Raw genomic sequence first — 163,917 nt, 5'->3', positions numbered from 1 at the left:
TACAAGGTTAGCTGCATCTATTTTAAATTCTGTTGAATAAGTTGGTTGAGTCTTCATTACGTTTACACCGTTCTATATTAAGGGCAGTTTACCTCATATCGGTGTACAAGTTTATTAAGCCACAATACTTACGGGAAAGCTCGGAAAAGCAGGGAGCAGAGAAGTGGGCATTAGGATGCTTTGCTTTTTCTAGGGCCTAGAACCTAGAATGCTGCGCGGCTAGAGCGAACTTGGTCCTGCTATAAGATCAAAAGAGGGCATTGATTTAGGCTTTTGCTTTTCCTGCTTTTTCGTTTTTGCCCTTTCGGCTTTATCCGTCTCTGCTTGTACCGTCTTAGCATTTCCCTAGAACCTTCTCTTTTTTCCTCGAAACTTCTTTTCGCCTTAAGGCTTCATCTTTGATTTGATTAATAAGCACATTTGCTCGTGTTGCACGGCCTCTTTTAGGGCGCGCAGGCTGGAAGCTGGCAAGGTGTTTTCAGCTAATGTCGTTAATGTGGCACTAGGTTCAGTGGCGTTGTTTGAATCAATAAGGCGTTGTAATCGAACGGCATTAGCATAGCTGCACTCTGTTGGGATCAGTGTCTTGTTATAGGTGCGCATAAACACGGGATCATGTGTATTACTTATCTGTTGCAGTGTTACGAGTCGTTGCTCGGCTGTTACGGCGCTCAGCAGTTTCTGCTCGCTTGGATAAAGGTTTTCCATCACAGTGCGAACTTTAGCAAAAGGCAGGTTTGTGGGTTGCTGAATTCGATTTAACCACTGGCTTTTTTTCAAAGCTTCGGGCCGAACTATCTGGGCGGCTAATGCCGATTTTTGTCCGCTATCAGAGTTATCCGCCGCCTGTTCTTTACTGAGCCAATAGTGAGCATTACGGTGATCAAAGCGGTTGAGGTGAACGACCATCTTCCAGCGTAGATCTTGGTCTATCTCAATTCCTTTAATATTGGCCGTTTTTTTGAGTAGAGCATCCATATGATCTAATGCATCGCTGCTGCGGCCAAACTCAATATAAATTGCAAACCAGCGCCTCTGAATATCACGGTTACCTTTATTGACCATCACCTTTCTAAGGCTCATTTGTTCAATGGCTCTTATCGCTTGTTTGGCGTAGCGTTGATTGATTGGTGCCATTTTGTCTAAGTAGCCCCGTGCGCTTGATAGACTGGATAGCACTTGATCTAAGATGGTGAGATCGCGCTCGCCCGGTAAGTTGATAAGCACGGTACCTATGTAATCATTTAACGATAAATTGCCACTTTGAACGCTGTCCCACAGGCTTTGCCACAACATGGAACGAAGTAGCGGATCTTTGACCGATGATAAATTAGCTTGTGCCGTTTTAAATGATGTCGAGTCTAGGCTTACTTTTACAAAGCCCCAATCTTGATAATTAGGGTAGACCAGAGCTGGACAGTGTAGGCCGATAACTTGCTTAACTTCTGTGTTCTCACCACTATAGGTAACGGGGATGCTAATGTTGTGGTGTAAACGGTCTCGGCCTTGAGTAAATAAGCCTAATAGTACTTTTTGTTCCCTAAGAGTAGGTAAGGCACTACTTGCAGCAGTTTGCTTGAGGTTAAAGCTGCTGATCCGGCCATTGCTGCAGCTAAATTCGGCTTGCAGAATGTTGACTCCTGCATGGTAAAGCCAGTCTTGGCTCCATTGACCTAAGTCCCGTTTTGCTGCCTGCTCTAAGCTGGTGATAAAGTCCTTTAACTCGGCGTTTTGATAACTGTATTGAGTCAGGTAGTTCTGCACCCCTTTTTGAAATGTTTTCTCGCCAATAAGGTAGCTCAGTTGCTTCAGTGTCGATGCCCCCTTGGAATAGGTGATGGCGTCGATATTGTCGAAAGCGTTTTGGCTGCTGGCGACAGGCACCTCAATTGGGTGAGTACTGGCTAAACTATCTTGCTGGTAAGCCGTTTGCTTATTCTTGGCGTAAAAACTGCGCCAAGCATGGCTAAACTCTGCTATTTGGCTGGTGGCCATTGTTCCCATAAACGAAGCGAAGCTCTCGTTTAACCATAAGCCGTTCCACCACTTCATGGTGACTAGGTTGCCAAACCATTGGGGCGCCATCTCATGCATGATGACGCTGGCTAGGCGTTGTTTCTCGGTGCTCGTCATCTCGCTATTTGATAAGAAACGACTTTCACTGAATGTAACTGCTGCTGCGTTCTCCATAGCGCCATAGAGAAAATCTGGTACTAAGACCTGATCGTACTTGCTAAATGGATAGGGGATCCCAAAGTAACTGTCGAAGAAAGTTAACCCCCGCTGGGTGTAGTTAAACCAGTCTTGTTCATCGACCTGCTTAGCAACCGACTGCCTCGCAAATAAACGTAATGGATACTTACCTGAGTTATCTTGCCACTCATAATAAGGGCCTGCGTGCATAGAGAAGTTATAGGGGCTGAGCTTAGGTGACTGAGGAAATACCCAACGACGCTGCTCACCTTGAGCGCTCACAGAGGTCTCTCTCATGGCACTGATCACTGTCCACTCCTCAGGTGCAGTAACAGATAATGTGAAGCTTGCCTTAAGGTCGGGCTGATCGAATACGGCAAACATCTGCTGCGCAGCTGCGGGCTCAAAGTGAGAGTAGAGGTAGATCTTGTTATCAACCGGGTCGATGAAGCGATGCAGGCCTTCACCATTGCTGCTGTAATCGCGAGTGAACGCCACCTCTATGGTGTTGCTACCATTATTTAATAAACGGGGATTGAGCTGGATATAGCTATTGTTGTAGTTGGGATAGACCTTTTTTCCATTGAGGCTAAAGCTGTTAATTCGGGCTTGATTGAGGTCTAAACTCAGGGGCTGAGTGGTGTCGCTTAGCTCAAAGCTGACTTTGCTAACGGCGCTAAAGTCCTGCTCGGTTAAGGTAAAGTCGAGGTCATAGTGTAGCTTTGAAATTCGCTCAGAACGATCCGCAGCAACTTGCTGGCTAATGTAGGGAGTAGCATCACGCTCTATACTCATTTGGCTACCGCTAGCATTTGAGGCAATCAAAGAGCAAAACATAGCGGCGGTAAAGCCTATAAACGGCAACTTCAAAACAGCATCCTTAATATTAAATCTAATGGACTTTAGCCCTTATTATTTTCGACATTGTTGTCTGCTTTTTAAATAGCTATGGCTCGCGAGCAGAAAGGCCATAAGTTACCTTATTTCTAGTTACTGAAGAAGCATTAAAGTCGTCAATTTTAGCCAATAAAAAAGCCAGCATCTAGCTGGCTTTTTCATTGTAGGGGAATTCCGTTACAGAATTATAGGCCTAAGAAAGACTTAGACTTAACCTTACGGATCTCTTTCTCGTCAGACCATTCGATTAGACCTGTTTCAAGATCCATTAAACGCATGGTCATCTTGTAGTAAACGTCTTTAGTGCTGCCATCTTGCTTTACGATGCTCGACAGGTTGCCGTATAGCATGAACTGGGCACCAATTTGACGACCGAAGTTAATCGCAGTCGATGGGTCAACCATACCTGAGTTGTTCTGGTAGTCTAACTGCTTACGAACTGAATCGACTTTGGTCATATCGATAAAGCGGAATTTACCTGAGCGTAGTAGCTTATTGCTGATAGAATCGGTAACAGATTCAGTATCGATATGCTCTGAGGTCTTGTTCTTGATCTTATCGACAAAAATAATTGGACGGTCATTGGCTGTCATTGCCACAACAGGTGGGAAGGTCAGCATGCTGTCGACCATTTTAGCGGCAATAGCCTGAAGATCGCTTGAGCCGAAGTTCTCGTTAACGGTTTCCACTTCTGTGGCATCACCGTATTCAACTTTTGATTGGCAGGCAGATAAACCGATAACTGCTGCAAGAATAAAAATGACTTTAAATTGTTTCATAGTAAGTTCCATACAAGTGATTGCTAAATGATTATTGAATAAAAACGGGTGTAATTACCAGTGTCAATTACCCAGACTAAGGTTGTACGTCCACTCTTAACTTCAATGGGGTCGGCTGGGTTGTTGTCTAGCATAAGCGAATAACGACCAGGTTTTACATATGCACGGGCGAGCTGTGCCTGTTCCGGTAAGGTTAACCAGCTACGTCTATCGGCTTGTTCGCTGACGACGTTAAAAATCTGCATGGCGATAGAGGCATAGTCGATGTCATTGTTACGCCTCTTAGTGTCACTCTCAACGCTTCGTGCCATCTCAGATTTGGCATAGATCCGTGCGGCTTGTCTTACTAGTGCCGCAGGAAGCTCTTCTTTGAGAGCGGTAATGGCTAAGGCATCGATATTGGCTAGGGGGGCGGTTTTAAGCACAGTACCTAAACCTTGAATTTGCCCCTGCCTGACGGGTTGTTTGTTAGGGTAATAAGTGGCTAGAGATGCAGTCTGCCAATTACCGTGAATGGTAAAAGGCACGGTGAAGCTCTGTTTCTCAGGTACAAAGCCACGTTCAAGCATAACGATGACTTGGCCATCGCCTTTGTTAGGCAGTACCGCTTCACCCCAGCGCCGTTTAAATTCATCGTACTGAGGCATAGAGAGTTGCTTGGCGAGCCTGACTAAATCTTGCTGGAGATAGGGGTTGTTTGGGGTGATCTGCGCAGCTTTACGATAATCGATAAAGGCATCGTTCGGTTCACCTAAAATCTCATGCAGCATACCTGTGGTGTAATAGCTATAAGCGTTCAAAAAAGAGCTGGTGGTAGTGCCTGCAGCTTTGCCTAGTTTATTCATCTCTGCGTCTATGGTGCCATTAGCCATAGCTTGCACTGATTTATTCGATTTTTGGTAGCGAGCCTGCTCTTGGCTTTGTAACTCATTACTGCGACGGACTTCGACCAATGCCCCTTGGGGATCGCCATCGAATAGGTAGTTTAGTGCCTGATACTGATGCAGCATGATGCGCTCATAACCTGGGCCGCGATAAGGAATAACATTGTCGTTGACGAACAGACTGCTGGCAGTGGCTCCTGCGTCGCTTAGGCTAAGTTTGGCCTTATCATCGAAAGCGAGGTAAGCAGATACGGCTTGCTGGTAGTATTGTTTACTGGCATCGAAGTTACCGGCAATCTGTGCGCTTCTACCGGCCTCTTGGGCATAGAGCAAGCCATCGGCGCCATCGATTTTTGACTCGACAATCTTTGCCGCATTTTGTGGGGTAGGTGAATTTAGCTGAGCCTTAACGGGGGCAATTTGAGAAGGGTAATTAATAAAAATGCTGTTAAACGCGCAGCCACTAAGGCTTAGCATTATAGTTGCTAGCAGTAGTAAGCTTCTCATTTGCGGATCTCATTGATTTGCATTAGTAGCATTGCCTTCCTTAAAACTGACTTTGTCTGGCTAATGAACTCTGAACAACATTGCAGCTGTTAGTCGATTTTATTCAATTATAAATGATTAAAGTGCAGACCTTAGATTAATAATAAAAACATACAATATTTCAGTACGATATCAAGGGTTTTATAACGAATTTAAGCTGAACATAAGATGAATATTGTAATCGGATGCTTAAAAGTACAGGCTATGTTGTACTCTTTTTACTCGATTAAATCTACTCATCTTAAGTGGCTTGAACCCTTAATAGTGGGGAGGAGGTGTTTCTTCTGACTGGCTTGCCATATTGCTTGGTTCAACAGCTTGTAACTTACTAAGAAGGATCCGTAGTTGATCTTGCTGTGATGAAAGCAGGTTATTGAGTTTAATGACCTGGGTGTTGAGCTCTTCAATAGTGCCATCTTGAAAGGCAATCTTCATTTCTAGCTCTTCGACACGATTTTCTAAATTATCCAAATTAACCTCGATGGATAGGGGACGTCACTTACTCTGCGACTCATTGAGAAGGCGCAAGAGATGTTATGGTTACGCTGAGTATACAACGCCTAGCTACCTATATGGAAACTTGGTTTATAAACTATGGTGGCAAAAATTTAAGCTGAAACCTGAATGAAGGCTGACAATTGTGTTAACTGAATGATGTTGTGAATGAACTCGCTCTAAATTCTGTTGTCTTTAAGATGACGATTAAGGTAATCATTGCTAAGTTATCGGCTAGAAACCGCTATATTTTGTCGAGACAGGTGTAGAGAATAGATTCATATCCATTTGAACAAGATTGGTTATTACTAGACGGATCGCTTTTAATCAATCGGATTGGAATAACCAATTTAACTAGTATAAAGTGGTTCGCCTAAATAAAAATAAAGGTTAGTTTAACCACGTGTAAATGCTGAGGAAGCTTTAATGAAATCGATTTATAAATATTCACTAGTGGCTTTGGCCGTAGTCGGTCTAACGGCATGTAACCAAGAGCAAGCGGTTGCAGTCGATGCCCCTGTAGAATTAAAAACTGAAGCGCAAAAAGAAGCTTACAGCGTGGGTGCATCTATCGGTACTTATATGGCTGGCCATATTAAAGAGCAAGAAGAGCTTGGTCTAAACGTAGATAGAAAGCTAATCGTTACTGGTTTCAGCGAAGGCCTAAACAGCGAGCTAAAACTGACTCAAGAAGAGATGCAAACGATTTTGCAAACGCTTGATGAGAAGCTAAACGAGAAGCGTCAAGCACAGGCAACAGCTTTAGCAGAAAAGAGCCTAGCCGAAAGCAAAGCTTTCCTAGATACGAACAAGGCTAAAGAAGGCGTTGTGACGACTGATTCTGGTCTACAGTATGAAATCATTACCGAAGGTACTGGTGACAAGCCTGTAGCTGAAGACACTGTTAAAGTGCATTACGTAGGTACATTAACTGACGGCACTGAGTTTGATAGCTCTGTTGCACGTGGTGAGCCAGCGACTTTCCCACTAAATCGTGTTATTCCAGGTTGGACTGAAGGTGTTCAGTTGATGTCTGTTGGCTCTAAGTACAAGTTTGTTATCCCTGCAGATCTTGCTTATGGCGACCGTGACACAGGTACTATCCCTGCAAACTCTACGCTAGTATTTGAAGTTGAACTACTTGATATCGAAAAAGCTGCAGCACCAACTGCTGATGCAGCGCACGCACACTAATCGATGAACATGCTCAATCATTCGCTTGAGTGATGGAAGCTGCGAGAGTTTGGTAGTATTAAAAAGGACGCTTATAGCGTCCTTTTTTGTTGGCTTTGACCCATCCTAAATGTCTTCTAACTGATAATTGTTGTCGGTGATATTTTTACGGTTTTTAGCTGCTAATTATACAAATGCTTTGTTGTATTTTTAGTCTTAGCGGCTATTTGTATGAGTTTATCTTGTGGGAATCGGCGCAAGCATAGAGTTATTGGGTTAAAATGATTTTTAGAAGAGATATTTAATTTTTGAGTCCAATTATGGAATACGATTTTTTACGTAACACGATTACCGATACTGTGTTTGCTCGCTTTAGTATGGATCATGAGGCATTAGGTTTTTGGTTGTCAGAAGAGCTTGCCGATAATAGCGAACTTTATGTTGAGATCTGTCAGCACATCGAGCGATTACAAAATGGCCAAGGTAATGAGTGGCGTTTGGTGGGCAAAGCGTTATCGCTTGAATTGGATACTGAGCAAGCGAGGATTTTTGCCAATGACATCGAAGATAACGATGATCAAGAATTGGATGAGTCTATGTCATTTTATGATGGCGAGTCGGAAGCCTTTTGTGGATTAGAAGACTTTTACGAGGTGATTGTGAATTGGCGCCGTTTCTTAGACGAAAATTGATTGCCGGTCTTCAGATTTATTCATCATCAACTTGGCGTTTATACCAACAAAAAAGGCAGCTTATCGCTGCCTTTTTATGCTTTTGCTGTAAATTACTGGTTTAAGTAACGAACAGCCATTTCAGTGCGTGACTTTGCATTCGCTTTGCGCAGTAAGTTTTTTACATGCACTTTTACTGTGCCTTCACTAATGTGCAGTTGCTCAGCAACGATACGATTACTCTGACCTTCGGCAAGATGCTGCAGAATTTCGAGCTCTCTAGGGGTAAGGTTTTCGAGCCACTCTTGCTCGTTAACCGAGCTATTAAGCTCTGACAAATAGTCTTGAACGTTATCGCTGATCACTCTGTGGCCTAACATGGCATTTTTGAGCATTTCAAGCAGCAGATCAGGCTCAGTATCTTTAAGTAGATAGCCATCGGCACCAGCTCGAACTAAGCGGATCACGTCTTGCTTAGCATCTGATACCGTTAAAATCACGATACGAGAAGTAACACCTTCCTGCCTGAGGGCATTAAGGGTGTCTAGACCCGTCATTCCCTTCATGTTGAGATCGAGCAATATGATATCAGGTTCATTATCGCTAACTGCTGACAGCGCATCTAAACCACTGCCAGCTTCGCCAAATAAGGTGAAATCAGAGTCAGAGGTAACAAGCTGACAGATCCCACGGCGTAGCAGTGGGTGATCGTCAATAACTAGAACTGAATAGGGCTTTCCCATTTTAAGGCCTCCTGCTGAGGTATATTCGTCAAAGTAATAACGCAAAAATCTATTAATCGCTCAAAAATCAGCAGCATAGAAATCAAATTCTATTCGCTTGGCTCCTGTTGAGGCGGGAAGGTAAGGGTCACTGTGGCCCCTCCTTTTTTATTCTGGCTAAATTCTACCACACCCGAGAGGCGGCTGGCGCGTTCATGCATAATTCCTAGACCAAAATGTTGGTCACGCTCCTTTAACTCCTCGATGCCAACGCCGTCATCACTGATACTGAACACGACTTTTTCCTTAGAAACTTTCTGGCAGCTAATATGGATATGTTTAGCATTAGCATGTTTTATGGCGTTTAAGGTCGCCTCACGAGTGAGCTGTAAAATATGAATATGTTGATGCGGCCCCAATAGCTGGGCGGGTAATTTGTAGTCCAAGCTGATAACGGCATCAGATTGACTGCGTAGCTGCTCTATCATGGCCTCTATCGCATGGCCTAGATTTGGATCTTTGATGGTGAGTCTGAAAGTGGATAATAGCTCTCTAAGCTGAACATAGGCGGTATTTACGCCCTCATTAATCTCTTGTAACTGCTGTGCAGCCGTTTCACTCTTAGACGTTTTATCTAGTTCTTTTGAGAGTAGGTTGACTTGGATCTTAAGGAAAGATAATAGCTGTCCAAGGGAGTCGTGTAGTTCTCTAGCAATCACGCCGCGCTCATCCATAAGAGCCAGTTGCTGACGCTGTTCACCTGCATTGTAGATCACCATAGAGCGGGCGAGCATAATGGCAAAATTATTAAACAGCGGGAAAGAGAAGGGCTTAGATGAGAGCACTTCTAAATAACCTAGGTTATTGTCTTCAAATTGTAATGGGAACTGTTGCGTGTTTTCGCTATTGTGCGGCCAATCTGCATCGTTATCTGTGGCGATGATGTCGACGACCTCACCATCTTGAACCATGACTAGGCGTAAGCGAGCCTCGCTTTCGTGGGTCTGAAGTTGATTGAGTGCTAGGGTTAAACTATTAGAGTCAAGTTTGCTGGAATGCAGCATCACTAGGCTATCGTACAGCAAGGTCAACTCGTTGTTAGCGCGGGTTAAGGCGATGGTTTTCTCTTGTACTTGCTCCTCAAGCCCTTGGTAAACCCCCGCCAGCTTTTTCACTGTAGAATCTAATGCACTGCTTAATGCACTTAATTCTAGGTACTCTGTTTTAGGCATCTCTACATTAAAATTACCTTGTGAAATTGTATCAGCAGCCTGCATCAATTGTTGCAGTGGTTTAACAACCTTGCGTTTTGCGAGTCTTACAGTAAAAAAAGCGATTAACAGCATTAATGCTAATCCTGTTATTTGACTTACGGCTAAAAACCTCAACTTTAGGGCGGCGTATTGTTCGGTTTCGAGCACGAAAAGATCGATTGTATCGACAAAATCTTTTAGCGCGGCGGCATATAATCGAGAGTTTTCAGACTCTATGTAATAGCGCATCACCTGCCATTTATCGATAACGTTTAAATATTTCTCTTTTAAATCCAGCGGAGTATACCAACCCATAGATTGCTTAAGCGCTTGAGAATGTAAGGTATTTTCGAACTCCTTGATTTTATCACTAGCGGCATCACTGCCAGAGTTAGCATAAAACATGAGTCGGTAACTTTGCATACGCAGTGACCCCGAGGCGTTAATGGCTCTGGCATCCCCTAGGCTGTATGACAAATTGATGATAGCGAAAATAGCTAGGGCACTCGACAAGAGAATGAGTGTGAGCATGAAGCCCCATATTGCCGAAGTGAGTCTGCCTTTTTTCATTAGAAATCTCTTTATTGGAGTTTATAAGCTGATAATTTATCGCCGTTTAACATTAGTGGATACTTGATTACATTAACAAATACGCAAAAGTGTGAGCAACAACACGTTCACAAGTTGATCTATCGCAAGGTTTACCCCGGATACCTCATAGGGGGTATGTCTTTGTCAAACGTAAGTGATTAGATTCAATATCGTAATAGGTGGGACTATACAAAAGAATACAAAAGAATATAAAAAGTAACATGGAGATGAGATGGTGAAAACATTAACTAAAAAGTCTTTTGCACTCAGTGCAATCGTAGCTGCAAGTTTAATGGCTGGTAGCGCAATCGCAAGTGATAAAACAGAGCCTCGTAACGAAGTTTATAAGGATAAGTTTTCTAAGCAATATAACAGCTGGCATGAAACATCTGAAAGTGTAGAGATCATTGATGCGCTAGAGCAAGATCCAAATCTAGTTATTCTTTGGGCGGGTTATGGCTTCGCTAAAGACTATAACAAGGCTCGTGGCCATGTTTATGCGGTAACTGATTTACGTAACACACTACGTACTGGCGCGCCTAAAACAGATACAGACGGTCCAATGCCAATGGCATGTTGGTCTTGTAAGAGCCCAGATGTACCTCGCATGATCGAAGAGCAAGGTGAAGACGGTTACTTCACTGGTAAGTGGTCTAAAGGCGGTCCAGAAATCGTTAACTCTATCGGTTGTTCTGATTGTCACGAAAAAGGTAAGTCTAAGCTACGTATCTCTCGTCCATACGCTGAGCGCGCAATGGAAGCTATTGGCACACCATTCGACGACGCTTCTCGTAAAGATAAGCAATCTATGGTTTGTGGCCAGTGTCACGTAGAGTACTACTTCGAAAAGACTGCTGATAAGAAAGGTTTTGTTAAGTTCCCATGGGACAAGGGCACAACTGTTGAAGATATGGAAGCATACTATGATGCTATCGACTTCGCAGATTGGACTCATGCAATCTCTAAAACTCCTATGCTAAAAGCACAGCACCCAGGCTATGAAACTTGGCAGCTAGGTATGCACGGTAAGAACAACGTAAGCTGTACTGATTGTCACATGCCTAAAGTTAAGAATGCTGAAGGCCGTAAGTTTACCGATCACAAAGTGGGTAACCCATTCGATCGTTTCGAAGAAACTTGTGGTACTTGTCATGACCAAAGCAAAGAGTTCATGGTTAACCTAGATAACGAGCGTAAAGCTAAGGTTAAGCAGATCCAACTACAAGCTGAAGAGCAGTTAGTTAGAGCTCACTTCGAAGCTGGTGCTGCTTGGAAAGCTGGCGCAACTGAAGCTGAAATGGCTCCAATCTTATTGGATATCCGTCACGGTCAATGGCGTTGGGATTATGCAATCGCTTCTCACGGTGTTGCATCTCACGCTCCAGATGAAGCGTTACGTGTACTAGGTACTGCACTAAACAAGGCTGCTGATGCTCGCGTTAAGCTAGCTCAACTACTTGCTAAGAAAGGTGTACCACAGCCAGTAGCTCTTCCAGATATCTCTACTAAAGCTAAAGCACAAGCGGCGCTTGGTATGGACATGAAGAAGATGAACGCTGATAAGGCTGAATTCAAGAAGACTGTTCTACCTAAGTGGGATGCTGAAGCTGAAAAGCGTGAAGCGACTTATAAGTAAGTCTTACACTGAATAGCGCTTAAATATTAAAAGCCCTCATCGGAGGGCTTTTTTATTATGGGCTACAACCTAGCCAAAATAAGCCGATACTCGGGTTTATACTTTTTCAGGTTTGTCTGATTATTTGATTAGCTTTAGCAGGCTCTTAAACCGCTCGCCCTTCGCTTGATGCTGTAGCTCAAACAGCAGTGACTCCACATTGGTCTGCACTGCGCCATATGCCAGCATCATTTCAATACCACTGGTTTTATTGATCGCTTGCCTCGATGAGACGGCATCTATCACAAGGTGAACCTGATAGCCGTTATCTAATAGATCTCTACAGGTCTGGTAGACGCAGATATGGGTTTCAATCCCGGCGAGGATAATATGTTTCTGAGTAAGGCCTGTGAGCCTTGTCCTAAATTCATTAGCCTGCCAACCACTGAAGTGTTCCTTGGTGATGGGCGTGGTGGTCTTTTTCAGTTCTAGGGCTAACTCTTTACTCGTTGCACCAAGTTTATCTGGGATCTGTTCCAGCCAAAGAATAGGCAGCTCAAATAATTGCGCCCCCTTAATCAGCTGCGCTAGCTTTTGATGCAATTGTTCACTTTGCTGGACGATGCTGGCTAGCTGCCCCTGCACATCAACCACAACCAATACACACTCATCTGCTTTTAGCATCTTTGCCTTCTTTAAATTGATAAGAGGAGAGAGCGAGTCAGTAAAGCGGATCTCGCTGAGTACGCCAATTAGAAATAGGTCTAAGTTGGTATTTGTTACGCTTTATCTTTGTGCAGACATTGAATAATTGCACTCATCTGGTGCATTTTTATGCGCCACCTGCCCTTTGTTTTTATCTATCTGTATGAATTTATTCGATTAGTTATTGTGGCCTGATGCTTGAATTATATTTCGTTAATCGAAAAAGGAATTGGAGTGAGTCATGAAATTGGTTAGTGCGATCATTAAGCCATTTAAATTAGACGATGTACGAGAGGCGGTGGCGGGTGTCGGTATTGAAGGCATGACAGTTACTGAGGTGAAGGGTTTTGGACGTCAAAAGGGTCACACCGAACTGTATCGAGGCGCCGAGTATCAAGTGGATTTTTTACCTAAGGTAAAGCTTGAAATTGCGATTAAGGCAGACAGGCTAGAGATGTTACTTGAAGCGATAACAGGGGCGGCTCGAACTGGAAAAATAGGTGACGGTAAGATTTTTGTGACAGATCTTGAGCAAGCTATTCGGATCAGAACTGGCGAACATGATAACGATGCACTTTAAGGGGATAAGCGAATGGATGATTTAACCAAACTGGGATTGACGGTAACCGAGTTACGCTTTGCCCTAGATACCTTCTACTTTTTGATTTCAGGTGCACTAGTAATGTGGATGGCGGCGGGTTTTGCCATGCTTGAGGCAGGCTTAGTACGCTCGAAGAATACGACTGAGATCTTAACTAAAAATGTCTGCTTGTATTCGATTGCTTGTGTTATGTACCTGATTGTTGGTTATAACATCATGTATGTTAATAATGGCGAGGGGGGTTGGTTACCCTCATTTGGTTCCTTGATTGGCACTCAGGCGGAAGGTGCAGACCATGCACTAGAATCTGATTTCTTCTTTCAGGTGGTATTTGTTGCTACAGCTATGTCTATCGTATCGGGTGCCGTGGCTGAGCGTATGAAGCTGTGGGCTTTCTTAATTTTTTCAGTCTTTATGACGGCGGTGATCTATCCGGTTGAAGGCTACTGGACTTGGGGGGGTGGATTTTTAGCAGAAGCCGGTTTTGTCGACTTCGCAGGCAGTGGTATCGTGCATATGGCTGGCGCAGCCGCTGCTATTTCAGGGGTGTTACTACTAGGTGCACGTAAAGGTAAATACGGTGCTAACGGCCAAATCAACCCTATTCCTGGCTCTAATTTGCCTATGGCAACCTTAGGTATGTTTATTTTATGGATGGGCTGGTTTGGTTTTAACGGCGGCTCACAACTACTGCTATCTGACGCAGAAAATGCCAGTGCGGTGGCTAAGATTTTTGTTAATACCAATTCGGCTGCGGCTTTTGGTGCTATTTCAGCATTAATTGTATGTCGACTCATTTGGGGCAAGGCTGATTTGACCATGATTTTAAATGGTGCATTGGCAGGCTTAGTGGCAATTACCGCCGATCCTTTGTCTCCGTCACTGGCTATGGCGGGTGTCATTGGTATTGCTGCTGGTGGTTTAGTGGTGTTCTCGATTGTGGCCTTCGATAGAATTAAGATAGATGATCCTGTTGGAGCTATCTCAGTTCATGGTGTTGCGGGATTATTAGGCTTAATTTTAGTGCCTGTATCGAATAGCGAGGCTTCGTTTTTAACTCAGTTATATGGCGCAGCTGTGATTTTCGCTTGGGTGTTCTTTGCTTCTGGAGCTGTATGGATGGCACTTAAGCTGACCATGGGGATCCGTGTTACCGAGGAAGAAGAGTATAACGGTATGGATGCATCCGATTGCGGTATCGACGCATATCCTGAGTTTGTCTCGGTTAAGAGTGGCAGCTAGTCAGTCAGCTTTAAAAGATATCCACCACGAAGCGCTCACTTAGTTTTTACGACAATGTAGTGATCAACTAAATTTGGACACGAAGAAAAGAAAAACTCGATATTGCTTTTCTTCGTGTTCATAGTGTCCTTTGTGGCTCATTGTTATATTTCGAAGCTATTGCATGTTTATCGGAAATTTTGACTCTGGCTTTTCGTATTTAATACACAAGAGATTTAAGCTAAAGTAGATGCAATATTGCTCATTAATGGCTCATTTATGAAAGCGTTTAATTTTCTGAGTTGTCTACTGCTCACGGGGCTCATAACACTTGCAACGCTAACAGCAAGTGTCAGTGCTGGGCAGGTCGTAGTGCGTAAGTCTAGTGAACCTTTCGATGCCTTTGCGGTGCGAGATGAGGTGCAAAGGCAACATGCATGGCGTGAGGCGTTACGTTTTCAGCAGCAACTTCAAATCTTACAGGCTTTACCTTTAGGTTGTGTACCCGTTGCTATGCCTTATCGTTACTTCTCTTGCCAAGGTCTATATTACCGCCCTTATCCCTACCAGAATAAAGAGCTATTCATCCAAATCGATCCCCCTAATGTCGATACTCCAGCGGTGAAGGTCGATTAGGCTCAACGGGGAAATCTTTAGAAGATTTACGTTTTGTAACGCATTTACACCCTAGGAATATTTTCATGACATATGCTTAATGCAGAGAATCTTTGCGTAGTGAGTGTGATGAAACAGTCTATTCTGCTACTAATTCTGCAATTAACCCTGCCACTCCCCCTGTGCCTGCTGCTAGTCAGTGGTTGTGCAACTCAGAGTCTGCAAACCTCCGATGACTTGACGGTTTATTTTCATGATGAGTTTTTTAGCCCTACTCAAGAGCTACCTGATGCCGATACGCTATTTGAACTACCAGAAGACGCGCTGAGCTCGCTTCGAAGAGAGGTCACTCGTTCAAAGGGCTACCAACATCAATCTAAGGTTATGTTGCATGAGTGGTTAGCTAATTACATCAATGCTGCAGATGGTGGTTTTCGTTATGCCGATAACGTCACAAGAAGCGCGGCGGAGACCTTCAATGATAGAGAGGGTAATTGTTTGTCATTAGTGGTATTAACCGCTGCTCTGGCAAAGGAATTAGATGTTAAGGTGGAGTTTCAAGAGATTGATATTCCACCTGTATGGGATAGGCAAGGGGGATTCTATCTAGTTAATGGCCATATTAACCTTAAGCTTGTGGCTCAAGAAAAAGGTCATACCTTCAATTTCTCCACCCAAGCTATTCAAATTGATTTCTTACCAGAACGAGCCATGCAGGGGTATCAAAAGCGTCGTGTAAGCATGTCGACCGTCGTCTCTATGTTCTATAACAATATCGCGGCTGAGGCACTGGTAGCCGGGGACTATGATCGCGCCTACGGCTTGTTAAAACTTGCTCTAATGCAAGAGGAATTGTTTTTACCTGCGCTAAATACCTTAGCCGTTCTCTATCGCTATAAAGGGTTAGATCAGCAAGCAGAGGCTCTGTATAAATATGTATTGAGTGTTGATCCTGAAGATATGAATGCGCTCAATAATTACGCCATCATGCTATCGGCGCAAGAGAGGTTAGATGAATGGAGCAATGTGCATAAGGTGATGGAGCTTGCACGGATCCGTAACCCTTATTACTACTACGGTATGGCGCAGCAGGCTTATTTCGACAAACAGTATCAGGATGCACTTCTCTGGTATAAAAGAGCGATAGCTAAAGCCGACTATCGACACGAATTCTATTTTGGCCTTTCTCGAACTTACTGGGTTACCGGGGATGAAAGACGCGCTGAGCAGAGTTTAAAGAAAGCACTTAAGCTAACGACCGATGAGCATAATAAACGCCGCTATCAGACTAAACTACATGCGATGAGAAGCCATTAGCATATTTTGCGATATTAGCTTTATGCTCAATAAAGGCCTTTAGCTTGATTAATGCGCTTTGCTAATAAAAACCTAAAGCTTCACTTGGCTATCACGCTACTTTTTTGAATCTAACCGTAATATTCCCAAGAGACTAATCTCTTTTTAAACAATAAATTAAAAATAATCATATGAAATAATAATAACTTGATTGCAATCTGGCTTTTTACTGGATAAATTGAATGCAGTATCGCAATTGAGAGATCTGTATTCATAGGCTAGACGGAGCTAAGTATTACCATGTATTACCAAAATGATGATGTTCGAATTAACAAGATTAAAGAGTTGTTACCTCCAATTGCTATCTTGGAGCGATTTCCTGCAACAGAGAACGCATCGGCTACCGTATTTAATGCCCGTGAAAATATCCATAACATTTTAGCCAAGAAAGATGACAGGCTATTAGTAGTGATTGGCCCATGTTCTATCCATGATCCTGTGGCGGCGCTCGAGTATGGTAAGCGTTTAGTTGAGTTGCGTGAGCGTTATAAAGATCAGCTCGAAATTGTTATGCGAGTCTATTTTGAGAAACCTCGTACAACTGTGGGTTGGAAAGGCTTGATTAACGACCCTGATATGGATAATAGCTTCAAGCTAAATGATGGTTTGCGTACCGCAAGAAAGTTGCTGTTAGATCTAAACAATATGGGCTTGCCAACAGCTGGGGAGTTCTTAGATATGATCACGCCTCAGTACGTGGCAGATCTTATGTGTTGGGGAGCCATTGGTGCACGCACCACTGAGTCTCAAGTGCATCGCGAGCTAGCTTCGGGTCTTTCTAGCCCCGTGGGCTTTAAGAACGGCACCGATGGTACTATTAAGGTGGCAATCGATGCGATTGGCGCCGCAAGCGCACCACATCATTTCCTATCTGTGACCAAGTTTGGCCATTCGGCGATTGTCGAGACCAAAGGAAACCCTGATTGCCATATCATTTTGCGTGGCGGTAAAGAGCCAAATTACAGCGCGGAGCATGTCGCCGATATCAATCAGCAACTAGAGAAAGCCGGTTTAGCAAAAAATATCATGATTGATTTTAGTCATGCCAATAGCAGCAAGCAATTTGAACGTCAGATGCTGGTCGCTGAAGACGTGGGAGCTCAGATGGCAAACGGCGATGAATCTATCTTTGGCGTAATGGTTGAAAGTAATTTGATAGAAGGTCGTCAGGACCATATTGAAGGTCAATCACTTTGCTACGGTCAAAGTGTGACTGACGCTTGTATTGGTTGGCAAGATTCTGAAAAGCTATTAGAGATCCTTAACAGCAGTATTGTTAAGCGCAGAAATCGATAATGAGTAAATAGAAAAGGAGGCAATAGCCTCCTTTTTTGATCAAATTAATTGGCTAAGGTTATTTCTTCTCTTGCTCAATTAAGTATTCGTTGGCTTTCGCTAAGCTGCCAAAAGAAGCAATTAGATTACTCTGTCCCTTTTCTTGGATCTCAGGGTTTCCTGATTGAGTCATCATCCATATCCATGTTTGGATGAGTGGTAACGGGGGATATTCTGGCTTGGATGAGTCCAGCATGTTTGCATCCTTTTGTCGTTAACGTTAGAAAGAGCATATTCCAGCCCTTCTTGTCTGTTTACTTTTAATATTTTGCCGAAGAGTATCAAATTCTTTTCTTTGAGTTAACAGAATTTGCGCTACTTAACACAAAATTGCCGAGAAAGGTGCAAACTACTCCTAATGGAGAGTCTAAAGTGCACTCTATCGAACTAAAGTTGTACGATACCACAGCTCATCGCTAGCGGTCGTTAACTTTTTATAAACATATCTCTGGTGCGATAGGTGTAAAATAAAGCTAACTTACTATTATTTAATCAAAAATAATCTCAGTTTGAGTTTTAAAAAAAATTGGAACTTTAAATGCGCCCCTCTTTATATTTCGATGGCCCTGTTGGTAAATTAAATTGGCATGTGCTTCGCATGCTATGGCCTTACCTTATTGAGTTTAAACAAAGAGTTGGCTGGGCCTTGCTATGTCTGGTTATTGCAAAAGTTGCCAGCGTAGGCCTACCGTTTATTCTTAAAGCCTTGGTTGATGGGCTGTCCAACACTTCTGCCGAGAAACTGATCTCGGTTCCTATCTCTTTAGTCGTTGCCTATGGCTGTATTCGCTTACTCAACACCATTATTTCAGAGGTGAGAGACACGCTTTTTGGGCGAGTGACAGAGCGTGCGATCCGTCGTCTAGGCATGGCGGTGTTTGAACACCTGCATCGTTTAGATATGTCGTTTCATTTAGAGCGCAGGACGGGCGGGCTATCGCGAGATATCGAGCGTGGCACCAGTGGTATGAGCTTCTTGATGCGCTTTATGGTGTTTAACATAGTGCCGACAATTCTTGAAATCATCCTGGTTGTGGGGATCTTATTTTATAACTACGGCTATGCCTTTGCCGGCGTAACCCTGCTATCTGTGGTTGCCTACGGGGCTTATTCAGTAGTAGCTACCGAGTGGCGTACTGGCTATGTACGTGATGCAGCTAAAGCCGATTCAATCTCCAGTACCCGAGCGATCGACAGTCTGCTTAACTATGAAACGGTTAAGTATTTTAATAATGAGCAGTATGAAGCTCAGCAGTATGATGTGGCATTGGCGCAGTGGGAGGAAGCTAAGCGAAAGAATCGACTCTCCTTGTTTGCATTAAATGCGGGGCAGGCTTGTATCATCTCGGTAGCGATGACACTGATGTTAGCTATGGCAGCGTCGGATGTGGTGCAAGGCGAGATGACGATAGGTGATTTTGTATTGATTAACGCCTTTATGATGCAGTTATTTATTCCGCTTAATTTTTTAGGTTTTGTTTATCGAGAGATCCGTGGCGCCTTTGCCAATATTGAGCGGATGTTTGATCTATTGGATAAAGTGCCTTCAATCCAAGACTCGGCTAACGCTAGCAGCCCTGAGTTGAGTAAAGGTAGGGTGTCATTTGAGCATGTTGGCTTCAGTTATGACTCTAGAAAGATTTTAGATGACGTCAGTTTTACCATAGAAGCGGGCCAAAAAGTGGCTATTGTTGGCGATAGTGGCGCAGGGAAGTCGACACTAGTTAAGTTGCTATTTCGCTTTTATGATGTCGCCGATGGACAGATTTGTATCGATGGACACGATCTGCGTTCCTTGACGCAGAGCTGTTTGCGCAAGGCCATAGCGATAGTACCTCAAGATACAGTGTTGTTTAATGATACCTTGGTTGAGAATATCCGCTATGGTCGACCTGATGCTACTCGAGAAGAGATAGATACAGCGATTAAGATGGCGCATCTTAGCCAATTTATTGAGAGTCTTCCTGAAGGCGGAGAAACTAAAGTTGGAGAGCGAGGGCTTAAGTTATCTGGTGGGGAAAAACAGCGAGTTGCAATTGCAAGAGCGATTCTAAAGAAATCACCTATTTTAGTCTTTGATGAGGCGACTTCATCTTTAGATAGTCATTCCGAACAGGCTATTTTAACCGCCTTAAAGGAGGTTGCGAAAGGCCATACTAGTTTAGTGATTGCTCATCGACTCTCCACCGTTGTCGATGCTGATCGCATCATAGTCCTGAGTAAGGGCAGAGTGGTAGAAACAGGTAACCATAATGAGTTACTCGCTGCTAAAGGCTTTTATGCCAACCTTTGGCGGGTCCAACAGGAGTAATGAACTAAAAAAACAGCTTATTATTAAAGTATTATTAAGAAAAGCCTGTTTAGGGTTCAGCATAGGTTCAGTTTCATGTGTCTATAATCAATCACAACTTAACGGGACGCTAATGCAGAGAAGGTCACAATGAAAAATATACCTATACTCGTACACATTGAAGGGCAGGACAGCAAAGTTAATACCGATTGGCTTGCGATTATGGCGACACTAAAAAAACGTGGGCTAGAAAATGATGAACTTGAAGTGGTGTATTTTGAATTATGTGCCGGTATGCGAGTGACGACCCGAGGATTAGGCTTAGCGAAAGCCAGCCCTATTGATCCATTACAAGGGCTATTACATGAGCCGAAGTTTTCGGCTAGAGATTATGCTGGCATGCTAAGCGCCTAATTAATAGAGTTTCTTATCGCTCAAGGCTATGCCGATTAAGCTTTAGCTGCTTGGGCTTTTAATCATTCAAGTAATAGGCTTACCCATTTTCCAGCCATCGCAGATCAGTTTAGGTTGAAGAGAAGGTTCTTTTGTTGGTTTCAATCCGATAATTTTACCTTCTCTAAAGCAGATAAACTCACCTTCAATGTTGGTCATTCGCTGACAAGTGCTACAGCTCGCCGATAGCGGCTTATTGTTTGAAGAGGTATTTGATTTACTCACCGTATATTCCTCACTGCTACTTATTGCATCTAATTGATTTTGTGTAGAAGTTCGGTAATCCCCTTTCCCGAAGCCCGTATTTAAGCATTTAAAGAGCAATATACCAAGCTTTATACCTCATCCTGCTAAATAGTTTTTCGTTTTATTCGCATTTTAATTCAGATTTAATTAAGACTTATATATGTTTACTTGCCAAAGTGGCTTTGGCTCAGGCTTACGTCCCCTAATTCAGTAATAGAGAGTTGATATAGAGTCCCATATTGAGCCTCATCAATTGTTGGCAGACTTGGCCCTCCTAGCGCCTTAATGATAAGCGGGACAGTGTTAGAGTGTCCGGCAATCAGGCTGTTCCCCGAAGTTTGCTTGACTAAAGTGACCACTGAGGCTACATGCGCCGCTACTCCAAACTGAGTGTCGGCAATGATCACCGGAAGCGATCTTTGGCTAGCAATGGGATCTAAAGTCATTTGAGTTCTTTGATAGTTAGACGCAATAAGTTGAGATAATTCTAGAGGCTGCAGCGCTTCCTTCAAGGCTAGTGCTCTTTGGTGTCCCGCTTGAGTCAACATTGGGTTACGACTGCCATCAGCAATTTTTTCAGCATGACGAACTAATACTACAGTCTTGGCTTGTGAGGCGCTCTTAGGCTCACTGAGGGAGGAGTCAGTTGACTGAGCTACACTGGCCAGACTGATAGAAAATAATAGCAGCCCAAGCATTGAGGTTGTGATTGATTTTAGCTGTAATCTCATCTGCACACTCCGTTAACGATAGCTTGTCTATTGGCTAGACTATTCTTTCTGAATATGAAATAAAAGCTAATGCAGGTTTAATTATTCTGGTTCGGTCAGCTGTTTTAGGAGGTGCTATGTGGATTGAAGGTCGGGTCATAGAGAAGCGTGACTGGAACGAGAAGTTATTCTCGCTAAAGATTAAGGTCGATATTGGAGACTTTACTGCTGGGCAGTTTATTAAACTCAGCCAGGTTGTGGATGATAAACGGGTTGGCCGGGCTTACTCTTTAGTTAACCCACCGGGAAGTGACTATATCGAGGTGTTAGCTGTAGCGGTCGAAGAGGGGCTGTTATCGCCAAACCTACAAGAGCTCAGTGTTGGTGACGTTATTGATGTTGCTACTAAAGCGTCAGGCTTTATGACCTTAGATGAATTACCTAAAGAACAACATAAAGGTAAACACCTATGGTTTTTAGCCACTGGCACGGCAGTTGGTCCCTTCATCTCTATGATGGATACCAGTGAGCCTTGGTTGAGCTATGAAAAAGTGGTCTTGGTGTATGGCGTACGTAAAGTTGCAGACTTAGCTTATCTCGAGCAGCTTAAACAGTATGAAAAAAGCTACCCGCTGCAGTTTACACTGGTGCTATCGGTGACGCGTGAAGAGCATATTGGCGCACTATCTAGTCGCATCCCCGATGCCATTATCTCTGGGGAACTGGAAGCTAAAGTCGGCTTAACGCTTAGTCCTGAAATCTCACAAGTCATGATTTGTGGTAATCCTGAGATGATTACGCAGTCACAGCAGGTATTACAAGATAGGGGATTGATGAAAAATCTTCGCCGTGCTCCAGGGCAGATTACCGTTGAGCGTTATTGGTAAACGGTATCGATAAACTGTATCTATAAACGGTATTGGAAAAATGATATAGCTGCTAGTTTTCCATTATTGTAAATGCTGGGTAGTCGCTCTATCTTGTCCGGATTTACTCGGTTTTAAGTAGATTAATGATTGATAAGCTTAGACTTAGATTTTTCCACTGTGGGCGGAACAAGCAAATATTCGCTAACTCCATGTAAGTTAAGCGTTTGCTTATGTTTGCTGGCTTGTCTATTTTGGGTTAAATCTGTGACAAATGCTTGCTGTTTATGTGAGTTTTTATTACTCTTGCTGCAATTGAGAATTATTATCAGTTACATCGAGTGATTCGGACACTTGTTTAAGGGAGAAGAGTAATGAAAATGGTAAAGAGTCTAGCAGTGATAGGACTGACTTGTTTTGCATCTATAGCCAATGCTGCTGATAGACTAACGGTTTATTCCTACCGACAAGCCTTTTTGATCGATCCTATCTTAGAGAACTTTACTAAAGAGACGGGTGTGAAAGTTGATGTCGTTTTCTCTAAGAAGGGGATTGCCGAGCGTATGGTGCGTGAGGGGCGATTGTCTAAAGCCGATATCGTATTAACGTCTGACTTTTATCGTTTGATGGAGTTAGTTGAAAAAGATTTAGTCGTTCCCGCTAGTAGTGACATTCTCAAACAAAATATCCCTGCAAAATATCGCTCACCAGATGATGAGTGGTATGCGCTAACGATGCGAGTTCGCAATATTTATTCTTCTAAAGATCGTCTTGGGAAACTTGATATCAACTACGAAGATTTAGCTGACCCTAAATACAAGGGCAAGATCTGCACTCGTAGCGGTAAACATCCATACAACGTTTCTCTAGTGGCTTCTATGATTGCCCACCATGGCGAGCAAGATACTAAAACATGGCTTGAAGGTTGGAAGGCAAACTTAGCCAGAAAACCACAGGGCAATGATAGAGCACAGGTGAAAGCGGTAAGCGAAGGCTTATGTGATTTAGCAATCGGTAACAGCTATTACTTAGGTAAGATGTTACAAAACCCAGATCAGAAGCAGTGGGCGGACGCGATAGAGATTAACTTCCCTAACCAAGATAATCGTGGCTCGCATATCAACGTATCGGGTATGGCTCTGGCAAAACACTCTAAAAATCAAGCGGTAGCTCTGCAGTTAATGGAGTATTTATCTGGTAATCAAGCGCAGCAAGCATATGCTGAGGTGAATTTTGAATACCCAGTTAAAGCTGATGTGCAGCCTTCTGAGTTAGTCGCTTCTTGGGGAACGTTTAAAGCGGATGACTTACCTATCTATAAGTTAGCTGAATACCATGGCGCAGCAATTAAGTTACTTGATGAAGTGAAGTTTGACCTTTAGTTAAAGGCTGGTCACGACTTAAGGTTGAGCTAACCTATTCAAGCTAGACTAGAAGGAGCGGTTTGAAGTTAATGGTTTAGCTCAGCCTGGCAATATTTCAGTTAACCTATCGTTTAGATAGGTTTTCTTGTTTTTATCCAAGTACACGGATGTTTTATTTTTAGGTAGTTAACATTATGGTTTTAGGCTTAGCCAAGGGCTGGTCTGTCGCTGGTTATACTCTAGCATTACTGGTTATCATGCCACTTATTGCGTTAATAGCTCAGTCGTTGTTGCCCGATGAAGCAGTATTTGGCCATCTATTTAACACGGTTTTACCCACCTATATCAGTAACAGTCTATGGTTGATGCTTTGGGTTGTCGTTGGCTCACTATTCATTGCTATTCCTGCTGCATGGTTGGTGGCTAAGTGCCAGTTTCCAGGACGTCAAATCTTTCAGTGGGCACTGTTATTACCATTAGCTATGCCGGCATACGTGGTTGCATATGTTTATACGGATCTGTTTGATTATGCAGGTCCTATACAGGGAGCACTACGCACTTTTTTTGGTTGGCAGACTCCTCAAGATTATTTCTTCCCAGAGGTGCGCTCATTAGGCGGTGCGTCAATCATGTTAGCGCTGGTGCTGTTCCCTTATATCTATCTGTTAGCCCGTACCGCTTTTATGGAGCAATCGGCGAGTCTGAGCCAGGCTACGCGCGTGATGGGCTGTGGCCCATGGAAAAGTTTTTGGCGCTTGAGCCTGCCTATGGCGAGGCCGGCATTAGCTGTAGGCGCAGCCTTGGTGGCAATGGAAACAGCAGCGGATTTTGCGACAGTCAGTTACTTTGCTGTGCCAACATTGACCACGGCGGTTTACGATACTTGGTTTGAATACGGCAGCTTAACGGCAGCGGCAAAGCTTTCTACCATTATGCTATTGGTCATTTTTGCCATGGTGGGGTTTGAGCGATTCGCAAGGCGCAAGCAAAAATTATTTCAAAAGCAGTCGACAACTGGCGAGCTAGATATTTATCCGCTGTCTGGTTTGAAGGCTTTTGCGGCAACTAGCTACTGTGGTGCTCTTTTGACTCTGGCATTCTTGCTGCCTTTTATTATCTTGCTGCAATACGCCTATGGTTATTTTGCCGAGAGTTGGAATGAAGAGTTTTTTGAATACAGTTTTAATAGCTTATGGATCTCGATGCTAGTCAGTGTCATCTGTGTAGCTATTGGTATTGTGCTGATGTTTATTCGCCGCATTAGCCCAAGGCGCGCAGATATACTTCCTTCGAGATTGGCCTCAACAGGTTATGCATTACCCGGCACAGTTTTAGCCATCGGTATCTTAGTGCCTTTTACTCAGCTCGATTTTGCTATTAACGATCTGGTTGAATACTTTGGTTTTCAGGGCCCTGGACTGATCTTAACCGGCAGTAGCTTTATTATTGTTTGTGCTTTTACGATACGCTTTGCAGCCATTGCGATAGGCAGTATTGAGAACAGTTATAAACGTATTTCACCATCGCTGGATATGGCGGGGATCACCATGGGGCTTAAACCATTGGGCCTATTAAAGTCTGTACATATACCTCTTCTCAGAAAAGGTATCTTTGCCGGACTATTGCTGGTGTTTATTGAGTGTATGAAGGAGCTGCCTGCAGCGCTGCTCTTAAGGCCTATAGGCTTTGAGAACCTGGCGACTTATGTATTTCAATTTGTGTCGGATGAACAGCTCGAACACGGTGCGTTAGCCGCCATCGTAATTGTACTCGTAGGCTTAGTTCCACTCATCTACCTTAACCGTTCCTTGGAGCAAGATAACTAATATGGCGACGTTACAAGTTAAGCAAGTGTTTAGTGATTATCAAGGACAAGAGGTGCTCAAGGGGCTAGATCTCACTGTTGAAAAGGGGGAGATAGTCGCCCTTTTAGGCCCTAGCGGTTGCGGCAAAACCACTTTACTAAGAGCGATAGCAGGTTTGCAGGCAATTAGTCATGGCTGTATCACCATAAACGATAGAGTCGTGGCGGATGATGGCTGTTTTGTTGCCAGTGAGCAGCGCGGTGTGGGGATGATTTTTCAAGATTATGCACTGTTCCCTCATTTAACCGTTGCTGACAATATTCTTTTTGGCGTGGTAACCCGCGATAAAGCGCAGAGGAAAGCGCGTTTAGAAGAGATGCTCTCGTTAGTAAAACTTGAAGGTTTAGCTAAGCGTTATCCTCATGAGCTTTCTGGTGGACAGCAGCAGAGAGTCTCTATTGCTAGGGCGCTAGCCTATGAGCCTGAAGTGCTGTTATTAGATGAGCCTTTCTCTAATATCGATGCCAAGGTTCGCCGAGAGATGATGCTAGAGATCAGAGATATTTTGAAGCAGCATAATGTCAGCGCTGTATTTGTTACCCACAGTAAAGATGAAGCCTTTGTTTTTGCAGATAAGTTAGCATTATTCAATGAAGGACGAATAGTGCAATTTGGAGAGGCTGAAAAGCTATATTCACAGCCATCAGATAAATATGTGGCAGACTTTCTGGGTATGGCGAATTACCTGAAAGCAAAGGTAGTTGATACTCACGAGGTTGAGACTTCGATTGGTCCTATAGTCAGTAATAATAAGTTAAACTTAAGTGTTGGTGCGGAGGTGGAGCTTTTGTTACGGCCGCAAGATTTACATTTGACCTGCGCAACTGATGGCGCGGGAGAGGTTTTTGGGCGCCGCTTTTTAGGTAATATCTGCCAATATCAAGTCAAAGTCGCACAAAGCTTGCTAGAGGTTCATAGCACTAATCTGGATCTTGTAGCGGGTCAGCGGGTCGATATCGTCTACCAAAATCACAATTTAGTACTGTTTTGAACCACATCTGCAAATAACAGTTTCGCTTAAGTTTAGTTTTAGCTAAGCAGTATAAGCTAAGACTTAACGACAGGTGAAAGGGGGAGCGTCTGGGCTAGGAAGACGTCAATATTGGTAGCTATTAAGTGATGCTAGGCAGGGAATACCAATAGGCTTAATTAAGGATTAACTATTGAGACCTCGATCCCGTTAGCTTTAGGCTAAACCTGCGTGACAACCAACATTTTTGTTTTAATTCTAGTTATTGTGCATCAGTTAATGATATTAATAACTAAAGTTGTACATAATGTTGCCGAAATTAAATTCAGCAAAAGGGTTACTTATAATAATGGATAGTCAGGTTATGCCTCGTGAACAGCTTGGAGTGTGTGCAGAAGGAAATTTGCACAGTGTCTATTTAATGTTTAATGCTAATGAGAGTGTCGAGTCTGACATGCGTCCTTGTGTGGCTAATGTTGCTCAATACATCTATGAGCTTGCGGATCAATATTCTGATAGCGCATTTAACGGTTTTGTAGCAGTTGGTGCGAACTACTGGGACACCTTATACTCAAGCGCTAGACCGGAGCAGTTAAAACCTTTCCCTGCAATGAACAAAGGTACTCGTGATGCACCAGCTATCGAATATGATTTGTTTGTTCAACTCCGCTGTGATCGTTTTGATATTTTGCATTTAGTGGCTAATGAAGTTTGCCAAATGTTCGAAGACTTAGTTGAATTGGTCGATGAGGAGCGTGGCTTTAGGTTCCTAGATTCTCGTGATTTAACGGGCTTTGTCGATGGTACCGAAAACCCTAAGGGCCGCAGTAGACAAGAAGTAGCGTTAGTTGGAGAAGAAGACGGAAGATTTAAAGCTGGTAGTTATATCCATGTACAAAAATTTGCTCACAACTTGAGCAAGTGGAATCGACTTCCTGTCAAGAAGCAAGAAGATATAGTGGGCCGTACTAAGGCTGATAATATTGAGTATGCCTCAGCAGATAAGCCATTAACCAGCCACATTAAGCGTGTAAACCTTAAAGATAGCGAAGGTAAGTCGATGGAGATCTTAAGGCAGAGCATGCCTTATGGCTCAGTAAAAGAGCAAGGTTTGATGTTTATCTCAACTTGTCGTAACTCAGTGCATTTCGAGAAAATGTTACAGAGCATGGTACACGGTGACAATGAGGGGAATCACGATCATTTACTGCATTTCACTCAAGCGCTAACTGGCTCTTCATTCTTTGCACCTTCTCTAGATTTTATGATTTCTGTTAACGAATAATAGCTTCATTAATTTGAACAATAAAAAAACGCACATTAAGGTGCGTTTTTTATTGGGAGTGATAGATAAGTTTACTCGCTATCAGCTTCGTCTTTGTCCCAATAGTTAGTCGTACGTCGAGCGTAAACTTCGTTAACAGACTTTACCAGTACCTTATTGGTCTCTGGGTACACCACCACATCGTGAATGTCTCGGTTTCCGACGACAAGAAACACAAAGTCTTGCTCGCTATTATTGACGAGTTTGTGAGATATGCCTGTATCGGCGTTGAAGCAGACGTACTCTCCTTGGCTAAAGGTGTGAGGCACATCGTCGATATAGAGTGTTGCTTCTCCATGCATTGCATAGATGTGCTCTTCTTCTTTAGTGTGGTAATGCGATACTGCAGAAGACTTACCTGGCGCTAAGCGTTCCATGGTCACACCGATTTTTTCGCCGCCTGCCGCGTCACCTAAGTGTTTTTGCTCGCTGGCATACTTATCTTCATGCTGCCAAGGTTCCCAGCATAGATCATTGATATTTATTATATTACTCATATTTATTATCCCCTCGACTAACAGTACTGTCGTTTAGGATTATAACGATTATTGTCGAAGAGAGAAGATGTCATTCAATATATCGTATAAAACATACTGTTTCATACAGGAAGCGTTAAGCAGAGTGATAGCTTGGGAGAGCACATGATAAAGGGGAGTCGTATATCTAGGCGGAGAAAAAAGACAAAAAATGCCGTAGCCTTAGAGGTACAGCATTTTAACTGCAGAGAGTTCGTCGTTTAAGACAATGTTTAAAGCTCGAGTTTAGTCAGCGTAATTAAATAATGACTTAACCGTTTCGAGCGTATCTTCAATACTATGAATGCTCGATGGGCAGATGAAAATCGTATCATCACCAGCAATGGTACCTAAAATACCTTCAGGCTTACCTATTGAATCAAGTAGGCGAGCGATTAACTGCGCAGCACCAGGACTCGTTCTGACGACAATCATAGACTGGTTATGGTCAACATCCAGTACAAGATTTTTCAGTGGGCTACCCGCTGTAGGCACGCCAAGTTCAGCTGGAAGGCAGTAAACCATCTCTTGCTTAGCATTACGGGTTCTAACCGCGCCGAATTTGCTTAGCATGCGTGAGACTTTAGATTGGTTGATATTGCTAAAGCCCTCAGCTTGTAGGGCGTTAACTATTTCACTTTGTGAACCAAATCGTTCCTCTTTTAAAATAGATTTGAAAGTCTTAACTAAATCATCTGAGCTTCTACTAGCTTGCATATATTATTATTCTTTATTCAAAAAAATCTGCTCCATGATGATTATTTTCGCGATTTTTGTCAATTAGTATTCGTTTTGTTGAATAAAAATTCATTAATAAATCCACTTAGGCTTAAGAAGTAACTTAAGTTAGAATGATTATTCTAATTTCTCATTTGCTGATTTACATCACCAAATGCTCTGTAAGCATGATGTTCACTCACTTTAGTCGCTTTTAATTTTACATTAGCGTTCTAGATTATATGGAACACGACTAAGGGATAATTGAATTCTTTATGTGAATCCAGTACTGTTGCGGCATTGGGAAGATGGATCTAAATCACAAAATCCGAGAATTAACGGAGATAATTATGAAAGTTGCTGTACTTGGTGCTGCTGGTGGTATTGGCCAGGCGCTTGCCCTATTGTTAAAAACTCAATTACCTGCGGGTTCGAAATTGTCGCTTTATGATATCGCTCCAGTAACACCTGGTGTAGCGGTTGACCTAAGCCACATCCCGACAGCGGTTGAAGTTAAAGGTTTCGCAGGTGAAGATCCTACTGCTGCACTTGAAGGTGCTGATGTGGTTCTTATCTCTGCGGGTGTAGCTCGTAAACCGGGTATGGATCGTTCAGATCTATTTAACATCAACGCAGGTATCGTGCGTAACCTAGTTGAAAAGTGCGCCGCGACTTGCCCTAAAGCATTAATCGGTATTATCACTAACCCAGTAAATACGACGGTGGCGATTGCAGCTGAAGTATTGAAAAATGCTGGTGTTTACGACAAGAACCGTTTATTCGGTGTGACGACTCTGGATGTTATCCGCTCTGAAACCTTTGTTGCTGAAGCAAAAGGTTTGAATGTTGCTGATGTTAAGGTGCCTGTTATTGGCGGCCATAGCGGTGTGACTATTCTACCTCTGCTTTCACAAGTTGAAGGCGTAAGCTTTACAGATGAAGAAGTTGCTGCATTGACTACCCGTATCCAAAACGCAGGTACTGAGGTTGTTGAAGCTAAAGCCGGTGGCGGCAGTGCGACACTTTCTATGGGGCAAGCGGCATGCCGTTTCGGTCTATCATTAGTTCGTGGCCTTCAAGGTGAAGCAAATGTTGTTGAGTGTGCTTATGTCGATGGTGGCAGTGAGCATGCAGAATTCTTCGCTCAACCTGTTGTACTAGGTAAAAACGGCGTCGAAGAAGTGCTCGCTTATGGTGAAGTCAGTGCGTTTGAAGCTAATGCACGTGATGCGATGCTAGATACACTTCAGGCTGATATTCAGCTAGGTATTGATTTCGTTAAGTAATCAAGTTTAATTGTGGCTAATTTAATTAGTCACAATTAAAAAGGGAGCCACTAGGCTCCCTTTTTTGTTTTCGCGATGTAGACTTATCGATTAATTGCTTCGCTGAGTCGCAATTTTAGCTAGAGAGATCAGCGCAGTCTTATAATCAGAATCAGGAATAATAGATAAGGCTGCAATGGCCTTTTCTGACTCTTCAATTGCACGCTGCTCTGTGTACTCTAACGCGCCACAGTTTTTAAGTGCGGCAAGGATGACGTCGATATGTTCTGTACCGTCACCTTTCTCGATAGCCTCACGGATAAGTGCTTTCTCAGTGTCGTTGCCGTTCGCCATGGCAAATATAAGCGGCAGCGTTGGCTTACCTTCGGCTAAGTCGTCACCAATATTCTTACCTAACTCTTCAGTTTCAGCAGTGTAATCAAGCAGGTCATCGGTTAGCTGGAACGCGGTACCTAAAAACTTACCGTAGTCAGCCAATGCCGTTTGCACTTCAATAGGGCTGTCTGCAAGTAGGCCTGCAAGGCGTGTCGCGGCTTCAAATAGCTTGGCAGTCTTACAATAGATAACACGCATATAGCTGTCTTCTGTGGTGTCAGGGTCGTTACAATTCATTAATTGTAGGACTTCACCTTCTGCAAGCACGTTGGTCGCATCAGCAAGGATTTCTAATACATCTAGACACTTCAGTTCGGTCATCATTTGGAATGAACGTGTATAAAGGAAGTCACCCACTAATACACTGGCACTATTTCCGAAAAGTGCATTAGCAGTTTTTCTTCCACGACGTAATGTCGATTCATCAACGACATCATCGTGTAAAAGTGATGCTGTATGAATGAATTCAATAATGGCGGCCAATTTAAGGTGAGAATCACCTTTATAGTCTATGGCGCGAGCTGCTAGAATAGATAGCAGAGGTCGCAAGCGTTTACCGCCACCGTTAATAATGTAGAACCCAAGTTGATTAATTAGGGCAACATCTGACTCTAGTTGTTTATAGATCAGTTGATTGACAGCTTGCATATCGCTATCAGTCAATTGACGAATGGCGTTTAAATCCATAAGTAGGCTCTAGTTCTTGTTGGCTGCGGAGTAACATAGCAGCTCAATTAAGGCTTAATGTTATAATAATTGGATTCTACCTAAATTTACGGTACAAGACAGTAGTTGTAGATGATTGTGAGAGTTATTTGGGTCTTTTTTTATTCTAAGTTAATTAAGGCTTGTCAGCAGCCTGTTCTTAGCGTAAACTCCGCGACCATTGTCATTAAAGCTTTTATAGCACCCCTGCATCAAACATATATGTTTTGAGCGGCGTGTTAGAATATCGGAGTAAAATAGCTATGTACGCTGTTTTTCAAAGTGGCGGCAAGCAACATCGCGTTGAAGCCGGCCATACAGTTCGTTTAGAGAAATTAGAAGTCGCTACAGGCGAAACTATCGAGTTTGACCAAGTTCTATTGGTTGCTGATGGTGAAACTGTACACGTAGGTGCACCTTTAGTTGAAGGTGGCAAGGTTGTTGCTGAAGTTATCAGCCACGGCCGTGCAGACAAGGTAACTATTGTTAAGTTCCGTCGTCGTAAGCACCACGATAAGAAAATGGGCCACCGTCAGTGGTTCACCGAAGTTAAAATTACAGCTATCAACGCTTAATTAGGAGAATAACTCATGGCACATAAAAAAGCTGGCGGTTCTACTCGTAACGGCCGCGATTCAGAAAGTAAACGTCTTGGTGTAAAGCGCTTCGGCGGTGAATCAGTTCTAGCTGGTAACATCATCGTTCGTCAACGTGGTACTAAGTTCCACGCTGGTGTTAATGTTGGTATCGGTCGTGACCACACTTTATTCGCACTTACCGATGGTAAAGTGAAGTTTGAAGTTAAAGGTCCTCAGAACCGTAAGTTCATCAGCATCGAAGATTAATTTTTAGCTTAAGCTAATAATTAATATAAGCCCCGCCATTGGTGGGGCTTTGTTTTTTCAAAATTAAGTAAATTGTGTTTTGGCGACTAGAATCGTTAAGAGTATAATTCTTTCATTCTGTGGTGCCAGGAGTTGGTATGAAGTTTGTCGATGAAGCTATTATCCGTGTAGAAGCCGGAAATGGTGGCAGTGGTTGCGTTAGCTTTAGACGCGAAAAATATGTTCCGGATGGTGGTCCTGACGGTGGTGATGGTGGCGACGGTGGTAGTGTTTATCTACAAGCCGATGAAAACCTTAATACCCTGATCACTTACCAGTTTGAACGCTTCCATATTGCCGAGCGTGGTAAAAATGGTCGTGGACGTGACTGTACAGGTCACGGCGGTGAAGACTTGATCCTTAAAGTGCCAGTTGGTACTCGCGCTATCGACAACGATACCGAAGAAGCTCTAGGTGATTTAACCACACATGGTCAAAAGCTACTTGTAGCTAAAGGTGGTTTTCACGGTTTAGGTAATACTCGTTTCAAGAGTAGTACTAACCGTGCGCCAAGACAGAAAACCTTAGGTACTGACGGTGAAGTGCGTAGCTTGAAGTTAGAGTTGCTACTGTTAGCCGATGTGGGTCTACTTGGTATGCCGAATGCGGGTAAATCAACCTTCATTCGCTCTGTATCGAAGGCTAAGCCAAAGGTTGCAGATTATCCATTTACGACTTTAGTTCCTAACCTAGGTGTGGTTAACCCTCGCCCTGGCCAGAGCTTTGTAATTGCGGATATTCCAGGACTTATCGAAGGCGCTGCTGATGGTGCAGGTCTGGGTGTACAGTTCCTAAAGCATTTAGAACGTTGCCGTGTGTTGTTACACATCTTAGACGTTGAGCCTATTGATGGTAGCGATCCGGTAGAGTCTGCTCGTGCTATCGTTGGTGAGCTTGAGAAACACTCTCCAAAGCTTGCTGGTAAGCCACGTTGGTTAGTAATCAATAAAGCTGATTTGATGCTGGAAGAAGAGCTGCAAGAGCGAATCGACCATATCGTTAAAGAGCTTGAGTGGGATGGTGACGTTTACACTATTTCAGCTTATAACCGCGAAGGTACAGCTGAGTTAGCACTTAAATTATTAGACTTTATCGATTCACTTCCTCCTGAAGAAGAAGTTGATGCTGATGCTGAAGTTGAGTTTAAGTGGGACAACTATCATCAGAATGCAAATGATTCAATTAATGAAGATTTTGACGACGATTTCGATGACGACTTCGACGAAGATGATTACGATGTAGAAATTATCTACCAAAGATAATTATTTGCACAAAAGGAAGTTGAGTAAAGGTGTACGCTACAACGCAAAATGACATTACTCGTCAAGTCGTTAGGGTTGCTCAACTTCTTTTAGCCTATGGCGCTGAATCTGATCTCGTAGAAGAGATCACTCAGCGCTTAGGCCACGCCTTAGGTTTAGAAAGTGTTGAGATATCCATCTCATCCAACTCCCTAGTTTTAACCAGTCTTTCTGTCGGTCGCTGCATTACAACGACACGACGTATTCGCGAACACGGTATCAATATGGCCGTGATCTGTGAATTACAACGCATCTGCTTACTGACCGAAAAAGGTATCTATGGCCTATCGGAAGTACGCAAGCGTGTTGGCCGCATTCAACCCAAAACTTACCCTGCTAAATTTGTTGTGCCCATGATAGGCCTGTCTTGTGCAAGCTTTTGCCATCTGTTTGGTGGTGACTTAGTCGCTTGTTTGATTACCTTTTTAGCTTCTGCAGTTGGTATGTTTGTGCGCTTATCTATCGCTAAACGCCATTTTAATTTATTGCTTAATTTTAGCATCACCGCCTTTGTGACTACCCTAATCGCACAAACCGGTTATCAGTTTGAGTTAACTGAAACGCCTAAACTGCCAATGGCGGCTAGTGTATTGATGCTAGTTCCTGGTTTCCCGATGATTAATGCCATCTCAGATATGGTAAAAGGTCATCTAAACGTGGGGATCTCTCGCTGGGGACATGCCACTTTGTTAACGGTAGCTTCAGTGATAGGCATAACTATAGCGATGCAGATAGGTGGTCTATTCTAATGTTGACGCTTATCTTAACCATGCTCAATGATGCCATTTTTTCAGCTATTCCAGCCATTGGTTTTGCTATGGTGTTTAATGTTCCGCGCCGGTTCTTGCCTTATTGTGCTCTGGCTGCAGCGATGGGGCATGGTAGCCGCACCATGTGGCTTAGCTTTGGTTTGCCAATTGAATGGGCGACTTTCTTAGCGGCGGCGTTAGTGGGTATCGTCACTATAGCCTTTGCAAAAAAACACCTAGCCCCGCCTTTGATGTATGCCGTTGCGGCAATCATTCCTATGATCCCAGGCACTTACGCCTTTAATACTGTTATTGGTTTAGTGCAATTGACCGCCCAGCCAGATATGAGTCCTGAACTGATTTATCAGGTGGTTAGCAATGGTCTTAAAACCGTATTTATTCTTGGTGCGCTTTCGGTGGGGTTAGCCATGCCGAGTCTGCTCTATTTCCGCTCTCGTCCTGTCATTAAATAATTTAAGTTTATTAAGCCTAGGGGACACTTGTGTCATATTAGGCTGCACATTAGACCTATAAAAAGGGAAGTATCATGAAAATAGCTATGATTGCCGCGATGGCAAATAACCGCGTTATTGGTAAAGATAATCAAATGCCATGGCACCTCCCTGAAGATTTACGACACTTCAAAGCTATGACCTTAGGTAAGCCTGTAGTTATGGGCAGAAAGACCTATGAGTCAATTGGTCGCCCTTTGCCAGGTCGTCATAATATCGTGATCAGTCGTCAACAAGATTTGGTTATTGATGGCGTAACAAGGGTTAGCAGCTTCGAGGAAGCTAAGGTAGCAGCTGGCGATTGTGATGAGTTGGTTGTGATGGGCGGTGGTCAGTTGTATGAGATGTTACTTTCTCAGGCTGATATTCTTTATCTTACTGAAATCAATCTAACTGTCGAGGGTGACACCTATTTCCCTGATTGGGATGATGGTAGTTGGCAAGAAGTTTCTCGAGATGTTGCGAAAAATGATAAAGATCTTGAATACAGCTTTATCAACTTGGTGAAAAAATGTTAAATTCAAGGGGTTTGTTTAGTATCCCCTAAAACGATAAGCAGGCTACTCGATAGCGCTACTTTTCTATAAATAAAAACTAAAAATAAGGAGTGACCGATGCGCTTATTGCCTTTGAGCATCGCTACACTAATCGTGGCATCTTCAATTTCTGTTTCATCTACTGCGTTAGCTAATCAAGATCAATTGGCTGCAAACATCTGTAACTATGTGCAGACCGATGATAAAAATCGCTTGCGTAAAAAGCTCAAAGAGAGCCGTGTCAAGCTGCGCAATATCTACAAAGGTGTTTCTTGTAGTGGTGATAGCCTATTAAGAACGGCTTTAAAAAGTGGTTCAAGCAAGGTAGGTACATTCGTGGCTAAGCGACTTCCAGCGTCGGAGCTCGGTAATGCAGAAGCTGATGGGCAAACTATTGTTGCATGGGCTGAGAGTAATGGTCATGGTGGCAGTGATATTACCGCTGCAATTAAAGAGCGTATTGCTGGCGGTTAAGCTAATATCGATGAAGTTATGCTAGAAATACTGGGCTTGTCCCAGTATTTTTTTGTCTATGATTTGTAAAGATACAAAAATGGCACTATCTCTAGTGCCATTTTTAATTTTTTTACCTGCTAATAAACTAGTTAGCTGCTAGTGAGTCAACTTTAAACCTTAAACTCTTTAACCGAGGCTTGTAGCTCTTCGGCTAGTTGGGCGACCTGATGGCTAGATTGAGCCGTTTGGTCTGCGCCTGTAGAGGTTTCTTCAGAAATTGCTGCTATATGCTCAAGTTTTTCGGATACCTGCTGACTCACTAGATTCTGCTCTTGAGCGGCATGAGCAATATGGGTTCCAGAGTCATGAGCGCGATGTACAGCATCGCTAATACTCTCTAGCGCATTACTTGCCTGTTCAGTTTTCTCAACACAAGAGCTAGCCTGAGTACGTCCTAGGTCCATTACTGATACAGCTTCTTGGGTTCCTTGCTGCAAGACTTCGATCATCTGCTGGATCTCTTGGGTAGAATCTTGAGTTCTTGAGGCAAGGCTACGAACTTCATCGGCAACAACTGCAAAGCCTCGGCCTTGCTCTCCTGCTCGTGCAGCTTCGATAGCGGCATTAAGAGCAAGTAGATTAGTCTGTTCTGCAATACCTCGAATGACATCGAGAATAGAGCCGATAGAGGCGCTATCAGCGTGTACTTTGTTAATGACGACGCTGGCCTTAGCGACTTCATCGGCTAGGGCAAGAATCGTGCGCTTATTTTCGTTAGCAATAAGGCGCATATGTTGGCTTTCATCATCGGCAGCCTTAATCTGGCTTAGAGCTTCATCGGCGCTAGCATTGACCTGCTGTGCGCTAGAGCTCAGCTCTGTCGTAGCGGTAGCAACTTGATCGACTTGGTTCTTTTGCTCCTGAATACTCACAGTGGTCTGGGCTGTAATTGCTGAAGTCTCTTCAGCTGCAGCGGCGAGTTGATCTGAGCGATCTAAAATCCCTTGAATTAGGCTACGTAAACTATCGACCAGTTTATTACAGTTCGCCGATAACTTGGCAAACTCATCATGGCCGGAGTCATCTAACTTATGGGTTAAATCACCCGATGCCAGCACATTTAAGGCATGGTTAACTTTATCGAGCGAGCGAGTGAGTGGGCGTACTACCGCGATACTGACAACGATAGCAACTAGAATGGCCAGTAACATCAGCACGATTGTACGCATACTCGCGCTATCTATGTTGTCAATGGCGTCGCTGCTGATCTCGCGAGAGATAGTTTCTATTTTAGTCGTCAACACCTTCATCTGTTCATTGACGCTACCTGCAGTTTGCTCAACGTTTGTAAGTAAAACCGCTGCGCGACTTTGGAGTTCAATCTCTTGTCGTTTTAATGCAATTAATGAATTTTTGCTTTGAACCATACTAAAGACTTTTGCTGCTTCGGTATTAATCTCTTCAATGAGTTTCGCATCCACTACGCCATCCCAGTGGTTGCTGACGTAATCGAGCTTACTCTTTGTGTCACTAACGATATAGTCGAGTTCTTTTGATATGGTGCTGAATTTAGCAATATCTGTGCTGCCGATAAGGTCAAAACTGGTACTCGCTATACTACTAAAGCTGAGCTCTAGGTTGCTTGCGTTGGCAGCGACCTCTTGGTCGACCACATCTTCGCTCATCTCCAGATCGATCAAATCAAGCAAAAGTGAGGCGCTATCATCGACCGCTATTTCGATATCCTCATATTGACTGGCAATCTTCTTAGTTGTCACGAGTTCGGTTTCGCGACTGGCAATCATCTCATTGCTGATTTTATTAAACTGTGTGTAATGCGATTTGAGAGTTTGAATAACATTATTAAGTTCAGTGTTGTTACTCACCAATGCGCTTAGTTTGGTCAGTTCTCTATTAAATGTCTGATTAGTGGTTGAATATTGAGAGTCAATTTCAGCAAGTTCACTGTTATCTTGGCTGTGATAGGCCACTAAAATCAGCTTTTCCTGCTCGGAAAGTGTCTGTGAAAGTATTCCACTTGATTCTAGCGCGGGTAGGCTTAGGTCTTGCAGAACTTGAGTACTGCTCTTGAGTTGGTTATTGGTTAACCAAGAAGCAGCTCCTAGAACGAGCAGTAGTATGGTGACGACCGTAAATCCAGCTATTACCCTGGTGGCTACATTTAACTTCATAGGAGCTCCATTTTATTATTATTTTTTCCAAATCTCAGGGCCGAACAGACAAGCGCCTTAAGTAGTCTATCGGCCAAATGTTGCAATAGTTTAACTCTTTTTTAACTTCTTTTAACGTCTTTTATTTCTCTTGAGTGATTTTCTGCTTCGACTCTAAGTGCCATAGGGTCATATGTTCGCCCCAACAGCAGCCCGTATCTAAGGCTAAGCGGTTAGGGTGATTCGTTTGTCCCATAATGGCGGCCCAATGACCAAATATTAGAGTGTAATCAGCCGGTAGTTTGGACTCTAGCTCAAACCAGGGGGTGAGCTCTGTATGGTTACAGTTTTGAATAGGAGACTTGCAGTCGAAATCTAAGCGGCCATCTTGTTTTAGATAACGCATGCGCGTTAAGGCGTTGATACAATAGATCTGCTTTTTAAGTGGTGACAGAGACGAGTGGTATTCATCGACTGAATTAGTGTACATTTCGCTGACTAAGTCCTGCAGGTACCTCTCTGATTTAAGGATCTCGCTGACGCGATCAGCTTCGGTACGTAGAGTGGCAAGATCCCAATTTGGTGGTACGCCTGCATGGGTCATAATGAGTTGATGTTCTGGGCATTCTTGATAAAGAGGCTGCAGCCTTAGCCAGTCGATAATATTGTTTATATCTTCTGCTGCTAGCAAAGCGGCTAAATGATCTTTTGGATTAGCGCGCTTTAACTTGCCATGAATGGCGAGTAAGTGAAGATCATGATTGCCTAAAACGACTCGTGCTGAGTTAGCTAGCGACTTAAAGAAACGCAGTGTTTCCAGAGAGCCTGGCCCCCTGGCAACGAGATCTCCTACTGCCCATAAGCAGTCAGTGGATGGATTAAAGTCGACCTTATCGAGAAGTAGCATTAACTCATCGAAACAGCCTTGTATATCGCCTACAAAATAATTTGCCATTTTTACCTAGATGTATTTTAGTGAAGCAAGCCCGGAATTGATAAACGAAAGGCGGAGATAGGTGCTTCAAATTCATTGCCGTCGCTATCGACCATAGTGTAACTGCCTTCCATCACACCAAGTGGTGTTTCAAGCACTGTACCACTGGTATATTCGTAACTGCCATTAGGTTTAATTGTTGGTGTTTCACCCACCACACCAGCGCCATGCACTTCGCTTTTTCGGCCATCTGCGTCAGTGATACACCAATAACGCCTTTTTAGGGTGACATCTTCATTGCTAAGGTTGTAGATAGTAATGGTATAACTAAACAGATACTTATCTTCGTCTGGCGAGGATTGGATTTCAATATAGGCTGTTTGTACATCGACACTGACAGACGCTGCTAATTGACTCATAGAACCCCCTAATAGGTGAAGTTGATTTACTTACGACTAGCTTATACCAATCAGTATAAGAAGTTGATCTACTCAGAGCGTTTTTGGCAAACTAATTCAAGACGAATAACTGAAAGAATGGTTGCTCCCTTGTAAAGTTATTCAACGCAGAAGTAGGCAGCCAAAAACGCTCCAGAATGGCGAGTTTTAGTGGCTCTGATACTACGTTAACAAGCTTAAACGTAGAATAACTATGCTCTGCACTCGTTGCCTTGTCTCAGAGCCGCTAAACTCTCGCTGAGCGACCAAATCTTTATACTAATTGGTATTAAATGGAGAGTATCTGAATTAATAGGCAATTATCTATAAAAAAGGTATAAAAAAAGGGCAGTTAATGCCCTTTATTTGTCAGTATCTTATTTGGTTAATAAGATTACTTCTTGTCAAATACGTGGTTAGCCATCGCCACATACTGCTCAACACGGATCTGCTCTGGTCTCAATGTCGCGTCGATACCCAACTCAGCAAAGTCTTCATCAGACAATAGTTGTTTAAGGTTATTTCTCAGCGTTTTACGGCGCATGTTGAATGCCGTAGTGGTCAAGTTTCTTAATAAGTCTACATCTTTACATGGCCATGGCTTAACTTTGTACGGCACTAGGCGTACAACCGCTGAGTCCACTTTTGGTGGCGGAGTAAAGCATCCAGGTGGAACTTCTAGTACTGGCATAACTTGGCAATGGTACTGAGCCATAACCGTTAGACGACCATAAGCTTTAGTACCTGGAGAAGCCGAAAGACGTAAAACGACCTCTTTTTGCAGCATAAAGTGCATGTTTTCAATATGCTGAGCAAACTCAAATAGGTGGAACATTAGCGGTGTAGAGATGTTGTATGGCAGGTTACCAAACACCTTCATCTGCTTGTCTTCACGCACTAATTGATTGAAGTCAAATTTAAGCGCGTCACCTTGATGGATCTCAAGTTTGTCTTTAAGCACTGGATGCTCTTTTAGACGCTCAACCAGATCTTTATCGAGTTCGACAACGATTAGCTTGTCGATCCCGCTTGCTACTGGCTCTGTTAGCGCGGCTAGACCCGGACCAATTTCGACCATGACATGATCGTTATCCGGTGAAATAGCACCAACAATGCGATTAATCACATTCTCGTCGGTTAAGAAGTTTTGTCCAAAACGTTTTCTGGCCGTGTGGCCTAAATGTACTTTATTGCTCATGAGGTAACTTTTATCACTAATTCTTTGCAGCCAAATCAATGGCTTTATTTAATGCGCAGACAAAACTGCCGATATCTGCAGTGCCAGTGCCTGCAAGCTCTAAGGCCGTACCATGGTCGACCGAGGTTCTTATATAGGGTAATCCTAGAGTGATATTGACTGAACTGCCAAATCCTCTAGATTTTAGTACTGGAAGCCCCTGGTCGTGGTACATAGCAAGTACGACGTCAGCATCTTCTAAGTATTTAGGTTGGAACAAGGTATCGGCTGGCAGTGGGCCAACAATATCCATGTTGAGTTCTCTAAGCTCATTCAGTGCAGGGATGATGACATCTATCTCTTCTCTGCCTAAATGACCGTCCTCGCCAGCATGAGGGTTTAAGCCACATACATAGATACGAGGTGACTCAATCGCGAATTTCTCGACTAAGTCTTTATGTAAAATCTTGACGATTTGATGCAAACGATCGCGGGTAATGGCTTTTGCAACGTATGCCAATGGGATGTGGGTTGTGACTAGCGCAACCTGCAAACCAGGAGCTGCCAGCATCATTACTACATCTTGGCAGTTTGCTTGATTGGCAAAATACTCGGTGTGACCGCTAAACGGAATACCTGCTTGGTTAATAATCCCTTTATGAACAGGACCAGTAACTACTGCATCGAATTCGCCAATCATGTTTTTTTCGCCGGCGAATCTTAATGTATCGACAACATAGGCGCTATTAATTTCATTTAACTGACCGCATACCGAATCAGTCTCTAGGGCAAAAGGTACGATTGTTAGCGTACCAGCCTCTTGCGCCTTAGGTGGCTGATTTGGTTGATACGGACGCAACTGAATAGACAGGCCCAGCTTCTTGGCACGAGACTGTAATAATTCTGGATCAGCACAAACGACTAGCTCAGCAGGCCAAGCCTGCTGAGCTAGTTGTATCACTAAATCTGGGCCAACACCCGCCGGTTCGCCCGGCGTGATGGCTATACGTTTAGTCGACAATAGTATTAACCTCGGTTCGTTTCTGGCTCGAAAATATCGATAAATGCTTCAGCGCGCATTTCATCTAGCCAGTTTTGTAACTCTTCATTAAATTTACGACGATAGATCAGCTGATGTGCTCGATTCGTATTAAATTTATCGGTCGCGTCGGTTGTACGTTTTTCTTCTAACTGAACAATATGCCAACCATGAGTCGAACGGAATGGCTCACTGTACTCGCCAATTGCTAGGCTATTTAGCTCTTGCGCAAATGCTGGTACATAGATATTCGGGTCAGCCCAGCCTAATTCTCCGCCTTTAGCCGCAGAACCAGGATCTTCAGAATATTGGCGGGCTAAATCTTCAAACTTGGCTTCGCCAGATTTAACTTGAGCGAGGAATCTATCCATCATGCTCTTAGCACGTTCTTCTGAAAGAATAGGTGACGGCTTAAGTAGAATATGGCGAGATTTGACCTCTTGCACTTCTTTAGTCTGTAGGCCGCGAGCGTCCATAATTTTAATGATATGGAAGCCTGATGCACTCTTAATTGGGCCTATGATATCACCGGTTTTCGCATCTCCAACCACTTCAGCGAATAAAGTTGGCATTTCATTGATGTTCATATAGTCCCAGATCCCGCCCTCAAGCGCCTTAGGACCTGAAGATGCAGCAATCGCGATGCTTCTAAAATCATCGCCATCTTTAAGACGTTTCATCACGGTCGCGGATCTTTTGCTCGCCGCATCAAGTTGTTGGCTGTTAGCGTCGCTTGGTACGTCAATCAGGATATGACCAATTTGGAACTCAACTTCCTTCAGTCCTTGCTCGTTGATGAGCTTAACAAGGTTATTAATTTCTTGTGGCGATACTTGAATACGACGTTGAACCTGGATGCGTTGGATTTCACCTAGGGTGATCTCTTCGCGTAGTTGTTCACGGTATTGAGCGAATGTTGTACCTTCACTCTCAATTTGCGCTTTCATTTGCGCAACGCTAATTTTTTGCTCTTTAGCAATATTTTCGATTGTTTGATCTAACTGTAAGTCACCGATGTGCAGACCAATTCTATCTGCCATCTGTAGCTGCAGACGGGTTAAAATAAGACGCTCAATAACCTGAGTGCGCAGTGCGGTATCTGATGGCAATTTCTGACCGGCATTGGCAGCATTCGCCTTGATGGTCTTAACCATGCCCGCGACTTCACTCTCTAGAATGATCCCTTCATTTATTTGCACAGTGACACGATCTAGTGGCTCTGGCGCAGCTTGAATCGTTTGGCTCATCGCCAATGTTAACAGTGCAAAAATCAATTTGTTACAGCGTTTCATCCACTAAAATCCTTGGCATTTATTGAGTGTCATTCACGGTATTTACATACCCGGTTAATGATTCTTTAGTCCTGCTTTGACTGCATGTCGTCAGCTAGGTTCAGCATTTTTATAAGTTATTTATTTGCTAATTCTTCAAATAAAGTGGTTTACGGTAATTAAATAGACCATCATCCAACATATCTGACACACCTAATGGGCCTGATCCGCCGAGTCCTTTTAGAACAAAGTTTAGGTAGATCCCGCTCTCAAATAGCTCACGAGTATCCTGTACCGGGTTATCTTCGTCAATATAATTGGTCTTAATGCGGTAATGATAACTCAAACGTACAGCCCAGCAACATGATTCATATTGAAAACCTGTATAGGTTTCTACCGCGCGGCTTTCATTCAAATCGTAATACCAGTTACCCACTAAATATAAACTGTCATTAATCGGCCAAGCTCCACGGAAGCCTACTTGCTTAATATCTACCGATTCGTTGGTGTTGGTATTTAGCAGATCCGGCACGTAACGGTAGCTAGCTTGCAAAAGTTTATTGGTGCCAGGGCGATAGTCAACAGTCACTTCACTCTTCTTGTTTTCGCTCTCTTTAGCATCATATTGAATCGAGCCACTTAAGAACCAATCAGAATAGAGTTGGGTTGTTAATTCTGCTGCAATCGCAGAATTAGAAGTGTTTTCCTGTACAAATGTATCGTTACTGCCATTGATATCATTAATACCAACGCGACTGTCTTGCAAATAGATAATCTGGCCTAAGCTGAACTTAAACACTTCTTGGTTTTGTTCGTTAAATAGCTTAGTCGTTAAACCTAAAGTGAACTGATTGGCATCGGCTATGCGGTCAAGGCCCGAGAAACGACGGTCTCTAAATAGACCGTTGTAGTCTTCTTGCAACAGGGCTGTATCGTAAATACCTATGTCAGATTGGTCCTCATAGCCCACATACAGATATTGAAACTGTGGTTCAAGAGTTTGACGATAGTTGACGTCAAAATAATCGGTAAAGCGTTCAAAATTGACCTGACCATGAATACGCACCTGTGGCAGAGTACGGTTTACATGTTCAGCAAGTTCAGAATCAGATAGGTTCGATTCATCATCTTGCCAATAGTTGGTCTGCAGTAGTTTTACTTCACTGGTCAATGAGCCTGCTGGTCCGTGGATCGGATAAGAAATGCTTGGCTCTAAATGAACGCGAGTCGCTGTCGAGTATTCGCTGTCTTGATGCTCGAAGTTTGTTGCTTCACTGTAAAGGTTAAAGTCTAGACCGTGCCAGTAACTAGGGGCGCGATAGTTAAACGTAAACTGCGGCATCACTTGGTAGGGCTTTTCTTCCTCGCCAAGCACTTTAATATCTTGTACACGGGCGCTGAAATCCCAGTTTTGTTCAAAATAACTGATTTCACCAACGCGGGTAAGTTGGTTATCGGTCGCGCGCTGAACGTCAGAGCTTAAGTCATTAAAGTAGTTGTTATCCGAGACATCGGTATAGTTAGCTAACACGCGCCAGTTTTTATTGATCGCGCCGCTATGTTCCCAGTGATAAAGATATCTATCTGGGCTATTAACTAGTTTGTCGTCATCGGCAAGGTATTCAAGGTTTAATTGACCCTGCTGTTTTTCACCAGCTAAATATCTAAACTCGGTCTTAGTGAATAAGCCTCGTGCCGACATATAGTTAGGGGTGAAGGTTAAATCATATTCAGGAGAAATATTCCAATAATAAGGTGTTGCAACCTCTACACCATTGGTGGTGCTGGTGCTAAATGATGGAAATAAGAAGCCTGATTTTCGCTTGTCAGATACCGGAATCGTCATGTAAGGAACATACATAACGGGTACTCCACCAATCTTAATCTTGGCGTCCCAAATCTCACCCCACTCCTCGGTACTATCGATCTTGATACGATCGGCTTCAAGCAGCCAGTCAGGATCTTCACCTGGGCAGGTTGTGAAATTAGTGCCTGATAGCAGCAGGTTATTTTCTTTAGTGATCTCTAGCCTTTCTGCATCACCGTGGATTTGTTGTCCATGCAGCCAGTATTGCGCCCCGTTTAGGGTTGCGCTATTACTACGCATTTTAGCGACGAGAGAGTCGGCTGTTACGGTAAACATCTCGTCTTGAAAGACTAAGTTACCATTGGCATGCAGCTCTTCAGACTTTTGATCTAGAATCGCTTCATCGGCGGCAATATTACGCCCACCTTGACTGAAGTTTACATCGCCATTAAAAGTTGCTTGTTTGCCCATCTGCGCCGCAGTTCGGTCGGAGCTGATATAGATCCGCTGTAGATCAGCAGGAGTATTCATCTCGTAGAGTGGAACGTATGGCTTCACTGGTGGTACAACGACACACTGTGAGCTCGATGCGGCTACAGTTTCGGTTTCGTCTGCTAAGACTAATTGGGGAAGCAGGCTCAAGGCCAGAAAATAACGGATCTGCATCTTAGGTCAATTAATTATGATTTCTTAGTCGGACGGTGAAGAGGAGTAAGTTGCCGATAAGCGGCAACACAGCCAAATAAATTTTTTCAATTGCTTAGCTGTTTCCATTTTGTCGTTATAATAAAGCAATTTCTTCTTAAGAGCCATGAGGTGCCCTTGTCAGATCTTAGATTTCTTCAGTTAAATGCATGGCTAAACCAGTATTTTAATGTAAATGTATCACCAGAATTAATATCTGGCGACGCAAGTTTCAGACGCTACTTTAGGGTTGTTGTGAATAATCTGTCTTATATTGTAGTCGATTCACCACCTAATCTAATCGACATTAGCCCTTTTATTCAATTAGCAGACAGTTATTCAAAGCAGGGAATAGCCGTGCCGGAAGTGATTGCTAGCGATAAAGCTCAAGGCTTGATGCTACTGAGTGACCTTGGGGATGTGCAGCTGTTGTCAGTGCTGAACAAAGACACCTTGCAGGGCTATTACTCTCAGGCCTTGGTACTACTCAAAGATATTGCTAAAGTCACCCACACCCAAGCGGGCACTTTAGCAGAATATGATGCCGAGTTTGTGATACGTGAATTAACCATTTTCACAGAATGGCTAGCGCTACATCATTTGGGCTTAGAACCACAGCAAGTAAAAATTCATACCGAGGCTGCATTTAAGCTATTAGTCGATAACGCTTTAGAGCAACCTCAAGTAGGCATGCATCGTGACTATCACAGCCGTAATATCATGCTGCAAAATGAGCAACTTAAAGTTATCGATTTTCAAGATGCGGTTATTGGGCCTGTGACCTATGATGCGGTTTCTCTATTGAGGGACTGCTACATTCGCTGGCCAGATAGCGATGTCGACGCTTTAATGCAGCAACATTATGAGCAATGTCTTGCATCAAATCAGATCGATTCAGAGGTGAGCTTTGCCCTGTATCGACGCTGGTTTGATTTAATGGGAATACAGAGACATATTAAGGCAGCGGGTATTTTTGCAAGGCTAAATTATCGTGATAATAAACCCGCTTATATGGCTGATATTCCACTTACGCTCGAGTATATCCGCGATATAGCAGGGCGTTATACCGAACTGCAAGTATTGAGCAACTGGATAGCTGAGGTGATTATTCCTGCGGTAAATGCTAGTGCAGAGAAGGGTACGCTAAAGAGTGAAGGGTTATAGATGAAAGCGATGATTCTAGCTGCGGGGCGAGGCGAACGTCTACGGCCATTAACAGACTCTCTGCCTAAGCCTTTGGTTGAGGTGGCCGGAAAACCTTTGATTGTTTATCACATCGAAAAGCTAGCGGCTGCTGGATTTACTGAGATAGTGATTAATCATGCTTGGCTCGGCCACAAGCTGGTCGAGGCATTAGGTGACGGGCGTAAATGGCAAGTTAACATTCAATATAGTGAAGAAACATCGGCGCTAGAAACGGGTGGCGGCATTAAGCAAGCACTAACGCTATTGGGAGATGAAGCATTTCTGGCCATTAACGGAGATATCTTCCTCGATGAACTCCCGCAGATAAAACCGCTCAAGGAGGGGGCTCTTGCACATCTATGGCTTGTCGATAATCCAGTGCAGCATCCCCAAGGTGACTTTGTTTTGCAAGAGGGAAAAGTAAGTGCGCAAGGGCATGATAAGCTCACATTTTCAGGTGTTGGGGTGTATCACCCACATTTATTTAAAGATACGCCTGACGGGGCTTTTGCGTTAGCCCCTTTGTTACGCCAAGCCATGGCAAAGGGTCTGGTTGGCGGAGCTCATTTTAAACAGTATTGGTGCGATGTGGGAACAATGGAACGACTCGCGCAAATACAAGATCGTGAAACAAGTAAGGTTAGATAATGCGTATTTGGGGTAAGGTTTTCGGTTTTATCATTGGATTTATGTTTGGCCGTATTGGCGGCGCTATTTTTGGTCTTTGGCTTGGGCATATGTATGATCGCAGCCAAAGTAAAAAAGCGGGCCTTGGGGGCGGTGGTAAGCGCCAGGCGCTTTTTTTTAATACCACCTTTTCGGTTATGGGCCATGTTGCCAAGGCATCAGGGCAAGTGACGCAAAATGATATCCGTATGGCGACTTCGCTGATGGACCAGCTTAATTTAAGCGGTCAAGCAAGAGCCGATGCTCAGGCTGCTTTTCGCGAGGGTAAAGAGGCCGACTTTGATATCTACGCTTGCCTAAAAACTTTCAGGTTGATTTCTATGGGCCGCAAAGAGCTGTTGCAGATGTTTTTGGAGATCCAAATTCAGACTGCGCTTGTTGATGCCCAGTTGGACCCTAAAGAGCTATCAATACTGTCTATCATTGCTAAGGAGTTGGGTTTTAGTCAGCAGCAACTTGATGACTTACTTGCACGTTGGCAGGCTGAATTTAACTTCCACCGAAGTGGCGGCGCGGGCAATCAAACCTCGATTAAAGATGCTTACAAGCTACTGGGCGTTTCTGAGTCGATGTCAGATCAAGATATAAAGCGTGCATACAGAAAGTTAATGAATGAGCATCATCCGGATAAATTGGTTGCCAAGGGGTTGCCCGCTGAGATGATGGAAATCGCCAAATCAAAAGCGCAAGATATTCAAGCTGCTTATGATAGAGTTAAGGGTGATAGAGGCATGCGTTAGAGAGTAATAACTAGGTCTAAATAATAACAATATAGGGACATATTATGAAAACCAGCTTAGCAATTTTATTAGGTTCATTTTGCGCATTACCGGCTATGGCGGAAGTGTATGTCGCGCCGTTTGGGGGCTATAGCTTCGGTGCTAGCGAGTTCGATATTTCGAGTACCGACTCGGAAGATAAAGGTAAGGTTAAGGTCGCTGAATCACAAAACTATGGCGTAATGCTAGGTTTTACCACAAAGGATCCGGGCAATGTTTACCTGCTCTATAGCCACCAATCGACGGACTTAAAAACCGGCGACAACTTTAGTCCGAGCGTTATCACCTCGATGGATGTGGATTATTTTCATGTGGGTGGCAGCCTCTACTTTCCTATGCAGAGTGTAAAGCCTTATGTTACTACCAGCTTAGGCTTAACCAATATGCGACCGGGTGGAGCTTACTCTAATGAGACTCGTTTCTCTGTGGCGATAGGTGGCGGCGTTGAATATCAAGCAACAGAATCATTCTCACTATTTGCCGAGGTTAAAGGTTACGCGACCTTTATCAATGCCGATAATGCCCTATTTTGTGGAAATGACGGTTGTCTGTGGAATATTCAATCGGACATCATGTGGCAAGGACAGGCTAATGTGGGTGCTAGCTTTAAGTTCTAGATTTAAGTGATTTTTAAGCAAGGGCTATTTTGATGAAACTTGTTGTACTCGACGGATATACGCTAAATCCAGGCGATCTTGATTGGCAAGCATTAGCAACGTTTGGCGAGTTAAGTGTCTTTGACCGTAGTGCCCCTGAAGAGGTACTCATTCGTAGTCAAGATGCTGAGATTATCTTTACCAATAAGACAGTGCTAGACGCTGCAGTATTAAGCCAGCTGCCTAAGCTTAAGTATATCGGTATTCTTGCAACTGGCACTAATGTAGTGGATCTTGAGGCTGCCAAAGCGCTAGGTATAGTCGTTACCAATGTACCAGGTTACGGCCCTGATGCGGTTGCACAGATGGTGTTTGCTCATATTCTCCATGCCACACAACAGGTTGCGGTGCACTCCGATGCCGTAAAGCAAGGTGCTTGGTGTGAGTCGAAAGATTTTTGTTTTACGCTGACGCCGTTGCAATCATTGAAGGGCAAACGCCTAGGGCTAATTGGTTTTGGTGATATTGGTAAAGCCGTTGCGCAAATTGGCCAGGCCTTTGGGATGAATATACTGGTCAATACCCGCAACCCTCAAATTAAATTGCCAGATGGTTGTAGATGGGTCGAGCAAGAACTGCTATTTAGTCAGTCAGATATTATTTCGCTGCATTGCCCGCTCAGTCCTGACACCGATAAACTGATCGATGCGGCAGTGCTTGAGAAGATGAAGTCTTCAGCCATTTTGATTAACACCGCACGCGGAGGCCTTATCGATGAAGCAGCATTATCGGTGGCCTTGGAGAAGGGGGCGATAGCTTTTGCTGGAGTTGATGTATTGTCGACAGAGCCGCCATTGCTAGATAACCCATTACTGAGCGCTAAGAATATCAGTATTTCGCCCCATAACGCTTGGGCGACTATCGAAGCTAGGCAGAACTTGCTCAATATAGCCGTCGATAACCTGTCGAGCTTTACCCAAGGCCAAGTGAGCCATCGGGTTAATTGAGGCTGCTCGATGCCTGTTCGAGAGTATTAGAGTTTTTAGATAACATAAACCAATAAGCCTCATACTTAACGCTAAATTTGTTTAGCAAAAGTGTGAGGCTTTTTATTGGCAAGTTTATTTATAAAACGACATTAATCTTGCTGGCAGCGTTCAAGGCTTTCTCGACGGCCTTATCGATATCAGTATCTCTAGCTAGCGCCACACCTAAGCGTCTTTTGCCATCAATCTCAGGCTTAGCAAATAAACGCACTTGAGTATTTGGCTCGACTAATGCCTCGGCCACACCTGAAAACTGAATGTCACTTGATGTACCTTCGCTCAAAATCACCGCCGATGCACTCGGACCATGCTGAGCAATGTTGCTAATTGGTAGTCCTAAGATTGCACGAACATGCAGAGCAAATTCAGAAAGGTCTTGGCTGATAAGGGTTACCATACCGGTATCATGTGGACGAGGAGAGACTTCAGAGAAATAGACTTCATCGCCTTTGATAAACAGCTCAACACCGAACAAGCCATAACCGCCAAGTGCCTCAACGACTTTTTTACCGATAGCTTGAGACTTTGCCAGTACAAGATCTGACATAGCCTGTGGCTGCCAAGATTCACGGTAATCTCCATCTTCCTGGCGATGACCAATCGCGTCGCAGAAGTGAATGCCATTTACCGCACTAATTGTGAGTAGAGTGATCTCGTAATCAAATGGGATAAAGCCTTCGACAATCACTCGTCCTTTACCTGCGCGGCCACCTTCTTGTGCATATTGCCAAGCTGATTGAATTTGCTCTGGGGTGCGAATAACGCTCTGGCCTTTACCCGATGAGCTCATTACAGGTTTCACCACACAAGGTAAACCGATAGTTGCCACAGCATGGTTAAACTCAGCTTCAGTATCACAGAAAAAGTATGGCGAGGTCGGAATGTCTAAGATCTCAGCGGCAAGGCGGCGTATACCCTCTCTGTCCATGGTGAGGAGTGTCGCTTTGGCTGTCGGCACGATATTGACGCCTTTAGCTTCCATTTCAACCAGAGTTTGTGTCGCAATGGCTTCAAGCTCTGGGATAACTAAGTCAGGCTTTTCGAGCTCAATGACCGCTTTTAATGCTTGAGCATCGAGCATATTGATCACATGTGAGCGGTGAGCGATTTGCATTGCGGGCGCATTGGGATAACGGTCTACACCAATGACTTCTATACCGTAGCGTTGAAGTTCGATCGCAACTTCTTTACCCAGTTCTCCGCAGCCAAGCAACATGGCGCGCTTAGCATTTGCAGATAAAGCTGTACCTATCATTTTGATTACCTTTTTAGATTGTAGGGGTTGTTATCGGTTGCTAAACCGATAAGGCGGTCAAGTTCGCAACACTGCGAGGGGCACTTTTGTACCCTCATTTTTATTTTCTTTAGTGTAACGTGCAGCTTATTTATCAAGGTCAGTTTTAGCGTCAAGTGTGGGGGAGATCACTTTTGTAGCCTAGATAGGCTGCTCCTAATATACGGTTTTAAGAGAAAAAAAGTAGAATTGTGCACTCAATATTGCCAAGATGTTGTTAGAATGTGTTCAGGCTCGATCGCCGTAAATGACGGTTTAAAAAGGAGTGCACCGTGTTTTTAGATTACTTTGCGTTAGGAATTATATTTTTCGTTGCGATTTTCCTCTTCTATGGGGTCATAGCAATCCATGATATCCCATATGAAATCGCTAAAAAGCGTAACCACCCACAGCAAGATGCCTTGCATATTGCAGGCTGGGTGAGCTTATTTACCTTGCACGCGATTTGGCCATTTTTATGGATTTGGGCAACCCTTTATCGCGAGGATCGCGGCTGGGGATTTCAAGAGGTGGTCGAAAAAGAGCAGCTACTTGAAAGTGAGGTGAAAGGCTTGACTGAAACCGTAAGAAAACTAGAACAAAGACTGGCAGAGGTTGAAACATCGCGCCATGGTTCTAAAGCAGTGAATACGGCTGACAATACTCAGGCAGACAGTTCTTCAGCAGACGGCGAGGTGGTGTAACATGGATTTACTACTCGTATTGACCTATACCGCTATCTGCATAGCGATTTTTAAGATTTTTAAGATCCCGTTGACTAAGTGGACCGTACCAACTGCCATTCTCGGCGGTATCTTTATCGTCGGCGCCTTGATCTTATTGATGAATTATAACCATCCTTATACGCCATTTGCGAAAGAGTATTTTGTCACTACCCCAATTAACCCTGCAGTTAGAGGCGTAGTTATATCGGTAGAGGTTGAACCAAATACCCCAATTAAGAAGGGAGACGTGTTATTTAGGATTGACCCGACTCCTTTCCAAGCGATTGTGAAGCAAAAGCGAGCGGCTTTGGTTGCGGCAGAGCTTGAGGTGCCGCAATTAGAGGCTGCATGGGAAACGGCAAAAGCTGCTGTCACACGAGCAACAGCTGATAGAGATAGAACTAAATCAGCATTTGCTCGTTATGAAAAAGGCCGTAAGCGTGGTGGTGCTAATTCACCTTTCACTGAGCTTGAACTCGATAATAAACGCCAGCTCTATTTTGCATCTGAGGCGCAGCTTACTGCTGCAAATGCCGAAGAGTTAAGAGTGCGTTTAGCCTATGAGTCAAATGTCGATGGAGTAAATACCAAGGTTGCAGGTATTCAAGGTGAGCTTGAAAAGGCGCTGTTTGAACTGGAGCAAACCGTAGTCAAGGCTCCAGCCGATGGTATGGTGACCCAGATGGCGCTTCGCCCTGGTATTGTTGCTGTTCCTATGCCGTTAAGGCCCTTATTGAGCTTTATTCCCGACGAAGAGCGTGCTTTTGTTGGCGCATTTTGGCAAAACTCTCTGTTAAGGCTGAAAGAGGGTGACGAAGCCGAGGTGATTTTAGATGCTGCGCCGGGTCAGGTATTTAAAGGCAAGGTTGCTAAGGTGTTACCTGCGATGGCTGAGGGAGAGATCCAATCATCAGGTGCCTTGGTCTCCTCTAGCCGGTTATTGGTAAGAGGCAGAGTGTTAGTATTAATTAAGCTCGAAGATGATGAGGTGAGAACTCGTTTCCCTGCCGGTGTTTCGGGTCATGCTGCTATCTATACTGAGCACTTTGCTCATGTATCAGTGATGCGAAGAGTATTATTGAGAATGCAGGGTTGGCTAAACTACCTGTTCCACTAACCGGTTCAGCAAAACTGTGGTTTATACTGCTATAAAGTCGAATCGAACTTGATATAAAGGGACCTTAGTGTCCCTTTTCTTTTGGGCAGTATGGCATTTTTCTTTGTTCAAGGATTAACATGCAAGATATTCAAGATCTTAGCGCGGTGCTGCGCTCTAACACGCCAATTGTTGTTATAGAGACCTATGAAGAGTATCGGGTAATAGAATTACTCAGAAAAGTCTCAAATATCCTATATCAACCTTTGTTCAGTTGGAGCGTGACTCAGGGGCTAATGCGAGTCGATAGTGGCATGGGGCGGCAGAAGTTTAATTGTGAACCTTGCGATATTCTTGGGCAGATCAAATCGACCAAAGAAAAAGGCATATATGTTTTATGCGACTTCCACCCATTTGTTGAGGACGCACCTAAAAATGTACGCTTACTGAAAGAGATCGCTCTTGAGTATGAAGCATTAAAACATACCATAGTGCTAGTGAGTCATGAGTTTACTATCCCGCCTGAAATCAAACATTATTGTGCACACTTTAGACTGTCACTCCCCAATACCGCTCAGCTATTGAATCTTATCTACGAGCAAATCGATAAAGTACGCAGCGAGGGCGTGATGCTGGATGTCGATGATGAGGCTGTGGCAAAACTTGCTGAAAACTTAAGGGGCGTGACTTTTGACGATGCGAGACGCTTAGCCCACAAGGCGATAGTCGATGATGGCGCGATTACTCATTCAGATATTGATAGCATTAACCGTGGTAAGTTTGAGCTACTTGATATGCAAGGAGTATTGCAGTTTGAGTACGATACCAGTGATTTTTCTCAGGTGGCGGGTTTACATAATCTCAAACAATGGTTGAGCCATAGAACACCAACTGCTCATACGCAGATACTCGAGGATAAGCCTAAAGGCATTTTATTACTTGGGGTGCAGGGTAGCGGCAAGAGTCTTGCCGCAAAAGCGGTTGCGGGCATGTGGCAAAGACCGCTACTAAAGATGGATATGTCTGCGCTTTATAATAAATACATAGGTGAAACCGAAAAGAATCTGCGTAAGGCACTGGAACTTGCTGATTTGATGGCGCCATGCGTACTGTGGATAGATGAAATTGAAAAAGGCCTGAGCAGTGGCTGCGGTGACGATGGCACCTCTCAGCGAATTTTGGGAACCATTTTAACTTGGATGTCAGAGCGTAAATCGGATGTATTTCTGGTCGCCACAGCCAATGACATCAGTGCACTTCCTCCTGAATTAATGCGTAAGGGACGCATGGATGAAATCTTCTTTGTAGATTTGCCCGATGCCAATATCCGCCAAGCTATCTTCCTTATCCATATTAGGCGACGTCAACTTGAACCAACACAGTTTGATTTGGCCCAGCTCGCTAAGCTGAGTCAGGGCTTCTCTGGTGCAGAAATAGAGCAGGCGGTGATCTCCGCCATATATACGGCTAAGGCTTCTGAACGAGAGGTGGAGCAGAGAGCACTGCTTGAGGAGTTGATGAAGACCAGACCATTGTCGGTGGTTATGCGTGAGAAGTTGCAAGCATTAAGGCAATGGGCAGAGGGGCGTACGGTTAATGCCCATCAATGACGTTGCGCCTGTAAGAGGGCTGTGACGCTGAGTTTTCTATAGGGGATTAAGCGATGAACCGAACGAGAGCTGTTCGGTTCATTCAGAGGTTACTTTTCTTGTTTAGGTGGGAATTGTGCGAGGATCTTTGCGACTGTCGCCTTGGTTTCTTCAGCCTTAGCTTCACCGCCATCATCGAAGTTGAATTTATCTGTTCCGCGCCAAATCAGCTGATTAGTTTTCGGATCGATAATATCTATCTGTATGGTCTGTATTTTTGCGGTATCACTACCAACAGGTACATCTACACTAGTGCCAATACTTGCTCCGCCCGAGCTGCCCCAAGAGCCGGTTCCTAATCCAATAGAAAATCCTGAATCTTTTGGTTTATCTTCAACCTTAAAGCCATAGGTGACATTGAAATCGCCATTCTCAGCTTGCGCAACAAAGCCTTGATTACCGAGTGAGTTAGCAATCGCCTGCTGAATTCGACTGGCGCTCAATGGATCGCTGTTGTGGCTCGGTTCGAGCTGCGAAAAACTCTTTAAGCTGGAAAAGTCATAATTAAGGTCGTAATCATTTTTAGGAGTAGAGCTGCAAGCGACAAGTAATACTAGCGGCAGCAAAACTAGGCTGAATAAAAGGCCTCTTGGCTGTATCTTCATATTGTTGTTATCTCTATGTCTGAAGTGCGATGAAAAGGCTGTGTTTCGATGCACTTAGTGAATATCAATTCTGATACCAATCAGTATAAACATTTAGTCACTCAGCGAGAGTTTAGCGGTTCTGAGGCAAGGTCATTAAGTGCTCCTGCTTTAATGACATTCATTGCATCCATGCAGCTCGCAACGAGTGAAGAGCATAGTTGAACTAGGGTTAAGCTCCCTCTTGAACCTTAGGAGTCACAGCATCAGAACCGCTAAGACTCGCCATTCTGGAGAGTTTTTGGCTGCCTACTTCTGCGTTGAATAGCTTTATAAGGGAATAACCATTATTGCAGCTATTCATCTTGAATTAGTTTGCCAAAAATCGCTCTGAGTAGATCCAATTATTATACTGATTGGTATTGCCACTGTATTTATTTTAGCCTTTCATTGTCAAGATAGTATATGTTTAAGGTATGGAGCAGTTAGAGTTTTTTGAAATCCCTAGCCCTTGTATCGGCGTTTGCCAGAGTGATGCAAGAGGCTACTGTAAAGGGTGTTTACGTAATCGAAACGAGCGCTTTAATTGGCTCGAGTTTTCCGATGCGCAAAAATACGATGTAATCCGTTTATGTAAGCAGCGTAAGCGGAGGCGTCAGCTTGCGCTATTAAAAGCTAAAAAGGCTCAGGTCTTAGATGAAAGGGCGAAGGCGAATACTCGCCTCGATTTTGGCAATGAGTTAACGGCAGAAACAAAAGACAATCTTGGCGAGTTTAAGCTAGATTAATCTTGCTTTGTCTTAGGCCAGAATAAGGTAAATTGAGTAAAACCGGGGTGGCTCTGTAAACTGACTTCAGCATGATGCCTTTCCATAATTCTTTTGATTATGGCTAAGCCCAACCCGTGACCTTTATTGCCATTTTTACTGCTGCTACTTCGATAAAATGGCTCAAATATCTTGCTCTGATCTTCTTCTAAAATGCCTTCACCATGATCGGTAACCGACAGTTTTATCCCGTCAGTGTCTTGAGATATTTTGACTTTTATATCGTCAGTTGAAAACCTTTGAGCATTGGTAATGAGATTCTGAAGCGCACGTTCGACTAGCGAAGGCTCTGCGATTAAGTAGACGGTTTCTTCCGGCTTTTCGAGCACAATAGGAGTTGGATTGTGGCTTTGGAGTCGTCTTATTGTTTGTGCAACTAAACTGTTTAAATCACAACGCTCAAAGTTGAGTGACTCTCTTTGTGTTTCAAGACTGGCGTAAGTAAGTAACTCTTGCAGTAAGTTTTCCATCTCTTTGATATCGAGCTGCATTTCATCTAAAAAGCGCTGACGATTAGCCTCATCCGAATCTGGCTTACAGTATTGAGGCAGTAAGGCTAGAGCGAATTTAAGCCGCGCTAATGGCGTGCGGATCTCATGAGAGACGGCATTAGAAAGGTGTTTCTGATTTTCGATAAGTGCGCTGATATGTGCGGCCATATCGTTAAAGGTATTTGCTAAGGGCAGTACCTGCGAGCGTTTGGTTAGCTTTATTCGGGTGTTCCAGTTGGCTTGGCCAAACTCTTTGGTTGCCTTACGTAATATTTTTAGATCTTTAGATAATGGCCACACCCAAATGAGTGCAATAAACGCCAGTAATAGATAGAAAAAAGTATTGTAGATATTTCTTAAACTGGCAGCAGGGTCAATTGCTATAGGGCCTGCCATTAAAACTTGCTCACCCACAGCCACAAACTGTAGCTCGTGGTTGATATCATAGGGAGTGGCAATGACTTTATTGGCTTGAACGAGTTGTTCGCTTGAAAATGCGACTTGATCAGCATCAAGCAGGGTGAGAGCAAAGTCAGGGTCGGCTTCGATGGAATCTAGCATAGCTTGACGCTCGGTTACCGGGAGCGCCGCTAATACTTGTGCTAAAGCGACCAAAGGCGCATCGAGTGCACCTTTGTCGTCAACATTGTTTTGCCACAAATTATCTAAGGTCCAGCCTATGCCTAAAAAGCCAAGGCTGAGCAGAAGATAGAGGCTAATAAAAAGACGTTTCATCTTTATAAATGCGCTGGCTTAGTTATTCCACGCTTCAGGTGCGAATAGGTAACCTTGACCCCAAACCGTCTTGATCCTAAATGGCGTTTCAATATTATCACCCAGTTTTTTTCTTAGGCGAGAGATACGCACATCAATCTTTCTATCTTTACCGTCAAAATCGATATTGAGCAGGTATTGATAGATATACTGGCGACTCATTACTTGTCCTGCTTGCGATGCAAGCAGCCATAGTAGTTCAAATTCGTGGCTAGTTAGATCGACTTCAGTTTCGCCTAAGCGAATGGCCTGAGTGTGCGGATCTATACTCAACTTACCAAAGCTAAGACAGTGGGATTCTACTTGTGCAGGCTTTGCTTGTCGGCGTAATAAATTATTGATGCGCGCAACTAATAGAGCGGGATCGACAGGTTTAACGACATAATCATCGGCACCTAACTCTAAGCCCTTAATCTGATCTTCATTTGAACCTAAGGCGCTCATTAACAGGATCGGGCCGGCAAAGTAGTCTGGTAGCTTTTCACATAGGGTTAACCCGTCCATGCCAGGCAACATAATATCAAGTAAAATAATGTCAGGTTTGTAGTTTATTAGGCGGGTTAAAACTGTATCGCCTCTACGCTCTACTTCGACGTGCATGCCATGTGATTTTAAGAAATCGACAATCAAATTGGCCAAACGAATATCATCTTCAACTAACAAAACTCTATGTGTAGATTGAGAGTTGGTCATTAGAATAAGCTCCATGGGTTGCGATATCGTCGCCTTACTTGAGGCGAAGAAGCGGGTGTGACTTTTAATTTTACACCTGCAAGTGTCTTGTGGGTATCTTTGTCTATCATCACAAACTGAATATCACGATCTGCTTTGATATTGACGGTTAAAGAGTGAATATCTGGTGAGGATGTACACCATTTTTTTAAATCTTTGTAATCGGAAATGATGCAAACTGTTCTGTTTAATAACAACTGCCATTCTAAGGTGACTTCAATATCACAGGTCTGCTCATCCTCGGATGTGATGCAGATCTCAGGTGAAAGACTGAGGGTCGGCGCTTGCTCGTCTGTGTTATCTGTTGCGGCCGCATGCATGCTCATAAGCGAGCCTAGTAGCATCCAAAACAGTATTATTTTTAATTTTGAAAACACTCGCTTAGAACCTATACGCTGCGCCAACAAAATAGGTTGTTGTGTAATCTTTGTCTACGAGTGGGCTATCGACGATTGTGTCGGCGATATCTGTGTAACGCGCAACTAAGAGCAAATTCCAGTTTTGAGTTAATACATACTGGCCGGTAAATTCGATGCTCTTATTCAATGCAGACTCCGCTTGATATGCTTGGTTCCAGTAGAGGCTCTCACTTGCTCTTACGCCGTAGTAATAATCGACAACCTCATCACTTTTCCAGTCTAACACTGCTGCAAATTCGAAATTCCATTTATCTAAAGGAATGTTGTAGAACCACCTCAATTTAGACTCTAGGCCACCATGAACATCTAAAATGTCATGAGCGACACTGGCTTGTACTATACCAAATCGGGTGTAAATAAAAGCCTCGGCTCCGCCAAGATATGTAAAGTTTCGGTTTTCCAGTTCGCCGATAACAGGTTCTTTGCTCCTGCTTGAAAAGGTGGAGCTAACAGTGGATATAGCCTGTTGGTTACCGCCATTGCTTAGTAGAAAAATATTCGAAGGGTCCCAACGATGGAAGAAGGCACTGTCATGGCTGAAAGTTGTCACTAGGTTGACGGTATAGTTTTCACCTTCGGCCAAGGTGTAACCGATATTACCATTATCGAAAAACCAGCTATCACCATAATAGGCAAGGGTTGGCACGATATAAATAGGGATATCTTTATAATCTTTAAGTGGGTTAGATTTATTACCATAGCCTAAGCTAAAGCCGAGATCCCAGCGTCCGACTTCGATGCAGTCTGTATTGTTATCACAGCTTGTTGGAGCATTTGCAAACGCGGCTCCGGAATATAAGCTGACAGTAAGCAGAAGTACTAAAAAGTATGGCATCTAAAACATTGACTCTTGATTACAAAATTAACAAATGAAGCTATAGAGTATCATCTATTCCAATATGCAGCATGTTTGATAGGAAAGTTGTTGCAAACTGATACAGTTCGAAAAAGCATCGTTTTTAGAAGTTTGTTGATCAGACTCTGGAAGTATAATTAATTGCTAAATATAGCTTATCTATTGACATATAAGCTATTTTGTCGAAAGTTAACATATTACTAACGCCATGATGTTAAAGGAGAGTGTTGTGACAGGAGAGCGGATCCCTCTAGAGGTGGGGAAAACAATTTTGGTAGATATAGATATTCGTCACAGCTTAGATGCCGATATTGATGGTATTTGCCAACTTTATAGTCAGCCAAGTTGCTATAGCGCAACCTTGCAGCACCCTTTTCCCTCTATGCAGCTTTGGCAAAAACGTTTGATGAACCTGCCTGATAATTTCTATAGCTTAGTTGCCGTTAGAGAAGGCGAGGTTGTAGGTCAAATTGGAATGGAAGTGTTTAGTAACCCAAGGCGTAAGCATGTTGCAAATATCGGTATGGCCGTGCATGAGTCATACCGAGGCATTGGTATCGCCTCAGCTTTGCTTGAAGCCATGGTGTCATTGGCTCAAAATTGGCTTGCTGTGCGGCGGATAGAACTCGAAGTCTATACCGATAATCATTTGGCGGTTAGCTTGTATAAAAAGCACGGCTTTGTGATAGAGGGAGAAATGCGTGAATATGCTTTTCGAGACGGCGAATATATCGACGCATTTCTAATGGCAAATGTTAGGGATTAGGCATTCTTCTCAGCCATTTTCTCTATAACAAACTCAGTGGCTTGCTTATCTAGACTGCGCTTAGATAGATAACTGGTTCCCTTGGCGTGCTTGATTAAAAAGCCCTGTTCTGTTGAGATGATACTGTTGATGTCCTGCCACAATATAGTACCTTGAACATAGAATGAGTCATTAGTTATTCCCGACTCATCTATGGTTAAAGTCACTTCATTATTTGCGGCTTTACTCATCATCTGACGCATCAGCCACCAAGGTTTTCTAAAGTAGACACTCACGGCTTCGAGCGCTCCTAGACCGATAATAAACCATGAGGCGTAGCCATTAATATTGGTTAGCATTAATGCCGTGCCGACTACAATAAAGATAATAGCCTTGCGGTAAGCACGTATCGATGTGTCGACCACAACAGACTCATCGTAGCACTCGCTAAAATGGCTTTTGTCTAAGGTGTATTGTGTGGTGTAGCTATATTGTTCGTTCATTGGTTCTCGTTATTACAGCAAGGGCTAGTGAGCTAATATTGCGGCTGATTATAGTGCCTAGTTTGCTGATAGTCGCTTAACTTGAACTTAAATCGGATTAATTACATTTTATAAACGAGTATGAATATGGCAACGATCCCTACCGATTACATTAATTATAAATCCACTCCTGTATATGAAAAGCACACAGTACCAAAGATGTTTCTTCATCTGCATAACACTAAAGCAGGTGTATATGGCCAAATTCATGTTTTAAATGGTGAGCTGAAGTTTTATGGATTTAAAGATAGGCGTGGCGATGTGGAGCAAGAGCTGGTTATTAAAGCCGGTGAAACAGGGATTTCACCGCCTCAGTACTGGCATAAAGTAGAATTTCTTACCAATGACACTCAATTTAGGGTCGACTTTTGGGCACAAAAGGACTCTGAAATAGTGGCTAAAACCCTGTCAGAACGTGATTAGGCTCTTTTCTAATTGCATTTTTCAGCGAAATTAGTGTATCTGGGGCTTGATCGCCAAGATATCACATTTGATTTCATCGGTTATGGCTGAAGAAGTGTGACCCTTTAAGTCGCTAATTAATCCGTGATGCTCTCCGGCTCCAATAACGAGCAAGTTAGCGTCACATTGATTTGCAACAGAAGGAATGACATGATCTGGTAGCCCTTGCTCAAGGTGCAGATGGTCATCAGTCAGGTGATAGTCTTTTGCACTACTGAGTAAACGACTCCAGTGCTGCATTTTTTGTTCTTCATCAGTAATTAAATTCTTTTTTCTTTCTACTGACATACTCCAGTTTTCGGCTTGATAACAGTTAACCAAGTGAATATCGTTATCCAATAATGTGGCCAGTTGTTGGCTGTCATCGAGTAGGCACTGGTTTAATTTACTGTGTTCAAGATCGGAGTCGGAGGTTTCTAGCGCGGTTAGAATATGACCTTTTTTTTGCCAACTTTTATTACCGACTATCATGATTGGAAGCTCACAATCTCTAAGCAAATGGGCCTCACAACTTTGAATAAACTCATTCAATATCGCATTGCGGTGCCGGTTGTTTATCACTATTAAATCGTAATCAGCAGCTTTAGCCTCCTTGATAAGTGCAATATGATCTTTGGTTTTCTCTATATTTTTGATCTCAATCTCTACGCCTTGACGTTGGTATTTTGCTAAAAGCTTTTTGACAAAAAGCATAGGGTCAAGGGCGTTATTGGGGATCAGTCCAAGCCTAGCTAATAGGTTTTCGTAGGGATGTTCAATTTTCAATGCTGTGACTTTAGATTTGGTTTTTTTAGCAAGTTGTAATGCCTTTTGCAGTGCAAACTGTGCGGGTGAATCGTTATCTATCACTGTCAATGTATGGTGGTACGCAATCATGGGGAAGTACTCCGTTTGCCTTGCCCTCCCTTGCTATTAAGGCTTGTCCATAATTCTGTAAACTTAGTCTATAACCCAGTAAACACACGGCTTTGCTAATACTAAATCACGCTTAAAGTCGTGTTTGTAATTGCATTCAGGTCTACAGAAGTTTAAGCCATTGATTTCTCTATTTTCATGGCTGAATGATTTCTACTGCTTTATTGCAAAGTTAGTAAAAAGAAAATCCATATGATTGTTATTAACAATTATTAACCTGACATTAACCTGGTTGGTTAGTAGGGTTTTACGTTATGGATAACGGGTGATACACAAAGGTGTAAGATGCAATTAAGTAAGCATAAGTCACAAGATCGTGTTGTGAGCGCAAGCTGTGCGCATAACCGACAAGGGCTTAAGCAAAGCCCGAAGCAAGAAGCTAAGCAAGAGCCTAACGAAAGCGGGATAAGCACTCATAAAGAGGCGATCGTTGAAGAGCCAAAAGAGTCAGACAAAGCCACGAGTACAGGTTGGGGGCTTTACGATATCCTCGAGATGCAAACCGAATTTGCTTTATGTCAGTCGATGGCGCGTTCGAAGACATTGACCGTGATGGTTTGTCTCGGTGCATTAGCCTATGGTGGATTTATTTTATTTTTACTGAAGATGGCAGCGTAATAGTTTTAAGGGGTAATAGTTTTAACAGATAATCGCTAAGGAGAGCGTAATGTTTGCATTGGCCGCTGAATTATTGTTTTGGGTTGTTTGGGACTTTGTCCTGTCTTTTGTATTTTATTTTACCGGAGCGCTATTGCTGTATTGTTTTAGCCTTGGAAAAATCAATTATTCTCTCTCTCCAGCAAGGTTCCTATCAAGGGCAAGAGTGCGAGACCGCTCTGAAACCGACAAGCCTTTTCTCCTTGGTTTTGTTTTCTATATCAGTTTATTTGTACTCGCTATCTGGATGTACTGACTTTTACTCTGGAATGATGCTTTACAAGTTACAGTCAACATTGATAGCCCAAAGTCATATTCAAAAGCCATATTGAAAGTTCATATTGAAAGTTCATATTGAAAGTTCATATTGAAAGTCAGCAGAGTAATGACGATACCAGCTAGGTTTACATTTTCATCTCTCAGCAGTAGCTTAAGTTAGCGATTGGCTTAAGATGGAATAGCGTTTAAGGAGGAGAGGATGGCAAACCGTCAAAGGATATTAATCACTGGCGCGAGTTCAGGTTTAGGGAAAGGCATGGCCATCGAGTTTGCAAAGATGGGGCGAGACCTAGCTCTGTGTGCAAGGCGAGTCGAGCGTTTAGAGGCCCTTAAGCATGAACTGCTGCAAATAAATCCTAATATTAAGGTCTCGGTCAAAGCGCTCGACGTGAATCAGCATCAAACCGTCTTTACGGTATTTAATGAGTTTAAGTCTGAACTTGGTCAGCTAGATAGAATTATTCTCAATGCGGGGATGGGAAAGGGCGCATCTATAGGCACCGGACACTTTGAGGCTAACAAGCAAACCGCTGAAACCAATTTTGTCGCTCTACTGGCACAAGCTGAAGCGGCTATGACGATTTTTAGGCAGCAAAATGCCGGACATTTGGTGACTATTTCTTCAGTGAGTGCGGTTCGGGGCTTTAGAAGAGCGATGACGGTTTATGCAGCCACTAAGGCCGCGGTCACTTCGTTAACGGAAGGGATCCGTATCGATGTAATGCATACGCCGATTAAAGTTAGTTGTATTCATCCAGGCTTTATCCGTAGTGAAATTAATGAGCATGTAGCAAAGGTTCCTTTTATCGTAGATACTCAAACGGGCTGTAGAGCCATGGTTGCAGCCATTGAAGCTGAAAGGGCAAGCTGTTACGTACCAGGTTGGCCCTGGTCGATATTACACAGATTGCTGCGCCTTGCTCCTGATGGTTGGATAAGACGAATGAGTTGATCAGGCTCATTTTTAGCGATATCGTTTTACTTCTAAACCAAGCTTCACACTTCTAATCGTAGCGATTACGCAGTGTTGGGATATCAGTCAAGTACTCGACAAACTCGACCTCATAGCCATCGGGGTCAATAAAGTACGCGTTGCGTCTAAAAGGATCTTCGGCGCCGGGTTTATCTATGTCTCGGCCGACTTGCGCCAAACGAGCGATGACACCATCTAGGTCATCGGTGACAAAAGCAAAATGCGCCATGCCTACTTGATGGCCAGTTAAGTCGCGATTGTCAGCATCGCCATCATCATTAAATGTTAGGTACTGGTAGTCATCACCAAAGTGTACCCAATTACGCTCCACTCCGTGCCAAGTCGATTTACCGCCGCCTCTAACTTGCCAGTGGGGAAAAATAGCTCGATAAAACTCGAGTGCCTTTGGGATATCTCTGACAACTAGATTTAAGTGTTCTAAACGCATCATGACAAACTCCTTGTAATTGAAATAACGATTGGATTGATTTGTAGGCATTACATGCCGTAGCTATATTCTTGCTGTTTTGGAAAAGGTTGGTTTTGGTGCTGAAAACGGATCGATTTTAAGGCCTCACTGTATTGCTCTAGCATATGCAAACTGTAGTCTATACGCTGGCGTAAATGTAACTCTCGCTCATCATGGGGCTCGTTATGGTTAAGCACCTGCTCGACGTTTCTAATGATTAAGTGATCGGGTGTCGCCACAAGCTTATTATTCTTCAAGGCATTCATTCTCAATTCGGCTATGGGGTAGGCGCCGCTGATCCCACTGACTACCGCCACCAGAAGTGCTGGCTTATGGGCGGTATCTTGGTTGTCACACATCAATAAAAAGTTCTTCATTAATGGCGAAGCCATGCCCCCCCATTCTGGGGTAATTAACACTAGTGCGTCGGCGTTCCTTAGCTGCTGAGCAATCAAGGGCCAGCGACTATTATCGGCTGACTTAGAATCTGCTTCACCATCCCAAAAAGGCAAGTTGTACTGGCAAAGCTCAATGTGATTGACCTTGCTAAAGCCTTCAACTCGTTCATTAAGATAACGTGCAACTTTGGCACTTTGTGACGGGCTTCTCTGGCTGGCACTTACTATGACTAATTCCATTTTAGTAAACCTTTTTGTTTATTTAAACTTTAAGTAAAGTAATCTCTTTACTAAACAAAGTAAAGATAAAGTAAATAAAAAAGTTTACTTAATTGTTGATTTAGCAATAATGGTTACTAAGGCGTTTTCGGTTCAGTATTAAAAGCGGCATAGCCAAAAGAGATAACAATGAAGACCAGCGATAAGATTTTGCAGATGTTAAAAACTCAAGGGCAGTTGACCGCTAAGTCGATTGCCACAGAGCTTGGGCTCACCACAATGGGGGTGCGCCAGCATTTACAAAGCCTAGAAGAGAATCGAGATGTTATTTTTGAAGACAGAAAAGCGACTCGTGGTCGACCGACTCGCTATTGGGCGCTGACTCCACAAAGTAACAGTCACTTTTCCGATCGCCATGAAGAGCTAACAGTGCAGTTAATCGACTCGGTAAAGACAGTATTTGGTGATCGTGGGTTAGAGCAGCTTATCGCTCACCGTGAACAGGCATCTTTAGCCCTTTATCGTGATGCGTTAATGGGGGCTGATACCTTAGTGGCTAAATTACACAGCTTGGCTCAGTTACGTACTGACGAAGGTTATATGGCTAGCGTTGAGCAAGTCGATGGGTGTTATTGGTTACTTGAGAACCACTGCCCTATCTGCGCGGCGGCATCGGCATGCCTTAACTTTTGCCGATCTGAATTACAGCTGTTTCAAACCTTGCTCGAAGAGGACGCTATAGTCAGTCGTGAAGAGCATATCATCGAAGGTGCACGGCGTTGTGCTTATAAAGTGATGCCTCACAATAAAGACAATGGTCAATAAGTCATGGAATCAAAGCGTGCGCGTTTAGATAGGTTTATCAGTGCAAAAACCGGCATCAATAAAAAACACGTGAGATTGTTACTCGCTAAAGGTCAAGTGCTGGTGGACGGTGAAGTGGCAAGAAATATCGACCAGATCATCGATGAGTTCTCCCATGTTTGTCTCGACGGGAAAGTTTTACAAGCGAATGCGCCTAGTTACGTGATGCTCTATAAACCCGTTGGTGTTGTCAGCGCCACAGTGGATGACAAACATAAGACGGTTATCGATCTACTTGAACGGGCTGATAAACAGAGTTTGCATATCGTCGGGCGACTGGACTTAAATACTTCTGGGTTACTGTTACTTACCAATGATGGTCGCTGGTCGAAGAAACTAATGTCGCCGGATCATAAGGTAGGTAAGGTATATAGGGTGACGTTGAAAAACCCTATCGACGAATCCTATATTGCGGCATTTGCAAATGGTATGTACTTTGAATTCGAAGACATTACCACGCTTCCTGCAACACTCGAAATAGTCGATGACTACACCGCTTTGGTGACATTAGTCGAAGGTCGCTATCATCAAATAAAGCGTATGTTCGGACGATTTCAAAATCCGGTCGTGGGCTTACATCGTTTATCCGTGGGCGACATTGAGCTTGATCCTGAATTAGCTGTTGGTGCTAGTCGCGACCTATCTTGCGGTGAAATAGCTATCGCCTAAAATAATTGGCTTGATACTTTAATACGCCTTTCAGCCTCAATCTTAGCTTTTAATCTTAGCCATTAATTTCGGTAAACTTTCAGTTTTTATGCCTAAAAACTGAAAGTTTTACTTCAATTAAGTTTTAATTGATAAATAAAGAATCATTTTGTTGGTTTGTGATCTGGTGCAATTTTTCGTCAGTTAAGCCCAATGAATTTCATCAATTACTAATGTGCTCGTTAAGGTTATATGTGATCTGTGCGCGATTATTGCGAGTTAGGTGATGGTGGTCACGCTGCTGGTGGTGGCGAACTATATCAATTGCTTTTTCATTGTAAGTATTTGAATATTATTGAATAACTTATTCTCTCTGTTATTGGTTCTCCCTTCATTTCGGTTAAGTAAAGATTTGCCCGCAGTTATAGCTTCAACTAGAATGCGCGCGCTCAAATTAACTTAATTTAATAATGCGCCTTTTAGTACAAGGTGTATTTGTTAGTGAATACTTCCTGTAGGGGAACTCAATGTCTACACAACTAGCTAATCCTGCTCCGCTTGGTCTAATGGGCTTCGGTATGACTACCGTGCTATTAAACATCCATAACGCAGGCTTTTTCCCAATCGATTCAATGATTTTAGCGATGGGTATTTTCTACGGCGGTATCGCTCAGGTTATCGTAGGTATTATGTGCTTTAAGCGCGGCGATACTTTCGGTACAACGGCATTCACATCTTACGGTCTATTTTGGTTAACACTAGTTGGTTTACTAGTAATGCCAAAGATGGGCTTAGCGGCTAGTCCTGCGGCATTCATGGGTTGGTACTTACTATTATGGGGCATTTTCACAGCTGCGCTATTTGTAGGTTCGCTGCGTTACCCACGTGCTAAGCAAGTTGTATTTGCTTCATTAACGATTCTATTCTTCCTACTGGCTGCACGTGATTTCACTGGTAGCGAGTTAATCGGCACTATCGCTGGCTACGAAGGTATCTTCTGTGGTTTAAGTGCGATTTACTTTGCTATGGCTCAAGTACTAAATGCTGAGTTTGGCCGTGTAATTTTACCAGTTGGTCCAGTAGCCGTTGCTGCTTATGAGCCTGCTGCAGAAAAACAAGCCGCATAAATTACCCACCAATTATCACAATTTATCTCCGATAATGTGTAATTAAAGCGATAAAAAAAAGCTGACCTAGGTCAGCTTTTTTTGTATCTGCACATAAGCAAATTAGTTTTGCTGCTGTAACTTGAACAACCATTTACCGTAAAGATAAATACCTACGGCTGATATGGTGCCAATTGCTGCGATGATATACCAAGCCATACCTATGTCATGGGTATTGTAGAGTAAGGTCGTTAGCTCTTGAGCTGGCTCACCGGTATAGGCGACTAAGGTGGTAAAGGCTTCACCTTGTGGGATGGCGCTAATTTCGCTTGCGCTCATGCCACGCTGGGCAAGTAGCTCTAATGAAAAGATCTCTTTAGAGGCATACATCTCATACAGTTTAGGGCCAAAATAACCTTCGAGCGTCCAGCCTATGCCCTGTGGCAGCATCACGAAGCCCAAGTACATAGCCTTCTTACCTTCAGGTGCAATGTTACCCATAAACTCGTTTTTCTTTGGGCTGATCATCATTTCGCCGAAAGAGAACATAGCAATAGCCAATACCATCATCCATGCAGTATTCGTTGCGCCAATCAACACGAAAGCGAAAATACTAAGCAGACAACCACCTAGCATGGCCGTGGTAATACGGTATTTTGCGGTTAATGCGGCCACCAAGAAGCAGCTGGTCATGATCATACCCGCGTTAAGGTTAAGCATGCCTTCAGGCATGACCTTAGTTCCGGTATTATCAAGACCTAGCCAGAACTGGAACATACCATTCGAGGTCCCTTCAGGACCAAATAGTGAAGTAACAATTACGCTGGTATCGACCCACTCGGCAATGTGGATCGGTAATACGTCAAATAACGAGTTAAATAGGAACCAGAATCCAGCGAATACCAGCATGTAGTAGATAACAACCGGCTTTTTCAGCTCGTTCAAAGCATCACGCCATAAAGCTTCCTGGTGGATCTCACCGGCTTTAATCTTACGGTTACGCTCCATGCGTTCTTCTTTACCAGGCTCTTTATAGGCAAGCAAGAAGAGGAAGTTAAGCGAAATAATCGCGGCACAAGCATAAAAGACGTTATCCCAAGACAGTTGGCGCATATGTACGGCAACAAGCGGTCCTAGGAAACCACCAATATTGACCACTTGGTAGAATATACCCCAAGCCATCGAGGTGTTTTGTCTAGCTGTAGATAGGACTAAGGTGCCCTGGATCCCCGGCTTAAATACTCCGGTACCACCGGCAAGTAGTATGGCGCCGAACAGGAAACCGTAAAAGCTTGGGAAGAAAGCCATCACCAGATAACCAGCAATCTTGATAATGGTCGAGACGAAGATAGTTTCTTTATAACCTACACGGTCTGAGATCCCGCCTGTAAAGACAGGAATAAAGGTCTGCATAAACGCCCAAAGAGCGATGATGATACCGTAATCGCTAAGGCTAATGCCTAAACCACCTTCAGATGTTGGGGCTTTAGCATAGAGGCCGGCACTGGCCTTTACACCGTAGTAGGCAATTCGCTCAACCAGCTCCATGCCACCGACAATCCAGAATATATAACTCAAGCTGGCGATAGAGGCCCACATCCCCAGCTGTTTAACTTCCCTTAGGTCGTTATCTGCGTAAGCATCGTTCGAATCGCTCATAACTTTCCTTCAAATGTTCTAATTATTTATATTTGTTTTGTATGTTTTTATTTTGTGTTGGTTTTAGGTTTGTTGACAGTGTCATTCTTTACTAAAACGCTGCAAGCTTGTGATTGCAGCAGACACTTTACCTAATTTGACTGTAAACGCCAAAGCGTAAATTTAATCTATGTGTTAAAGCCTGTTTTAAACAACAGCTCAAATGACTGAGGTTGAACAGCTTCTATGACTAACAGTTTTCTAGAAAGGCGGAGGGGATAACCCATTGTTACGATTTGGCGGGCTTAGTCTATATTCGTTTGCTGATGTTCTTAAGATCCTGCAGCCCAATAACAAGGTTGATATTAGCGTAAGCGCTGAACTTGAAAATTTCTTATGTTGAGGTAAATCGACATATTTTGTGTGGCGGCCTTAGATGTAAAGCATTTTAGGCCGCCTTTAAGGTTTTAATTTGCAATATGGGTAGGCTAGTTTAGTAGGGCGGCAAATATAGGCGCTGTTAGCACCATTGCGATACCAGTAAATATCATGGTCAAACTGGCAATAACTCCCTCTTGTCTGCCTATTTCACTGGCTTTAGCTGCACCCGCGCCATGAGCCGATGCCCCTAATGCTACCCCTTTGGCCACAGAGCTGCGAATATTAGCCAGTTTAAATAGTGGCTCACAAATTAACATGCCCATGACTCCAGTAAGCAGCACTAACATAGCGGTAAGCTCAGGGACACCACCAAAGGCCGTCGTTGCCTCGATAGCAAAGGGGGTCGAGACTGAGCGCACCATTAAGCTGTGGGAGATCTGAGACGGCATATTAGTACACAAAGTTAATAACCAAGATGAGCCAACACCTAATAATAACCCGGTAAGAACTCCCAAGCTTAGTGTGATTGGATACTGCTTTATCAACTGCCTTTCACGATATATTGGCACGGCAAAGGCAATAGTTGCTGGGGCTAGCATGGCGGCTAACCAATGGGTATAGCTGAAGTAATCACTTACCGCAATATTAAGGCTAACGACCACAGTGAGTATAATCACTGGCGCAATAATAATGGGTGCAAACCACACTCTGCGCTGGTGGCGATAGAGTGTTTTGCTGGCATAGTAACCAACAAGGGTGAGGGCTAAGCAGAAGAGCCCGACTGCCGAGTGGCTCATTGATGGCTACTCAGTTCAATATTATTTTGTTGCCTAGCTAACTGTCTTTTTAAGTTTTGTTTATGCTCAAACTTAAACAACCTATCGACGGTGAAGGCGGTGCCGACAAGTACACCGCTGCTGGCGGCCAACATTGAGCCAATAAGCACGGCGCCATAGTGTTCAAGTAAGTCTTGGTATTTGATTACGGCAACAACTGGTGGGATAAAGAACAGTAATAGATCGCCAATCAGCCAAGTTGAACCTAAGTTAACGCTGGTCTCGGGGATTAATTTGCAGGCTAATAATAGCAGTAGCACACCAAGACCGATGACGCTGCCGGGAATGGGAGAGTGGATCTGCTTGGCTAAAGTCTGGCAGCCCCAAGCAAATAGACATAGCAGGGCTATCTGTCCGGCAGTAATCGTTGTTTGCTTAAGGTTAATTCTAGATGGGCTGGCAAGGCTTGCCATGATGAGCTCCAATTGAGCACAGTTGATGAATGACAGTCAGTTTACGCTTGCCTAATAGATAAAAAAAATGAATATTAAGAATGGAATCTATAAGTAATGGTTATCTAAATGGATCTGAAAACGCTGCACTATTTTACTCAAGTGGTCGACGCTGGTGGCTTTGCTAAGGCCAGTCGTAATGTATTTTTAACGCAACCAGCACTTTCAAAGGCAATTAAAGCTTTAGAGGAAGAGCTAGGAATGGTGCTGCTTGAGCGAGGCAAACGTGGTACTCAGATAAAGCTTACCGCAGCGGGAGAGCTGGTGTATCGCCATGCCCAGCTCTTGATGGCCCAGCGACAATCCATGCTATCCGAGCTGGAAGCACTACGAAACCTTACCGGAGGCACATTAAAGCTAGGGTTGGCGCCATTAGGTAGCGCCGAGTTATTTGCCCCGGTTATCGCCAAGTTTAGGCAGCAATACCCTAAAGTCGATATGCAGTTATTGGTGCGCGGCGGGGTTGAGCAGACTCTAGCCCTGCAGAAGAATGAGATTGAATTAGCGACCGGGATCATTGCATTTGACGGTGAGTTTGACGGGCTTAGGATCCGTAATGATCCTATGGTTGTCGTTGTGCCTAAAACCCATCGACTCGCAGAGCATAAGGAGCTGCAGCTCAAAGATCTGCAATCTTTGGCACAGGTAATGTTCGAGCCTGAATATGCCCTTTATGAGCTGATTTTAAATGCTTGTGATAAAGCGGGATTTATTCCTGCGGAAATAACGCGAGTAAGCCATGCTGACTTTGGTATTGCACTGGTTGCTGCTGGCACGGGTATCATGGTGTTACCACAGATTATTGCCGAGCGTTACCGCGTCGATGCAGTTGTGAACGTACCCCTTGCGGTGAGTGATTTAAGATGGGAGTTGTCACTGTTTTGGCGTAAACAGCAAAGCCTCTCTTTTGCGGCGAAGGCGATGATAGAGTTGGTTAAACAGCAACTAGAACAGACGTCTTCTGATGCAGAGCCTTAATTAACATAGAGACAAAAAAGCCTAACGACTAGTTAGGCTTAGTATATGAGCTCATTACTGCATGGCTATTTGGTCACAACCCACAACGCATGCAGTAGGCCTGGAATAAAGAATAACAGACATAAAATGATATTGATCAGTAAGTCCTTACCTACACCGCTTTTAAGAAAAACTGCCACTGGCGGTAATAAAATTGCGATGATGATGAGTAACAGCTTGTTGGTATCCATAAATTGATGTCCTTTTAGTCTTCATTACAAATCTTGGCCTTTAAATCATCAAGTTCTTTGCAAAAACTCTTACTATTTCAAGACTCAAGTTAAAACGTCACTGTTTGAAACTTAATCTATATTGTTGGTGTTGTAAACGTAGTATTCAAGCGAATAAAAAGCCATCTAGAAACCAGATGGCTTTTACAAGGTGTAATTAGATCTTAGGCGCTTATAGCGGCCATGGCGAAACTCCGTCAACAGCAACGCCTTGTAGATCTAAGCCTAAACAGTAGTCCCCCGGATTGTAGACGTATACTTTCCTGTCGATAACCGTAAAGTTAAAACCTGCAACCTGCTCTTTTGCAAGTGGTGTGGTTGCTAAGCCCCACATTTGATAAAACTCGCGGTAATCGAGCTTAGTGGAGAAGCTCATCGCCACCATTAAGAAATCATTATTAGAAATATTCTTGGCGCTATCGAGGCTAAACAGACTGAAACCTAGCTGAGCTCGCTGCTGCAGCCAGAGCTCTTCTGAGCCCTTAGCACGCTCAAACTCACGCAACAAAATGTGTAATCTAGCGAGAAGATGCCAGCCGTTTTCAAGCGCGCCATGTTTCTGCGCTGCTACCATCATCTGTAGCATGGTTGCCATGCCGTTTGACCAGCTGGTTAGCTTAGCCGCTTGCATATAAGCAAATGGGTCTGCTTGTTTCATACTAGCCTGCAGAACTTCAAATTCATCATTGATATCTAAGCCTTGGCAGGAGGGGAGCTTACCAAGCTCTGTGTATGCGCGAGACTTAGTGTAATAAGAATATGGGTTAGTCGATGAGTGCCCGTCATGGCCATCGAAACGTAAACGCCCTTTTTCGAGTCCGTGGCCAAGTTCGTGAATATCGCCATGACCCGTTGGGCTAAATGACCAGCTAGCATCATAAGGGTTACCCGAGCAACCCGCGCCGCAAGTCGCTTGGTCGGCATTCATATGTTTTACGGTATCTATGCTATCGACTTGCCAGTTTTGGCTGGCAGCAAACTCGGTTATCTCTGCAATTTCATCAATAAATGGTCCTTTGAAGCCTGCAAGGATATGTGGGTAGTTATGTACCTGGGTCATAATAGCATTGGCCATTTTTTCTGGTGTATTCCAGAGTGGCTCGTGCTCCATGGTTTTTTGCATTTTATCGAGCTTGGAATGTACCTCGAAATGCTCTGTTGCCAGTTCACTCCAGTCGTATTGGTTAGCTGCTAATTCTTGCATGAATTTATTACCGTCTAAGCCTTTGCGCCAATACGGATGCAGCCCTATCTGCTTAAAGCTAAATTGTGTAGCAAGATCTGTTTGGTCAAAGCGGATCTGCATCGGACCACCATAAGGGCTAGTAAACTTAATGGTTTCACCGGCTTTAACTTCGATATGGGTCGATTGCAGCAACTTAGGGCGGCTATAGCCGTTGGTTGCAAACTCATGAGTCGAACCTGAGCGCAGTGTATTGATAAACACCCAGCTACGAACATCGCTGTTATCCTTTCTCGTCACACTAACGGTCTGGCCTGGCAACGCGTATACGCCTGCCGAGCGGAAGCCTTTCTTACTTTCTAGGTTCACAGTTTTGTCTGTCGGGCTAATATGACTAAAGTCGCTGCGGCTAAAGGTTCCGAGATCTTGTTGGACGGCATTAATATTACGATAGTTATAAACGCTATGGTCGGCGAAATAGGCTTTGAGATAGTTGAGGCTATCTGTTGCTATAACATCCATAGGATATTGGATAGCTTGGCGATAGTTGTCACCCAATAAAGTGAGATACTTGTACAGGTCGTAGTTGGGCTCGGCAAAGATATCGACCTTATTGGTCTCTAGAGCTTGGATTTTTGTGCGAATAGTTGCAAGAGCTGGACGATAATCGTCATTAAATCTGCTATCACAGGAGTCGGCACAATTGGCGAGATTGAAGTCAACTTGCTCATTGTTAAATAAGCTTAGCCATAACTCTTCCTTATCGAGCGCATTGTAGCTGTTAAGCATGGCCGTTGCCGTTAACCAGTCAGCTTTATCTTGTGAGAAATAATTACCTGGGCCGCCAGGGCCCTGCATACCAAAACCCATTGGATTGAGTACCGTTTGTGTCAAAGGTACGCTATTCCAGCTGTGTAAATGTATATAGAGTAGGGGTTGTTTCTGACTCTGTATTTGGGCTATCAGTGGCTCAACTGTCTCGATTGAAAATATCTCTGAAGAGCCAGTGATCACCAGTGTCGCTTCGCCTAGGCACGATGACAGCGTCGCTTCATCGCTGCAGGTTTCAACTTGCCAATTAGGGAAATGTTCGCTAACCCAGCTGTTGATGCGATTAACTGTGCTACCACCCATCAAGAATAGTCTTATCTGCTGAGCTTCAGACAGGCTAGCTTCATCTTGAACCATCATCCAAGCCAATAATCGCTTAAAACTAGCTTCAAAGTTGGTGTTATGCCCCTGCTGCATGCTGGAAATAATGTCGGTGCCAAAGGCGGCGTTACGTTGACCCGAAATGTCGTTAGTCGCCGCAAAAGTCAGGCCTTTATTACCCGTGACTATGGCGTAAGCCTTACTTTGCGGGTAAGCGTGTTCGGCGCCGGCAAGTTGGATCATCTGTGAATGACGCCCTTGATCATATTCAAGGGTATCGTTTTTGTAGATGCTATCTAGCAGTGTCTTGCCATCTAGGCGGTATTGCTGGATATGTTGTAGTGCTCGATTGACCATTTGCGGCGCTAGGCCTTCAGCCATACTGGCATCGCCAGTTTTCATTGCTGCGCTAATTCTATCATTGAGCTGCAAAGTGATCTGATCTGTGGTTGCTTGGTTACCACTGTCGGTAACCGTTAGGCTGAGTGTGACATTGGCGTCTTGCTCAAGTGTGCTGGCATCTATGGTTACCCCTTCTAGGCTGGCGTTTAATAGCGATACTTGTGGGCCGGAGACTTGCTGCCAATTAAAAGTTGAGCTACCAGAAGCATAGATAGTTACAACCGCAGATAATGAAATAAGTTTGTCATTCCAATCGGTTACCGTTTCGCCTAAGTCTACACTTGGTGCTTGTACTGCGGGTGGCAAGGTGCCGCCATTGTCGTCAGCTGAATTGGAATCGTCTGAGCCACCGCAAGCTGATAAGCCAAGTAATATACAACTCGATAAAAGCCAATGTTTCATTGTTGTAACACTCCTTTGCAATTTGCTCACATCTTGAGTTTTTTTCATGGTTAAATCAATCGAATTGTTGAAATAACAATAAAAAACAATAACTAAGCCAGAATGTTGACGTTGTCACCAATTTGACAGTTATGCAGGTAACTTTAGTTTTTAATGCTGACAGAAAAAGACGTAGGCTTGTTAAAGGGGGAATGTTTAGTTGATGTAGACAGGTGAAGTGAGCGAATTAATCTTACTCTTGTGATTAATATCAATAATTTAAATACAGGTTCTATATTTGTGTATCAAAATAAGCCTATTTCACTATGCTGCTCCAGCAGTATTTTGTCCATGGTTGGGCAACTGCATAAGATCTCTTTTGTTTTCATGATTCCATTAATACTCGTGGAGAACAGGAATTAGTATGTCTGTATCAATAGATCAATTAGGCCATGACGAGATCCGCCATTCCAATTTGGCGCAGTCGAGCTTTACTTCAGCTTTTAAATCGGTTCGGTTTCAACTTAAATTTATCGTGTTTCTAACCGTAATATCATTTTTATTTTTGGGCTACAAAGGCATAACCGGTATGCAAGATGCCGGAGACTCGATAGGAGAGCTGCATGCCCAGGGCATGCAGCATAGCATTCGCGCAGGTAAGGTACTTAATGAGTTAGCTACGGCTCGTAGTGAGCTGCTATTGGCATTTCAGCATGATCCAAGTAGTCAGTTTTCTGAAATGCATAACCATCCTCTCACGCAGCATATTAGCCAAGCACAAATGGCTATCACAATGCTGCATGACATCATCAATAATGAGATTTTAGGCGCAAGACTAGATAATGCTGAGCGTCAGCAAGTAAACCAATTAAAGAGCCAGCTCGATAGTGTGGTCGTGCAGGGGTTTAATCCAACTATAGATGCGCTCAAACGAGGAGAGTATGAAGCGGCAAACCGAGTTTTGCTGACAAAAATCAACCCAATGTTTAAGAGTATTACCGCTGAGGCGCAATCATTCTTAGATCTACAAGTCGTTGGAGGCGAAGAGAGCTTCAAGCGCTTTAATCAAGATATGCAGGTCTACATAGTGCTAGTGGCGATATTTTCTATCGTCAGTATGTTGGTTATTTCGATTAGCTCGACCTTGATCGTTCGCCGTATGGGGAAGGCAATGACAGAGCTCGAAACCACAGCCGTCGATATTGCCAATGGCGATTTGACGAAGCGAATCGAGATCGGTGGTGATGACGAATTCTCGCATATTGCTAACTATGTTAACCAAATTGCTGCGAGGTTCCAGCATGCGGTGCAAAATACTCACGAGTCAACTGCGCGTCTAGCCAGTGCTGCAGAAGAGAACTCGGTAGTCGCGACTCAAGCTGTGCATAATGTCATTGAGCAGCAACAACAAACTCAGCAAATAGCAGCTGCTATTCAACAGTTTACGCTAGCAGTCCGAGAGGTGGCACAGAGCGCGGAGTCTGCAGCGAGTACATCTGAAGACGCAAATAATGCGGCACATCAGGGCCAAGTCGTGGTTGGTGAGAGCATTGAGGTGATCGAGACCTTATCTACCGAGATGGATGGCGCGACAGAAGCGATGCAAGTGTTGTCTAAGTCGTCTGATGATATTGGCAGTGTTGTTGATGTTATTCAGGGGATCTCAGAGCAGACTAACTTGCTTGCGCTTAACGCTGCAATCGAAGCGGCGCGTGCGGGCGAGCAGGGCCGTGGTTTTGCGGTTGTAGCCGACGAAGTGCGAGGACTCGCTAAGCGAACTCAAGACTCGACTGAAGAGATCCAGAAGATGATCCAACGTCTGCAGCAAGGAGCGCGTGACGCTATGTTGATGATGCAACGCGGCACTGAGCAGGCGAAATTGAGCGTGGATAAGTCACAGCAAGCCGGTGCAGCCTTAGTGCAGATCATGGCGAGTATCGAGCAGATTAATCAGTTAAATATTCAGATAGCGACAGCGTCTGAAGAGCAGAGCTTAGTCACTGAGGAGATCAATCGCAATATCATCAATATCAGTGATATTTCAGATCAGACAGCTGCAGGAGCTGAGCAAGCTCAAGCGGCGACACTCGAGCTGGCTAGCCTTGCTGAAAACATGCAGCAAGAGATCTCTTATTATCGAGTCTAATACGATTTAATTATTAAATTTGAGATAACAAAAAGGGCTGTCGATGACAGCCCTTTTTTATGCTTTATCGGTGTGGTCCTGGGGTTTACAACTATGTCTCTGGATTAGGATTATTAGTATTCATGTTCTTGGCGAAAACAGACTTTTAGGTATCACTTTTGTTGTGTTTTCATCTGTATTTTTGTTTGGTTAGTTGAATATCGATTTATATCGATATAGTTTTCATCTCCACTATTTTATATTGGATGTTTTTATTTTGAGAATGTTACTCCTGATTATTTTTATACTTTTTTTAATACCGAAACAGGCATTTGCTATTGCTAATAATTACGGGGCTCTGATTTCTTCAGAGATGAACCCAGATACTAATATTTATATTTCAAATAGCTACGTTAGTAAAATGACAATTAGAGTCGTTGGGAGTGAAATATATTTCTCATTTTCGGATGGAAACTATAGAAGGATTAGCTTAGAAACGAGTAATGTAAAAGATGTGAGTCGATTGCTGCGTAGCGATGGGTATTTAGAAGACGGTCAGCTTGATCGAGGATGACGAATAACAAATTATTATAAATTAACAGACGTAAACAAACCCATTTGGCATTTACTTTCAGAAAACAAAGCCGTATATGATGATTATTTATTGTTTGCTGAGTCAATTAAGTTTGAAGATGCTGAAACGGGTTTAGTAAAGCCAAAAGATATAAATCGTTCATTATTACAAAGTAAAATTGACGGATACTCTGGAAGTTCGGCTGAACTAGCTAGTTGTACGCTTGAAAAATCGTTATTAGATTATGGTTATGATGGGCATGCAACGTGGGATGATTGCTCCGGCTTATCTCGAGTTGGATTTATAGGGGCTACCGTTGTGGTTTTACAGTGCTTTATACCAGTTTGGAATGTATTGACTTGTGCTCCATCTGCTCTTGGTTTGGTGCTTGCTACAGCTAATATGTTTAGTACCGGTGACCATTGTAGTGCTACTTACGAAAGAGCCCAAATTAATTACAATGTGTGTATGCAAAATAGTGAGCCCAAAAGTGATCCAAATAAAGATGAAGGGCGGGATGATCCTAAAGCTGACGGCACTTTTGAGGGGGGAGGTGTGAGATGTGGACGGTGGCAGCGGGTTCAAAAACATTGGGGAGGGCTATATGGCTCTGATGCAGGAGGTAGTTGGGACAGTTATGAGATCTGTGTTGAGTGGATTAGATATTAACCGTAACGAAGGGATGAAAATGAAAAATATACCAAAATGGTTATTAATATTTACACTGCCAGGCACATTGTTTATGGTTTTATTAACTAAACCTGATTCGGATAATCCATTTACCTATTCGCAATTGAGTTTGACCTTTTTAGCACTCATATTTATTTTAGGGTTAATCGTCACTGTTGTTATTGATGTGTATACTAGGTTGTCTAAATTAGAAAAAACACTCGCTAAATATGAAGAACATAAATAAGTGCGTAGTGTTTAATTGAATGCATTACTATTCTACTTCGTCTAGGTAACAAAAAGGGCTGTCGATGACAGCCCTTTTTTTATGGGGGTAAATTCGAGGCTACCAGCCTTTCAGCTTAGCCTTCTAACTTAACAAGCTCAGCTTTCTGCTCAGTTAGCTTATCCATATCACGCTGGTATTCAGCTTGCTTAGCACGTTCTTTTTCAATCACGGCAGCAGGTGCTTTAGCCACAAAACCTTGGTTAGATAGCTTACCTTCAATGCGCGCAAATTCAGCTGCCGCTTTCTCAAGTAACTTGTCGATACGCGCGACTTCTTTAGCCACATCGATTAGACCCGCCATTGGGATCAATAGCTCCATGTTACCCACTAACTGTGTAGTCGACATCGGCGCTGTTTCACCGTCAGCTAGAATCGTCATAGACTCAAGCTTAGCGAGTGTCTTGAAGAAGGTTTGGTTCGCTTCAAGGCGTGCCTTATCTTGCTCGCTCACACCACGTAGTAGTGCGTTTAGCGGCTTAGATGGGGCAATGTTTAGCTCGGCGCGGATGTTACGTACAGCAACAATCACTTGCTTAACCCACTCAAGATCTTCCATCGCTGCAGCGTCAACTTTGTCAGCTTGATACTCAGGGAACTGAGCTAGCATTAGGCTATCGCCTTCAACACCTGCAAGCGGCTTAACGCGCTGCCAGATAGTCTCAGTTAGGTATGGCATGATTGGGTGCATTAGACGCTGCATCTGCTCAAGCACGTTAACCAAAGTATGGCGAGTACCACGAAGCTGCGCTTCAGTGCCACTTTGCATTACTGGCTTAGTTAGCTCTAAGTACCAGTCACAGAACTGATTCCAAGTGAACTCGTAAATCGTGTTAGCAGCTAGGTCGAAACGGTAGTTTGCCATGTGCTCGTCAAAAGATTTAACGGTTTCATTGAATAGACCAATGATCCAGCGATCTGCAAGAGATAGTTCCATTTCACCCGGCTTGCCATCAACAAGAAGCTGACCGCAATCTAATGCTTCACCAATTGCGTCTTCTGCTGAATCATCCGCTTGTACTTCAGTGTTCATCAACACGTAACGTGATGCGTTCCAGATCTTGTTACAGAAGCTGCGGTAACCGTCTAGGCGCTTCATGTCCCAGTTGATGTCACGGCCAGTTGATGCCATAGATGCTAGGGTAAAGCGCAGTGCGTCAGTGCCGTGTGGCTCAATGCCGTCGGCAAACTCTTTACGGGTGCTCTTCTCAATCTTAGCCGCAAGCTGTGGCTGCATCATGTTGCCAGTACGCTTTTCAACTAAAGACTCAAGATCGATACCGTCAATCATGTCTAGTGGGTCAAGTACGTTACCCTTAGACTTAGACATCTTGTTACCGGCTTCATCACGGATAAGGCCAGTTACATAAACAGTCTTAAATGGAACTTGTGGCTTGCCGTTTTCATCTTTGATGAAGTGCATGGTCATCATGATCATACGGGCAACCCAGAAGAAGATGATGTCAAAGCCAGTTACCAACACATCTGTTGGGTGGAAGGCTTTAAGCTCAGCTGTATCTTCTGGCCAGCCTAGCGTAGAGAATGTCCACAATGCAGAACTGAACCAAGTATCTAGTACGTCGGCGTCTTGGCGAAGAACTACTGAATCGTCAAGCTTGTGCTTAGCGCGTACTTCCGCTTCATCGCGGCCAACATATACTTTACCGGCTTCGTCGTACCAAGCTGGGATACGGTGACCCCACCAAAGCTGACGTGAAATACACCAGTCTTGAATATCGCGCATCCAAGAGTTGTACATGTTCTCGTACTGCTGTGGTACAAACTTAATGTCACCGTTTTCAACGGCTTCCATTGCAGTCTTAGCCATAGGCGCAACAGCAACATACCACTGGTCTGTTAGTAATGGCTCGATAACAACGCCAGAGCGGTCACCGTAAGGTACCTTCAATGCGTGTGGAGCGATTTTGCCAAGTAGGCCAAGTGTTTCAAATTCTTCAACGATAGCAGTACGTGCTTTGAAGCGGTCAAGACCTGCATAACGCTCTGGTAGGCTGTTATCTAAATCCTTGTTTGCGCTACCGTCTGTATTTACAACTTCAGCGCTTGCACGGATAGCAGCATCGATAGTTAAGATGTTGTACATAGGTAGTTCGTGACGCTTACCGACTTCATAGTCGTTAAAGTCGTGAGCAGGAGTGATTTTCACACAACCTGTACCGAACTCCATATCCACGTAATCGTCAGCAACGATTGGGATAAGACGGTTGACGATTGGCAGTAGAATGAATTTGCCAATTAGTGATTGGTAACGCTCATCTTCTGGGTGAACCGCAACAGCGCTGTCACCAAGCATGGTTTCTGGACGAGTCGTTGCGACTTCTAGGTAGTCTTTACCGTCGCTAGTCAAAGCGCCATCAGCTAGCGGGTAGCGGAAATGCCACATGCTGCCTTGCTTTTCTTTGTTCTCAACTTCTAAGTCAGAGATAGCCGTGTGCAGGGTTGGGTCCCAGTTCACAAGGCGCTTACCACGGTAGATTAGGTCATCTTCATATAGGCGTACAAACACTTCTTGTACGGCGTCAGACATGCCTTCGTCCATAGTGAAACGTTCACGATCCCAATCCACAGATGCGCCAAGACGACGAAGCTGTTTGGTGATAGTGCCACCAGATTGCTCTTTCCAGTCCCAGATGCGGTCGATAAAGTTTTCACGGCCAAGATCGTGGCGGCTTAAACCTTCTTCAGCAGCAACTTTACGCTCAACCAGCATTTGCGTTGCAATACCAGCGTGGTCAGTACCGACCTGCCAAAGGGTGTTTTTGCCCTTCATACGTTGGTAGCGAGTCAAGGTATCCATAATGGTATCTTGGAAGGCGTGGCCCATGTGCAAGCTACCCGTCACGTTTGGTGGCGGGATCATGATGCAATAGTTGCCTTGAGACTCATCGCCGTGTGGCTTGAAGTAACCTTTCTCTTCCCAGTTTTGGTAGAGAGACTGTTCGATAGACTGCGGGTTATATGTTTTTTCCATGGGGCGTGTTTATCTCAAACTAAAAATTAATAGGTTGTGTTGCTATATCTTGGGTGCTTAACGCAATTCCAAGTGCGCGATACTGCCGATAGCGATCACGAGCAATCGCTTTATGGCTATCGTCGTTGGCAACGAAATCGATAATCTGTCCAAAGTTTACCGCAAATTGCGGCACTTGGTCTGCAAGATTAATCAGAAGATGACGTTTTTTGTTGGCGCCAAGTCTATCAAAGCCAATTTCTACAGGTGCACCGCCTAATGGGCCTTCACCTTTAAGGTTATGAGGCACAAAAGATTGTGGTTCAAATTGCCATAGTAATTCATCGATAGCGTAAGCCTGCTGTTGATCTTGACAATGAATGTAGACCAACTCTTGCTGAGTAAAGGCTCGCTGCGCGAGTTGGCAGGCAATAAAATACACTTGCTCAAGCGCCGATTTGGGCGCGTTAGATGCTTGCTGTGCACCCTTTGGCATCAGATAAAACTGGGCCTGAGATTGGCTTGGCGACATGCTTAAAAACCTGCTTGAAGACCCGCTCGAAGAGGTAGCTTGCTACTGCTTCGGCTTTTGGCTGACGAAAGAGGGGATTTTACACTAAAAGTCGCTCAGAGATCAGCCTCTAATCGAACAATTGACATCAATTGCAGTATTTATACTAGTGCCTTTTGTTAGTGGTTTATTTTTAGTTTGAGGAAGAATACAAAACATACCCGATCCACATTGCTGTTAAACGATGAGAATCGAGCACGTTTTATGTGCCGTCAGTACAGCCTTTAGTTTGCAATTTTATTTATAATTAATTGATAAGGCTGCACCAGCAAACTCAGGGTTAGCTCTGATATGGATGTAGTGCCAGCCCTTTGATGCCGAAGGAATAATAATACGCTCTAGGTTTGTTTCACCGATAGAGTTGTTATCCCAGCTTTGAGCATTGGGCCTATCATCAAAGCGATGCAACATATCCGCATTACCACTACCATGCTCGACTCTTATCTCAAGTGTTTTTCCTGCGTTATCACTTCGTACTAAGTGTGCTAACTGGATCTGTTTGCCATCGCGTGTTGTCGCTAAACAGTACGTTTGGTTTGCTTCTAATCTGCCTCCAGAAATAGGAGAAGCGCCGTTGGCACAAATATCCTCAACACTCGATATTGTCACTTTTGCAGTGTCTTGGTTAGATTTACCTTGTGCATCAGTGATTGTGAGTACTGCGTTGTAATCTCCTACGCTGGCGTATTGATGAATAGGGTTGGCATCTTGACTCTGTTCCCCGTCACCAAAATCCCATGAGTAAGTCGCAATACTGCCATCAGGATCAAAGGAGCCATTACTGTTAAGCTGAATAGCTTCGTTAACCGCAGCAGCGTAAGGGCCATTAGCATCAGCCTGTGGTGGCGTGTTGCCATCTGACTGATAATCAGCGAGCAATTGAACGTTATCAAAGTCGTTATAGCCTCTTAGCATGACATGGTAAGTACCCGCTCTGGCTTCTTCAAAAATACAGCTCTCTTTGTTACCGGCTTTATAAGGGCGGCAATCAAAATCAGATAGGTTTGGCTCTTGCTCGATTCGAACATAGAGATCGGCATCTCCACTGCCACCTGAGGTATTGATATTGACTGAACTTGCTTCAGTTGGCACCTCAAAGGTAAAGAAAGTTTCCTCTCTTTGCTTACCTGAAACACTTTTTGCGACATTTTTTTCAAGTACGGCCTCTGAACCACTAGTTATCTCGACTAAAACATCGGCTTGAGTTGTAGCGCCAGTATTATCAGATATAGTTAGCGTGGCAGTGTATTGGCCTGCTGCCGCATAAGAATATTTAGGGTTAGCTAAACTGCTAGTATTACCATCACCAAAATACCAAGAGTAACTGGTAATTTGGCCATCAGGGTCCGTCGAACCATCACTACTGAAGCTAATTTCATCATCTGTTGTGCCTGAATACGGGCCATTTACTACTGCGATAGGTAATTCGTTAGGTAGGTTATTGTCACCTGCGTGACTAATAGTAAAGTAATCAACCAAATTACCTTGAGGACCAATGACGTTCATGGTTAATACTTTGTCATTGATGTCTAAGACCATAGAGCCGCGCCCACCATAAATGTAGTCAGTTGGGTGACGCTTGCCTGATGCGATATCTTCAGGGGTGACTACTCTGGTATAGCCACTTCCGCCACCCGAGCCTGAACCATGGGTAATATAGACGGTACCAGAGTTAGCTGCTCCAGCTTCTTTTATGTAAGCTCCATCTCCATCAACTCGGCCATCACCCGTATTAATTTGATGTTCGCTTGAGCGGAAGCTATCTGATTTACCATAATGGCCATTGATTAAGGTAGATCGAGTGTAAAAGTGATTGTGTCCAGACATCACCAGATCAACACCATGCTCTTCTAAGATAGGACTGAAGTTTTCTCGCATTTTGATCATATTATATTCAGTATCGGAGTCATGGCCGCTCTTTCCGTATACTGGGTGGTGAAAGACTGCGATAACCCATTCAGCATCAGTGCTTGCTAAGTCTTCTTTAAGCCATTCATCCATTGAGCCAGCTAATTCATAATGCTCTCTATCACTCGAGTTAAGCACGACGATGTGGATATTACCGTAATCAAATGAGAAGTAAGCTTCCTGCCCAGAGGCGACACCGCCAGCCTCGGCATTTTTGGGCATACTAAACAGGTCATAATAACCCCCTTCTCCAGTTTCAACTTTTGCAGTCCGATTATCATGGTTACCCATAATTGGCCATAGTGGAGATTGCTTTAGCATCTTAGGGTACTGATTGAAAACGGCATTTTGATATTCTTGAATCGTCCCATCATTGTAGGCGTTATCACCTAACATCATCCAAAAATCAGTATAAGCGCCTTTGCTAAATTGGTAGTAGCCGTCACGAACAATTCTTTGTCCGTCGGTGGTCGGGTCGGTTCCTGCTCGTCCAGGATCGCCCAGAATCCAGATTCGGGTGGGGGTTGCAGTTCCTTGCGTGGGCGAGGTTTCAAAAAAGGTCTCTGAATCATCGCCTGATAATATTGCTTCCTGATCGCCTACCGCATAGTAGTAACGCGTTAGGGGGGAGAGATTATCAAGTTGGACGATATGGGATGTGGTTAACTCAGTACTGGTGATGGTTTGATTAAGCGCATTTAATTGAGTGCCAAAGTGAACCTGACTCGTTGATGGCTCATCGGTATCCCATCGAATGATCATGCTAGAGTCTGTGCCGAGTTGAATATAGGGCCCTCGAGTAATTTCAGTTGCCAACACGGGGAGTGTACTTAAGCTAAGTGTTAGTAAGGTGGTTATTTTTAGTTTTCGATGAAGATTATGTCTCACAGCTTCCTCCTAATTGAATCGGGCATGGTTTATTATTTTTCTTATCCTTTAACGCTGGATAGAATGATTAATTCTTGCTAGTTAAATTCATGCCCTTTAATCGCTAGTTTGCCCTAGCGTATTCACTTGTTCATAAGTGAATGCTCGAACAACTATTAACCACTTTTCATTTTTAAAATGGTAGACGTTCAAGCTGATATAACCTGATGAAGGCTGATTTTTGCTGATGAATTAAGTGTTTGCTCTCATTTTTGCTAATAGTGGATTGCATCTAGATGCATTTATTGCGGGGAGACATTTGAAAGAGTCATGGGGGGCTGATACCTTGAGTGAACAATAATAACATGTACTAAGTAGGTATCTATGGCGGGAAGTATGGTGAGGGGATTACTTTTTATAATGCTCTATATTGCTTTCGGGCAATACAGTATTGCGTCGGAAATCATTTCACCAGGCAGTGAGTGGCGTTATTTTGATGCTGCGGATGTATCAAGTAATTGGTACCAAGTGAACTTTGACGATAACCATTGGCCAATTGGGCGAGCACAGTTGGGTTATGGTGAGGGGGATGAGGTGACAATCACCAAGTTTGGTCCTAATCAGGCTGATAAATATCCTGTTCAATACTTTCGAATTAACTTTCTCCATATCGAAGCTACAACAGATAAAGTTGTACTCAGAATGCTAGTCGATGATGGTGCCAGAGTGTATTTAAATGGGGAGGTGATCTTTGAGGTAAACCTAAGCCCTAACAATAAAGCGCAAATGTTAGCGGTAAACTCATTAATTGAGCATGTGTGGATTGAGGTTCCTCTAAATGATATTAAGCTGAATCAAGGAGAAAATACCTTGGCTGTTTCAGTGCATCAACTGAGTCACAAAAGTTCGGATTTAAGTTTTGATCTCGCGTTGATTAGTGGCAGTAACATAAGCCAAGTGCCACTTAATTCAAGAGCCAACTAATTAAGGATTATTGGTTAAGTCGATGGACCAGAGATCACTATCTGTTAGCGTCTTTTTCGTGGCAGATAATCCATATAGGCGCTTAGTGGGGCGGAATTTGTCATCAAAATTTGCCTCAAACTGTGTCACCTCTATTTCGCCGGTCTCAGTATTTAAGCTAAAAATGCTGCCATGGCTATCGATCCCCCAAATGGCCTGAGCTGATATATCCCAGTTTCTATCGATCAATAATGTATCGCTATGGGGGATTTTTTCAGGGAGCCCTTGCCAGTCCCAGCGCCATAACCCCTTTCGAGTCGAGTCTGTAAAAACGATAGCGTCAGCATTTTCTATTAATCGGGCCTGATACATATCGAAGTTAGATAGGTTATTGCTTTGCTTATTTGCGAGCTGATACCGCTTAAGTTGCCAGTTCCTTTTATTCGCTTGCTGTTCTAGCTCACTAAATAGCAGGCTGTCGTTGCTATCCCAACCAATAAGGTGAAGAGGTTGCTTGAGTTGCCAAGCGATAGACACTTTTTCGGACGTTAAGTTGAATACCAGCAAGCCATAATGGTTATCTTCTTTGACGATAGTCGCGAGCTGGGTGCTATCTGGAGACCAATTGATATCATAAATCTCATCAAACTCTGTACCAGAAATGGGATTGATTTCATTCCCCTGTCTATGCCACAAGCTTTTCATATTGGTTCTATTTGATACAAACACAAAATTTGCCGCATCGGGGCTAATCGTCAGTTCTGTATCCGATGACTGGGATTCGGTTAACGGGTAGCTGCTATTGAATGTTTTTAAATCAATAAAGTGGCCTTCGTGTTGAACTTGTTGATGGCTAAAAATGAGCTTCCCCGTTTTGGCAGAATAGCTTAAATCATGATAAGCGGGGAAAGCCTCTGTCGTTTTGATTAAATACTGATGGCCTTGTTTATCAAACGTTGTGATGCCATTTTTTGTCGAAACGAGTAGCTGCTGCGTATCAAACCAATCAAAACCATATATTTCACTTTCAAATGCTGAGATCTGGGTTGTATTGCCATTTAGGTCGGTAATAAAGACGGCACTTTCAGTTGGCGCGAACCGTCGTAAGAATGCGATGTATTGGCCGTCTGGTGAAAACTTGGGGAATTTATCTTCAACGCCGATGACTGATGCCGTGATAAGTGTTTGCTTATTACTTTGAGGCTGCCAAGTATAGATCCCATGATTATGTTGATCGATATGACTTTGGGTGTAAGCGATTAAATCTGTTGAAGGGTGCCAGTCTAACCCGAAACTAACTGACTCAAGTGTTAACTCTTGTTCCACGTTGCCATCAGTCAGGTTAATGACGTTGATATGAGAAGATTTGCTGTTACCAGTAGGATTCGCAATAACGGCTATTTGGCTATCCTCCCCCGAAAATACTGGGGAAGAATAGCTCGTGCCTTTTTCACCGATATTCACGGCGTATGTTTTTTCCAGAGAGCGCAACATTAAGGTGTTTTGAGCGTGTTGTGACCCGCCGATAAACACAAGACTTGAGCCATCATTTGAGATCTCAGGCATTAAGTTAGCAGACTTATCGTAGGTAATACGCTTAAAAGTGAAGTCTTGCGGTGGTTCTTGTGAGTCATCGGCTTGGTCAAACATTATTATGAAAAACAATAAGGAAATAGCGATTACAGCCAATATAACCTTATCGTTACGATTAAGAGCTTCGCGCGTTTTAGCCTGCTTTTTTGTGTTTTCTGCTTTAGTTTCTGTTGCAGTAAAAGTGAGCTCTTGCGTGGGTAAAATAGTTATCGGCGCGACAAGCTTATAGCCAACTTTTCTTATGGTAAGTATGTATCGAGGTTGATGCGCATCTTCATTGAAAAGGCGCCTTAGGTTTGACATGACACGGTTTAGCGCATCTTCAGTGACGACTTGGTTGGGCCAGAAAAGCTCAAACAGTTCTGCTCGGGTGACAACTTCTCCCGCTCTGCTAGCAAGATATTGCAATATCATCATAGTCTTGGGCTCTAAACGAACCTCTTTCTCGCCATTAAAAGCTAAGCTTTTATTGCAATCAATTTTCCATTCATGAATTAGAAACTGTTGAGCTAGTTGATATTGAGTCATTATTGGTTTTTAGCACCATTTTTTATTATGACTTCATTAAATCACTAGTTCTTAAAGCAGGGCAATAACTATTTGTTTACAACTCCTTGTCTAAATCGAGTCTGAAGGCGATATAGGGGCGTCGGGTTTTAAGCTCTGTCATTTTCAGTCTGGCACAATGGACAAAGAGATGACGAATAGCCGATTTATTTGTGAATAATACTTCAACGATCTTATAGCTGTTTACGTAGACCATTTTACTAATAGTGCCGCTATCGCTACACTCCACTCAATTGCCGTTATTAGTCCATATTATGAAATTCTCCGAGCTAAATCTTTGCACCGAAATCTTATCTAACTTACCCAATAATCTGGTTGATGCCACTGAGATTCAAAAGCTGGCAATCCCTGAAATACTCGCGGGTAAAGACGTTTTAGCGCTTGCGCAAACTGGCAGTGGTAAAACTTATGCTTTTGCTTTGCCACTGGTGCAAAGCATCATTAAAGATAGTGCTACTAACTGCGCGATTAAGGCGTTGGTGATCGTGCCGACTCGGGAGTTGGCACTGCAGGTCGGTGAGGCGATCCAGTCTGTGTCAGCCAGTATTGAGGTGGTCGTTTTATGTGGCGGTATCGATAAATCTGAGCAGATTAAATCGCTGCAACAAACTCAATCAAACAAACACCCACAACTGGTGGTGGCAACACCTGGCAGGCTATTAGATCTATTACGTGAACAGCAGCTGTCACTTGAGTCGCTGAAGCAGTTGGTGCTCGATGAGGCAGACAGGCTAATGGAAATGGGCTTTTGGCCAGATCTAGAGTCTATTCTTGAGTTTATGCCTACTAAGCGGCAAACCTTGTTATTTTCGGCGACGCTCGCGCCAGAGCTTAATGAAAAAGCGTTCGGCTTGTTACGTGCACCTATTAGGGTCGAGGCGCACGCGACTAATAGTGTGGTGACTGATATTAGCGAATCGCTTTATCTAGTCAATAAAGGCGATAAAGCCCGGGCGTTAATCGCGCTTATTCAAAAGAATCAATGGTCGCAGGTACTGGTGTTTATCAATGCAAAAGATGATGCGGATAAACTTGCTAAGCGGTTAGTAAAGGCGGGCATCAATGCGAGCGCTTTACACGGCGATAAAGAGCAGCTCGATAGGCAGCAAATATTAGCCGGTTTTAAGGCGCTTAAGTTGCCGGTGTTGGTCACGACAGACTTGTTGTCTCGTGGTATTCATATTGATGCCTTACCAGTTGTTATTAATCTGGATTTACCGACTAGCGCACCTGTCTATGTTCATCGTGTTGGCCGTACCGCTAGAGCTGGTGACAATGGCGTGGCTATCTCGTTAGTGTGTCATGGTGAAGCCGATAACCTAAAAGCGATTCAGCTGTTAACGCATCGAGAGCTTAAGCTTGAGGCGCTTGAAGGGTTTGTGGTGACCGACAAACCGTCAACAGGAGAGAGTAAACGAGCACCGCGTGATAAGAAAGCCAATCGCCGTAGCCAAAATAAACGCAGCGCCAAAGATTTTGTTTCTAAAAAACCTGCAGCGCAAAAACCAAGAACAACGAACAAGTCGTGAGCGATTAGAATGGCGATTTGTCCAATCAGATTGGGAGTTTAGATGGATCAGTTAAGTGCAATGAAAGCCTTTGTTCGAGTGGTGCAAACGGGAAGTTTCTCTGCCGCGGCCAGAGAGCAACATAGCACACAAGCGACAATGAGTAAGAAGGTTGCTGCACTGGAGAGTTTATTAGGCGCTAAGTTACTGACCCGTAGTAGTCGTGAGCTGTCGATGACCGAAGTTGGGGCGGTTTACTATGAAAACTGCGTGGCAATTATTGCAGAGCTTGACGAGGCTGAGTCGCAGGTTCGATCCCAGCAAAGCTCTCCCAAAGGTATTTTACGGGTTGCGGCGCCAGTGGTGTTTGGCTGTCGGTTTATTGCGCCGATCCTAGGCGACTTTCTTAAGCGCTATCCCGAAATCAAGGTGGATTTGATGCTCAGCGATAAGCATGTGGATCTGGTCGCCGACGGGGTAGATGTTGCTATTCGTGCTAAGCAACTTGAAGACTCCTCCTTGGTGGCAAGGCATCTATTCGATAACCCTTTGGTTACGGTTGCATCGCCCCAATACTTAAATCGTTTTGGCGAACCTAAAGTCCCTCTGGAACTGAAAGCCCATAACTGTATCGTCTATTCGATGTTGAAGTCAGTCAATATCTGGCACTTTGAACAAGCAGGGGCAAGTGGTGACGATATTGCGGTGCCTGTGAGTGGTAATTGTCGCTGCGATAATGGCGAGGCAATATTAAAGCTTGCTCTTGATGGTTTAGGTATTGCGCAGTTACCGAGCTGGATGGTTGATGAATATATTGAGCAAGGTAAGCTTAAAATCATTATGTCGAATTACCTTTCTAGCCCCTTGCCCTTTAATGCTATCTACCCTCAAAGCCGTTACGTGCCGCTAAAAGTGCGTTGCTTTATTGATTACCTAAAGCAGTGCTTAGCTGAAGACGTAAGCTATCATTAAGCACTACATTAAGCTCAAAGGCTAACTATAGGTACCACGGATTGGGTAATTATTTTCAGGATCACGGATAAAGGCTAGACCAGACAGTAGTGTAGCTAGGTCTGGGCGTGCAAACGGGCCATTGGAAATATCCAGTACCTGAACCTGTCCTTTATCATTGATGACAAATAGCCCAGGTTCTGCAAACGGATGGTCAGTTTCTTTTTCTGAACGTGGAGCTGAGATATAGAGCCCAAGCTGATGCATATTCTCAATAGTGAGGTTGTAAGCAATTGGGAAGCTGACCGTTAATTGACTCTTATGAAACTGCGCTTGCTCAAGAGAGTCGGCAGAGGCGGCAACGATGTCTATACCTAACTTCATAAAGTCGGCCGCTAACTTCTCTAGTTCGTTGAGGTAACGCGTGCAAAGTGGGCAGTGTTTACCACGGTAAATAATCACTAAGCGCCAGTCATAACCTGAAGCGGGCATGCTAAGTGAGATAGGCTCACCCGTTAAGCTGGGCAGTTTAATATCTGGAAATGGCGCTCCTGCAGTAAACTTTATTGATGACATATTATAATCCTTATTTAGTGGATGGCTGCTAACGCGAAGTCTCTTTCAATGAAGGCCGATGATGACCTTCATTTGTCGTTTTAGTCGATACGATTTAGATAGAGAGGTAATTGTAGCTGTCATCTTGACGATTGCGTTTACCACGGTATTTATCACTGAAATTATCGGCCCAAATCGCGCTGGCATTTTGGTTTTGGTTCCAGTCAAATACGGTAGAACGGTGTTTAATTTTCCATATTCCATCTCGACGCTCAAAACGGAAATGATGTCTCCCACCTAAGATGCCTTCTTTATCGACACCGCCCTCCTCATGTACATGGTAGGCCCAAACGTAAGCCTCAGCGGTAGCGCTATCACCGTCAATTTCTATTAGCGGATTACTAATTCTGTGCTGAGTGGTTTTTAAGGCTCTAAAGCCCTCCATCGCGGGTTCAACAAATTGGTGTGCATTGTCATTGTAAAAGAATAGCTCAGGGAAAATAGGGTCTTGATGTTCCTCAATTGCATCTTCCCAGTAGGTTGACTTCATTAAGCCGCCATCGACTCTATCCAGCGCACGAGCGAACTTGTACATAAGTTCAGTCATCTCTTGCTTGTCTAATAACTGCTGCAGTTTTTGTTGCATATCCATAGTATTAACCCTCATGTGTCTTTGGTTTTAATCAATTAAGCTAGTTAAAGGTTGCCGTGTTATCGGTTAACGCTTTAAGCGAGCCCTTAAAGCGATGAGAAGATATTAACTATTCGCTTTGCATTTGATAACTAGGCTTGAAGTGATACCACTTATTCCGTTATGGAATAGTCTGGGGCAGAAAGGCGGCAACTAAACTTGGTTACTCGGCCACTAAAGAATAGGGGCTAGTAACCTCTTTGGGTTATTTGTTTTTTGGAAGGTCTCTCGCGCCAACAAGCCGGCCGAAAAAAGATGAAAGGCCGACAGTTTTGCGAACATGTTCGGCCCAAAATGCGCCAACAATAAAGCCGATAACAGTCCACAATGGTACAAGGTTTGAGTAAAGTTGGTCGGACTGCAGGCTCATCATTACGCCGATAAAAGCGCCCAATAAGCTGGGTGACGCGGCAACTGCCAACCATTGTAAAGCGTGTACAAATCCTGCAATAAACTTCATTGATTATCCTTAATCTCTTTTTTATCGTGACTATACATTATCACGGTTGGATATGGGGTGCTGGTGGATTTGTGCACAATCAATAGGTTGCTTTCATCAAATAGCTTAAGTTTAACTGATAAAAAATTAATCGCTCACATTGGTCAATTTATTAGCTGGTGAGATCTAAATATTGCGGATATACTCCGCGATCGCGCCAATAGAGGTTGGTCATTATACTTAGTTCAGCTTGAGAACGAATCCGTCTCTGCAAGATGAAATAATGATATGCAGTAAAGGGATAGGTGTGTTTTTAGTTTTTAAGCAAGGTGCTAAATGAGCTTCTTTGATAATGCTGTGATTATATTGCTCCTGATTGGAGTCAGTTGTTTTTTTTCTATGTCGGAAATTGCCCTCGCGGCAGGGCGTAAAATTCGCCTGCGCCAGCTTGCGTCTGAGGGGGATGCTCGAGCAGACAAGGTGCTGTTACTGCAATCTCAGCCTGGTAACTTTTTTACTGTGGTACAGATTGGTTTAAATGCTGTGGCCATTATGGGTGGTATCGTGGGTGAGTCAGCCTTTACCCCTTATTTTCACTCGTTCCTATCAAGTTGGTTGAGTGGACCTTGGCTAGATAAGATGAGCTTCTTGCTCTCTTTCGTCTTCGTAACGAGCTTGTTTATCTTGATTGCGGATCTGATACCTAAGCGTTTAGCGATGGCATTTCCTGAAAAGGTCGCTATGACCTTTGTTGGCCCTATGATGGTCTGCATCGTGGTGCTAAAACCTCTGGTATGGTTTTTTAACGGTTCTGCGAATCTTGTGTTTCGTGTGTTTCAAGTTCAGACCGCGCGTAACGATGCCGTGACCTCAGATGATATCTACGCTGTGATGGATGCGGGCGCAGAAGCGGGCGTGCTTGATAAAGGCGATCAGCTGATGATGGAAAAAGTGTTTGAGATGCAAACCATTCCAGTCACCGCGGCGATGACGGCTCGTGAAAGCTTAGCTTTTTTCTTGCTGCAGGATAGTGAAGAAGAAATTAGAACCAAAATTGCAGAGCAGCCCCACTCAAACTTCTTAGTTTGTGATGAGCAGTTAGACACCGTTGTGGGTATTGTTAATGCCAAAAAATTACTGATTTGTCTCATTAACGGTGAAAGTATAAGCCTTACAGATAAAAATCTGGTGACCAACTGCTTTATCATTCCTGACACATTAAGCCTGTCAGAATCGATGGATTACTTTAAGAACAGTCGCGCTGATTTCGCGATAGTGATGAATGAATACTCTTTGGTTGTGGGCGTAGTGACGGCAAAAGATCTGCAAGACGCGGTGATGGGAGCTTGGTCTTTGCCTGAGAGTGAAGAGCAGATTATCGCTCGCGATGAGCGCTCTTGGTTGATGGATGGCGTAACACCTATCACCGATGTGATGCGTGCGCTTGATATTGAAGAGTTTCCGCAAAACCATAACTATGAAACCATTGCAGGTTTTATGATGTTTATGTTGCGTAAGATCCCGAAGTGCACCGATTCAGTCAATCATGCCGGCTTTAAGTTTGAAGTGGTTGATGTGGATAGTTACAAGGTCGATCAGCTTTTAGTTACGCGCATCGATGAGTCGATTAAGGCAGAGGAGCCAGAGGTTAAGGCTTAGCTTTATTCCTACTTTTAAAGCAAGCTGCTGTAATGCTTGCATCTAGTCTCATGTGGAGATGAGTCAACTCAGGCTCATCTCCATGTCTTTATTCGTTAACCATCAGTCACAAATCTCTAGGTTTTAGTGAGCCCTATTTTACGACTCTTAGCTCTCTAGCAGTATTCCATCTACCATCAACACAGGGGTTACCTGTGCAGCGGAGCCTTGCCTGCTAGTACACTCTCAATTTTAGGGTGGGGCTTAGACGTTAAAACTAGATGTTAAAACTAGGCGTGAAAACTCGAGCCCCTTTGCTGTAACCGCTGTTTATCAACTTTGACCAGCCAGCTTTGGTGCCAATCGCTTAAGCGTTCAACAGGCATTGGCGCGGCAATGTAATAGCCTTGTGCTAAGGTGCAGCCTAATGACTGTAATCGTTGCCATAGTCCCAGAGTTTCGACACCTTCGGCTACTGATTTTAGCTCGAGTCGCCTGCTCAACAATAAGCAAGCTTCTACAATCGCCGCAGCCGTTTTGCTATTTTCCATGGCTTTAATAAAACTTATGTCTAGCTTTAGTGAATCGAAAGGTAAGGTATCTAATAGGGTAAGGGATGAATATCCAGTACCAAAATCATCGATAGATAGGTTAAAGCCATGCATCGCTAGGCGTGAAGCCGACTCTAGCGCTCTGCCTGTATTTTCTAAAGCATCTGACTCGGTGATTTCGAAATAAACTTGTTTACTGAGCTTCGGGTGCTGCTTGGCAATATCGAGTAGTCGGTCGACGAAGTGGCTATGCATTAAGGTTGTAGGAGTTATGTTGATTGCCACCGAGCGACCAGAAAATTCTGCTTGGTGTAGCAGAATATAGTTAACACTCAAGAGTGCTAATTCAGCATCTTTATGCATCTTGCTCAATTGAGGCAGAAAACTGGTCGGAGGCAATACCCCTAAGACAGGATGGACAAAGCGAATCAGCGCTTCACAGGATTGCCACTCGGCGCTATCGAAGGTGACCAAAGGTTGGAAATAGGGCTTTATCCAGCCTTGTTCAAGGGCGTGTTCCAGCTCTTTTTCGGTGAAGCTTGTGCTCTTGATGGAGCTAGGGTTGACGAATGTTGAATTCATCAGACTCTCGACATAGGCCAAGTGCAAGAGTTCTTTTAGGATATTGATCTTTACTGGTTTAGTAATCGCACCGATCACTTTTAAATGATAACTCATACACATTTTCTGTACGGTATCGAGTACGATTTGATTGCTGGCACTGGTGATAATAATAGAGCCGGTAAACATTAGTTCACTGATATGACTTAAGAAGGTGATTCCATCCATCTCTGGCATTTTCAGATCGCACAGCAATATGTCAGGTTTGAAGTCTGCCATTATCTGTAGTGCCTCTACACCTGAAGCTGCAGTCTTGATCTGCGAAATCTTAGTTGTAGTGATCAGCTCTAACTGCATTTGCATTGCTTCGCGCTGAAATTGATGATCTTCAATCAGTAAGATTTTCATTTTAACTGGTTTACCTGGTTAGCAATCTGCTCGATTAACTTTACGAGCTGTAGAAGGTATTTTTCAATTTCTTCAATATTTTGCGCCGCAGCTGCAGTTTCTATGTCGGCGCAAGTGATAGCAAGTTGCTCACACTCAATCACACCTGCTGCGCCCTTGAGTTTATGAGCACTATGAGAGATGGCTTCAAAGTCGTGTTCTGCAGCGGCTTGATGGAATAATTGCATGTCACTCTCACAAGTGCAGATGAACTTACAGAGTAATGTTATACAAAGCTGTAAATCTCCAAAGTTGGCCTCAAGTGCCTCGATATTAATAATGGCGAGGTCAGTCGGGATACACTTGCTCGTTTCGCTTAAGCTGGTTGCTATCAAATCGTTTTCCTGTGTCGATACTGCTTGAGCATGGTCTTCCGCCTCACTTAGGTAGCGATTAAGTACGCTCTGCAGTTGCTCTAATGACACGGGTTTTATTAAATAGTCATCGAAACCATATTGATGACAACGGTTTTTTTCACTCGACATGGCATTAGCCGTGAGGGCGATAACGCCGAGACGATTCAGCTCTGCTTGTTGTTCATACTCTCTTATGGCGCTAACTAGACCGTAGCCATCGAGTTCAGGCATGTGGCAATCGGTCAAAACTAGATTGTATTTATTCTGTTTATAGGCCGTTAGCGCCAGCTGACCATTGTCAAAAATATCACCAAAGTAGCCTAATTTGCCCAGCTGCATACGGATCACATCCTGATTTATTGGGTGATCTTCAGCGACGAGAATCAGTTTGTTTTGTGCAATGGCTTGCTCGCGAGTGAGTCGCAGATCGATTTTTGGCTCTGTTGTCACATGTCTAGTCTTAAACTGCTCAGGTGCAGTGATCAGATGCAGTAAGTGTTCAGGAATAAGAGGGGTGACCGAGAATACCCAGCCAAGTTCAGTTGGCGTCGGTGATCGCAGACTTTGGCTTCGAAGTAGAATAATCTGTACGTTAGCTAAATTACGCTTAGCCCAACTCGGTGTTATCGCTTGCTGCTCACACCAGGTTTCAGGCAGCAGTATGACCTGCACTTGCGACTTAGCAACGTATGCTGCGAGTGCGGCTTTATTGTCTAAGCAGCGTAAGCTATAAGGGGGAGATTGCCAGGCTCTAAGGTACTCACAAACCACATCATAGTCGCTTTCATCAAAAATCATTACGCCGCAGCGCTTATTGACAATAACGGGCACTTCAACAGCAGCAATAGGAAAACTCAGGCTAAAGCGGAATGTGCTGCCTTGTCCTTGTGTGCTGCTGACGGTGATCTCGCCGCCCATCAGTTTGACTAACTGTTCACAAATAGACAGGCCTAGACCTGTTCCACTGAAGCGACGCTCACTGCTTAGATCGACTTGCTCAAAAGGGATAAATAACTTGGCAATATCTTGGTCACTAATGCCTATGCCAGAATCGGTAACTGAAAAGCCAATTGTTTGCTCATGGCTAGTCGAAGATAAAAGATCAACTGATAACCAGATCTCTCCTTCAGTTGTAAACTTAGAGGCGTTATTGAGTAGATTATTGAGCACCTGTTTGAGGCGCAAATCATCGAGAGTTAATGAGTGCGCAAGTTTAGGATCTAGCCACAGCTTAAACTTAATGCCTTTGCGCTCGACATGGGCGATATGGGGCTGAGCTAACTCATAAACAAAGCTGCTGAGCTGACATACCGCGGGGCTTAACCCTAGTTTACCCGCTTCAACTTTTGAAAAATCGAGCACATCATTCACAATATTGAGTAAGTTATTGCCTGAATGCGTTAGGTTTTTATGGATCCCATGAAGTTCATTACTATTTAGGTGCGGGGTCATTAATTCTAACAAGCTCAAAATACCGCTAATTGGCGTGCGGATTTCATGACTCATCATGGCAAGAAAGCGAGATTTAGCTTCGGTTGCCGACTCTGCGATTAATCTTGCTTCATCGAGTTCTGCTTGCTTTTCTTTCAGTAAAGAGATGTCTACAAGGGTGTAAGTCCAATGTTTATTCTTATCAACTTTAGTGCAGACTCCTGTGAGCTGGAACCAGCATATCTTGCCATCAATATTAAGCTTTATTGTTGTATATAGTGAGTCACTAAAGCGGGACTTTTTGATATCTTGCAAGAAGTCATGCTCATCTGCGTGTTGTACTAAAAACTCCATCATTAGGTGAGGGGATTGATAGAGTTGCTGGGGCGTTAAACCTAGATATTTTTCGATATTACCACTGATATAGCTCCAAGAAATATCATCGATATCATCACCGTAGCGTATTAACTGTGCAACGATACCACCAAAGTTATTGTTAACTAGGCGCAGCTCTTTCTCGATGCTATGACGCTGTGCGATCTCATTTTTTAGTTTTCTGTTGGAATAAACTATTACAAGGAAAGTCGTGAACACTCCCGCTAGCACTATCAGCACCCAGTTGGGCACTTTGGCAAAGGTAAAGTCACTGTTAATGTTGATGTCATTCCATTTATTGGAAATTGCACGTAACTCATCCTCCTGAATTGAGCTCTTAGCCTTATTTAAGATAGACAGCAGAATTGGGTTGCTTCTATTTACGCCAAAACTAATAGAATGATTTTGGGGACCCAAAGGGTTTGGAATAATTTTAAGCTGTCCTAAATAATGGGAATTTACTAATGAGTAAGCTTTTGATAAAGGCATAATACCGACTTCTATTTTTCCTTGAATGACGGCATTGAGTAGATGTTTATTAGAGTTAAATACGGTGATATTAGCATTCGGAAATTCAACATCTGTATTGATATGCTGCTTATGGTTGTATAGTAAGCCTAATGTTTTCACACCAGTAAGTTGTTCGACTGCTACCTTGGCATCTGCCCTAGTGATGGCAATCCACTTGTCTTGCATATAGGGGGAGGTGCATTGGATGAATCGCATAATATCGTGATCGCAAGTAAATGCTGGCAGCATTTCATAACTGTTATCGACCAAATGTTTCTCTATATTTTGGCCTTTATAGGGAGTAGCCTGAATCGTTAAATTTAGCTTTTTTGCTGCTAATCTTAAAATTTCTGCGCTCATACCATCCATTTCACCTTTTGCATTGGTAAACACATAGGGATAATTATTGGCAGAGTAGAGTACTTTGATGACTTTTCTCTGGTTGATCGCTGTGATTTCCTCTTCGGTTAAGTTGAGGCTATGCTGTTGATACACATGTTTAATTTGAGAGTTTGTGAGCCAGGCATTGTAAAGCTTATCAAAAGTCTCACTTGGGATTACCTTTAAGCCATCATTGAGATGTTGGATAAGCTCGATATCCTTAAGTTGGGTTGCAATGTGCAGGCTTTCAAAAGGCATATCATTGAGTAGGCGAATATTTAGCTGGTTAGACTTCTCTTGGTGGGTATGCAAGTAATCAAGAGTGATCGCATTGCCAATGTAGGCTTGAGCATCACCTTTTAAAACAGCCTTATAAGCCTCTTTACTATCAGAGTAGTTGGTTAAGTCAATTTGGCTGGAAAAATTCGATATGAGCTCATTGATCGCAAAGCCTTTTTCTGCTGCGATAAGTTGGCCTTCTAACTCTAATAGGTTGTTGATATTTTTTTGATAAGTGACTCCGGCAATCGGAACTTGCATTATTGGTGCACTAAAACCTAGCCAAGTTAGACGATTGGGAGTTTTTGATACACCCATTATTATGTCTATTTCACCTCTACGTAGAGCTTTAGTGACCTCTTCATAATTTGGGTAGATTACGTTCTCTGTAAGGTGGCCTGTTTGCTTGGTGATCTCTTGCAAAATAGATGGCAGCAGGCCAATGACCTTGCCATTTTTACTGACATAAGTGAAAGGCTGCCAATCGGATGCGGGATAGCCGACCTTAATCACTTGGCTCTGACTGGCTTTCGATGCGCCATTTTCTCCTTGTTCTGCTATCGCAGTAAGAGGTAGAAAAAATAGAATAAATACGAGTATTGCTTGACGCATATTGCGGCCTATATCGAGTTAAAACAGTAATTAATTAGCGTGAAATTCTTTTATGCACAGGGTCGCGGACACTCGCGCTGAAGACTCGCAGTGGAATCGATAAAATCTTATGATTCGAGTGTGGCTGGTGTCAGTGTTTTGCTCTAGGAGGGGCTTAAAACTGAAGCTGTGAAATTTGCGCGTATTGTAAACATTTATTAATTTCTGTCGATATTTTTGCCATCGATATAATGTCTGTTAGATCTCACTTTTGAAGTTAAAATATGCAGGCACACTAAATAGAAGGGATGGGGTTTTGTTAAGGTGTTGAGCAATTTTGAATCACTAGATATAAAAAAGGCTAAACAACTTAATATTACCAGTCGTTTAGCCTTCAATTGCTATTTTATTAGCATGAGCTTTCTAGGATTTGAATAGGGATTACTCGCCCTGCTCAATGCCCGCTTTGTTAATCAAGAACTGAGTTAACAATGGTACAGGGCGACCCGTTGAGCCTTTATTCGCGCCGCTATTCCAAGCCGTACCCGCCACATCAAGATGCGCCCAGTTATACTTCTTAGTAAAGCGTGATAGGAAACAAGCTGCGGTAATCGAACCTGCCGCGCGGCCTCCTAGGTTGGTCATATCGGCAAATGGGCTTTCCAAGTGCTCTTGATACTCATCCCATAGTGGCATGCGCCATGCGCGGTCACCACTTTGCTCACCCGCATTTAATAGCTCGTGTGCTAGTGGATTATGGCCTGAGAATAAGCCTGATGCATGTTTACCTAATGCGATAACACAAGCGCCAGTCAGTGTTGCTGTGTCGACAACCAATTCTGGGTCAAAGCGCTCAACGTAGGTCAGTACGTCACACAATACCAAACGACCTTCAGCATCTGTGTTTAACACTTCTACTGTTTGGCCAGACATGGTGGTTAAAATGTCACCCGGACGATATGCATTGCTTGAAGGCATGTTTTCACAGCCAGCCAAGATACCGATAACGTTGATTGGCAACTGCATCTGACATAAGGCTTTCATGGTGCCGATAACACCAGCAGCGCCGCCCATGTCGTACTTCATCTCATCCATGGCTTCGCCAGGCTTAAGTGAAATACCACCCGAGTCGAATGTTAGACCTTTACCCACAAGCACAATTGGCTTTTCAGTATTATCGACAGCGCCCTTGTACTCCATGATGGTCATGATTGACTCATTATGGCTACCACGGCCTACAGCTAGGTATGAATTCATGCCTAGTGCTTCCATCTGTTCTTCACCGAGAGTCGTTACCGTTAGATTTTCGGTATTTTCGGCGATTTGACGGGCTTGTGACGCTAGGTAAGCTGGGTTACAGATGTTTGGTGGCATGTTTGCCACGTCACGGCAAAGGTGCATACCGGCAGAAACAGCCATTCCGTGCTCGATAGCGCGCTCGCCAACGGTCAATTCACGGCGAGTCGGTACATTAAATACTAGCTTACGCAGTGGGCGACGAGTCTCGCCTTTACGTGTTTTTAGTGCGTCGAAGCTATAAAGGCTATTTTGAGTCGTTTCAACGGCTTCACGTACTTTCCAGTAGGTGTCACGTCCTTTGACATGTAACTCGGTAAGGAAACAAACCGCTTCCATTGAACCCGTTTCATTCAAGGTGTTGATGGTTTTAGTGATGATTTGCTTATATTGACGTTCATCAAGCTCGCGCTCTTTACCACAGCCAACCAGTAAAACTCGCTCGCTAAGTACGTTCGGCACATGATGCAGCAACAACATTTGTCCCGGCTTACCTTCCAAGTCGCCACGACGTAGTAAGTTACTGATATAACCTTCACTGATTTTATCTAATTGTTCGGCGATACCCGACAAGCGTCTTGGTTCGTATACACCTACGACGATACAAGCTGAGCGTTGTTTTTCTGGACTACCGCTCTTTACGCTAAACTCCATGAGCTCTCCTAGATTCTTAAAGACAAATTTTATTATTTATTAGATAATGTCTGCTTGTGCCCAAAAAGGGCAAAAATATGGCTCACTCAAGAACTTTCTTTTCGAGTGTTTTCCCTGGCCATGTTATGTAATTGTTGGTTACAAAACTACTAAAAGTAGACAGTCTACATGAAAGTTGTATTGATACCAGCATAAATGAGACTTTGGAGACCGGATCCTCACTGTGATTGTATTTAGATACCTGATTCGAGAAGTTTTAAAAGCACAAATAGCGGTACTTTTAGTACTGTTAGCTATTTTTATTAGCCAACATTTTGTGCGTGTGCTCGCTGATGCCTCCGATGGCGAGTTTCCTGCATCTCTTGTTATGACCTTACTCGGTCTTAACATGCCATTTCTCACCGTTTTAGTTTTACCGCTGAGTCTATTTTTGGGCATTTTATTAGCCCATGGGCGAATGTACGCCGAAAATGAGATGGTAATTTTTCATGGCGTTGGCATCAGTGAGTGGTATATCACGCGAGTCACTCTGTTGCTTGCCGTAATTAATATGGTGTTTACCGCGTTCTTGTCTATTTATGTCGCTCCTTGGGCAGAAGAGCAGCAGAACCAGGTACTAGAGCATGCGCAGTCTGAAGCGGGGCTCGCAGCCTTAACTCAAGGGCGTTTCCAAACCAGCCCCAATGGCCGCGCCGTGTTGTTTGTAGAGCGTATTGGCCGAGACAATAAATTAGATAAGGTGTTTGTTGCCCAGTTACCAGATCCCGATGATGAAACCGGTGTGGCAAATGTGGTGGTGGCGCGCACTGGTAAGGTGGTCGAAGATGAAATTGGCGGCCAGCGTTTACAGTTAGAAGACGGGGTGCAGTATCAAGGCAACCCTAAGCGTGTTGACTATCAAGTTGTCGAGTTTGGTGGTTATCAGATGCAGATCAAGGAGCAGGAGATTGATGAGCGTCGTCGTAAGTTATCTGCCATGCCTATTGGTCAACTAATGGATATTGATAGTCCAGAAGCTACTGCTGAATTCCACTGGCGATTGGCTATCCCGTTAGCTATTCCGTTGATGACGTTAATCGCAGTGCCTATGGCACGAGTAAATAACCGTCAAGGTAAGTTTGCTAAGATGTTCCCGGCTATTTTGCTGTATTTAGGCTATTTTGGTTTGATGGTCGCCGGTCGTAAATCATTAGAAGATGGGGTGATCCCTCAGTACTTGGGTATGTGGTGGATCCATGCTTCCGCACTTGCCATAGGTATATTGCTCTTAGGTAAAGAGCGCCCAACAGGGGCGAGACTAACGGGTTTACTTAAGCGTAAAAAGGCGAGCAAAGCATGAAAATATTAGATCTATATATCGCCAGAGTATTGATTAGTACTTCATCTTTGGCCTTGTTAGTCCTTACAGGGCTATCAGGCATTATTAAGTGGGTCGACCAATTACGCGTGGTTGGACGCGGCAGTTACACCATGATGGATGCGGGTGTATATGTATTGTTTTTGATACCACGAGATATTGAGCTATTTTTCCCGATGGCAGTCTTGCTAGGTGCCTTAATCGGTATGGGAATGCTGGCGTCCAACTCTGAGTTGGTAGTGATGCAATCAGCGGGACTTTCTCGTTTGCAGATCACCATGTCGGCGATGAAAACGGCCATTCCGTTGATGATTATCGTGATGATGCTCACCGAGTGGGTTGCACCGGTTGCTGAACTGCGCGCAAAAGAGATTAAGCGAACCAAAGTGTCTGGTGGCAGCTTAATTGAGTCTAATCGTGGGATCTGGGCAAAAGACGGCCCGCTATTTGTCAGTATTGGAGGTGTCGTAGATAGTAATCATCTGCGGGATATTACCCTATATGAGTTTAGCGATACTACGGACTTAACCAGTACGGTTCATGCTGATTCTGCGGAATATAGAGATAAGTATTGGCAGCTATTTGATGTGCGAAGAACCACACTTAAAGATGAGCAAGTGGTGTTAGTCAATCTTGAAGAGGATAAGTGGATCTCCTCATTGACCCCAGAGAAACTGAGTGTGGTATCGGTTAAACCTGAGGCGTTATCGATAGAAGGACTGCTCGATTACCTCGACTATTTAGAGAGTAATAATCAGGCATCGGAGCGATACGAATTAGCACTGTGGCGCAAATTAATGCAGCCCGTTACCGTTGCGGTGATGATGCTAGTGGCGCTTTCTTTCGTGTTTGGACCGCTCAGAACCGTGACTATGGGAGCGCGAGTGTTACTAGGGGTAGTTGCAGGATTTAGCTTCTATATCTGTAGTGAGATTTTCGGGCCGTTAAGTATCGTGTATGGCTTACCTGCGTTTATTAGTGCTGGTATGCCTGCCTTGCTGTTTGCTATTGGAGCGCTGTACTTTATTAGGAAGTAATCCTTATACTGACAGGTATTAAGCGCGATGCCGCAGCCATAAAAAAGCCAATCAAGATAAATCTTTGATTGGCTTTTTTGTTACGCTTAGTAAATCGCTTAGCGATTAAACACCGTGCCAGTTACGCATCTGGTTGGCCTCTTTAGAGAGCACAACGACTTCTGAGCGAGTCATCATATCTTGCAATGCCAGTTTATCGCGGTTTATCAAGATCCATAAGTTACCGATACCGAGCAGTGACCATACAAGTCTTGCTGCAGCGGTAATCATACTCAGGTTTTGCCCATTTGGATGTTGGATCTTAAGGCGCCAAGCACGCATACCTAATGTTTGACCACCTCTGCTCCAAAAGCTGATATAAAACAGGCCTACGCAGGCCAAAATCCAGAACTGGTAGATCCCTTTATACAGTGGTGTGCCATTGAGCAAGTCTGACACATGCTCAAACCCAGCCATATCGATTAATCCACTGCTGGTAAAACCGATAAAAATACCAAACCCTATAGCACCGGCCACCATATAAACGGCTACGGCGAGCATTAAGTCATAAACGATAGCGCCACAGCGCTTCAAAAAGCCAGCACGTGGAAAATTAGCGTGTTCGTTATTAGGCATGTAAGTAGTCGTCATTGATATCACTTTTTATTAGGTTTATTGGATGCTGATGGCGATTTTAGGCTCAAATATTATGACTTTTTCGGTTCATCTTTATGGTAATAAATGTCGCTAAAGCCAAATCGAGCAAACTCTTTAGCACGAAAATCCCTTACCGCAGATGAACCCTTTGAGGTCATGGCGACCTGCTGTTCCATCATCAGATATTGGGTCAAGTCTATGCCTTCTGCTGCGGCAACGGCCTCATACATGTCATGAAACTTGTCGTAAGCAAAGTTAATCTCTTTCGCTTGGTTCTTAAACTTATAGGTAATTCTGGTTGCCATGGTTAGCTTCTCTAATGAAATTGCCCCTATGATAGCAAATCTCGGCTATAAGGTATAAACCATATAGCAGGCATCATCGGTATAGCCGCTGAGGTCTTTGTCAATCTTTTGTATTTCAAAGCCTTGCTTAGCCCAGTAATGATTCGCACCTTGTACGGCGACTAACGAGATAGTTGGGTAACCCTTTGAATGAGCAAGTTCCATCAGTGTGGATAATACTTGGCGGCCAGCTCCTTTACCCTGAGATAAAGAGGATAGGGCGATATCGTGCAGATAAAGCGTGTTAGCCGTATCGGTTTTAGCTAATACCTGCTCAAGTGATGGCGGGCTATCTTTGATCCAAGGGTGAGCGAGACAATAACCAATCACCCGAGTTTGTGATTCAATCACAAAGCAAGTATCGGGCGAGACTTGCCACTTACTCTGTAGCACACTGAGTGATTCAGGCTCTATTTGTGGATAGCACTCAAGTTGGATCTCGAGTATATGGGGCCAGTCTGACGCTTGAATAGGGCGGATCTTCATATTGTGTCCTATTTAGGAAATGGTTTTTGCCTGAATCACTCTCGTTGAAATTAGGCAAAACATTGCTTGTTGATTGTCTCGTATTTAATGGCCGTGCTTATCTTATAGATAGCGCCCAATAAGATGCTTCCTAAAGTGTTCGGGGTTGAGCGTCTCACCTGTAGATTGTCGCATCAAGGCATCGATACTCAATAGGCTACCTTGAGACCAAACATTATCGTTTAACCACCCCATGACACTGGAAAGCTTACCTGAGGCTATGAGGTTTTCTACGCAGCCGATTTCTTTTTCCATCGCACTTTTAAATTGCGCTGCATACATGGCGCCTAGAGTATAACTTGGGAAGTAACCCAGCTCACCGACCGCCCAGTGTATATCCTGCATACAGCCATTCTTATAGTCGCCATCAGTGTTAATGCCTAAAAGTGACTGCATCTGCGATGACCAGAACTCGGGGAGATCGGCTACGGCAAGCTCACTGCTCACTAAGGCTTTCTCTGCCTCGAAGCGCAGTAGAATATGGCAAGGGTAGGTGACTTCATCGGCATCAACGCGGATCAAACCAGGAGTGACTCTGGTGTAGATATTAGTTAATTGCTCGTGAGTTAACTGGCTGCCCAATATTGAGCTGAGGTGGGGCTTTATAAGATTAAGAAACGCAGAACCTCGGCCGACTTGCATCTCACAGAACAGGCTTTGACTCTCGTGTAGAGCCATCGAGCGAGCAAGGCCTGCTGGTTGTCCGCGCCAAGCAAGCGGCAAACCTTGTTCATATTTTGCGTGACCCGTTTCATGGACTATCCCCATCAAGCCACTAGTAAAGTCGGCTTCATCGTAACGGCTGGTTAAACGCACGTCACTGGCGACTCCACCACAGAAAGGATGGCTACTGATATCGAGTCGGCCATGGTTAAAATCAAAACCTAAGATATTCATTATCTCACGACCCAACTTGGCCTGGCTTTCAGCGCTGGCTGTTGCAATGGTGAAACGGGCTTCTGACTTTTGTTTATCTTGTACTTGCTGGATTAGCTGCGGCAACCAACTTTTTAAGTTACCAAAAATCTGCTCAAGACTGGCTGTTGTCATACCCGGCTCGAACTTATCTAACAGGGCATCATAAGGGCTAATATTTTGCGCCTCGGCGCGAATATTAGCTTCCTCTTTGACTAGGCTCATCAGGTTTTCAAGGTTGGGCTTAAAGCCTTGCCAGTCATTATTCTTACGCTGCTGTCGCCAGGCTTGCTCACAGTGATAGGCGGCTTTGGTCTTAGCTTCTACTAATGAGCCAGGCACAATATTCGCCTGTTGGTACTGGTAACCCATCTCTGCAAGATTGGCCTTCTGCTGCTCAGTTAGCGGTAACTCACCAGCCTCGCTAATTGTCTGCGCCAGCATAGGGGCAGTTTTTAGAGAATGAATATGTTTTGCGAGTTCGGCCATTGCCGCGCCGCGTGCTTCACCGCCCCCCATTGGCATCATGGTTGCTTGATCCCAATCACCGAGGGCACTGAGGTGCTCGAAGTGGCTAATACTTTGAAAATGATTAACTAAAGTTTGATAGTGCGGGTTGCTATTCGCGCTCATAGTGTTTGATTTCGCTCCGATGATTTGTCGATATGCTAGCACATAAATCGGCATTCAAATGCCTATTTGCCCTAGATGACAAGGCTGCGCCTCACTACAAGTAAATTTCTGTAGTACATCGCTGGCGGCTATCAAGTCGATGCAGTTAAATGCGAACAGGATAAAATATTTTTCAGTATTTTAATTCATATTTGACGAATTTAAATTCACACAATTTAAGCGATTTTTACTTTCATTGCCGTAGCTAAATAGATGAATTTATTTTGTCTTACCTCATTGAGCTTGCAACTAATACTTTTGAACTAATATTCAGCTATAAATATCATTACATATATTTACGTTTGTTAATAATTTGTTATCGGCAATGGCCTGTGCTAATTTGATTTTGTGTTACGGATTTTTTAACCAATAAACCGCCAATAAAAAGTTTAAAAAACCAATAATAAGCAGGGCTTGGGTTTACGGCCTTATATAATGATTTTGGAGCGAATAAATATGAGATTAACAAAAGTAGCTGCGGCCTTAGTCGCCTTGTCTGTTGGTGTTTCTGCAAGTGCCATGGCCAGTGAAAGATATGTTATTCAGGTCGATAATGAAAAAAAAGGGCTTATCAAGGCCCTCGCTAAGAAAGTGGGTGGAGAGCTAAATTTAGATGGTAATGGATTTATCGCGGCGACCTTCTCAGGCAAAGATCTATCTCAAGTAAAAGGTCTACTTAATAACCCACATGTTAAGTTAGTCGAAGTGGATCAGCCTCGTTTTCTTATGTCATATAGCGATGACACTGGAAACCCAATGACTCAGCAAATTACGCCTTATGCTGTTAAGCAGTCGAATGTGGCTGATATTGCTTTCAATGCAAACGCCGGTATGAAGGTTTGCGTTATCGATTCAGGATTAGATAGAAGCAATCAAGATTTTGATTGGAACACTATTAGTGGTGATAACGATAGTGGCACAGGTAATTGGGACGAAAATGGTGGTCCACACGGTACACACGTAGCGGGTACTGTTGGTGCAGCAGATAATAATGTCGGTGTCGTGGGGATGGCACCTGGGGTCGATATGCATATTATCAAAGTATTCAATGCTGATGGCTGGGGTTACTCATCAGATCTTGCCCATGCTGCAAACCTATGTAGTGAAGCTGGCGCTAACATTATTAGTATGAGTTTAGGTGGTGGTGGATCTAACTCTACCGAGTCGAATGCCTTTCAGTCATTCAGTGATGCTGGTGGACTAGTGGTCGCCGCAGCAGGTAACGATGGCAATAGCGTACGCTCTTACCCTGCGGGTTACCCTTCGGTGATGATGGTCGGAGCGAATGACGCAACAGATGCTATCGCAGATTTTTCTCAATTCCCAAGTTGTACAACTGGCCGCGGCAAGAAACAGCGTACAGACACCAGTATCTGTGTTGAGATCGCTGCAGGTGGTGTTGATACTCTGTCAACGTATCCCGCAGATATGGCGACAGCTTCTAATATGAGTGTTGATGGTAATCCCTTAGTGAGTTCATCAATGGAGAATGCCGGTTCAGTAACAGGCAGCACTTACTTTATGGGCACGGCTGAAGCCACAGACTCCAATGCCAACGGTAAGGTCTGTGTTATCGACCGAGGTGCAATCTCATTCCATGACAAGGTGCTTAACTGTGAAAACTCAGGTGGTGTCGGTGCGATTATTATCAACAATGAGCCAGGTATGCTGTATGGCACCTTAGGTGATACTAATGCGACATCTATTCCATCAGTCGGTGCTACGTTTGAAGACAGAGCGGTAATCGTCGGTGCAAGCAGCGCTGATATCTCAATCGGTACATCAGATTACGGCTTTATGAGCGGTACCTCAATGGCAACCCCTGCGGTATCAGGTATTGCTGCACGCGTTTGGTCTAACCACAATCAGTGCAGCGGTGAAGAGATCCGAGCGGCATTGAATGCCAGTGCTAGAGACTCTGGCGCGAGTGGGCATGATGTTTACTTTGGTCACGGTATTATTGATGCCGCCGCCGCGAATGCATACCTAACAGTAAACGGTTGTGCTGGCGGTGACGGTGGTGGGGATCCTGGTACCGGCGACGGCCTAACCGTAACTGCGGACAGCTATAAGCAGCGCGGAGTGAAGAAAGTGGATCTTAACTTTAGTGGTGCGGCGGGGAGTAGTGTCGATGTTTACCGTAACGGTACAAAAATTGATACCGCTTCTAGTTCTGCAATTTATACCGATAGTATTACCACTAAAGGCGGCGGAACCTATACCTACAAGGCTTGTGATGCAGGAACATCAAGCTGTAGCGCAGAGGTCAGCGTGACTTTCTAAATCTTTGTTCTTAATAAAAAGGCCTGCAGAAGCAGGCCTTTTTTATGTTTGATTTATTGTAAAAGTTTAGATGAACTGAGACTCGAAACCTAAAGCGCTTGCAGTATCGTTAGTGCTGGTTGTAAGTTCTTTGGCCACACTTGATAGGCTTTGTGGTGCTTAATCAAAGAGCTCTTCTTATTGCCAGGACTTAGCAGTAAATTATGGCGATAAGCAATTTTTGCAAACTCAGTTTCATCGGCACGAACATATAGGGTGATAGGTTTAATGATCTCATCACCATCAATGCGCTGACTAAATTGCTCATCGGAAATCACTAGGCTATTACAGCCATCGCTATCGAGTTTTAGCTTTTTAGTCACCTCTTGGTCGGTGATGACTATCCACTCTTGGCTTCCAAGCTCAGTTAGCATAGCGTTGAGGGATTGACCTAAGCCTGCTTGCTTGTCGCTAATATAGCTATATTGCGCCTTAATCTTTTCTAGCAGCATTTTAAGTTCAGCGCCAGCACCCATGCTACGACCCTGACGGATCCACAAGGTCAGGTCATCGGCGACTAACTTTGAAAAGGTTCGCTGCTTTAATGCGCTTACCATCCAGCTGCAAAGGAAGTGACTTTCAGCCGCCGGTGTTCTTACACTGCTACTTTTAGCGCTAGCTTCTGCAAGTGCTTTGAGTCCCGCAATAGCGAACTCTAAAACAGCTTGGTTATAGGTGATATCTGACATGAATTCTCCGCCGTGTTGAAGTGATAAAAGAGACGGCAAGGGGATTATACCTAATGGTGTAGTAAGTACGAAATGAACTTATCACTGATTGGTATTACTCAACTTAAAGTGCCGAACTAAAGGTGTGCTCGCGAAATCACCGATAAGACTAAAAAAGGCACCAAATGGTGCCCTTTTTGTTCATAAAATAATTCGGTGTCCGTACAGCGATTATTTTATCTTCTTAATTTTTGCTGGTGATGAGTTTTTCACTTTTACGCGGCGGCCTTGCATGTTTTTCTCTGCAATCACCTGAGCGCCAGCATTGTCTACACGTTGCTGTTTCTTAGCAAAGCTACGACGACTCTGTAGTTGCTTGATAAGTAGATCGCGGCTACCCACTTCATAACCAGGAATGCTGATACGGCGAAGCTTCTGACCGATTAATTTCTCGATGTCAGCCAGAGTACGTTCTTCTTCGCGGCTAACAAAAGAGATGGCTACGCCAGACTTGCCTGCACGGCCTGTACGACCAATACGGTGAACATAGTCTTCAGCTAGGAAAGGTAAGTCGTAGTTAACTACGTACTCTAAGCCTTGAATGTCTAGACCACGTGCAGCAACTTCGGTCGCCACTAATACGCGCATCTTACCTTCTTTAAACTCACGTAGTGCACGGCGACGGCTACCTTGTGCCTTCTCACCATGTACAACGGCAGTTGGAATACCGTCTAGATTTAGCTCTTTTTCAAGCTTATCTGCTGCATCACGAGTGGCAGTGAATACTAGCACTTGTTGCCAGTTCTTCTTGCCGATAAGCTCTGATAGTAACTCACGCTTACGGCGCTGCTCTACTGGGTAAACAACTTGGCTTACTGTAATCGCAGTGGTGTTTTGCTTATCAGCAGCAATCACGTTTGGTTTAACCATCATCTCGTTAGCAAGTTGCTTAACCGCTGTTGAGAAGGTTGCCGAGAACAGCAAGTTTTGACGCTTCTTATTGACTGCCTGCAGAATTTTTTGGATATCGGCGCTAAAGCCCATATCTAGCATACGGTCAGCTTCGTCTAGGACTAAAAAGTCAACGTTAGATAGGCTTAAGTTACAGGCTACAATATGCTCAAGTAAACGACCTGGTGTAGCTATGATGATATCGGCGCCGCGCTTTAGCTTAGTCGCCTGACTGTCCATCTTCACGCCGCCATAAACAGTGACAACCTTTAGATCAAGATATTTGGCGTAGTCATTGATGTTATCGGCAATCTGCGCAGCCAGTTCACGAGTCGGAGTTAAGATCAATGCGCGTGCATTTGAACGGCCCGTGGTGCTTGGGTTATCTAACATTTTTTGCAAGATTGGCAAGGCAAAAGCAGCAGTCTTACCTGTACCTGTTTGGGCACTAGCAAGTACATCTTGACCGCGACGGACGGCTGGGATCGCTTGCTGCTGAATTGGTGTCATTTTTTCATAACCACATTCAGAGATTGCACGCAAAATCTCAGGAGCAAAACTAAAAGATTCAAATCTCATGATTGAGGAGTCCTATGTTCAACAATTCAATTGCTAACAGGTAACGCTAGCATCTATCTATACCATTAAAATGGCGGTGGCGGAGTATAGCAAACTTTTAGGCTAAAACCTGCACTTTTTCAATGGCTATTTTGGAGGTAATGGCAATAAAAAGCAGTGCTTGAGCACTGCTTTTATTAAACCGCTTCACTGCAGGGTTAAATCGCTGCGGTGACCTTGTTTAACCAATCTAAATCATCGCCTTGCATGAAAGGCGATAATTTTTCTTTAACTTGCTGATGGTATTGGTTAAACCAGTTAACCTCAGACTCGGTTAGATACTGTTTATCGATTAGGCGTGCATCCATTGGGATAAAGGTTAATGCTTCAAACTCAAACATTTCACGCTCGATATTGGCAAGTGCTTCACATGGGCGCACCGCAATTAAGTTTTCTAGGCGAATACCAAATTGGTCAGCGCGGTAGTAGCCAGGCTCATTCGATAGCACCATGCCATCTAATAATGGAACATTTGAGCGACCTTTTGCGATACCCTGTGGGCCTTCATGCACGCTGAGGTAGTGACCAACGCCGTGGCCTGTGCCGTGGTCGAAGTCAAAGCCGTGCTGCCATAGGTATTGGCGGGCAAACGAGTCTAGCTGCATGCCGCTGGTGCCTTTAGGGAACTTAGCTTGATCAATCGAGATATGCCCTTTAAGCACCAAGGTCACCATCTTTCTTTGCTCGTCAGTAACATCACCAATGGCGATAGTACGAGTGACATCTGTGGTGCCATCTAAATACTGTGCGCCAGAATCGACAAGGTAGATGCTGTTCATCTGCATCTGTGCCGGCGTGCCATTATTATGATTGTAGTGGCACATGGCAGCATTGGCGCCTGTGGCTGAAATGGTATCAAAGCTTGGTTCTTGATACATAGGATCGCTTAAGCGGAAGCTTTCTAGTTTATCAGCAAGCACAGCTTCATCGTACAGACGATTGGCGGCTACTTCGCGGTCTAACCAGGCGAGGAAGCGGCTTACTGCTACACCGTCACGAATATGACAGGCTTTCATGCCAGCAAGCTCTGCGGCATTCTTCTGTGCTTTAGGTAAAGCGACAGGATCGTTACCGGCAATCAATTGTGCCCCAGCGGCTTGTGCTGTTAATTGCAGCCAGGCGTTGCAGCTCTCTGGGCTAGCTAATACCTTGGTACCTTCGAGTGTGGCTAACTCTGCTGCCAATTCTGCTTCAGGTTTAAAGCTTACGCCTTCACCAACGTGAGCGTGAATGTCATCTGGCAACTTATTGATATCGGTAAATAGTTGCATATCACCATTGGCATGCAAAAGCGCCGTGCCTAAAACGACTGGTAGGCAAGGAATATCTTTACCGCGAATATTGAGTAGCCAGCAAAACGAATCGAGTGCCGAGATGATGGCTACATCAGCGCCTTGTTTGTTGATCTCTAAACCAATCGTTTTACGCTTCTCTAGGCTGCTTCTACCTGCGCTTTGCTCACTAAATAGCATGACTGGCGTAGATGTTGGCGTGGGGCGATCGCTCCAATTGAGGTCAATGGGGTTTTGCTCTACTTGGGTTAACTGAATTTGCGCCTTGGCCAGTTCGCTATGAGTTTGGTTAAACCAAGCCAACGTATGCAGGCGAGCATCAAAGCCAACTTGGGCATTTTCGCCCAGTTGCTCAATTAACCACTGGGCCTGAGCTGTGTCGTGTAGGCTTAAGAATTCAAATAAGTTTGCATCTAGCTGCTGACGAACCTGCACGGTATAGCGGCCATCAACAAAGATAGCGGCGCGAGTTTTAAGGACGATAATCACCCCTGCAGAACCGGTAAACCCACTGGCCCACAACATACGTTCATTATGCTCGGGTACGTATTCACCTAAGTATTCATCGGCACGGGGAATGATAAAGGCATCGAGGTTGGATTTAGCCATTTCTGTGCGAATGGCATCAAGGCGTGCTGCAATTGTATTTGACATTCAAACTCCATTATCAGCGCTAAAGCATGTCTTTACTGGGCTAGAGGCTGTTTATTTTTGTACGAATTTAGCGCGGAGAGTACCACAAAGCAGGATTACTTGGGAGGGGAGAGCTGGGATATTTGTCGCTGTGCAGGTGTGAAGAAAATTGGACGATTGAATGATAAAGCGCAGTGATTCTGCCACTATGGCTATAGATACGATATAAGCAGCGATAAGGAAGCGCTAACCTAATGCCATTTAATGTTTGGGTACTAACACTAGCACAGGCGTTTGCCATGAGTGCCACTCCGATGATGATGTTACTAGGAGGCTTGATTGGCGCTGAAATAGCACCATCGCCTGAATTAGCGACTTTGCCGATAGCTTCTATGGTGGTGGGGCTCGCAGTATCGGTGCTGCCAGTGTCCCGGCTGATGCAGCGCTTTGGGCGCAAGCCGGTATTTATTAGCGGGTCGTTACTGGCAGCAAGTTCTGGTCTTGTTGCTGCGCTGGCAACGTCAGATAAAAGCTTTATCTTATTTTGTCTGAGCGGCGTAATGCTTGGCTCGGCCGGTGCCGTAGTGCAGCAATATCGCTTTGCGGCAATGGAGTCGGTAAGTGAGGACTTAGTGGCAAAGGCCGCCTCTAGAGTTTTGCTCGGTGGGCTTGCTGCAGCCGTTATCGGACCAGAATTAGCGGTTTTGGGCAGTAAACTCTGGCAACAAGAATATGTGGGAGCTTTTTTGTTTCTGACGCTAGTGAGTCTTATTGCGGCGGTGATTTTGAGCTTTTATCGCGAGCCGAAACTTGAAACAAGTAGCGACTCCCTGAGCGTAGCAAATAACGCCCGTTGTTTGACTGAAATTTTAGCTCAACCACAACTCTGGGTGGCAATTGCGGGAGCGACCTTAGGTTACGCCATGATGAGCTTTGTGATGACCGCAACGCCACTGCATATGCATCATGTTGAGCAACATTCTCTGGCTGATACTAAGTGGGTGATCCAAAGCCATATTATTGCCATGTATTTGCCCTCTTTATTTAGTGGTGTCCTTGTGGCTCGACTCGGCGTTTCCAAAATGATGCTACTAGGGCTACTGGCTTACCTTATCACCATCATCACGGCGATTATCGGGCGAGATTTACTTAGCTACTGGGCCGCCTTGGTATTACTTGGGATTGGCTGGAATTTTCTGTTTGTGGCAGGTACAGCCCTACTACCTCGTTGTTATGAAAAGACGGAGCGTTACAAGGTGCAGTCCTTTAATGACTCTTTTATATTTGGTGCTCAGGCGATGGCGTCGCTGAGTGCGGGGTGGGTGATTTATTTGCTAGGCTGGCATGTTTTACTGCTAAGCTGCTTACCTCTCATAGCGGCTCAGGTTCTGCTTATTTCATGGTGGAAATGGAGTAGAACCAAAGTGCTGTCAAACCATTAAGCGCTTAATTGAGAGCTAATAGCTATTGGATTATGTTAGTGAACACAGCTAGCCGATTAAGCTTTTTAAAATACTGAATCTTGATTGGAAATGAATAGGCATTAAATCGCAAGATTGGGCGTTAGCATTGCGGTGTTTGTATCAGTAATTATTTGCGCTTTTACTGATTAATTACTGACTGATTGTATATTTTATGCTAGAAAGTGGGTCATATTAAGTGTGCCATTGTGATTGAAACAATAGATATTGCCTGATGTTGCTTCTACATGGACTCGGTTTTTCTAGATTTAAATAATTAAAAGTAAAGGGTAAGCATATGACCATAGGTGTTGGCGGTTCTACCGCAGAGCAGGAATTAGTAAAGTTAACTGACATGACTCAAGGTGTTGAGCCAATTAGTCGTGAAGAGTATCAAGCTCGTATCGCTAAGGCGCAAGCCATCATGAGTGAGCAGGGAATTGCTGCTATTTACCTCAATGCAGGCACTAACCTTTACTATTACACTGGTACTCGTTGGTATGCTAGCGAGCGTATGGTAGGTGCTATTCTTCCTGCAAAAGGTGACGTTGAATATATCGCTCCAGCATTTGAAGTTGATACGTTAAACGGTTACATGGTCATTGGCGGCAAGGTTAACACTTGGCAAGAAGATGAAAGCCCGTTTGCATTGTTCGGTAATGTACTGGCGAACATGGGGATTGATTCGGGTAATATCGGTATCGATGAGTCTGCTGCGTTCTTTATTTTTGATGGCGTGCGTCAAGCGCATCCACAGTATAACTATGTCAACGCTAAACCTGTTACTGCAGGTTGTCGTATGATTAAGTCGGCAGTTGAGCTTAGTCTTCTACAACGCGCTAAAGATATGACAATGGAAGTACATAAAGCGGTAGCGCGGATTTTGCATGAAGGCATCACTACTAGCGAAGTGGAAGCATTCATTAATGCGGCTCATATTAAAGTGGGTATTCCAGCAGGTTCATACTTCTGTATCGTGCTTTTTGGCGAAGACAGTGCTTATCCGCACGGCGTTAAGTCACCTAAAGCACTAGAGCTTAACGACACCGTATTGATAGATACAGGTTGCCAGCTGTTTGGCTATAACTCTGATATTACCCGTACTTACGTTTTTGGTGAGCCTAGCCCACGTCAACGTGAGTTATGGCAGTTTGAGCAAGACTCACAAATTGCAGGTTTTGAAGCGGCTCAGCTTGGCGCTACTTGTGCGAGTGTTGATCGCGCCGCCCGTGATGTGCTTGAAGCTGCTGGTTTTGGCCCGGGTTACGATGTGCCAGGTCTACCGCACCGTACTGGTCATGGCGTAGGTCTAGATATTCACGAATGGCCATACTTGGTATTGAACGATCATACGCCATTAGAAGTGGGTATGTGTTTCAGCAATGAACCTATGCTATGTGTACCGGGCGAGTTCGGTGTACGCCATGAAGATCACTTCTATATGAGTGAAAGTGGCCCAGTATGGTTCACTAAGCCAGCACATTCAATCGACGATCCATTTGGTTACGAAGCGTAATCCAAACGTAATCTAAGCGTATAGTCGCTTGCCTCGTTATCAGTAACGAGGCTGAATTAGATAAATGTTTGTTGCATACAACAAAAAAGCCCTAATGGTTATCCATTCGGGCTTTTTTTATAGGGCAAATAGCCAATTCGAGTTAGTCGATACTGATTAGCTCAACATCAAAAATTAGCGTCGAACCGCCAGCAATTTTGCCTGCACTGCGGTTTCCGTAAGCAAGCTCACTTGGAATAAAGAAACGCGCTTTTTCACCCACAACCATCAGCTGTACACCTTCGGTCCAGCCTTTAATTACGCGGTTAAGTGGGAATGCGATTGGCTCACCGCGCTCAACTGAGCTGTCAAATACACTGCCATCGATTAAGGTGCCATGATAATGCACTGTTACAGTGTCACTGGCTTTGGGATGTACAGTGCCAGTACCCGGCTCAAGCACTTGATACTGCAAGCCAGAAGCTGTGGTTGTTACGCCTTCTTTTAGCTTGTTTTCAGCTAAAAATGCACTGCCAATTTCGATATTCTCTTTGGCCGCTTTCTGGTTATTCATCGACGTAAAAAAGTAAAACACCACACATGCAATCACTACAGCAGCTAAAACCACTTTCATTTTGAAACACCTTGTTTTGATTTGACCGCACATCATAGCTAATTCCCAACAAGAGGTAAATTTACCTAGGGAGGATGACGTTAGATTAGAACGCTCCGTTTTGCATGGACCAATAGATTAAATACGTAAGAGCCAAGTTAACGCCGATGCTCATCCATAAAACAAGCTTAAATCGTCCTTTAGAAGATTTGTGTCTGAGCCACTGCTGAGCCAGTAATGCGCCGGGCCAGCCGCCGATTAAACTTAATAGATGTAGCTTAAATTCACTGACGCGCCAGCGATTTTTACGTGCGGAGCGCTTATCCCAACCATAGGCGATAAACGTCACTAGGCTTACAGAGATAAAGTAGATTAATAGCCAGAGTGGGACGTGTTGTTGTGAATAGGCGATGCTCAAGATACTGATAAAGCCTAGCGCGAGACCAATGTTGAATCGATTGTGTGCACTGGTTATTTTCCGGTTCGATTTTACCGCGCCGCCACTGAGTAATTGTGCTTGCTGCGCTCGCCACTTACCCTGCTTATCTTTAATTTTATGAAATTGGACTCGGTTTCCCGCTTGAGGTCGTAGGTTTTTATTGGCTAAAGCTGATATATGTAAAAATACTTGCTGCTTTTGCCCTGAGATTTGGATAAAACCAAAGCCCTTTGCATCATCCCAGCAGTCGATTGTTCCAAGTGTTATGGCCGCTTTCGTCATCGAGTTCTATCTGCTTCTATTTACAATCTGTTTTTGGGTCAGCTTGTGCTTTCAACTTACCAATTCGTCTTATGGTCAGTGAAGGCGTTTATTACTAGGCGTGTTAGCAAGACTCTTCGCTGCAGCACTCTTCTTGTAAAAACTGGATCAGGCCTTCCAAGCAATCAAACTGAGGAATGCAGTGTAGTACTCGGCCTTCACGATGTTGCTTAACTAAACCCGCAGACATCAAACTTGATAGGTGATGCGATAAGGTTGAATTGGGGATCTGTAAGCTTTCTTGCAAATGTCCAACAGGCAAGCCTTTATGGCCCGCTTTAACTAGGCATCGAAATAACGTAAGACGGGTAGGGTGGCCAAGCTCTTTTAAAGCCTTTGCTGCAATTTCGGTATCCATATGCTGACTCTCAATCAATAAATATGTTTCTATAATAATCGAAATGATAGCAGGAATACGCTGACCGACAAGTGATATTTTTATCCATCAGCGACTATGCTAGCTCTAACTAGATTTTTTTGGCGGTTTTTCAGAGATCCACAGCTTGATGGTTCCTTTGACAACAACGACTCCATCGGTGTCGTAAGCGTTGACTTCAACCAGCATATCACCGGGTACCCATTGTTCAGGCTTTACTTCGGCAACACAAGTGATATCACTGCCAGCCTTGGCGGTGTAATCGACACTCATGCCTTTAGGGATCCATCTTAAGTGATATGGAATAGACGCTTCAGCCATTACGCCCATGGCCATTTCAAGGCCATTACAAATAGCAATCACATGTAGAGTTTGAATATGATTGTGTACCGCTTTACGTTTTTTGATTAAGCACACACAGCGATTCACATTTAATTCACTAATGATGGGTTTTACTGTGGCGAAGTAGGGCGCCATGCGGCTCACCATAATAGAGAAAATCTTGTTACCAAAAGGCAAGCGGCTAACGCGATTGTATAGCGACATGACTTTAGTGGGCTTATTATTAGTATTGCTCATCTGCTGCTTGTCCTTTGGTGATCGACTGTTGTGAGTTTGTGGCTACTCAAACTTGAAACGATTATTAGTCTTATGACTGGTCGGATGAGGTTAACATTGAATTAACATCAATTGCTAGCAGCGATTATTTAGTGCGCAGAAAATTAAACTGCATTTCATTTCTTTTTAGAGGAAGTGGCACGTATAATTTCGGCCGATTAAAAACATCTCAGTAAATTAAGGAATAAAGTGAATTATTTAAAGACCTACCTCAAGGGGATGGCAATGGGCGCTGCAGATGTGGTCCCTGGTGTCTCTGGCGGTACGATTGCATTTATCGCAGGGATTTTAGACCCATTACTTGAAAGCATTAAGAAGATTAATCCGTCTTTATTTGGAGTCATTAAAGAAAAGGGCATTAAAGCGGCATTTATGCATATTAATGGTCCTTTTTTGGTGTGTGTGTTTGGTGGGATCTTGACCAGCATTTTTACCTTAGCCAAGTTAATCACTTATTTGCTCGACACTCACCCAATTCCTGTTTGGTCGTTCTTTTTTGGCCTGATTGTTATTTCAGTGATCCACATGCTCAAGCAAGTTAAAGGGTTCACTTTTGGTCGTTTGGCACTTTTCGCAATTGGTGTGGCTTTCGCTTGGGGCATTACCATGCTCAACCCAATAGCGCTTGAGATGACTTACTTAAATGTATTCTTAGGTGGCTGTATCGCGATTACAGCAATGATCTTACCGGGTATTTCTGGCAGCTTTATTTTGTTATTACTGGGCTTATATACCCCAGTAATCGGTGCGGTTAAGAATTTTGAGATCGGTATTATCGTCACTTTTGCCGCAGGTGCCGCTATCGGTATTTTATGTTTTAGCCATGTATTATCGGCATTGTTGCGTAAGTTCCATGATGCAACCTTGGTTTTTTTAATTGGTTTAATGCTGGGCACACTCGGTAAAATTTGGCCATGGAAAGAAGTGCTGACTTTTCGTGAAAACTCAAAAGGTGAAATGGTGCCACTTGATGAGCGTGTCTTGTCTCCTATGCAGTATGAGCAGATCACAGGGCAACCATCATTACTGTTATATGCCGTTATTGCTATGTGCGGCGGTATCCTCCTCGTATGGGGCTTAGAGAAGTTCGCTAATAAAACACGATAAGTTTTTGTTTGCTAATACATTGAAAAGTCAGTTTTTAACTGGCTTTTTTTATGCCTAAAATTCACTGGAAAGAGATAAGGTTTGGGATTAAATTAAAACTTGTACAAAAAAGTGATCCTTGTACAAGTATGCGGCGTAATGAAAAGTCTATAAGGGAGTACGACTATGAGCCAATTTAATCCAGATAAAATTCAAATCGGTATAAGTGCCTGCTTACTCGGCGAAAAAGTGCGTTTTGACGGCGGCCACAAAGCATCAAGTTATTGCCGAAAAGAGATCGCTGAACATTTCGATTATGTGCCAGTATGCCCAGAAATGGCCATAGGCATGGGAGCGCCTCGTAAATCAATTCGTCTTGAAAAAGACGGTGATATCATTTTTGTCAAAAGCGCTGACGGTTCAGTTGATGTTACCGACAAGCTCAATGAGTTTAGTGATAAAAAAGTCGCGCAGCTTGATTTCTTAGGGGGCTATATTTTATGTGCTAAGTCCCCAACCTGCGGTATGGAGCGGGTCACTGAATACAAGTATGGCACGAATAATGGTTGGAAGTCCGGCATTGGTGTTTATGCGAGAAAGTTGATGGAGCGCTACCCACTGCTTCCTGTTGAAGAGGAAGGGCGCTTGCACGACTTACCTATCCGCGAGAACTTCTTTACTCGTGTATATGCTTACCATGACTGGCACATGCTAAAAGCGTCAGGTTTGACTAAGAGCAATATCTTGGATTTTCACGCACGCTACAAATACATGTTGATGGCACATAATCCAAAACTTTATCGCGAGCTTGGGCCATTACTAGCGGATATGAGCGGCGATTTAGAAAAGATTGCCGACATCTACTTTACCGGCTTTATGCAGATCTTAAAGATTAAAGCGACCCGAAAAAACCACACCAGTGCGCTGCAACATATTCAAGGTTACTTTAAAAAGCATTTGTCGAGTGCGCAAAAATCAGAGCTTGCAGAGTCGATTTTAAAATACAACCAAGGCTTGCAACCTATCTTGGTGCCAATGACGCTGATCAACCACTATCTGCGTGAATTTCCAACTCCCTATATTGAGAACCAAGTGTATCTTAACCCACACCCTCAAGAGCTAAAACTACGTTATGCCTACTAGCCATAGGTTTGATTGTTAACGAGGAGTACAGCATGGAAAAGGTTGAGGGTGAAGCAATATGGTTAACCATAGGTGATGCAGCCCAGCGCACCGGGGTTAACCCGGTTACCTTGAGAGCGTGGCAAAGACGCTTTGGTTTAGTTGTGCCTAAGCGAACGCCCAAGGGACACAGGTTATACGGTGAATCTCATTTAGCCCAAATAGAAGAGATCCTGTTTTGGCTAAACCAAGGTGTAGCGATTAGCAAAGTGAAGCCACTGCTTAAAGCTTCGCAGACAAAAGCTGCAGCTAAGCCTTTAGCTAAGCAAGCGTTAACTGCTGAAGAGGAAAACCTTTGGTTAGATCATATTGAATACCTCAATCAATCTTGTCTCGATTTTAATGCCGCGGCGCTCAACGTAAAGCTTACTGAGCTATCTGGCCTATACCCGTTTTCAGTGCTAAAAAATGGCCTTTATTGGCCATGGCTAAATGGACTTGAAGGCTTACTACGTGATCGCCCCGATGCCGCTTGTATTGAAACTTGGGTGATTGATGAATTGTCTGCTCGTATCGCTAAAAGACGATTGGCTCAGCTGCAAGCAGACGCGCAACTGCCCTGCTTATTAGTTGAGTTACAGGGCGCTAAACCCATCAACTCATTGATTATGTCGTTAGAGTTATCGGCCTATCACGTCAACCATAACTTGGTAAAGGTTGCTAGTGTCAGTGAGCTGAACTTTATCGTGCAGCGTCTCAGCTGCAGCCAAGTCTTTGTGCTGCCGCAGCCACAAATGACGTCAACTGAAATCCAAGCGTTACAGGAGTTTATGACTAGTGCTGGCGCAAAAGTGCATCTGGTAGGGAGTTACGCCAAAGTGGTTAACCAAGCACTCGGCATGGCGCATTGCGATATGGCGCAACTGCTGGTGCACTGCGGTATCGGGGCTCCCAGCCAAACGCCATTCTCACCACAAATATTGTCTGACGTTGAGGCGGAAAAATAACATGAACAGTACTCACTCTATTAGCCGTCATGCACTTGTTTGGTTTAGGCATGATTTGCGCCTCGATGATAACCAAAGCCTAGTGGCTGCTTGCCAGTATGCTGCAGAGCATCAAGGTTTAGTGCGGGCGATATTCTTTGTTACCCCAGAGCAGTGGGCATTACATGATACTGCGCCGATTCAGTTAGACTTTATAGAAAGACAGGTTAATCAACTTGCTATAGAGCTGGCCGAGCTTGGGATCCCACTGGATATTTGCCACTCGGATAGCTTCGAGGCGATGCCTGCACAGCTGTCGCAATACGTTAACTATTGGCAGATCAGCAAAGTGTTTGCCACTAGCGAGCCAGAGTGTAATGAGCAGCGCCGAGATCATGCCGTTATTGGGGCTGGAGTCGATCTTGAGCTTAGCCAACAGCACTGTGTTTTAGCGCCCTTGTCTGTGCTTAACTTGGCGGGTGAAATGTATAAGGTGTTTACTCCTTTTGCTAAAAAATGGCGTGAGATTGCAAAGCAAGTTCCAATCCAAACTTTAGCACGCCCGGAGCCGATAGCTGCGCCATTACCATCACCAAAGTATGTTGAGTTTAATTGCGCTAAGTCTTGTAGCCACCATTGGCCTGTAGGTGAGCTGGCAGCCCAAGCCAAGCTGCGTCAATTTGCAAAAGATAAAGTGGCTGATTATCAAGCTAGTCGTGATTTTCCTGCCATTGACGGCACTAGTCAGCTCTCTGCTTATCTTGCTATTGGCATACTCAGTCCTCGCCAATGTATTCAAGTGCTTCTAAGCCATTCTCCTGACGCCATAGTGCATGATGACAGCCCTGGGCGCTGTTGGCTCAATGAGTTAGTTTGGCGAGAATTTTATCGTCACTTGCTGGTGGCATTTCCTAAGTTATCTAAAAGTGCCAACTTTAATGCCTTGGCCGACCAAATCAAATGGCGTAATAACAAACAAGAGTTCCAAGCTTGGTGTGAAGGCCGCACAGGTTATCCGTTAGTGGACGCTGCGATGCGGCAACTGAATCAAACTGGCTGGATGCACAATCGCCTACGTATGGTGACGGCGAGCTTTTTAACTAAGCACTTACTCGTCGATTGGCGTTGGGGTGAGCGTTATTTCAGACAAAAACTGATTGATGGTGATTTGGCGGCTAACAATGGTGGCTGGCAATGGTCCGCTGGAACGGGTTGCGATGCCCAGCCCTATTTTCGAGTATTTAATCCAATCTCACAGTGCGAAAAGTTTGATCCAACAGGCGCGTTTATCCGTACCTATTTACCAGAGCTTGAAAGTGTAGAATTGAAATTAATTCATAAGCTTAAAATACACTCTCAAGCACAACTTTTTGTTGATACGGACTATGCTTCTCCTATAGTTGACCATAAGTTTGCCAGAACGCGCGCCATAGCCGTTTTGTCTGCGATGAAAAAAGGAAGCGCCAAAGCTCTGCAAGTTAAAGCTCAACAAGTACGGCAAGTAGGTAGCGACAGTAGCGTGGATTTAGATAAGGAGATTTTCGGATGACAGCTAGCGCAGAACAACTAAATACAGATATGTCATCTTTGGGTGAGGCTCAAGCTGGTAATCGCTCATTACAAGACAAAGCGTTGCAAGCACAATTGCTGCAGGAAAAAGCACTTATTGATAGCTTTATCATTTTGTATCAGCAGCTTAATAAGGATAACTTGCACTTACTTGGGCAAGTTTACAGTGATGACATCGAATTTAGCGATCCGCTACATCATGTATCGGGCCTACCTGCACTGACCAATTATTTTGCTAACCTCTATCAGAATGTGGCTTCAATTGATTTCGACATCCATCAGGTTATTCATCAGCAGGGCGCTGCAAGCCTAAAGTGGACCATGGTATTTAGCCACTCTAAGTTAAATGCTGGCGCCGATATAACAGTTAATGGCGTGAGCATTCTTGGCTTAAACAGCAAAATTTATCAGCATCAGGACTTTTTCGACCTCGGCACTATGTTATACGAACATATTCCTTTGGTAGGAAGCTTGGTCAAGCTGGTTAAGGCAAAGGCCTCTCAATGAACGTCGTAAAACCAGAGCATAAGCCGCAACAAAGTGTGCTGATCACTGGCGCTAGCTCAGGTATAGGTATGCAATTAGCAAAAGATTATCAAGCCGAGGGCTGGCAGGTATTTGCTTGCGGTCGTAATCAGCACGCTCTATCGCAGCTTAAAGGTGCCGAGCTATTGGTATTCGATATTACCAATAATGATGAGGTTAAAGTACAAGCTGCTATCGTCAAATCAAAACTTTCTGCACCATTAGATTTAGTGATTTTAAACGCCGGAAGTTGTGAGTATATCAACGACGCAGTTAATTTTGACGGCGAACTGTTTGAGCGTGTTATTCGTACTAATTTGATTGCCATGGGGTATTGCTTAGCGGCTTTTACACCGCTTATCGCTAAAGGTGGTAGATTAGCATTGATGGGCTCTAGCGCTGTGTACCTGCCATTCCCTCGGGCTGAAGCTTATGGTGCCTCAAAGGCCGCGGTGCAGTATTTAGCATCGAGCTTAGCGATTGATTTAAAACCTCATGATATCGGTGTGAGCGTTATCTGCCCGGGTTTTGTTAAAACTCCTCTTACGGACAAAAATGATTTTTCCATGCCGATGCAGCAAACAAGCGAGCAGGCATCTATTGCGATTCGAAAAGGCTTGCACAAAGGCGTTCGAGAGATCCATTTCCCAAAGCGATTCACTCTGCTATTAAAGTTTATTTCGCTACTACCACGTGGCATTTGGGAGCGTTTAAGTAGCGCACCAGAGTCTGATGACACTAGTCTGATTGAAGATGGTACATTAGATTTACCAGCTAAAAGTAAGCTGCAAAGTAGCCAATCAAAAAGCAATCAGCAGCAAATTAAAGATAAAAAAGCCAACCCTAAAGAAAAGCAAAAGGTGAGCCCATGAATATCGTTGAAAATAGCAAACAGCGTAAAAGAATAGCGATTGTCGGTACCGGGATCTCAGGCTTAACTAGTGCGCATATTTTATCGCAAAAGCATGATGTGACGGTATTTGAAGCTAATGACTACATTGGTGGTCATACCGCAACGATTGATGTTGAGCTTGAGGGTAAACAGTATGCAATTGATAGCGGTTTTATTGTGTTTAATGACCGAACTTATCCTAGATTTGAGCAGCTTTTAGCAAGGCTTAATGTTAAGGCTTTACCGACAGAGATGAGTTTTAGTGTGCACAATGCAACAACGGGGCTTGAGTATAACGGCAATACTTTGTCTAGCCTGTTTGCGCAAAAGCGCAATATCTTAAGACCTAGGTTCTGGTTATTTATCCGTGAAATATTACGCTTCAATAAGTTCTGTAAGCAGGCTTTTGCTGCGGACAATTATCAATACCAAACCTTGGGCGAGCTGCTAGACACCGAGGGCTTTAGTGATTTCTTTAGTGAGCATTACATTCTGCCAATGGGCGCTGCCATTTGGTCATCAAGCATTGACGATATGCGCGCTTTCTCATTGCGCTTTTTTATCCAGTTTTTTGAAAATCATGGCTTACTCAATATTGCCGATAGGCCACAGTGGTATGTGCTTGAAGGCGGTTCACGCAGTTATATTCCCGACTTAATCGCCCCTTTTAAAGACTCAATTCATTTAAACAGCCCAGTAACCGCCATTAAACGTGCTATTGGTGATGAGCGCAATGGCTGTGTGCAATTACAGATAAATAACGGTGAGTGGCAAGAGTTTGATGAAGTCGTTTTAGCTTGTCATAGCGACCAAGCGCTGGCGATGTTAGACGATGCAACAGCTGATGAGCAGCAAGTGCTTAGTAAGCTTGCCTATCAAAATAATGAAGTGGTGCTTCATACCGATCAAAGCTTAATGCCAAAACGAAAAGCAGCTTGGGCGAGCTGGAACTATCGCTTAGATGGCGATACTCAGCGACAAGCCTCAGTGACTTATAACATGAACATCTTGCAGCGTTTACCTGCTGGTACGCCAACATTTTGTGTGACGCTAAATCAATCTGAGTTGATCTCACCCGACAAGATATTACGTACATTTAATTATGCACATCCGGTTTTTAATGAACAAAGCCTGCAAGCTCAGTCGCAAAGGCAATTAATCTCAGGCGTTAACCACACCCATTTTGCTGGCGCCTACTGGTATAACGGCTTTCATGAAGATGGTGTGCACAGTGCATTTGATGTGTGTGAAGCCTTTGGAATGCGTTTATGACACAAGCATCGTTAAAAGCTGTGCCATTTGTTAGCGGTGTTTACTGCGGTAAGGTGATGCATCGCCGCTATAGCCCCTCTGAGCACAGTTTTGATTACCAAATGGCAATGCTGGGCATAGATCTTGATGAACTGGAACGATTAGAAGAGGTTAGTTGGGTATTTTCGTCAAAGGGCTTTGCACCATTGCGATTTGAGCAAAAAGATTATTTAGCAAATTGTGGCGAACAACAGCAAGATTTAAAAACAAAAGTATTAAATAAAGTGACTGATTTAGGCGCTGAGGCAGGCTGCAATCGGGTGGTATTTGTTGGTCAAGTTAGGCATTTCGGCATCTATTTTAGCCCAATAAATTGCTTTTTTTGTTATCAGGGTGACCAGCCAAAGTATTTGTTAGCTGAGGTAAGTAATACACCTTGGAATCAACGTCACTATTACTTGGTCAATCTTGAGCATACTCAGCCAACCGACAAAGCGTTTCATGTTTCGCCTTTTATGGATCTCGATATGAAATACATTTGGCGAGTGAAAGCCCCGAGCAGCGAAGTGAGAGTTGGTATTGAAAATCGCAATACACAAAAGTTATTTGATGCCAATTTATGTTTGTTTAAACGTGAGATGAGCGGCAAAAGTTTGCAATCAATGCTGATTAGTTTTCCTTTTATGACCCTTAAAATCGTACAAGGAATTTATTGGCAAGCACTTAAATTATTTATAAAACGTGTGCCTTTTGTTGGGCATCCCGGTAAGCCAGCGGAGAAATGATAATGGAAAATATAACCACTAAAAATAATCTGGCCACTGAGCGTCTACCTGACAGTTTGGCGAGAAAGTTGTTACTCAGTGCGCTTCCAGGACTAGCCGAAGGCCATCTAAGCCTAATTGATGGCGATAAAAGCTATGAATTTGGCGCAAAAGAGTCTGATTTACACGCCACGATTATTGTTAATAACCCACGTTTTTACCGACAAATACTTTTATCGGGCTCGATCGGTGCGGGAGAAGCTTATATTCAAGCCCATTGGACAAGCCCTGATTTAACTAAAGTGGTACAGCTATTTGCACGTAACTTGCCGTTGTTAGACAAGCTGGAGCAAAAGCTGTCGTGGTTGACCGCGCCTTTTAGCCGCATAACTCATCTGTTTAACCGTAATACTCAGCAAGGCTCTAAGCGCAATATCTTGGCGCACTATGATCTGGGTAATGAAATGTACCAGCAGTTTTTAGATAAACAGATGTTGTATTCAAGCGCGCTTTATCCACACAGCGATGCGTCTCTTGATGAAGCCCAGCAACACAAATTAAAAACCATTTGTGAACGTCTAGATTTAACTCCTGGGCAAACTCTATTGGAGGTGGGAACGGGTTGGGGAGCGTTAGCTATTTACGCTGCCAAACATTATGGCGTTAAGGTGACTACTACCACGATTTCTGATGCGCAATATGAATATGCGGTTGCTCGGGTTGCAGAAGAAGGGCTGCAAGATTCAGTGACCTTACTTAAAGATGACTACCGAATACTAACTGGTGAATATGACCGTGTGGTATCGATTGAAATGATTGAAGCGGTAGGGCACGAATACCTGCCTGGTTTTTTCAAAAAACTCCAGCATCTGCTTAAGTCTAATGGCCGCTTATTGATCCAAGCTATCACTATTGCCGATCAACGATACGACAGTTACCGTAAAGGGGCTGACTTTATCCAGCGTTATATCTTCCCCGGCGGTTGTTTACCTTCGGTAACCCGTATGACGAACGAGCTTACCAAGCATACCGATTTTGTCACTTTCTCGGTTGATGATATGGGGCTAGATTACGCTAAAACCCTCAAAGATTGGCACGATAACTTTGACGCTGCGCTACCTCAGATAAAAGCGCTGGGTTACGGTGATGACTTTATTCGTATGTGGAAGTTTTACTTGAGCTACTGTGAGGGAGGATTTCTAGAAAGAACCACCAGTACCGTGCATTTAGTGGCAGTGCGCCCACGATATCGCTTGCTGCCCAATAGCTAGTAGTGAGTGAACTGTGATTTCTGGAGGTAGCATGATGCCGAGCCGCATAATTCAGTTTGCGCAGCAGCATTTAGTAGTACTCAATCTGCTAATGTTTCAAGTGGTTTGGTGGTTATCTATCTTGTATCTAAACTCATCATTGTGGCTGACCATCCCGCTATTATTGGTGCATTTTTCATTGTCTAGCGCTGTGCGTAAAGATTTTGGCTTGATGCTTAAAATCGCTATATTTGGGTTTGCCTTCGACAATGCCTTAATGTTTGCGGGGGTATTTCAATTTCAGCAGTTCCCTTTTTGGCTGTTATTGATATGGTGCCACTTTGCTATCTCATTACGCTATAGCTTAGGCTTTACCCAAAAATTATCATGGCAACTGAATGCTTTACTTGGCGGGGTCTTTGGCTGTTTAAGCTATCTCGCTGGTGCGCGCTTTGAGGCGGTGGTTTTGCCATTCGAAGTATTTTATAGCGCATTGATCCTGTTTTTTGTTTGGCTCGTAATGTTTCCTATGTTTGTTAATGTCACCCGAACTCAGTAAATAATTCGTTGAGGTGACAGGCATAGGAAGGTCGTCATGTTTACCCAATCTGTTTGTCGCCGCATAAAACCAAATGAGCTAAAGCCAAAAGCGCTAAAGTTTAACTTACCAGCGTTTAAAATTGGCATGTTAACCCTAGCCCTGCTGTGTGTTAGTCAGTCTTATGCGCAATCTAAAGCTGAAGTTGTACCAGAACAAATCCATAATCAAGGAGCGGTTGAATCGACTTACCTGACTCATTCAACCCAAATAGCATCACTGCAAAGTCAGCGTACGCAAACAGCTGCTTTAACTCAAAATACTAACTCCTCTGTAGAGCCTGATTTCGACTCATTTAAAGAGGTCGGCCGCGGTGAAATGCAGTGGTGGTGGTTTGCACTTTATCGTGCCAAATTACTCACGCTAGATGGTGATTATAGTCAAGGTGAGGTGCCGCTGGTGTTAGATATCGAATATTACCAAGATATTCCAAGCAAGCGCTTAGTCGAAGCGACCTTAGATCAATGGCAGCATCTAGGCGTGAGTGAACAAAACCAACAAAAATGGTTAGCTGCCATCAAGTCTATTTGGCCTGATGTGAATGAGGGCGATAAGCTGACTTTACGCGTACAAGCCTCTGGTGTTAGCCAGTTTTACTTTAATGGTGAGCCGTTAGCGGGGCAGATGCCCGAGGGATTTAGTGACGATTTTTTAGCAATTTGGCTATCTGAATCAACCAGCCGCCCCGAGCTAAGAAAACAACTTTTAGGAGAGCTTGCATGCGACTGTTAAGTAAAGCTAAATACGCCATAGCTGCAATTATTTTATTGTTGCTAACGGCCTGCTCAAGTTCCGATATAAATGATTACCAAGGTACGACTCCAAATCTTGATTTAAAGCAGTTCTTTGATGGCAAACTTACCGCTCATGGCACAGTTCAGGATTACAGCGGCAAGGTCACTAGGCGATTTACTGTTGAGATGCTGGCGAGCTGGCAAGGTAATCAAGGCGAAATCAAAGAGTGGTTTGTCTATGATGACGGAGAAAAGCAGATCAGAATTTGGAACATCACAGATCTTGGTAACGGAAAATACTCAGGTACCGCCAATGATATTTTAGGCGAAGCCGAGGGGCAGGCTGTCGGCATGGCGCTGCAATGGAAATATGAAATGTTGTTACCCGTTGATGATAGCGAGTACCAGGTAACCTTTGATGACTGGATGTTTCTAGTCGATGAAAACACCATTATCAATCGCAGCGACATTAACAAGTTCGGCATCACCATGGCTGAAGTGACCTTGGTGATATCTAAAGTTGAATAGTGGCGCGCTCAAATGAGGTGTTTCTAAAATGAGTCAGTTCAAAGCCTTATTAGGCCTTGAACTGAAAAGTCGTTACAGTGATTACGATGCTTTACGGCTGTTATCAACCTTCTTCTTATCGTAATACTCAAATGGGAATACATTTCGAATGCGCTGTGTCAGAGCATCACTGACATTAGCCGAAATATGAAGGCGTACCCCATTTAGTTTTTCAGCTCTAACCGTACAAGTTAATTTATCTGACTTAGCAATCGCACGGCAGTCTTTGGCAAACTTCTCAGGGATCTTACCCTTGTGGGATGTGAGTCGGCCATCTTTAAAATGCATCTCAAATATAGTCAGGCCCTTCTTGCCACTAAATATCAGTTTGTAGATGATAAAAACGGCGATGGCGATAAAAATAATTTTAAGTAGGGTTGGGGTCATGCGCTTTCCTTTTCTTTCTGTTAACGACCTATAGCTAAGATACGCCTGCTCAAAGCAATTTTAAAGTGCGCCATGCCGCAGAATCGCTAGATTTGTAATTTGTGCTAGATTGAATAGGGAGTGAATAAGGAGTGAGCTGGGAGTGAATGCTAGCCAAAGGACTTATCGGCTTATAAAACAAGTTAAGGATAACACCATGAAAATATCAAATTTTGACCGCTGGCTTGAGCTCTGTGAGCAACAAGCACAACTTATCGAACAACTCTCGGATATTTTCCCTGAACGTCGCGAACAGCATAAAAACTTAAGCGGCCGTTGGCGCCAAGTTGCTGAACATTTGAGTCATGAGGAGTTTCAACGCATGACTAATGAATAGTTTCAACGCATGACTCAATTGAAGTAACGCTATGAAGCAAAGTTAATGAATGAAAAAAACCGCCAGAAGGCGGTTTTTTATTGGCAAGAAAACTGTCTAGGCCAGTATCACTTGCTTAGCATCTACTGAGTAACGTTTAATATTTAGCTTAAAAAGCATAGCTTACGGTCGCAAGCACAGTGCCATCATTTCTCCATGGCTCTTTCGAGTCGATGATATTATCATCGCTTAAGTTAGTATCTAACCAAGCTAGAGACAGGCCTACACCGCCAAGTTCAGTAGAGATCCCGATAGAGTAATCGACATAGTCCTCACCCCAATCGTAATCGGCACCGTCACCGTAGCTATAGCCCGCATGTGCATCGATGCTCCAGTTCTCGAAGATCTCATAGGAGTAGTTAAGCTCGGTGTAGTTCAGCGAAACATCTGCATTGGCGTAGTCATTTGTGTACCACTGTGCAAGGTGGAAACCACCATAGTAAAGACCCACATTGGCTTCTAAATAACCGGTATTTTCATCTTGCCCTGGATAGGTGTAGTAGGTCAGCGTAACGTCATATTCCCACTCTTCATCGGCGCCAAATGCTCCCCAATAACCCGCATAAACATCAATCTCTACATCGGCATCATAACTATCTTTATCTACATTACTGGCCCAAGCACCAAAGAAAAGACCATTTTCCATGCTGTAATCTAAGCCACCTTGAACAGCAAAGTCGCCTGCTGTTTGTGATACACCGCGGAAGCGGTAATCGTTAGTGGCACTTATCTCACCAGAGAACTCCGCTTGAGCAAGAGGGGCAAATAGCGCTGTAGAAAGTGATAGACCGACAACCTGGGCAATCCGTTTTTTATTGAGTTTTTTATACACGGTAGTTTCTCCATTTTACTATGTTGACTGAGATGCTTTATTTTAAGTGTTATACCAACCCCTTACGGGAGTTTGGTGCTAAGCATCTTTTGGTTTTGCCAAACAGCAGCTGATTGCTACGACCTCATGGCTGATAAGTAACTTCCTAACGCTTACTGCGCGTTCGCTTCGAAAATTACATATACCTTACGGCAGTTATCTAGCACCTCCCAGGTGCCTTCAAACCCTGCTGGAATGACAAACCTGTCACCCGTTTTCACCGTTATGCTGTGACCATTGTTATCGGTGACTTTGCTTGATCCCGATAAAATCTCACAATATTCATGTTCGCTATAGGCAACCTTCCAACTGCCTACATCGCCTTGCCAAACACCAGCGTGGAACTGTTCGCAATCGCTTGAGTAGTGGTTTTGCAACTCTTGTGCTGGATCACCAGCTAGCACTTTTTCAGCTTCGAGTTTGTATCGCTCGATAGCAGTGTTGAGCTTGGCAAAGTTCAGGATTGAATCTATGTGTTGAATCATTAGTGCTTCCATTTCACTGTTTAGTTAGCGCTAGTAAAGCTAAACGAAAAAAGCGCGGTCTAGCCGCGCCTTATAAAATTTACTTCATTGTTGGCATTACAAACTCGGCCTTAGTGCCAGCCGCATTGTTATTACTCGATTGCGGCCAACGAGCGGTAATCGCCTTACGTTTGGTATAGAAACGCACGCCATCAGGGCCGTGCATATGCAGTGGACCAAACAGTGAACGCTTCCAGCCGCCAAAGCTATGAAATGCCATAGGCACAGGGATTGGCACATTCACGCCTACCATGCCCACTTGTACGTTGTGGCAGAAATGGCGTGCAGCCTCACCACTTTGGGTAAAGATGGCGGTGCCATTACCAAATTCATGATCGTTAATAAGTTGCAACGCTTCGCTGTAATCTTTTACCCGCACGATAGCGAGCACCGGGCCGAAGATCTCTTCTTTGTAGATAGTCATCTCTGGAGTTACATGGTCAAACAGGCAGCCACCTAAGAAGTAACCTTGCTCATGATCGGTAACAGAGAGTTGTCGGCCATCGGCAAGTAGCTGCGCTCCTTCTGCTACGCCAGTTTCAACATAATTACTGACTTTTTCTAGATGCTGAGCCGAGATAAGTGGTCCCATATCCATTTCTGGAGTGACGCCATTACCCACTTTAAGCGCCTTGATTTGTGGCAGCAGTTTTTCAACTAATGCATCACCAGACTCACCAACGGCTAATACTACCGATATCGCCATACAGCGTTCGCCAGCACTACCGTACGCTGCGCCCATTAAGGCACCAACGGCTTGATCAAGATCGGCATCTGGCATCAATAACATATGATTCTTCGCGCCGCCCAGCGCCTGTACTCGTTTGCCATGAGCCGATGCGGTTGAATAGATGTACTCGGCAATTGGGGTTGAACCGACAAAGCTCACCGCCTGTACATCTTTGTGTGTCAGTAGCGTATCAACGGCTTCTTTGTCACCGTTAACCACGTTAAATACGCCCTTTGGCAAGCCTGCTTCAGTGAGTAGCTCTGCCATACGCATAACTGAGCTTGGATCTTTTTCCGATGGCTTCATGATGAAGCTGTTACCGCAGGCAATCGCAATTGGGAACATCCACATAGGCACCATTACTGGGAAGTTAAACGGTGCAATACCTGCAACAACACCTAAAGACTGGTTAAGAGTCCAAGCATCGACGCCGCCACCGACCTGCTCGGTATGTTCGCCTTTTAGTAGATGGGGAATACCACAGGCAAACTCGACAACTTCAAGGCCGCGAATGATTTCGCCTTTTGCATCGTCAAGTACTTTGCCGTGCTCACGGGTGATAAGCTCTGCAAGCTCATCAATATTGGCTTCAACCAAAGCTTTAAACTTAAACAGTACGCGAGAGCGGTTAAGCGGTGTGACTTTAGACCATGATTCGTGGGCCTTCTTAGCCAGTTCAATCACGCCTGCGACTTCTGCTGCACTGGCAAGAGAGACTGTGCCACGCTGCTCGCCTGTAGCGGGTTCGAAAAAAGCTTGAGTACGCTGGCTTGGTGCCGAGTGGCCGCCGTTAATGTAATGGTTAATGTTGTGCATAACGCAAAATCCTAATTATCACTGCCCAAAAGGCAGTCATTTGTGTTTATAAGTAATGGTTTTGCCTATTGCATCAATGCCGCTATCGCGGGGGGAAGTGCAATAGGTACAGAGATTAACCGACAGCTTTAATCGCATCGCTAAGGGTATTAACGATCTGATCAATCTGTTGTTTGTCGACAATTAACGGTGGCGAGATTGCGATAATATCGCCGGTAGCGCGGACTAAGGTACCGGCTTCGAAGCAGTGTTCGAATATACCGAAGCCACGTTTACCCACGCCTTTTTCGCTAGGTGAAAATTGAATACCGCCAACAAGACCTGTGTTGCGAATATCAATCACATTCGGCAAGCCTTTAAGGCTATGCACCGCATCTTCGAAGTAACCTTCAAGCTCTTTAGTGCGCTCAAATAGTTTTTCATTATCATAGATGTTGAGAGTGGCAATTGCCGCCGCTGCAGCAACTGGATGACCCGAATAGGTATAACCGTGAAACAGCTCAATAGCATTTTCAGGTCCTTGCATACAGGTATCATAGATATTGTCATCGACCAGCACGGCTCCCATTGGGATTGCGCCATTATTAAGGGCCTTTGCGGTGGTGATCATATCGGGAACTACGCCCCAACGTTGGCTAGCAAATGCGTCGCCGACACGGCCAAATGCGGTAATGACTTCATCAAAGATCAGTAAAATGCCGTGTTTTGTGGTGATCTCACGTAGCTTTTGTAAATAACCTTCTGGTGGCAAGATAACCCCAGCTGAGCCTGACATTGGCTCGACTATCACCGCCGCGATGTTTTCTGCACCGTGCAGGGCAACTAGCTGCTCAAGCACTTCGGCTTTTTCTGCACCGGTTTTAGGCATGCCACGACAAAAGGCATTGCCTTTCATATCTAATGTATGAGGTAGGTGGTCTACACCTTGCAGTAATTGCTGGTTAAATGTCTTGCGGTTATTACCAATACCGCCAACAGAAATACCGCCAAAGCCCACACCGTGATAACCAAGCTCACGACCAATAAAACGGGTGCGAGTTGCTTCACCATTCGCGCGGTGATAAGTCAGTGCAATCTTTAGTGCACTGTCGACTGATTCTGAGCCTGAGTTAGTAAAAAAGGCTTTGTTGAGGCCCTTAGGGCTGATTTGAGCTAAGCGTTCAGCGAGCTCAAATGCTAAAGGGTGACCCATCTGAAAAGAGGGAGCGTAGTCCATTTCGTGGATCTGTTTACTGACCGCTTCGGAGATCTCTTTACGTCCGTGTCCGGCGTTACAGCACCACAAACCTGCTGTACCGTCTAATATGGGGCGACCTGCGACATCTTTATAGTACATACCTTCGGCATGGGCGAGCATTCTAGGGCTCGACTTAAACTGCCTATTTGCCGTAAACGGCATCCAGTAATGTTCTAATGACTGCGCATCGCTTTGATTGTGCATCTGTGGATCTGCCATATCATCTACCTTGATTCAGTTTAATTATTGTTTTTATCTGTTGCTTTTTTAGGCAAGCGGTCGATATATTCCATGCTATGTCAGAAATAATGAACATGAAAGCTTTTTGTGCATTTATTTGTAGCAAAAATGAAGTTTTTGTAAAATATATTGAAATTATGATGCTAAAGGGCGTAATCTTTAGCCACACCTTTTTGTGCTAACTCGCCTATCATGGCGGCTTGAGCACATTAACCGTCATTCTAATTATTATATTCAGTGTTAAGAGGTCATCATGAGCACACCAGAAAGCCGCAGTCAGTGGCAAGCGTTAGCAGATTCTATGTCGATAAACGGCTCCGCCTTTATTGCGGGCGAGTACCTCGATGCACAGTCGAAGCAAACCTTTGACTGTATCAGCCCGATTGATGGCAAGCTGTTGGCTAAAGTCGCCAGTTGTGACGAGGCTGATGCCAATATTGCGGTTCAAAATGCTAAAGAAACTTTTGCAAGTGGTGTGTGGGCAAATCTTGCGCCGGTTAAGCGTAAGCAAGTGATGATACGTTTTGCTGACTTGCTGGATCAAAATGCCGACGAGCTAGCCTTACTAGAAACCTTAGATATGGGTAAACCTATCCAATACGCTAAGGCGGTGGATGTGGCAGGTGCTGCTCGGGCTATTCGTTGGTCCGGTGAGGCGATTGATAAAATTTACGATGAGATAGCGCCGACCGCGCATAATGAAATAGGCATGATCACCCGTGAAGCTGTAGGCGTGGTTGCGGCGATAGTGCCGTGGAACTTCCCTATGCTAATGGCATGCTGGAAGCTAGGGCCTGCACTCGCTACGGGTAACAGCGTGGTACTTAAACCTTCAGAGAAATCTCCGTTAACAGCGATTCGTATGGCGCAAATTGCCATCGAAGCGGGCATTCCAAGCGGCGTGTTAAATGTGCTGCCAGGATTTGGTCATACTGTGGGTAAGGCGTTAGCGCTGCATATGGATGTCGATACCTTGGTTTTTACCGGTTCGACTAAGATAGCCAAGCAGTTGATGATTTACGCGGGCGAGTCAAACATGAAGCGCGTCTGGTTAGAGGCGGGTGGTAAGAGCCCGAATATTATCTTTAATGATGCGCCAGATCTGAAAAAAGCCGCCGAGGCTGCTGCCTGTGCCATCGCCTTTAACCAAGGTGAAGTCTGCACAGCTGGCTCTCGTCTACTGGTTGAATCTGGTGTTAAAGATGAGCTTATTGCCTTGATAGCCGAGGAGCTTAAGGGCTGGACGCCGGGGCATCCGCTTGATCCTAATACCACTTCTGGTGCCGTTGTTGATAAGCAACAGCTAGATAATGTGCTTGGCTATATACAGTCGGGGATCGATGACGGTGCCACCTTAAATCATGGTGGCTCGCAAGTGATGCAAGACACTGGCGGCGTGTATATCGAGCCGACTATTTTTTCTGATGTAGACAATAAGATGACCATCGCCAAAGAAGAGATATTTGGCCCTGTGTTATCTGTCATTACTTTCGATGGTATGCAGCAGGCGATTGAGATTGCTAACGATACTATCTATGGCTTAGCTGCTGGAGTATGGACATCGGATATCAATAAAGCTCATAAGACAGCTAAGGCACTTCGTAGCGGCATGGTGTGGATTAATCATTATGATGGCGGCGATATGACGGCACCATTTGGCGGTTACAAGCAGTCGGGTAATGGCCGAGATAAGTCGCTACATGCGTTTGATAAATACACCGAAATTAAGGCCACTTGGTTAGTGCTTGAGTAATCTTATGACAGAGTGAATGCTGACGGCTTGAGTTTACAAGCCTACAGTCACTTTTTGGCAAGCTCGATCATAACTCATTGAAATATTCTAAGCCCCCTAGTGCAGACTAGGGGGCTTTTTGTTGTTTGAGACGTTGTTAGAAGGTGGACTATTTCAGCATTTTGAGCGAATTAATCTTGACCCGTCTAATGCTTCATAGTTTATCGTATACATAAATTTTGAGAGGAAAATCCCATGTATCGTATTTCTGAGTTGGCAGATAAAGTCGGCTTAAGCCGCTCGACCTTACTGTATTACGAGAAGCTGGGATTAATTTCGGCGAAGCGCCAAGCCAATGGTTATCGTAGTTACTCTGAACAGGACTTTCAGAAACTGAAGTTATTGCAGCAGCTACAGGCGGGTGGATTGACTCTAAAAGAGTGTCAGGCTTGCTTAGAAAGTCGCGTCGACAGAGAGTTGTTACTGCAACGCCTAAAGGTATTAGATGATGAGATCGCCCAGAAAAACCAGGCCAGAGAGTTGCTCAGTGCAATGCTTGGTATGGGCTCGATGAGGGAGTGGCATCAAGCGACAGAAAAACAGGCTCCTGAGGCGCATCTACAGTGGTTGATCAAGCAGGGCTTCAATGAAAAGCAGGCGCTAAGATTAAAGTGGTTATCAAAAGATATGAATGAACATGAGCAGTATATGGCAGATTTTGAGCTGATCTTTGATGGATTAACGAGATTAGGTCCAGGTGCAGAAACTGACTCATTAACAGCACTAAAGGCAGTTTTACTTAACAGTGATGCGCTCAAGGCTGGTTTATTAAATACAGAGTCGCTCAAGGCTGGTTTATTAAATACAGAATCGCTCAAGGCTGCTTCGCTTAACTCGGGTGAACTGCTAGAGATAGGTTGTGGCAAAGGCGTGGCGACTCGGGTGTTGGCTCAGTATTCTGATTTTGTTATCACTGCACTGGATAATGACCAGTCTAATTTGGACGCCTTGCAACAGAGCTTGCAGCCATTAACACTAACTCAAAAAGTGAAAATCGTCTGTGCAAGCATGATTGAGTTGCCGTTTGCGTTACATCAGTTTGATGTTATCTGGTGTGAGGGTAGTGCTTATATCATGGGGGCTGAACAAGCCTTAAAAGATTGGAAGCGATTTATTAAACCTCAAGGCTATTTAGTATTGAGTGATCTAGTCTGGAGCACGAATGATCCTAGCAATGAATTACGCTCTTTTTGGCAGCAAGAGTACCCTGATATGGTTAGTGTCGAGCAGCGTATCAAACAAGCTAAACAGGCGGGTTATGAGCTAATTGATAGCTTTCCACTGAGTGAACAAGCGTGGAATGGCTATTACCAACCGCTTCAAGCTCGCATCTATGAACTCGAGCCGATTATGCGAAATTCAAAGGCATTAGCTGATGTAAACAGAGAGCTAGAAATAGCTGCGAAAAGGCTAGGGCAGTTTGACTATCAGATGTTCGTCCTAAAAAGGTGTAGTGACTAAAGACATATATTTTTCAGTTTCGATGACAAGCTTTAGATTAGTAGTTTTTGATAAATAAGACGGTTAGGTAAATAGATATGAATTTTTCATTGTACGACACAAATAATATTGAAGAGATCTCAGGGCTTTTCAATGAAACGTTTTCTGCTTCAGAAGGCGCAGATGAAGGTAAGGTCATTGGTGAGTTAACCACAGAGCTAATGAAGACTACAGATTGTGATGAATTGTATATTTTTGTGGCGACAGAGGGCGATAAGCTAGCGGGTAGCATCATGTTTTCAAGGTTAACCTTTGAAACTCGTATAGATGCCTTCATCTTGTCGCCTGTAGCGGTTCACCCAAGTTTTCAGCGTCAGGGCGTAGGTCAGAAGTTAATTCAATTTGGTTTAGACACGTTAAGAAGTAAAGGTATAGAGTTGGTGTTTACCTATGGCGATCCAAACTACTATTCCAAAGTGGGCTTTCAACTTGTTAGCGAAGACTTGGTTAAGGCACCTCAGCCTTTGACTTACCCAGAAGGTTGGATAGCTCAATCGCTAAAGGGCGAACAACTACAGGCTATTAACGGTAGCTGTCGCTGTGTGGCAGCCTTAAATAAAGCTGAGTATTGGTAATAGTATTAAAGGTATAGTTCCGTTATTAATTATTAATTCTCTTCAGTAATGCTTAAAGTTTTAACTCTATCGCGAATCGCTTAATAGAAAGCAGATATTATTTGTGCCAGTAAATTATTCGCGAGCCACACCCCATGAGTCATGAGCATTTCAAAGGGCAGTTTGAAGTTGAGTTAAAGTACCGCTTGGCTTCTAAGCCAGCTTTCCTAGCTGTACTTAATTCGATAGTTCACCAAGTGATGTTTGAAGATAATATTGAGTCAGATAGCTACTTTGACACTAAAGAACAGACACTTTTATCCCAGAATAAAAGTGTCTGTATACGAGAGTGTGAGCCTGCTGGAATTAAGCTATGGATAGTAAAAGGTCCTGAAGCCGATCGCTGTGAAGCCACCAATATTACCGATGCCAATAATGCTAGAAGTATGCTTAAAAACATGGGTTATGAAGTGAGCTTAGAGATGAAGAAACAGCGTAGCATCTACTTTGTCGGTAAGTTTCATATCACTGTGGACCATCTTGCAGGGTTAGGTGATTTTGCTGAATTTGCCATCATGACCGATGATGAAACTATGTTAGATGCTTATCGTACAGAGCTTGTGAGCTTAGCGGCTCAGTTTGGGCTATCAGAGAAGCAACTTGAGCATAGATCGTATCGCAGTTTGCAGGCAGCAAAGTAGAAGTCCGTTTCTCGTTATAAAGTAAGTATCCAGGTGGTAAAAATCTGAAAATTAACGGTATATTGCGCTGTGGTATTTAGCTGGTATGAGTGATTTTGCTGAGTTTTTCTTCATGACCGATGATGAAACTATCTTAGATACCTATCGTACAAAGCTTGTGAGCTTAGCGGCTCAGTTTGGGCTATCAGAGAAGCAACTTGAACATAGGTCGTATCGTAGTTTGCAGGCAGGAAAGTAGAAGTAAGTTTCTAGTTATAAAGTCAGTTTCTCCCAATAAAGTCAATTATAGAGGCGCTAAAAATGAAAACGATCGGCATGTTAGGTGGTATGAGTTGGGAGTCTACGGCGAGTTATTACAAGGCCGTTAATGAAGGTGTAAAGGCAAGGCTCGGTGGTCTGCACTCCGCAAAAGTGAGTCTCTACAGTGTTGATTTCGCAGAAATTGAAAAGTTACAGCATGCTGGTAAGTGGCAAGAGACTGCCAATATCTTGTCTGATGCGGCTAAAAATGTTGCAGCGGGGGGGGCCGATTTTCTATTAATTTGCACGAATACCATGCATAAAGTGGCTGATGAGATCCAGGCTCTGCTTCCAATTCCCATCTTACATATTGCCGATGCAACGGCGGCAAAGCTGGTAGCTAATGGGGTGACTAAGGTCGGCCTGTTAGGGACTCGTTTTACCATGGAACAAGATTTCTATAAAAGCCGTCTAATAAACCAGTTTGGTATAGATGTGATAGTTCCAAATGAAGAGGAGCGCAATGTTGTGCATCAGGTTATTTATGAGGAATTATGCCGAGGGGTAATTAACGCTAATTCAAAGCAGCAATATCTGGATATCGTTGATAATTTGTATGCCCAAGGAGCCCAAGCGGTCATTCTAGGTTGTACCGAGATTGCATTATTGATTAGCCAACAAGATACCCAAGTGCCTCTCTACGATACAACAGCTATCCATTGTGAGTCTGCAGTCGATATGGCATTAAGTTAAGACGTTACCCAGAGGTAATACGATGACTTCGACAGGTTAGAAGAGGCCATGAAAGACCTGAAGAATACGAAGAAAAGCTAACCTTATATTTTCTTTTCTTCGTGTCCTCAGTGTAGTGAACAGAGTGAACACTTCGTGGTTTATCGCTTTTAAAACGCTGTTAAAAAATATCTTTAAACCTATGGTACAGCATTCCCATCGCGAGTAGGGGCGAGCGCAGGTGCGGGCCGCCAGGGAAAGTCATATGGGGGACTTTGGCAAACACGTCAAAACGTTCGGCTTGAGTCGTAATCGCCTCGGCGATTAGCTTTGCTGCCATATGGGTGGCATTAACGCCATGGCCTGCATAAGCTTGGGCATAAAAGATATTCTTGGCATCGGGCAGACGACCTATTTGCGGTAAACGGTTAGCTCCGATGCCCATCATTCCGCCCCATTCATAATCGATACGCACGCCTTTTAGCTGTGGAAACACCTTCTCAAGGTTAGGTCTGAGGGCGGCTTCAATGTCTTTAGGATCTTTTCCTGAGTAGGTACATAGGCCACCAAATAGTAGACGATTATCTTCCGAGAGGTGGTAATAATCTAGGTCGACTCTTAAGTCGGCAAAGGCCATATTTTTAGGAATGATAGCATCGCATTGCTCTTGGGTTAGCGGCTCGGTAGCTAAAATATAGGTGCCTGCGGGTAATACTTTACTGCCGATGTTCTCTTCTAAATCTATGCCTAAGTAGGCGTTGCCAGCAAGGACTAAGTATTGACAATTCACTTCGCCGTGTTCAGTCATTACCTTGGGTTTGTCGCCCTTAATTATCTTTGTCGCAGCACTGTATTCATACATCTTAACGCCTAAGTTACGGGCAACTCTGGCCTCACCTAAGGCTAAGTTTAGTGGGTGAAGATGACCACTTGCCATATCCACTAATGCGCCTTGATAGAAATCGGAGCCAATTACCTCACCGATGCGAGATTTGTCGAGTAAGGTCATGTTGTGGCCGTAGCCGATTTTATTCAAGTGTTCAAAATCTTCTTCAAGCTCTTTCATATGGCGAGGACGAATTGCTAAGTCGCAATAACCCATTTGTAAGTTACAGTCGATATTGTGTTCAGCGACTCGTTGCCTGACAATATCGACAGCCTCGAAGCCCATCTGCTCGATGGCTTTTACCCCTTCGCTGCCAATGATATTTTGAAACTGGCTAACATCATGACCAATACCACGAATAAGCTCGCCGCCGTTACGGCCAGAAGCGCCCCAGCCAATGCGTTTAGCCTCGAGCAGTGCCACACTAAACCCTTTTTGTGCTAATTCGATGGCGGTGTTAATGCCACTAAACCCACCGCCAACCACACACACATCCACATCAATGACCTCTTCTAGACGTGGTGATTGATGTAGCTCTTTTGCTGATGCAAAGTAATATGATGCGGGATATTGGTCGCTGTGCACCGGGCTTCTAGTTGACATCTTATCTCCAAGTATATGTTTTTATTGTAAGTTGGAATTTTGACGGTATATTCTAAGTTATATAAATAAATTATTTACATATGTTCGTTATTTTTAACACGCTTTCCTGTAGAATACAAACTCGCTTACTAGAATTTATTACGCTGTTAGTTAAAAGCGGCTCTAGTCGTGCCGAGGACTCCTTGTATGACTCTGCATGTTGTTGGAGACAAAGAACGATTACTTCAATTAGGGGAATATTTTGGATATCGGAGAAAACCTTAAACGGGTGAGAAAAGAAAAGGGCTTATCCCAGCGAGAGTTGGCTAAGCGCGCTGGAGTGACCAACAGCACTATCTCAATGATTGAGAAAAACAGTGTTAGTCCTTCGGTCAGTTCGCTCAAAAAAGTGCTGTCAGGTTTGCCCATGTCTTTAGTGGAGTTCTTTTCCATCGAAGACACCGTATTGGTCGAGCAGAAGGTGGTATATCGTAGCGATGAGCTATTAGATATCGGTGATGGCATGTTGGACTTTAAATTGATTGGTCGAGATTTTCCCAATCGTGCCATGTCTGTAATGAGCGAAACCTACCCGCCAGGATCGGATACCGGCATTGAGATGCTTAAGCATGAAGGTCAAGAGGCGGCAATGGTCATCAAAGGACGTCTAGAGTTGACTGTTGGTGAGGAAGTATTCGAGTTAAAAGAAGGCGATAGTTATTATTTTAATAGTGAATTACCCCACCGTTTCCGCAACCCGTTTGATGAACCCTGTCGGATTGTTAGCGCGACTACACCAGCAAATTTCTAGTATTTTTCCTCTATTTTTTGTAAAGCTAGCTTACCGGAGAGTGTCTTACTTTCTTAACGGTAGCTAGCTTGTTATCTATATCAATATTCTGCAGTTTTCCCTTTATATAACATTACCCGCTAGGCAGTTCTATACGACGCTGTTTTTATGCTCTTATGTAAATAATTTTAAGCATCAGCTGTGCTTGATTGTGACTTGTCTCATACTCGTTGTTTATGCTTTTAATGCATAAAAAACTTATTATTATGCATTTTGACATAAAGCTATATAAATCATCTTCACTCTAAGCTTTTGATATTTATAGTGCATTTAAGTTTGTTTGTTTTTTTTAACAAACCTTTCACCTTCGCTATTGCCTAGTTAATTGATTCCGTGTAGTGTGTGAAAAAATGAACATTTGAGTGGTAACTGTTCATTATTCAAGATTTCGTAAATCAAGATAAAAACTATTCAAAATAATTCTAAAAATTACGAAGACAAAGGATTGAAGGTGTTTTATGTCGGAAGTAGGGCTCGCAGTTGTCGGTGTGACTGCATGTAATCAGCAGTTAGGCTTGCACCCCTTTAATATCGTGGGTGAGAAGTATTTATTATCGATAGCGGATGCAACACAAGCTTGGCCACTAGTTATTCCTGCGTTAGGGCACTGCCCCGCAGAAACCATTCTCCCACGTTTAGATGGGATTTTATTCACAGGCTCCCCCTCAAATATTGAACCACATCATTTCAATGGTCCTGCAAGCGATCAAGAAACACATCATGATCCCAAACGCGATGCAACAACTTTACCGCTATTAAAAGCGGCAATCGATGCTGGCGTTCCTGTGCTTGCAATCTGTCGTGGCTTCCAAGAGATGAATGTCGTGTTTGGTGGCAGCTTGCACCAGAAACTTCATGAGGTGGGAGGTTTTATTGAACACAGAGAAGATAAAACCAAGTCAGTAGAGGTGCAATACGGGATTTCCCATGAGGTTCAAATAGAACCTGGGGGACTGCTTCACGATGCATGGGGCCGCAGCTCTGCAGAGGTGAACTCTGTCCATACCCAAGGTGTCGATCGCCTGGGTGTTGGGTTGCGGCCAGAAGCATTTGCAACCGATGGTCTGATAGAAGCTTTTTCTGTCAGAAACGCAAAGAATTTTGCACTAGGTGTGCAGTGGCATCCTGAATGGAAAGTGCTTGATAGCCCTTTCTATACCGCAATTTTTGCAGCCTTTAATCAAGCATGCCAGCGCCGTGCAGCAAGCAGAGTAAAATAATTATGAAAAAGTTAGTCAGCTATTTAAAAGATCAAAAAATTACCGAAGTTGAGTGTGTCGTCTGTGATATGACAGGTATCGCACGTGGCAAGATTGCCCCGGTGGCAAAATTTATCGATGAAAAGGGCATGCGCCTTCCAGAGAGTGTGTTACTGCAAACGGTGACGGGCGACTATGTAGATGACGAATCCTACGATGCGCTGCTTGATGAAGCCGACATCGACTTTGTTTGTGTACCTGATGAGGACGCGGTATTTAAGCTGCCATGGACCATCGAAGCAACGGCTCAGGTGATCCACGATACCTATGACAAGATGGGTAATCCAATCGAATTGTCACCACGTAACCTGCTCAAAAAAGTGCTAAGACTTTATGAAGATAAAGGTTGGAAGCCTGTGGTTGCACCAGAGATGGAATTCTATTTAACACGCATTAATGAACATCCTGATCAGCCACTTATTCCGCCTATTGGTCGTTCTGGCCGCCAAGAATCAGGCCGTCAGTCTTTTTCTATCGATGCTGCCAATGAATACGATCCTTTATTTGAAGATATGTATGACTGGTGTGAAGAGCAGGGATTAGATATTGACACCTTGATCCACGAAGAAGGCACCGCGCAGATGGAGATTAACTTCTCTCACGGGGATGCACTTTCTCTGGCTGATCAAGTGTTTGTGTTTAAGCGCACCCTACGTGAAGCCGCGCTTAAACATAACGTTTGCGCCACCTTTATGGCTAAGCCCGTGACCAACGAGCCCGGCAGTGCAATGCATCTGCATCAAAGTATTGTCGATGTAAAGTCGGGTAAAAACATCTTTTCTAATGAGGATGGTACTAAGAGCCCGCTGTTTTATAGCTATATTGGCGGTCTACAAAAATTCATTCCTGAGTTACTACCATTGTTTGCGCCAAACGTTAACTCATTCCGCCGCTTCCTACCTGGTGCATCGGCTCCGGTTAACCTTGAGTGGGGCGAAGAGAACCGCACTTGTGGCCTGCGTATTCCAGAGTCTTCACCACAAAACTTACGTATTGAAAACCGTATCGCCGGTGCCGATGCCAACAGCTATTTGTCGATAGCAGCAAGTCTGTTATGTGGCTACATGGGCATGGTGGAGGATGTTAAACCTTCTACACCTGTTCAAGGCCGTGCAAATGAAACTCGCGGCGGCGCAGCACTGCCATTAACCCTTGAAGAGGCGTTAGCAATAATGGCGGAAAGCTCGGCTTGTCGTGAATATTTGGGCGATATCTTCACTAACGGTTATATCGCGGTGAAGCAGGCCGATCTTGAGAATTACCGCCGTGTGATCAGTTCATGGGAACGTGAGTTCCTGTTACTCACAGTTTAATACTCCTGGTTTGATTAAATGAGTGGCCGCTGAGACTCGTTTGGGGACGAGTTTTGGTTGCCTAAATCATGGGGAGATAAAAGAAGTTGTTCATACAGATAGCATTTTAATAAGTGTTATCTATATGAAAGCTGTAAAGCAGTACCACACTGCCGATGCGGTTTTTCAGGTGTAGCATTGGTTAACAATAAGAACTAAAGACAATGTATGGACAGCAGAGAAAGATTTACTGCTGCTACGCTAATCAAGGAGATAGCATGAAACTTTTACAAAAGGCGACCACACTTGCCCTCGTCACCGCAAGTGTAATGGCTTCGACTACGGTATACGCTGAAGAAGTGGTTCGTGTATATAACTGGTCAGATTATATTGCCGAAGATACCTTAGATAACTTCCAAAAAGAGACTGGCATCCGTGTTGTTTACGATGTGTTTGACAGTAATGAAGTGGTGGAAGCTAAGCTACTTTCAGGTCGCTCAGGCTACGATATTGTCGTACCATCGAATAGTTTTCTCGCTAAGCAAATTAAAGCGGGCGCCTTCCAAAAGCTAGACTCAAATCAGTTACCAAATCATAAGAACCTTAGCCCAGAGCTAATGACTCAGCTTGAATCTGCCGATCCGGGTAATCAGTATTCAGTACCGTATTTATGGGGCACCAATGGTATTGGCTATAACGTCGAAAAAGTAAAAGCTGTTTTAGGTGAAGATGCACCGGTTGATTCTTTAGAGCTTATTTTCAACCCTAAGTATGCCGAGAAGGTGTCTCAGTGTGGTTTGTCTTTGCTTGATAGTGCCGATGAAATGGTGCCAATGGCGCTTATCTACCTAGGACTTGATCCAAACAGCACTAAAGCCGATGACTTTAAGAAGGCCGGCGAAGTACTCGCTAAGGTACGTCCTTATATCACTTACTTCCATTCTTCACGTTATATCACTGATTTAGCCAATGGCGATATCTGTGTTGCATTTGGCTACTCGGGTGACATTTTCCAGGCAGCCGATCGCGCCGATGAAGCTGAAAATGGTAATACCATCGAGTATTCAATTCCTAAAGAGGGCTCAAACCTGTGGTTTGATATGTTAGCTATCCCAGCTGATGCGGCTAACGTTAAAAATGCTCACACCTTTATTAACTACTTACTCCGCCCTGAGGTGATAGCACCTATTACTAACTATGTGGCTTACGCTAATCCAAATGTACCCGCGCTGCCTTTAGTCGATGAGGATGTACGTACTAATACGTCTATCTACCCAACTAAAGAAGTGCTAGATCGCTTGTATGTCGGTGATGTACGTCCAATGAAATCACAGCGTTCATTAACGCGTGTTTGGACCAAAGTGAAATCAGGCTATTAAGCACAGAAGGGCAAGGCATCGCCTTGCCCTTTTTGATCAATATGTAAAATAGAAACAAAGGGCGATGATTAATGCCCTTAGTTGGAGAAGTAAAATGACTAGTACCTTAGACGTCACCAATAACTCGATTAAAAAGACGCAAGGCGAAGTGCTACTTCAGATAGACAGAGTGAGTAAGCTATTTGATGAAGTGCGTGCAGTAGATGATGTCACGCTAAATATCAAGAAAGGGGAGATTTTTGCATTATTAGGCGGCTCAGGCTCGGGTAAGTCTACCTTGTTACGTATGTTAGCTGGATTTGAGAAGCCATCGGAAGGGCGTATTCTTCTAGACGGCGAAGATATTACCGATATGCCGCCCCATGAGCGGCCTATCAATATGATGTTCCAGTCTTATGCATTATTCCCACATATGACAGTGGCGCAAAACATCGCCTTTGGCCTTAAGCAAGATAAGTTACCCAAAGCTGAAATCGAATCCCGTGTGCAAGAGATGTTGAAGCTAGTGCACATGGAATCTTACGCCAAGCGTAAGCCTAATCAATTATCAGGTGGCCAGCGTCAACGTGTGGCATTGGCCCGTTCGTTGGCTAAGCGACCAAAATTGTTACTACTCGATGAGCCAATGGGGGCATTAGATAAGAAGCTACGTACTCAGATGCAACTTGAGGTAGTGGATATTCTAGAAGCCGTTGGCGTGACTTGTGTGATGGTGACCCATGATCAGGAAGAAGCGATGACGATGGCGGGTCGTATCTCGATAATGAATGAAGGTTGGATAGCACAAACTGGCTCGCCAACGGATATTTATGAGAGCCCAAGTAGCCGCATGGTGGCTGAGTTTATCGGCAGCGTAAACCTGTTTGAAGGCGAGATTGTTGAAGATAAGGCCGATCGCGTTATTGTCGAATGCCCAGGTTTATCGCAGCAGATCTTTATTGGTCACGGCGCCTCGACCAGTGTCGATGATAAAACGGTATGGATAGCGGTGCGTCCAGAGAAAACCCGTATTACCCGAGAGCAGCCTCAAGATGAATACAACTGGTCTAGTGGTGTGGTTGAAGATATCGCTTATCTTGGAGGCATTTCTGTGTACTACATTCGCCTACCGAATAACCTGCTTATTCAAACCATCATGACTAATCGAGAACGTCGTTCAGACCCTCCTACGTGGGAAGAAGCGGTTTTCATTAGCTGGGAGGCCACCAGCGGAGTGGTCCTTAGAACATAAGGATTCAATCATGAAAAAGCCGTTAAAATTTCGATTACCCAAAGGCCAATGCTGGACTATAGGTGTCCCATACTTTTGGTTATTACTCTTCTTCGCACTGCCTTTCGCTATCGTACTTAAGATAAGTTTTTCGACTCCAATCATCTCGATACCGCCTTATGAGCCTTTGTTTCAGTATGCAGAGGAATCTTTGCAGATCATGCTGAATCTGGGTAATTACCTGCTTATTCTCGATGACTCTTTGTACTATAACGCCTACTTAGGCTCGCTCAAGATGGCGACAATCTCGACCATAGGCTGTTTGCTGATTGGTTATCCTATGGCCTACGCCATTGCTCGTGCGCCTAAGCGCAATCAAACCATGCTAATCCTGCTGGTGATGTTGCCCTCGTGGACTTCATTTCTTATCCGGGTCTACGCCTGGATGGGCATATTGAGCAACAATGGTGTGATTAATAATTTGTTGATGTGGACAGGTATTATCTCCGAGCCTTTGCAGATCCTAAACACCAATACCGCTGTGTATATCGGCATCATCTACAGCTATTTACCGTTTATGATTTTGCCACTTTACGCCAACTTGTCTCAACTCGATGGCAGCTTGCTAGAAGCTGCGGCTGATCTAGGCTCTCGTAGCCTCAATACCTTCTGGAAAGTGACATTACCTCTATCAAAAGGGGGAGTGATTGCAGGTTCCATGTTGGTGTTTATTCCGGTGGTGGGTGAGTTTGTGATCCCTGAGCTACTCGGTGGCCCAGACTCATTGATGATAGGTAAAGTGCTTTGGCAAGAGTTCTTCAATAACCGCGATTGGCCAGTTGCTTCGGCACTTGCGATTGTGATGTTAGGACTACTGATTATTCCGATAACCCTGTTCCATCGTTATCAGGCAAAAGAGATGGAGAAAACAGCATGAAGAAGTTAAATTTTTCTACCATTATGCTTTGGGCGGGGATGTTTTTCCTGTACGCGCCAATGTTTGTCTTGGTGATTTACTCATTTAATGAATCTAAGCTAGTCACCGTATGGGCGGGATTTTCGACCAAGTGGTACGGCGAACTGCTGCGTGACCAACAGATCCTCGATGCGGTTTGGACCAGTTTACAGGTGGCATTTTACGCTTCTACTATGGCTGTGATATTGGGCACCATGGCGGCGTTTGTGATGACTCGATTTGCCCGTGGTTGGGGTAAGTTAACCTTGTCGAATATGATCACCGCACCTTTGGTGATGCCTGAAGTGATCACTGGTCTGTCTTTGCTGCTGCTGTTTGTGCATATGGCCGACTTTTTTGGCTGGCCTGCAGAGCGTGGCATGTTGACGGTTTGGATTGCCCACTCAACTTTCTGCGCCGCTTATGTGGCGGTAGTGGTGTCATCGCGCTTACGTGAAATAGACCGCTCGGTCGAAGAAGCGGCACAAGACTTAGGTGCTACGCCATTTAAAACCTTCTTTGCCATTACCGTACCTATGATCTCACCTGCGCTCGTGGCGGGCTGGTTACTGTCATTTAGCTTGTCATTGGATGACTTAGTGATCGCCAGTTTTGCGTCAGGGCCGGGAGCAACCACCTTGCCTATGGTGGTGTTCTCCTCGGTGAGAATGGGCGTCTCGCCTAAGATTAATGCGCTGGCAACACTGATCATCCTTATCGTATCGTTGATCGCATTTATCTCTTGGTACTTTGCTCGCCGTGCAGACATAAAGCAGCGCTCAAGCTCCGCTTAGTCACCGCGATATGAAAGTTAGCGTTAATACTGGCTAGCTTTCATATCGGCCAGTGCCACTGCTTACCCCTAGTTATTTAATACAATGAAGCGTTAAACGGTTCATTTATCGAGATCGAAAAATTCGCAGTTTAAGTGCAAAGAATAAAAGGACAGAAGTTATGTCAATAATAATCAATCAAAGACAGGCGGAAACCATGACCACTCCCCATGCTGATTCATATTATGCAGCGTCGGCAAACGACAAGACCGAGCGCCCAATGTTACAAGACAATATCGACACCGATGTGTGCATTATCGGTGCCGGTTATACCGGACTGTCGACGGCCTTGCACCTACTTGAGATGGGTTACAAGGTTACAGTGCTTGAAGCGGCTCGCATTGGCTGGGGCGCATCGGGGCGTAACGGTGGGCAAATCGTTAATAGCTTTAGCCGTGATATCGACTCTATCGAAAAAACCGTTGGCACAGAGGCGGGCAAACTGTTTGGTGAGATGGCCTTTGAAGGCGCACGGATCATTAAAGAGCGGATCAAAAAATATAATATTCAGTGTGACCTGCAAGATGGCGGTGTGTTTGCGGCATTAAATGATAAGCAGATGGGCCACCTGCAAGCGCAAAAAGCGCTATGGGAAAAGCATGGTCATATGAATCACCTTGAGCTGTTAGACAAGAATGACATCCGTAAGGTGGTGAACACTGAGTCTTATGTGGGTGGCTTACTGGATAAGAGTGGCGGGCATATTCATCCGCTAAACCTTGCCTTAGGTGAGGCGCAGGCTGTCGAGTCGCTGGGAGGCAAGATTTTTGAAAGCTCTGCAGTGATTAAGGTCAAAGAGGGCGAGAGCCCTGTGGTTCATACAGCTCATGGCAGTGTTAAGTCTAAGTTTGTTGTGGTTGCGGGTAATGCATACTTAGGGGGGCTTATCCCTAAATTGCAGGCTAAATCTATGCCTTGTGGCACCCAGGTGATTACTACTGAGCCGCTAAGTGATGAAGTTGCAAAGAGTTTATTGCCGCAAAATTACTGCGTCGAAGACTGTAACTATCTATTAGATTACTTCCGTTTGTCTGGCGATAACCGCTTAATTTATGGCGGCGGCGTGGTTTATGGTGCCCGCGATCCTGCTGACATTAAGTCGATAATCGGGCCTAAGATGCTTAAGACCTTCCCACAATTGAAGGATGTGAAGATTGATTATACTTGGACGGGTAATTTCTTACTGACCCTGTCTCGCCTGCCACAAGTCGGTCGAATTGGCAGTAACATTTACTATTCACAAGGCTGTAGTGGTCATGGGGTAACTTACACTCATCTAGCTGGCAAGATCTTAGCCGAGGCGATTAACGGCCAGGCGACGCGCTTTGATGCTTTTGCTGGCTTGCCTCATTATCCCTTCCCGGGCGGGCACATGTTTAAGGTGCCATTTAGTGCTATTGGGGCTTGGTACTACACAATGCGCGACAAGTTAGGTGTGTAAACAATGAAAATAAAGCGAAACCAATTAGGCTTAAAGTAGTCGTAAGGCTTTAGGTTATAAGCGTTTAAGCAAATTAAGGAGTAACCCGTGCAGTTAAATGATATGAGTTTGCTACGCCAGCAATGTTATATAGATGGTCAGTGGCTTGAAGCCATAAGCGGTGAAAAAGTTGCGATAGCAGACCCTGCAACCGAAAAGGTGATTGGCAGTGTACCTGTAATGGGCGCGACTGAAACCAAGAGTGCGATTGCTGCTGCCGAAAAGGCATTGCCAGCTTGGCGGGCATTGACCGCAAAAGAGCGTGGCGCCAAGCTAAATCGTTGGTTTGAATTATTGCTTGAGCATCAAGATGATTTAGCCCTGCTGATGACCACTGAGCAAGGTAAACCATTAGCGGAAGCTATAGGTGAAGTGGTTTATGCCGCTTCATTTATCGAGTGGTTTAGCGAAGAAGCTAAACGTATCTATGGTGATACGATCCCGGGTCATCAAGGCGATAAGCGTTTAATGGTGATTAAGCAAAGCGTTGGTGTTACCGCAGCCATTACACCATGGAATTTCCCTGCTGCGATGATCACTCGTAAAGCTGCTCCTGCATTGGCAGCGGGTTGCACCATGGTGGTTAAACCTGCGCCGCAAACTCCTTTTACTGCACTGGCATTAGCAGAACTTGCCGAGCGTGCAGGCATACCTGCCGGCGTGTTTAGTGTAGTGACAGGCGATGCTATTGCTATCGGTAATGAGCTTTGTGCCAATCCTGTGGTACGTAAATTGTCTTTTACTGGCTCGACGCCGGTAGGGATCAAGCTGATGCAGCAGTGCGCTCCAACGCTTAAGAAAATGTCACTGGAACTTGGTGGTAACGCACCTTTTATCGTATTTAACGATGCCGATATCGATGCCGCCGTAGAAGGCGCGATGATAGCTAAATATCGCAACGCCGGGCAGACCTGCGTCTGTGCTAACCGTATCTATGTTCAAGATGCCGTTTACGATGAGTTTGCCGAGAAGTTAGCAGCAGCCGTGACCAAGTTGAAACTGGGTGTGGGCACTGAAGCTGGCGTAACAACAGGGCCGCTTATTAACGCCGACGCGGTGGCGAAAGTACAAAGACATCTGGATGATGCCTTGTCTAAGGGCGCAACTCTAAAAGCCGGCGGTAAGCTTGCCAGCTTAGGCGGTAATTTCTTCGAACCGACAATTATCACCCATGTCGATAAAAGCATGTTAGTGGCCAAGGAAGAAACTTTTGGTCCGCTTGCGCCGCTATTTAAGTTCTCAGATGTTGATGATGTGGTAGAGCAAGCCAATGACACTGAGTTTGGCCTTGCGGCTTACTTCTATGGCCGTGATATCTCCCTTGTGTGGAAAGTCTCGGAAGCATTGGAATACGGCATGGTCGGCGTGAACACTGGGCTTATCTCCACCGAAGTCGCCCCATTTGGAGGCATTAAGTCATCGGGCTTAGGCCGTGAAGGCTCGAAATTTGGTATCGAAGAGTACTTGGAGATGAAGTACATCTGCATGTCGGTTTAGTGTTTACTTATGTAATGTCTGTTCGCTGCCAGCCCAAGCTTACTTAGCTAGCAGCTATAAAAGGAAATTATTATGACAACTAATGAGTCACTTATGGTGCGCCGCCAAGCGGCGGTTGCTAATGGTGTAGGGCAAATTCATCCTATCTATACTCAGCGGGCCGATAATGCCAGTGTGTGGGATGTCGAAGGGCGTGAGTTTATCGATTTTGCTGGTGGCATCGCGGTGCTAAATACCGGTCACCTGCACGATAAAGTTAAAGCCGCTGTTGCCGAGCAATTGGAGCTGTTTTCTCATACCTGCTTTATGGTGCTGGGTTATGAGAATTACATTCAAGTATGTGAAAAGCTCAATCAGCTAGTGCCTGGGGATTTTGCCAAGAAAACAGCGTTATTTACCAGTGGCTCAGAAGCAGTTGAGAACGCAGTTAAAGTGGCGCGTGCTTACACTAAACGCAGCGGTGTTATTGCCTTTACCTCAGGTTACCATGGTCGCACTATGGCGGCGTTGGCGCTTACAGGTAAAGTCGCTCCTTATAGCAAGGGCATGGGATTGATGTCGGCCAATGTGTTTAGAGCACAATTTCCTTGTGAGTTGCATGGTGTTAGCGATGATGATGCTATGGCATCGATAGAGTGCATCTTTAAGAATGATGCTGAGCCTGATGATATTGCGGCAATCATCATCGAGCCTGTGCAAGGTGAGGGGGGCTTTTACCATACTTCGCCAGAGTTTATGCAGCGTTTACGTCAACTATGCGATAAGTACGGCATTATGCTGATTGCCGATGAGGTGCAGACGGGCGCAGGGCGAACTGGCACCTTTTTTGCGATGGAGCAGATGGGCGCCGCGGCTGATATCACTACCTTTGCAAAATCCATTGCAGGAGGTTTTCCGCTATCAGGAATTACAGGGCGAGCCGAGGTGATGGACGCTATTGGTGCAGGCGGGTTAGGTGGCACCTATGGTGGCAGTCCGTTAGCCTGCGCGGCAGCTCTTGCTGTGATAGAGGTATTTGAAGAAGAACAACTACTGCAAAGAGCCAATTTGCTTGGCGCTAAGCTAAAAGAGTCGCTGCAAGCCATGGCAAATCAGCATAAACAGATAGTTGATGTGCGCGGCCTCGGCGCCATGATAGCGGTTGAGTTAATGCAAGATGGCAAACCTGCACCTGAGTATTGCGCGCGAATGCTCAAAGAGGCACGAGATAGGGGCTTGATCTTATTATCTTGTGGCACCTACGGTAATGTCCTGCGGATCCTGGTGCCGCTCACCGCCCCTGATGAGCAAGTCGATCAAGGCCTAGAGATCATTAAGGCTTGTTTTGAGGTGGTTTTCAGTCCCGCTTAGTTAGCTTTAATTAGTCAGCTTTAAGTCGTTAGCTTTTAAATAGTCAGTGTAGATAAATAAAAATCCGAGATCTTTTCGATAGCGGATTTTTTTATGCCTCTAAATCGACAAGACACCGATATCTTAGATCTTGTAAGCTGAATGATTTCCCCCTGATGCTATATCGTTATGGGCAATACCAATTACTTTACTATTAGCACTGGACAATGGGCTTTGTTGGCAACCCCTTCAGCGGTGTTGGCGTTTAAGAAGTGAGACAGTCCTACTCGTCCATGACTTGCCATTACAATCATACCTGCACTGATGTTTTTTTCTGTCGCTAAAATCTGTTCGACGGGATGACCGTGACAAATTTTACTTTCAAAAGGAAAGTAACTATCGAACGAGGCGATAAATTGCTGCATTTTTTCAGCCGCTTCTCTTTCTAATCGCTCGATAAGTTCATCAGGGGTCACCGCAAGTACTCGGGTATGTTTATCGCCAAAAGGCTTATCGACAACATGCAGTAGACAGATCCCAACTTTATAAAAGTTTGCCATCTCAACGGCATAGCTAATGGCGTGTGATGCAGTTTCTGAAAAGTCGGTTGGACAAAGGATCTGTTGGCTTCGCATAACATCCTCCTGTTACCTTACGCGCTATACCCAAGAATCACTATTGTGGTAAATGGATTAAGGGCTAAATCCTTACTTGTTTATATTCCTCACTCCTTTAAATATAGGTGCTGTGATTCGGGGAGTAAATTATCTGATTAAAAATGGTTTACTTTGATGTGATGCTGGGGGGAGCAAGCTTTATCAGGCGAGTAACGGTTACATAATAGAGCTAATACCAATCAGTATAAGAATTTGATCTACTCAGAGCGATTTTTGGCAAACTAATTCAAGGCGAATAGCAGCAATAATGGTTATTCCCTTATAAAGCTATTCAACGCAGAAGTAGGCAGCCAAAAACGCTCCAGAATGGCGAGTTTTAGCGATTCTGATCCTGTGTTAACGAGCTTAACCGTAGAACAACTATGCTCTTCACTCGTTGCCTTGCCTCAGAACCGCTAAACTCTCGCTGAGTGACTAAATGTTTATACTGATTGGTATAAGAGATAAGCAAGCTTATATCGCAAACCTGTTCATGACTTAGCTCTAACAGCTTAGGCTAATCCTTAGTAAATAACTTTGTCAGTCGTTTAGTGCACAAGCCTAAGACAACAATACTACACTCAATAATTGCAATCCCAGCCACTAATGAAAATAGTGCGGGTACATGTCTAATAAAATCCATCTAATGCCTCTCAACAATACTCAATATAAGCAGATATGTTTGAATAAATATCCCACGGATAATCAGGTATGTTTTTGACTAACTTCACAAAATAATGAGTCTTAACGATTGTTAATCTTCATTTGAATTTATCCGTTCGGCAAGTCGAAACAAGGCCAAATCGCTTTTATCTTTGATGACGGCAGTAACATTGAACTTATGTTGCGAGAAATTGAACTGAATCACGACAATTAACGTAATGGTATTTCGGTGGATAATTGCACAATTTGTGGCAAATAAATCAATACCTACTAGTTTCAATAAGGTGCACAAGAAGATAAGGGAATGCTTATGAATCGATTACCTCTATTGATAATGCTGATTTTTGGGTCAGCAAGCGTATCGGCAGACTACGACCCCAGCTTTAAAATCGGTAAAGAGAAAGCCAAAGTTTGTATGACTTGCCACGGTGAAGACGGCATCTCTACCATCGATCCTTATCCCAATTTACGCGGCCAAAAAATGGGGTATTTAATCTCTGCGCTTAAAGATTACCAGTCAAGACAGCGCACTAGTGGATTGGCCATTTTGATGCAGCAGCAAGCAGACACGCTTAGCGAACAGGATATGAAAGATATCTCCTACTATTACTCGGTTTTGGGCACGAAAAAAGAAGAGGAATAGGGCATGCTAGTAGGCACTGAGAACTATGATGTAAAAGTCGTCCGATATTTTATTATTGCTGCACTTGGCTGGTCGATCGCAGGGATGTTTATTGGTGTGGTGTTAGCCGCACAGCTCTATTGGCCCGCACTTAATTTTGACTCCGAATATATTCAATTTGGCCGACTGCGTCCCTTGCATACATCTGGGGTGATCTATGGCTTTGTCGTTAATATCTTAATGGGGACGTCGCTGTATATCGTGCTGCGTACAGGCCAAACAAGATTGTTCAATAGAAGCCTATCTTGGATGGTATTTTGGGGTTGGCAATTGGTACTCATGCTCGCGCTCATCAGCTTGCCATTAGGTTATACAACTAGTAAAGAGTACGCAGAGCTCGAGTGGCCAATCGACATCTTAATCGTCATTGTTTGGGTACTGTATGCGGTACTGTTTTTTGGCACTATCGCCAAACGTAAAGTGCACCATATCTTTGTGGCTAATTGGTTTTTTGGTGCATTTATTATTGTTATCGCGCTGATTTTCGTCCTCAATAATTTGGCGCTACCTGCCTACTTTATGAAGTCATATTCTGTATTTGCTGGCGCGCAAGATGCCATCGTGCAGTGGTGGTGGGGGCATAATGCCGTCGGCTTTCTGCTTACAGCCGGTATTATCGGCATGAACTACTACTTTATTCCTAAGATCTCTGAACGTCCTATCTATTCCTACCGACTTTCAATTATCCACTTTTGGGGCTTAGTTGGTTTCTATACTTGGGCAGGAACCCATCACCTCGTTTATTCCTCAGTCCCTGTGTGGGTGCAAAATATCGGTATCGTTATGTCGCTAATTTTATGGCTGCCTTCCTGGGCCGGTGCCTTTAATAGCGCGATGACACTATTGCAGAATAAAGCCAAGCTGAAGACCGATTACATCATGTGGTTCTTTATGTCGGCAATTTTGTATTACTGCCTAGCCACGTTTGAAGGGCCGTTACTCGCAATACGTTGGTTCAATATGTTAGCGCACAATACTGAGTGGATTATTGGTCATGTGCATTCCGCTGCTCTTGGCTGGGTGGGGATGTCTGGAATCGCGGTATTTTACTATTTCATTCCAAGGCTGTGGGGAAAGAACGAACTTTGGTCTAAGCGATTACTTAAGTGGCATTTCTGGTTAGCACATCTAGGTGTTGCCCTTTATGCCATTGCCTTATGGGTTGCAGGTATTGGTGAAGGCTATATGTGGCTTGCTCAGCAAGAGAATGGCTCTTTAGCCTACAGTTTTGTTGAAGCCATGGACTTTAAAGCCCCTTGGCTATTTGTACGCTTCTTTGGCGGCGCATGTTTTGTATTTGGCCTGCTATTAATGGCGTTTAATTTGTACAAGACCGTTGCTGTAACTGAATTGGTGGAGGGCAGTAAAGATGCTTAGTAAAGACTTTACCCAATCCTTGGTGATCCTCATTGTCGCAACAGTGCTAGTCGCGAGCTTTTCAATTGTAGTACTGATTGTGCCTAACTTAGTGCGTACTGATGAAATTAGGGCTAACTCACTCGCTAAGCCATTAACAGCCATTGAAGTGTCCGGGCGTGATGTTTATATCAGTGAGGGCTGCCATGTTTGTCATACGCAGATGGTACGAAACATAGATCCTGAAGTTAAACGTGATGGTCGTGCAAATAAAGAGTCGGATGATATTTATGAGTTTCCTAATCTTTGGGGCTCAAAACGAACTGGACCAGACTTAACTAATCTGGGCCGAAAATACTCTGAGCAATGGCAACGTATTCACCTCATCAATCCAAGGCAAGTGGTACCGACATCATTAATGCCCGCGTACCCTTGGTTATTTGAACAGGTGCTAACAGGTGATGAAATTGAAGCCAAAATGCGGGCACTGAAAATATTAGGCGTTCCTTATTCAGATAACGAAATAGAAAGGGCGCGACTCGCGGTAAGAGGCGTAAGTAAAGGGGAAGCTTTGGTTCAATATCTGCAAAGCTTAGGACAAGACACTGCCAGTGATCAGGAGCGTTAATATGACTGTTTTCTGGAATGTATGGGTCGTAGGATTCATCGTTATTTTTCTTAGTTTTATGGCACTGGTTATTATTAAGTACTGGCGTGACAATCACAGTGCAGATGAACACAAAACCATTGATACATTTGATGGCATTGATGAAAACGATGCGCCTCCTCCTCGCTTATTGTTTATCTCCTATCTAGTCGCATTTGCTATGTCAGTTATCTTCTTAGTGCTTTATCCGGGATTAGGTAATTGGAACGGCTTAATGGGTTGGGTGCAAAGTGATGATGCGTTGAGCTCGCCTGTAACTGATTTAGAAATTGAGATGGCGCCATTAAATGATAAAAGTTTACTGGCACTCGCGAACAACAAGACGGTGACTGCAAGCGGCGCTGCCTTATTTGAAAACCATTGCGCGGCATGTCACCGCCGCAATGCGCAGGGGCAAAAGCATTTTCCAAATCTGATTGATAATGAGTGGTTGTATGGCGGCACAGAGGCCGAGATTTTACATTCGATAGAAAAGGGGCGACATGGCGCAATGCCTGGCTGGAAAGGCATTCTATCGGAAGATCAAATTACCAAAATGGCCTACTACATCGCATCCTTACAGCCTCTACGTCGTAACCTAAATGCGCCACAGGTTAAAATCGATTTAGGTAGAGATATATTCGCTCAATATTGTGCAAGCTGTCATGGCGACGGTACTGTTGCCAACATTCAAATAGGTGCTCCATTACTCAATGATGCTATTTGGCTTCATGGCGGCAGTATTGAAGAGATTAAGCACACCATTGATTTTGGTCTTAACAACCTAATGCCAGGGTTTGAGACCCAGTTAACTAGCGATGAAATCTTAGCAATCGGCGCTTATATTACAGAGCAGCGTTTAGAGCGTGATGCTAGGTTAGCAGCGCTAGATCCAGAGGCGGTTAAACGTGGAGAGTATTTAGTTAATGCGGGCGACTGTGTGGCTTGCCACAGCTCAGAAGGTGGTGAGCGATTTGCTGGTGGCCTGCCGTTTAAGACGCCGTTTGGTACTGTGTATTCAACCAATATTACCCCGCATGTTAGCGAAGGGATAGGTAGTGATGATTACGCCGATTTTAAGGCTGCCTTGTATGAGGGCAAAGGCCGTCATGGTTATCTCTACCCTGCAATGCCTTACACCTCGTATCAATATTTAAAAGAGCAAGACACTCAGGACTTATGGAGTTACTTGCAATCGATAACCGTTGTTGCAAGGCAAAACGATAAGAATGAGATGATTTTCCCATCGAACATACGTACCGGATTGTTAGGCTGGAACTTGGTCTTTATGGATACCGCACCGCTTTCCTATGAAGCTCCTAAGCATGCTGATTTGGACGAGCAAGAGTTAAAAGAGTGGCAACAGGGTAAGTATTGGGTCATGGGGCTAGGCCATTGTAGTGAATGCCATACCCCTCGAAACTTAGCCCAAGCATTAATACCCGAGAAAATATTCCAAGGTAATCTGATTGATGGTTGGAATGCACCTGATATTAGCGCTAAAGAGCTTTATCAAGATAGGTGGGATATTGAGTCGTTAACAGACTTTTTGCACACCGGACATTCGTCTAAAGGCTCTGCTTTTGCGGGTATGGCTGATGTGGTTAAAAACAGTACTAGCTTAATGACCCGTGATGACATTAAAACCATTTCACGCTACTTGTTAGTAGGGGATGAGCACAACACCATTCCAGCTGATACTAGGCAACTCAACCCAACCGGGTTTACGGCAGAAGCTTATGCAGATAAACAGTTTGATACGTATTCATTGTATGCAGAGACTTGTGGTGCCTGTCATGGTGAAGATGGTAAAGGTCGAGATCCAATTGCGCCAACATTGCTCAATAACGGCATAATCATGCACAGCGACCCGTTTAATACCATAGCCGTAACTATCCGCGGCTTGTCACCGACTTATCTCGATGAAGAGCGTAACTTCATGCCTATGACTAGCTTTCAAAATGTTTTGACCGACACTGAGTTAGCCAATTTGATTAGCTTTGTTCGTCATTATTTAGGTGATAGAAAGGAGCCCGTTACAGCTGAGCAGGTCAAAGCGGTTCGCAGGCAGTTAGAGAAAGCAGGCTTTGCAGGAAATCTGCATACCACGCCCGATATGTATGATCATAAAGACGGTGATATTGATATTGATTAGCAGTAATAAGCGATATGTGTGCGATGGGGCCTAAGTTCAAAACTTGCAAAATAGCAGTTCTTGAATTTCAGGTACAAAAAAGCCCATTGAATCAATGGGATTCTTCGTTTTAAATTGGTGTCGGCTCACAGACTTGAACTGCATGAATTGATGACGATAATAGTTTTTACTTCTGCCAGCCAAATTACAGACATGAAAAAGCCGCTTAAATTTCTTTAAGCGGCTTATCAAAATTGGTGGCACTTACCTGACTTGAACTGCATGAATTGATGACGATTACGGCTTTTACATGATGTCATGCCATTTTCTACAGATACAAAAAAGCCTACACAAGGTAGGCTTCTTCGTTTTAAATTGGTGGCCCCTCACAGACTTGAACTGTGGACCTGACGATTATGAGTCCAGGTTGCTTATTTGAGCTGATAATAGGGTATTACCTATATCACTGAAAAGCAAGCTTTTTAGTTTTTTGAGTAAAATCGCTTTTGCACTGATTTGCATTAATAACCATGTTTCTTGTGCGACAGGTGTGCGATCAAATTTCACTGAAATGAGAACGCATACTGATGAATACAAATCTACAAATTTCCTTTTCGAACAAATCTATCGACCAATTTCTTTGTTATGCGGCAACATGCCTTAACAAGAAAACCGCTAAGCCTAATCAAAAGTTTTTAGCATTTAAGTCTTACCTTGACTCTTCTTTCTCAACAGAGTCGATTGATCTCTTTCACAATGAAATTGAGCGATGGTGGCAAGGCGATACAAAATACTTTGTACTCAATTGCACCGAGCTGAAGGGGTTATCGGTTCGATTTTATAGAGCGCAATTGACACTCACTAAAGCAACATTAGCCTCAAAAGACGAATCTAAGGCAGCAGTTGTGTATTTGCGATATAGAGATGCATTAACTGCAAAGTTAAGTACCACCAAAGTAGGGGATTTATCAAAGGACAACATAAGCCAGCTAGTTAAAGCTGCCACTCAACTTAAATCAGGCAATAACCTAGGCATTAAGCTGATTGAAAAGCAAAAGAAGGGACTACAGCAGGATAGTTGTTATACCACTTTACATACCTTTTTATATTCTGATTACCTTGAAACAAAACGCTATGAAAACCCAAAAACGGTGATGTGTAAAATAAGGGTGATTGAACGCAACTTCAAGAAGTATCTTGAAAGCCCTGTATCCGACATAACAGCAGAGGTGGTTCGTGAGTGGATGCGTTCTAAGGAGCGTAAGCTAACCAAGAGGCAATTAGCGGCCGGAGAAAGCTTGTGGAGTGTTAAGCCCTCAACGCTAAAAGAGACCATCTGCACCCTAAGAGCCTGCATCCAGCTAGCAAAAGAAAAGGGCGTTATCAGAGAGCATGACTTATACACTTTGCCCAAAATCAAAGTTGATAATCAGATCATTCGTTATTTGTCTGATAGCGAAGAGCTGAGGCTTTACGATGCAATTAATCAGCGCAACTCTATGAAGCATGATCAACGAATTCGAACCATTGAGCATAGAGAAAAACGCAGGTTACAGACGCCTGACGATTTGGCTGATTGCCAATTTGCCGATCATGTGACTCCTTTCATTATTTTGTTTAAAGAGACAGGAATAAGACCTGGGACTCTATTCAACTCTCGCTGGCAAGATGTCGATCTTGAAAATCGATTCTTCCGTATCAGAAAATCATTAGATAAACGCGGTGTCTCAAACTTTATTCCATTGAATGAACTTGCCCATGCGACACTCGTTGAGTGGCGTAAACACCGCTTACACAGTGAGTCAGCAAGACACTTTAAGACTCGAGCAGAGTCATGGCTGTTTCCGTCACCGACGAACCCTAGCTTACAGTTAACAACGATTAAGAAGCCTTGGACTAAGTTGCTTAAGGACGCAAAGATAGAAAGCTTCAGACTCTATGATTTACGCCATGACTTTGCTTCTAAGGTGATGATGCAAACGGGCAATATTTACATGGTAAGTCAGCTGCTCAATCACAAGCAGATAGAGACCACAAAGCGTTACGCCCATTTAATGGATAGAACACGATTTGAAGCTGTTAGTAAGTTGGATTCGTCAAGACAGCAAGGAGCCATGCCTGATTTTATGAAGTGAATTTGTTTAATATTAATGAGTCCGCTTGGGAACGGGCTCATATTTTAAAGACTTTCCTAAAGGCGGAATCGATTTCTTAATGCTAGTCCTATCAAAAACAAGAATATAGTTGAAAATATACCTAGGAAAATATTTATAACGCCACTATGTTTTGGTAACTCGATTTTAGAATGATTCTTTAAATTATCTTTTGACTCTTTAATTATTCCCTTACCACCAGGGAAAAAAGGCATTGAATTAGAAAGTGTATATGTTAAAGAATATATGTATGCAGATTCTAACGCATGAGGTTTTTCTGATAGCTCCTTATATTTACCTGCATCAAATTCTACATATAACCTTGTTATAGTTGTAATTAAAATTAATAAGATAAACATAGGGCGTGCGATTGAACGACCATAATTACTAACTATTGAAAAAATTATGTCTAAAATAGATTGTGCGGCATTAGACTCTTTCCATCGCTTAGCTTTTAACTCTTCACTATGGAACATTAAAGCTCGTTCGTGATCTTTTGCTGATTCAGCTAGCTCTTTTAATCTTCTTAATCTAGATATATCTGCACGGTCTTTTACAGTGCTGAAAAAAAAGAATCTGTTTTCATATATACATTGAGGATAAAAATGATCAAGGGCTGCATGGTTTGTAAGTTTAGTGTAAGTAAGATCTGGAACTAACGAAAATAAGTTATCTGATAAATCTAAGCTTTTTCCAAATGTTGAAAAGCTAAGGTCAAAAAATTCAATTTCATTACAATAAGTAAGCTCTGAGAAATCGGCATTCCCACCAAAACTTACTTTTTTAAATAAAACTTTAGTACCACTGAAATCAGATTTGGAAAAATTTGTATCGCCACTACCAAAGTTTGCTCTTGAAAAGTTAACTTTTACTTTACGGTTAAATAAGCCTGTTGAAGCTACTTTACCGGAGCTGAACTTAGAGTTAACAAAAATAGTATCACCACTTAACTTTTCCATTCTTTCGAAATTAACATTGTTTCCTCCAAAGTTTGCCCTAGTAAAGTCTAAGTTTCCTGATGAAAATCTACTATCTTTGAAGCTTACAGATGATATTGTTTCATCTTCATCGAAAGATGCTGTTCTAAATGAAGTTGCATAAAAGTTAACGTCGCCTTCACCAAAAGTAGTCTTTGAAAAATCAACATTTCCATTCAACTTTGTAAAACGAAAGTCTACATTGCCATTACCGAAATCAGTTCCTTCAAAGCTCAATCTTTTGTTACCGAATTGGCATCTAAAGAAGCTTGTATCTCCTCCCTGGATTTTGCATGATTGGAATTTTACATTCCCATTTCCAAATTTAGCGTTGCTAAAATCAAGATTTTCTAAATTAAAGTTCGCTTTTGTAAAATCGATATTTTTACCGTCGAATTTTGCATTCAGAAAACTTAATGACTTACATTCAAACTTAACTTTAAAGAAGGAA

The 163,917-nt window shown here is 44.0% G+C and carries 151 protein-coding genes; 87 read left to right on the top strand and 64 right to left on the bottom strand.

Annotated elements, in window-relative coordinates; all coding sequences use genetic code 11:
- Positions 1–384: 384 nt before the first annotated feature.
- The 4 genes from pepN to K5Q73_RS08860 all read right to left on the bottom strand — a co-directional run bounded on the left by pepN (position 385) and on the right by K5Q73_RS08860 (position 5,770).
- Entirely contained in the window at positions 385–3,030 is a 2,646-nt protein-coding gene (gene pepN / locus K5Q73_RS08875) for an aminopeptidase N (RefSeq protein ID WP_220761278.1), read from the bottom strand.
- 245 nt (positions 3,031–3,275) lie between these two features.
- A complete protein-coding gene (gene lpoB / locus K5Q73_RS08870) occupies positions 3,276–3,869 on the bottom strand; it encodes a penicillin-binding protein activator LpoB (RefSeq protein ID WP_220761014.1) in 594 nt (197 codons plus the stop codon).
- 23 nt (positions 3,870–3,892) lie between these two features.
- On the bottom strand, positions 3,893–5,260 hold the full coding sequence (locus K5Q73_RS08865) for a COG3014 family protein (protein ID WP_220761016.1): 1,368 nt from the start codon (positions 5,258–5,260) through the stop codon (positions 3,893–3,895).
- Positions 5,261–5,557: 297 nt separating this feature from the next.
- Complete coding sequence (locus tag K5Q73_RS08860; protein WP_220761018.1) at positions 5,558–5,770, bottom strand: SlyX family protein; 213 nt, start codon at positions 5,768–5,770, stop codon at positions 5,558–5,560.
- Positions 5,771–6,220: 450 nt separating this feature from the next.
- Here K5Q73_RS08860 and fkpA point away from each other — a divergent pair, with 450 nt between their 5' ends.
- Both fkpA and K5Q73_RS08850 read left to right on the top strand, forming a co-directional pair.
- Complete coding sequence (gene fkpA / locus K5Q73_RS08855; RefSeq protein WP_220761020.1) at positions 6,221–6,988, top strand: FKBP-type peptidyl-prolyl cis-trans isomerase; 768 nt, start codon at positions 6,221–6,223, stop codon at positions 6,986–6,988.
- A 299-nt stretch (positions 6,989–7,287) separates the two neighbouring features.
- Complete coding sequence (locus K5Q73_RS08850; RefSeq protein ID WP_220761022.1) at positions 7,288–7,659, top strand: YacL family protein; 372 nt, start codon at positions 7,288–7,290, stop codon at positions 7,657–7,659.
- Positions 7,660–7,751: 92 nt separating this feature from the next.
- Here K5Q73_RS08850 and K5Q73_RS08845 read toward each other — a convergent pair whose 3' ends face one another.
- Together K5Q73_RS08845 and narQ are read right to left on the bottom strand one after the other, a co-directional pair.
- Positions 7,752–8,381 carry a response regulator gene (locus K5Q73_RS08845; protein ID WP_220761024.1) on the bottom strand — a complete coding sequence of 210 codons (630 nt, stop codon included), beginning with the start codon at positions 8,379–8,381 and terminating at the stop codon, positions 7,752–7,754.
- Between the two features lie 89 nt (positions 8,382–8,470).
- Positions 8,471–10,183: a nitrate/nitrite two-component system sensor histidine kinase NarQ gene (narQ, locus tag K5Q73_RS08840; RefSeq protein WP_220761025.1), complete on the bottom strand. Its 1,713-nt coding sequence runs from the start codon at positions 10,181–10,183 to the stop codon at positions 8,471–8,473.
- Positions 10,184–10,436: 253 nt separating this feature from the next.
- Here narQ and nrfA point away from each other — a divergent pair, with 253 nt between their 5' ends.
- Positions 10,437–11,840: an ammonia-forming nitrite reductase cytochrome c552 subunit gene (gene nrfA / locus K5Q73_RS08835; RefSeq protein WP_220761027.1), complete on the top strand. Its 1,404-nt coding sequence runs from the start codon at positions 10,437–10,439 to the stop codon at positions 11,838–11,840.
- Positions 11,841–11,960: 120 nt separating this feature from the next.
- Here nrfA and K5Q73_RS08830 read toward each other — a convergent pair whose 3' ends face one another.
- Positions 11,961–12,503 carry an isochorismatase family protein gene (locus K5Q73_RS08830; protein ID WP_220761029.1) on the bottom strand — a complete coding sequence of 181 codons (543 nt, stop codon included), beginning with the start codon at positions 12,501–12,503 and terminating at the stop codon, positions 11,961–11,963.
- A gap of 262 nt (positions 12,504–12,765) precedes the next feature.
- On the opposite strand from K5Q73_RS08830, the gene K5Q73_RS08825 reads away from it, so the two are divergent.
- The 5 genes from K5Q73_RS08825 (at position 12,766) to aroG (ending at position 17,613) form a co-directional block, all read left to right on the top strand.
- Positions 12,766–13,104 carry a P-II family nitrogen regulator gene (locus K5Q73_RS08825; RefSeq protein ID WP_012154094.1) on the top strand — a complete coding sequence of 113 codons (339 nt, stop codon included), beginning with the start codon at positions 12,766–12,768 and terminating at the stop codon, positions 13,102–13,104.
- A 12-nt stretch (positions 13,105–13,116) separates the two neighbouring features.
- Complete coding sequence (locus K5Q73_RS08820) at positions 13,117–14,367, top strand: ammonium transporter (RefSeq protein ID WP_220761031.1); 1,251 nt, start codon at positions 13,117–13,119, stop codon at positions 14,365–14,367.
- 258 nt (positions 14,368–14,625) lie between these two features.
- Positions 14,626–14,982, top strand: coding sequence for a hypothetical protein (locus tag K5Q73_RS08815; protein WP_220761033.1), 357 nt, complete (start codon positions 14,626–14,628; stop codon positions 14,980–14,982).
- 108 nt (positions 14,983–15,090) lie between these two features.
- The gene (locus tag K5Q73_RS08810) at positions 15,091–16,278 is read left to right on the top strand and encodes a lipopolysaccharide assembly protein LapB (RefSeq protein ID WP_259650745.1); all 1,188 of its coding nucleotides are present in this window, start codon (positions 15,091–15,093) and stop codon (positions 16,276–16,278) included.
- A gap of 279 nt (positions 16,279–16,557) precedes the next feature.
- The gene (gene aroG, locus K5Q73_RS08805) at positions 16,558–17,613 is read left to right on the top strand and encodes a 3-deoxy-7-phosphoheptulonate synthase AroG (protein ID WP_220761037.1); all 1,056 of its coding nucleotides are present in this window, start codon (positions 16,558–16,560) and stop codon (positions 17,611–17,613) included.
- Positions 17,614–17,671: 58 nt separating this feature from the next.
- On the opposite strand, the gene K5Q73_RS08800 is transcribed toward aroG, so the two are convergent.
- Entirely contained in the window at positions 17,672–17,848 is a 177-nt protein-coding gene (locus tag K5Q73_RS08800; protein WP_220761038.1) for a hypothetical protein, read from the bottom strand.
- A gap of 342 nt (positions 17,849–18,190) precedes the next feature.
- Between K5Q73_RS08800 and K5Q73_RS08795 the strand changes: the two genes are divergently transcribed.
- Positions 18,191–19,963 carry an ABC transporter ATP-binding protein/permease gene (locus K5Q73_RS08795; protein ID WP_220761040.1) on the top strand — a complete coding sequence of 591 codons (1,773 nt, stop codon included), beginning with the start codon at positions 18,191–18,193 and terminating at the stop codon, positions 19,961–19,963.
- 129 nt (positions 19,964–20,092) lie between these two features.
- Positions 20,093–20,356: a hypothetical protein gene (locus K5Q73_RS08790; protein WP_012154101.1), complete on the top strand. Its 264-nt coding sequence runs from the start codon at positions 20,093–20,095 to the stop codon at positions 20,354–20,356.
- Positions 20,357–20,422: 66 nt separating this feature from the next.
- Here the strand turns inward: K5Q73_RS08790 and K5Q73_RS08785 are convergent, their stop codons facing one another.
- Positions 20,423–20,620: a hypothetical protein gene (locus K5Q73_RS08785; RefSeq protein ID WP_220761042.1), complete on the bottom strand. Its 198-nt coding sequence runs from the start codon at positions 20,618–20,620 to the stop codon at positions 20,423–20,425.
- Between the two features lie 185 nt (positions 20,621–20,805).
- Entirely contained in the window at positions 20,806–21,372 is a 567-nt protein-coding gene (locus K5Q73_RS08780; protein WP_220761044.1) for a phosphoglycerate mutase family protein, read from the bottom strand.
- Positions 21,373–21,488: 116 nt separating this feature from the next.
- On the opposite strand from K5Q73_RS08780, the gene K5Q73_RS08775 reads away from it, so the two are divergent.
- From K5Q73_RS08775 to K5Q73_RS08755, 5 genes are all read left to right on the top strand, one after another.
- On the top strand, positions 21,489–22,238 hold the full coding sequence (locus tag K5Q73_RS08775) for a ferredoxin--NADP reductase (protein ID WP_220761046.1): 750 nt from the start codon (positions 21,489–21,491) through the stop codon (positions 22,236–22,238).
- Between the two features lie 353 nt (positions 22,239–22,591).
- Positions 22,592–23,599 carry a Fe(3+) ABC transporter substrate-binding protein gene (locus tag K5Q73_RS08770; protein WP_220761048.1) on the top strand — a complete coding sequence of 336 codons (1,008 nt, stop codon included), beginning with the start codon at positions 22,592–22,594 and terminating at the stop codon, positions 23,597–23,599.
- A 176-nt stretch (positions 23,600–23,775) separates the two neighbouring features.
- Positions 23,776–25,407 carry an iron ABC transporter permease gene (locus K5Q73_RS08765; protein ID WP_220761050.1) on the top strand — a complete coding sequence of 544 codons (1,632 nt, stop codon included), beginning with the start codon at positions 23,776–23,778 and terminating at the stop codon, positions 25,405–25,407.
- Position 25,408: 1 nt separating this feature from the next.
- The gene (locus tag K5Q73_RS08760; protein ID WP_220761052.1) at positions 25,409–26,437 is read left to right on the top strand and encodes an ABC transporter ATP-binding protein; all 1,029 of its coding nucleotides are present in this window, start codon (positions 25,409–25,411) and stop codon (positions 26,435–26,437) included.
- Between the two features lie 328 nt (positions 26,438–26,765).
- The gene (locus K5Q73_RS08755; protein WP_220761054.1) at positions 26,766–27,701 is read left to right on the top strand and encodes a Dyp-type peroxidase; all 936 of its coding nucleotides are present in this window, start codon (positions 26,766–26,768) and stop codon (positions 27,699–27,701) included.
- A 71-nt stretch (positions 27,702–27,772) separates the two neighbouring features.
- Here K5Q73_RS08755 and K5Q73_RS08750 read toward each other — a convergent pair whose 3' ends face one another.
- Together K5Q73_RS08750 and argR are read right to left on the bottom strand one after the other, a co-directional pair.
- On the bottom strand, positions 27,773–28,237 hold the full coding sequence (locus K5Q73_RS08750) for a cupin domain-containing protein (protein ID WP_259650746.1): 465 nt from the start codon (positions 28,235–28,237) through the stop codon (positions 27,773–27,775).
- 264 nt (positions 28,238–28,501) lie between these two features.
- Positions 28,502–28,972 (bottom strand): transcriptional regulator ArgR, encoded by a 471-nt coding sequence (gene argR / locus K5Q73_RS08745; RefSeq protein ID WP_220761056.1) that lies wholly within the window; start codon positions 28,970–28,972, stop codon positions 28,502–28,504.
- A 350-nt stretch (positions 28,973–29,322) separates the two neighbouring features.
- Between argR and mdh the strand changes: the two genes are divergently transcribed.
- Entirely contained in the window at positions 29,323–30,258 is a 936-nt protein-coding gene (gene mdh / locus K5Q73_RS08740; protein ID WP_220761058.1) for a malate dehydrogenase, read from the top strand.
- A gap of 90 nt (positions 30,259–30,348) precedes the next feature.
- On the opposite strand, the gene ispB is transcribed toward mdh, so the two are convergent.
- A complete protein-coding gene (ispB, locus tag K5Q73_RS08735) occupies positions 30,349–31,320 on the bottom strand; it encodes an octaprenyl diphosphate synthase (RefSeq protein ID WP_220761060.1) in 972 nt (323 codons plus the stop codon).
- A 281-nt stretch (positions 31,321–31,601) separates the two neighbouring features.
- Between ispB and rplU the strand changes: the two genes are divergently transcribed.
- The 7 genes from rplU to K5Q73_RS08700 all read left to right on the top strand — a co-directional run bounded on the left by rplU (position 31,602) and on the right by K5Q73_RS08700 (position 35,794).
- Positions 31,602–31,913 carry a 50S ribosomal protein L21 gene (gene rplU / locus K5Q73_RS08730; RefSeq protein WP_012154113.1) on the top strand — a complete coding sequence of 104 codons (312 nt, stop codon included), beginning with the start codon at positions 31,602–31,604 and terminating at the stop codon, positions 31,911–31,913.
- A 15-nt stretch (positions 31,914–31,928) separates the two neighbouring features.
- A complete protein-coding gene (gene rpmA / locus K5Q73_RS08725) occupies positions 31,929–32,183 on the top strand; it encodes a 50S ribosomal protein L27 (protein WP_012154114.1) in 255 nt (84 codons plus the stop codon).
- Between the two features lie 137 nt (positions 32,184–32,320).
- Positions 32,321–33,484, top strand: a complete 1,164-nt coding sequence (gene cgtA / locus K5Q73_RS08720) for an Obg family GTPase CgtA (RefSeq protein WP_220761062.1) — start codon at positions 32,321–32,323, stop codon at positions 33,482–33,484.
- A 29-nt stretch (positions 33,485–33,513) separates the two neighbouring features.
- Positions 33,514–34,272 (top strand): threonine/serine exporter family protein, encoded by a 759-nt coding sequence (locus K5Q73_RS08715; RefSeq protein ID WP_220761064.1) that lies wholly within the window; start codon positions 33,514–33,516, stop codon positions 34,270–34,272.
- On the top strand, positions 34,272–34,745 hold the full coding sequence (locus K5Q73_RS08710; RefSeq protein WP_220761066.1) for a threonine/serine exporter family protein: 474 nt from the start codon (positions 34,272–34,274) through the stop codon (positions 34,743–34,745). Before K5Q73_RS08715 ends, K5Q73_RS08710 begins: the two co-directional genes overlap by 1 nt.
- 74 nt (positions 34,746–34,819) lie before the next feature.
- Positions 34,820–35,302, top strand: coding sequence for a type 3 dihydrofolate reductase (folA, locus tag K5Q73_RS08705; protein ID WP_220761068.1), 483 nt, complete (start codon positions 34,820–34,822; stop codon positions 35,300–35,302).
- A 96-nt stretch (positions 35,303–35,398) separates the two neighbouring features.
- On the top strand, positions 35,399–35,794 hold the full coding sequence (locus tag K5Q73_RS08700; RefSeq protein ID WP_220761070.1) for a DUF3718 domain-containing protein: 396 nt from the start codon (positions 35,399–35,401) through the stop codon (positions 35,792–35,794).
- A 152-nt stretch (positions 35,795–35,946) separates the two neighbouring features.
- On the opposite strand, the gene K5Q73_RS08695 is transcribed toward K5Q73_RS08700, so the two are convergent.
- The 7 genes from K5Q73_RS08695 to lptD form a co-directional block, all read right to left on the bottom strand.
- Positions 35,947–37,968 carry a methyl-accepting chemotaxis protein gene (locus K5Q73_RS08695; RefSeq protein WP_220761072.1) on the bottom strand — a complete coding sequence of 674 codons (2,022 nt, stop codon included), beginning with the start codon at positions 37,966–37,968 and terminating at the stop codon, positions 35,947–35,949.
- A 121-nt stretch (positions 37,969–38,089) separates the two neighbouring features.
- On the bottom strand, positions 38,090–38,902 hold the full coding sequence (locus K5Q73_RS08690) for a symmetrical bis(5'-nucleosyl)-tetraphosphatase (protein WP_220766139.1): 813 nt from the start codon (positions 38,900–38,902) through the stop codon (positions 38,090–38,092).
- Between the two features lie 17 nt (positions 38,903–38,919).
- Positions 38,920–39,300: a Co2+/Mg2+ efflux protein ApaG gene (apaG, locus tag K5Q73_RS08685; protein WP_220761076.1), complete on the bottom strand. Its 381-nt coding sequence runs from the start codon at positions 39,298–39,300 to the stop codon at positions 38,920–38,922.
- 412 nt (positions 39,301–39,712) lie between these two features.
- A complete protein-coding gene (gene rsmA / locus K5Q73_RS08680; RefSeq protein WP_220761078.1) occupies positions 39,713–40,516 on the bottom strand; it encodes a 16S rRNA (adenine(1518)-N(6)/adenine(1519)-N(6))-dimethyltransferase RsmA in 804 nt (267 codons plus the stop codon).
- A 16-nt stretch (positions 40,517–40,532) separates the two neighbouring features.
- Positions 40,533–41,516 (bottom strand): 4-hydroxythreonine-4-phosphate dehydrogenase PdxA, encoded by a 984-nt coding sequence (gene pdxA, locus K5Q73_RS08675; protein ID WP_220761080.1) that lies wholly within the window; start codon positions 41,514–41,516, stop codon positions 40,533–40,535.
- Between the two features lie 5 nt (positions 41,517–41,521).
- Positions 41,522–42,826: a peptidylprolyl isomerase SurA gene (gene surA / locus K5Q73_RS08670; RefSeq protein ID WP_220761082.1), complete on the bottom strand. Its 1,305-nt coding sequence runs from the start codon at positions 42,824–42,826 to the stop codon at positions 41,522–41,524.
- A 127-nt stretch (positions 42,827–42,953) separates the two neighbouring features.
- On the bottom strand, positions 42,954–45,278 hold the full coding sequence (lptD, locus tag K5Q73_RS08665) for an LPS assembly protein LptD (protein WP_220761084.1): 2,325 nt from the start codon (positions 45,276–45,278) through the stop codon (positions 42,954–42,956).
- Positions 45,279–45,428: 150 nt separating this feature from the next.
- On the opposite strand from lptD, the gene K5Q73_RS08660 reads away from it, so the two are divergent.
- Genes K5Q73_RS08660 through K5Q73_RS08640 form a run of 5 tightly spaced genes read left to right on the top strand, consistent with a single transcriptional unit; the run spans position 45,429 to position 49,550 of the window.
- Entirely contained in the window at positions 45,429–46,460 is a 1,032-nt protein-coding gene (locus tag K5Q73_RS08660) for an aminoglycoside phosphotransferase family protein (protein WP_220761086.1), read from the top strand.
- Positions 46,461–47,129: an N-acetylmuramate alpha-1-phosphate uridylyltransferase MurU gene (gene murU, locus K5Q73_RS08655; RefSeq protein ID WP_220761088.1), complete on the top strand. Its 669-nt coding sequence runs from the start codon at positions 46,461–46,463 to the stop codon at positions 47,127–47,129.
- Positions 47,129–47,908, top strand: coding sequence for a co-chaperone DjlA (djlA, locus tag K5Q73_RS08650; RefSeq protein ID WP_220761090.1), 780 nt, complete (start codon positions 47,129–47,131; stop codon positions 47,906–47,908). Before murU ends, djlA begins: the two co-directional genes overlap by 1 nt.
- A gap of 44 nt (positions 47,909–47,952) precedes the next feature.
- Positions 47,953–48,564, top strand: a complete 612-nt coding sequence (locus tag K5Q73_RS08645; RefSeq protein ID WP_220761092.1) for an outer membrane beta-barrel protein — start codon at positions 47,953–47,955, stop codon at positions 48,562–48,564.
- A 32-nt stretch (positions 48,565–48,596) separates the two neighbouring features.
- Positions 48,597–49,550, top strand: a complete 954-nt coding sequence (locus K5Q73_RS08640; protein ID WP_220761094.1) for a D-2-hydroxyacid dehydrogenase — start codon at positions 48,597–48,599, stop codon at positions 49,548–49,550.
- A 118-nt stretch (positions 49,551–49,668) separates the two neighbouring features.
- On the opposite strand, the gene purT is transcribed toward K5Q73_RS08640, so the two are convergent.
- Positions 49,669–50,844 carry a formate-dependent phosphoribosylglycinamide formyltransferase gene (gene purT, locus K5Q73_RS08635; RefSeq protein ID WP_220761096.1) on the bottom strand — a complete coding sequence of 392 codons (1,176 nt, stop codon included), beginning with the start codon at positions 50,842–50,844 and terminating at the stop codon, positions 49,669–49,671.
- Positions 50,845–51,155: 311 nt separating this feature from the next.
- Here purT and K5Q73_RS08630 point away from each other — a divergent pair, with 311 nt between their 5' ends.
- From K5Q73_RS08630 to K5Q73_RS08620, 3 genes are all read left to right on the top strand, one after another.
- Positions 51,156–51,566 (top strand): DUF3302 domain-containing protein, encoded by a 411-nt coding sequence (locus K5Q73_RS08630; RefSeq protein ID WP_220761098.1) that lies wholly within the window; start codon positions 51,156–51,158, stop codon positions 51,564–51,566.
- A gap of 1 nt (position 51,567) precedes the next feature.
- Positions 51,568–52,704 (top strand): HlyD family secretion protein, encoded by a 1,137-nt coding sequence (locus tag K5Q73_RS08625; RefSeq protein WP_220761100.1) that lies wholly within the window; start codon positions 51,568–51,570, stop codon positions 52,702–52,704.
- 119 nt (positions 52,705–52,823) lie between these two features.
- Entirely contained in the window at positions 52,824–54,293 is a 1,470-nt protein-coding gene (locus tag K5Q73_RS08620; RefSeq protein ID WP_220761102.1) for an AAA family ATPase, read from the top strand.
- Between the two features lie 89 nt (positions 54,294–54,382).
- On the opposite strand, the gene K5Q73_RS08615 is transcribed toward K5Q73_RS08620, so the two are convergent.
- The gene (locus K5Q73_RS08615) at positions 54,383–54,937 is read right to left on the bottom strand and encodes a DUF4136 domain-containing protein (protein WP_220761104.1); all 555 of its coding nucleotides are present in this window, start codon (positions 54,935–54,937) and stop codon (positions 54,383–54,385) included.
- A 455-nt stretch (positions 54,938–55,392) separates the two neighbouring features.
- Here K5Q73_RS08615 and K5Q73_RS08610 point away from each other — a divergent pair, with 455 nt between their 5' ends.
- Positions 55,393–55,704 carry a DUF1289 domain-containing protein gene (locus K5Q73_RS08610; protein ID WP_220761106.1) on the top strand — a complete coding sequence of 104 codons (312 nt, stop codon included), beginning with the start codon at positions 55,393–55,395 and terminating at the stop codon, positions 55,702–55,704.
- Here K5Q73_RS08610 and K5Q73_RS08605 read toward each other — a convergent pair.
- The 4 genes from K5Q73_RS08605 to K5Q73_RS08590 are packed head-to-tail and all read right to left on the bottom strand — an operon-like array spanning position 55,701 to position 58,994.
- Complete coding sequence (locus K5Q73_RS08605) at positions 55,701–56,969, bottom strand: cell wall metabolism sensor histidine kinase WalK (RefSeq protein ID WP_220761108.1); 1,269 nt, start codon at positions 56,967–56,969, stop codon at positions 55,701–55,703. The genes K5Q73_RS08610 and K5Q73_RS08605 overlap by 4 nt on opposite strands.
- Positions 56,970–56,987: 18 nt before the next feature.
- A complete protein-coding gene (locus tag K5Q73_RS08600; protein ID WP_012154139.1) occupies positions 56,988–57,701 on the bottom strand; it encodes a response regulator in 714 nt (237 codons plus the stop codon).
- The gene (locus K5Q73_RS08595; protein WP_259650747.1) at positions 57,701–58,066 is read right to left on the bottom strand and encodes a DUF3019 domain-containing protein; all 366 of its coding nucleotides are present in this window, start codon (positions 58,064–58,066) and stop codon (positions 57,701–57,703) included. The genes K5Q73_RS08600 and K5Q73_RS08595 overlap by 1 nt, the downstream gene beginning before the upstream one ends.
- A 55-nt stretch (positions 58,067–58,121) precedes the next feature.
- Complete coding sequence (locus K5Q73_RS08590) at positions 58,122–58,994, bottom strand: MipA/OmpV family protein (protein WP_220761110.1); 873 nt, start codon at positions 58,992–58,994, stop codon at positions 58,122–58,124.
- Positions 58,995–59,244: 250 nt separating this feature from the next.
- On the opposite strand from K5Q73_RS08590, the gene K5Q73_RS08585 reads away from it, so the two are divergent.
- The gene (locus K5Q73_RS08585) at positions 59,245–59,781 is read left to right on the top strand and encodes a GNAT family N-acetyltransferase (protein ID WP_220761111.1); all 537 of its coding nucleotides are present in this window, start codon (positions 59,245–59,247) and stop codon (positions 59,779–59,781) included.
- On the opposite strand, the gene K5Q73_RS08580 is transcribed toward K5Q73_RS08585, so the two are convergent.
- Positions 59,778–60,263 carry a YcxB family protein gene (locus K5Q73_RS08580; RefSeq protein WP_220761113.1) on the bottom strand — a complete coding sequence of 162 codons (486 nt, stop codon included), beginning with the start codon at positions 60,261–60,263 and terminating at the stop codon, positions 59,778–59,780. The two genes, K5Q73_RS08585 and K5Q73_RS08580, sit on opposite strands and share 4 nt — an antisense overlap.
- Before the next feature lie 126 nt (positions 60,264–60,389).
- Here K5Q73_RS08580 and K5Q73_RS08575 point away from each other — a divergent pair, with 126 nt between their 5' ends.
- Positions 60,390–60,725 (top strand): DUF1971 domain-containing protein, encoded by a 336-nt coding sequence (locus K5Q73_RS08575; protein ID WP_220761115.1) that lies wholly within the window; start codon positions 60,390–60,392, stop codon positions 60,723–60,725.
- Positions 60,726–60,755: 30 nt separating this feature from the next.
- On the opposite strand, the gene K5Q73_RS08570 is transcribed toward K5Q73_RS08575, so the two are convergent.
- Positions 60,756–61,640: a universal stress protein gene (locus tag K5Q73_RS08570; RefSeq protein WP_220761117.1), complete on the bottom strand. Its 885-nt coding sequence runs from the start codon at positions 61,638–61,640 to the stop codon at positions 60,756–60,758.
- Between the two features lie 324 nt (positions 61,641–61,964).
- Between K5Q73_RS08570 and K5Q73_RS21590 the strand changes: the two genes are divergently transcribed.
- From K5Q73_RS21590 to K5Q73_RS08555, 3 genes are all read left to right on the top strand, one after another.
- Positions 61,965–62,297: a hypothetical protein gene (locus tag K5Q73_RS21590; protein ID WP_259650748.1), complete on the top strand. Its 333-nt coding sequence runs from the start codon at positions 61,965–61,967 to the stop codon at positions 62,295–62,297.
- A gap of 49 nt (positions 62,298–62,346) precedes the next feature.
- Positions 62,347–62,592, top strand: coding sequence for a hypothetical protein (locus K5Q73_RS08560; protein WP_220761118.1), 246 nt, complete (start codon positions 62,347–62,349; stop codon positions 62,590–62,592).
- A gap of 222 nt (positions 62,593–62,814) precedes the next feature.
- Entirely contained in the window at positions 62,815–63,567 is a 753-nt protein-coding gene (locus K5Q73_RS08555) for an SDR family oxidoreductase (protein WP_220761120.1), read from the top strand.
- Positions 63,568–63,619: 52 nt separating this feature from the next.
- Here K5Q73_RS08555 and K5Q73_RS08550 read toward each other — a convergent pair whose 3' ends face one another.
- On the bottom strand, positions 63,620–64,039 hold the full coding sequence (locus K5Q73_RS08550) for a VOC family protein (RefSeq protein ID WP_220761122.1): 420 nt from the start codon (positions 64,037–64,039) through the stop codon (positions 63,620–63,622).
- Between the two features lie 47 nt (positions 64,040–64,086).
- Complete coding sequence (locus tag K5Q73_RS08545; protein ID WP_220761124.1) at positions 64,087–64,695, bottom strand: NAD(P)H-dependent oxidoreductase; 609 nt, start codon at positions 64,693–64,695, stop codon at positions 64,087–64,089.
- 168 nt (positions 64,696–64,863) lie between these two features.
- Here K5Q73_RS08545 and K5Q73_RS08540 point away from each other — a divergent pair, with 168 nt between their 5' ends.
- The 3 genes from K5Q73_RS08540 (at position 64,864) to K5Q73_RS08530 (ending at position 67,313) form a co-directional block, all read left to right on the top strand.
- Positions 64,864–65,499, top strand: coding sequence for a metalloregulator ArsR/SmtB family transcription factor (locus K5Q73_RS08540; RefSeq protein WP_220761126.1), 636 nt, complete (start codon positions 64,864–64,866; stop codon positions 65,497–65,499).
- A 3-nt stretch (positions 65,500–65,502) separates the two neighbouring features.
- Positions 65,503–66,207 (top strand): pseudouridine synthase, encoded by a 705-nt coding sequence (locus tag K5Q73_RS08535; protein WP_220761128.1) that lies wholly within the window; start codon positions 65,503–65,505, stop codon positions 66,205–66,207.
- Between the two features lie 506 nt (positions 66,208–66,713).
- Positions 66,714–67,313 (top strand): acetate uptake transporter, encoded by a 600-nt coding sequence (locus K5Q73_RS08530; protein WP_220761130.1) that lies wholly within the window; start codon positions 66,714–66,716, stop codon positions 67,311–67,313.
- Between the two features lie 102 nt (positions 67,314–67,415).
- Here K5Q73_RS08530 and K5Q73_RS08525 read toward each other — a convergent pair whose 3' ends face one another.
- From K5Q73_RS08525 to K5Q73_RS08515, 3 genes are all read right to left on the bottom strand, one after another.
- Positions 67,416–68,951 carry an MFS transporter gene (locus K5Q73_RS08525; RefSeq protein WP_220761132.1) on the bottom strand — a complete coding sequence of 512 codons (1,536 nt, stop codon included), beginning with the start codon at positions 68,949–68,951 and terminating at the stop codon, positions 67,416–67,418.
- A gap of 467 nt (positions 68,952–69,418) precedes the next feature.
- Positions 69,419–70,108: an LrgB family protein gene (locus tag K5Q73_RS08520; RefSeq protein WP_220761134.1), complete on the bottom strand. Its 690-nt coding sequence runs from the start codon at positions 70,106–70,108 to the stop codon at positions 69,419–69,421.
- Positions 70,105–70,560 carry a CidA/LrgA family protein gene (locus K5Q73_RS08515; RefSeq protein WP_220761136.1) on the bottom strand — a complete coding sequence of 152 codons (456 nt, stop codon included), beginning with the start codon at positions 70,558–70,560 and terminating at the stop codon, positions 70,105–70,107. Before K5Q73_RS08515 ends, K5Q73_RS08520 begins: the two co-directional genes overlap by 4 nt.
- A 108-nt stretch (positions 70,561–70,668) precedes the next feature.
- Between K5Q73_RS08515 and K5Q73_RS08510 the strand changes: the two genes are divergently transcribed.
- Positions 70,669–71,577 carry a LysR family transcriptional regulator gene (locus K5Q73_RS08510; RefSeq protein ID WP_220761138.1) on the top strand — a complete coding sequence of 303 codons (909 nt, stop codon included), beginning with the start codon at positions 70,669–70,671 and terminating at the stop codon, positions 71,575–71,577.
- Between the two features lie 65 nt (positions 71,578–71,642).
- Here the strand turns inward: K5Q73_RS08510 and K5Q73_RS08505 are convergent, their stop codons facing one another.
- Positions 71,643–71,807 (bottom strand): YqaE/Pmp3 family membrane protein, encoded by a 165-nt coding sequence (locus K5Q73_RS08505; protein ID WP_012144718.1) that lies wholly within the window; start codon positions 71,805–71,807, stop codon positions 71,643–71,645.
- 211 nt (positions 71,808–72,018) lie between these two features.
- On the bottom strand, positions 72,019–74,985 hold the full coding sequence (locus K5Q73_RS08500; RefSeq protein ID WP_220761140.1) for an ImpA family metalloprotease: 2,967 nt from the start codon (positions 74,983–74,985) through the stop codon (positions 72,019–72,021).
- 403 nt (positions 74,986–75,388) lie between these two features.
- Between K5Q73_RS08500 and K5Q73_RS08495 the strand changes: the two genes are divergently transcribed.
- From K5Q73_RS08495 to K5Q73_RS08485, 3 genes are all read left to right on the top strand, one after another.
- Positions 75,389–77,110 carry a methyl-accepting chemotaxis protein gene (locus K5Q73_RS08495; protein ID WP_220761142.1) on the top strand — a complete coding sequence of 574 codons (1,722 nt, stop codon included), beginning with the start codon at positions 75,389–75,391 and terminating at the stop codon, positions 77,108–77,110.
- Between the two features lie 643 nt (positions 77,111–77,753).
- Complete coding sequence (locus K5Q73_RS08490) at positions 77,754–78,332, top strand: hypothetical protein (protein ID WP_220761144.1); 579 nt, start codon at positions 77,754–77,756, stop codon at positions 78,330–78,332.
- A gap of 19 nt (positions 78,333–78,351) precedes the next feature.
- Positions 78,352–78,579, top strand: coding sequence for a hypothetical protein (locus K5Q73_RS08485; RefSeq protein ID WP_220761146.1), 228 nt, complete (start codon positions 78,352–78,354; stop codon positions 78,577–78,579).
- Positions 78,580–78,694: 115 nt separating this feature from the next.
- Here K5Q73_RS08485 and K5Q73_RS08480 read toward each other — a convergent pair whose 3' ends face one another.
- From K5Q73_RS08480 to K5Q73_RS08470, 3 genes are all read right to left on the bottom strand, one after another.
- The gene (locus K5Q73_RS08480; RefSeq protein WP_220761148.1) at positions 78,695–81,610 is read right to left on the bottom strand and encodes a valine--tRNA ligase; all 2,916 of its coding nucleotides are present in this window, start codon (positions 81,608–81,610) and stop codon (positions 78,695–78,697) included.
- Between the two features lie 19 nt (positions 81,611–81,629).
- Positions 81,630–82,121: a DNA polymerase III subunit chi gene (locus K5Q73_RS08475; RefSeq protein WP_220761150.1), complete on the bottom strand. Its 492-nt coding sequence runs from the start codon at positions 82,119–82,121 to the stop codon at positions 81,630–81,632.
- Positions 82,122–82,397: 276 nt separating this feature from the next.
- Positions 82,398–84,956 carry a PKD domain-containing protein gene (locus K5Q73_RS08470; protein ID WP_220761152.1) on the bottom strand — a complete coding sequence of 853 codons (2,559 nt, stop codon included), beginning with the start codon at positions 84,954–84,956 and terminating at the stop codon, positions 82,398–82,400.
- Between the two features lie 363 nt (positions 84,957–85,319).
- Here K5Q73_RS08470 and K5Q73_RS08465 point away from each other — a divergent pair, with 363 nt between their 5' ends.
- Positions 85,320–85,919 carry a hypothetical protein gene (locus K5Q73_RS08465; RefSeq protein WP_220761154.1) on the top strand — a complete coding sequence of 200 codons (600 nt, stop codon included), beginning with the start codon at positions 85,320–85,322 and terminating at the stop codon, positions 85,917–85,919.
- Here the strand turns inward: K5Q73_RS08465 and K5Q73_RS08460 are convergent, their stop codons facing one another.
- On the bottom strand, positions 85,920–88,019 hold the full coding sequence (locus K5Q73_RS08460; RefSeq protein WP_220761156.1) for a winged helix-turn-helix domain-containing protein: 2,100 nt from the start codon (positions 88,017–88,019) through the stop codon (positions 85,920–85,922).
- A gap of 293 nt (positions 88,020–88,312) precedes the next feature.
- Here K5Q73_RS08460 and K5Q73_RS08455 point away from each other — a divergent pair, with 293 nt between their 5' ends.
- A complete protein-coding gene (locus K5Q73_RS08455; protein WP_220761158.1) occupies positions 88,313–89,587 on the top strand; it encodes a DEAD/DEAH box helicase in 1,275 nt (424 codons plus the stop codon).
- 42 nt (positions 89,588–89,629) lie between these two features.
- A complete protein-coding gene (locus K5Q73_RS08450; RefSeq protein ID WP_220761160.1) occupies positions 89,630–90,538 on the top strand; it encodes a LysR family transcriptional regulator in 909 nt (302 codons plus the stop codon).
- A 21-nt stretch (positions 90,539–90,559) separates the two neighbouring features.
- Here K5Q73_RS08450 and K5Q73_RS08445 read toward each other — a convergent pair whose 3' ends face one another.
- The 3 genes from K5Q73_RS08445 to K5Q73_RS08435 form a co-directional block, all read right to left on the bottom strand.
- Entirely contained in the window at positions 90,560–91,093 is a 534-nt protein-coding gene (locus tag K5Q73_RS08445; protein WP_220761161.1) for a peroxiredoxin-like family protein, read from the bottom strand.
- A 94-nt stretch (positions 91,094–91,187) separates the two neighbouring features.
- On the bottom strand, positions 91,188–91,724 hold the full coding sequence (locus tag K5Q73_RS08440; RefSeq protein ID WP_220761163.1) for a nuclear transport factor 2 family protein: 537 nt from the start codon (positions 91,722–91,724) through the stop codon (positions 91,188–91,190).
- Between the two features lie 244 nt (positions 91,725–91,968).
- Positions 91,969–92,223: a hypothetical protein gene (locus K5Q73_RS08435; RefSeq protein ID WP_220761165.1), complete on the bottom strand. Its 255-nt coding sequence runs from the start codon at positions 92,221–92,223 to the stop codon at positions 91,969–91,971.
- 315 nt (positions 92,224–92,538) lie between these two features.
- Between K5Q73_RS08435 and K5Q73_RS08430 the strand changes: the two genes are divergently transcribed.
- Positions 92,539–93,861, top strand: coding sequence for a hemolysin family protein (locus tag K5Q73_RS08430; protein ID WP_220761166.1), 1,323 nt, complete (start codon positions 92,539–92,541; stop codon positions 93,859–93,861).
- A gap of 269 nt (positions 93,862–94,130) precedes the next feature.
- On the opposite strand, the gene K5Q73_RS08425 is transcribed toward K5Q73_RS08430, so the two are convergent.
- The 3 genes from K5Q73_RS08425 to pepA form a co-directional block, all read right to left on the bottom strand.
- Positions 94,131–95,360 carry an EAL domain-containing protein gene (locus K5Q73_RS08425; RefSeq protein ID WP_220761168.1) on the bottom strand — a complete coding sequence of 410 codons (1,230 nt, stop codon included), beginning with the start codon at positions 95,358–95,360 and terminating at the stop codon, positions 94,131–94,133.
- On the bottom strand, positions 95,357–99,343 hold the full coding sequence (locus K5Q73_RS08420) for a transporter substrate-binding domain-containing protein (protein ID WP_220761170.1): 3,987 nt from the start codon (positions 99,341–99,343) through the stop codon (positions 95,357–95,359). The genes K5Q73_RS08425 and K5Q73_RS08420 overlap by 4 nt, the downstream gene beginning before the upstream one ends.
- A 420-nt stretch (positions 99,344–99,763) precedes the next feature.
- Positions 99,764–101,272, bottom strand: a complete 1,509-nt coding sequence (gene pepA, locus K5Q73_RS08415) for a leucyl aminopeptidase (protein ID WP_220761172.1) — start codon at positions 101,270–101,272, stop codon at positions 99,764–99,766.
- A gap of 223 nt (positions 101,273–101,495) precedes the next feature.
- Between pepA and lptF the strand changes: the two genes are divergently transcribed.
- Complete coding sequence (gene lptF, locus K5Q73_RS08410; RefSeq protein WP_220761174.1) at positions 101,496–102,611, top strand: LPS export ABC transporter permease LptF; 1,116 nt, start codon at positions 101,496–101,498, stop codon at positions 102,609–102,611.
- Positions 102,608–103,666: an LPS export ABC transporter permease LptG gene (gene lptG / locus K5Q73_RS08405; protein ID WP_220761176.1), complete on the top strand. Its 1,059-nt coding sequence runs from the start codon at positions 102,608–102,610 to the stop codon at positions 103,664–103,666. The genes lptF and lptG overlap by 4 nt, the downstream gene beginning before the upstream one ends.
- A 105-nt stretch (positions 103,667–103,771) precedes the next feature.
- Here the strand turns inward: lptG and K5Q73_RS08400 are convergent, their stop codons facing one another.
- The 4 genes from K5Q73_RS08400 to K5Q73_RS08385 all read right to left on the bottom strand — a co-directional run bounded on the left by K5Q73_RS08400 (position 103,772) and on the right by K5Q73_RS08385 (position 106,719).
- Positions 103,772–104,281 (bottom strand): RDD family protein, encoded by a 510-nt coding sequence (locus K5Q73_RS08400; RefSeq protein ID WP_220761282.1) that lies wholly within the window; start codon positions 104,279–104,281, stop codon positions 103,772–103,774.
- Between the two features lie 71 nt (positions 104,282–104,352).
- Positions 104,353–104,607 carry a DUF2960 domain-containing protein gene (locus tag K5Q73_RS08395; RefSeq protein ID WP_012154175.1) on the bottom strand — a complete coding sequence of 85 codons (255 nt, stop codon included), beginning with the start codon at positions 104,605–104,607 and terminating at the stop codon, positions 104,353–104,355.
- A 45-nt stretch (positions 104,608–104,652) separates the two neighbouring features.
- Complete coding sequence (locus tag K5Q73_RS08390) at positions 104,653–105,132, bottom strand: GNAT family N-acetyltransferase (protein WP_220761179.1); 480 nt, start codon at positions 105,130–105,132, stop codon at positions 104,653–104,655.
- A gap of 102 nt (positions 105,133–105,234) precedes the next feature.
- Entirely contained in the window at positions 105,235–106,719 is a 1,485-nt protein-coding gene (locus K5Q73_RS08385) for a carboxypeptidase M32 (protein ID WP_220761181.1), read from the bottom strand.
- A 495-nt stretch (positions 106,720–107,214) separates the two neighbouring features.
- On the opposite strand from K5Q73_RS08385, the gene K5Q73_RS08380 reads away from it, so the two are divergent.
- Entirely contained in the window at positions 107,215–109,041 is a 1,827-nt protein-coding gene (locus K5Q73_RS08380) for a S8 family serine peptidase (protein WP_220761183.1), read from the top strand.
- Between the two features lie 89 nt (positions 109,042–109,130).
- Here the strand turns inward: K5Q73_RS08380 and K5Q73_RS08375 are convergent, their stop codons facing one another.
- The 3 genes from K5Q73_RS08375 to K5Q73_RS08365 all read right to left on the bottom strand — a co-directional run bounded on the left by K5Q73_RS08375 (position 109,131) and on the right by K5Q73_RS08365 (position 113,263).
- Positions 109,131–109,769, bottom strand: a complete 639-nt coding sequence (locus K5Q73_RS08375) for a DUF2913 family protein (RefSeq protein ID WP_220761185.1) — start codon at positions 109,767–109,769, stop codon at positions 109,131–109,133.
- Positions 109,770–109,979: 210 nt separating this feature from the next.
- On the bottom strand, positions 109,980–111,278 hold the full coding sequence (locus tag K5Q73_RS08370; RefSeq protein ID WP_220761187.1) for a DEAD/DEAH box helicase: 1,299 nt from the start codon (positions 111,276–111,278) through the stop codon (positions 109,980–109,982).
- 197 nt (positions 111,279–111,475) lie between these two features.
- The gene (locus K5Q73_RS08365) at positions 111,476–113,263 is read right to left on the bottom strand and encodes an aminopeptidase P family protein (protein WP_220761189.1); all 1,788 of its coding nucleotides are present in this window, start codon (positions 113,261–113,263) and stop codon (positions 111,476–111,478) included.
- Between the two features lie 233 nt (positions 113,264–113,496).
- Between K5Q73_RS08365 and K5Q73_RS08360 the strand changes: the two genes are divergently transcribed.
- The gene (locus tag K5Q73_RS08360) at positions 113,497–114,684 is read left to right on the top strand and encodes an MFS transporter (RefSeq protein WP_220761191.1); all 1,188 of its coding nucleotides are present in this window, start codon (positions 113,497–113,499) and stop codon (positions 114,682–114,684) included.
- 316 nt (positions 114,685–115,000) lie between these two features.
- Complete coding sequence (locus K5Q73_RS08355; protein ID WP_220761193.1) at positions 115,001–116,218, top strand: Xaa-Pro peptidase family protein; 1,218 nt, start codon at positions 115,001–115,003, stop codon at positions 116,216–116,218.
- 142 nt (positions 116,219–116,360) lie between these two features.
- Here the strand turns inward: K5Q73_RS08355 and K5Q73_RS08350 are convergent, their stop codons facing one another.
- From K5Q73_RS08350 to K5Q73_RS08335, 4 genes are all read right to left on the bottom strand, one after another.
- Entirely contained in the window at positions 116,361–116,831 is a 471-nt protein-coding gene (locus tag K5Q73_RS08350) for an FKBP-type peptidyl-prolyl cis-trans isomerase (RefSeq protein WP_220761195.1), read from the bottom strand.
- Positions 116,832–116,916: 85 nt separating this feature from the next.
- Positions 116,917–117,531 carry a cold shock and DUF1294 domain-containing protein gene (locus K5Q73_RS08345; protein WP_220761197.1) on the bottom strand — a complete coding sequence of 205 codons (615 nt, stop codon included), beginning with the start codon at positions 117,529–117,531 and terminating at the stop codon, positions 116,917–116,919.
- Positions 117,532–117,634: 103 nt separating this feature from the next.
- Entirely contained in the window at positions 117,635–117,928 is a 294-nt protein-coding gene (locus tag K5Q73_RS08340) for a helix-turn-helix transcriptional regulator (RefSeq protein ID WP_220761198.1), read from the bottom strand.
- A gap of 105 nt (positions 117,929–118,033) precedes the next feature.
- Entirely contained in the window at positions 118,034–118,525 is a 492-nt protein-coding gene (locus K5Q73_RS08335) for a hotdog fold domain-containing protein (protein ID WP_220761200.1), read from the bottom strand.
- A 228-nt stretch (positions 118,526–118,753) separates the two neighbouring features.
- On the opposite strand from K5Q73_RS08335, the gene K5Q73_RS08330 reads away from it, so the two are divergent.
- The 12 genes from K5Q73_RS08330 (at position 118,754) to K5Q73_RS08275 (ending at position 129,869) form a co-directional block, all read left to right on the top strand.
- On the top strand, positions 118,754–119,671 hold the full coding sequence (locus K5Q73_RS08330; RefSeq protein WP_220761202.1) for a DUF368 domain-containing protein: 918 nt from the start codon (positions 118,754–118,756) through the stop codon (positions 119,669–119,671).
- Positions 119,672–119,836: 165 nt separating this feature from the next.
- Positions 119,837–120,793, top strand: a complete 957-nt coding sequence (locus K5Q73_RS08325; protein ID WP_220761204.1) for a DUF523 and DUF1722 domain-containing protein — start codon at positions 119,837–119,839, stop codon at positions 120,791–120,793.
- A 32-nt stretch (positions 120,794–120,825) separates the two neighbouring features.
- Positions 120,826–121,779, top strand: a complete 954-nt coding sequence (locus K5Q73_RS08320; protein WP_220761207.1) for a MerR family transcriptional regulator — start codon at positions 120,826–120,828, stop codon at positions 121,777–121,779.
- 1 nt (position 121,780) lies between these two features.
- The gene (phrB, locus tag K5Q73_RS08315) at positions 121,781–123,307 is read left to right on the top strand and encodes a deoxyribodipyrimidine photo-lyase (protein WP_220761209.1); all 1,527 of its coding nucleotides are present in this window, start codon (positions 121,781–121,783) and stop codon (positions 123,305–123,307) included.
- Positions 123,304–123,834 (top strand): nuclear transport factor 2 family protein, encoded by a 531-nt coding sequence (locus tag K5Q73_RS08310; RefSeq protein ID WP_259650749.1) that lies wholly within the window; start codon positions 123,304–123,306, stop codon positions 123,832–123,834. The genes phrB and K5Q73_RS08310 overlap by 4 nt, the downstream gene beginning before the upstream one ends.
- On the top strand, positions 123,831–124,724 hold the full coding sequence (locus K5Q73_RS08305; protein WP_220761211.1) for an SDR family NAD(P)-dependent oxidoreductase: 894 nt from the start codon (positions 123,831–123,833) through the stop codon (positions 124,722–124,724). The genes K5Q73_RS08310 and K5Q73_RS08305 overlap by 4 nt, the downstream gene beginning before the upstream one ends.
- Positions 124,721–126,016 carry an NAD(P)/FAD-dependent oxidoreductase gene (locus tag K5Q73_RS08300; protein ID WP_220761213.1) on the top strand — a complete coding sequence of 432 codons (1,296 nt, stop codon included), beginning with the start codon at positions 124,721–124,723 and terminating at the stop codon, positions 126,014–126,016. The genes K5Q73_RS08305 and K5Q73_RS08300 overlap by 4 nt, the downstream gene beginning before the upstream one ends.
- A complete protein-coding gene (locus K5Q73_RS08295; RefSeq protein WP_220761215.1) occupies positions 126,013–126,780 on the top strand; it encodes a DUF1365 domain-containing protein in 768 nt (255 codons plus the stop codon). Before K5Q73_RS08300 ends, K5Q73_RS08295 begins: the two co-directional genes overlap by 4 nt.
- Before the next feature lie 2 nt (positions 126,781–126,782).
- Positions 126,783–128,030 carry a cyclopropane-fatty-acyl-phospholipid synthase family protein gene (locus K5Q73_RS08290; protein WP_220761217.1) on the top strand — a complete coding sequence of 416 codons (1,248 nt, stop codon included), beginning with the start codon at positions 126,783–126,785 and terminating at the stop codon, positions 128,028–128,030.
- Between the two features lie 31 nt (positions 128,031–128,061).
- A complete protein-coding gene (locus tag K5Q73_RS08285; RefSeq protein WP_220761219.1) occupies positions 128,062–128,568 on the top strand; it encodes a DUF2878 domain-containing protein in 507 nt (168 codons plus the stop codon).
- A 36-nt stretch (positions 128,569–128,604) separates the two neighbouring features.
- Positions 128,605–129,339: a chalcone isomerase family protein gene (locus K5Q73_RS08280; RefSeq protein WP_220761221.1), complete on the top strand. Its 735-nt coding sequence runs from the start codon at positions 128,605–128,607 to the stop codon at positions 129,337–129,339.
- Positions 129,327–129,869 carry a DUF3833 domain-containing protein gene (locus tag K5Q73_RS08275; RefSeq protein WP_220761222.1) on the top strand — a complete coding sequence of 181 codons (543 nt, stop codon included), beginning with the start codon at positions 129,327–129,329 and terminating at the stop codon, positions 129,867–129,869. Before K5Q73_RS08280 ends, K5Q73_RS08275 begins: the two co-directional genes overlap by 13 nt.
- An 81-nt stretch (positions 129,870–129,950) precedes the next feature.
- Here K5Q73_RS08275 and K5Q73_RS08270 read toward each other — a convergent pair whose 3' ends face one another.
- Positions 129,951–130,295: a DUF3634 family protein gene (locus tag K5Q73_RS08270; protein ID WP_220761224.1), complete on the bottom strand. Its 345-nt coding sequence runs from the start codon at positions 130,293–130,295 to the stop codon at positions 129,951–129,953.
- Positions 130,296–130,491: 196 nt separating this feature from the next.
- Between K5Q73_RS08270 and K5Q73_RS08265 the strand changes: the two genes are divergently transcribed.
- Positions 130,492–130,671 carry a hypothetical protein gene (locus tag K5Q73_RS08265; RefSeq protein WP_220761226.1) on the top strand — a complete coding sequence of 60 codons (180 nt, stop codon included), beginning with the start codon at positions 130,492–130,494 and terminating at the stop codon, positions 130,669–130,671.
- A 148-nt stretch (positions 130,672–130,819) separates the two neighbouring features.
- On the opposite strand, the gene K5Q73_RS08260 is transcribed toward K5Q73_RS08265, so the two are convergent.
- The 4 genes from K5Q73_RS08260 to K5Q73_RS08245 form a co-directional block, all read right to left on the bottom strand.
- Entirely contained in the window at positions 130,820–131,542 is a 723-nt protein-coding gene (locus K5Q73_RS08260) for a TorF family putative porin (protein WP_220761228.1), read from the bottom strand.
- Between the two features lie 152 nt (positions 131,543–131,694).
- A complete protein-coding gene (locus K5Q73_RS08255) occupies positions 131,695–132,066 on the bottom strand; it encodes a cupin domain-containing protein (RefSeq protein WP_220761230.1) in 372 nt (123 codons plus the stop codon).
- Positions 132,067–132,145: 79 nt separating this feature from the next.
- The gene (locus K5Q73_RS08250) at positions 132,146–133,651 is read right to left on the bottom strand and encodes a CoA-acylating methylmalonate-semialdehyde dehydrogenase (protein WP_220761231.1); all 1,506 of its coding nucleotides are present in this window, start codon (positions 133,649–133,651) and stop codon (positions 132,146–132,148) included.
- 115 nt (positions 133,652–133,766) lie between these two features.
- A complete protein-coding gene (locus K5Q73_RS08245) occupies positions 133,767–135,107 on the bottom strand; it encodes an aspartate aminotransferase family protein (protein WP_220761233.1) in 1,341 nt (446 codons plus the stop codon).
- 274 nt (positions 135,108–135,381) lie between these two features.
- On the opposite strand from K5Q73_RS08245, the gene K5Q73_RS08240 reads away from it, so the two are divergent.
- From K5Q73_RS08240 to K5Q73_RS08215, 6 genes are all read left to right on the top strand, one after another.
- Entirely contained in the window at positions 135,382–136,881 is a 1,500-nt protein-coding gene (locus tag K5Q73_RS08240) for an aldehyde dehydrogenase (protein WP_220761235.1), read from the top strand.
- Between the two features lie 234 nt (positions 136,882–137,115).
- Positions 137,116–138,381 carry a MerR family transcriptional regulator gene (locus K5Q73_RS08235; protein WP_220761237.1) on the top strand — a complete coding sequence of 422 codons (1,266 nt, stop codon included), beginning with the start codon at positions 137,116–137,118 and terminating at the stop codon, positions 138,379–138,381.
- 77 nt (positions 138,382–138,458) lie between these two features.
- A complete protein-coding gene (locus K5Q73_RS08230; RefSeq protein ID WP_220761238.1) occupies positions 138,459–138,995 on the top strand; it encodes a GNAT family N-acetyltransferase in 537 nt (178 codons plus the stop codon).
- Between the two features lie 134 nt (positions 138,996–139,129).
- Positions 139,130–139,675: a class IV adenylate cyclase gene (gene cyaB, locus K5Q73_RS08225; protein WP_220761240.1), complete on the top strand. Its 546-nt coding sequence runs from the start codon at positions 139,130–139,132 to the stop codon at positions 139,673–139,675.
- A gap of 85 nt (positions 139,676–139,760) precedes the next feature.
- Positions 139,761–139,913 carry a hypothetical protein gene (locus K5Q73_RS08220; protein WP_220761242.1) on the top strand — a complete coding sequence of 51 codons (153 nt, stop codon included), beginning with the start codon at positions 139,761–139,763 and terminating at the stop codon, positions 139,911–139,913.
- A gap of 62 nt (positions 139,914–139,975) precedes the next feature.
- Positions 139,976–140,668 (top strand): aspartate/glutamate racemase family protein, encoded by a 693-nt coding sequence (locus K5Q73_RS08215; protein WP_220761244.1) that lies wholly within the window; start codon positions 139,976–139,978, stop codon positions 140,666–140,668.
- A 160-nt stretch (positions 140,669–140,828) separates the two neighbouring features.
- On the opposite strand, the gene K5Q73_RS08210 is transcribed toward K5Q73_RS08215, so the two are convergent.
- Positions 140,829–142,136 (bottom strand): FAD-binding oxidoreductase, encoded by a 1,308-nt coding sequence (locus K5Q73_RS08210; protein WP_220761246.1) that lies wholly within the window; start codon positions 142,134–142,136, stop codon positions 140,829–140,831.
- A 241-nt stretch (positions 142,137–142,377) separates the two neighbouring features.
- Between K5Q73_RS08210 and K5Q73_RS08205 the strand changes: the two genes are divergently transcribed.
- The 10 genes from K5Q73_RS08205 (at position 142,378) to gabT (ending at position 154,220) form a co-directional block, all read left to right on the top strand.
- Complete coding sequence (locus K5Q73_RS08205) at positions 142,378–142,926, top strand: cupin domain-containing protein (RefSeq protein WP_220761248.1); 549 nt, start codon at positions 142,378–142,380, stop codon at positions 142,924–142,926.
- A gap of 497 nt (positions 142,927–143,423) precedes the next feature.
- Positions 143,424–144,185 carry a gamma-glutamyl-gamma-aminobutyrate hydrolase family protein gene (locus tag K5Q73_RS08200; RefSeq protein ID WP_220761250.1) on the top strand — a complete coding sequence of 254 codons (762 nt, stop codon included), beginning with the start codon at positions 143,424–143,426 and terminating at the stop codon, positions 144,183–144,185.
- Between the two features lie 2 nt (positions 144,186–144,187).
- Positions 144,188–145,537 carry a glutamine synthetase family protein gene (locus K5Q73_RS08195; RefSeq protein WP_220761252.1) on the top strand — a complete coding sequence of 450 codons (1,350 nt, stop codon included), beginning with the start codon at positions 144,188–144,190 and terminating at the stop codon, positions 145,535–145,537.
- A gap of 257 nt (positions 145,538–145,794) precedes the next feature.
- Positions 145,795–146,895, top strand: coding sequence for a polyamine ABC transporter substrate-binding protein (locus K5Q73_RS08190; protein ID WP_220761254.1), 1,101 nt, complete (start codon positions 145,795–145,797; stop codon positions 146,893–146,895).
- A gap of 94 nt (positions 146,896–146,989) precedes the next feature.
- The gene (gene potA / locus K5Q73_RS08185) at positions 146,990–148,126 is read left to right on the top strand and encodes a polyamine ABC transporter ATP-binding protein (protein WP_220761256.1); all 1,137 of its coding nucleotides are present in this window, start codon (positions 146,990–146,992) and stop codon (positions 148,124–148,126) included.
- Between the two features lie 10 nt (positions 148,127–148,136).
- A complete protein-coding gene (locus K5Q73_RS08180) occupies positions 148,137–149,042 on the top strand; it encodes an ABC transporter permease subunit (RefSeq protein WP_220761258.1) in 906 nt (301 codons plus the stop codon).
- Positions 149,039–149,854, top strand: a complete 816-nt coding sequence (locus K5Q73_RS08175; RefSeq protein WP_220761260.1) for an ABC transporter permease subunit — start codon at positions 149,039–149,041, stop codon at positions 149,852–149,854. The genes K5Q73_RS08180 and K5Q73_RS08175 overlap by 4 nt, the downstream gene beginning before the upstream one ends.
- A 160-nt stretch (positions 149,855–150,014) precedes the next feature.
- A complete protein-coding gene (locus K5Q73_RS08170) occupies positions 150,015–151,334 on the top strand; it encodes an FAD-binding oxidoreductase (RefSeq protein WP_308443281.1) in 1,320 nt (439 codons plus the stop codon).
- Positions 151,335–151,421: 87 nt separating this feature from the next.
- On the top strand, positions 151,422–152,870 hold the full coding sequence (gene gabD / locus K5Q73_RS08165; RefSeq protein ID WP_220761262.1) for an NADP-dependent succinate-semialdehyde dehydrogenase: 1,449 nt from the start codon (positions 151,422–151,424) through the stop codon (positions 152,868–152,870).
- Positions 152,871–152,939: 69 nt separating this feature from the next.
- Positions 152,940–154,220, top strand: coding sequence for a 4-aminobutyrate--2-oxoglutarate transaminase (gabT, locus tag K5Q73_RS08160; RefSeq protein ID WP_220761287.1), 1,281 nt, complete (start codon positions 152,940–152,942; stop codon positions 154,218–154,220).
- 182 nt (positions 154,221–154,402) lie between these two features.
- Here the strand turns inward: gabT and K5Q73_RS08155 are convergent, their stop codons facing one another.
- Entirely contained in the window at positions 154,403–154,834 is a 432-nt protein-coding gene (locus tag K5Q73_RS08155; protein WP_220761264.1) for a universal stress protein, read from the bottom strand.
- Positions 154,835–155,828: 994 nt separating this feature from the next.
- Between K5Q73_RS08155 and K5Q73_RS08150 the strand changes: the two genes are divergently transcribed.
- The 5 genes from K5Q73_RS08150 to K5Q73_RS08130 all read left to right on the top strand — a co-directional run bounded on the left by K5Q73_RS08150 (position 155,829) and on the right by K5Q73_RS08130 (position 162,471).
- A complete protein-coding gene (locus tag K5Q73_RS08150) occupies positions 155,829–156,161 on the top strand; it encodes a cytochrome c (protein ID WP_220761266.1) in 333 nt (110 codons plus the stop codon).
- 3 nt (positions 156,162–156,164) lie between these two features.
- Positions 156,165–157,577, top strand: a complete 1,413-nt coding sequence (gene ccoN / locus K5Q73_RS08145; protein ID WP_220761268.1) for a cytochrome-c oxidase, cbb3-type subunit I — start codon at positions 156,165–156,167, stop codon at positions 157,575–157,577.
- Complete coding sequence (locus tag K5Q73_RS08140; protein ID WP_220761270.1) at positions 157,570–158,184, top strand: cbb3-type cytochrome c oxidase subunit II; 615 nt, start codon at positions 157,570–157,572, stop codon at positions 158,182–158,184. The genes ccoN and K5Q73_RS08140 overlap by 8 nt, the downstream gene beginning before the upstream one ends.
- Position 158,185: 1 nt before the next feature.
- Complete coding sequence (locus tag K5Q73_RS08135) at positions 158,186–160,357, top strand: c-type cytochrome (protein ID WP_220761272.1); 2,172 nt, start codon at positions 158,186–158,188, stop codon at positions 160,355–160,357.
- 566 nt (positions 160,358–160,923) lie between these two features.
- Positions 160,924–162,471 (top strand): site-specific integrase, encoded by a 1,548-nt coding sequence (locus K5Q73_RS08130; RefSeq protein WP_220761274.1) that lies wholly within the window; start codon positions 160,924–160,926, stop codon positions 162,469–162,471.
- Between the two features lie 56 nt (positions 162,472–162,527).
- Here K5Q73_RS08130 and K5Q73_RS08125 read toward each other — a convergent pair.
- Positions 162,528–163,917: pentapeptide repeat-containing protein (locus K5Q73_RS08125; RefSeq protein ID WP_220766138.1), on the bottom strand; the 1,390-nt coding region annotated here is incomplete at its 5' end.

Origin of the sequence: Shewanella sp. MBTL60-112-B2, from assembly GCF_019655055.1 — a bacterium.
Lineage (GTDB): Bacteria > Pseudomonadota > Gammaproteobacteria > Enterobacterales > Shewanellaceae > Shewanella.
Note: the sequence above shows the minus strand (reverse complement) of the source record. Positions and strands in the feature narration are given on the sequence as shown.

Coding starts and splice junctions, on each gene's coding strand:
- pepN (WP_220761278.1), bottom strand. CDS start 3,030: ATGTTTTGCTCTTTGATTGCCTCAAATGCTAGCGGTAGCCAAATGAGT.
- lpoB (WP_220761014.1), bottom strand. CDS start 3,869: ATGAAACAATTTAAAGTCATTTTTATTCTTGCAGCAGTTATCGGTTTA.
- K5Q73_RS08865 (WP_220761016.1), bottom strand. CDS start 5,260: ATGAGAAGCTTACTACTGCTAGCAACTATAATGCTAAGCCTTAGTGGC.
- fkpA (WP_220761020.1), top strand. CDS start 6,221: ATGAAATCGATTTATAAATATTCACTAGTGGCTTTGGCCGTAGTCGGT.
- K5Q73_RS08850 (WP_220761022.1), top strand. CDS start 7,288: ATGGAATACGATTTTTTACGTAACACGATTACCGATACTGTGTTTGCT.
- K5Q73_RS08845 (WP_220761024.1), bottom strand. CDS start 8,381: ATGGGAAAGCCCTATTCAGTTCTAGTTATTGACGATCACCCACTGCTA.
- narQ (WP_220761025.1), bottom strand. CDS start 10,183: ATGAAAAAAGGCAGACTCACTTCGGCAATATGGGGCTTCATGCTCACA.
- nrfA (WP_220761027.1), top strand. CDS start 10,437: ATGGTGAAAACATTAACTAAAAAGTCTTTTGCACTCAGTGCAATCGTA.
- K5Q73_RS08830 (WP_220761029.1), bottom strand. CDS start 12,503: ATGCTAAAAGCAGATGAGTGTGTATTGGTTGTGGTTGATGTGCAGGGG.
- K5Q73_RS08825 (WP_012154094.1), top strand. CDS start 12,766: ATGAAATTGGTTAGTGCGATCATTAAGCCATTTAAATTAGACGATGTA.
- K5Q73_RS08820 (WP_220761031.1), top strand. CDS start 13,117: ATGGATGATTTAACCAAACTGGGATTGACGGTAACCGAGTTACGCTTT.
- K5Q73_RS08815 (WP_220761033.1), top strand. CDS start 14,626: ATGAAAGCGTTTAATTTTCTGAGTTGTCTACTGCTCACGGGGCTCATA.
- K5Q73_RS08810 (WP_259650745.1), top strand. CDS start 15,091: ATGAAACAGTCTATTCTGCTACTAATTCTGCAATTAACCCTGCCACTC.
- aroG (WP_220761037.1), top strand. CDS start 16,558: ATGTATTACCAAAATGATGATGTTCGAATTAACAAGATTAAAGAGTTG.
- K5Q73_RS08800 (WP_220761038.1), bottom strand. CDS start 17,848: ATGCTGGACTCATCCAAGCCAGAATATCCCCCGTTACCACTCATCCAA.
- K5Q73_RS08795 (WP_220761040.1), top strand. CDS start 18,191: ATGCGCCCCTCTTTATATTTCGATGGCCCTGTTGGTAAATTAAATTGG.
- K5Q73_RS08790 (WP_012154101.1), top strand. CDS start 20,093: ATGAAAAATATACCTATACTCGTACACATTGAAGGGCAGGACAGCAAA.
- K5Q73_RS08780 (WP_220761044.1), bottom strand. CDS start 21,372: ATGAGATTACAGCTAAAATCAATCACAACCTCAATGCTTGGGCTGCTA.
- K5Q73_RS08775 (WP_220761046.1), top strand. CDS start 21,489: ATGTGGATTGAAGGTCGGGTCATAGAGAAGCGTGACTGGAACGAGAAG.
- K5Q73_RS08770 (WP_220761048.1), top strand. CDS start 22,592: ATGAAAATGGTAAAGAGTCTAGCAGTGATAGGACTGACTTGTTTTGCA.
- K5Q73_RS08765 (WP_220761050.1), top strand. CDS start 23,776: ATGGTTTTAGGCTTAGCCAAGGGCTGGTCTGTCGCTGGTTATACTCTA.
- K5Q73_RS08760 (WP_220761052.1), top strand. CDS start 25,409: ATGGCGACGTTACAAGTTAAGCAAGTGTTTAGTGATTATCAAGGACAA.
- K5Q73_RS08755 (WP_220761054.1), top strand. CDS start 26,766: ATGGATAGTCAGGTTATGCCTCGTGAACAGCTTGGAGTGTGTGCAGAA.
- K5Q73_RS08750 (WP_259650746.1), bottom strand. CDS start 28,237: ATGAGTAATATAATAAATATCAATGATCTATGCTGGGAACCTTGGCAG.
- argR (WP_220761056.1), bottom strand. CDS start 28,972: ATGCAAGCTAGTAGAAGCTCAGATGATTTAGTTAAGACTTTCAAATCT.
- mdh (WP_220761058.1), top strand. CDS start 29,323: ATGAAAGTTGCTGTACTTGGTGCTGCTGGTGGTATTGGCCAGGCGCTT.
- ispB (WP_220761060.1), bottom strand. CDS start 31,320: ATGGATTTAAACGCCATTCGTCAATTGACTGATAGCGATATGCAAGCT.
- rplU (WP_012154113.1), top strand. CDS start 31,602: ATGTACGCTGTTTTTCAAAGTGGCGGCAAGCAACATCGCGTTGAAGCC.
- rpmA (WP_012154114.1), top strand. CDS start 31,929: ATGGCACATAAAAAAGCTGGCGGTTCTACTCGTAACGGCCGCGATTCA.
- cgtA (WP_220761062.1), top strand. CDS start 32,321: ATGAAGTTTGTCGATGAAGCTATTATCCGTGTAGAAGCCGGAAATGGT.
- K5Q73_RS08710 (WP_220761066.1), top strand. CDS start 34,272: ATGTTGACGCTTATCTTAACCATGCTCAATGATGCCATTTTTTCAGCT.
- folA (WP_220761068.1), top strand. CDS start 34,820: ATGAAAATAGCTATGATTGCCGCGATGGCAAATAACCGCGTTATTGGT.
- K5Q73_RS08700 (WP_220761070.1), top strand. CDS start 35,399: ATGCGCTTATTGCCTTTGAGCATCGCTACACTAATCGTGGCATCTTCA.
- K5Q73_RS08695 (WP_220761072.1), bottom strand. CDS start 37,968: ATGAAGTTAAATGTAGCCACCAGGGTAATAGCTGGATTTACGGTCGTC.
- K5Q73_RS08690 (WP_220766139.1), bottom strand. CDS start 38,902: ATGGCAAATTATTTTGTAGGCGATATACAAGGCTGTTTCGATGAGTTA.
- apaG (WP_220761076.1), bottom strand. CDS start 39,300: ATGAGTCAATTAGCAGCGTCTGTCAGTGTCGATGTACAAACAGCCTAT.
- rsmA (WP_220761078.1), bottom strand. CDS start 40,516: ATGAGCAATAAAGTACATTTAGGCCACACGGCCAGAAAACGTTTTGGA.
- surA (WP_220761082.1), bottom strand. CDS start 42,826: ATGAAACGCTGTAACAAATTGATTTTTGCACTGTTAACATTGGCGATG.
- lptD (WP_220761084.1), bottom strand. CDS start 45,278: ATGCAGATCCGTTATTTTCTGGCCTTGAGCCTGCTTCCCCAATTAGTC.
- murU (WP_220761088.1), top strand. CDS start 46,461: ATGAAAGCGATGATTCTAGCTGCGGGGCGAGGCGAACGTCTACGGCCA.
- djlA (WP_220761090.1), top strand. CDS start 47,129: ATGCGTATTTGGGGTAAGGTTTTCGGTTTTATCATTGGATTTATGTTT.
- K5Q73_RS08645 (WP_220761092.1), top strand. CDS start 47,953: ATGAAAACCAGCTTAGCAATTTTATTAGGTTCATTTTGCGCATTACCG.
- K5Q73_RS08640 (WP_220761094.1), top strand. CDS start 48,597: ATGAAACTTGTTGTACTCGACGGATATACGCTAAATCCAGGCGATCTT.
- purT (WP_220761096.1), bottom strand. CDS start 50,844: ATGATAGGTACAGCTTTATCTGCAAATGCTAAGCGCGCCATGTTGCTT.
- K5Q73_RS08625 (WP_220761100.1), top strand. CDS start 51,568: ATGGATTTACTACTCGTATTGACCTATACCGCTATCTGCATAGCGATT.
- K5Q73_RS08620 (WP_220761102.1), top strand. CDS start 52,824: ATGCAAGATATTCAAGATCTTAGCGCGGTGCTGCGCTCTAACACGCCA.
- K5Q73_RS08615 (WP_220761104.1), bottom strand. CDS start 54,937: ATGAAGATACAGCCAAGAGGCCTTTTATTCAGCCTAGTTTTGCTGCCG.
- K5Q73_RS08610 (WP_220761106.1), top strand. CDS start 55,393: ATGGAGCAGTTAGAGTTTTTTGAAATCCCTAGCCCTTGTATCGGCGTT.
- K5Q73_RS08605 (WP_220761108.1), bottom strand. CDS start 56,969: ATGAAACGTCTTTTTATTAGCCTCTATCTTCTGCTCAGCCTTGGCTTT.
- K5Q73_RS08600 (WP_012154139.1), bottom strand. CDS start 57,701: ATGACCAACTCTCAATCTACACATAGAGTTTTGTTAGTTGAAGATGAT.
- K5Q73_RS08595 (WP_259650747.1), bottom strand. CDS start 58,066: ATGAGCATGCATGCGGCCGCAACAGATAACACAGACGAGCAAGCGCCG.
- K5Q73_RS08590 (WP_220761110.1), bottom strand. CDS start 58,994: ATGCCATACTTTTTAGTACTTCTGCTTACTGTCAGCTTATATTCCGGA.
- K5Q73_RS08580 (WP_220761113.1), bottom strand. CDS start 60,263: ATGAACGAACAATATAGCTACACCACACAATACACCTTAGACAAAAGC.
- K5Q73_RS08575 (WP_220761115.1), top strand. CDS start 60,390: ATGGCAACGATCCCTACCGATTACATTAATTATAAATCCACTCCTGTA.
- K5Q73_RS08570 (WP_220761117.1), bottom strand. CDS start 61,640: ATGATTGCGTACCACCATACATTGACAGTGATAGATAACGATTCACCC.
- K5Q73_RS21590 (WP_259650748.1), top strand. CDS start 61,965: ATGCAATTAAGTAAGCATAAGTCACAAGATCGTGTTGTGAGCGCAAGC.
- K5Q73_RS08560 (WP_220761118.1), top strand. CDS start 62,347: ATGTTTGCATTGGCCGCTGAATTATTGTTTTGGGTTGTTTGGGACTTT.
- K5Q73_RS08555 (WP_220761120.1), top strand. CDS start 62,815: ATGGCAAACCGTCAAAGGATATTAATCACTGGCGCGAGTTCAGGTTTA.
- K5Q73_RS08550 (WP_220761122.1), bottom strand. CDS start 64,039: ATGATGCGTTTAGAACACTTAAATCTAGTTGTCAGAGATATCCCAAAG.
- K5Q73_RS08545 (WP_220761124.1), bottom strand. CDS start 64,695: ATGGAATTAGTCATAGTAAGTGCCAGCCAGAGAAGCCCGTCACAAAGT.
- K5Q73_RS08540 (WP_220761126.1), top strand. CDS start 64,864: ATGAAGACCAGCGATAAGATTTTGCAGATGTTAAAAACTCAAGGGCAG.
- K5Q73_RS08535 (WP_220761128.1), top strand. CDS start 65,503: ATGGAATCAAAGCGTGCGCGTTTAGATAGGTTTATCAGTGCAAAAACC.
- K5Q73_RS08530 (WP_220761130.1), top strand. CDS start 66,714: ATGTCTACACAACTAGCTAATCCTGCTCCGCTTGGTCTAATGGGCTTC.
- K5Q73_RS08525 (WP_220761132.1), bottom strand. CDS start 68,951: ATGAGCGATTCGAACGATGCTTACGCAGATAACGACCTAAGGGAAGTT.
- K5Q73_RS08520 (WP_220761134.1), bottom strand. CDS start 70,108: ATGAGCCACTCGGCAGTCGGGCTCTTCTGCTTAGCCCTCACCCTTGTT.
- K5Q73_RS08515 (WP_220761136.1), bottom strand. CDS start 70,560: ATGGCAAGCCTTGCCAGCCCATCTAGAATTAACCTTAAGCAAACAACG.
- K5Q73_RS08510 (WP_220761138.1), top strand. CDS start 70,669: ATGGATCTGAAAACGCTGCACTATTTTACTCAAGTGGTCGACGCTGGT.
- K5Q73_RS08505 (WP_012144718.1), bottom strand. CDS start 71,807: ATGGATACCAACAAGCTGTTACTCATCATCATCGCAATTTTATTACCG.
- K5Q73_RS08500 (WP_220761140.1), bottom strand. CDS start 74,985: ATGAAACATTGGCTTTTATCGAGTTGTATATTACTTGGCTTATCAGCT.
- K5Q73_RS08495 (WP_220761142.1), top strand. CDS start 75,389: ATGTCTGTATCAATAGATCAATTAGGCCATGACGAGATCCGCCATTCC.
- K5Q73_RS08485 (WP_220761146.1), top strand. CDS start 78,352: ATGAAAAATATACCAAAATGGTTATTAATATTTACACTGCCAGGCACA.
- K5Q73_RS08480 (WP_220761148.1), bottom strand. CDS start 81,610: ATGGAAAAAACATATAACCCGCAGTCTATCGAACAGTCTCTCTACCAA.
- K5Q73_RS08475 (WP_220761150.1), bottom strand. CDS start 82,121: ATGTCGCCAAGCCAATCTCAGGCCCAGTTTTATCTGATGCCAAAGGGT.
- K5Q73_RS08465 (WP_220761154.1), top strand. CDS start 85,320: ATGGCGGGAAGTATGGTGAGGGGATTACTTTTTATAATGCTCTATATT.
- K5Q73_RS08460 (WP_220761156.1), bottom strand. CDS start 88,019: ATGACTCAATATCAACTAGCTCAACAGTTTCTAATTCATGAATGGAAA.
- K5Q73_RS08455 (WP_220761158.1), top strand. CDS start 88,313: ATGAAATTCTCCGAGCTAAATCTTTGCACCGAAATCTTATCTAACTTA.
- K5Q73_RS08450 (WP_220761160.1), top strand. CDS start 89,630: ATGGATCAGTTAAGTGCAATGAAAGCCTTTGTTCGAGTGGTGCAAACG.
- K5Q73_RS08445 (WP_220761161.1), bottom strand. CDS start 91,093: ATGTCATCAATAAAGTTTACTGCAGGAGCGCCATTTCCAGATATTAAA.
- K5Q73_RS08440 (WP_220761163.1), bottom strand. CDS start 91,724: ATGGATATGCAACAAAAACTGCAGCAGTTATTAGACAAGCAAGAGATG.
- K5Q73_RS08435 (WP_220761165.1), bottom strand. CDS start 92,223: ATGAAGTTTATTGCAGGATTTGTACACGCTTTACAATGGTTGGCAGTT.
- K5Q73_RS08430 (WP_220761166.1), top strand. CDS start 92,539: ATGAGCTTCTTTGATAATGCTGTGATTATATTGCTCCTGATTGGAGTC.
- K5Q73_RS08425 (WP_220761168.1), bottom strand. CDS start 95,360: ATGAAAATCTTACTGATTGAAGATCATCAATTTCAGCGCGAAGCAATG.
- K5Q73_RS08420 (WP_220761170.1), bottom strand. CDS start 99,343: ATGCGTCAAGCAATACTCGTATTTATTCTATTTTTTCTACCTCTTACT.
- pepA (WP_220761172.1), bottom strand. CDS start 101,272: ATGGAGTTTAGCGTAAAGAGCGGTAGTCCAGAAAAACAACGCTCAGCT.
- lptG (WP_220761176.1), top strand. CDS start 102,608: ATGAAAATATTAGATCTATATATCGCCAGAGTATTGATTAGTACTTCA.
- K5Q73_RS08400 (WP_220761282.1), bottom strand. CDS start 104,281: ATGCCTAATAACGAACACGCTAATTTTCCACGTGCTGGCTTTTTGAAG.
- K5Q73_RS08395 (WP_012154175.1), bottom strand. CDS start 104,607: ATGGCAACCAGAATTACCTATAAGTTTAAGAACCAAGCGAAAGAGATT.
- K5Q73_RS08390 (WP_220761179.1), bottom strand. CDS start 105,132: ATGAAGATCCGCCCTATTCAAGCGTCAGACTGGCCCCATATACTCGAG.
- K5Q73_RS08385 (WP_220761181.1), bottom strand. CDS start 106,719: ATGAGCGCGAATAGCAACCCGCACTATCAAACTTTAGTTAATCATTTT.
- K5Q73_RS08380 (WP_220761183.1), top strand. CDS start 107,215: ATGAGATTAACAAAAGTAGCTGCGGCCTTAGTCGCCTTGTCTGTTGGT.
- K5Q73_RS08375 (WP_220761185.1), bottom strand. CDS start 109,769: ATGTCAGATATCACCTATAACCAAGCTGTTTTAGAGTTCGCTATTGCG.
- K5Q73_RS08370 (WP_220761187.1), bottom strand. CDS start 111,278: ATGAGATTTGAATCTTTTAGTTTTGCTCCTGAGATTTTGCGTGCAATC.
- K5Q73_RS08365 (WP_220761189.1), bottom strand. CDS start 113,263: ATGTCAAATACAATTGCAGCACGCCTTGATGCCATTCGCACAGAAATG.
- K5Q73_RS08360 (WP_220761191.1), top strand. CDS start 113,497: ATGCCATTTAATGTTTGGGTACTAACACTAGCACAGGCGTTTGCCATG.
- K5Q73_RS08355 (WP_220761193.1), top strand. CDS start 115,001: ATGACCATAGGTGTTGGCGGTTCTACCGCAGAGCAGGAATTAGTAAAG.
- K5Q73_RS08350 (WP_220761195.1), bottom strand. CDS start 116,831: ATGAAAGTGGTTTTAGCTGCTGTAGTGATTGCATGTGTGGTGTTTTAC.
- K5Q73_RS08345 (WP_220761197.1), bottom strand. CDS start 117,531: ATGACGAAAGCGGCCATAACACTTGGAACAATCGACTGCTGGGATGAT.
- K5Q73_RS08340 (WP_220761198.1), bottom strand. CDS start 117,928: ATGGATACCGAAATTGCAGCAAAGGCTTTAAAAGAGCTTGGCCACCCT.
- K5Q73_RS08335 (WP_220761200.1), bottom strand. CDS start 118,525: ATGAGCAATACTAATAATAAGCCCACTAAAGTCATGTCGCTATACAAT.
- K5Q73_RS08325 (WP_220761204.1), top strand. CDS start 119,837: ATGAGCCAATTTAATCCAGATAAAATTCAAATCGGTATAAGTGCCTGC.
- K5Q73_RS08320 (WP_220761207.1), top strand. CDS start 120,826: ATGGAAAAGGTTGAGGGTGAAGCAATATGGTTAACCATAGGTGATGCA.
- phrB (WP_220761209.1), top strand. CDS start 121,781: ATGAACAGTACTCACTCTATTAGCCGTCATGCACTTGTTTGGTTTAGG.
- K5Q73_RS08310 (WP_259650749.1), top strand. CDS start 123,304: ATGACAGCTAGCGCAGAACAACTAAATACAGATATGTCATCTTTGGGT.
- K5Q73_RS08305 (WP_220761211.1), top strand. CDS start 123,831: ATGAACGTCGTAAAACCAGAGCATAAGCCGCAACAAAGTGTGCTGATC.
- K5Q73_RS08300 (WP_220761213.1), top strand. CDS start 124,721: ATGAATATCGTTGAAAATAGCAAACAGCGTAAAAGAATAGCGATTGTC.
- K5Q73_RS08295 (WP_220761215.1), top strand. CDS start 126,013: ATGACACAAGCATCGTTAAAAGCTGTGCCATTTGTTAGCGGTGTTTAC.
- K5Q73_RS08290 (WP_220761217.1), top strand. CDS start 126,783: ATGGAAAATATAACCACTAAAAATAATCTGGCCACTGAGCGTCTACCT.
- K5Q73_RS08285 (WP_220761219.1), top strand. CDS start 128,062: ATGATGCCGAGCCGCATAATTCAGTTTGCGCAGCAGCATTTAGTAGTA.
- K5Q73_RS08280 (WP_220761221.1), top strand. CDS start 128,605: ATGTTTACCCAATCTGTTTGTCGCCGCATAAAACCAAATGAGCTAAAG.
- K5Q73_RS08275 (WP_220761222.1), top strand. CDS start 129,327: ATGCGACTGTTAAGTAAAGCTAAATACGCCATAGCTGCAATTATTTTA.
- K5Q73_RS08270 (WP_220761224.1), bottom strand. CDS start 130,295: ATGACCCCAACCCTACTTAAAATTATTTTTATCGCCATCGCCGTTTTT.
- K5Q73_RS08265 (WP_220761226.1), top strand. CDS start 130,492: ATGAAAATATCAAATTTTGACCGCTGGCTTGAGCTCTGTGAGCAACAA.
- K5Q73_RS08255 (WP_220761230.1), bottom strand. CDS start 132,066: ATGATTCAACACATAGATTCAATCCTGAACTTTGCCAAGCTCAACACT.
- K5Q73_RS08250 (WP_220761231.1), bottom strand. CDS start 133,651: ATGCACAACATTAACCATTACATTAACGGCGGCCACTCGGCACCAAGC.
- K5Q73_RS08245 (WP_220761233.1), bottom strand. CDS start 135,107: ATGGCAGATCCACAGATGCACAATCAAAGCGATGCGCAGTCATTAGAA.
- K5Q73_RS08240 (WP_220761235.1), top strand. CDS start 135,382: ATGAGCACACCAGAAAGCCGCAGTCAGTGGCAAGCGTTAGCAGATTCT.
- K5Q73_RS08235 (WP_220761237.1), top strand. CDS start 137,116: ATGTATCGTATTTCTGAGTTGGCAGATAAAGTCGGCTTAAGCCGCTCG.
- K5Q73_RS08230 (WP_220761238.1), top strand. CDS start 138,459: ATGAATTTTTCATTGTACGACACAAATAATATTGAAGAGATCTCAGGG.
- cyaB (WP_220761240.1), top strand. CDS start 139,130: ATGAGTCATGAGCATTTCAAAGGGCAGTTTGAAGTTGAGTTAAAGTAC.
- K5Q73_RS08220 (WP_220761242.1), top strand. CDS start 139,761: ATGAGTGATTTTGCTGAGTTTTTCTTCATGACCGATGATGAAACTATC.
- K5Q73_RS08215 (WP_220761244.1), top strand. CDS start 139,976: ATGAAAACGATCGGCATGTTAGGTGGTATGAGTTGGGAGTCTACGGCG.
- K5Q73_RS08210 (WP_220761246.1), bottom strand. CDS start 142,136: ATGTCAACTAGAAGCCCGGTGCACAGCGACCAATATCCCGCATCATAT.
- K5Q73_RS08200 (WP_220761250.1), top strand. CDS start 143,424: ATGTCGGAAGTAGGGCTCGCAGTTGTCGGTGTGACTGCATGTAATCAG.
- K5Q73_RS08195 (WP_220761252.1), top strand. CDS start 144,188: ATGAAAAAGTTAGTCAGCTATTTAAAAGATCAAAAAATTACCGAAGTT.
- K5Q73_RS08190 (WP_220761254.1), top strand. CDS start 145,795: ATGAAACTTTTACAAAAGGCGACCACACTTGCCCTCGTCACCGCAAGT.
- potA (WP_220761256.1), top strand. CDS start 146,990: ATGACTAGTACCTTAGACGTCACCAATAACTCGATTAAAAAGACGCAA.
- K5Q73_RS08180 (WP_220761258.1), top strand. CDS start 148,137: ATGAAAAAGCCGTTAAAATTTCGATTACCCAAAGGCCAATGCTGGACT.
- K5Q73_RS08175 (WP_220761260.1), top strand. CDS start 149,039: ATGAAGAAGTTAAATTTTTCTACCATTATGCTTTGGGCGGGGATGTTT.
- K5Q73_RS08170 (WP_308443281.1), top strand. CDS start 150,015: ATGTCAATAATAATCAATCAAAGACAGGCGGAAACCATGACCACTCCC.
- K5Q73_RS08155 (WP_220761264.1), bottom strand. CDS start 154,834: ATGCGAAGCCAACAGATCCTTTGTCCAACCGACTTTTCAGAAACTGCA.
- K5Q73_RS08150 (WP_220761266.1), top strand. CDS start 155,829: ATGAATCGATTACCTCTATTGATAATGCTGATTTTTGGGTCAGCAAGC.
- ccoN (WP_220761268.1), top strand. CDS start 156,165: ATGCTAGTAGGCACTGAGAACTATGATGTAAAAGTCGTCCGATATTTT.
- K5Q73_RS08140 (WP_220761270.1), top strand. CDS start 157,570: ATGCTTAGTAAAGACTTTACCCAATCCTTGGTGATCCTCATTGTCGCA.
- K5Q73_RS08135 (WP_220761272.1), top strand. CDS start 158,186: ATGACTGTTTTCTGGAATGTATGGGTCGTAGGATTCATCGTTATTTTT.
- K5Q73_RS08130 (WP_220761274.1), top strand. CDS start 160,924: ATGAATACAAATCTACAAATTTCCTTTTCGAACAAATCTATCGACCAA.